We start from the raw sequence: 230,686 nt of genomic DNA, 5'->3' as shown, positions 1-230,686 counted from the left end.
CCTTAAACACTACAATGGCCGACACCGGGTATTTGCCCTGGAAGTTGGAGTTATCAAAACACTCGATATGACGTGGTAGCTGGTTCATGCGTAAATCCTTCATCATCTGCGCGAGCAGTCGCTCGGTACGTACTTCGGGGTTTAGCTTTTCATACTGGTCAATTTTTTCCTTTTTAAAGAATTGAACATTCTTTTGCGAAAGATCAAGCAGCTTACGTTTCTCGCCCAGTTTGGGCACCGTGAATTTGATATTGGGATGATCTTCAAGGTCGATATCAAAGGGGACGATGATTTCCTTACTATCGCTGTTATAACGGCTCCTGAACTCGGATATGGCCAGTGTAAGCAATTCTTCATCGCTTTCATCCAGGCGTTTTTTAAGCTCAATGGTTTGCGTTTGGATGATGGTGCCGTTCATCACCTTCAGGAAGTTTACAAAAGCAAGTTTCTCTTCTGAGGCAATACTAAATACTTCTACATCTGTAATAGATGAGTTAACAACGGTTGATTTGCTCTGGTAATTTTCGAGCAGCTCAAATTTGCGCTTAAGCCTGTGCGCCAGCTCAAAGTTCATTTCCATGGCGGCGGCTTCCATCTCGTTTTTTAAACGACGAAGTACTGCCCCGATCTTGCCGTTCAGGATATCCTTAATCTCTTCAATACTGTTATCGTAATCATTTTCCGACTGGAAATTCTGGCATGGGCCTTTGCAATTACCCAACTGGTATTCCAGGCAAACTTTAAACTTACCTTTGTCGATGTTTTCGCGGGTGAGCTGAAGGTTACAGGTACGCAAAGGGTAAGTTTCCCTTATGAGGTCTAAAATGTTGTGCATCATGCTTACTGAAGCATACGGGCCAAGATATTTAGAGCCATCCTTAATGATACGGCGTGTCCAGAAAATGCGCGGGTAATTCTCGTTTTTAATGATAATCCAGGGATAGGTTTTATCATCCTTAAGCAATACGTTATAACGCGGCTGATGCTTTTTGATCATGCTGTTTTCCAGCAACCAGGCATCAACCTCGGTATCAACAATGGTAAAAGTTATAGCACGAATCTTGGATACCAATACCCGCGTTTTGGCATTGATATGGATATCCTGGTTAAAGTACGACCCAACGCGATTGCGCAAGTCTTTAGCCTTGCCAATATATATCAGTTCCTGCTCACTATCCCAGTATTGATAAACCCCGGGTTTGTGAGGGATGTTTTTTAAAGCACTTTTATAATCAAATTTCTCGATCACTGAATTATTGGTTTTAATGAAAACGTCATTGCTAATCTAAAATATGTCATTGCGAGGAGGAACGACGAAGCAATCGCATGCTATACAGAGCGGCTATGCTTCTGTGCGATTGCCACGCTTCGCTCGCAATGACATATTTTAGATTAGCAATGACGTCTGGAGGTTATACTCCTGATCAAACAAAAATAATTAAAATCCTAATTTCTTATCTACGTCGGTAGTTCCCTGTTGCTGCTGGTTATAGGCTCCGCAATCCAGTATGATGCTTACGCCATTTGCAGGGGCGTCAAAGTCAACATTCTTTTTGATGCCTAAAGCTGCATTGGCGTATACTTTTTTCATGTACATGGCAAATATTGGCAGGGCGCTGTTTGCACCTTCACCAAGGCGTGTGCTTTGGAAAGCGATGTCGCGGTCTTCGCAGCCTGTCCATAAGCCGGTAACCAGTTGTGGGGTTATGCCAATGAACCAGCCATCCGAGTTATTTTGCGTTGTACCTGTTTTACCGCCGATAGGGTTACGTAAACCATATTTATAGCTTAACCTTGAACCTGTGCCATCTTCAATAACGCCCTTAAGCATATAGGTCATTACATAGGCCGTTTGCGGGTTCATGGCTTGTACAACGCGCGGAGTATGCGTATACAATACGTTGCCGTTTTTATCCTCAATACGTAAGATATAAGTAGGCTCTGTCCACAAGCCGTGATTTGCAAAGGCCGAATAAGCAGCGGTCATCTCAAAAACAGAGGCATCAAATGTACCCAGGCAGATTGATGGGTATGGTGGAACAGCACTGGTGATACCCATTTTCTTGATTAGCTCCACAACCGGTTCAGGTTTAACCTCTCCCATAACGTGTGCCGTAACCCAGTTTTGTGAATGTGCTAATGCCTGCCTTAAAGTAATGAAACCTTGCAGGGTTTCAGATGGCGACGAGCGCGGGCACCATGGTGCGCCATAACCACGAATGGTATCAGGCACGTTGTTGATTTTCATACAAGGTGAGTAGCCGTTATCAATGGCTACAGCATAAGTAAAGGGTTTGGCTGTTGAACCTACCTGACGTGTGCCGTTCTTTACCTGGTCGTACTTAAAGTGTTCAAAGTTAGTACCGCCCACCCATGCTTTAACGTAGCCGGTTGTTGGATCCATACTCATGAGCGCGTTACGCAAAAGCATTTTACAGTAAATGATAGAGTCGATAGGACGCATCATGGTATCTATATTGCCGTGCCAGGTAAACAGGTTAAGCATGGTTTTAGTCTGGAAGTTTTCCTGAATTTCTTCGTCAGATTTTTCCTGTTGTTTCAGCTGTTTATACCTGTCGGATTTTTGCATACCCTGATCAAGCAAAAACTTAAAGTTATGGATGCTTTTGTAGAGGTTACGACCGCGCCAGTGATCATTGAACTGGGCTTGCAGGTCTTTCATATAATCGCGCTGTGCTTCCTCAGCGTATTGCTGCATGGTGGCATCAATAGTGGTATATATTTTTAAGCCATCACGGTCAAGATCATAAGGGGTACCATCCGGGCGGTTAATATTTTGTTCTTTAAAGATCTTTTGAAGCTCTTTCTTCAATACAGAACGGAAATAAGGCGCAAGGCCGTCGAAGTGATTATTCTGGTGGAAATCAAGACCAAGAGGCTTGCGTTTAAATTCTTCGGCCTGACCTTCACTTAAAGCCTTTTGTTCAACCATACGGTTCAGTACAAGGTTACGTCTTTTAAGCGCGTTATCCGGGTGACGGATAGGCGAGTAAATACCTGGGCCGTTAACCATACCTATTAACAAGGCCGCCTGATCTGGAGTTAATTTATCAGGAGTAGTATTAAAATAAGTACGCGCGGCCGATTTGATGCCGTAGGTGTTATAAGCGCCAAAGTCAACCGTGTTGAGGTACATAGTCAGGATCTCTTCTTTGGTATAGTGTCGTTCCAGTTTAACAGCCGTAACCCATTCCTGTAATTTTTGAATGATACGTTTAAAAGGATTGGCAGATCGTTCAGAAAAAAGATTTAGTGCCAGCTGCTGAGTTATGGTACTGCCTCCTTGTTTTTGCCCGATGAGTAAATGCGCGAAAATGGTAAAGCTGCGCCCGAAGTCGATACCTGAGTGGTCATAAAAGCGCTTGTCTTCCGTAGCAACCAAAGCGTTAATTACGTTTGGCGATAGTTCGCGGTAGGTAACGTTTGAGCGGTTTTGAATATAGTAAGTGCCCAATACCTGCTTATCCGAAGATATGATCTCTGTGGCCTGGTTGCTTTTGGGGTTTTCCAAATCACGGAATGAGGGCAGCTGACCGAATACATCAAAAATGGTAAGCGTTATCATGATAACCACAAACATGAAAAGGGCTATCACGGTACGCCATATGTACCAGTTGTATCTTCTTATATCTGCGGGCTGAAGTTGATTTTTCGAGTTAAACCTTGTGTTATTGGTTCTCATTTTCTAATAAAATTTCTGGTAGTAGTCAAAATAACTATCCAATATACTTTGGGTTGCTAATTTATCCAGATTTTCTTTGGTAATGATAAAAAAGCTGTATTTATCCCTCGGAACCTTCATAATATCGGGTAGCAGGGGAACTATGGTGCGGGCGTAATCCTTAGCGTCATCAAGGGTATAAAAACGGCCAACGTATATCAGCTGGTTATTATCGCCAACACTTTTAACATGATGGATAACTTCGCTGCGAGTATAACGTGTACGATTAAATTGCCCTACACCAAAACGTGTTGAAGCCAGATTAGTTGTACCACTGGCAACATTTATCACAAAGTAGTAATTGGTGCTGTCGTGCTTGCTGAATATGTAGTTTACCGCAGGTGCCTTATTTATAGCGGCCACCGGCGTTGCTACTATTGAATCTTTTTGTTTTGGTGCAGGCTGCGCGACAATATCACGTGATGTATCCGGCATTTTATGCTGCGGCAACGGGATTTGAGCTAAAGCAAGTTGTTTGGGCTGTTGTGTTGTCGCCTGCTGAATTTGCGGAGCGGATGTTTTAGCCCCGGCTATCAGACGTGTATCACGCTCGGGCAGGCGCTCTTGCGGAGTCACATTTTGGGCCGATGGTGTATATGGCGGACGATACTCCGTTTGTTTTTGATATGCTACCGGTGGGGTAAAAGGAATTTCGTTAGGGTCGTCATTAAACAGCACGACAGGGCGCGCGGCAATTTCGGTTTTGTTAGAGTCAATGTAGGCCAGGTGTTGGTTAACCAGCGGAGCGATGAGTTTATCCTGCGGATATTTCGCGGCTATCAATTGCAGATCAGCCTGGAAAGGAGGCAATTTCTCCATGTGACCAGCAGCTAATGCTTTCAGGTAATAAAGCTGTGCGGCGTACCGGTTGTTGGGATATTTATTGAGCAGGTCATTGGCTTTCTCAATTACCTGTGTGTATTGCTTTTGCGAATACAGATCGTACACCTGGTTATAAAAGCCATTAAACTCGGCATCCACATCGGCCATTTTACGGGCATAATCCGGGTCAAGAATAACTTTGGCGAATACACTCTCAGGATACTCTTTTAATAGCCTGTTTTTATAGTCTGTTGATTTTGCAGCATCGATATCAGCATAAAGCCTGTAAAGGTTATAATAGATAGAAGGTTTGTCGCTGCTTTGCGGAAAACGGGCAAGCAATGTTTCATAAGTGGCAATGGCTTCCTTTTTATCTTCCAGTACATCGCGATAAAAATTGGCCATTTCAAAATAGGCATTATAGATCCTGAAATTGGACTGCTGAAGCAGGGCAGGAGTAAGCGGGAGGTTTTTAACCAGATCCTGCCGGTAGGTGCCTGCCGAAACATTATTGCTATTATAAGCTACACTGCCAACAGGAGCATCCGGGTCATTAACCTGCGAGCCGATGCCGGTATTGGCCGTTGGGATGCCTGTATTTGAACGCCTGCTGCGACGCCAGTTGTCTTCAAGTTTACGGTTACCCCATAAACGTTTAAAATCGTTATAGCCCTGGCTTACCGCGCCGTTGTTATAAAAGTAAAAGGTACTGCCGCTGGTTCTGTTGTTTTGGGCAGATGAATTGTTATTCCTGTCGAAGGAGTTTGACATCGCTCCGTTATTGGCGGCCCCGGCGTTGGCTTCGATAGCCGCCTGTTGTTGTTGGCGGGTTTTACGGGCCACCATTTCATCTATTTTGGCATCGCGCGCTTTCTCATCTAAAGAGGCAAGCATCTGCAGGGTATCCTCGCGCGATATGGTTTCGAGCAGTCGGGTAAGGATTTGCAGGTTATCGGCTTTTTTGCGGATAAGCTGGTACCCCGGATAATTTATCGACAGGTTGTTAAGGGTGCTATCATAATAAAGCCTGGCGTTTGCATAGTCGGCTTTGTTTTTAAAGTTGATGTCGGCAATGCGCAGGTAGGAGAGGCCTTTTTGATTTTGATTTTTGGTGCTTACCCGTACCGATTTTTTATAGCTTTTCAGGGCGTTGTCAATCTCGCCTGCTTTAAACTGCTGTTCGCCTATCTGGTAATAGATCTGATCGTAAAAATCAATGTTGTCGCTGTTTTTTAACAGGGCGCGAAGCAGATCGATTTTATTTACCTTAACGCCGTTTTGATTATCGCGGATCCGGATGCGGTTAAGATTGGCGTTAAAGGCCATTTCAAAACTGGCGTTGCTTTTTACAATCCGGGTGTAGCTTTCATATGCATCGGCCGGTTTTAGGTTAAGTTCTTGTAATTGCCCTAAAATAAAAGTCCAGCGAAGTTTAAGGTTAGAGATGTAACTATATTTTATAGCGAGTTTGGCCATCTCCTCAGCCTCGGCATAGTTTTGAGTGATGATATCATACTGTAGCTTGGTAGCATAAACATCGGCAGTAATGTTTTTCTTAGGGTTGATATCCTGCACCGCCGAATCAATCACCTGTTTGGCTAAAGGCAGCTGGTTGAGGTACATGAGCCCCCGGGCTTTCCATACCAGGGCTTCCTGTTTTAAGTTGGCTTGTTTACCAAACGAACGGGTTACATAATTAAAGTATTCAACAGCGTCAAAATAATTTGCCTCTAAATACCTTGCTTTGCCCAACACCAGATAGGCATCGCCCAGGTAATGGCTTTGTTCTTTAATGCTGATGATTTTGTTGGCTTTTACTATGGCATCCTCCAGATCTTTATCCGGGGTACCGGTTTGCGCCGTGGTATCGGGATATACATTCAGTATCTCGTTATAAGCATCAGTAAATGATGTAGCATAGGCCTCCTGCTTTAACCTTAAAATTTCATTGGCATTAAATAATATATTGTAATGAGCAGTAAGGTTTTGCATGGTGCGGTTAAAGCCGCTTTGTTTTTCAAGCGAGCAGCCTACCGCTACCAGTATTAGTGCAGACAGAAAAAAAATGCCGATGTTTGATTTATAGGATGATGGTAGTCGCCTCAATGCAATACGGTAATTTAAAAGCATTGCTAAAATACTAAAGATTATACAATAGGTTTAATAAATTTGCGCATGCCGAAAAATGAACAAAATAACGAGGATGAAGTTGGCAAGCCTTTAAACGCTTATGCTAAGTATAGCAGTATCGGTTTTCAGATGGTGGTTGTTATTGGCATTTTTACGTATGCCGGCTATAAAATTGATGAAGCCGGTAAACATGAAGTAAAATGGGCTACTGCCGCGCTTGCCCTTGTTGGTGTTTTTATCGCGTTATACATCGTTATCCGATCTGTTAAAAATTGAAACTGCGTACTGTTATTTTATCGTTCCTGTTGTTTGCTGTTGTTATAGCAACTCCTCCATTGCTGGTAAGCAAATCGGTACATGTTGCCTGGCTTGATCCTCACTTCTGGATCATATTTGGTTTTGTAACCGGGCTTACATTTATTACCATAATTTCGATACTGGTAGTAACTAAAATTAACAAAGAAATATACGCTCAAACCTTCCTTGCAGCTACCATGGTGAAGCTTTTGACCTGCCTGTTTTTTTGCCTGTTTTTTTTGGTTAAAATCAAAGTAAATGGGGTGATTTTTGTTGCCAATTTTTTTTACGTATATTTCTTTAACCTCGTCTTTGAAATATACGGCTTATTACGTACCTTGCGCAACCAAAAATTAAAGTAAAAATCTCTCTGCTAATGGATTTTAGCCCTGTTTTGAACTCAAAAAAAATCACCTTAGGTATCATTTTAAGCGTTTTTTCGCTGTTTGTAACGTTAAAAGCTAACGCTGTACAGGAAAAAAATGAGTCTTCAACAAGTGTTGAAAGTAAGGAAACCGAAAAGTTTGACCCTAATGAAGCCATCCTTGAACACATTGCCGATTCGCACTATTTTCATATAGGTGGCAAGGTTGCTATTGGTTTGCCGGTTATACTTTATACAGACGGCGGACTGGAAATATTTTCAGCCTCAGAATTTGAGCATGGTGAAAAAGCCCACCAGGGTAAATATCACAATTATGCTTTGGTTAAAGACAAAATTAAAGTTGTAGGCGCCGATGGTAAAACCATTGACGAAACAGCAAAGATTTTTGATTTGTCAATTACCCGCAACGTGTTTTCAATGTGGATGTCGGTAGTATTGCTGATCTTGATTTTTGTTAGCGTTGCCGGATCGTACAAAAAACGTGTAGGTAAAGCGCCAAAAGGTTTGCAGTCATTATTGGAGCCATTGATCCTGTTTATCCGCGATGAGGTTGCATTACCAAACATCGGTTACAAGTATGCTAAGTTTATGCCACTGCTGTTAACTATGTTTTTCTTTATACTGATCAATAACCTGATTGGTATGGTTCCGTTTTTCCCGGGAGGTTCAAACCTTACCGGTAACATCGCGGTAACTATGGTACTTGCGGTTATTACCCTTATTGTGGTTAACGTTAATGGCAACAAATACTACTGGAAGCACATTTTTGCTCCTGATGTTCCATTCTGGTTGTATCCTATCATGTGGATAGTTGAGCTTGCCGGTATCATTTCAAAGCCTTTCGCGTTAATGGTGCGTTTGTTTGCAAACATTATGGCAGGCCACGTTATCGTATTGGCATTAATCTCTTTGATTTTCATATTCCAGACACTTTGGGTATCTCCGGTATCAATAGCGTTCGCTTTGTTTATCGATGTGCTTGAATTGCTGGTAGCTTTCTTACAGGCTTTCATTTTTACAATGCTTACCGCTTTGTTTATTGGCAGCGCTGTTGAAGAGCATCATCATTAATAATTTGTAATTAATAATAACACTATATTCATTTAAATTTAAAAACAATGGTTGGAAGTATTGCTGCATTAGGTGCAGGTTTAGCAGTTATCGGTGCAGGTATTGGTATCGGTCAAATCGGTGGTAAAGCGATGGAAGGTATCTCTCGTCAGCCGGAAGCTGCTTCAAAAATTCAGACTGCCATGATCATCGCTGCGGCACTTGTTGAAGGTGTTGCTCTTTTCGGTGTGATCGTTGCACTTTTGGGTAACAAATAATTTTACCCTAAAAAAATAGAAACCGTGCTGTGTAACGGTTGGTTACACACCGGTTTTTATTTGAATGAATAATATTAATTAGAACTATAGTCACAACAATTATATAGAAGAATGGATTTAGTAATGCCTGATTGGGGTTTGGTTGTATGGACAACCGTAACCTTTTTATTCTTACTTATTTTATTGAGGGCATTTGCCTGGAAACCGATCATGGCCGCCATTGGTGAGCGTGAGCGTTCAATTGAAGATGCTTTATTAAAAGCAGAAGCTGCCAAAGAAGAAATGAGCCGTTTAACTAACGAAAACGAATCGTTAATTAAACAAGCGCGTGCTGAGCGTGATCTGATCCTGTCTGAAGCTCGTAAAGCTAAAGATCAAATAGTATCTGATGCTAAAGAACTTGCACACAAAGAAGGTGCGCGTATGATTGAGCTTGCCCGCGTTGAAATTAACAACCAAAAAGCTATCGCTTTGGCAGATGTTAAAAACCAGGTAGCTACATTATCTTTAGAGATTGCTGAAAAGATCCTTCGCAAACAATTTGAAGATCAGCAGCAGCAAAACGAATTGGTTAGCCAATTATTGAAAGAAGTGAAGTTATAAGATTTCGGATTTGGGATGTTGGATTTCGGATTTATTCCGGCATTCACTAACCAGTTAAAAACCGAAATTCAAAATAAAAATTCCGAAATCGAAAATTCGAAATCCGAAATTAGAAAGAAATGTCAGAAGTAACAGTAGCATCGAGATACGCCAAATCACTTATCGACCTTGCGCAGGAACAAAACATTGTTGATGCGATAAAGGCAGATATGGATCTTTTTTTACACACTTTAAAAGGAAGTTCTGAACTGGCCGCTGTTTTGGCTAACCCTATTATTTCACAGGCTAAGAAGATCAGTATTCTTGAAGCGGTGTTTGGTAATAAGGTAAACAAAGTGAGCATCATGTTCTTTAAGCTAATGGTAAACAAAGGCCGTGGCGGCGTTTTGTATTTTACTGCCCAGGAATATATCAACCTTTTCAACATCAAAAGGAATATTACCAAAGCTAAAGTTACATCAGCTACAACATTATCTGATGCCAATAAAAAGACATTGGTAGATGAATTACAAAAATCTATCGGTGGCACTGTAGTATTGGATACCAAAGTAGATCCTTCATTGATTGGTGGATTTGTGCTTAACGTAGGCGACAGGCAGGTTGATACCAGCATTGCTGCAAGCCTTAAGAAGATGAAAAAAGAATTTGCTGAAAAGGCATAATTAATTAAGTATTAAAAGTAAAACTCTAAATAAATTTTAAACAATGGTAGAGGTAAGACCAGACGAAGTATCAGCAATTTTGCGTCAGCAGTTGGCCGGCTTCAAGTCAGAATCTGAATTAGAAGAAGTGGGTACTGTACTCCAGGTGGGTGACGGTATCGCACGCGTTTATGGATTAACTAAAGTACAGTCGGGTGAGTTGGTTGAATTTGGCACAGGATTGCAAGGCATCGTACTTAACCTTGAAGAAGATAACGTGGGTGTGGTATTGTTAGGTAAATCTGATGATATCAAGGAAGGTGATACCGTTAAACGTACCAACAGGATTGCATCAATCAACGTAGGCGAAGGCATGCTTGGCCGTGTTGTTGATACCTTAGGTGCCCCTATTGATGGTAAAGGCCCAATCACCGGTCAAACTTACGAGATGCCACTTGAGCGTAAAGCACCAGGTGTAATCTACCGTCAGCCGGTAACCGAGCCATTACAAACCGGTATCAAAGCTATCGACGCTATGATCCCTATCGGCCGTGGCCAGCGTGAGTTGGTTATCGGTGACCGTCAAACAGGTAAAACTGCGGTTTGTATCGATACCATCATTAACCAAAAAGAATTTTACGATGCAGGTAAACCTGTAATCTGTATATATGTAGCTTGCGGACAAAAAGCATCAACTGTTGCTAACATCGTTCGTACGCTTGAAGAGAACGGCGCTATGCCTTACTCTATCGTAGTTGCCGCTAACGCTTCAGACTCTGCTACCATGCAGTTCTTTGCTCCGTTTGCAGGTGCGGCTATTGGCGAGTACTTCCGTGATACAGGCCGTCCGGCTTTGATCATCTATGATGACTTGTCAAAACAAGCTGTTGCTTACCGTGAGGTTTCATTGTTGTTACGTCGTCCACCGGGCCGTGAGGCTTACCCAGGTGACGTATTTTACCTGCACAGCCGTTTATTAGAGCGTGCCGCTAAAATAAACTCAAATGATTCTATCGCACAACAAATGAACGACCTTCCTGAGTCTATCAAAGGCATCGTTAAAGGTGGTGGTTCATTAACAGCGCTACCGATCATTGAAACACAAGCTGGTGACGTATCTGCATACATCCCAACCAACGTAATTTCAATTACCGATGGTCAGATCTTCCTTGAGTCGAACTTGTTCAACGCGGGTGTTCGTCCGGCTATCAACGTAGGTATCTCTGTATCACGTGTAGGTGGTAACGCGCAGATCAAATCAATGAAAAAAGTTGCCGGTACCTTGAAACTTGACCAGGCTCAGTTCCGTGAGCTTGAGGCTTTCTCAAAATTCGGTTCGGACCTTGACGCTTCAACCAAAAACGTGTTGGACAAAGGTATCCGTAACGTAGAGATCCTGAAACAAGGTCAATACTCTCCGGTAACTGTAGAAAAACAAGTTGCTATCATTTACCTGGGTACTAAAAACTTAATGCGTAACGTGCCTGTAAACAAGGTAAGGGAATTCGAAGCCGAATTTACTGATCAGTTAGAAGCCCGTCACCCGGAAGTTTTAGCTGCCCTTAAAGCAGGTAAATTTGATGACCAGCTTACCGGCGTACTGGAAACAGTAGCCAAAGAACTGTCAGCAAGGTATTAATTTTAGATATGAGATGTTAGATGTGAGATTTGAGACTTTTCTCTTTCCCACATCTGGCGTCATTATAAATTAGATAAACAGATTGAAGGTGCAGATATGAGCTTATCTCAAATCTCATATCTCAAATCTCACATCTCAATAAAGAATGGCTAATTTAAAAGAAGTAAGAAACAGGATCAAATCTGTATCATCAACCCAGCAGATCACCAAGGCTATGAAAATGGTTTCGGCTGCTAAGTTGAAACGTGCTACCAACGCTATTATTCAGCTGCGTCCTTACGCAAGTAAGTTGAAAGACCTGCTGGCTAACCTATCTGCAAGTTTGGAGGATAATACTTCTCCGTACCTCCAGGAGCGTGAACCAGTACGCGTATTGGTTGTTGTGGTGTCATCAAACCGCGGTTTGGCCGGTGCTTTCAATACTAACGTTATTAAAACTGCCAACAACCTTATAGCCGAGAAATATCCTAAACAGCTTGCTGCCGGTAATGTATCTATCGTTGCCATCGGTAAAAAAGCGCAGGAGTTTTATCAAAGGCGTAAGTACAACGTAATTGGTAACAACAATGACCTGTACTCGGATCTTAACTTCGAGAATGCTTCAAAAATTACCGAAGCTATCATGCAGGGCTTTGTTAACGGTGATTACGACCGTGTGGAATTAGTGTATAACCACTTCCGTAACGCGGCTGTACAATACCTGATCACAGAGCAGTTATTGCCGGTGCCAAAAGCCGAGAAGAAAGAGGAAGTAAAAGCAGCTAATGTTGATTACATCCTTGAGCCATCACAACAGGAAATTGTTGAGCAATTGATCCCTAAAAATATCAAGATCCAACTTTACCGTGCAGTATTGGATTCTAACGCATCTGAACACGGTGCACGTATGACAGCGATGGATAAAGCGACCGAAAATGCCGGTGAGCTTTTGAAATCATTAAAACTTTCATACAACCAGGCCCGTCAGGCAGCTATCACTACCGAGCTTACCGAGATCGTGAGTGGTGCGGCAGCCCTTTCAGGCGGCAACTAAGTTTAAAATACTTTTATATAGAAAAGGCTCTCCGAAAGGGGAGCCTTTTTTGTTTATTGGGAAATAAACGCTAAAGTTGTAATTGTAATACTTTATGAAGGAGTTAAACCTAAAGTCTGTTGTTTTATACTCAAGCATATGTGTTTATGTAGTTTCACTAACACAACACTGTTACTGTACAACAGATTCCTGCGGCGATTCGATAATGGCTTTGCTCATTGGGCCTTTAGGTCTGATTTTTGGAGGCGCAGGCTTTAGTTGGTTGGCAAACCCCTTTTTATTCAGTGCATGGTTTTCTTTTAAGAATAAGCCATTGCGAACAATTGTTGTCAGTTCGATATCGGTTGCTTTTATGCTTTCTTTCCTGGTTTTTAAACGCATAATTTCAGATGAAGCAGGCAATTACTCAGAAATTGTTAGTTATAGATTGGGGTATTGGTTATGGTTATTGAGCGGGATGATAATGCTGGTTGGTAGTATATTAGTATATGGTAGATCGAAGCCTGGCATTAACTGACAGCGGAACGCTAAACTTCGACCAGTGTACGTTCAGTTTCGATAAAAAAGATTATATCACCACAAGATCCGCCTCTGCATCAATCTCATTTTCAAGGGTTACCTTATCCCAGATATGTATTTTTACATGATAAGTTTCTCCGGCTATCATGGGGCGACCGATGGTGATATCCCCACGTAGCTCTGTGGCCCGCTCAGGTGGATAACCTGCCGTTCCTTCAAACAGATCGGCGGCGCTTAAAACTGCTGCCCCCTTTTTATCAGTAACTATCAACTGCATTCCTGGATAGGCTTTACCGTCTTTCAGACCATAATTTGCAACGCCAATCGCTACGATAGCTATTTTTGTGTTAAGGTGTACCTTATTGTCGTGCATGACATTGTTTGCCGGATCAACCAACAACACATTGCTTACGCCAAAGCCGTTATAGCTAAACTTTAACCCGGTATTAAAGTCTTTTTTTACTCCTTTGCTAAAGTTGCATGCCAACAATATTACGCAGCTTATTATTAATGTTACTGCTGTTTTTAGGTTTTTCATTTGATAAGGATAAGTGAAAGTCTCCTGATTGGAATATACAACACAAATAAACAAAAGGAGCTAATCAAAAAAACATGTTTATGTTGCAAATACTTTCGAATTTGTTGCATACTTCGATGCCCGAAAGCTGAAATGCGCTGTAACAATATACCAACGATTGAATCTCATTGTCAATTATAGACCGGAGCATTCTCAGATGATTAAGAAATATTCAGTTTTAATAGGAGTTGTCATTTCTTCAGTTTTAATGATCATAGCCATCTCGGTTTATCCAGGCGGGTCAATGTACAATGAGTACTCCGTCGGCTTCGACTGGAAACACAATTTCATCAGTAACCTGTTTGGAACAAGGGCGTTAAATGGCGCAGAAAATGCTTCGAGAATTTGGGCCTGTGCGGGGATGATTTTATTCCCTCTTAGCTACGCAATGTTTTTCATTAATATGGCCAAAAAGATACCCGACAGAAACTCAGCCTACATTATAAAATACGTCGGTATAGCGAATGTCCTGTTTACGTTTTTAACGGTAACGGCTTGGCACGATTTGATGTTAATTATATCTACCAGCTTATTTTGGACCTGCTTATTTATCATCACAGTTTTTATCCTCAAAACCAGGCTTCATCTGTTTAAAGTTTTGTGTTTGATTTGCCTTGCAATTTTTTATTACAGCGTTTACTTATGGGGCATAAGCGATTGGGATTTACTACCAATAACGCAAAAGATAAACTTTCTTACTTCGACGTTATTAATTTTAGGACTTGAGTATTTTACTAAAAAAGAAGATTTTGCTCATATTAAGTCAAGAGGGTATAAAGAGTTGGTGGGTAATAACAAATAATAAGTTACCTTATCTCAACCCCAGTTTTTTACCGTTTAAAGGAAAGCGAATCTCGAAATCTGCTTAATCTCAAAAATCCCGGTTCTGACAATAATCAGAGTCTTTGGGTTACCTCTTGCCGCTCTCCGGTATCAATGTATACCAAAGAAAATTAAACAGTTATGAAAACAAAGTTATTCCTGGCGTTGCTGGCGGGCGTGTTGCTGCTGGGCGCATGTGGGCGTAGTTCAAAGTACGAGCCCTTAAGAGAAGACAGAGCATCGGCGGCCGATACAGTGGCGGTTAGTGCAGACAGTACTAAGGTTGAAATAACGCCCACCAAACTTGTAAAAACAGCCGACATGCGATTTAAGGTGAAAAATGTTCAGCAAACTGGAGATGCTATAGCCGCGCTTACAGCCCGCGACGGTGGTATGGTGATGCACCATCAAATGCAGGCCGATGTGGAACGATCTGAAGATATCCGCGTGAGTAATGATTCGGTTAAACGTGTTTCGGCCCTCAGGACTAATGCCGACATGACGGTAAAAGTTCCTTCAGAAAAACTCGAAGGCTTCATGACCGAGGTTGCCCATATGGGGATGTATGTTACGCTCCGAAAAATGGATATTGAAGACCGCACGCTTGACTATCTGTCGGAAAAACTGAAATTAAAAAACCGTCAGGATTTGGTAGATCAGCAAAAGAAGGGTAAAGTAGTTATTAAAAACCCAGTGAACGTGATGCTGCTTAAAGACGACATGGTTGACCAGCAAATTGGCAATATGCGCACAGATGAAGCCGTAAAGTACAGCATTGTTACCCTTAGCTTTTACCAGAGCAATTTCATCAACCAGGAAATGATAGCTAATGACGATCCTTCTGCCTATCAGTTGCCTTTTGTTAACCGTCTGGCTATCGCATTAAATAATGGCTGGCAACTTTTTGTTGAACTGATCCTGGGGTTGGCCAACCTTTGGGTATTTATAACTTTAGGTATAGGTTTGTGGGCAATGTACCGCTATTATAAACGTAAACACCCCGCATGGTTCGCCAGCGGCATAAAATCATAAAAACTTTATAGCTTTTTCGGTAAACATTTCTATTTTTGCGCAAACATTAAAAATAGGTACCATGGAATCAATGGAAAATGCTAACGCAGAAGGACACTACAAATTATTAACTTTAGCTATTGTTATCGGTATAGTAGGCGTATTCCTGCGTTTTGCCGGCGATGCCAACACAGGCTTCATGTTTACATCTATTTCAAACATTATCCTGATCATCGGTATCCTGATTGCTTTGAAATGCGTTTTCTCAATCATGAAGTAAAATCCTGCAAAAGGAAATTATATAAAAAGCGCTTTCAATTTGAGGGCGCTTTTTTTTGCTTTTTATTTGGGGTGATAGCCTGCCTCGTTCAATATTTTTTGAGCATCCTTGTCCGCCATTAACTGGGGTAGGGTAACATCAGGATGCTTATCCATGTATTTCTTCACTATTTGCCATCCCGTCCAAACGGCCAGTTTAGGGGCCGATTCATTCTTTTCTCCGAAACCGGGGGTGAAAGGCGCTTCAGTAAGGTATTTCTGAATTTTCTGGTAATCGGTTTCGTACAACAGGTTTTCTTGTAAAAAGTATCCCCAGATCTTTCCTTCAAAATCCTGGCACCATTTCAGTTGTTCGGTACTATAACGGATTTTAGTGCTATCGGCTACGTCAGGCAATATTCTGTCCATAAAATACATGATCTTACCATTGTACACCATCTTATTAAGCAAGGCTTTGTCGTTGTCATCTTCCGGAAACATTTCTTCCCGTGCTATGCCTTCAACTACTCGTGGGGTAATATTATCAGGAGTAAACCATTTGGAAAGGTAATGCGGAAAAGCATTGGTGAGCGAGGGATAAAAGCGCGAATTCGCACCCAGGAAAAGATCTATCCCCACACCAAAATAACCGTCGCCAATGGTAGTTTGGGCCTGGAAGCCCGAAATGTATGCATATACCCTCGGCAGGCGTTTTTGCGGATAATAATATTTAATGTATTTAAAGGCTTCGGTAAGGCTGGCATTCTGCTGATCAATATTGGGGAAGGCTACGTCAGCGTCATGCTTCAGATCGTTATAGGGTTTGCCCGCGAATACCTGTTGCAGGGCTTTAAAATAGGCGGTATCCCTGGCACTGCCAACCTGTAAAATGCGTTCAATAAAATCGGGATAAAAGCTGCCGTACTGTTTTTGCAGATATGCGGCCTGCTGGACCATAGGTTTACTGCGCATGGCATCAAAATCATGGTCAAACCGTTCAATTTTAACATCAACATTGATATTGCTCAAGTCAACTTTTTTGTTGTGGCTACAGCCGCTTAATATCAGGCCGATGGAAAAAATTAAGTAAATTTGCTTTGCTATATACCGGGTAGGGTTCATCTTTATCCTTTAAGGCAAAAGTAATTTTATTTGCATAATGTTGCTACTATTGTTAAGTCAATAGTCGGTAGCCTTAAGTCGGGATTTTCGACTTTGAACTAAAGGCTCCTGACTCAGGATTAAACAAGACCTATCAATATAATTATATACTTATGAAAATCGCGTTAGCACAGCTCAACTATCACGTAGGTAATTTTGAATCGAACACCAATAAAATCATTGATCATATCATCAAGGCAAAAAATCATGGGGCCGATCTGGTTGTATTTGCCGAACTATGTGTTTGCGGCTACCCCTCGCGCGATTTTTTAGAGTTTGACGAGTTCATTGGCCTGTGCGATGATGCTGCTAAAAAGATTGCCGAAGTATGTATTGATATAGCCTGTATCGTTGGCCTGCCAACCCCTAACCATAAAACCGAAGGTAAAGACCTGAGCAATTCTGCTTATTTTATTGAGAATGGTAAGGTGAAAGCGGTGGTGAACAAAGCCCTGTTACCTAACTATGATGTGTTTGATGAATATCGCTATTTTGAGCCTTCAACCGAGTTTAGCTGCATTGAGTTTAAAGGAAAACGTATAGCACTTACTATTTGCGAAGATCTTTGGAATACTATCGAAAACCCGCTGTATGTTACCCGGCCGATGGATACACTTATTCATCAAGATCCGCATGTGATGATCAATATAGCGGCGTCGCCATTTGCTTATAACCATGATGAAGAACGTATTGAGATCTTGAGCGACAATGCCAGCCGCTACAAGCTGCCTTTGTTGTATGTTAACCATGTGGGAGCACAAACCGAACTGATATTTGACGGCGGCTCATTAGTGTTTGATAACACAGGCAAGCTGATTGACGAAATGCCTTATTTTGAGGAGAGCCTGGCTTACTATACACTTAACGAAGACAATACGCTGAGCTTTGATCATCCTACAACAATAAAGACTCAACGTCCCGGTGATATCGAACAGATTTACCAGGGGATAATTCTGGGCATCCGCGATTATTTTTATAAATCGGGATTTAAGCAGGCAATTTTAGGCTTATCAGGCGGTATAGATTCGGCTGTGGTTTGCGCCTTGGCTGCTGAGGCACTTGGCCCGCAAAATGTGATGGCTGTGTTGCTGCCTTCTCGTTTTTCAACAGACCATTCATTGAAAGACGCGCAGGATTTGGTAGACAACCTTGGTTGTAAGCACGAGATAGTTCCTATCAAAAGTATCACCGAAGCATTTGAAACAGCTTTGAACCCGCAATTTGATGGCTTGCCGTTTAATATTGCCGAAGAGAATATCCAATCGCGCAGCAGGGCCGTTTTGTTAATGGCGATGTGTAATAAGTTCGGTTACATTTTGCTGAATACCAGTAACAAGAGCGAGGCTGCTGTAGGCTATGGTACTTTGTATGGCGATATGTGCGGCGGTATTTCGGTTATTGGTGACGTGTACAAAACGCAAGTTTTTGAGCTTGCACGATACATTAATCGCGATAAAGAGATCATCCCGGTCAATTCTATCATTAAACCACCATCAGCAGAGTTAAGGCCCGACCAGAAGGATACCGATTCGCTGCCCGAGTATGACGTGCTTGATAAGATCCTGGCCGAGTATATCGAAAACCGTTGCTCATCGGCAGAGATCATCAGGATGGGTTATGACGAAGCCACTGTTAAACGCGTAATTAAGCTTACCAACTCGGCAGAGCATAAGCGCTACCAGACCCCGCCTATTTTGAGGGTGTCGCCAAAAGCGTTTGGCATGGGACGCAGGATGCCAATTGTAGGAAAATACCTGTCGTAACAACTAATTTTCACACTCGTTAACCATTAAGTATACGAATGTTGTAAAGCAGCGTTGGTTTTGTTTTAGTTGAGGCTGATTTTTCTTAAAATTGCCTATCTTTCAAACCAATGATTAAACTTTACACAATTATTTCGTTTTGCTTTCTGTTGTCATTTGCTGCAGCCGGCGTAATGGCGCAGCAACCTCTGATCAGTGAAAAAAACAGAGTTCAGCTGAATGATATTTCAAAGCAGGCGCTCACAGATTATCAGGTATCTTATAATAAGGCAGTATCATTAGCCGCAACACACGGCTGGACACTATCACGCCGTACCAAAAATGGTAACCTGCTTACGCTGCAGGGTGTTAACAAATTAGGATTTCCGATATACATCATAACACATAACAATACTACCGCGGCTGCTACTACGGGTACCAATACCTTACAACCAGGCGGTTCACTGGGTTTGAATTTATCCGGCTCGTCAGATTTTTTAAGCAATAAGCTGGCTATATGGGATGGCGGTGCAGTTTACAAAGCCCACCAGGAATTTGCAGGTAAAACTATCACTCTTAAAACTACTGCGTCTGTAAATGATCATTCATCGCACGTAGCGGGTACTATGATAGCCAAAGGAGTTTACGCGCCTGCCAAAGGGATGTCATTTGGTGCAACAACGTTGCTATCCTACGATTTTAATAACGACGAAGCTACCATGAGTGCCGCTGCCGCTAACCTGTTGTTATCAAATCACTCCTATGGAGTGGTGGCGGGCTGGGATTATAATGATTCGGCTGCGCGTTGGGAATGGAATGGTTTGCCCGGCGATACCGTAGATTATAACTTTGGTTTTTATGATGCTAAAACAGCCAACTGGGATAAGATAGCATATAACGCGCCATATTATCTTATAGTTGAATCGGCCGGTAATGAACGGTCAAGCAATGGCCCGGCTGTTGGTGAAACCTACTACGGCTATAAAAGCAAGACCGATCAAACCTTTGTAAGTAAAGGTGCACGGCCCGCAGGTATCAGCAATAACGACGGCTATGATATTATCAGTACCAGCGGTAATGCCAAAAACATACTTACCGTAGGGGCAGTTTACCCGCTTCCTTACGGACCTAAAGTAAGGGAGAATGTAGTGATTGCCCCCTTCAGCAGCTGGGGGCCGACTGATGACGGTCGCATTAAGCCCGATATTGTTGGTGATGGTGTTAATGTGCTTTCGGTTGGTGTTGATAACACTACATCATATCTTACACTGTCGGGTACTTCGATGGCCGCTCCTAATGTTACCGGCTCGCTTTATTTATTGCAGGAATATTATGCTAAGCAAAATGGTGGTGCGTTCATGCGGTCGGCCACATTGAAAGGCTTGGTTTGCCATACCGCTTTTGACGCCGGAAATGTAGGTCCTGATTATATTTACGGCTGGGGGTTATTGAATATGCCGGAAGCCGCGCAAGCAATAACCGATAACGGTGGCAAAAGTATTGTAAGTGAAAAAACATTAAGTCAGGGACAAACACAAACCTATAACGTAATAGCATCGGGCAGCCGACTGCTGGCTGCAACCATAGCATGGACAGACTTGCAAGGCACGGCCACTACGGAAGGGGTCATCAACAGCCGTACCCCTAAACTGGTAAATGATCTTGATATCAGGGTGAGTGATGGTACTACTACTTTTACTCCCTGGGTGCTTGATCCGGAGAAACCAGGTTTTGCCGCGACCCATGGCGACAATATTCGTGATAATATTGAACAGGTATATATCCCCAACTCGGTTCCCGGCAGGGCATATACAATAACAGTATCACATAAAGGCACTTTATCATCCGGATCACAAGCCTATTCACTCATTGTTACAGGAGTTGGCGGAACTGCGTATTGCGCTTCGGCCCCGCTTTCAAGTACCGATTCGAGGGTCGATAACTTTAAATTGGCCAATATTGATAATTCTCCTGCTGCAGGCTGCACAAGCTATTCGGATTATACCAGTCTTACCGCACAGTTGGAGCAGGCTAAAACATATCCCCTGAGTATTACGCTGGGTACTTGTGGTAATAATTTCAATAAAGCAGCCAAAGTATTTATCGACTGGAATGCCAACGGTGTTTTTGAAGATAACGAGCTGGTTGCTACAACCGGGGTCATTAATGGCACGGATACTTATAATACAAATATCACCGTGCCCGGCACGGTGGTTGCCGGGGCTTACAGCCTGATGCGCGTTGTACTTACCGAAACAGGTGACGCATCAACTATTAAAGCTTGCGGTACTTATGCCAAAGGCGAAACACAGGATTACAGGGTACAGTTTCTGCAAACCAGTATCGATGCGGGCGTTATCTCTATCGTAAGTCCGGGTAGTAGTGGTTCATGCTCGGCAAGCACGCCCGTTACCGTGCGAATTAAAAACTTTGGTAACGCGGCTATAAATAACATTCCGATTACGGTTACCATTACCGATGCCAATAACCTTACAACTGCTTATAACGAAACTTATAAAAGCTCGTTGCCTGCCTTAGCCGAAGACAACTTTACCTTTAGCCAGGAGTTTAACGCAGTTGCAGGCGCATCTTACACTATTACCGCCACCAGCAAACTTACCGGCGATCCCGTTAGCAGCAATAACTCGGTAACGGCCAATGTGGTAATTAATTCGCCGGCAACTATTGGCGATTTGAGCGCTTATTATTGTGCCACCACCAAACAATACGAGCTATTTGGTACCGGCGATGGCACCGTGTTGTGGTATCAGAATGCTAACGATGTTTTACCTATTGCCGCCGGGAGTGAAGCTTTAACCAGTCAGGCCCCGGTTAACAACACCTATTACGCAGGTATTAATGATTTTAGCGGAACTGTAGGCCCTGCCACTAAAGGCGCGTTTACAGCTGGTGGCTATAATCAGTTTACGCCTTATATTACTGTAAATACCAAGGTGCCGGTGCTCATTAAAAGCGCGCGTCTTTATATCGGCAATTCGGGTAAGATAACATTTAACGTAGCTAACGCTAACGGGCAGATTGTTTCTTCAACCTCTATCGATGCTGTTGCTACACGCACCACTCCGCTGGCCGGCGCACAACCCGATGATCCAAATGACCAGGGGCAGGTGTATGACCTTAACCTGTCGTTACCGGCTGCCGGTGACTACCAGATCTCGGTTGATTTTGCTGATCAGGCTACCATATACCGGAGTAATGGAGGGGTAACAGGTTATCCTTTCAAAATAGGCGATATATTTAGTATTAACGGCAACAGCGCTACAGCAACCAATGGCGATACCACGGCATATAAAGGCTACTACTATTATTTTTACGATATGAAGGTGCAAAGCCTCGGCTGCGCGTCTGCCGCACGTAAAGCGGTAACATTAAGTAAGCCTGTTATTACCCAGGCGAATAATACACTGACCTCGAATTTCAATGATGGTAACCAGTGGCTCTTGGATGGTAATGTAATAAGCGGGGCTACCGCTGTAACCTATAATCCTACACAAAGCGGAAAGTACCAGGTACAGGTTACCCTGGCCAATGGGTGTGTGGCACAATCTGACAATTATTTTTATGCGCGGGAAGGTGTTGCCGGGAATAAGAGCGAGATTGGATTAAGCGCGTTTCCGGTACCGGTAAGCACCAATTTAAATGTGGTGTTTTCGGCTAGGGAAGCTGCAACTATGAAACTATCACTTATTAATGCCGCAGGCGAAGCTGTTTATCAGAGTGCCCAGCAAAGTATTGATCAGGGGCCTTATAGCACCACCCTTAACGTGAGCAGGCAAACACCGGGAGTGTATGTGTTGAAGGTATTATTGGGGCAGAAGGTTTATTCACAAAAAGTTATCATCACCCGTTAAACAGGTGATGATAGCTTTCCATTAATTTTTAGAAGGTATATTTTACGCCCAGTCCGGGTGCAATGTCAAAGAAGGGGCCTCTCGCCAACTCCAGTCGTGGGTTAAGGTCAAGGCTGATAGCGATAGGGGCAGAGGGTAGTACATATTCTAAACCGATTACCGCATCGGCACCAATCAGGATGTGTTTGCCGTTATAGTATTCGTCATCGCCACCAAAGCGTTTGTAGTAACCGCTGCCTACAGAACCAAGGTGACCACCAAAGCCATAATAAAAGCTCAGTTTATCAACGTTAAAGGCTTGCTGGTTTAATTCATATAAACCGGTTAACACCGCGCCATGATCGCGGATACCTAAGATACCCTCAAGCGCTGTGCCTTTGTCCATAAAGTATTTAACGGATGGGCCAATCTCGTAGGCGCCAAACTTTAAACCTACTGCTGTTTTATAGTCCTGGGCTTGTGATTTTTTGCTGATAAGTAAAAGGGAAACGGAAAGAAATAAAAGGTACGTTAATTTTTTCATGCAGATGAATTTAATGATTGACAATATTGTAGCTGTAACAAAAAAGTGACCAGCTTGTTTAACTCAATTTGAGCTTTTATATTTTATGCAAATAAACGGCAGAATTGACTTTTTATGGTATTTGCCCGAAAAAAACATTCCTGTTTTGTTTGTATTGGATTGGTTTTCAGTGCGAAAGAATAGGGTTGGATTGTTAAATTAAGTGTCTGAATAATATAAATTAGTGAAAATTAAATTGTTGTAATGACTACAAACTTCTTCAAAGTAAATAATCCGAAATGCCGGTTCCTGTTTTTTGCCGTAATATTTTTCACCCTGGCTGGCTGTGCGCCGGGGCAACTGGGATTGAACAACAGCGGTCAATACCACAACGGGATGGTGGTTTGTGCCTATCCTGATGCCGCACAGGTTGGGCTGGATATATTGAAAAAAGGAGGTAACGCGGTTGACGCCGCTGTCGCGGTTCAATTTGCTTTAACCGTTACTTTACCCGAAGCCGGTAACATAGGCGGAGGTGGCTTCATGGTTTACCGTGCCGGTGATGGCAAAACAAATACACTTGATTTTAGGGAGAAGGGCCCTGTTGCCGCCAATGCTAACATGTACCTCGATTCGGCAGGCAACGTAATTCCTGATATGAGTCTGTATACACACAAAGCTTCTGGCGTGCCGGGATCTGTTGATGGCATGGTGGAAGCTCATCGTAAATATGGAAAACTGAAATGGGCCGACTTGGTGCAGCCCGCTATTAACCTTTCCCGTAATGGTTTTAAGATAACCAAACACCTGGCTAAGGACCTGAACAGTGCTGCCGATCAATTCAAAAAGTTAAATCCCGGTAAAAATTATTTGGTGAAGGATGGCGAATGGAAAGAAGGTGATTTACTGGTGCAGGAAGATCTTGCCAAAACATTTGAACAGATCCGCGATAAAGGTCGCGATGGGTTTTACGACGGCTCGGTTGCTGATTTATTAGTAGCCGAAATGAAACTGGGCAACGGGCTTATCACTAAGGCCGACCTTAAAAATTATCATTCCGTTTGGCGCGATGCCCTTGTTGGTAACTATAAGGAGTATAAGATCATCACCATGCCGCCGCCATCAAGCGGTGGGATTGCATTGCTACAACTATTGAAATCGGTTGAGCCTTATCCGCTTAAACAATGGGGATATAACCAGGATTCTACCATCAGGCTTATTGTAGAGGCCGAACGCCGGGTATATGCCGATAGATCTAAATATCTTGGCGACCCGGATTTTTATAAAGTGCCTGTTGATAGCCTGCTCAGGCCGGCTTACATTGCATCGCGGATGAAAACTTTTAGCTGGGATGCAGCCACGCCAAGCACCAGTATCCAGCCGGGTTCATTTGTTGGTTATGAAAGCGATCAAACTACCCATTATTCTATTGTTGACCAGGATGGTAACGCGGTATCTATCACCACTACTTTAAACGACACTTTTGGCTCAAGGATTTTTGTAAGCGGGGCGGGCTTTTTGCTTAACAACGAAATGGACGATTTCAGTTCAAAGCCGGGAGTGCCAAACATGTACGGACTTATCGGCGGCAAAGCAAACAGTATTCAGCCGGGTAAGCGGATGTTATCATCCATGACACCTACCATTGTTGAAAAAGATGGTAAATTGTTCATGGTGGTTGGCACCCCCGGAGGTTCAACCATTATTACCTCGGTTTTTCAAACCATACTCAACGTAATTGAATTTAACCAAAGCATGCAACAGGCGGTTGCTTCAAAGCGTTTCCACAGCCAATGGTTGCCCGATGAGGTAACTATTGAAAAAGATGGCGTTGACAGCGTTACCCTGAACAAACTGCAAAGTAAAGGATACAAAATAGTAAGCAGGCAATCCATCGGCAAGGTTGATGCCATCATCAAAACCAAATGGGGCTACTACGAAGGCGGTGCAGACCCGAGAGGGGATGATACAAAGATGGGTTGGTAACGATAGTTAGTTTAGTTGCTGGGGCGGCTTAGTTGCAGCAGCAGTGACAGTAGCAATAAATGTTTATAAAATCGATGCATGATTTACTAAAAGGTTGTGCGGGAACAACTAAATAACTGCCGCTGCTACTGCAACTGCCACTATCATAACCAGTCCAAACAGCCACTGTAACTAAATTTGCGTAATCAATATCCATTTCTTACGTTTGGTAGGCATGCATAATAATGTAAAACACCAGGAAACTATCGACTATTTTATAAAAATAGTGTGGCAAACCATGGCTAACCGGTATAACCAGTTGGTTACGGAGTTCGGCTTTACACAATCAATAGGTTACCTGCTCATTAACATCGACGAAAAAGAAGGCACTACCGTATCACAGGCAGCGGCCTTGCTGGGGCTTAAATCAACCAGCTTGTCGCGTATGCTTAGTCAGCTGGAAGTCACTGGTCTTATTTATCGCGAAAGTAACGAGGGGGATAAACGCTCAGTTAAAATTTACCTTACCCCATTAGGTAAGGAAAAACGGCACCAGGCCCGCGTAATAGTAAGGCAGTTTAATAACTACCTTGATGCCAACATCAGCGAAGCCGATAAACAGCACCTCATCGAAACCCTTAAAAAACTCAACAAGCTTACGGTTAATTATAAACCGTAAAATCAAACCCTCAAGACTTTATTAAAGCTACGTCAATTATAAGTGATAAAACCGGGATCATTGAAGGTGAGATGACATCTACTTCACGTCATTGCGAGGCACGAAGCAATCCCCGATAGGCAGATAACGGATTATTGTTGTAATAAATCGTATAGTTCGCGATTGCTTCGTGCCTCGCAATGACGGGAGTACAAAAGCTTAGCCGTATTGCATAAAACAAATGACCTTTCCAGCCATACACTTTTACTTCAAATCGAACGTTTTAGCTTCAAAATATCCGCTGTGGGATGTTATAAACGGTGCCTGCTTTTTATTAATTGTTAAAAAGTGTTAAGCTGCCGTTTTTCTATTTTAAAAGAATAAATTTGCCTTTTGAATTGATGAACAGGATTCTGTTAGTTTTACTGCTGTTAAGCACCATTATTTTCGGATGTGTTAAATCATCTGTTGACCCTGCTGTACAATACCGGGCACAAGCCGCTATTGATGATAAGATAATCAGCGATTATCTGGCTGCCAATAGTACGCTTAAAGCCAAACGGGTAGATACAACAGGTGTTTACTATATTGTGAATGACGGCGAAGGTGGAACCGGTAATGTTCTTTATACCAATTCGACACAGGTTACAGTTGGTTTTACCGGCAAGATCCTGACATCGGGTTTTGTGTTTGCGCAGACAGATCAGTTTCACCCCAGCTATGTACTGGGAGCTGTAATTAAAGGCTGGCAGTTAGGTATCCCGCAGATAAAACCGGGAGGAAAGGTGAGATTGCTGATCCCTTCACGTTATGCTTACGGGCCATATGCGCAGGATTCGATACATTTGCCGGCTAATTCGGTACTTGATTTTCAAATTCAGTTGTATGGCGTAACCAATTAATAAAGCCTGATAAAAAAGAATAATATAAGCCAGGAAAAGCAAAGCGCTTTTGGCGGTTAAAAAGACAAATTATAATAAATGAAACAAACAATTTTTACGCTCTTAGTACTTATCTCTATAGGCTTTATGTCGTGCCGGAAAGACAGGAACGACCCTGATATTAAACAATACGACGAATCTCAGATAAAAAATTACATAGCCGCAAACGGCATTACAAATATGCTTCGTGATACTACCGGTGGCGATACTTCCGGTATTTACTACAAAATAATATCTCAGGGCCGCGGTACCCCGATGGATTATTCAGATCAGATCTCTTTTGTATTTACGGTTCGCACGCTTGACGGAAAGTTTATATCTGTTGACTCTTTAAACCAGAACCACTATTATGGCTATTTAGGCCATATCAGTAGTTCTTTGCCTAAAGGCCTGCAAACGGCTATCCATAACCTGATAAAATATAAAGGAACATCGGCAAGGGTTATCATTCCATCGCATTTGGCTTATGGCGTTAATGGTTATGGAACCGGTAGTTCAAGCAACGCCAATACCCATATTGGCGGTAATCAGAGTTTGGATTACTATATCAATGTGGTTTCAAACCAGGAGCTTTATGATGATGCTATTATCACTAATTACATCAAATCCAAAGGGCTTACTGGTTTTGCCAAAACAGCAGATGGGGTGTATATAAAAGTGGCTACTCCAGGCACCGGTTCAGATCTGATCGATCTTGATTCATATATCACTTGTACCTATTCGGGTAAATACTTAAATGATACCGTATTTGACAGTACTACCAATCAAGGTGTTACTTCTAACTCTTTTACTGTTAGTGGTTTACGGGCCGGCGTAATAGAGGCGCTTACGGGACAAACCTCGGGAGCCGCCGTATCAATGATAATACCTTCAAGATTTGGTTATGGTACAACCGGCAGTAGTCCGACCATAGCTGCAAATGTTGTTCTCTATTTCGATTTCACCATATCTGCCGTTACTAATTGACAAAGTAATACTGAGCGGTAATAGTAAATAGTGAATGTAATAAGCCTCTGAAGATTGCCACTTTTTGTGGTAATCTTCAGAGGCTTATTAATTTAGGAAAGATTTCGAAATATTATTATCAGATTAAATCCTTGTATTGTAGGTTGCCTTTGTATTAATGCACTGTTAAGTAATTATTATTTTAAATAATATTGATTTTTTATAATTTAATATGTATTTTTGAAAAAAAAACATATTATGAAAAAATACCTATTACTATTATCATTTATCTTATTGGCTGGATTACCTACTTTATTACAGGCGCAGCAGGATGCGGTTATGCCTCCTATCAAACAATATTATAATGCAACAGCACATAAACATATTTATACAACTAATCCCAACGAGTTGGGGGCAGGTAAAGATGGTTATGTTTTTCAAAAAAATATAGGCAGGCTGAATTATCAATATAATCCTTCGTCTGGGGAAGTTATTTATAGATTTTTTAATTCTTCAAGTGGTGGGCATTATTTAACCACGCATGTCAATATTTTCCCCAAAGGCTATCATCTTGAAGGCCCGCAAGGTTGTTCAAAGATAATTCCGCTGCAAAATCCAACTGTGCCCATTTATGAATACTACAGTTCAGCTTATGACGATTTTTACTATTCGGATCAACAAGTTTCTCCTGGATCTGGTTACGTGTTAAATGGCGTAGCCTTTACTGCTTATACGTTGTAAAACTATTTACTTAGCCAGCGCTTTTTTAAACGCTGCTAAACACCGGTCGCGGGCTTTACTGTGATCAACAATGGGTTTTGGATATTTGCTGAAGTCGGCATATTCCGGAACCCATTTTTTTATGTATTTAAGTTCGGGGTCAAACTTTTTGGTTTGGGCTTCGGGGTTGAAGATCCTGAAGTACGGCGCGGCATCGGTGCCCGAACCCGCTGCCCATTGCCAGCCTCCGACATTGCTGGCCATTTCATAATCCAGTAGTTTGCGGGCAAAATAGCGTTCGCCCCAGCGCCAGTCAATCAGCAGGTCTTTACTTAAAAAACTGGCTACTATCATGCGTACCCGGTTATGCATAAAGCCTGTTGTATTTAGCTCGCGCATGCCCGCGTCAATGATCGGGAAACCGGTTTCACCTTTGCACCAGGCTTCAAACTGTTTTTCATCGTTTATCCAATGAATGCGGTCGTATTCCGGCCTGAAAGCATAGTCCATCGTATGCGGAAAATGATGGAGGATCATCATATAAAATTCGCGCCAGATGAGCTCATTGAGCCATGTTTTATCATGATAGCTATGAGCAGTACTTGCCAGTTCACGAATGCTTACCGTACCGAAACGCAAATGCATGCCAATATGCGAAGTGCCTTTAACGGCCGGGAAATCTCTTTGTTCTTTATAATCTTTAATAACACTTTCGTAGCCTTTATCCGGCAAAGGCATATCGCTTTTTTCAAAGCCCATCTCTTTTAATGTCGGTACAGATAGGGCCTTGGTTTGGTAGAGGTTTTTGAGATACTTTTTTGTAGGATAGGCCTTTAAATAAAATGGCTTTAACGCACTGTACCATTTACGCTGGTAGGGGGTATAAACCGTGTAAGGTTTGCCATCATCTTTTGTCACTTCATCCTTTTCAAAAATTACCTGGTCTTTATATGTTTTGAAAGGGATATCATGCTTGTTAAGTTTTGCGCGTACCTCGTCGTCACGTTTGGTGGCGTAGGGTTCGTAGTCATGATTAGTATAAACTTCGGCAATGTTATACATTTTGATCAGCTCATCCCAGGCATGAACGGCTTTATCATAAAGCACCAGTAAACTGCCGCCATGTTTGTGCAATTGGGCGCTTAAATCTTCAATGGTTTGATAAATGAACGTAACCCGGGCATCATCTTTATCTTCCAGTTGGTCAAGAATTTCTTTATCGAAAATAAAAACAGGCAATACCGGGTTGCCGCTTTTGAGGGCATGGTATAGCCCGGTATTATCATCAAGCCTTAAATCGCGGCGAAACCAGAAGAGGGTTACAGGTGTTTTATGATCCATAAATGTTAGTTAATGCCGCGTCCAGATCGGTATATTTAAATTTAAACCCGGCATCTTCAATTTTTTGTGCCGATACTTTGGTACTGCCCAATACAATGCTGCTCATTTCGCCCAATAAAAGCTTGAGCAAAAAGCCGGGTACATTGGGCGCCCATAATGGTTTGTGTAAATGTTTGGCAACGGCCTGGGTGAGTTGTTTATTGGTGACAGGGCTGGGCGCAACCATATTGTAAACGCCGCTGAGGTCTTTATTTTCTATGCCTAACAGGTACATATCCACAACGTCAAGCCAGTGGATCCAGGGTACCCATTGTTTACCGCTGCCAATGGGCGAACCAACAAACAATTTGATAGGTTTTGCAAGCGTTGGCAAGGCTCCTCCATTTTTATCCAATACCACCCCGGTACGGAATTTTACAGTGCGGATGCCAAGCTTTTCACTCTCGTTAACCGCGTCCTCCCATAACACACAACATTGAGATATAAAATCATGGGTAGGGGTGCTGGTTTCAAACATCAGCTCATCGCCCCGGTTGCTGTAATAACCAATACCCGATGCCGAAATTACTGATGTAACCTGGTGCTGCCTGCGCTTCATCAAATCGTAAACCAACTCAATAGACTTCACGCGACTATCAATCAGGTCTTTTTTGCGGGCCTCTGTCCACCTTTTCTCCGCAATGCCCGAACCTGCAAGGTGTACAATGGTATCAACGCCGTCAATACAACGCTCGTCGATAATACCTTTATTGATATCCCATACAAAGGTTTTTACCCGGGCGTCGTTACCTGCTTTGCGGCTTAAATGACTCACAGTGTAGCCTTTAGCCAATAAAGCCGTGGTGAGGTGCCTGCCCAATAATCCTGATCCGCCGGTTAGTAATATACTTCGTGTCATTTTACTTTGTATCATTTTTGCGTTGCAGTCATTTTGCTGCGCGGTCATTTTTGCGTTGCAGTCATTTTTGCTTCGCGTCATTAGGTCATTGAGTCATTTTACTACGTGTCATTGGGTACCTGCTTAGCAATGACCTAATGACGCGAAGCCAATGACCCAGTGACCGCGCAGCAAAATGACTCAATGACCTGCTGCTTCGTGGTAATTCACAATTTCCCTTGCCATGCCGTTAAATATAAACAGGTGGAAGGGCCACATGGCATACCAGTACAAACGGCCCCACAAGCCGCTGGGCCTAAAGGTAGCTACCTGGCTTAAACTTTGCTTGCCGTGGCGCTCAATTATTTTAAATTCCAGCCACGCTTCGCCTGGAAGTTTCATTTCGGCGTATAAAAGCAAACGTTTATTTTCACGATCGGCCAGTAAAACCCGCCAAAAATCAATAACATCGCCCGGGGCAATATTAACATTGCTGGTGCGCCCCCGGCGCGAGCCAACACCACCGAACATTTTATCCAAAAAACCACGAATATTCCAGATCCAGTCCCAGTAATACCAGCCGCGGTTACCACCTATCGAAAGCACGTTGGTGAATACCTCGTTAGCCGGGCGTTCAAAAGGCATTTTTACTTTGTATTCTTGCGTGCCGTTTTGCGGTACCTTGATCTGGTCCATAAAGCCGGGATTAAGGTAGCCCTGGTTAAAGGCATCCTTCCAGCTGGAGACAATGGAGTTTTGTTCTATCTTAACAAAAGCCAGTTCAAGGCATTCTTTATAGGTAAGACATTTACGCGGCACCACTTCATCAATACGATGATCGTGCATAACGGTTTCGTTCTTCATGCTATTCACCAGGCTTTGGGCCAGTGTAAAGCTTGTGGAAGTTACAAAGTACAGCCAGTATGATGATATTTTAGGCGAAAGGAATGGGATGGTGATAATATACCGTTTCAGTTTACGCACTTCGGCATAGGTAAGCATCATCTGCTTAAACGAAAGGATGTCTGGTCCGCCGATATCGAAAGTACGGTTGAACGATTTTTCGTTCAGCATTACACCTTCCAGGTAGCCCAGCACATCGCGGATCCCGATGGGCTGGCATTTGGTATTAACCCAGCGCGGAACAGTCATTACAGGCAGCTTCTCGGTAAGATCACGAATGATCTCGAAAGATGCGCTGCCCGAGCCTATAATGATGGCGGCCCGCAAAACGGTTAATGCCGCTTTGCCTTCTTTTAGCACATCCTCCACATGCCGTCTTGATTCCAAATGGCGTGAGAGGTTGGCATCATTAGTAATCCCGCTTAAAAATATGGTTTGTCTGCACCGGGTTTTATCAAGGGCTTGCACAAAGTTATGGGCCGATAGGGTTTCAAGTGCGGCAAAATCCTGCGTTTGCGCCATGGAATGTACCAGGTAGTAAGCAGCGTCAATATCTTCGGGAAAAGCTTCTATTTTCGAGTCCTTGAGCAGGTCGCCCGTTATGAGGGTAACCTGCTTGCTAAAATCACTGTGCTCATGAAAGCGGCGCTTATCACGCATCAGGCAAACCACATCATGCCCTTTCTCCAGCAAAACCGGGATAAGCCGTGTACCTATATAGCCGTTTGCACCAGCAAGCAAAACCTTCATGCTTAGTGAAACAACAAAAAAGGCAAGCGGTTTTACAATCCCAGTTTAAATCCGAGGCCGTAAAACCTGCGGTTGTCAGTAATTTCTGATTTTTTGTTTTGCCAGATGTTGCGGCCGTTGGCAAATACTTCAAAATTTTTGAACCTGTTGATTTGTAGTTTATAACCGAAGTAAACGTTTTGCAGGGAAAACGAATGATCACTCGGCCCCAATATAGGATCAATGCTGGAATACGGATTAGCAAAACCTCCCCCGCCCAACTGATATAAAACATCCATACCCGCAAAAACACGGTCGATATCAAGACGGTTAACCCAGCCTCCTGTCCACACCCGATCGCCCGTGGCAAGGTTTCCTGTAATAGTATTTGTGCGTTGTTTAATATTAGTGGCATTAAGCCCTGTTGTAAAGTGAGCATCCGTTTTATCAACAACACGGAAAGTTATGCCAATGCGGTTACGCGTATATTTTGAGTCAACGTATCCAATATAGCTTTGGCTTCCGTTAGCGCCATACGGCAGATAATAAAGTATAGGGATCTGAAGTCCTCCGCGTTCATAATTATAATTAACAGATAACAAAGCCGAAACACTAACGTCCGCTCCGGCTGTATAAACATTATAGGATTTTAACGGGTCGTAGGTAAAGTTAGGGTAGCCGCCTGAGTTTAATGAAATTTGTAATGGTCCGTCAAAGCTTAAGCCGGTAAGATGCTCAGCATCTGTTTGTAAAAGTATACTCTGTTTTGAGTAGGAGCCGTAAAGTTTTATACCAACAATATTGATCCCTGCCAGGGAAGAAACATTCACCGAAGCTGAAGCATAGGGAAAGATCCGTTTAAGCTCAGCATTGCTTGCTATAGCCAGGCTCTTTTTTGAATCCAATACCGTTACAAAACCACCCTGCAAATTGATGCTGTTTTTGAATGACACGCCTAACGATGGTGTTAGCAGATAGTCTTTGCGTTTGGCATATGTACGCTCGGTAGAAGTGGAAGGGAATGAAGGGGCGTTTCCGCTTGATGTTTCGTTGTTTGTGGCCTTGGCGGTAGAATCGCGTGTATAACGATAGCTAAAATCAATTGCCGGCTCAATGCTAAAATCACCTATGGTTTTCTGATAGCTTAAATTATCCCGAAGCAGCAATACGTTTCTGCGATGGAGGCTATAGGCATCGGTACTGCTATGCAGGTCGCTGCTATAATAGTTGTAGTTATAATCCTCGTTGTAATTATAATAACTGTATGAAGCCGATAAATTATTTTTAAGGCCTTTTGCCAATTGCGAATTTAACCTGATACCACCATTTAACAGGTTTTGTTTGGCATGGTAAGCCGTAATTGTTTGCGCCCGCGAAGCCGTGTTTGGGTCATTATAAATGTTGGAGTTATCATAGTCAAAGCGGGTAACCTGCGGTACGTAAGTTGCAGTTGCGCTAAGGCTGTTATTTGAACCAAGTTTAACGTCGGCGTATCCGTTAAATTTAAACCTGTTAAAGCCTAATGGTGTTTTGATAACAGCTTGCTGCGAAGTAGTTAAAGTAGGAAAAACATCCCTTAAATATGTGGCAGAAATACCTGTGCTGACAAGATCTGTGTTTTTATAACCGGATAAATAATACTGATGATAAACATTGGTAGGGCTGTTAATGTCTTTGACATTTGACATGTTCCGCACATTAATAAGATTGGTTTGCCCAGCCGCTTCGATACCCGATTTTCCGGGTTTGCTCCGTTTTGTTTTTATCAGTATCATTTGTTGTTGCGACGGAGCGCCGCTTGCCTGTGCAACTGCATTTTGAACCAGCGTTATCTCTTCAATATCATTAATATTATAAGCATTTACATCGTTGATGATATTGCCGTCAATTACATATATTACATAAGCGCTATTGGTGTAAGTGCCGTAAAACCACACATTAAGCGCGTCGCTTATGTTAGCGAAGGGTTGGCGTTGCAGGTCGGCCCCTTTAAGGGTAATACTTTGAGTAAACTTTTTATCAAGTTTTACCCTTCCCAAATCGTAATGCGAAGTATCCGTTTGTGAGTAAGCTTTTGAAAATGAAAGGCATATAGCCAGTGCAATAAGGCAGGTTAATCTTGAATACATGAAAAGGTTTAAAATAAATAAGGCTAAATATATATCATTTAGCCTTATCTGTTTTAATTTAACCTTAAATATTTACACTGTCAACCACTACAACTTTGCTGCACAGTGGCTTAGCATATTGTTCGGCAAATACAACGTGGGTAGGGTCAACCTGGTAAGCTTCCTGTGCTTCGGGGGTATCAAACAATATTAATAGCGATACATCATACGAACGGTCTATCACATCTCGGTTGGTATCAGCCGGTACACCGAAATGAATATCGCGAATATGAGGGATTGGGATGAGCAGGTTAAGCCCTTCAATCAGTTTATCTTTATCGGCTTTATTTTTAAGCCAGAAATGTACGTGATGTACAAAAGTGTTTTGGAGTATTGGCATGGGTATGTGTATTTAAAGTTGTTGTTAGTGCATACAGCCTACATAAACTCTTCCTTTGAAAACAAAGGCGGTTTTAAGCTTGTCAATAACTTGAAAAGCGCTGTCCGCACTGTTTTTGTTTTCATAAATTCCAGCCACCAAAGCAATGGTTTTTGGGCCGGTATTATATCGATAGGTATCGAGATATTCGAGGCTTAAAGTTTTGGATGGATATCTCCTGGGATAATATTCGCCCGCATAAATCTCATCTTCATCTTTATCGGATAATGCGATGAGGTCTTTAGCTTTGTTGTACCCGCGATCCATTGTATCGATAGGGATATTGGATGATTTGTTCAGCTCAAACATCTTATCGCGAAGCAAGTAATAGTTCAACCCCGTGTCAGCTACCACGATGTAATAATTCGCGTAGGCGTCGCGTTGCTCGTCTATATCAGCAGTATCGGCAGTTGTTGAAATTACCTTGTTAGATGCTTTATAAGATGCTGGCAGTACTTTAACTATTTTTGATTTTGATGTGTCCCGATTGGCTTTGGATGGCTTTGCTTTGCAGGCAGTCAGTAAACAAACTATCAAAAACAGAAAGGGGATTTTCATAAACGGTCACAGGTTATTCAAATATAGTTGAATTATTTAACCACTGTTTACTGCAAACTCAAAACTGCAAACTGAATTAATACTCCAGCACCACATGCGGTTTAAAGGTATCGGTTTTAACCTTTGCTTTTAATTCATGCAAAATATTATATAGCCCAAAATTGGTACGGTTTACATAAATAAAATGCTTAACACCGCGGGCCTGTTTAAATTCGGGCATTTTTGAAATGCGCTCGCCAAAGCCGTATAACTGATCAAAAAATGCTGTTTGACTGAAATCAAATGTATCAGTGATATACGGTAAAGCAAACAGGCTGATCATTTCCTTATACTGTGTATAGTAAAACTCGATCTGCGCTGTGGTATCATCCCTGTGAATCATATCCAACTGGCGGAATGCCTTAATGGTTTCTTCTTTATTGTCCAGTAAATTGGTTGACGTAAGTGAGAAGAAAGGATAATAAAAATCCTCAGGCATTTCCTTAATACAGCCAAAATCAATAACACCCAATTTTCCTTCAGGAGTGATCATGAAATTACCGGGATGTGGGTCGGCATGTACGGCACGGAGTTCATGCTGCTGGAAATTATAAAAATCCCACAAAGCCTGGCCTATCTGGTCGCGAAGTTCCTGCGATGGGTTGGTAGCCAAAAACTCTTTCAGGTGCTTCCCTTCCAGCCAGTCCATGGTGATAATACGTTTGCTGCTTAGCTCGGGATAATAATGGGGGAAAACAACATTATCAAGATTAGCGCAGGCCTTTGAAAACTCAATAGAACGACGAACTTCCAACTCGTAATCTGTTTCCTCAAGCAGACGTTCTTCAACCTCTTTCATGTATACATCCAGTTCCTTTTCGCTCATGCCCAGCATCCGGAAAGCAAATGGCTTAACCAGCTTAAGGTCTGATGAAATGGAATCGCCCACGCCAGGGTACTGAATCTTAACGGCCAGGTTTTTGCCATTCAGCTCGGCCTGGTGAACCTGGCCTATTGAGGCGGCGTTGGTTGAACGGATATTGAACTTATCAAAGATCTGATCGGGATTTTTACCAAAATATTTCCTAAACGTTTGTACAATAAGTGGCCCGGAAAGCGGTGGCGCGTTATATTGCGACTGGGTGAACTTATCAACATAAGCTTGCGGCAGCAGGTTTTTATCCATGCTGAGCATTTGCGCCACCTTAAGCGCGCTGCCTTTAAGCTCGCTTAGCGACTGGTATATATCGGCCGCGTTGTCTTCATTTAGCTCTGATTTATCCAGATCAGGATTGAATAGCTTTTTAGAGTAATGTTTAATATAATTACCGCCAATCTTGATACCTGTTTTTACAAATTTGGCCGACCGCTGTACTTTGGTAGTTGGTATACTATTTTGTTCGGGAGTGGCTCCCGGAGTTTCATCTGCCATAATCTTAAAATCCCATCTTATCCTTTATCCCGCCATTCTGTACCAAAAATTTGCCGTATTCAAAAAGGTTATCAATTGGTGAGCGCTGGAAAAGATCAAAAGTTACGTTAATGCCTTTTTCAATGGCTTCGTCGGTTTTTTCAAAACCGGCTGAGTTATCATTGATCCAGAAGTTGAGTATAAATACAAACTGTACCCAAAGGGCATCTTTGTATTTTTTTGAGAAGTATTTACGGTCGCTCAGTTCGGTGCTTTCAATACCTTCTTTCATGATCTCATCGGCAAAGCCTTCAAAAATATCTTTCAGCGGCGCAAATACTTTTGGCGTAGTAAAACCTTTGGGTTGTTTTTTAATGCTGTAAACCGCAAAGCTGCGGCTGCTTTTGATCAACTCAAAAAAGCCGTAAAAAAATGATAAGGCTTTTTCGCGTGATGTGTAACCTTCCCAAACCTCCTGCGCGCGTATCTCGGCCAGTGTTTTGTTGGCAAAGCCTGCCCAAATGCCCTGTTCTACAGCCTCGAAAGAGCCATAAAACTGGTAAAACTCGGCTTCGCTCATTTCATTTTGCTTCGCGAAAATATAAACCGATTTAGGCTGCTCGCCCTCGGTTAACACATAATCAATGTATGCGTTCTGGATGCTTTCGATAGTTGCCATGTTGAACCTCTCCTAAATCCTCTCCAAAGGAGAGGACTTGTTAATTTAATTGATAGTAAATTCTTATACTCCCTCTCCTTTAGAGAGGGCTGGGGTGTTTTTTTACAAAAACTGCTCTACCACTTGTTGTAGTTGCCTGGCTTGTACCACGCCGCTTTGGCGCCATTTGCTTTGCCCTTTCTGAAAGATCATGAGGGTAGGCACGCTTTGTATGCGGTATGCACTGGCTGCTGCTGGGTTTTTGTCGATATCTATTTTAATGATCTTTACCTTATCACCTAACGCGGTTTTTACATCGTGCAGTATAGGTGGCATCATTTTACAAGGCCCGCACCACTCAGCCGAAAAATCGACCAGTACCGGTGTTTCTGATGCTATTATTTCCTGGAAATTTGCCATAAGTTTTTTATTAGTCTATGGATCATAGTTCATAGATCATAGAACGGATCGCTTTATAGAGAACAGGTTATCAAATCGTTAACTTTCAAACCATGAACCATCATCTATGAACCATGAACTATTCAAATTTAACCAATAAGCCGCGTAAAAGTTTAGTGTTTTCATACCAAAGCATCGGCTATGAAGTATATTTACTTTATGCAAACAAAACTAAGCACATACCTATTTCTGCTGATGCTGTTACTGCCTTTTGCGGGCATGGCTCAGGATGTCGTGATACCACTTTGGCCAAACGGAGCGCCGGGTTTTGAAAACCGTCGCAACGAACCGGAGCAGGCTAAAGATTACTGGGTAAAAAACATCCACAATCCTTCGCTTACTGTTTTTTTACCACCTAAGGATAAAGCTAATGGATCTGCAGTAGTAGTATGCCCGGGTGGCGGTCACAGGTTATTAGTGTATACTGCCGAAGGTGTTGATCCGGCTAAATACCTCAATAGTTTAGGTATTACTGTTTTTGTGTTGAAATACCGTCTGGGCAGAGATACGCTATCGCCATACAAAATTGATGTACATGCCAAACAGGACGGCTACCGGGCTATGCGATTGGTACGCAGTAAAGCAGTAGAATATGGACTGGACACCAATCGCATTGGGATGATGGGTTTTTCGGCGGGTGGCGAAGTGGTTGATATGGTTGCTTATGGCGAAGGCAAAGGCGATCCGAAAGCTATAGACCCGATAGACAGATTAAATGCCCGTCCGTCGTTTTTGATCCAGATCTATCCGGGGCCGCTTTATATTCCTGATAAATTACCTTACGATGCGCCGTCCGCGTTTTTGTTAGCCGCCAATGATGATGTTTGCTGCTCGCCATCGGTAGTAAAATTATTGCAGCGTTATCGCGAAGCAAAAATACCTGTTGAAGTGCATATTTATACCCAGGGCGATCATGGCTTTAATATGGGGTACCGATCAAAACTAAAAAGCATCAGCACCTGGCCCCAGCGCATGGCCGACTGGCTAAGTGACAATAACTATTTGCACCCGGCAACACCAAAAAGAATGAAGCTTCACTAAACGAGATAAGCAAAAAAAGAGAGGCATATGCGTTTGGCTTAACCGCATAGCCATCTCTTTTAACAATAGCCCCTATTGTACCCCTACGTTCGGGACTAATGTATTTTGTAGCAGCTTTCGGTAAAAGCTGTGCGTTTTGATGCGGCGTAAACTACACGGTTGTGCAGTTGATAGCCACTTATAATGCTTTTCATCATTCGTTCCAGTACTACGCCTGTTTGGTTATCAATTACATATACACCATTGGTGTTACTATTGGTATAGCCACCTGTGATGGCGCTTTCAAATACAACTGTGGTTGTTTTATCGCTGATCTTATCTACCCAAAAGGTATTTTTAGTTTTTTGCCCGTTCATCATTGTTGAATCGGCCCAGGTATAGCCAGGTTTGAGGGATTGTGTTAGCACAAAATCGGCCAGGAGGCCAAGGGTTGCGCCCTTTGCAATTTGCTCCTGCTGCAGGCCGGTGAAGGCTGTCAGTGTATCATTAGTAAATTGAAGCGCAGGATCGGTGAAATCAGTTACAAGTCCGTTTTTATTGATGGTTACCGAGGCTACCTTACCTGCAATATTATTTAGCGCCTTTGCAATGGCCGAGCTGTCGTTAGCGGGCCAGTCTGAGCTGTACGCCAATTTTTTACCCATAGCGTCAATGGTATCGGCAATGTGTTTGGTAGTAACGGTCAGATTAAATCCCTGCCCGGTAGCATCAACAACATCATAAACTTTGGTTGTTGATGAGAAGCTATTGATGTTAAATTTTTGATCGCCACGCTGTAGTACTGTGTTTGAACTTAAAAAGGCGGTGCGCTGAAACTGATCGCCTTTTTTAAAGGTAAATGTGCGGTGAGCTGTTTGCGCTTTGCTTAAAGTAGATAGGCCTGTAAGCAAAAGGATCAGGATCACTTTAAGCTTTGGTATTTGAAGTTTCATGTTTTCAGGTTAAATAGAAATTCATTTTCTAATGCACGGCAGTTAAAATAACTGCCATGCAGTGATCCTAATTAATGTAAGGGTTTTAAACCCGGTATTGGCGGCACAGGCGGTATTGGTGGTACCGGCGGTATCGGTGGCACCGGTGGTATTGGCGGTACCGGCGGAATAGGCGGCACTGGTGGTATCGGTGGCACCGGCGGAATAGGCGGCACCGGTGGAATAGGTGGTACCGGCGGTATAGGTGGCACTGGTGGAATAGGCGGCACCGGTGTTATTGGCGGTACCGGCGGAATAGGTGGAACCGGAGGTATTGGCGGTACCGGGGGAATAGGAGGCACTGGCGGTATTGGTGGTACCGGGGGAATAGGAGGTACCGGTGGTATTGGAGGTGGTACGTTCCAGTCCGATTGATTGTTTCTGCCCTGTGCAGCCGCATTTTTAGTGCTTATTGCCAAAGTTGCGGACGCGACTAATGCTGCTATGATTATTTTTTTCATTGCTTAATATGTTTTTAATGAAGTAATTGATTTTTACTAAGTGTGGCCTATCGTCGGTTTAGGGAGAGTGGGTAGCCAATAGAAAATACCATATTGGCCCTGTCGTTGGTGTACCGGGTAAGGTTTGCAACACCTACCGCTAAACTTAAAGGTACAGGGAAAGGCCTGACTCCTGCTGAAATACCGAGGTTCATGCCCGTCCACTCGGCATTTACGTTTACATGCCGGATAAGCTCGTAGGAGAGGCTGCCAAATATAGCGGTGCCATGTTTTCCTTTGCCGGCTTCAATATCTTTGGGGCTCTTTTCATAAAACCTGCCGCTGCCAACTCCAATTGTATAAGTAAGCCTTGAACAGCCCGGTGTTAACGATGGCACAGTTTGTACCGCATGGCTCACCGCTAAGTAAAAAGTTGAGCCCGGTGCATCGGAGAATCTGTTATTTGCAAATATCTGTAATGCGCCGGCCGAAATGCTTGTTCCGGTAAATAATAGACGGCTCACAATGAAGTTTCCCGAAAAATCCCTGAACTTATGTACATCGGTCATGTTTAAGCTTGCAGCAAAGTTTATAGCCTTCGCCGGATTACCTATGCATGCCCCTACCGAAGTGATCAGATCGGCCTTGTTGTTCCTGTAAACTTCGGGATAAGTGGCGCCGACACCTCCGAATAAATAGGTGCCGTACCCTCCAAAGCCAGATGGGATCAGGATACCGCCCGGGGCGTCGCTTGGGTAAAGCTGAGTTTTTGTTTGAGATGCCTGCTGATTAAGTTGAGGCATAGGTGCCAGGAAGTCATCCATTTTTTGAGTGAGTTCCTTTTCAAACTGGCTTTGGCTATCGGCGTTTTGTGTACTTAAACAAAGTGTAGCTACAGCACAGCAAACAAATACCCATATATTGGTTTTAAAAATCATTTTAGTAAATAGGTTAGGTAAGGTGTCAATGGTTGTGGCAAACAGTGTAACGCTATCAGGTGATAAACTAATGTATGCATTTTAACTTCAAAAAAGCAACGGGTAATTCTTCGTTTTGCAGATAAATTAACCGGTTCTATAATCGGCATATAGTACCTGTATTACTAAAGTCAGGCGTACTACTATTTGCCGGGTTTAAATTTGGGATACATAATGGTGGCTTTCTCATTGTGGTTTTGGGTTGTTTTTATATCACAATTTTACGGAGCGGGGGCAGGGTGTACAATACCAAGTGGTTTGTATTTTGGGGAGCGATATTTTTTTTGAAAAAAGGCGGGTTACAATAAAAAGAAAACCCCTCTATGCGAAGCAGAAAGGGGTAAAAAGTTTGCTGAGTCGACCAGGTTTTCGCTCTTGATGCCAGACTATCTATTTTTTATCATCCAATATAATCCAACGGTTAACTGTATTGTTAAGGCCTTCAATACAGATCTTGTAAAATTTGGAAGGCATATTTTTAACATCAACCAGTGCATGCTCATTGGTAACAGGTACGGTAGCTAATAATTTGTATTCATCGGCTTGGCCTTCTTTATACACGTTGTCAGCAGCTACCCAGATCTTTACATTACCTTCTGAGTCAAGCGCTTTCCAGCTAATATCTAACGAACCTTGTACATAGTTAGCCATAGGTTCAGCAACAGATACCGCGCCGATAAGCGGGATGCCATCCATTTCGCGTTGCTGCGCTTCCGGTACTTTTACATTCAAAAAGCTGTTGATTGAAGGCGTGATATCCACAATACCCGGGGTATAGTATTTAGCATAGTTGTTTAGCGGGCGATAGCTGGTAACCATCCAGGTAGAGCGTTGGCGGGCGCTTTGACCGCCATGGTCCTTACCAGTAGCCTCGCTGCGGCCATGATCCGTTGTGATGAAGATCAGCCAATCCTCTTTAAAATGTTGTTTGCGATATTGTATGGCAGCCCAGATCTTGCCAACCTGCGCGTCCATTTTTTCAATGGCGTCATAATATTGCGGGCTGTCGCCGTATCTATGGCCCATATCGTCGGTATACTCCAAATATACCCATGAAAGGTCGGGAGCTTTGTCTTTAATACATTCCGCTGCAGATGATACTACCTGTTCATCAATGAGGTGCATATAATTCCCGGCCTTATCATGCGGAAATTTAACGGTATCAAGTTCATAACCGTCATAAGCATAATCCGGATGGATGTTTCCGGCTTCAGGTAATTTATCGCCTATAAGCTTGGTGCGGTTATCTGTCCAGCTGCTGAATATGGCTGTTTTTTTATTGGGATACGCGTTTTTAAACATCCTGAATACGTTCCAGTAGTTATAATTAGGCGCTTTGATGTCATTGCCCCAAACGTTGTGCTTGTTTACCCAGGTAGCAGTGAGTAAACTGTTATAGCCATTGGCCGATATGGTTGGTGTTTGCGAATAACCTCCTTTTTCGCCGCCAACATGAGCACGAAGATAGGTGCCCTGTTTAGCTATCAGTTTGAGGTTAGGCGTATTTAGCTTTTCAATTACATCGGCAGGGATGCCATCGGCAATAATAAAAACAGCCTTACGGGTTTGTGCAGCGGCATTGATCCCGGCTAATACCAGCAGCGCAAGGGCCGCGGTTTTAAGTAGATTTCGCATCAGTATAAATGAGTATTTTAAAGGACTAAACTACGGTGTTTTAACAAGCCCGGAAGTTAAAAAATTGTTATACTTTTTTATCCGCATTAATTTTAACTCCCTGTAGCGTAAGTAATTTGCTTTTCGTAATGTAATTATAAACCTATCAACTATGATGCGCAAACTAACCTTACTTAGCATTGGGATTTTGGCGATGGCCGCCTGTAAAAAAGGAGGTAATGGCCCAATTAATAACGGCCCGGGTAAAGACCTGGTGCTTTCGGCAATTGAGCAACAGCAAGTAGGCCCCGGCAATGCTTTTACCTTAAAACTGTTTAAAGCAGGTCTGGGAACTGTCTCCAATAGCCAAAATCTAATCCTCTCGCCATTGAGTGTAAGCTTTGCTGTTGGCATGACCAGTAATGGCGCCGCCGGGCAAACGCTTACCGATATTCGTAAAACAATGGATTTTGATGGTTTTACCGAGGATCAGGTGAATAGCTATCATCATAACCTGATTACCAATCTTCCTGATCTTGACCCAAATACAACACTTAAAATAGCCAATTCCATCTGGTACGCTAATAGTTTTACACCGCTGCCTGCATTCATAAAAACCAATACCGATTTTTATAATGCCGAGGTAAAAGCGCTTGATTTTAACGATAAAACAGGATCTGCGAATACTATTAATAGTTGGGTGAGCGGGCAAACCAATAACAAGATCACCAAGATCATAGATCAGATAAATGACGGGGCCAAAATGTTTCTTATTAATGCCATTTACTTTAAAAGTACCTGGAAAACCCGGTTTGATGCTGGCAAGACTTATAAAACAGCCTTTCATCTTGCCGATAACACTACGGTGCAAGCCAGTTTCATGACCAATAATGATGTCAACCTTAACGTAGCTTTTGATAGTGAAGCCACCGTGGTTGAGCTGCCATATAGCAACAGCAGGTACAGTATGGTAATGATCATGCCCGATGCCGATGTAAAAGCCTTTGCCCTCGGTCTCGATTCGGATAAGTGGAATACATTGATGGGGAAACTTACCGGCAGCAAATCAAATATCACCTTTCCTAAGTTTAAATTCAGCTACGGTGTCGATTTAAAAGCGATCTTAAAATCATTGGGAATGAGTATTGCTTTCAGCGATCAGGCTGATTTTAGCCGGATCAATTCAACCGGACTTACCATAACCGAAGTAAAGCATAAAGCCTATATTGATGTGAATGAGGATGGCACCGAAGCCGCAGCCGTAACGGAGGTTGGCATGGGGCTCACAGCGGCACCTACAAAAAATATCATTTTAGATAAGCCATTTATTTTCGCGATCAGGGAAATGAAAACTGGCTTGATATTATTTGCGGGCATTGTTAATGATCCAACAAAGGGCGAATAAGCGCTAATAAATACCAATAAGAACGGGCTGTTTGTTAAAGCAGCCCGTTCTTATTATTTTGCTTTTACTTTATTGCCTTTGGCATCATGTGTTAGCTCAACCATACCTAAGGCCTCCATCAGTGGAGGTACGTACATGGCAAAACGCCCCCGCAATCCTTTCTTTAAGCCATACCATCCGCCAACAGGATTATTTTCCGAGCGCCCCCAGGCCTCAACCGTTCCTTCCTTTGCCGGCTTTTGCTCGTCGGCGCTGCCAAGCTCCATCCAGTCCCCATGAGCGGTTAACATAGCATGCAAGTCGGCCAGGCAGCGGTAATCGTAATGGAGCACGGTTTTGCCAACGGTACAAACCAATATCGGTTTGTTATCTTTTGTATCCAGATGCATAGTATAATCTGATGTTAATGGCGGCGTTTTTAATGCCATCGGGTTTTCTTTTGTGCCGATATTGTTTTCCATCGCTAATTAAGATTTATAGAAAATTGGTAATGATCACCAGTAAGAATGATACTGCAAATTAAGGTTTTGAATGTTAATGAGAAGTCCCCGGATCAATACATTTCCACAAAAGCCTTCAGTGCTCTTGACTGCGGTACATTTTTACGGTAGATGAGCACCGTTGACATTGTACCCAGTTCTTTATTAAGCATGTGTGTTTTAAGCTTACGGCCCGAGTAATACTGCTCAATCAGCTCGGCAGGGAGAATGCTGATACCCAAACCGGCTTCTACAAAATTGATGATCCCTTCCAGCGAATTCAGTATGATGCTTTTATATTGGATGATGCCCTTGGCGTTAAGCCATGCTTCCAACCGGGCCCGAAATACACACCCCTGGTCAAATACGATGATCTTAAGCGGCTGTTTCGTGAGCAATTCCTTTAGCTCGGGGCCATGGGCCGGGGCAAGGATCACCAGTTGTTCTTCTTTAATGTGCAACTGCTCCAACTCGGGTGAATTGATAGGCGCCGATACAAAGGCCGCGTCCAGTTTATAGTTGATCACGTCATTGATGAGGTCGCTGCGCATTTGCGATTTAAACTCCAGGTCGACATCCGGGTAGGCTTCGGTAAAACGGGTAAGGATATCCGGAACTTTAAAAGCCATAGTAGTTTCAATACAGCCAATTTTAAGGTTGCCGCTCACCTGGCTGAATTTTTTGATATCCTTTTTAGCTTCCTGCATCAAATGGTCAATCTGTTTGCTGTATTGCATCAGGGTTTCGCCCGCGCTTGTCAGTGCTACCTTGCGTGATGTGCGGGTGAACAGATCTGCTCCAAATTCTTCTTCCAGGTTTTTTATACGTGCGGTAACATTCGATTGTACGGTAAACATGGCTTCGGCGGCTTTAGTAAAACTACCATTAGCGGCTACTGCTTCAAATATCCTCAGGTCATTAGTGTTCATAAATTACAATTTATGATTGTTAATATCGTTATTAATCGTTTTTAATAATCAAATATCGATATTAATTTTGAATCATCAAAACACAGCAAATGAAAATTAAAAATCTGATAATAACCGCTTTGGCTGCTACTACCTTTGTAGCGGGGGCTTATGCGCAATCAACAAAAAACTCAACTATAAAAACACAAACCATGGAAACCAATCAAATTCATTACCGCAACATCAAAGCTAATGGCTTAAATATTTTTTATCGCGAAGCAGGACCTAAAGATGCGCCAACTATTTTGTTATTGCATGGCTACCCAACATCGTCGCACATGTTCAGGAACCTGATCCCAACTTTAAGTACAAAATTCCATGTATTGGCTCCTGATCTGCCTGGTTTTGGGTTTTCTGACATGCCGGATCATACCCAGTTTAAATATACTTTTGATAACCTGGCGAATACCATGCAGGCATTTATTGACGAGCTTGGCCTGAAGCGTTTTGCCATTTACATATTTGATTACGGCGCTCCTATCGGTTTAAGACTGGCTTTGGCTAATCCGGAAAAAATAACAGGCATCATCTCTCAAAATGGTAATGCCTATGAAGAAGGCCTGAGCAGCGGCTGGAATCCTATCCAAAAATACTGGCAGGATCCAAGCCAGGAAAACAGAGATGCCTTAAGGGATTTCGTAAAAGAAAAAATGACCAGGTTTCAATATTTTGAAGGTGTATCCGATCCCTCATTAATTGCTCCTGAAAGTTATATCCTCGACCAGCAAACCCTCGACCGTCCCGGAAATGTGGAAATTCAGCTTGACCTGATGCTTGACTATCGTACCAACGTGGCTTTGTATCCTAAATTTCAGGCTTATTTCAGAGAGCACAAGCCAAAACTGTTAGCCGTTTGGGGGAATAAAGATCCGTTCTTTTTACCTACAGGCGCCGAAGGTTACAAAAGGGATAATCCCAACGCGACAGTTAAGTTTTATAACACCGGCCATTTTGCGTTAGAAACACATGCCAAAGAAATAGGACAGGATGTACTGGAGTTTTTAGGCGGATTGCCTAAGTAAGGGCAATAAGGTTTTAATGTATTAAATCAAAAGGAACATGTCTTTATCTTAAAGATATGTTCCTTTTTTGTTTTTATCGCATTTGTGTAAGCCTATCTATCTTACTTTGAATAATGGCGGTATCGGCAGGTGTTTTTATCAGCGTTAAGGCTTTTTCAAAGTTTGATTTTGCCTGTTCATAATCAATACCGGTGTACAGTTCGCCCAATAGTGTATAGTAAAATTGGTTACCGGTAAGTTGAAGCTTTTCGGCTTCAATAATAGCTTCCTCAGGGCTATTAGCTTTGGCAAGCGCGAAGGTGCGGTTAAGTGCAGCTACCGGTGAGTAAGCTATTTGCAGCAGGCGGTTATAAAGCTGCAATATGTTTTCCCATTTTTCTTTTGTATCTGTTTTTTGGGTGTGCCAATAAGCTATGCTGGCTTCAAGGTGATATTTTGATAGGCGGTTACCTGTAGTGGCCTGGTTTAAATACCAGGCGCCTTTGGCTACAAGATCCTGGTTCCAGAGGTTGGTGTCCTGATCGTCGTATAATATCAGTCCGCCGTTTTGGTCTGTACGTGCCTCAAACCGGGAAGCGTGAAAATACATGAGCGAAAGCAGGGCGTTAACCGGCGGTTTGTTGGTGCTTTCGTTTTCAATAAGCATATGACAAAGGCGCATAGCCTCAAAGCAGAGGTCTTTACGCAATACCTGGTTTTGACTTACCGAATAATAGCCCTCGCTGAACAACAGGTAAATGGTAGTTAATACATTTTCCAGGCGGTTATCCATCTCAGCCAAATTAGGCATTTCAATTTTTATGTTTTCGTTGCGGATTTTTTCCTTAGCCCTGAACAGGCGTTTATTAATGGTCTCTTTACTTGCCAGGAAAGCCTCGGCAACTTCATCAATCCCAAAACCGCAAAGGATCCGTAAAGAAAGCCCGATCTGGGCTTCGGGCTGTATAGCCGGGTGGCAGATGGCAAACATCATCTGTAGCTGGCTGTCGGTAATGTTTTTAGGGGATAGATCGATATCCTGTTCATAAGCATCATCGGTTTTTATTTCCGGAGATACCTTGCTTTCAAAAATGGTGTTACGCTGTAAATGGTTTTTTGCCTTGTTTTTAGCAACGTTATAAAGCCAGGCCGTTGGATTGGACGGAATACCCTTATAACTCCAGGCCTGCGCCGCGGTAAGGAAAGTATCGCTGGCTATATCCTCCGCGGTTTCCATCTGATCAAACCCAAAGCGGCGGCATAGCACCGATATTATTTTACTGTACTCTGTACGGAATAAATGTGGGATGAGTTCCTGGGTTTGCATGAGGAATAACCAAATATGTCATTGCGAGGAGGAACGACGTGGCAATCGCACGGAAGAATAGCCGCTCTGTATAGCATGCGATTGCTTCGTTCCTCGCAATGACATAAATTTATACTTTGAATTGTTTAATGCACACCGTCATTCTTTGCGATTTTTCGCACCTCAACGGTATTGCCGGGCCCTTGCAGTACCGGGCAGCCTTTAGCAAATTCAACAGCTTCTTCAACCGAATCGGCCTTTACAGTAATGAAGCCGCCTATGGTTTCTTTGATTTCACCGAATGGGCCGTTGGTAACCACGCCACCGTGCCCTACAATTTTAGCATCGGCAAAGGGCAGACCGGTGCCGCTAACAAACTTATTTTGAGCAGCAATGCCACCAATCCAGTCCATAGTTTGTTTCATCCAGATTTGGATCTGTTCGGGAGAAGCTACCTTGTTGCCATCTTCGTGCCTGAAAATTAAAACGAATTCGTCCATCTTTTTAGATTTTAAAGGTTAATTAAATATATGAATTACACCTCTATATCAAATGAGAATGGGGGAATAGGACAAGGGAGGGGAAATTATTTCGGAATTTGTCTGAACCGGAATTTTTAGAATTAATGAATTAGCAGAATGAAAAGATATGGAATTCTATAAATTCTTTAATTCGACGAATTCGGGGTCAGAACATTTAGCATTGTGGTAGCACTAGTGGGCATCTCACGGAAAACCGCACAACACTTGCACCATACGTTCAATGATGATCTCTATCAAATATCGAACGCAGACCAATCCTAATCACTAAATCAAGCCATCGCAAACTCCGGCTTTACTTCGCTCAGGTGTTTGTTGTACCAGTTGGTGCTGTTATATGGGGCGTTAATTTCGTAGATCTCTGGTTTTAGTTTCAGCAGGTTAATGATATCCTGGCATGAAAAACGATTACAAACCGGGTACAGTTCTTTGAACACGCGTTCAATAAAGTAAAAATCTTCCGGGTGATCAAGCGCAAAACGGTGCGACATGGAATAATCCAGGCCGGTTTCCCAGGTTACGTTACCTATATTGAAAATAAGCGGGTTTTCGTAGATGTATGGTGAGGTATGCTCCAGATCATACGGGCGACCGGCATTTTCCCAGGCTTGTTTCAAACAGGCCATGGTCATTACTTCTACGTCGTTACCATCGGGGTAGGTAGCGGGGTACAGATTGCTCACGTAGTCGAACTTTTGTCTGTTGCTGAAAAAGTGTTCCAGTACTTTATCAATGATCCGCGGATCAATCAGCGGGCAATCGGCAGGGATTTTTACAACTACGTCGGCATTGAAAAATTTAGCTGCCTGGTAATGCCTGTCCAACAAATTGCTCAGGCTACCACGGTAGCATGCAATGTTAAGGTTTTCGGCCTCCTGTGCAATAACATCATCTTCGCTACCCTCGGTGGTGGCAATAACAATACTGGCCTGATGCTGGATCATGCCAATGCGTTCCACCATACGTGCCAATAAACTTTTACCTGATATTGGCAGCATTACTTTGCCATATAAACGACTTGAAGCCATGCGGGCCGGCACAATAATCACTACGCGCTCATCCATCTTTTCCGGAAATTTGAGGTTTATCAAAAAAACATTAACAGGTTAAATGTATAACGGCAAGGTTTAAATATGGCGAAGTTTATATTATCAAATTGTTAACCTGATAGGTGGTCTGCAAAAAATAAAACCCGGCACCAGGGCCGGGTTTTACAACATAGGTAAAGGTTTATTTAATAGTAGAAAACGTTGGTTTGAATACCCGCACTTAATTTTTTATCATCAGTAGCTGAGGCTATGCCCTGCAACCAAATGGTATATACCGAACCGGCGCGTAAGGTAACATTAGTAAGGCTGGCTAATACCGTAGTAGTGCCTTTTTGACGAATGTTAAGGGTATAAGTATTACTGCCTTTAATGGTAACAAAGTTTGAAACTTGTTTGTAAGCTTTGTTAGTTGCCAGGACACTGTCTTTTGAAGTAACCAGGTCAACAGCGCCCGCATCGGCACTTAAGTTGGCCAGGCGGATACTTGCCATGCCAGCTGCCGGTTGAACGATGGAATCGGCAACAAAAATTACGTCGCGTTTGCCTGCAGTATTGGCCAGGTATACCGAGTAAAGTTTTTTGGCTGTCAGGTCGATGGTATCGGCCGCAACTTTTTGCTTAGTGCCCGAAACATAAAAGGTAGCTGTTCTTTTACCGGGATAAGCGTTAACGTAATCTATACCGTGACCGTACCGGATGGGGAAGTTATTGGCCCTGTTGGGTTCCAGGTAAAAATCAACCGGATCAGAATCTGGTGAGGCATTGATAACGGAAACGAGCGCCACTTCCGGCTGAACGTAATTGTTATGATCCTTTAAACACGAGCTGAGGGTTGCTGCCAGCAAACACACCATCCCGATAATGCCTGCCCGCCTTGTTAATTTTCGCTGAACTGTTTTCATAAACTAAAATATTGGTAGTAAACTGATATTTTAACTTTACGTAATCAGCAGGCATTATGCTACTTGGGTTCTTAAATTTTAACCCATAGGTGCTATTTAGCATAAATACGTTTGGTCCTGGGTTTTAGTATGTAAACTACAGCGCTTTCAATTGTAAAAAAATAGCGGATAACATTTATCCGCTATCATAATCATTAAATGAGAGGTTATACTACAGGAATGGTACCACCATCGATGGTAAATTCGCCCCCATTTAAATACGCTGCCCGGTCTGATACCAGGAAGGCAACCAATTCCGCAACTTCTTCAGGCTCTGCCGGGCGACCCATGGGAATGCCACCCAGAGAATCCATAATAGTTTTAAGTGCCGCTCCCTTGTCGCCACCGTTTTGTGAGGCAAGATTATCGATCATACCCTGCGCTCCGCCCGTGTTAATAAAACCTGGAGCTACCGAGTTAACGCGTACGCCTTTGGGGGCAAGTTCTTTGGAGATGCCTTTACTGTAATTGCTCAGTGCCGCTTTAGCTGCCGCGTAAGGCAGGGTAGCCTCATATAGTGGCATTTTGCGCTGGATGGATGAAATATGCAGTATCACACCATGTTTTTGATTGAGCATGGTTGGCAGTAACCCTCTGTCTAACCGAACAGCTGCCAATAAATTAGTTTGAAGTGCGGCCTCCCAATCTTCATCGCTGAGCACCATAACTCCTCCTGCGGGCGATTCGGAGCCGCCAAGGTTGTTGATCAGGATATCGATGCCGCCTAAACGTTTAAGGGTTTCGCTGATCATTTTATCAGTACCTGCTTTTGTGCTCAGATCGGCCTGGATAAAATGTTCCGGACTGATATCAGCAGGCTGAGTACGGGCGGTGGTTACAATGCTGGCTCCGCCTTTGAGCAGTCGGTCAAAAATAGCTTTGCCCGCACCTTTGGTCCCGGCGGTAACTAATATTTTTTTGCCTTTAAACTCAATTGGGTCGATATTGAAATTTGCTTTTGCAATCATTTTTTTGTCGATTTATGTTGATATGATAATGCAAAATTGATGAAGTATCAGGGGCGGGTCAAGTACGGAAAAATGATTCAATACGGATAAATTTATCCCTGTACTTACCGAAATTTGTAGTTTAAATAATACCGAAAGGGGGAATTGAAATGTACGAACGGAAATTACCTATACAGGAAGAATGCGGTCTTGATCTGATACGTGAAGTGGTGTTTGGCAAGTGGAAGATCCACCTGTTGTACTACATATCGCAAGGGATCAGCAGGCCCGGGCAACTACAAAAGAATATTCCCGAAGCCTCCCGCCGGGTTTTAAATATCCAGTTGAACCAATTGGAAGACGATGAGCTGGTAGCAAAAATGGTATACGATCAGCAACCACCCAAAGTGGAGTATTATTTAACAGACCTGGGCAAATCAATAATGCCCATCATAAATGAGCTTGGGCAATGGGGAGATGATAACAGCGAGCATCTGCGCCGGGTGATAAAAAAACGATTGGTATTGCCAGAAGCTTAAGAAATAAAAAGGCAGCTTAATAAACTTTCGACTGCCTTTTGTGGTGTGGCTATTACGTGGGGTATTAAGTATAGTTTCTATCTATAGGTTTTATTTATCTAATTGTTCATCAATCAGGTGCTGTAGTTGATTTTTAAATTTATCATCGAGTTTGATGTTTTCATCAACAGGCCGATGGAGCATGTTCCTGATCATGCGGTTAATCGCGGCGCTTTGTAACTGAAAAACCCTGCAAACGCGGCAGCCGGCCAGATGGATCTTTAATTCCAGTTTTTCGCGAAGTGTGATTTCTCCTATATCCTGCTTCTCAATCAAATAAGTAGCCTTTTTGCAGTTATAGGCTATTTTAGTTAATTCATCCATATCATTTTGTTTAAATCCAGTTTTTTTGAAGACACTCTCTAAGGCTTAGTTTGGCCCGGTGGATAATTACCCAAAAGTTTGAGGGGCTTATCCTTAGGTCGTTGCAAATGGTATCCGTTGGCTCATCGTCCAAGTGCTTCATAGTGAAAACCGAAAGCCATAACGAAGGCAGCTTTCTCAGGCACTTTTGCAGTATCAGTTCAAATTCTTTGCTTTCTAACTGATCTGTTTGTTCAATACCAAATTCTGCGGGCCTGTGATTGGGTTTCCAGTTATGCGCGTCCGGCTCAAAAAAATCGTCGGTTTCCTGTTCGGCAATTGTCGCTCCTGGTTCTTTAACAAAGGCCGACGCTTTTTTGCGGTAAACATCAATTATCTTGTTTTTTAAAATAGCCGTAAGCCAGGTGCGTTCGGTGCTTTTTCCCTCAAACTTTTGAAGCCGTTCAAGACCCGCCAAAAAGGTCTCCTGCACCAGATCACGCGCCTGCTCCTGGTCGTTAATGCGGGTTAGCGCGTATTTATAAAGATAATCGGCATGCCGGGTTACCCATAAGCGGGGAGCGGCGCTGTTATCAAGCCCGATATTTGTGCTGTTTTGGCTCTGCATAAATCAATGTGGTGGTAATGGTTTGCGTAAAAATGTGTCGCTTATACTATCGTTTGATGTTTTGATTTGCGCATCAGTCGGAGGAAAGGAAGAATCCTTACAAACTTTTTTATCTTTTTATTTAAGCAGGAAAAGCTGTCACTGGTGAACTATAGTAATTAAATGATAGAAATATTTTAGTTAACCTGTAAGGTTCTGCTCATATCTGCGACAAAAGGGGTATGAAAAAGATAAATCTGTTTATTATGCCATTGATGTTGTTTGCACTCAACGCATGCAGTCAAAGCGCGCCGCATACCGAAAATGTTGTTGATACTAAAACGTACCCGCTTGCTAAACCGGCCAGCTACTGGAAACAGGTATTAACGCCCGAGGCTTATGAGATATTGGTAAATAAGGGAACGGAACAGCCGTATCATAACCCTTATTGGAACAACCGTGAGAAAGGAATATACGTGAGCGCGGCCACCGGAAAACCGTTGTTCAGTTCGGACGCCAAATTTGAATCGGGCACAGGTTGGCCAAGTTTTTTTAAACCTCTCGATCCTAAAGCCATCAAAATTGTAAAAGATACATCATATGGGATAGTGCGTGAGGAGGTGGTTGAAGCCAGTACCGGTTTACACCTCGGCCATGTTTTTAATGATGGGCCCGCGCCTACAGGTAAACGCTATTGTATGGATTCATATGCGTTCAAGTTTGTTCCGGCTAAATAATTAAACTATTAAATTAAAAGATCATGTTGACAAAAAAGTTAAATATATGCCTGTTGGGCTTGCTGATATTATTTGGTTGCGCCAACGCCCAAACCAGTGAAAGTGGCTTTGCGAGCCTACCGGCCCCAAAAGCAGGTGAAAAGGTTGCCACTTTTGCAGGTGGCTGTTTCTGGAGCCTTTCGGAAGGTTTGTATGAGTTAAAGGGCGTTAACAGGGTGGTGGCAGGATACTCTGGCGGTACAACAAAAAATCCGACTTATGAAGATGTTTGTGGTAAAAATACCGGTCACGCGGAATCGGTACAGGTATACTACAATCCTTCCGAAATAAGTTATGCCGCTTTGGCCGAGGCATTTTTTTACGCCCATGACCCTACAACGGTAAACAGACAAGGCCCGGATGTAGGTGATGATTATCGCTCAGTAGCTTTTTACCGTACTCCCGAAGAAAAGAAAACACTGGAAAACGTAATAGCTAAAGTTAATGCCAGTCATCATTACAACAGCCCTATTGTAACCCAGGTTGTACCGTTTAAAGTATTATATCCTGCCGAAAATTACCATCAGGGGTATTACCGCTTGCATATGGATAATCCGTACATCACGCATGTATCTGTGCCAAAGGTGTTAAAACTGCGCAAGGCGATGAACAGCTTGTTGAAGCCGGAGTTTCAGCATAAGGATCAAATTTAAGTGTGATTGTCGTTGTATTTGGTTGGCCGGTTGTTCTTGTTGTTTATTTTGAGGCAGCCGGCACCAAATAACTAATTGATTGTTAAACAATACTGAACATCTGATTTATAATTCAGGTAAAAAATAAATTACATCACCTCAAAAAAACAAACATGGTAAAATTTGCATTGTTGGCCAGGCTTGAGGCCAAACCAGGTAAAGAACAGGAAGTAGCTGATTTTATAACAAGTGCCCTGCCACTTGCGCAGCAGGAAGCGGATACCGTAAGCTGGTATGCGTTGAAGATTGGCCCTTCAACCTTCGGTATTTTTGATACGTTTGAAACAGAAGCAGGTCGCGAAGCACATTTAGGTGGCGAAATTGCCAAAGCACTGATGGCAAAAGCACCTGAATTACTTGCCTCTGCACCTGTAATAGAAAAGGTTGATTTGCTGGCAGTAAAATAAAGTCATTCTTTGAATTTCAATACTACAGAATAAGAAGGGCTTAAATAAAAAAGGTTCGGTGATAGCCGAACCTTTTTTATTTAAAGTGTTGTATGTTTAGATTTTTCCAAATAGCTCGGCAAGCTTATTCTCCAGGTCCTCGCCACGCAGGTTTTTACCTATGATCTTTCCGTTAGGGTCTAACAGGAAATTTTGAGGGATACCGCGTACAGCATATAAATCTGCAGCTTTGCTGTCCCAGAATTTAAGGTCGGATACATGGTTCCAGGTCAGGCCATCTTTATGGATAGCCGCCAGCCATTTATCTTTCGCATTTGGCCTGTCTAACGATACACCAAGAATGGTGAAGTTTTTGGCTTTATATGCATTATAAGCTTTCACTACGTTAGGGTTTTCACGACGGCATGGACCGCACCATGAGGCCCAGAAATCTATCAGCACATATTTTCCACGGAATGATGACAGGCTAATCATTTTACCGGCGGTATCGGCTTCTGCAAATTCAGGAGCTGTGGCGCCTAATGCTACAGCTTTTAATTTAGGCAGGCGTTCTGCAAATTTCTTACCCGCTTCGGTTGCTTTAATAGCCGGGCTGAAGTTGTTAAATAATGGGGCAATATCAACGTAATCGGCACTGTATGCGTATGATTCAAGCGCGTTCAGGCTCACGTACGAGTCAGGGTTTTCCTGGATGAATTTTTTATTTACCAGGGCATCCTGATCATCTATCTTTTTTTCCTCGGCGTTTAATGCTGCCAGTTGGTCTGGTGTGGCGGTTTTACGTTTGGCAGAAAGTGCTTCATAAGCATCGTTAATTGGTTTTTCGGCCAGGTTATATTTTTCGTTATCGTTATTGGTTTTGGTGCCTTCTATTTTCGCTTCAGCAATTTTATCGGTTGCGGTTACGGTAATAGTGCCAGGCTCCAGGTAAAGGGAACGGTAATCTTCTGAGCTGTGGAGGCCGGTGCCTTTAGGGTTAAATAAAATATAACCGCTTACTGGTGTCGTGCCTGTTTTACCGGTAAATTTAAAGTTTCCACTATTCAATACTGTGGAGTCAACGATAGTTTTACCGTCTTTACGGTATTGCACATACACTTTTGCAGGTGCGTTATAATCGCCAATTTTACCTTGCACGGTATATTGGGCATCCTGAGCAAAAGCTAAAGCAGGGGCGCTTGCGATTGCCGTTAAAGCTATTTTTTTAATTGAGGTCAAGTTCATATCGCAATATAATAAAATTAGCCGGCTATTAAATAACCGGCTAACTCAATGGTGAATTTGACATAATAATGAATGAAGCTTTCTTGAAAGCTATAACATTCAGTTAATTATATTTTCCAAACAATTGCTCCAACTTGGCATCAAGGTCTTCGCCGCGCAGGTTTTTTGCAATGATCTTACCCTGTGGGTCTATCAGGTAGTTTTGCGGAATTGATGTAACCGAATACAGCGCGGCAGCCTGGTTATTCCAGAATTTCAGATCGGATAATTGCGTCCAATCCAATCCATCGCTTTTAATGGCTGCCAGCCATGCCGATTTGCCATCGGGCCTATCCAAAGAAACTCCTACTACTGTAAAGTTCTTGTTTTTGAACCTTGCGTAGTTACGTGCTACGTTAGGGTTTTCCTGGCGACAAGGGCCGCACCACGATGCCCAAAAATCAAGCAATACATACTTGCCTCTGAAAGATGATAATTTTACGGGGTTGCCGTTAACATCGTTCTGGATAAAATCCGGAGCTTCAGAACCAATGGCGGTTACTTTCAAAGCTTCCAGCTGCGCCTTCATCATTTTACCGGCTTCGGTGTCTCTAATGTTTTGAGATAATGAATTGTATAATGGCTCAACTTCGCTTACATCCGGGGCCGGGCCACTTACCGAAGTTAGGGCAAGCAGGCTTAAGTAACTATTAGGGTTGGCCGAAATAAAGCTTTTCAACGTTGTTTTTTGCTCTGTTTGTAATGCTTTATACCTCGCCTGCATAGCACTTCTGAAAGCTGCCGATTTCTGCTGCTCAGGGGTTGCGGCTTTAGCTTCGGCCATTAGTTTTTCGCCTTTTTGGTTGATGGCTTTTAACTGTGCCTGTAGTTTTACATTATCGATATTGAGTTGTGAGCCAGTGATTTGCGCTTTATCGATAGAATCTTTGCTGGCAATAGTGATCGTGCCTTTTTCCAGGAAAAAATCCAGATCATCGGCAGTTTTTGAAATAAGGCTGCCATTATCAGCATATTTATAATTAGCGTCGATGAATTTTTCGAGCGGTAAGCCTTTGTAGTTAACTGCTATGGTAGCGTTAACAGGGTTGATGATAGTACCGGTAAAAGAGAATGCACCGTTAACAACATTGGCTGAATCGGTAACATTGTTGGCACCCAACTGGTATGATAAATACACTTTAGCGGGAGTGCTTACGTTCCCTAATTTACCGTTAATAATAAAGGTGTCGTTAGTTTGCGCAAGTGCCGTTACCGGCAACATGGCAACTATGTAAAAAAATAATTTCTTCATCAGAATGTATAAAAACTCTACGCTGCTAACGTTTGAGCATGGTTAAAATTGTGAATATCAGTTTAATTTTTGATAGGTGCGCCACCAGAGATCGGGCAATTCGCCGGACGTAGCGGTTTTATAATCGGCGTAGCTACAGGGCACTAAATGAAAACGCTCATTAGGTGAGCCCGCCGAAGGGTAGGGGACCTGCATCCACCAACGGTCGGATTTTTTACTTTTTACAAATACCACTTCCTGATCTTCATGAGTTAAACTGGTTTTATAAATAAGGTATTGCGATTTAGGGTTAAGCGGAAAATCGCGTTTACGGTTATAAAAGCCATCAATAAAATACCAGATCATTTGGGCCAGTTGCCAGGCGGTTTGCCCGTTGCTATCATACGCCGGGTTAAACTCATAAAAACCTATCGAGGTAAGTTTATCATTAAAACCGGCGTAGCGGCAAAGCTGGCAAGCTTCTTCGCCATAAAAACCATTTGGTGTGGCATTGGCATTACCCATGGCATCGGCAGCCCGGATAGCGCCGATATCAAAGCTTACCATACTGGCATTGCGGATGGCAGGTTCTGTAACTGCAACATTACCACTCAGCTCGCCAAGGCGGTGTACATCAAAATAAAGCTTATCCATTACCCGCAGGCTATCCTGGCTTACAAAATAGGTTTGATAACCCAGGTTACTGAAATTGAACAGGTAATTAGGGTCATGCAGGAATATTTTGTTAAGATAGGAAGCAGAGGTCGTTTCGATGCTTTCGCCGTGATTATCTTCATCCAAATCAAAATGCGAATCGATCACTACCAGATCGACTTTTTGCTCAAGTTCCTCATAACCCAGATACTGAGCGTAGGTAATGTCCTGCCCGCCGCCTAAAATAACCGGGATAATATCTTTCTTGATCAGTTCAGCCACTACGGTTTTAACCGCGAAGTAGGTGTCCGTTACCTTTTCGCCGGCGCGGATATTACCCAGGTCGGCAATTTTTACCGAGTAGCCGCCCTCGTTTAACTGGTAAAGTTTTTCGCGGATATAATCGGGGCCAAGCGAGCAGCCGGGATTACCAACCGCGTTGCGATCATCCATAACACCGATGATCGCGATATCCGTTTTCTCTTCCAGATCGGGAAAATCGACAGAGTAATGCACAATTTTATCGCCAAGCTGGCTGGTATAATAACCCTTTTTAGGAGCTATCTTTTTAAGATCAATCGGCGTAAAAAAATCAGCTAATGACATAATTTTTAGATGTGCAAATTTTTAGATGTGCAGATTTCAGATGTGCAAATGTGATTATAAATGTGCGGATTTCAAATGTGCAGATGTGCAAATGATTTGCAGATATTTTAGATTACGTTTTAATGTCTTGTAAAGGAGTTCATATCGGAGATGTGCGCATCAAAAAATAATCTGCACATTTGCACATCTGAAATCTGCACATTTAAAGGAATGATCTTAATAACAGGCGCAACCGGTTTTCTTGGGGCCGAACTGGCAAAACTTTTGGTAATTACCACCGGCCAACGGATCCGCTGCACTAAAAGGGCAAGCTCAACTGTGCCCAAATTGCTGTTGCCTTACCAGGAAAACATTGATTGGGTTGACGCCGATATGATGGATATTTTTGCACTGGGCGAAGCGCTTGATGGCATTACGCAGGTTTATCATTGTGCCGCTTGGGTATCATTGAAACAGGCAGATAAAGAACCGATGATTAACACCAATGTTACCGGAACTGCCAACCTGGTTAACCTTTGCACTGAGCGTGGCATAAGGATGGTACACGTAAGTTCGGTAGCTGCCGTTGGCACCGCCAAACCCGGCGAACTGATCACCGAAAATCATCACCTGGAGCAATCAACAGAGAACGACGGTTATGCCATATCCAAATTGGAAAGCGAGATGGAAGTTTGGCGTGGTATTGCCGAAGGGTTGAACGCTGTTATTGTTAATCCATCTATTATTATAGGAGCAAGCGCCGGTACTCAGGGGAGTGGTGCATTATTCAATACTGTACGCAAAGGGCTAAAATTTTATACATCGGGCACTATAGGTTTTGTTGATGTTGAGGACGTTGCCAAAAGCATGGTTGGATTAATGAACAGCGACATCACGGCCGAACGCTATATCATCAGCGCCGAAAATCGTGATTATAAAGGGATGGTTACCGAGATAGCCAACGGCTTTGGTATCAAGCCGCCGGCTATATATGCAAAACCCTGGATGATGGAACTGGCCTGGCGCTTGGCGGCTGTTGGAGCTGCTTTAACAGATGGTGTTCCTGCTATAGATAAAACATCGGCCCAAACCGCTTCGCTAACCCGCGAGTTTGATAATTCAAAAATTAAGAAAGCCATAGGTTTTGAATTTAAACCCATCAGCAATACGGTTAAGGAAATTTGTGAGGCGTTAAAATAGTCTGTATTAACGGTTGACAGGAGGCACCTACGGAGCCTTCGGTTTGGATTTTTTTCTATAAACATGATACTCCTACGGAGTTTTGAGAAATAGTATTGACACTCCGTAGGAGTATCGTGTTTATAGCTTAGATTACAGAATCAAAGTCAGACTCCGTAGGTGTCTCCTGATATTAAAGCGATTTTTCCTATTTTAATAAAGAATAGCAGGATATCTAAATTTAAACTACAAACTCTCTATACTTCCTCAGCAAATTTTTTTGCACCTTTGCACGCAAGATGGAGCAGTACTTTATTATTGATTTCGACAGTACCTTTACACAGGTTGAGGCCCTTGACGAACTGGCCCGTATATCTCTCAAAAATCGCCCCGACCGCGAGGATATCTACAAACAGATTGAAGATTTAACCAATGCCTCGATGGAAGGTAAGTTATCCTTTACCGAAAGTTTAGAGCGCAGGGTGAAATTACTCAATGCCAATCGCGATCATTTAAAGCAGCTGATCAGCCACCTTAAAAAGAAGGTTTCTACTTCGTTTTCTCGTAATACCATCTTCTTTAAAAACCACCAGGACGAGGTTTTGATTGTATCCGGCGGGTTTAAAGAGTTTATTACCCCGGTAGTTACCGAGTATCATATTAAAAAAGAAAACATCTACGCCAACACGTTTGAGTTTGACGAAGAAGGTAATATCATAGGTTATGACCGTGAAAATCCGCTTTCGCAGGAAGGTGGTAAAGTAAAGCTGTTGAAAGAGCTGCAATTGCCCGGCGATATCTACGGCATTGGTGACGGTTATTCTGATTTCCAGTTAAAGGAATCAGGCATGATCAAAAAGTTCTTCGCCTTTACTGAAAATATCGAACGTAAATCAGTAGCCGAAAAAGCCGACCATGTTACTCCAAGCTTTGACGAATTCCTTTACCTTAATAAACTGCCACGTGCTATCTCGTACCCTAAAAACCGCATTAAATGTTTGGTTGTAGGTAATGTTGATGAAGATGCGTTGGATCAGCTTAAAAAAGAAGGTTACAACATGCGCCATCGCGAGAGCGTTGAAGAAAAATACTTAGAAGAAGCCGGTGTGTTATTTTGCGATGAAGAACATCAGCCAAGTGCCGGGCAGGTTCAAAATGCAGGTAGGTTAAAAGTAATCGGTGTGTTCGGTAAATGCAACCGTAAACTGGCCGATGCCGCTGCCGAAAGCGGGATTATCATATTTGACGATCCAAGGCATAACCCGCACAGTAACGATTTCCTTCCAAAAAGGGTAATGGCTTTCATGAACGAGGGTAAAACGCATACCAGCTGTAACTTCCCTGATCTGCAGCCACCGCGTGTTAATAATGCTCACCGTTTAATTCACATCCATAAAAACGTACCAGGTATCCTGGCCAAGATCAACGACGTTTTTGCCCGCCATAATATTAATATTGTGGGCGAATTTTTGGTTACTAACCCCCAGATAGGTTATGTAATTACCGACGTTAATACAGGCTATGATACCGAAGTGTTGAATGAGTTAAAAGCGATTGAACATACCATTAAGTTCAGGCTTTTATATTAATCTTTGGCTTCAATATAAGGTATAACCAGTACAGGTATCAATGATTTATTGATCACCTGTTCAGCAACGTTGCCTAAAAAGAATTTATCGATACCGGTACGGCGGTGCGTGCCTAAAACTATCAGATCAGCATTAAACTCCTGGCTGCATTCAATAATGCCTTCGGCTGTTGAGCCGTACTGGGTGAAGTGAGCTATTTCTAAACCTGTGCCCCACTCTTTTGATGCCTGGTTTAGCAACGCGGCGGATCGCTCGGTTTGTAATATTTCTAATTCTGTCCCCGGCAGGTTTAAGTTAGGATCAAAAGGCGTACCGAGCAGGCCATCCTGGGTGTCAACAGGCATCACAATGGGTTCAACTATATGTACCAGACCAACCTCGGCACCGTAGGTATGTGCTATGTCAAAACCGTAAGCAGCAGCATGACGTGAAAATTCGCTTTCATCAATGCCGATGAGTATCTTCCTGATCTTCATAATAATATTATAAGGTTTGTATCCATATAACAACCTAATACGGATATGTTTTAGCCGGATACTATTTTATTACCTTTGAAGCATGCATTTCTCACCCGAAATTGAAGACCGCTTAAACCGGTTGCAGGAAAAATATGAAGCCATGGGCCAGGATATGAATTCATATCTCGATGGTTTACTTTATGCCGATTTTTTAACCTACTGGGATTACATCCACCTGGATACCTTGCTTAGTTTACAAAACCCTAAAACCCCATTTCCCGACGAGGAAATTTTTATTATTTATCACCAGATCACGGAGCTGTATTTTAAACTTGCCCTGCATGAGTGCAGGCAAATAGCAGAAGCCAGCCCCCTGACAGCCGAGTTTTTTACAGCGCGGTTAAAAAGGATCAACCGGTATTTTGGTGCGTTAACCCATTCGTTTGAGATTATGGTTGATGGGATGGAGAAAGAACAGTTCCTGAAATTCAGGATGTCTTTACTGCCTGCAAGTGGTTTTCAGTCGGGCCAGTACCGCATGATTGAGATCTACGCGACCGATTTCATAAACCTGGTGGCAAAGGATAAACGCGAGGAGTTACAACACGCAACTATCGAAGAGCAATTTGAGTATCTGTACTGGAAATTTGGAGCTACCGAACTATCTACCGGAAAAAAGACATTGACACTTAAACAGTTCGAAAAAAAATATTCAAAAAGCTTTATTGAGTTGGGGAAAGCAGCTGCTTCGCATAACTTTAATACGCTGGCTAAACAGTTTGAAGCATCTTCAGAACTTACAACAGAGCTGCGCAACGAACTGCGCCAATTGGATATCAATGTCAATGTGAATTGGCCACTGTCACATTATAAGTCGGCGGTGCGCTACCTTAACCGCGAACCGGAAGATATTAAGGCAACCGGCGGCACCAACTGGCAAAAATACCTGCCTCCGCGTTTTCAAAAGCGGATCTTTTATCCCTGGGTGTGGAACGAAGAGGAAAAAGATAACTGGGGCAAAGCTTGGGTTGATGATGTGCTGAATGGTATTTAAGCTTTGCGATGATATTGTCAAAATGATATTTTTATGTGTGATAATCACCAATTACACGCTTAATTTTTTGGCATAGGCCATAAAAATGCCTAACTTGCCATTTTCTATAATTTATTAATTTATAATGCCATGACCGAGACATTGGACATCAAGATCAGCAGGACAACTGCTTCCCGTTTGCAGCAAACGGACTTCGACAACTTACCTTTTGGAAAAACTTTTTCTGACCACATGTTTGTGGCCGATTACGCGGACGGTGAATGGAAAAATCTCTCGGTCATTCCCTACGGCGAAATTGGTCTAAGCCCTGCAATTTCAGCACTTCACTACGGACAAGCGTTTTTTGAAGGCCTGAAAGCCTATAAACATGCCGATGGAAAAATTACTGTTTTCCGTCCGGATAAAAATGCTATCCGTTTTAACAAATCGGCCGAGCGCCTTTGTATGCCAACTTTGCCTGAGGAAATCTTTTTGCAAAGTATAGCTACCCTGGTTGACCTTGACCGCGACTGGGTACCTTCACAGCCAAACCATGCTTTATATATACGCCCGTTCATGTTCGCTACCGATCCGTATTTGGGTGTGACTCCATCTTCAACTTATAAATATATGGTATTGGTTGGCCCGGTTGGTCCGTACTTTTCAAAACCATTGCGTGTTAAAATCGAAACACACTATACCCGCGCTGCTGAAGGTGGTATGGGCTATGCTAAAGCTGCCGGTAACTACGGAAGCTCTATGCTGCCTGCCCGTAAAGCAACCGAAGAAGGTTTTGATCAATTGATCTGGACTGACGCTAAAGAGCACAAGTTTATTGAAGAAATGGGCGCGGCTAACGCTATGTTCCTGTTAGATGGTAAACTGATAACTGCCGAAGCTAAAGACACTATTTTGGATGGCGTAACCCGCGACACCGTTATTGCCTTAGCTAAAGAATGGGGTATCCCGGTTGAAGAACGCAAAATTTCTGTAGCTGAAATTGTTGAAGGTGCAAAAAATGGTAAGTTAACTGATGCCTTTGGCGCCGGTACCGCCGCTACCATTGCCCCTGTTGCCTCAATCAGCTACGAAGGTCAGGAATATTTCCTGAGCGATCCGAAAACCCGTGAGTTTTCGAATAAAGTATTTGATACGCTTGATGCTATTAAATATGGTACCGCTCCTGATACCCACGGTTGGAACTATTTGGTTAGTGAATAATTACAGCAAACATAAAACACAAAACGCCCCGGATTTTCCGGGGCGTTTTGTATTTATATACGATTTCAGGCTACAATTTCAGACTTACGAAGTTTTCGAAACTTCGTAAGTCTTTCGCCTAAAATCCTATCGAATTTCCTCCGTCAACCTGCAAAATAACTCCAGTCACATATTTGGCGCTATCGGTAGCTAAGTAATAAACAGCTTCGGCTACATCGGCTGGTTCGCCTAATTTGCCCATAGGAGTGCGGTTCATTACTTTTTGCATACGGGCGGGATCGTTATTTAACGCCTTGGCCGACATATCGGTAGCAATAAAACCCGGGGCAATACAATTAACCCGGATGCCTTGTGGTGAAAGCTCGGTAGCCATGGCCCGGGTCATCCCTTCAATAGCGGTTTTTGAAGCGCTGTAGGCGATAACATAGGGGATCCCATATTGCGCCGCCATCGAACTGATATTAATAATACTTCCACTTCCTGTTTTTAACATACTTTTTACTACTTCGCGGCTTATTGCAAACACCGATATGAGGTTGGTTTGGATCACTTTTGAAAATTCTTCATCTGTTACTTCGGCGAAAGCTTTTTTATGATTGATACCGGCATTGTTAACCAGGATGTCGGGTATGCCATATTCAGCTTCAATTTCGGCAACCAATTGCGGAATACCGGATGTATCACTCAAATCATATTGCCTGTAGTGACAGAGTTCGCCGAATTGTTTCACCGTCGAGGCCAGTTTTGCCTCATCCCGGCCGATAATTATAGTCTTGATGCCTTGTTCGGTAAATTTTTTGGTGGTAGCCAGCCCAAGGCCCGACGCGCCTCCTGTAACAATGGCAAGTTTTGTTTTTGAGTTCATGTTTTTTAATGATGTTTTCAGGGTCGATTCATTTATCCCTTCGGCTTCGATAAGCGTAAGCTTTAAGTTTATTAGGTGGCTAAATGTAGAAAATATTACTTATTAACCCGGTTGTAAATAATTGATTAATCAATGTTTTATAGCTTAATATTTATCAATGGTCGCCCGGAATAGTCAACGAATTATCACCCGGTAACTGTTGTTTATGTTGACAATGATTTTTATATTGCAATCGATTGCGGTCGAGATTGCTTTTTATAAACCAAACAAAGCAAAGTAGAATATTTTTCTGTTTTGCGCGTGTATTTCATCAGATTATAATGCGTTTGCTATAAATTATATTCATGCTTATAAAGTTGAATTAACAATGTCATGGGTAAATATTCATTAAAGTACTTGTGCGTGCTGATGTTGCTTTTGCTCAAAACGGGCAGCAGTGCTTTTGCTGATAATGGCTATAAACTATGGCTTGAATATAATAAGGTAGGTAACCCTCAACTGGCAGTAGCTTACAGGCAGCAATTGAGCTACGTGATCTTCCCCGCTGCATCTGACCGGCTGAAAGCGGCAAAATTTGAGCTTTTAACCGGACTGGATGAAATGTTGACATTGAAACCTGTCGATGCAAAAAGCATCACCAACGGGCAAACTATCATAATAGGTACACCACAATTATTAAAATCTTTTTCGATAGCCGTTCCGGATAGTATCGGCGGCGAAGGATATCTGATCAAAACAACACTTATCGGCCAAAAGAAATGTATCCTCATTGCTGCTAACTCAGATGTTGGGGTTATTTACGGCGTTTTCAACTTTTTGAAACTTATCCAGATAAATCAATCGATAAGCAAACTGAATATTTCAGACCATCCTCGTATGATGTACCGGGTATTGGATCATTGGGATAACCTGAACCGTACCGTAGAGCGGGGATACGCCGGTTCATCCATCTGGAACTGGCATAAATTACCTGGCGTAATTGATCAACGGTATATTGATTATGCACGAGCCAATGCTTCGGTAGGTATCAATGGTTCCGTAGTTAATAATGTAAATGCCGATGCGCTGATCCTTTCGCCTCAATATTTATTGAAGGTACAGGCGTTGGCCAATGTTTTCAGAACATATGGTATCAAAATCTACCTGTCGGTTAAATTCAGCAGCCCGGTTGAGTTGGGCGGCTTGAAAACTGCCGATCCGCTTGATCCCGCGGTAAAAAAATGGTGGGCAGATAAGGCTGATGAAATTTATAGTTATATCCCTGATTTTGGTGGCTTTTTGGTAAAAGCTAACTCCGAGGGCCAACCTGGTCCGCAAAGTTATGGACGTACCCATGCCGATGGCGCCAATATGCTGGCCGATGCGCTTGAGCCTCATCATGGCATAGTGATGTGGCGGGCTTTTGTCTATGACAATAAAGTTCCGGACGACCGCTTCAAGCAGGCCTATAATGAATTTAAACCACTGGATGGTAAGTTTAAGGATAACGTGATAGTGCAGGTTAAAAACGGGCCAATAGATTTTCAGCCGCGAGAACCTTTTCATCCTTTATTTGGTGCGATGCCTAATACCCCGCTCATGATGGAATTTCAGTTAACACAAGAATATCTCGGTTTTTCAACGCACCTGGTTTATGAGGCGCCGCTGTTTGCCGAATGCCTGCAATCAGACACTTATACGCATGGTAAAGGATCAACCGTTGCCCGGGTAATCAAAGGCGATTTCAACAAAAAACTAATCACCGGGATGGCAGGCGTGGCCAATATTGGCGCTGATTTAAACTGGTGCGGCCATCCGTTCGCGCAAGCTAACTGGTATGCCTTCGGTAGGACGGCCTGGAACTCGGATCAATCTCCGGCTGTAATTGCTGATGATTGGCTTCGGATGACTTTTACCGATGATGAAAACTTTGTATCACCGGTGAAAAAGTTCATGCTACAATCAAGGGAGAATACAGTGAATTACATGGCCCCGTTGGGTTTGCACCATATCATGGGCGTATCAACACATTATGGTCCCGGCCCTTGGGTTGATAATGCCGGTCGGCCGGATTGGAATGCGACCTATTATCACAAGGCTGATTCATCTGGGATAGGTTTTGACCGTACCGGTACGGGTAGCAATGCTTTAGCGCAATATGCCCCTGAAGTTAAAGCGCGTTGGGAAAGCCTGCAAACCTGTCCGGACGAATACCTGCTCTGGTTTCACCATTTAAGCTGGACCTACAAAATGTCTTCGGGCAGATCATTATGGGATGAGTTGGTTTACCACTATTATGCCGGAGCTGAATCCGTTAAACAAATGAGTCGCACATGGGAAAAAATGGAGGGTAAGATAGATGCTGAACGTTTTAGTGAAGTAAAACAACTGATGCAGGTGCAGCTGAACGAGGCAATAACCTGGCGCGATGCCTGTGTTTTATATTTTCAAACGTTTTCAAAAATGCCAATCGAGACAACATATCCAAAGTCGCAACACCCGCTTGACTATTACAGGAACATGAAATTTTACTATGTACCGGGTATCGGCGGCAATAATTATATGACCAATTAATCACCACTATAAACCAAACGTAAATGAGCAAGCAATTTACCATAGCCAGGTTAACTATTATGTGTTTAGCACCGTTCTGCATTTTGAACGCGTGTAATTCATCAACCAAAAAAACAGCTGATACAACCGACAGTACAAAAACGGATACCGCTAAAAAAGTAAAATATCTGTCGCAGCCGCTCATCAGTTCCATTTATACTGCCGACCCATCGGCGCATGTGTTTAACGGTAAAATTTATATCTATCCATCGCATGATATCAACGCAGGAATCCCCGAAAATGACAACGGCGATCATTTTGCCATGAAGGATTATCATATCCTGTCGATGGATAGTGTTGGTGGTAAGGTGACCGATAATGGTGTAGCACTTGATATCAAAGATATACCATGGGCAGGCCGGCAACTTTGGGCTCCCGATGCAGCTTATAAAAATGGCACCTATTACCTGTATTTTCCGGTGAAGGATAAAAAAGATGTGTTCCATATTGGTGTTGCAACTTCGGCCAGCCCGATTGGCCCGTTCAAGGCCGAACCTGAACCCATAGCCGGGAGCTACAGTATTGACCCGGCTGTGTTTACTGATACTGATGGCAAAACCTATATGTATTTCGGCGGTATCTGGGGCGGTCAGCTTCAACGTTGGATTAACGGAAAGTATGACGCCAACGGTTCAAAGACCGATTCAAAGCAGGAAGATGCCCCGGCTATAAGTTGCAAGGTGGCGCTGCTTAAACCTGATATGAAAACCTTTAACGGCACAGTAAAGGACGCTGTAATTTTAGATAGTCTTGGCAAACCACTGTTAACCAAAGACCATGACCGTCGTTTTTTTGAGGGCTCGTGGATGCATAAATATAATGGTAAGTACTATTTCACCTACTCAACAGGCGATACGCATTTGCTTTGCTACGCGATAGGCGATAGTCCGCTGGGGCCGTTTACATACAAGGGGGTATTCATGAAACCGGTACAGGGTTGGACAACTCATCATTCCATCGTTGAAATAAAAGACAAATGGTATATATTTTACCATGATACCCAGTTATCAGGCAAAACACATTTGCGCAATGTGAAGGTTACAGAGCTGCAGCATAATACCGATGGAAGCATTAAATTGATTGATCCTTTTTTGTAAGCTATAAGCGAGGATTAATATTAAAAGGCCCTCTTTTGTAGAGGGCCTTTTAATATTAATAAGATGAGGTCTATAAGTTCTGCTATCTCATTTAAGTTCTTTACCTAATTGATTTACCTGTTTTAGCCATTTTTCCCTTTGTTGATCGGTTGATTTTCTGATAAATCCAAAAGTGGAGAAGCGGATTGGATCGAACCCAACATAACCGAATACAATGTCTTTAAGGATCTGGTATTGTGATGCCCGGTAAATCAGGTAAAACCACCATTTGGGAGTATCCATGGTAACCATCAGCCGCATACTTTTTCCCTTCAGCAGTTTTTCAGGGAATATTTTGCCTGATTGGTGTTTAAAAGCAAAGCCCGGCAAAAACAACCTGTCTATAAAACCTTTGGTTATGGCAGGCATAAAACCCCACCAGTTTGGATAAACAAATACCACGTGATTTGCCCAGGTAAACATTTCTTGCGCGGCCAAAAGATCATCTTCCATATACTCGCCGGTTTTATAACCTTCGGCAAGGTTTACATCAAATTTTAACCTGGATATATAAAGTACCTTACAATTGGCGCCGGCACTTTCCGCCCCTCTTTGATAGGCATTGAGCAGCGCGTTACAAAATGAAGTTTCTGAAGGGTGCCCGAGGATGAGTAGTATATTCTTTTTCATTGCAGTATCTTGTTGATTGACAATGCAAATCTGCTAAGGAAATAGAAGGGCTACCTGACACATATGTGCCAAAAAACTATTGATGCGCTAATTTCTGGCGAATACGGGTAAGGGACTGTCGCTCGATGCCCAGATAACTGCAAAGATGAGATAAGGAGACGCGGTTAAATAAGCTTTTCTTGTTCCGGCTGAAATCAAGATAACGTTCTTCAGAAGTTTGGAAGATGAAACTCTCTATGCGGGCTTGTTGTCGTTTTAATACTTCTTCTGCAATTAAGCGGCCATAGCGCTCAAATTGGGGAGATTGCCGGTAGATCCATTGCAGATCGTCAAACGAAAGGCAAACAAAAGTGGCAGGTTCCAGGCACTGGATAGAGTACCGGCTGGGTTGCCGGACTATGAACGAATGATAATGTGTGGCATAGTCGGTTTCGGCATAAAAGCCAACTGTACGCTCGTTGCCCTCATCGTCAATATAAAAAGAACGGACTAAGCCGTTGGCGATAAATCCCAAAGCTTTTTGGATTTTCCCGGCTTCCAGGAAAAATTCTTTCTTTTTTAGCTCTTTAATGGTGAGTTTAGAAGCAAATAACGCAAGCTCATCATCAGTTAGCTCCGGGCAAATAGCCTTTACTGATTCCAGATATATGTTTACTGCTGCTACCATTATTGTTTATTTTTTTCATATCACCCACCAGTCATTTTAAAGATAGCAAAAGCTGATTGCTGATAAAAATAAACCTCATGTTTTGCACTTGCCCGTAGTTTGGCTTGTTCAGAAGGGTTTTTCTTTTAACAACATAAATAGGAATTGCTATGCATGCATAATAATTACTATCATTGCAAAAATTTTAACCGGCTCAACCTCATGCAAGTTTTACATAAACAATGGCTACAATTTTCGTGCTTCTTGCGTGGCGAGTATCTTGTTAATGCGGTTCGTTGCACAAGCGTGATAGTTGCCCCGGTAATTGTTTTTGCCAGTATTGGGCTACTTACAACCGGAATTTACATGGGCCTTGGCACGTTGCTGGTGTCGCTCACTGATTTGCCTGGTCCACGTATAAATAGATTGAGGTTTTTATTTCTGGGTAGCCTTACACTTGGATTCGTCGCCTTCATTACAGCCATTGCATTGCCTTCTCCCTGGTTGATTGCTTTATTGATGATCAGTTTTTGTTTTGGTTTTTCAATGCTGGCCGCCTATGGTGGTAACCTCAACGCAATTGGCTCACTGGCACTCATCATGATGGTTTTTACCATAGGACTTAGGCCGGCAGATGCTTTTTCATTTGCATGGCCAATTATATCCGGGGGCATTTGGTATACCGTATGCACAAGTGTCGATACATACTTTTTTCCTCACAGAAGCATAAACAACGCGCTAAGCGAATGTATGGTTGCGATGTCGCATTTTTTGAGAAAGAAAGCTGATTTTTACAATGGTGATATTCCATTAGCCGATGCCTATAAGGATATTATTCCCGGACATTTATCTCGAACATCTCCGGAATGAACCTCCGTCAAGCGGATTTGATCTGGATTTGCTTTACCGGTTTCAGGTGTTTAATCATGAGCTGTATGCTTCGATATCCTCATTGTTTCATTCGCAACTTGGCGGAGATCAATTTCAAAATAATCCGGATATCGTTAAATCGCTGGAATTTTCGTTGATCTATTTAAAGAGGGGATTGTCTGTAATTTCCGGAACTGTAGAAGTATCGGCCTTGTCTGACAAGGAACCGTATATGGATTCCTATAATTTCGATGATCATTTTGATGTGCCTAAGCAATTGGAAGTAATAACTATCCGGGCGCCTCAGGTTTATGATCAAACCAAAATAATGAATGCTTTCTGGATGGCAGGTGCATCGAAATAGTATACCGGATGGGGTATAGCTTAACTTTTTCTCCTTGAGGAATAGCGAGTTAAAGAAAGTGCAGGGCGAATACTCAGAAATAATTTGGAGGGGAGTAAAAAGTGACTACCTTTGCAGCCCGCAAACGAGGAAGCGGGGTTTGTTCTTTAAAGGTTGAAAGTGAATAAGGAAAGCGAAAAAAGATTAATAAAATCTTTTGTGAGACTGGAAAATAATTCACACCTTTGCAGCCCGCAAACGGGGAGAAGAGAGAGGTTGAGCGGGTCCAGAACAAAAAGAAAAAAAGTTTTGGAAAAGAGAAAAAGGTTGTTACCTTTGCAGCCCCAAGCGGGGAAGAAGTTTAAAAGCTTCTAAAAAGAAGAGGATGAGGGTTTTAGGCCTTTGGAATCAAAACGGAAAGAGAGCGATTCTCACCGGATAAACTGACAAATCAAAACGGTTAACACCGAAAGATTATATAGCTGAACTGAGATGGGGAGGCGAGCAAGTTCTTTTAAGAAATGGAAATCATGTAGCGTAACGGGAGACCGACGGAAGCTAAGGCAGAAGAAGGTTGAAGAGTTACAAAAAAAGCAAGCGAACTGTATAAAGATATAATAATACAGATTCTATTAATTAATAATAGGGTCAGTGAACAAACAAAACATTTTACAATGGAGAGTTTGATCCTGGCTCAGGATGAACGCTAGCGGCAGGCCTAATACATGCAAGTCGGACGGGATTTGGGAGCTTGCTCCCGATGAGAGTGGCGCACGGGTGCGTAACACGTATGTAACCTACCTTAGTCAGGGGATAGCCTCTCGAAAGAGAGATTAAGACCGCATAACATCATTGAATGGCATCGTTTGATGATCAAATATTTATAGGACTAAGATGGGCATGCGCAACATTAGCTAGTTGGTGTGGTAACGGCATACCAAGGCTACGATGTTTAGGGGATCTGAGAGGATGACCCCCACACTGGTACTGAGACACGGACCAGACTCCTACGGGAGGCAGCAGTAAGGAATATTGGTCAATGGACGGAAGTCTGAACCAGCCATGCCGCGTGCAGGAAGACGGCCCTATGGGTTGTAAACTGCTTTTGCAGGGGAATAAACCTCGGTACGTGTACCGAGTTGAATGTACCTTGAGAATAAGGATCGGCTAACTCCGTGCCAGCAGCCGCGGTAATACGGAGGATCCGAGCGTTATCCGGATTTATTGGGTTTAAAGGGTGCGTAGGCGGCCTGTTAAGTCAGGGGTGAAAGACGGTAGCTCAACTATCGCAGTGCCCTTGATACTGATGGGCTTGAATGTACTAGAAGTAGGCGGAATGTGACAAGTAGCGGTGAAATGCATAGATATGTCACAGAACACCAATTGCGAAGGCAGCTTACTATGGTATGATTGACGCTGAGGCACGAAAGCGTGGGGATCAAACAGGATTAGATACCCTGGTAGTCCACGCCCTAAACGATGAACACTCGATGTTGGCGATATACGGTCAGCGTCTAAGCGAAAGCGTTAAGTGTTCCACCTGGGGAGTACGCCCGCAAGGGTGAAACTCAAAGGAATTGACGGGGCCCGCACAAGCGGAGGAGCATGTGGTTTAATTCGATGATACGCGAGGAACCTTACCCGGGCTTGAAAGTTAGTGAATGTGACAGAGACGTCACAGTTCTTCGGAACACGAAACTAGGTGCTGCATGGCTGTCGTCAGCTCGTGCCGTGAGGTGTTGGGTTAAGTCCCGCAACGAGCGCAACCCCTATGTTTAGTTGCCAGCATTTAAGGTGGGGACTCTAAACAGACTGCCTATGCAAATAGAGAGGAAGGAGGGGACGACGTCAAGTCATCATGGCCCTTACGTCCGGGGCTACACACGTGCTACAATGGATGATACAGAGGGCAGCTACCTGGCAACAGGATGCCAATCTCACAAAGTCATTCACAGTTCGGATCGGGGTCTGCAACTCGACCCCGTGAAGTTGGATTCGCTAGTAATCGCGTATCAGCAATGACGCGGTGAATACGTTCCCGGGCCTTGTACACACCGCCCGTCAAGCCATGGAAGCTGGAAGTGCCTGAAGTGCGTAACCGCAAGGAGCGTCCTAGGGTAAAGTCGGTAACTGGGGCTAAGTCGTAACAAGGTAGCCGTACCGGAAGGTGTGGCTGGAATACCTCCTTTCTGGAGCAGATTTGCGAGCAGTGACTCAGGACTGTTACCTACATGATAATTTCTTAAAACACAAAAAAAGACAAAAGGAAACCCAGAAGATGAAGCCATCGATGTGGGCCGGCCGCTGAGGCCAGGACACGAGTGGCAGTAAGCAGTGGCAGCAGCAGTAGGTAGAAAGATCCTGCAAACTGCAACTGATAACTGCAACTAAAAAACACAGTCCTGTAGCTCAGCTTGGTTAGAGCACTACACTGATAATGTAGGGGTCAGCAGTTCAAATCTGCTCGGGACTACAAGGGTAAGCAGCAGTAAGAAGTAGCAGCAGCAGTAATAAGAGAAAAACTGCAACTGCAAACTACAAACTGCGGACTCATCTGAAAGGGGGATTAGCTCAGCTGGCTAGAGCACCTGCCTTGCACGCAGGGGGTCAACGGTTCGAATCCGTTATTCTCCACATTGAACCGGAAGTCATTAAATCATCAGGTCATTGAGTCATTGAAAAATGATTTAATGCTAGAATGAAAGAATGACGGAGGATCAAAACGTTCTTTGACATATTGGAAGAAGTAATTGAAAACAAGAGAAAACAACAGATAGAGACGTTGTTGAGTTCAAAAGCTTCAGGAGATCAAAACCGCAAGGTAATGAGCAAATGAAACAATGACTTAATGACCGATCTAAATAAAGACATACCTTGCGGCGCAAAAGGCGCAAGAGTAGAAGAAAGTAAGAAAGGGTACACGGGGGATGCCTTGGCTCTCAGAGGCGAAGAAGGACGTGATAAGCTGCGATAAGTACCGGGATTTGCAAATAAGATTTGATCCGGTAATTTCCGAATGGGGAAACCTAGTTATTTGAAGAATAACTGCAGAATGCGCTAACCTGCCGAACTGAAACATCTAAGTAAGCAGAGGAAGAGAAAACAAAAGTGATTTCCAGAGTAGTGGCGAGCGAAATGGAAGAAGCCCAAACCTATATTGTTACGGCAATATGGGGTTGTAGGACCACAACATGAATATTAAAGAGAACCGGAACGGGGTGGGAAACCCGGCCATAGAGCATGAGAGCTGCGTACGGGTAATTGATAATAGGATAGTGGTATCCTGAGTACCGCGAGGTCGGAGACGCCTTGTGGGAATTTGCCGGCACCATCCGGTAAGGCTAAATACTCCTGAGAGACCGATAGTGAACCAGTACCGTGAGGGAAAGGTGAAAAGAACCCCGAACAGGGGAGTGAAATAGAACCTGAAACCGTGTACTTACAAGCGGTCGGAGCCTGGTAACGGGTGACGGCGTGCCTTTTGCATAATGAGCCTACGAGTTACTCTTCCCTGGCAAGGTTAAGTGTTTAAGACACGGATCCGAAGCGAAAGCGAGTCTGAAAAGGGCGTATAGTCAGGGGAGGTAGACGCGAAACCTTGTGATCTACCCATGGGCAGGTTGAAGGTGCCGTAACAGGTACTGGAGGACCGAACCGATAAACGTTGAAAAGTTTCCGGATGACTTGTGGGTAGGGGTGAAAGGCTAATCAAACTGGGAAATAGCTCGTACTCCCCGAAATGTTTTTAGGAACAGCCTGGCGGTTGAGTTATAAAGAGGTAGAGCTACTAATTGGGTGCGGGGGAGTCAAATCCTACCAAATCCAGATAAACTCCGAATGCTTTATAATATACGCTGGAGTGAGGCTATGGGTGCTAAGGTCCATGGCCGAGAGGGAAAGAACCCAGACCATCAGCTAAGGTCCCTAAATTATTGCTAAGTTGAACTAACGAGGTCCGATTGCACAGACAGCTAGGATGTTGGCTTGGAAGCAGCCATTCATTTAAAGAGTGCGTAACAGCTCACTAGTCGAGCGATCGGGCATGGATAATAAACGGGCATCAAGCAGTATACCGAAGCTATGGATTCACAGTAATGTGACTGGTAGGGGAGCATTCTATTATCCGGCGAAGCAGGAAGGTAACTGACTGTGGAGGGAATAGAAAAGCAAATGTAGGCATAAGTAACGATAAGGCGGGAGAGAAACCCGCCCACCGAAAGACTAAGGTTTCCTGATCAACGCTAATCGGATCAGGGTTAGTCGGGGCCTAAGGTGAAGCCGACAGGCGTAGCCGATGGACAACTGGTTAATATTCCAGTACTTTTTAATACTGCGATGCGGTGACGGAGTAGTGACACTGACGCGAACTGACGGAATAGTTCGTTAAAGGCTGTAGGTATAGAGTTTGTAGTTAAGTACGCAAATTTTGCTGAAAGCTGATAGTACACCAAATCTTCGGACGAGGTGATAGTTCAGGTAATCAGACTTCCAAGAAAACCCGCTAAGCTTCAGGTATTAAAAACCCGTACCGTAAACCGACACAGGTAGTCGAGGAGAGAATCCTAAGGTGCTCGAGTGAATCATGGCTAAGGAACTCGGCAAAATGGCCCTGTAACTTCGGGAGAAGGGGCGCTGGCAGCAATGTCAGCCGCAGTGAAAAGGCCCAGGCGACTGTTTAACAAAAACACATGGCTATGCAAAATCGCAAGATGACGTATATGGCCTGACACCTGCCCGGTGCTGGAAGGTTAAGAGGGGATGTTAGTCGCAAGGCGAAGCATTGAATCGAAGCCCCAGTAAACGGCGGCCGTAACTATAACGGTCCTAAGGTAGCGAAATTCCTTGTCGGGTAAGTTCCGACCTGCACGAATGGTGTAACGATCTGGGCGCTGTCTCAGCCATGAGCTCGGTGAAATTGTGGTATCGGTGAAGACGCCGGTTACCCGCAACGGGACGGAAAGACCCCATGCACCTTCACTATAGCTTAACATTGATATCGGATACAGGATGTGTAGGATAGGTGGGAGACTGTGATCCAGCTTCGCTAGGAGTTGGTTAGTCAACGTTGAAATACCACCCTTTCTGTATTTGGTGTCTAACTCTACGATGTGGAGAACATTGTTTGGCGGGTAGTTTGACTGGGGTGGTCGCCTCCAAAAAGGTAACGGAGGCTTTCAAAGGTAAGCTCAGTACGCTTGGTAACCGTACGCGGAGTGCAATAGCATAAGCTTGCTTGACAGTGAGACAGACAAGTCGAGCTGGGTCGAAAGACGGATATAGTGATCCGGTGGTTCTGCATGGAAGGGCCATCGCTCAAAGGATAAAAGGTACGCTGGGGATAACAGGCTGATCTCCCCAAGAGCTCATATCGACGGGGAGGTTTGGCACCTCGATGTCGGCTCGTCACATCCTGGGGCTGGAGAAGGTCCCAAGGGTTGAGCTGTTCGCTCATTAAAGTGGCACGCGAGCTGGGTTCAGAACGTCGCGAGACAGTTCGGTCCCTATCTGTTGTGGGCGTAGGAAGTTTGAGTGGGGCTGACCTTAGTACGAGAGGACCGGGTTGGACTAACCTCTGGTGAATCTGTTATGCCGCCAGGTGTACTGCAGAGTAGCTACGTTGGGAATAGATAAGCGCTGAAAGCATCTAAGTGCGAAACTAGCCACAAGATGAGACTTCCATTGAGGGTCGTAGGAGACTACTACGTTGATAGGTTACAGGTATAAAGGTGGTGACATCATAGCCGAGTAATACTAATTGCCCGAAGCTTTCTTCGTGAAGAAACGTTCACTGGTTCATTTGTTCAGTAGTTCATTGGTAGTAATATTGATGATAAGCAGGATAGATGAGCCGGTGAGAAACACAAAAACAGATAATGAACAACAAGTGCTGTTGTTTTCTCTTAAATTCAATCACTTCTTTCAATAATATGTCATTTATAAAGGCTGAAAGGCCCAAGGATAAAGGCGAAAGGTAATAAACCTTTGAACTTTAACCTTTAAGTTTTCACCTTAATAAAAAGAAATTCAGGTGCCTATATCGGCGGTGTCTACCTCTTCCCATTCCGAACAGAGAAGTCAAGCCCGCCAGAGCCGATGGTACTGCGGTAAAACGTGGGAGAGTAGGTCGGTGCCACCCTTTATCACCTTTAATGGTGCAACATTGCAAAAGCCTTAGCTAACCGCTAAGGCTTTTTGCGTTGATAATACTTTCATATTCCTACTACTCCAACATCGATAACAACCATCCAAACTAATCAACTACTCATCACTCGCCCCACAGCGAAGAAGATCCTTCGTGCATTAGCATGACATAATTAAAAAACAGAGTCATGCTGAGCCTGTCGAAGCATAGTGTGGTGGGCCTCTGCGCGCGTCCTTCGACAGGCTGACGATGACAGGCCCTCCACACCTGATGTCATATCACCTTTAAAGATCCGGATTTTCCCAACTCATGATGGCAAGCGCCGAAAATCCGTAATCCAACCACTCACCGCTCTCCACTTACCCACTGGCAGCGTTAGGGATAGTAGCGGATACCGGGCAATGAGCTTAAGGCCTGCAGGCGTATGAGCGCATAGCCCGGCCGGAGGAAACGCCATGATTTTTATATAACCCAGATCTGCCGGCTCAATTGCCGCGCGTTGTATTTAATTGTTGAAGTTTTATTTGGGGTTATTGGTATCAGTTAAACTTAACATTAACGTCACCGCCCGAGGCTTCGGCAATAATGGATGTGCCACCGTTGTTTAATTTACCTTGTACTAATCCTTCCTGGCGTTTACCTTTAAACCCATTAAATGATGGTAACCCTATGTTTTCGCCCCGTAGACTGAGATCGTAGCCTTGTTTTTGCGGTAATTCGATATTAATGTTTCCGGCACTTGAGCCAAGCTTTACATATTTGCCAACTTGGGTTAGTTCTGCAAATAAACTGCCGCCGCTGGTTGCAGCATCTAAGTTGCCTGCAATGTGTTTAAGGGTTATGCCTCCGCCTGATGTGCTTGCTGTAAGCTCGCCATTAATGTTTATTCCATCTATACCGCCGCCACTGCTTTGCGCGTCAATACTTCCCTTTAGGTTTGTAAGCTGAAGGGAGCCTCCTGATGTATTGAGCTTTATTTTGCCACTGCAGTTTTTTGCTTCAATGCCGCCGCCACTGGTTTCAAGGTCGATGTTATTATTGGAGTTGGAGATGTATATACCGCCTCCGGATGTATTACCACGGATGTTGCCAGTTAGCCTATCCAGCTGTAACCCTCCACCGCTGGTTGTAAAGCGTTGATCGCCATTTAAGTTATCCAGGCCAATGCTTCCACCGCTGGTTTCGATATTGGTAGAGCATTGTTTGGGTACATAAATTCGTAAAGAAATATTAAGCCCTTTTTTCCAATCAAAATTGCCACCCTGACGCTTGGTTTTAGCGCTTACTTTAATATTATGACCAGTAACATCTATATCAAAAAAATAATCGTTATCGAGCCGTTTTTTTATATCAGATTTAGAGAGCGCCGCACCGTTAGTAGCTTTGATATAAACTTCAATTCGAGGCGCCTGTCCCGCACTGCCGGTAACAACAATGCTACCAGCTGATGTTTTGGCAGTTACATTACTAACGGCATTGCCAGACAGCGATTTTGTTAAGTACAATGATTTGTTATCCTGAGCAGCGGCTACAAAAGTTTGGCCGGCAAGTAAAAGGAACATGATGTAGTTTTTCATGATATTGCGTTTTAGTTATTTTACAGATGTGACAGTTGTTTTGACGTGCGGGTTGCAAGTTTTTTATTTTAGTTTAAAAAACTCCAGGTAGGTTGATTCTGTTGAGGCCCGCACGGTGATTTGTAGATCAGATAACAGGATCAATATGAAACATTGGGGGGCGAAGATGGAGTGGTATTAAACCCAATGGCGATGACCCCTGAGTTTTGTAAGAAGAGAAAATTTATGCCGTTTAACAACACGATCCTTGTTAAACGGCATACCAGGTTCTTATTTTGCCAGGTTTTTCTCCGGCACAGAAGGGTTAAATAGTTGCAGCCCGATAAATGTGGCCAGCCCCATTAATAGTAACCATTTGTACTTTAATATTACTGAGAGTGCCAGATTTCCGGCCTCTTTATTAACTATGGTAAGCATGAAATAACCGGTTACGGCTACAAATGCAAAAATAAGCAGTGCTGTAATATAAAACCTCGTATTGGTTTTTAACAAGGCCTGTAGTTCTACAGCGCGTCTTACTTTGCTTGCGAAGGCATATGGAAGTCCCTCGGCCGGTTCTGTTTTTAAGTGAGTAAACAGGGTTTGATAGGCAAAGAAGTCTTCCTCTTCGGGGGCCGAAAATGTTTCGAATGGCAATTCACGGCCTTCCTCAATTAATTGCTGAAGCCTTTTATCTTTATCTTCTTTCATTCTGCAAAAATTTAATGTCTTTTTTCATTTTATCCTTAAGTAACTGCCTCGCCCTAAATAGATAACTTTTTATCGACCCTTCAGGGATACCCGTAATTTCCTGTATTTCGGCACAGGAAAATTCGTTTAAGTGGTACAACGTTACCACTGTGCGATAGTTAACGGGCATCTGCATAATCAGATGATGTATATATTCACTTTCACTCTTTTTTTCCAGTTCATATTCAGGTGTTTCGGTAGTAAAGTGATAGTTATCCATATCTTCAGGATATGAGGACAGCACTTCCTTGTTATATTTTTTTAAATAGTTAATAGCAGTGTGATATGCGATTGTCGCGATCCAGGTAGATAATTTTGATTCAAACGCGAAACGGTGCAGGCTGTTGTAAACCTTTATAAATACTTCCTGGCAAATATCTTCGTTATCTTCCTTATTTTTTACCAGTCTAAAAACAACAAAGTACACCAGTTTTTGATATTGTTTTACCAACAATTCAAAAGCCTGATAATTGCCTTTTAGCACGTTTGCCACTATCTCCCTATCGTCAATCATATACATTAGTCATAAGTTACCACTAAACGGTTACAAAAAAATTAAAAAATCTAAGCAGCCTATAACATTTGTCAATCAGCTGAGATATTTTGGGCGATCTGAATAATCTCCCGGGTTAATTTATCATTCAAATCGATACCCTACAGTAATAAGGTGTCCTGCAGCTCCACTAAAAGATTTCTTTGAAAAACATCAACCCTTACCAAGATCAGGTTTCTTTTGCCTATGCTCACAACCTCGCAGCTCAGGCCCGAAAAAGCTCCTTCTTTAATATGGCAAATGTTGCCTGGCTTGAAAGTCCCGGACGATTGTTCTATTTTTTGATGCGTTACTGTAAGAATCTTAATATTTTCGATGGTTTTTTGCGGCACCTCTGCTATCTGTTTCCCTACTTTAACAAAGTTAACCACCGAGTATAAATCAAGCACATCATAAAAACTTTGAGGCTTTTTGGGATTAACAAAAATGTACGACGGAAAAAGAGGCTGCGTTACCTTTGTTTTCCGACCATTATAATTTTTTATAGTATTTTCCATCGGAAGCAGGAAATCTACACCCATATCTTCAAGGTACTTTGCAGTTATTCTTTCATGCTTAGGTTTTGTATAGGCCACATGCCATTTGGTTGAAATATTTGTCGCCATTTTTTACTCCGATCAGTTAAAAATCCGTTAGTTTTTTTTATAAATTTAAGGGCCAACCTGCCTGTTTAAAAGCTTCTAAAGATGCTATTATGTAAATAGCCATATAGCTATGTATAGGCAGGAAAATACTATGCGAACAGGACACAGTATTTGGCCGCCTAAACACCATTATGTAAACTTTAAGCCTTATTTTAACAATTTATGCCCTACGATTCTTCATTCATTGAACGATGCCCTGCGTTTTATAAAAAGCAATATAACCCCGAAGATTTACAACATTATCTAAACGATCAGCATTTTTTATACGCTTTAAATTTGGCGTCTGAAGCTTTATATAATGAAGTTGAAAAGAAGTTAGCGCAAAATTTGCCTTTAAACAGCAAGGAGATTATTAGCCTTAAGAAATATATAAACAGGATCCATTTCAGGGCAACGCCGTTTGGCTTATTTTCCGTAGTAGGAAGCGGGAGTTGGCAATATCAACCCAATGATAGTACGCCACCGGTCGATAGCCTGACTAAGCTAAGTGTGCAGGCTTTTGCGCCATTAAACAAGTTTGAAAATGCAAAGGATTTAATAGTTGTTGCTAATAGCTCTGGCTATCAAAAAAACAATGAAATAAGGTTTTTGGCCTTTTCTAAAAATAAGGAGGGCAAACTTAAGTGGGAAGTTAAAAGTGTTGAGGCTTCTGATGCTGTAAAGAAGATATGGAAGTTTTGTAGTAAGCCGCAAATTGTTGGGGATTTATTGAGTTTTATAACTGAGAAGTTTAATTTGAGTACCGATGATGCCCAGGATGCATTAAATATGCTAATCGAAAGCCAGGTACTTTATTATAAGGAAAACTCATCTCCCTTGAATTTTCAAAGCCAGGAGATCAATACTTTTGAAGGCGATTTAGGCGAAATTTTACCACAAATCAGACAAGCAAATGCCAACACACGCGTTAATTTTTTAGTAAATGCGTTTAATGGTGCAGAAAGCCAGCTAAATAGCCGATACTTAAAAAACATTGACAACGCGTTAGCTGCGCTTGGCTTTTTAGCATCAGACAGCCAGGTACCGCAGCCTTTAAATGACTTTATTTTAAGGTTTGAAAAGCAGTACGACAGGCGCCTGGTACCACTAATGGAGGCTCTTGATCCGGAAATGGGGATTGGATATGATGATAAAAGCTTGGGGAGTATTCAAATTAATGAGGTAGTACAACAAGTATCTTCAACCCCAAAACAAGCCGGTTTATCAAACTCATCGTGGACGGCAGTGCATAGCTTACTGTTAAAGAAGATGCAGGCAGGCGGAGATATTGAACTTTTTGATCATGAAATAAAAGTAGATGGAAAAGTTGTGGGTAGTGAACACACCATGCCGCCAGGCTTGTCGGTAGTGTTCAGGGTTGACAATAAACAACGGGTTGTTATTGAAAGTGCAGGCGGGGCGGCATGTGGCGCTCTTATAGGAAGGTTTACAAGTAACAATCAAATTGATAAAATTGCACGGCGGCTGGCTGGTCATGAGGTACAAAATAACCCCGGTGTGATATTTGCTGAAATTGATTGCCGCACCGACGAAAAATACAACAAGTTTAATTTCAGAAACAACACTTACCCTCATAGTATAGCTATAGGATTCAATGACGCCAATCAAATAGCGTTAAACGATCTGTATTTATGCTACAGCAATGGCGAATTGCAGCTTTACTCAAAGGAGTTGTCTGCAAGGGTAATGCCCCGGTTAACCAGTGCATATAATTACAAATTAAACGAATTGCCTGTTTATCGTTTTTTATGTGATATGCAGTTTTTAGGGGTAAAACACAATTTCATATTTAGTCTCAAAAAATATTTCCCCGGTCTTCCGTATTATCCTGCTGTTATTTACAAAAATACAGTTATAGAGCCTGCCTCGTGGGAGCTTGACCGCGAAACGATATCGAAATTTAAGGGCTGCTCATTTGAAAAGGCCCGGGCTATGCTTAATGAGCTGATAACCCGGTTTCGGATCCCCAATTACATCAGGATATTGGAAACTGATCAATACCTTGTTTTCGATCTGTCAAAAGAAAATGAAACGAAGTTTTTTATTGACTGCCTGCAGCAGGCCTCAGGTGCAGTTGTATTACAGGAGTTTAATTTTTTGAATACCAATGGTAACGAGGGGCTAAAGCAATTTATAGCCTTTAAATATGCTGATAAACCCAGCTATTCAAAATTCGATCTTCCCGGCATAAGGCCAAATAAACTACAACCTGCTCAGCAATTGAACGATTGGATGTATTTGAAAATCTATTGCCATCCAAACTCGGCCAACCAATTACTCCGTGAGCATTTGTTGCCGGTTGTGCGTAAGCTTGCAAAAAAAGGGGTTGAACGCTGGTTTTATATTAATTATTATGATCCCGATTATCATATACGTTTCAGGCTCAATCTCAGCAATAGTTATGTAAGTGCCGCTGTTCAAAAAGCCTTAGCTCCTATATACAAAATGGAGCATAAAGGAGTGGTGAAACGGATTGAAATTCAGTCATATATTCCCGAATATGAGCGGTATGGGGTAAGGGCTATAACTAAAGCAGAGGATGTTTTTCATACAGATAGCGAATATTGCATGTATTTATTATCTGATACTGATTTATTTAGCCCGGAATTTTTATATTTAACCATTTTAAGTGTTCATTTGGTATATGAACACTTAAAATGGAAAATAGGTGAAAGGAGCGATTTTTCGAAAAACTATGCTGTGATAAACTCTGATGATGCCAAAGAGGTAGCCAATTTTTTTCATCAATCAAACCAATTGTACCGTGAACATGAAAAAGCTCTTAGATTATATATTTTAAATAATTACGATAAGTTAAATGCCACTACCTACGCCCGAAATTATCATGAAAGCCTTTCGGACTATATTAAAGCATTACCGTTAAATAAGAAAACTAATATAATGGCCGATCTTTTTCATATGCACCTAAACCGGTTGTTCACATCATCTAATCGCCTGCACGAAGCTATGGTACACCACTGGTTATCTAAATTTTATAAAAGTGCAATATATATCAAGTAGCGGTGCTTATTACTTTTTAGCAAATACAGAGCTTTCCATGATAGTAGTTGTTGGAGGAATTGTTGTATCTGTATTACCGCCAAAATTGATTTTGCTGCTGAAAGATACTACTGTTTTAACGCGGATGTTGAGTTTTTTTGAAGTGATCATAGTAGGTTGATTTTTAGTTTTTTTGTGTTTGTATGTCACAATGTTATCACAAGTTTTTTATTAAAATAAACTTACTATGCTAACCCTTAACCCATTATGCATAGCACCAAAATCGCTATGTAAACACCATTCATGAGAAATAAATTATTGTTGCAGCATGTGCTGGCCTGGCTTATTTTTATATCCTACGAAGTGTTGGTTTCGATACTTTTAGGTGCAAAAAAAAACCTTTGGGGTTACCTGCCTTACTATATACTACATATAGCGTTGTTTTACACATTCGTTTATGTTTGCCGCTATTTTGTTGATCGGTTTAAACAATGGTGGCTGCTGCTGATACCTGCTACACTTGTTTTATTTGGTGTTTACCTCGGACTTATTATTTTTTCAAAGGCTTTTTTCGCCCGTACAGGACTTAGCGGAGAAGTGTTTGATTTGAACGCTATGTTAATCATTGGGTCGGTATGGCGTGGGGTGTATTTCATATTGCTGGGTAGTACTTATTGTTTGGTGGGATACCTTATTGAAAAAATAAAGGATATAAACCGGCTAAAAATCCAGCAGCTCGAAAGCGAAAGGGAACGCTATAAGCTCGATAACGCTTACTTGTTATCGCAAGTTAACCAGCACTTACTGTTTAATAGTTTAAACTTTGTTTATAACACCGTCAGAAAGGCTTCGCCGGATGCTGCCCAAAGCGTTATGATCCTTGCCAATATCATGAGGCACTCATTGGGAGGTACCGGGCAGGATGGCAAAATTGATATCATGGATGAAGTGGATCATATAAACCAGCTTATCGAGATATCAAAACTAAGGTTTAATAAGGGCATTTATATTGATTTTGAAACTGTCATACACCGCGACCTGCGTTTCCCGCCATTGATATTGGTGACATTTGTTGAAAATGTGCTTAAACACGGGGATCTTACTAACGCGTTACACCCGGCAACCATTTACCTTGAAATAACCGACGATAAGCTTTTATTTACCACTTGTAATTTGAAAAAAAATACCAGGCTTGAGTACTCTACAAAAATTGGTATTAATAATGCCGAATTGCGTTTGACATCAGCATTCGGAAAAGATAATTATTCACTGTCTTTAGACGACCATAACCATAACCAACTATATAACGTCAATTTATCAATCAACATATGAAACTTTCGTGCTTTATTTTAGATGACGAGGATCACGCTATAGAAGTATTAGCAGATTATATTGAGATGACCCCTGATCTGAAACTTATCGGCTCTGATAACAACCCCGTTCTTGCGCTCTCTAAAATTATGAAAGGCGAAGTAAAACCCGATTTGCTCTTTCTGGATATCGATATGCCTAATTTATCGGGGATCCAATTTGCGCAACTTGTAAAAGGTAAAACGGAAGTTGTTTTTTCAACAGCCTTTAAAGAGTATGCTTATCAGGCTTTCGATATTAATGCAATTGATTTTTTGCTGAAACCAATTACATATGATCGCTTTTTGCAGATGCTTGATAAAGTGTACGCAAAAAAGAGAACACAAACCGTAGGCGCCGAAAGCAATTTTATATTTCTGCAAATAGGTCCGTCAAAAAAAGTGATCAAAGTTAACTGCGATGAAATTATATATGTTGAAGGGCTAAGCAACTATGTCAGGATTACCATGATGTCGGGCAAGGTGCATACTATTTATACCAGCATGAAAACCTTGCTTGAGAAACTACCCTTTAACAGTTTTGTACAAACCCATAAATCCTATATCGTGAATTTGAAGTTTGTAGAAATAATAGGCAATAACGAGATCGTTATAAAAGGAGAGCATACACTGCCCATCGGCGAAAGCTATAAAAAGAACCTGCTCAGAACACTCTAAGAAATTCCCCCTTCTGTCACTTGCGTTACTGGACCGTATTATCAGTAACGCAAGCACATGCAACTTACCCAACCTTTGTACAGTGTTGACATAATGTCGCACACCCTGTTTGTCCCTTCATTACTCCCCGTCTTTATTGCTTTTAGCTAAGCAGCGCCATTTTTTTGATAAAAGCAAATGCCTTTTTGAATAGTGAAACCGGGGTTACGCATATAAATAAGACGCTTCGCATAATACAAAGTTTCCCCGCTTGTAATCACTGATTTCATGATGCACCTTTGAATTATCAAATCCTGCAAAAAAAATATTTAAGCATACAGGATTACAGTTAACAGTAGCGATAGCTATATCCCGGCTTCAGATTTCTTTAATTATATAGGGTGCCAATAAAACACTTTTGTACGCCCAAAAACAAAACCGGCCCAACATTTAAACAATCATCCGGAAAAGAACGACGTCCGGAAACAGGGCATCTAACCAATCAATATCTTTTAATTATACCGAATAACCCGGCCGCTGGCGGTCAAACTATCAGTTATGCAATATCAAAACCTTTGCGATCTTATCAGAAACAGGGCCAACACACACCATGTTGGTGTTACGTTTATTAACGGCATGCACCAGGAAAGCTTCCTTTCATATGCCGGTTTATACGAAGCATCATTAAACTGCCTGGGTGCATTACAGGCAGCGGGCCTTAAAAAAGGTGATGAGTTGGTATTCCAGGTTGATAATAACCAAAACTTCATTATAACATTTTGGGCTTGTATTTTAGGTGGCATTTTACCGGTTCCGCTTGCAACCGATAATGGTCATGATCACCGCATGAAAGTGTTCAGGATCTGGCCTGTATTAAACTCCCCATCGCTTTTGATATCAGCAACCGACGCCGATAAACTTCAGGCATTTGCGATAGCAAACGGCTTGGCCGATATTTATGAGCAAATGAGCAGCCGCCTCATATATCCTGATCGCTTGTCAGAAGCAGCACAAGCCGGTAAAATTGAGCAGGCCAATGAAAACGATATTGCATTTATACAGTTTTCATCGGGCTCAACAGGTACGCCAAAAGGAGTTGTATTAACACATCGCAATTTGCTTACTAATGTTGAGGCCATAAAAATAGCCTCGGGATATACCCCTGCCGATTCATTATTAAGCTGGATGCCCTTAACCCATGATATGGGGCTTATAGGTTTCCACATCAGCCCGGTATTTAGTGGCCTCAACCACTATATTATACCAACAAATGTTTTTATAAGAAGACCTGCCATATGGTTTGATGCTGCTACCCGCTACAAGGCTACGGTACTAAGTTCGCCAAACTTTGGGTATGAGTATCTTATGAAAAGCTTAAAACAGGAAACATATAACTGGGATTTAAGTAACATAAGGATCATCTATAACGGAGCCGAGCCAATTTCGGCGCGCATCTGCTCCGATTTTATCTCAACCTTTAAACAATATGGTCTACCCTTTAACAGCATATGTCCGGTTTATGGCTTAGCCGAGAATAGTTTGGCTGTATCAGTTTCAAAAATTGACGACGAAGTATTGTCTTTAAAACTTAGTCGCACACAATTAGGGGTAGGGGAACAGGTCAGTATAATATCGGTCGATAACGAAGGGGCCGTTTTTGTAAACCTCGGAAAGGTGGTTCCTTATTGTACCGTGCAAATAGCAGACGAAGCCGGCAATAACCTTCCGGCCGGAACCATAGGCTTTGTAATGATTAAAGGTGAATCTGTAACCAGCGGGTATTACAACAATAAAACCGCTACTGACAGTGCTATCAATAATAACGGTTGGCTTAATACCGGCGATATTGGGTTTATTAAAGATGACTGCGTTTACCTGACCGGTCGTAGCAAGGATATCCTTTTTTGCAACGGACAGAATTTTTATGCTCACGATATCGAAGCCTTGGCGCAGGACCTTGCAGGTATCGAACTGAATAAAATTGCCATTGGCGGTAGCTTTAACCCACAAACACAACGGGAGGAAATAATTGCTTTTGTTGTTTTTAAAGGAAAACCTGAAGTATTTGCCGATACCGTTAAAACTGTAAAAAGTTATGTGGCTAAAAAAACAGGGATAGATCTTACGCATGTACTTCCAGTAAAAAGCATTCCGCGTACTACCAGTGGTAAAATACAGCGGTATAAGTTAATGGAGCAATATCATCATGGTGATTTTAACGATGTGATACAGCAACTGGATGCCATTAATCATGAAGATAGTGTAAGCCAGACGCAATACATCAGCTCGCTTTCCGAAACCGAACAGCAAATTTTAGCTATTTGGCAACAAATTTTAAAAGGACGAATAGTTGATCCGGCTAATGACTTTTTTGAAAACGGAGGTAATTCATTAAAAGCCGTTGCCCTGCAATTACAGATACTTAAACAGTGGAATGCTGATATCGATGTGGCCTCGTTATATCAAAACTCAACACTTGCGGGTATAGCGCAGCTTATAGGTAACGGTGCGTATAAACAATATATCCCTTATCGCCAGATTTCTTTAGAGGTATCTGAAGCGGTATATCCTTTAAGTGCTTTTCAAAAGGGTATCTATTATCACTGGACAATTAATCCGCTTTCGGTTGCTTATAATGTGCCGGTAGCTTTGCTTGTTGATGGCAATGCCGATCCCCTGGTAATAAACAACGCGCTTAAAGCATTGGTTGGCAGGCATGCCGGTTTGCGAAGCCGGTTTGTACCGGGAGCAGAACCGGCATGTATTATCAAAGAAGATATTAATATAAATATTGCTGAGATTGATTTACAGGTTGCCGACTGGTTTGACCGTATAAAATCATATGTTAAGCCATTTAACCTGCATAATGATACCTTGTTCAGGTTTACGTTGCTTAAAATAAGTAAGGCCAGGCATATTCTTCTTTTAGATTTTCATCATATCGTAGCTGATGGTGTATCTGTTAACAACTTTGTTCAAGAACTGTTAACCCTGATTGATGGTGGCTCGCTTATCGCGGCAACGCAATACCGCGACTATATTGCATACGAAGCTGAGAGAAATAAAACTGTCCGCCCCAAAGCTGTTGATTACTGGGCGGAAAAAACGTCCGGTGATTGGCCGGTATTAAACCTCCCGGCTGATCATGCCCGTCCGCCACATTTTGACTATCGGGGCGAACGTTTGTTTTTTAAAATAGATGACCTTCAAAGGCGCCGGCTAACAATGCTGGCCAAACAGCAAAACTGTACACTGCATGTGCTGCTGTTTACACTATACAAAATACTGCTTTATAAATATACCGGCCAAAGCGATATCGTGATAGGCATACCGGTAGCTGTGCGTAATCATCCGGATTTTCTGGACGTATTTGGTATGATGGTTAATAATCTTGCTATCAGACAGCCTTTAAACAGTAATATATCGGTAATAGAGACCTTAAGAATCGAGGCTCACAATATGGCCCAGGCATTGGTACATAAAGAATTTGCATTTGATGAGCAGGTGAAATTAGCCGCCGCTACAAGGGATACCAGCCGTAACCAACTGTTTGATACCATGTTTGTTTTTCAAAATATGGTTGATGGTTTAATGAGCACGAAAAACTTATCTGTCACAAATTACGCTTTTGACCCGGGTATATCTAAGTACGATCTTTCGTTGGAGATTTTTGATGATGGCACTTTGCTCAAAGCGGGTTTTGAGTTTTGCGGCGCCCTTTTTAATCGTGATACCATAGGTCGTATGGCAAATCATTTCAATAATATCATTAACGAAGTGCTTGCGCATCCTGCTCAAACCGTAGGCAAACTTTCGATATTAGGTAATGATGAAATTACCAGGCTTGCACGTTATAATACTACGCAGGCGGTCTATCCTCATGGCAGCACTATTCAGCTATTATTTGAAGATCAGGTTTTTAAAACTCCAGATAGTGTCGCGCTTATTTTTAACGATGAGCAACTCTCTTATGCCGCCCTATACGCCAGGGTAAAAGTTTTGGCAATGGAACTTCAGGCGGCAGGACTTGCACCGGGGGCGGTTGCCGGTATATATTTAAGGCGGTCGCCGGATTTGGTGGTATCTATCTTGGCTGTATTGATAACTGGCGCCACCTATCTGCCCCTTGATACAGAGCTTCCGATAGGTCGTGTTGCTTTCATGTTAAAAGATAGTCGTTGCGGCTTGCTCATCAGCAATAAAGGATTATCCACTACCTTGTTGACTGAGAATAGTTTGGCCGGTTTTAATATTTTTTATGTAGATAGCGACCACAACACAAAATCAAAAATAGCGGCATATCCCGAATTGAATGATGCTGCTTACATTATTTACACTTCGGGTACCACGGGTAATCCCAAAGGTGTGGTAATTGAACAGCCCTCGCTTATAAATTATATTACATGGGCCGCTAAAGCCTATTTAAAACCCGGTCCAGAAGTTTTTGCCTTTTGCACCTCTGTATCTTTCGATTTAACTATTACCTCCATTTTTACGCCGTTGGTAACCGGCAATGCCATCATTATTTATGACGATGCTGTGCATGAAACAATTATTGAAACATTAATAAATGATAACAGGGCCACTATAGCCAAGCTTACCCCGTCACATTTAAGAATGCTCAGCAGCCTGTATTCAAAAGGCATGGCTATAAAGAGCAGTATTAAAACCTTTGTGGTTGGCGGCGAACAGCTGCCAGGAAGCTTATGCAGCGATATTTACGACCTGTTTGAACGTGATATTGATATTTACAACGAGTACGGGCCAACAGAAGCAACTGTTGGTTGTATGATACATCAATACAATCCGCAAGAAAAGTATGACGCGGTTCCAATAGGTGTGCCTGCCGCCAATGTAAGATTATACCTGCTTGATGATGACTTTATGCATGTGCCTGCAGGTGTACCAGGACAACTTTATATAGCCGGCGACTGTTTGGCTAAAGGATATTTATTTAATCAGGAAGCAACAGCTGCTAAGTTTGTTCCCGATCCATTTTTTGAGGGAGTTAAAATGTATCGATCAGGCGACCGCGGCCGGTTGCTTCCGGATGGAAAAATGGAATACCTTGGTCGGCTTGATAGCCAGGTAAAAATTAATGGATACCGGATCGAGCTTGCCGAAATTGAACAGGTATTGAAACAATATCCGGGTATTTCGGAAGCGATTGTTAACGTGGATAAAAATGCGTCGCACCCTTTAATATCAGCCTGGTATATCAGTAATACCGATATTGACAGTAATGAATTAACAGCTTTCCTTACTTCAAGGCTACCTTATTATATGCTGCCTGCATCTGTAACCCGCATTTATAATGTGCCTTTAACCTCAAACCATAAAATTGATTTCGCCGCGCTGGCTGTATTAAGTGCCCCGGCACCAACAACCGAAGTAATAACTCCTAAAGACGGAATTGAACTTAGTATCATAGACATCTGGAAAGAAGTTTTAAATCAAACTAATCTATCGACTGATGCCAACTTTTTTCAGATGGGCGGCGATTCGATAAAGGCGTTCCAGATTTCATCCCGCTTGCTCGATCTTCAGATAAATATAACTGCCCGTGATATCCTGATCTGTCAAACAATTGATCAGTTGATGATGCGTATAAAAACGGATAACCTGCAGGCTGGAAACCAACAGTTACCGCTTGCCGGTGACCTGGAATTACCTCCGGCCGCTTCCTGGTTTATGGCCCGTAATTTTAAATATCCCGGCCATTATAATCAAACCCTGTTGTTCAACTTGCACAGGCAGCCCGATGTAAGCTTATTTGAACAGGCGTTTGATCAGGTAGTTAAGAACCATGACGGTTTGCGGCTCAATTTCGATTTCGCAAAAAATAAATTGTTTTATAACCATGCTCATATTGAAAACAGATTTTCAATAGCTGTTATGGCTGGTAAACATTTGCAATCGCTGTCAGATGTATTGATGCATCTGGAACAGAACACCCAGAATGAGTTTTGTATCCAAACAGACCTGCTTTTGCGGGGCACCCTTTTTAACCTGGGCAATGGAACCAGTATATTGGCCGTAAGCGCTCACCACCTGGTAATTGATGGCGTGTCATGGCGCATTTTGCTCGAAGAACTTTACCGCAATTATACCGCTTTGGAGCAGGGGAGTACACCGGTAGTTCATTCAAAATCAGGTTCGTTGAATGATTGGCAAACAGCACGCAACAAGCGCAAAACAAGCGCGGCTTATAAAGCGGCCGTTGAAGGGTGGACTGATAATGACGATCAGCAGGTTTCGTTGCTGGTTGATATGCCGGTAAGAACCCAGATAAACCACGACACTTTTAAAATGAAGTGGGTTTTAAATACCATTGATATGGCTTACCTGCTTAAGGATGCCTCGACGAATTTTTCGTTTGATACCGGTTTGCTCCTGTTTGGCTCATTTTTGCAGATGATGCAGCAATGGACAGGCAATAACCATTTCTTTATCACTAATGAATATCACGGACGCGATTTTGATGGCTTCAATTTTTCAAAAACCATTGGATGGTTCACTGCCATTTACCCTTCATTGTGGAAATGGGAAGGTGATGACCTTGTTGAGAAATTGAATTATCTGAAAAAGCAAACCAGTATCAATTCATCAAAAGCTGTTGATTACAGTATTTGGCGGTATAACAATAAACCCGGGATACACGATGTTGAAACCGCCGAGCTTCAGTTTAACTTTTTAGGCGAATTTGGCGCCGAACTGAGTAACGATCTGTTTTCATACAGCAATAAATCGCCTTTGCTGCAATCACACCCGGATAATCCCATGACGGCTAAAATTGAAGCCAATACCATGGTGATTAATGAAAAGCTGCACGTTGAAATTATTGCCGACAGCAAAGTATATCTGCCCGCCACCGTATGTGAACTTATGGATATCTGGGCATCGGCATTGCAGCAAATGATTGCCGATTTGAAAAATAATAATCTCGACGCTAAGGGGCTCCAGCTTTCAAATGTAGGCCTTAGTCAAAGCGAAATAAACGACCTGTTTAACTAATTAACGGTACTCAACCGTTACACCAACCTTACTTTCTCCCCTCTTTGTTTAATACAATACTGATGAGCACTAAAATCGACAAAAGCAATGTTGCATCTGTTGTTGAACTAAATATGGTTCAACAGGGAATGTTATTTCAATTTTTAACAGATAATGATCCTTCTCTTTACAACGTTCAGATAGCGGTAGCCATTACCGGCTGTTTCGAACCTGTTGTACTTGAACAGGTGTTGCACAGGCTTCAAAGCAATCATGAGGTGCTGCGCTCTGTATTCAGGTGGGAAGAGGTTAGGAAGCCCATTCAGATAATATTACATAATACTGCTTTGCCCTACGCGTATCATGATTTTTCAACTCATGACAATGACGCCGAAGCAGCGCTTGATCAGTTTCTTGAACATGACCGCAGCCTGAAATTTGACCTGACCAATTTGCCCATTCGTTTCAGTTTAATTAAACAAAGTACCGACAAACATATCCTTGTTATTACCCACCATCATATTTTGTATGATGGCTGGAGCACCGGTATATTGTTGCAGGAAGTATTTGGCAACTATAAGCGCCTGAATGCCGGGGTGGCGTTATTACCTGTTCCTAATGTATCATATGCTAAGATTCAAAACGCGGTATTCTCCAAAAATGAGGAGGACTCCGCCTCGTACTGGAGCCAATATCTGCAGGATTACGAACCTAAGCCGCTTTTTCAGCCAGGGTTGAATAATGTATTAAATGGTGTTTCGGCGGCTACCAGGATTGTGCATAAGTTTAGCACAGAGCGGCTTAAAACCTTTGCAGTATCATGTGGTACCACACCTGCAACAATAATTTATGCCGCGTTTGGCTTTTTGCTTCGTAAATATTTAAATGCTAATGATGTTGTTGTTGGCACTGTGTTATCGCTGCGCGAAAGCGGTTTACAGGGTGTTGATACCATAATGGGTAATTTTATTAACACGTTGCCCTTGCGTTTAAATGAAAGCGGCAATGAGGGTATAGCCAATGTAATTGCAAAGCTCAACCTGTCGCTGCTTGAACGCAACAGGCATGCCCACACTTCGTATGCCGAAATCAAAGAGATAGCTAACCTTAACCCGGCCGAAAACTTGTTTGATGCCATTATCGTTATTGAGAACTACCCGCTTGATCTATCAGTTATAAATGGTAACACCGCGCCTTTGGTTACTCTGCATTCTGCAACAGAGCGCACCGAGTTTCCGCTGGTACTCAACGTATTTTTTAAGGAAGATATCGAGTTTGAGTTTGTTTTCAGTCCATCGCACATAACAGCATTTAACCCGCAGCTATTTGCCGGGCACTTAACCGAGGTTTTAAATTATATCATCGAGCATAAAAATGATGCGCTGGCATCGTTAAACATCCTTACCGTTAACGAGCAAAACGCTATACTTAAAGGCTTCAACCAAACATTAAAAGATTATCCAACCGATGATGTGATCACCGCTTTTCAAAAGCAGGTTGGTATCTGTCCGGATAAAACCGCTGTTACTTGCGGGAGTTTTAGGCTTACGTACAGGCAATTGGATGAACTTTCGGGCCGTATTGCGGGGTATTTGAAAAATGAACGAGGGGTTAATAAAGGCGATGTTGTAGGTGTTTTACTTGAACGTGAAGATTACCTGATCCCCGTTATATATGGCATCCTGAAGGCAGGAGCTGCCTATGTACCAATAGATCCCAGTTTTCCTGCAGATCGTATTAACTCCATTGTTCAGGATTCGGAGATGGTTGCCCTGGTTAGTCGGAGCAGGCATCTTAACAAACAAGTGGACAGCATCGAGAACATAATTGATCTGGATGTTGCCATTAACCTGATAAACGAACATGAGCCTGTATGTGTGCCCGTAAGTGGCGATGATCTGGTTTATGTGATTTATACATCGGGCTCAACAGGTCGGCCAAAAGGGGTAATGATCGAACATAAATCATTAATTGACCGCCTGTGGTGGATGCAGGAAAAATATCCCGCCGGTGCTGACGATGTATTCCTGCTGAAAACACCCATCGTATTTGATATTTCTGTTTGGGAAATATTTTGCTGGTCGATAGCGGGAGCCTCTTTAACGGTGCTGCCACATGGCGGCGAGAAAGATCCGGAGATAATCAAGGATACTATTAGTGCGGGCAATGTTACTATAGTTCATTTTGTGCCATCGTTGCTGGCGGTTTTTCTGGCCAGTTTACATACAGCAACCGACTTTTACGCACTCGAAAGTTTAAAAATTGTTTTTGCCTGTGGCGAAGCCCTGCAACCGGCACATGTAACGGCATTCAGGGAAACCCTAAATAGTAACGGCACCAGGCTTATTAATCTTTACGGTCCGGCCGAGGCTACGCTTGATGTGTCTGACTACGAATGTACTTTTGAGCCGTCTGAGGCTGCCATAGTGCCTATTGGCAAACCCCTGGCTAATGTTGAACTTTATATTTTAGATAACTGGGGGTATCCTGCCCCTGTGGGTGTGGTTGGCGAATTGCTTATTGGCGGCGTTGGGTTGGCTAAAGGTTATATCAACAATGAAAAGCTTACCAGCGAAAAGTTCATCGAAAAAAATAATATCATTTATGGCCGCATCTATAAAACCGGCGACCTCGCCCGCTGGATGCCTGACGGTAATATCGAATTTTTAGGCAGGGTTGATAACCAGGTAAAAATAAGGGGCCTCCGGATTGAACTGGGCGAGATTGAACACCAGGTATCGGCATTTGGAGCTATCAAAGAATGTGTGGTGTTAAGTCGCCAGCATCATGGTGATAATTACCTGGTTGCCTACTGTATAACGCATGAAACCGTAGCCCTTAGCGAATTGAAAGGATTTTTAAGCACCAAACTGCCTGCTTATATGATTCCGGCGCATTTTGTTTTTCTTGAACAGTTTCCATTGCTGATCAGCGGCAAATTAAACAGGAAGGCGCTTCCCGTACCAAATATTGATGATAACGATACGCTTGAAGCCGCTAATACTCCTGTTGAAGAAAAATTGGTTATTATCTGGGCTGGTATACTCAACATTAAGCCCGAAAATATCAGCGTTACACGTAGCTTTTTTGATATGGGCGGTCATTCGCTCAAAGCTATGTCAATGGTTAACGAAATCTACAGACAGTTAAATATCAGGATAACAATTAAAGAAGTTTTTGAATATGCCGATATCAGGGCACTGGCCTCTTTGTTAAACAAAAAAGAAACCGGTAACCGGTTTGTGACCTTAACGCCGGTTGCTCTACAAAGTCACTATCAACTTTCACCCGCGCAGGAAAGATTATATTTCTTATATGAGTTTGAGAAACAATCAACTGCGTATAATGGCTGTTTGATTACGGAAATTAATGGTGCAATTAATTTCGACCGACTTAACCAGGCCATTGCACAACTGGTAAAAAGGCACGAAGTTTTACGCACCGTTTTTGAATTGGTTGATGGCAAGCCGTTTCAAAAAATTATTGATGATTTCGAAGTCTCCATTGAATATATTGCTGCCGGTGAGGGCGAAACAGCAACTGTTGTTGATGCCTTTATCCGCCCTTTTAACCTGAATGAACAGCCTCCTTTCAGAATAGGTTTGGTACAGCTGGCACACGATAAGCATCTCTTATTATTCGATATTCATCATATCATAAGCGACGGTTTATCGCAGGAAATATTCATCCGCGATTTTAGCAATCTGTACAACGGTTTGCCGCTGCCTGCTTTGACTTTTCATTTTAAGGATTACGCCTGGCACCTGCAGCAGAATGAAAAAGAAAGGATCGAAACACAAAGATCCTACTGGTTAAAGGCCTTTGAACAACTACCCGAGGCAATCGAACTACCGACTGATTTTGAGAGGCCTTTATTTAATAATTTTAAGACAGGGAAGTATCGTTTTGAGTTAGATAAACATATCAAAAGTCAGCTGGAAAGATTTGCCGGGAAGCATAAGACAACGGTATATAATGTATTGCTGGCAACGTTTAATATCTTAATAGCAAAGCTAAGCGGGGCCGAAGACATTACAATAGGTACGCCTTTTACCGGGAGGGACTATCCGGGTATGGAAAATGTTGCGGGCATGTTTGTTAATACGCTGGCACTCCGTAATAAAATAAATGACAATGAGGGCTTTAGCGCGCTGCTTGCCGCTGTAAAAGATAACACTGCTGCAGCCTTCAGTAATCAGCTGTATCCGTATCACAATATGATCGAAGATCTGGGCCTGGTGAGGGACAATGGTCGCAATCCGCTTTTTAATATCTTGTTTTCTTACCAGGATTTTAAAATGGAGCAGGTTACTATGGATGGTTTACAGGTTAATTCATACAGTGCAGATAATCAATTTACACCCTTTGATCTTATACTTTCTGTAACAACAGGACAGGATGGTCTTGATTGCTTTTTTGAATTTGCTGCCGATCTGTTCAGGGCAGATACCGTTGCCCGGTTTGCAGGTTATTGGGTTAACATTCTGCAAACGGTATTGTTGCAACCCCAGTTAGCCATTGGTGTTATAGATTATATTCCTGCTGATGAAAAGCGGCAGATAATTGAGGTGTTTAATGTTACAGATGTTGTTTATCCGGATGAAACCATTGTTTCCTTATTTAAAAAGAATGTACAGGAGTGGCCGGATAATACTGCAATTATTCACGCTGGGCAGCAGCTTACATACAGGCAATTAGATCAAAAGGCAGCTGCGGCAGCTCATGTTCTGCAAACAAAATTAACAGGCGAAGGCCATCGTATAGGCCTGCTTTTTGAACCGGGTTTGGATGTGTCTGTCGCTATTTTAGGCGTGCTGTACGCCGGATTTACCTTCGTTCCGTTATCACCTCAAAATCCTATTGAACGCAATAGTTATATTTTAGAAGATAGCCAGGTTGCCATACTGCTTACATCAAATGAGCTGGCAGCTATGGCAAACGCTATTATCGAGCTTGTTGATAATGGCAGCGTTGTTTATATGGAAGATGTTACGACTAATAACGTATTAATCCGCCAACCAAACATCACGACCAATGACCTGGTATACATCATTTACACTTCCGGCACAACAGGGCAGCCAAAGGGTGTTGGTATCAGCCATAAAAATCTGGCTAACTATGTATTATGGAATAAAAATTACCATCAGCGTACGGCAACCGATCATACCCTTCAAATGGTACCGTATTATTTTGATGGTTTTGGCGCAAATTTTTATCCGGTTTTATTATCGGGAGCTGCGATGGTAACTGTGCCTCATGAAAACAGGTTAAATATAAAGTCGATATTAAATCTCATTACAAGTAACCGCATCACCAATTTTGCGGTGCTGCCCAGTTTTTACAACGAGATTTTAGATAGCATTGAACAATCGGGTACAAAGGTTCCGGATATGAGGTTTGTGGTGCTTGCCGGCGAAAGGGCAAATATGAAAATGCTTGCCAAAAGCGCATCGGTGTTGCCATGGGTTAACATTCAAAACGAATATGGGCCAACCGAGGCTACTATTGCGGCTACACACAGTAAAATATTAAAACCTGCAGAAAATGCCAACATTGGCCAGCCAATAGCCAATACCAGGGTTTGGGTGCTTGGGCCAAATCATGAAATGAAACCAATTGGTGTTTGGGGCGAAATATGTATATCAGGTAATGGTGTGGCTAACGGTTATATCAATAACTCTGCACTTACCGAGCAAAAATTTGCTTCTCATCCCTTTATACCGGACGTTAACATTTACAAAACAGGCGATGTTGGTCGCTGGTTATCTGACGGTAGCCTGGAACTACGAGGCCGTATTGACGATCAGGTAAAAATACGAGGACACCGCATTGAAACCAGTGAAATTGAAAAACAGTTATTAGCTATAAAGGGCGTTGAAGAGGCGGTGGTTGTACCTTTCACACATGTTGGACAGCAATGTTTGGTAGCTTATTATCGCGGTGTAAAAACCTTAGATGAGCAAGAGATCCGCGATGAGCTTTCCAGATGGTTGCCCGAATATATGCTGCCTGCAGCTTTTGTTTGCCTTGCAGCGTTTCCGTATACCAGTGTTGGTAAAATTGAGAAGAGGCGTTTACCTGATCCCGTGTTTGAAATTGCAGGAGAAACCACAACGCCCTGCAATGCCGAAGAAGAATTACTTGCTCAAACATGGAAAAAAATACTGGGTTTAAATGAGATCGGTACCAATACCAATTTCTTTTCTGTAGGTGGTGATTCTATTAAATCAATCCAGGTATGTTCGGCGCTTCACTCGGCCGGTTATGAGCTAAGCGTTAAAGATGTTTTTACTTCACCTACTATTAAAGAGCTTGCCAAAAAACTTACAATAACCTCAACAGTTTCAAGTCAGGATAATATTGCCGAAACAGCAGCTGTATCACCCATTCAGCAATGGTTCTTTGATAGCGGATTGCGCAATAAAAATCATTTTAACCAGGCGGTATGCATCAAGTTTAACGACCGTGTTACATCAGCTGAGGTTGCGCTGATCTTTAATAAACTATCAGATCATCATGATATACTCCGGGCCCGGTTTCTGGAGGATGACAATAAATACACTCAGGTAATCTCTTCTGAGTCGGTCTTATGCGATGTAGAAGAACACTGGCTAACCGGTCATGCCGATGCCGTGGGTGCAATGCAGCAATTGGGAAGCAAAGCCCAACATGACTTGAACATCCAACCCGGGAAAAATATGAAGCTGGTACTTTTCCAACTTGAAAATGAAAGCCGCCTGTTAATCATTATCCATCACCTTGTGATTGATGGGGTTTCATGGCGAATTTTGGTTGAGGATATCGATAACTTATTATTACAATATAAGGCCGGCACACCGCTGGCACTGCCTGCTAAAACTACCCCTTATACCACCTGGGCCGAAAAGCTGAAGGAGCATTATTCAGAAAAAGATGATGCCTTCTGGAATAAATTAAACAACTCGAATTTCAATGCGCCTGTGAAGGATAATCCTGGTGGAACTAACCGTATACAGGATGCCCGCACAATTAAATTCAGCTTAAATAAAGAGTTAACCAGGCAGCTAACAGAACAAACAGGTTTTGCTTATAACACCGGTATCAATGATATTTTAATGACCGCTCTGGCATTAGCATGCAGCCGGGAGTTTGATATAGATAGCCTTGTTGTTGATGTTGAAAGCCATGGAAGAGATTCTATTCGGGGCATAAATATTAGCCGTACCCTGGGTTGGTTCACCGCGTTTTATCCTATTCATTTAAATATAGGCAAAGGCACAATAGCCGATGCCGTGACAAACGTAAAAGACGCCTTAAGAAAGTCGCCTGAGTTTTTACATGGCTACTTGCTTAACCGCCAGGCTCAATCAAACGCAAGAGAGTTGTGCACAAATATTTGCTTTAACTATTTAGGCCAGTTTGATACAGATATTTCAGGCAGGAATTTTTCTATATTAAACAATAATGAGCCATACCAAACTATAGGGTTAACCGAAACCCGCTTTTATGAGTGGGAGTTTTTAGGTATGATCATGCACGAAGAGCTTGAAATGAGCTTCACTTTCAGTACCGCGCAATATGATGCAGAAAAGATGGAGCTATTTTTTAATAGCTATCAAAAGTACCTTGTCGATATTATTAATCATTGCAATGCTGTTACAAACCCGGTAATTACAGCTTCTGACTTTTCTTTTAAACAACTTTCGGCGGAGGAGTTAAAGCTGCTGCCCGCCCTGAACGATATAGAGGATGTTTATACACTTTCACCAATGCAGGAAGGCTTGTTATTTCACGCCCTGCTTGAGCCCGGTGAACAGTTTTATTTTGAACAGGCTGCTGTTTCCCTTTCCGGAAAGTTGAATAAAGCTTACCTGGATCAAACTTTTCAGCTTTTATGTTCACGGCACGCGGTTTTACGTACGGTTTTCAGGGTTCGGGATTTTAATCGTCCCGTTCAGGTAGTTTTTAAACAACGCCCGCTAAATGTGTTGTTCTCCGATGTCGATGAATTAGCATCAAACGATATAGCCGATATTTTAGCAGCAGACAGAGCGCAGGGCTTTGACCTTGAAAATGGCCCGCTTATTCGCATCCAGGTAATTAGCGCTGGTAGCGATGAGCATATACTGGTATTAAGTCATCATCATATTTTAATGGATGGCTGGTGCATGGGCATTATATTAAAAGAGTTTTTAGCCGTGTATGAAAGTTTGCTTAGCGGCCACACATTACAATTGCCACGGGCAAAACCCTATTCGGAGTATATAGCCTGGTATGAAAATCAAAACCGTAATCAGGCAATATCTTACTGGGCCAATTATTTAAAAGATTTGACATCGCCTACGGGGCTGCCCGATCTGTTTCAACTACCTGGAAATCGAAAAACAGATGCCTTGCACAAAGATCTGTTCCTGTCAGAAGATTTGACCCGTAAGCTACATAAAACGGCGAGCAGATATGGAGGCACGGTGAGCCATGTAATGCAACTGGCCTGGGCTATTTTGCTGTCGAAATATAATAACACTAACGATACTGTTTTTGGATTGGTAGTGTCAGGAAGGCCAACCGAAGTTGACGGCATCGATGAAATGATAGGTTTATTCATTAACACGCTGCCCGTACGGATAAAAACGGATAAAAACGCTACGATCAAAGCTATCCTCGAACAGATCAGGAATGATGCGAGTAATAGCGGGCCACACCATTATATCCCATTGCAGGATGTACAAACCCGGGCAGCAGGAAACAGGCAGCTTTTTAACCATATAATGGTTTTTGAGAACTACCCGGTTTCTGAACAGATTGAAAAAGCCCCGGCAAACGATGGGGTATTCAGGATCACAGGTTCGGAGTTTTTTGAGCAAACTCATTATGATCTTGCCCTCACTATTATCCCGGCAGCGCAAATGACGGTGAAGTTTAAGTATAAGCCAACTGCTATTCATCCTTATATTATAGAAAATGCCGCTGCGCATTTTACAAATGTGCTTGAGCAATTGTGCGCAAGCCATCCATCAGATATTTTATCTGGCATTAGCTTGCAAACAGCATCAGAGGCGATTACAGAGCAGGACAGGTTTAACGATGTCCCTGCGATGGATAGCGGAAACTCAACATTGATCAGCCATTTTGCAGGGGCGGCTTTAAAATATAGTGCGCATAGTGTACAGTTATTGAGCGGTAATGCGCTCAGTTACGCCGAACTCGACGCGGCATCCAACCGATTTGCAGCTTATCTTCGGGACAAAGAAGGTGTAAAAAACGGGGATGTTATCGGTGTACTATTAAACCGCGAAGAACGATTGCTCACTGTGCTTTTGGGTATCCTGAAAGCCGGTGCAGCATTTGTGCCCATGGAAGTACAATGGCCTGCCACGAGGGTCAATTCGGTGATAGCCGGTTCGGGCATGCAGTTGGTCATAAGCTCATCAGCCTACGCGGATAAGATAGCAGCAGGGAGTACCCTGCTACTGAACCTGGATATTAAATGGCATGAGGTTCAAAACAGTCCTGCCGATGCCATCAACGAAGCAAGAGCAGAAGGATTGGCCTACGTAATCTACACTTCAGGTTCAACCGGAACGCCTAAAGGGGTCATGATCAGCCATGCATCGTTGTATAATTATATAAGCTGGGCTGATAAAGAATATGTGCAGGGTAAACCGGCAGTATTCCCGCTGTATTCATCCATCGCGTTCGACCTGACGATCACCTCTATTTTTACACCGCTGTTATCAGGCAATACCGTTGTATTGTATGGTGGGGTAGAGAGCGGGCTGCAGATTGATAAGATTCTGAAAGATAACCTGTCGACGGTATTAAAGCTCACGCCTTCGCACCTGAAACTGATTAGGGACAACTATAGCAGGGAAGATTTAGCGGCAAGTAAATTGGAAACGCTGATCATAGGAGGAGAAGACCTGGAAAGCAATCTGGCGCAGGCCATAGATGAGCTGTTTGACGGCCGTGTAGCACAATATAATGAGTACGGCCCTACAGAAGCAACGGTAGGGTGCATGATCCACCGTTATAACAAAGCAGATCATTATGGTTCTGTACCTATCGGTATCCCGGGAGCGGGAGTAAGGATCTATGTACTGGATAAAGATAACCAACCGGTAGTAACCGGAGCGATTGGTGAATTGTATATAGCAGGCAAAGGTCTTGCAAAGGGCTACCTGAACAACGAAACGCTTACGGCAGATAAGTTTATAGCCGACCCGTTTAAACCGGGAGAGCTGATGTACAAAACGGGTGACCTTGCAGTATTCACTCCCGAAGGTACGCTATTATACAAAAGGCCGCAAAGACCTGCAGGTACAGTTGCGGGGTTTCAGGATCGAGCTGGAGGAAGTATCAGGAGCGATGGAGAAGCTGGGCGAAGTAAAGGAAGCGCATGTAAAGCTGTGGCATGATAAGGGCGAAGACTATTTGGTGGCGTACTACACAGGCGCAGCCGAAGCAGACACGATCAGGCGGGAGCTCAAGCAGATGCTACCGGAATACATGCAACCGTCCTACTATGTACAGCTGGAAAGTTTCCCGCTGACGCTGAACGGTAAACTGGCGGCAGATCAGCTACCTAAGCCGGAAGTAAAGGCCGAAGCCAACCAGTCGAAGCCGGAGGGTGCGCTGGAAGAACAGCTTGCGGGGATCTGGGCAGAAGTACTGCGGATAGATCAGGAACTGATCGGTGCTACACGGAGTTTCTTTGAACTGGGGGGCAATTCGCTGAAAGCTGTCAGCCTGGTAAACCAGGTACGGAAACAAACAGGAGCAGAGCTGGAGCTGAGAGAGATTTTTGGAGAACCGAGCGTGCGCGGGCAGGCATTGCTGCTTGCAGAGCGGGTACAAGGCAAAAAAGGCGACCAGATCCCACATGCAGGAACCCGGCCTTACTATAAGTTATCCTCGGCCCAGAAACGGATGTACCTGCTACAGGAATTCGATAAAGGCTCGGTGACCTACAATATGCCAAATGTATTCAGGATAAAAGGCAAGGCAGACCAGGCACGCTTGGAACAGGCATTCAAAGGCTTGCTGAACCGTCACGATATCCTGCGGACAAACTTTGAGCGTCTGGGCGAGCAGGTAGTACAAATCATCGGGAGCGAATACAAAGAATTCAGGATGGCGGCATACAGCTGCACGGCAGGAGAGCTGAACAACTGCATCAGCAGTCAGATCAGGCCATTTGACCTGGGCAGGGACAGGCTGTTGCGTGCCGGGCTGATCAGGGTAGATACCGGCGAAGAACTGCTGGTGCTGGATATGCACCATATCATTACCGACGGGATCTCGCAGGAGATCCTGATCCGGGATTTTATGGAGCTTTACGGCGGGAAAGAACTGGAAAAACCGGTACTGCAATATAAAGATTACGCGGAATGGCAGCAGCAGAGCAGCCATGGCGCAAAGGCAAAGGCATGGTGGTTAAAACAGTTTTCGGACGAAATCCCGGTGTTGCAATTACCGCAGGACTATGCCCGCCCGGTAGTAAAAGACCATCAGGGGAGCGCCGTTTCATTTATGCTGAACGCGGAAGAAACAAAACAAGTAGCATCACTGGCAGCAGCAACAGGAAGTACCGTATTCATGGTACTGCTGAGCTGCTGGAATATCCTGCTCAGCAGGCTGAGCGGCCAGGAAGATGTTGTGACCGGTACGCCAAGCGGGGGCCGGGAACATGCGGGACTGGAAGAGATGGCGGGCATGTTTGTCAATACACTGGCGTTAAGGAGCCAGGTAAAGGGCACCCAAAGCGTTCAGGCATACCTGGAAAGTACGAGGGAAAACACGCTTGAAGCGTTCAGTAACCAGGGGTACCAGTATGAAGAACTGGTAGACAGCCTGAAACTGGAACGGGATACGGGCCGTAACCCGCTGTTTGATGTGATGTTCGTGTTCCAGAACTATGCAAGCGGGACGCTGTCGGCAGCAGGGATAGAATTGAGCGGCTATGAACAGGCGCATACGATCTCGAAGTTCGACCTGCTGCTGAGCTGCCAGGAAAAAGACGGGATATTGGGCTTTGCACTGGAATATGCCAGCTCGCTGTTTAAAGCGGAAAGCATCAAACGCTATGCAGGCTATTTTACAAACATCATAGCCAGCGTGCTGAATGACCCGTCGCAGGAGATCGGGAACATCAAACTCTTATCATTAGCGGAAGAAAACACGATCAGGGAAACGTTTAATCAAACCACAAAAAACTATCCGGAAGAAGGAAATGTGATGGACCTGTTCAGGGAGCAGGCCAGGCAACAGCCGGAAGCCAGGGCAGTAAAATACGGGAACGAAATATTAAGTTACCGGGAACTGGATGAACTGTCGGACGCATACGCACGGTACCTGGCAGAAGAAAGAGGAGCGAAGCAGGGTGACCTGATCGGCCTGCTGCTGGAAAGGGAAGCGCAGCTGATCCCGGCGATATACGGGATCTTGAAGGCAGGCTGCGCGTATGTACCGATGGACCCGAACTACCCTGTAGACAGGATCGCCACGATACTGGAAGATTCAGGGATCAGGCAGGTGATCAGCCGGGGGAAATATATCCGGGCAGAGCTCAAAGACAAAGCAGATTATATCGACCTGGACAGCGAAGAGGAACTTATCCAAAGCAAGATCAGTCAAAATAATAATACCCGGCCAGGATCAAAGGGAGCGACCTGGCGTATGTGATCTATACTTCAGGCTCGACAGGGAAACCGAAAGGTGTCATGATCGAGCACCATTCGGTAGTGAACAGGCTGATGTGGATGCAGTCGGCATACCCGCTAACAGAAAAAGATGTGCTGTTGCAAAAAACACCGGTGGTGTTTGATGTATCGGTATGGGAACTGTTCTGGTGGGGGCTGACAGGCGCCTCGCTGGTGGTGCTGCAACCGGGAGAAGAGAAAGAAGCAACCGTGCTTCAGGAAGTGATTGGCAGGGAACAGGTAAGCACGATGCACTTCGTGCCATCGATGCTGAGCCACTTCCTGCAGGTACAGGCAGAAGAGGAAGAAAGCAAAAAAGAAGAACATAAACTCAGGAGCCTGAGACAGGTGTTCACGAGTGGTGAGGCGCTTCAATACGGCCATGCCGAGCAGTTCGGCAAACAGATCGGCAACCTTTACGGCACGAGGCTGATCAACCTTTACGGTCCGACAGAAGCCACGGTAGACGTATCATATTACGAATGCGACTACAGCAAAGGAGTGCCGCAGTCCATCCCTATCGGCAAACCGATAGACAATATCAGGCTGTATATCCTGGACCAATACGGGAATATCTGCCCTATAGGCGTAGCCGGAGAACTGTGCATAGCAGGAGTAGGTGTAGCGCGGGGTTATCTGAACAATGCGGAACTGACGGAGAAGAAATTCAGGCAGGAGGGAAACGTTGTCGGGGAAAGGCTGTACCATACGGGCGATCTGGCCCGCTGGCAGGATGATGGAAATATCGAATACCTGGGCAGGATAGACAGCCAGGTAAAGTTGCGCGGACTAAGGATAGAACTGGAAGAGATCCAGGTACATTTATCGAACCATGCAGGCGTAACAGACAGTGTGGTTATGGTAAAGGAACAATCGGGCGATCAGGTACTGGTGGCATATTATGTAGCGCCGGAAGAAATAGGAGCAGAAGAACTGCGGAAGCACCTGGGATCGAAAGTGCCGGAGTACATGGTACCGGGTTATTTTGTACAATTAACAGCCTGGCCTGTAACGATGAACGGGAAGCTGAACCGGAAAGCTTTGCCAGCACCGGAGATCAGCCGATCGGGGGATTATGCGGAAGCAGAAACAGAAACAGAGCAGATGCTGGTATCGTTATGGGGCGAAGTGCTGAAGCTTGATGCCGGGGTTATCGGTATCCATCAAAGCTTCTTCGAGCTTGGCGGAAACTCCCTCAGGGCTATGACAATGATCAGCAAAATAGTGAAACGTTTGCAGGTGAAATTATCATTACAGCAAGCCTTTATACATGATACCATACATACGCTGGCCAAGGTTATAGATAACACAGATAAAACCAGTTATGTTGCCATTGAGCGCGCGCCCGAAAAGCCTTATTATGCTACTACGCCGGTGCAAAAAAGCCTTTACTTTTTAAATGAGTACGATACCGAGTTTCTTGCATACAACATGCCAAGAGTTGTTAAAATGGAAGGTAGCCTGGATAAAGCCAAACTCATTAAGGTGATAGAAACCCTTATTGCAAGGCATGAGGTTTTCAGAACAGGGTTTGTTTTGATTGACAAGGAACCTGTGCAGATAGTTCATAAGGACATTAAGTTTGAAGTACAAATATTCAAGGCCAATAGCTACGAAGAAACCCAGCAGTTTCTTATAGGCATGATAAAACCATTTGACCTCACCAAACCACCATTGATCAGAGCCGGACTTGTTGAAGTTAATGAAAACGAACATTACCTGATGGTTGATATCCACCATATTGTATTTGATGGTATATCAAGTGGCATCATGATAAGGGATTTTGCAAACTTGTATAATGAAGAGGCATTGCCCGAACTCCGTTTGCAATATAAAGACTTTGCCGATTGGCAAAATAGCCTCGATCAGCAGTTAGTTAAAGAGAAACAACGCAACTTCTGGAAGAACGAGTTTAGCGGCGGTATACCGGTTTTAAATCTACCTACCGATTATAACCGCCCGCTGATCAGGAGCCATGAAGGCAAAACAGTTGACTTTAACCTGAGCCCTGATGAAACCAAAACGGTAAAAGCACTGGCCGAAAAGCAGGGGACAACCCTGTTCATGGTTTTACTGTCGGCATATTACATCCTTTTAAGTAAAATAACAGGGCAGGATGATATTGTAGTAGGAACAACAACCGGTGGCCGTAATCATGACGACCTGCAGCAGATGCTGGGGATGTTTTTATCCTCGCTACCGTTGCGTAACAAACCGCAGGCATCGCTTCAATACAATGAGTTTTTGAAAAAAGTAAAAAAGCAAACATTGGAGTGCTTTGAAAACCAGGGCTTTGATTTTAGCATGACACTTGATTTTGGCGATGTACAAAGAGATATGAGCCAAAACGCCTTGTTTAATGTGGTATTCATGCTGCATAATTTTGAACCTGCGCCTGTAAGCATCCCCGGTTTAAATTTTACAACCATAAACTGGGAAAACGTATCGTCGAAATTTGATCTTACACTTACCGCTAAAGAAATTGGCGACGTTATTACCTTAAACTTTGAATACTGTACCAAACTGTTTAAAGAAGACACTATTGACCGTTATGCTGCCTGGTACAAAAATATCATCACTCAAATCACAAGCAAGCATGATATCCGGATTGCCGGAATAACACTTGCCTCAGAGGCGGAAGAATTACAAATAGTTAACAACTTTAATACGCAACAACCATTAGTTAACGACTTTGATAATGTTGTTAACAGGTTTGACCTACAGGTTGAAAAAACGCCGGCTGCAATTGCATTACAGTTTGGTGTACAGTCGCTCACCTATAAGGTATTACAGGAACGGGCTAATAAATTGGCCAATTACCTGCTTGCCAATACATCTGCCTCAAAAAACAATATTGTGGCATTGTATCTGAATAGGTCGGCCGAAATGGTGATTGCTATGCTGGCAGTTTTAAAATCAGGTTCGGCGTTTGTTTGCATCGATCCTGAAAAGTGCCCTGCCGACAGATTAAGGTTTATATTGAAAGAGTGCGATGCAAAAACAATGATCATTAATTCGGCATTTGATGCAACAGCGCATGCCGGTGTAAACATCATTAACCTTGCTTCGGCAACCGAGTTTGAGCACATGTCTGTAGCTAATCCTGAAAAGAATATCAGTTTAGATGATCTTGCATACGTGATATTTACCTCCGGAAGTACCGGCGTGCCTAAAGGAGTTATGATTAGTCATAGTGCGCTCGCCGATTATACCGGCACCTTTAGCGAGTATTTTGAGGTTGGTCCTCATGACAGGGTTATCCAGATGTCGGCCTTTACTTTTGATACCTCCATTGAGGAGATTTTTCCGGCACTTACCAACGGCGCATGTGTAGTTATGCTGATTGAAAATAACTTCAGCATAGGTGACCTGGCCGAATTGATACGGGATGAGCAGGCCACAATACTAAGCACAACACCATTAATACTGAATGAGTTAAACCGCAAGGCGACTTATTTAAAAGGTCTGCGGGCCATCATTAGCGGCGGCGATGTACTTAAACCAGCATATATAAGTAATTTGATGGATGTTTGCCCGGTGTACAACACCTATGGCCCGTCTGAAACAACGGTTTGTGTTACTTATCATAAAATAAGTAACCCTGACGATGCCCAGGTTATTGGTAAACCTATCCGAAATAAACAGGTTTTAATTTTAGACGAGTATAACAACCTGGTGCCTGTAGGTTTACAGGGAGAGATTTGCGTATCCGGAGAAGGCCTGGCCATAGGTTACCTGCAAGACGAATTGTTAACAAATCAAAAGTTTGTGCAAAACCCTGTTACCGGCAATCGCATGTACAAAACCGGCGATGTTGGTAAGTGGAGAGAAGATGGCAGCATTGAGTTTTTAGGCCGAAAAGATAAGCAGATTAAGATAAGGGGTATTCGTATTGAACCGGGTGAGATAGAAACAAGCCTGGCTTTACATAAGGATATTACCGATGTTATAGTAACAGCCAAACAATACAAACAGGATAACTACCTGATTGCTTATTATGTTGCCGGTGCCGAAATACCTGCCGAAGATCTGAAAGCTCACCTTACTACGTCGCTGCCGGATTATATGATCCCGTCGTTCTTTATCCACCTGAACGCGGTACAGCGCAATGCCAGTGGTAAAATTGATACACATGCCCTGCCCGATCCGGAATTTGCAACGCTGCATGTTTACAAAGGGCCCGAAACTTTAACGGAGGCTGTACTTGTAAAAATCTGGGCCGGCCTGCTTGGTATCAACGAGGGTGAAATAGGGGTGGAAACAAGCTTTTTCCATATAGGCGGGCACTCGTTAAATGCCATGTCATTTGTAACCGAAGCATTTGAGGCGCTTGATGTTAAAGTTCCGCTGAAGGACTTTTTTATAAAGCCAACCATCAGGGCTACTGCTGCTTATATCGATATACAAAAAAGTTTCGTAAGCTCAGAGTATTTGTTAACTGCCGACCTGGCACCTATCGAAGCCACGCTTAACTAACCTAAGTCTGGCATAACTTATCAAGGATCAGCTAACCGGAATAAGCCTTTACTGTCCCGTATAGGGCCCGGTTTAGCGATCCTTACTTACAATTCTTCGGCTGCTGCTAAAGCGGCTTACCAATTCAATAACCATAAACACTAACCAGTATGATCATTTTTAAACTACCTAAAATTTCTGTTTGGGGATGTTTTGTTACATGCCTGATCTTATCCGGCCTGGCGGTAAACGCCCAGGTAAACAACAATTTTACCGTAAATAATAAAGTTATTAACCAGCAAAGCTTTGATACCGAAATAAACCGCATGATCAAAGAGGTTGGTATCCCTGCCGTGTCACTGGCAATTATTGATCGGGGAAAGATTGTTTACTTTAATACCTATGGAGTTAAATCGCTGGGCTCAAATACACCGGCTGGTAATAATTCGGTATTTGAAGCCTGTTCCTTGTCAAAAAGCTTCCTGGTTTATGCTGCCTATCAGTTGGTTGATCAGGGCAAACTTGATCTTGATAAGCCTATTTATCAATACCTGGAGCCGGGCCCTATGCTTGACCATGATGCCCGTTACAGGCTGATCACGCCGCGGATGATCTTAAGTCATAGTTCGGGCCTTGAAGACTGGCCAAATGAAAATAACTCGCATCAAATGGATATCATAAGCCAGCCGGGGGCAAAATTCAACTATTCCAGTCTTGGTTACAACTATCTTGCCGCCGCAATTGAAGCTATTGTAAAAGAGCCTTATGACACCTATATGCAGCGCATGGTTTTAACGCCGCTTAACCTTCAGAACACTTACGTTAAATTTAAAAATGACACGGTTGGCAAAACAGTAACAACCCTTCCCGCCGACTTTGTAACCGGTCATGATAATTTCGGGAAGGAGTTTGGCAAATGGAAAAACTACGAGTCGGTAGCTTCAAGTGGGGTTAGCACTACCGCTAAAGATTATGCTAATCTTATTTTGAATATTTTTTCTAACGGCAAGTTATCTGCTAACAGTGTCAACCAGATTTTGAAACCTGTTGTACATACAGGTAGTGCCAGCACACCGTATTATTATGGTACCGGTTTTGAAATTATACACACCGGTACAGACACTATTATTGGGCATGGGGGAAGTAACCCAGGCTTTAAAGCTCAGATATTTTATTCAACAACCCATAAACGCGGGCTTGTATTTTTAACTAACAGCGATTTGGGTAAAATAATAACCAGCCGCGTTAACGAAATGACTGCCGGTTTGGACATAACCGACTATTATCAGCAATTTTCTGTTGATCAGTATCCAAGCAAGGCCATAACGCTGTTGAATGTTTATAAATCAGCCGGTTCAAAACAGATGTTTGCAGAAGCTAACCGTTTGCATACTGCAGATAGCCTGGGGATCAATACACTTAACCAGCTCGGGAAACTATTTATAAACCAGGATACACTTATTGCAAAACAGCTGCTTGGTTCAAACATTGGCTTTTTCCCCCAATCGGCCTACGCACACTTACTTATGGGTGACCTGTACGATAAAAATGATAATTACACAGGTGCACTTGCTGAATATGAGCGGGCCAAACAATTGGATTTTAAATTATGGGATATCCAACCAGATATTGATGAGTACCGCAAAAAGGTAAACGAAGCCAAAGCGCACAGTAAAATAACTACCCACATCAACAAAAACCAGGTGCTGTATGCTACCAACTACTCGGCCATGAGAGGGATAGATGTTGATGATAGCAACAAAAAAGATCCGCTTCCAAATGTGAGCGGAGGCGCGGGCAGCTGGCTTGAATACAATATGGTGATCTCGAAGCCGGGTACTTACAAACTCCACCTTTATGTGGCTAACGATGATAACAATGGCACGTTTGAGTTGGTGATCAATAACACTAAGTTCACCCGTTTCAAATCGGCACTTAAACCATCAGGTGATTGGGTTTATAAAATAGTGGAGGTTAAGCTCAAGCCCGGTCGGCAAACGCTTCGTCTTAATTTTAACTCGGGCACAACCCGGATAAAATCTATCCGGTTTTCTTAACACCAGTCACAACAACCTCCACCGATTATTTACCAAACAAAAAATAAAAAACATGTCTGTTCAACAAATCACAGAATGCACTGCGCCAGTGCATATCAAATTAAATCAGCTTACTCCACAGGATTTTATTAGTTACTATAATACAAATAAAGCGGAGTTTGATCACAGCCTTCATACAACCGGGGCCATAAAGTTTCAGGGGGTTAGCATTAATGGCGCTGATGATTTCCAGCTCATAATTGATTCTATCTCCTCAAAATTTATGAACTATATTGATGGAAACTCACCGCGAATCAAACTATCGGGTAATGTTTATACTTCTACAGAGTATGATGCATCCCAAAAAATAACCATGCATAATGAGCTTTCCTATTCGGCAAAATGGCCGGGCAAGCTTTTTTTTAGCTGCATTACCCCATCTGAAACCGGTGGCGAAACGCTTTTAGCCCACAGTGGTGACATTTACAGGGCTATGCATCCTTCCATTATTGAAGAGATAGAAACACGTGGCATTTGCTACATCCGTAACCTGCATGCAGGGGAGGGGATGGGGCCAAGCTGGCAGGCCACATTTGAGACCGAAAGCAAAGCAGAAGTTGAAAAGCATTTGAACGCGTATAATGTCAAGTACGAATGGGGCTGGCTGAATAACCTGAAGTTAAAGCAGTTTAGCAAGGGCGTATTGGGTCATCAATATACGGGGCAAAAGGTATGGTTTAATCAAATTGACCAGTTTCACCCGCTGCACCTTGGTGCCGAGATGTTTGAGACATTGGAAATTATTTATGGAGAAACCAGCAGCTTTCCGATGTATGTATCATTTGCCGATGGTAAGGAGATCTCCAAAGATTTTGTTGAGGCCATATTAAAAACTATCGAAACGTGCACCATCGCGCCCGCCTGGAATACCAACGAGTTATTGATTGTTGATAATGAATTGATGAGCCATGGCCGCAATTCATTTACGGGTAGCCGCCGTGTGCTGGTGGCCATGTCTGCCTGATTTTCTATCACATTTTTCAAGTTTAATCACATGTTGTCATCTACAATAAAAAAAGCATTTGCGCTGGTTGGCCTTCTGTTACTGCTTTGCCAGGTTGGTTTTAGCCAAAAAAAGCCTGTGCAGGAAATTCTGAAGCAAGCAGATGAAGAAGTGGCTCGGGCTATGAAACGCGGTAACATTCCGGGTTTAAGCATGGCGCTCATCATTAACGGGCAGGAATTTATACGTAATTACGGCTATGCCAATGTACATGATAATGTTAAGGTAAGCAGTAATACTTTATTTGAAATAGGATCATGTTCAAAAGCCTTTACCGCCCTGGCTGCTGCCGAACTGATAAGCGAGGGCCGCATAAATCCCAATGCACCGGTAACTGATTATTTACCATGGTTTACTGTGCAGTATAAAAGTAAACCCGCAAGGTTGCTGGTAAGTAATCTTATACATCATACAAGCGGTATCCCCTGGAGCTCGATAAGTGCTATACAACCGTTGAATGGCGCGGATGCTCTTTATAAAACTGTTTGTGCCATTAACCATCAAAAGCTTGACCGTTTGCCCGGTAAAAAGTTTGAATATGCAACCATAAACTATGATATACTGGCCTTAATTGTGCAAACTGTTAGCGGGCAGCCTTTTGAAACCTATGTGCAAAAAAATGTAATAGATAAGCTTGAGTTAAGGCATACACAAATAGGTTATCCGGTATATAGTAAATTGTTGGCTACGGGTTACAAATCGGGTTTTTTAACGGCATGGCCTTTCCAGCCGCCCGTATTTAAGGGCAACAATGCCGCAGGTTATGTTATTTCTGATATCCTGGACATGAGCAGGTGGTTGAAGCTGCAGATGGGTTTACAACCAACAAGTCTGTACCCCAGTATGTTGCTTACCCATCAGCGCGACGAAACCGTTGGCCTGCATGATATGGGCTCATACGCCATGGGCTGGGATGTATTGCTGGATGGCAGCTCAGAAATTAATCACGATGGTTTTAATCCCAGCTTTACCGCTTATATGGCTTTTCGCAAACCGGCAAAAACAGGTGTTGTAATCCTTGCCAATGCATCGTCTAATTTCACTGCTTATTTAGGCAACAAGGTCATTAAACTGGCGGCAGGGGATGATCCGGCAAAAGATTATGATCCTGGTGATGGCGGCGATAGCGGTTATGCAATAGTATCATTAGCATTGGTGCTTTATATCTGTGCTAATTTTATTTACCTGGGTTATCTGCTTATAGATATCAGGAAGAGGAACCGCATTTATGAGGGTTTTAAACGGTCTGTACCGGTTTCGCTTTTAAAATTTCTATTGATTTTAATACCCTTTGCTTATGCCATCTATTTACTGCCAACTGCATCAGCGGGCTTTACCTGGAGTGCTATCTTTGTATGGAGCCCCTATAGTTTGCCTGTTTGTTTGATTGGTTTGGCGGCTGCTGTTACAATTAGTTTCGTTTCGTACGCGTTAAGCCTTTTATATCCGAGCGTAAATAAATTTAAGGGTAAAGCGCCAATGCTGGTTTTACTGGGGATTATGGCCGGTTTTGCCAATATGATTGTAGTGGTACTGATCACTTCCTCACTTAACAGCACAGTGCATTTGCGCTACCTGTTGTTTTACTATGTTTTGGTATCATTACTCTATTTAACCGGGCGCCGTTATGTTCAAATTCAGCTTATTAAGTTTTCACGCGGTTTAACTTATGATCTTAAATCACAGATCATTGATAAAATCCTGAACACATCTTACCAAAAATTTGAGAAGATAAGAAAGGGGAATATATATACCGCCCTTAATGATGATGTTAGCGTCATCGGCGAGTCGACGAATGTGTTTATTGTTTTGATCACCAATTTAATAACCGCTATAGGAGCCTTTGTTTACCTGGCAAGTATAGCTTTTTGGGCAACCCTGCTTACGGTGGGCTTAATTGTTGCCATTCTGATAATATATTACTTTGCAGGCGCCAGTAACAACGTGTTTTTTGAACAAGCCCGCGATAGCCAGAACAAGTTTATGTCGCTGGCAAGCGATATGATAGAAGGCTTCAAGGAGTTAAGCCTGAAACGTGGCAAGAAAACAGACTATGGTAAAGACCTGCAACAATCGGCCGGATTTTATAAAGAAAAAATAACGAAGGCAAGCGTACGCTTTGTAAATGTGTTTTTAATTGGTGAAACATTGCTCATAGTAATTTTGGGTGTAGTAGCTTTTGGTTTCCCTAAGTTTTTCCCATCGATACAGGTTTATACCATAAGCAGTTTTGTTGTAATATTATTGTATCTGATAGGGCCAATCAACTCCATACTTAACTCGGTACCTGTTATTTTGCAGGTTAGGGTGGCATGGAACAGGATAAAAGACTTTATCGATCAGATCCCGTCAGCTACTGTTGGCAAACAAACCGAATTGCCTTCAAAATCAACAATTGATACCATGGAGATCCGTGACCTTTGCTTTCAATATCAGAATGACGCGGGTATGTTTAGCGTAGGTCCGGTGAACCTCGAAATTTATAAAGGTCAGATCATATTTATTATTGGTGGTAACGGTAGTGGCAAAACAACCCTCGCCAAGTTAATAACCGGTCTTTACCAGGCCGATAGTGGCAACATACTGATTGATGGTGAAGAAGCATCAAATACGCCGTTGGGCGAATATTACTCGGCAATTTTTAGCCCGGCATTTTTATTTGAAAAAATGTATGACATAAACTTTGAGGGTAAGACTGAAAAAATTGCCGAATATCTTGAACTATTGGGTTTAACGGATAAGGTGAGTATCTCGAATGGCCGGTTTAGTACGCTTAACTTGTCGGGGGGGCAAAAAAAGCGGTTGGCGCTGCTGCAATGTTTCCTGGAAGATTCGCCAGTATACCTTTTTGACGAATGGGCTGCCGATCAGGATCCCGGTTATCGTAAATTCTTTTATCATACCCTGTTGCCTCAAATGCGCGCTTCCGGCAAAATTGTTATTGCCATTACGCACGATGACCAGTATTTTGATGTTGCCGACTGTGTGTACAAAATGAACCAGGGGCAAATGGAAGTTTACGAGAAGGAAAGAATTCCTGTTATCTAAACACCCGCTTAATCTAAGCCTGTTTCTGAAGGGCTTTTATTCTCTTAAATCTAAACTTTCAAAGTCATGCTATCAAATCAGCTCCCAACTATCGGTATTGTAGGTGGCATGGGGCCACGGGCCGGAAATGCACTGTTTGAGCGGGTTATATGTAACACCCGCGCCAGTACAGATCAGCAGCACCTTCCGGTTGTGGTAATGTCATTCCCATCAGAAATTACAGACCGGACAGCTTTTCTTAAAGGTATCACCGCAGAAAATCCGGCTTATGCCATTGTTAAAATAATTCAGAAACTGGCAATCACAGGTGCCGGTGTTGTAGGCATAGCCTGCAATACATCTCATTCGGCCTTAATATATGATATTATTGAAGAGGAGCTTTTTAAAAGAAAAGTTGATGTAAAACTGCTTCATATGCCCAACGAAACCTGCCTTTTTATAAAATCAAATTATCCGGAGGTAAAGCGTGTTGGGCTAATGGCTACCAACGGTACCTATGAAACCGGCTTATACCAGCAAATTTTAAAAGGTATGGGTTATGACGTAGTGCTGCCCGATCTTCGTTTTCAAAATAATGTCATCCACCGTATGATTTATCACGAAACATGGGGGCTTAAGGCCAGTCATTCAGTAGTTACTGATCAGGTTTATAAGTTGTTTGATGAAGCGCTGTCCTTTTTCAAAGCACGCGATACCGATGCCATCATTTTAGGCTGTACAGAACTTTCATTGCTGGTAAAAGATAACACAATGAGGGGTATGCAGCTCATCGACTCAACCGATTGCCTTGCCCGGGCCTTAGTTAATGCTGTAACAACCAACACGGTTACGATAAATGCCGCAGGCCTGGCTTCAGAAATTTTTTAGGTTCTACCTAACCTCTTAAAAAATAATAAATACATCATGAACTCAAATTCAAAACCGGTACTTTTTATGATTCCTTTTGCCGGTGGCAGTGCATATAATTTGCAGGGACTGGCAGCACTCGTTAAAAATGCCGACACGGTAATACTGGAATGTCCGGGGCGGGGTAACCGGTTTCCGGAGCCTTTGCTTGATGATATCAATGCTATTGTAAATGATTTGTTAGTGCAGGTTTTGGCTGTTGTAAGGCAGGGCAGGCAATTCGCCATTTATGGTCACAGTATGGGAACACTTATTGGGTACATGCTTAGCCGCAGAATATATACTTACGCAAAGGTGTACCCCATGCACCTGTTTGTTTCGGGATCCGGAGCGCCGGGTCTGGCAGGCAAACGTGGCTGGCATTTGCTGCCTGAAGATGAGTTTTGGAAAGTGCTTAGTGAATTGGGGGGCTGCCAGCCGGAGATTTTAGAAAACACGGAACTCAAAACACTTTTTGGCCCCATAGTGCGGGCCGATCTGGCTGCCATAGACAGCTATACTTATGTTGAGGAACCCGCAATGGATGTTGAAGTTACCGTGCTGAAAGGGGTTGACGATGAGGCCGAGCTGATAAAATTTCAGCATTGGCAACGTGTAACAACCCACCCTGTTGATTTGCTGGAATTTGAGGGCGATCACTTCTTTATTTACAGGCACCTGGATGCCATTGCTGAAATTATTGATAATAAACTTCAAACTGTTGATTATGCTGGGAACATTAAAAGTTTTTTGTTTTGACCTGGACAAGCTTACGGCAGGCAGCGAGCAGCATTTATTTGATCTTTTAACCTACAGGGAAAAAGAAAGGATAATTAAATATGTAAACCCGCTGGATAGGTTGCAGCGAGCCTGTGGTCGCGTCATATTAAAACGCATGCTTATTGAGGAGGGGTATGCGGAAAATGTATTGCAGTATATCCGGCTTGATCAGTATTTCAGGCCATATATCGACCATCTTATCGATTTCAATATATCACATGCCGATAAGCAGGTAGTGGTAGCTATGTCAATGAATACCCGCCTGGGTGTGGATGTGGAAAAGGTGCAGGAAATTGATATTTCTAATTTCGACCGGGTGTTTGTTGATGATGAGGCCGATAAGATAAAGTTGAGCAATGATCCTATCAGGTACTTTTATGAATTATGGACAAAAAAGGAAGCCGTATTAAAGGCTAATGGTAAAGGTTTTCATTTGCCGCTATCAGCCATTTCCATAGGCAGCGATTCGGCCAGCTGTGAAGCTGAGTATTGGAAGCTTCAAAAAATGCAGGTACATCCCGATTATTGCTGCCACCTTGCCTTTAGCGGCAACCAGGTAATTGAACAGGTAACTTTAGAACCTTCGTTTCTGTTTTAAATTATGATGGGTAGCTGCTTCGGTTATTGCCGCTGCTGCCCGTATTATGGATTTGCCGGCGAAAGAAAGCCATTATGCGCAGTCCATTTATAAACCATCCTTATAGTCCGCCACTATCTATCTTCCTGCTACTCTGCCATTATAAATCATCCTAAACATTTATCTGTTATGTTATTACAGTTAGTTATACTGATGCTGATCTTGAAAATAACCTTTTGGCTTATTTTAAATGTCTTAAAATATTTTTCCGGAAAAAGCCAGCCTGTACAGGCTATCGCTACCAATTTTTCTGTAGATATCATTGTGCCTATGTACAATGAGCAAAAAGTGATAGTTAATACTATCGCGAACCTCCTGAAAGTTGATTACGACAGTTTTAATATCATCGTTGTTGATGATGGATCTACAGATAATGGACTAAACACAGTTAAAGGTGTATACCAACACAATCCCCGTGTTTTGATCATATCACAGCAAAATAGTGGCAAGGCCCATGCGCTTAACAGGGCTATTAGGCATTCAACAAGCGATATTATTATTTGTATAGATGCCGATACCATGGTTAGGCCGGATATCATCAAACAAATGCTGCCTCATTTTGCCGATAGCCAGGTTGCTGCTGTTTCGGGCTATGTTAATGTGGGAAACAGGAGCAATATTATTACGGCTACGCAATATGTAGAATACATCACCAGGCAGAATTACGAGCGCATAATGTTTGAAGCTGTAAACGGTATATGGGTAATTCCGGGTGCTATTGGGGCTTTCCGCCGATCGGTGGTTAACGAGGTTGGTGGGTACTGTACAGGTTTACTTACCGAGGATAATGATATTACCATGAAAATATTATGTCATGATTATCTGATAAAAAATGCCCGGGGGGCGGTAGCCTATACAGAAGCACCGGCCGACGTGAATATGTTTTTTAAACAGCGCTCAAGATGGAATATGGGGTTGGCCCAAATCCTGGTTTTATACAGTAAAAGAATGTTTCAGCATCCTAACAAGGCTTTGTTTTTTTTGATGCTGCCTTACGTGTGGTTGTACAGTCTTATTTTGCCACTACTGCTGCCGCTTCTTGATTACTTTATGGTTTTTTTATACGTCAGGCAGCCGGTTGCTTTTATGAATTGGTTTCCCTTGTACCTGGGTTACGTTGCAATTGATACTATAAGCTGTGTGTGGATATTGATCAGGTCAAAAGAAAGACCGTGGCTAATGTTTTTTACTGTTTTTCAGCGCTTCTTTCTGCGTCATCTATCGCTGTTTGTTTATTTAAATATGCTTTTAAGGTTCTTTAAAGGTAACCTCACCAACTGGGACAAAATTGTAAGGTACGGCAGCGTTAAAGTTGAGTAAGCTGCTACAATACAGATCTGCTCATTGTTTTTAAACCGGATTTTATGCAAAATAATTTTACTGAATTAATGGAAAGTATTATTGCCATCGCTCCTGAGGAGTTGGAAACCTTAACGGAGTACCCCGCTACCGAACGCCAAAGTGTTGAATGGACGGCTTTTGCCTCTACAACCAATCGTTCAAATAATTTATCGGTAACCGGGCTTATGGAGCAGGTTAATGTATTGGCATTTGAAAGGGCTTTTCAAGCACTGGTGCACCGGCATGAAAGTTTGCGAACTACTTATAAATTCAAAGACCGCAATGTTATTCAGGTTGTACATGCTGCGGCCGATAGTAAGCTTGCTCTGGATTATACTGATTTGTCGCAGGTGCCAGACGCCGAACGTAAACTCGGGCAGCTTAAAGAAAATGTACTTAATACTTCGTTTGATCTTATTAGCGGCCCGGTATACCAGGTTTGTCTGGTGAAAATGGCAGACCAGAAATACGTTTATGGTTTTGTTGTAGATCATATCGCTGCGGATTCGCTGTCGATAGAAATATTGAAAAGAGAATTCCAAAACCTGTACATCGCTTATGCATCCGGAAATAAAACGCCTGCTTTGGACCCGCTGATATTTCAGATGAAAGATTACGCCTTGTGGGAGCAGGATATTAACAACAGCCTTATCGGGCAAAATAACCTGGCTTACTGGCTTGAGCAGTTAAAGGCACCACTGCCGGTTTTTGATGTAAGGGTGCCCGTTAATGGTGATAGTCTTCCTGCGTTTTTTAAAGCCGGTAAATGCACGGTTTTTATTAGTAATGATATCATGGAAGCAAACCGGGAGCAGTTTGCAAACCCTTCTGTATTTATAACAGCTGTTTTAAACCTATGGTTTTCGTGGCTTACGCAAAATAATTCGGTTATTGTTGGTATGCCTGTGTCTACCCGCGAATCGGACAAGCTGAATAAAGTGGTGGGCTACCTCATAGCTGCATTGTACCTGAAAATAGATGGTTCGGATGAAGGATCTTTCTCTGATCTGCACCAACTTATTGTTGAGAAATATAGCGAAGCCCTGGCGCATCGTCATTATCCGCGCAAAGGTTTACCCGCCAATATTGATAATTATTGTACGGCAATGCTTAAAGTAAACCTCGATATGTTTAAGCACTCTACATATACCGGTAAATTGTTCACGCACGAATACCTGTCAAATATTCCCTTCTACCCGGTTGATTGCGAGATAGCCGCTTTTAAAAACGGCTTCACGGTGTCGTTACATTATAATACTTCCCGGTTTTTAAATAGGGAGGTTATTGACGTTTTTAAAAGGCTACCGCTGCTGTTCAAGGCTGTTCTGGAGCATCCCGGGCAAGCACTCCTTTGGTTTAAACGCGAATTGAGCAATGCTTTGGCATAATTAATTGGTATTAATTAGGATTTCATTGCCTGTAAATTACCCCTCTATAAAAAAATAAAAATAATTGCAACCCGTGGCTTACTTGAATTGACTACTGTGTATAAAACAAATTAATTAACGAGCAGGCAAAAAGGAAAAAGTTCAAAAAAATAAAAATAATTGCAACCGAACTCCTTTTCTTATTGACTACTCTATCAAACAACTAAAAACAACAGAGTCATGAAACAGTTAATGCCATTCATAATCATCATAGTATTCTTCATACTGATTGCCATTTTCATCCTTGCGCTAAACAACTATCGGCTTAAAAAAAGAATTATTGATGCCGGGAAACTGGATGAAGTGAGCCTCAAATTTTTAGCCCAACTTTCGGGGTTTGGAAATGAAGCACTTAAATGGGGAATTATTTTATTAACAGCGGGTATTGGGTTTATAGTACTTGAGTTTATCCCCTACAGCGCCGAAGATTCTCCGTTACCATATGGTGTTGAAACAGTTTTCATAGCCGCCGGCTTCCTGATCTACTACCTTCTGATCAAAAATAAAAACAAGCTCCCCCAATAATTCCGGAGCAGTTTAATCCTCCCTTTTTTTCCTGTAACCTATTAAAAAAATAAGGACGGCGATCCTTACGGGGATTGCCATGCCTTAACTAAACATAACTACTTAATGCTACTTCGTATGAAACCTAAGCAAATTTTTTTACCACTGTTGATCTCATTGACAGTGATGTTAACACAACTAAACACAACCTACGCGCAATCGGCTGATGGCAGCTTCCAGATAAAAGGGCAGATTGCCGATTCGATAGACCATAAGCCACTATCACTTACAACCGTGAGGATAAAAAGCATGAACGACGAACTGATTAATGTTGCTGTAACTAAGGATGACGGTAGCTTCAGTTTTTCAGGTTTGCCATCTGCGTCTTACAAGATTAGCATAGCCGCAATAGGTTATGGCTCGAAATTGAGAATAGTTGATCTGACCAGGTCATCATCTAAAGTTATGGAGCTTGGCAAAATCAACCTGGGTTATCAAACCACCATGTTAACCGAGGTGTCGATAAAAGCCGATAAGCCGATAGTTCGCCGTAAGGCCGACCGTATCACCTATGATTTAAAGGCCGATCCGGAAAGTAAAGGCAACAACGTATTAACCATGATGCGTAAAGTACCTTACCTGTCATTAGATGGCGACGACAACCTGTTGTTGAAAGGTAATTCGAGCTTTAAAGTGATGATCAACGGCAAGCCATCAGGCAGCCTCGAAAACAATCTTAAGGCGGTGCTGAAAAGTATTCCAGCTTCCACCATCGAACGCATAGAGGTTATTACCAACCCGCCTTCAAAATACGATGCCGAAGGTTTGGCAGGTATCATTAACATTATTACAAGTAAACGTGTGAGCGACGGTTATAACGGAACAGTAAACGTGAGTGAAAGCGGGCCAACCGGTGGTCCGGGAGTTGGCGCTTCTTTTACCGCCAAAGCAGGCAAGTTTGGTATATCGGCTAATGGAGGGGGCAGTATTAATGATTACCCTACTACTTATAATTCAAGTAACAGGCAAACCACTGGTGCAACACCTACCACACTTGCGCAACAAGGCAATCAAAAATCCAATAACAAAACAGCCTATTTTGGCACAGAATTAAGCTACCAGATTGATACGCTGAACTTACTTACCGCCCAGTTTAACTACAATGGCAGCCGGGTTAAAGATCACTCAGGCCAAATATCTACATTAAACGGTACAACAGGTCTTTTGGAACAATACAGCTTTCTGAATGACGGAAAAGCCACCGGTTACGGTATAGATGCCGGTATTAACTATGAAATGGCCTTTAAAGCAAAAAAGAATGAATTGCTGACTTTTTCGTACCTGTTCAGCACCAATTTGAACGACAGAAAAGGTAATGTTGACTTTAACGATCAGGTTAATTTTGATACGCCCGATTTTCAACAAAACGATCATCAAAAATTTAAAGAACATACCTTCCAGGTTGATTTCAATACACCTGTAAAAAGAGTAAACATTGAAGCGGGTTTAAAAGCCATATTGCGTAACAACAGCAGCGATTTTGAATACAAATCTTTTAACGCAACTGATAACCAGTTTGAACTTGATCCGCAACTTTCAAATGAATATACCAATACGCAAAACGTTTTCAGCGCATATAATTCTTACCAGATCAATTTAAACAGCTGGAATGTGAATGCCGGTGTAAGGGTTGAAGAAACAGTTATCCGTGCAAACTTTTTAAGTACCTCCACCACTGCCGACCAGAACTATTTTAACGTAGTGCCTTCAGTTTCTATAAGCAAGCAGTTTAAAAATGAAAGCAGCATGAACCTTGGTTTTTCACAAAGGATCAGGAGGCCGGGGATTAACAGGCTTAACCCCTACGTTGATCGTTCAAACCCTAACTATGAAGTAACCGGTAACCCATACTTACGACCAGTGGTACTAAATGACATCCAGCTTGGTTACGGAATTAATAAAAAAGTATCTGTTAACCTTGGGCTTGATTACTCGTTCATGAATAACCTGGATTTGCAAGTAGTTAATTTTAATCCCAACACACAAATTACCCAGATTACCTATGCTAACACCGGTAAATCAAGCAGCTTTGGTTTAAACTTTAACCTGGGCTACTCGGTAGGTGTTTATAATGTAAGCCTGAACGGCAATGCCATGTACCTATGGTTAGCAGGTGATGTAAGCGGAAACAAGGTGGAAAATAATCTTTTAATGTATTCATCAACACTGTCAAACGTGGTGAGGCTTAAACATGGTTGGGCGTTAAATGCCGACTTTAGTGTAAACAGCCATAGTCCTACAGGTTTACAGGGCCGCACCAATGGTTTCTTTTACACCGCTTTTAATTTTAACAAAGAGATCATTAAAAATAAATTCGGAATATCCGGAGGTGTTAAAAACCCTTTCACCAAATACCGTAATGTGGTTAATAAAACATTCGGTCCGGATTTTAACCAGGTTTATCAAACCAACAACTATTTCAGGTCATTCAGCGTAAGCCTAAACTATAATTTTGGTGGTCTGCGTGACCGTATCAATAAAAACAGGGTTGGTATTGAAAACAACGACGTAGCTAATTAAAAGACATCTTTATTGTTTTTTGCCAGGCTTGGCGATTGGTGTTAAACAGGTTGGTAATCAATGTAAAAAACAGAAAAACCGGACACGAAAGTTCGGTTTTTTTTATAGAGAGCGGTGAGCTCTGATGTAATGCGATGCGATAGATATTTTAATAACTGACGAATATCAAGACAATAAAGAAACACTTTTATGTTACATCAACGCAAGAAGCCACTGACAAAGATAAAACTCAGGTCGGAGAAGTAATTTCCATTTAGTGCAGCGCTTATTTATTGGTAATATTTTCAATAATTACAAGCTTTATAGTTGTGGTTAAAAAGGAGGAATTAAAAAGAGTATACGTTTTACCCGGATGGTGGCCCTGAAAATATTATATTTGTTGTCGCTTATATTCATTCCAAGACTACTTAATGACGAGCCAAAAACATTATCAGAAAATAGATTTTCTACGGGGCATTGCGATAATTTATGTTATTATTTATCATTATTAACTGGTTCTGTTTCCTGACTATCCAATAACAAAGTATGATCAAAATGGAATTATAGATATTCCAAATATTAAATTACTGATACTTAATTTTTCACCATCCGCATTTGGATTTACCGGTGTTACTTTATTTTTAATAATCAGTGGGTTTCTGATCCATTTAGGATATTTAAAGAATAAGGAAATCTTTAATGCTTCAACTTTTTTTAGCAAGCGATTTTGGCGAATATTTCCACCGTATTGGTTTGCATTATTAACTTTTACCATCATATTGAATCGTCATGATTTTTCTAATATTAACTTTAGAGATTTAATTTTTCATTTTTTCACGATCCATAACCTCTTTGATTCTACATTTTTTTCAATAAATGCCTCTTTCTGGAGTTTAGCACTCGAAGTACAACTTTACTTGCTTTATCCCTTCTTCTTATTTTTAAGGAATAAAATAGGAATAAAAACAACATTTAAATTGATTTTGGCTTTGTCGATTGCTGTTTTAGTCTTGGGTATATTCTTCAATGATTTAATCAATAAAGTATCTTACATTAATTCAGTTTTTGAATTATGGTTCATCTGGGCTGCAGGAGCATATTTTGCGGAGGCTTTTTTTAATAAAAAGCGAGTGTTCAAAAAGGGCGCGCTTATTATTTCTTTAATTTCATTTCTGATATTATTTGCCGCCAAAAGTTTTTTGTATGCAAACTATCTGTTACAATATATAGCTACATTTTCATGGATCGCTTTTATTGATTGGATATTGCACAATGAAAAGGTTGATTTAAAAGGAGTTCTATCAAGATGGATTGTTAAAATCGGTATATGCAGTTACAGCATATATTTATTTCATCAGCCCTTATTGTATCTGATTTTCAATTTCTACGACAAGCATTTTAGGGCTCATTTCAATCATCCAATCCTAATTCTTATCCCTGCTTTTGTGGGAATATTTGCGATGTGCTATTTTCTTTATCTAACCATTGAGCGTACGGCTATTTCAATTGGTGCAAATTTGAGGGAAAAGAAATCCAATAAAATCCAACAATTGCTTTAAAAATAAGAAGGTCACCAGGGCAAAGCGATTTATTTTAGTGCCGGATAAAGACAACAAAGAAGCGCTGTAAATAAATCATTTACAGCGCTTCTTTGTTGAATAATGACAAGCGGAGAGGGAGGGTTCAGAACCTGTCTCTGTATTCTTTTGATCTTCAGTCGATTGTATGATTTTCAAAAATCGACTCACCGCGTGACTCACCAGTTTTTTCTTGCCTGAAAATGGAGACGCAAATCTTAACGCAAAGATAGTAAATACATTACTTATTGAATGCATAAACAAATTGAAATCAAGCTTATTAACGGTGCTTAATTTGATTCAGGTTAGCGAAAGCGATATTAGAGAATAAGGATACATTGACCACGCTATACCCCGCTTATTTAAAGGTTCGTCATTATTCCGGTGCAATTTCTGCTGCTATTTTTTTAAGGTCTTCCTTGTTAATAATGCTCTTCTTTTCGTATTGCTCCAAATGAAAGTTTTCCAGTTTTTGTAAAAGATATTGCAACGTGAATTTTTCAGCAATCGTCAGTCTTCCGGTGATGATCGTACCCACATAGCTGGTATGTTCGAATACCTGAAATAGTAATATTTTTCCCTTATCAGTAATGGCAATATGTTTACTTCTTTTATCCTTTTCGTCGTCCCATTGCCTTACCAAACCGTGGGCGATCAGACGTCTGAGCACCTCCGTACCCGATGTTTTTTCCTGTAGATTATAGCTGATCAGTTCACTTTTTGACAAATGGCTATGTGTTAAAAGGATCGCCAAAGCGGTAAAATCTTCGGCGGTTTGCAAGGGTGTGCCTTCCAGCGCCTTTTTTATATAAGATTTCGCATAGCGGCTCATAAAAACAAACAAGCGACCAATATTATTATCCAGCTGATAGGCAATATCCAAAGCGGCGCTGTCATTAGCGCCGAACCTAACTTCACTACTCTGTGTATTACCGGCAGGGTCACCAACTTTATTCAGCAAAAAACCTGCAAAATCCTGCAAAGACGCTTGCCGTCCCTGGTTTTCTTTTTCCAGTTCGGCTACAAGATCGATCAGTTGGTGAATAAGTTGGTATGATTTCATGTTTTTATAAAATTAAGCATACAGACAATTTTCAAATTTAGTTTCTTTTGGCGAGTTCCGGGTTTTGAGTTTTGAATGCAGCGTAAGCCGCCCGGTAATTTTGCTTAGCGTCTCCCTGCGGCTTAAAGCTTCTCAACAGGTTCAGCGTTTTGATCAGCGTCAATTTATAAGCGGGCAGTTCAGGAGCATTGATCGCCAGCATATCCGCCATTTCTTTTCCAAGCAGGTAACGCATTAAGCCAAGGATATCGTTAGCCGTCGCCTTACTTTTATTCACCGACAGGATATGAGCGGTCAACGATCCGGTTAATTCCTGCCCATGCGCAGAAACAGTGAATTGCCTTCGTTTGATAGTGTTATCAAGTTGCTGCGCCATTTTAGAATTTTCGGGGATCAGATCTGCATCTAAGCCCGATAAGTAACCTACTACCGCCCAGATATGCATAAACGCTGCCTGATCTTCCTCGCTAACGCTGTAACCGAGCATTCGTAACCCGCGAATTACGATCAGCGAAAATGACAGGTTTGTCCCGGCCATGTCTTCCTGGTTTATGGGTAATCCCCAGCTATCGTTCCATTTGCCGCTATGAAGCGTGTAGTAACGAACGGCCGCATGCATGATCCTCACTTTTAAAATTTCTTCAAAAGCGCTTCCGTTTTTACTGAAAGCATCCGGCCCCATTACTTCCCAAACAAAAACAGCGGTATCAAAAAGCCTTTTGGTGGTTTGCTTGCGGATCAGCTCGGACAAGTATAGCACCATTGCACCATTGGCTGCATTATAACAATAGGGTAATGATAACAACCCAAGTAAACTCATAATGATCTCAGAGTGCCGGGCAAAGAAAACAGCGCCGGTTTTCATTAGCCGTGGCTGTGCCCACGTGGGCAGTTCTGTAGCGTTATCAATAAAGGCAAAACCCGGAAAGGCATCTTGTAATAAATTCAAATGTAAAGTACCAGAAGCGCCACCCATCCAGTCCTGTAATTGCTTTTTCTTTGCCGGATCGCTAAAAACATAACGTATAAACTCATCTGCCTGCGCGTCGCACAATAGCCGTTTACGGTCTAAAAGTTCATTGCTATATAAATTATGATTGATCATTAAAACATGGTATTTATCATGGCCTCTGCAGCCTGCCTGCCACTTTTCATCGCTGCATTAATCGAGCCATTCATCAAATAATCACCACAGGTGAAGCATTGGGCATTCACCAACATAGTTGTATAATCAGGTTCATTGGTTACGTGGTCGTCATTGGGCAGCGCATAATCAATATGGTAGGTTTTTAAATGCTTCCAGCTGACGGCTTCGGGATACCAGAGTTTCAATTCATTAACCACATTTTCCTGGAGTTCGTTTTGGTTGGCTTTAGAATGATCCCCGATAAGCGACAGTGAAATTAAAGTATCACCGTTTTTAGAGTACCCGGTAGAAATACGATCCATTACCGCTATGTTATTTACAATTTTTCCCGGTAACGTATTTAAAGCTATAAGAGGCTTTTCGAACGGTCTTTTTTTAGCGGTGAAATACATATTGCTCACAGAATGATGTTCAATTTTCGAATTTCTGTTACGTATGGGGGAACTTAAAGGATCGGTAGCGATCAAAACATAGTTAGCCTGATAGACAACCCCATCTGTTGTTGTTACCGAGCCGCCATTAACTGCTGATACATTTTGATGAAACAGCAGTTCCTGGGAAGAAAGGCATTCAGCAAGTTGTTTAGGTATCATGCCCATTCCTTTGGCAGGGATCGCAGCATTACCTTCGCTAAACATTTTAAAAACAAACTCAAACATTCTGCTGGAAGTACTTAGCCGGCCTTCGAGAAAGATCCCTGTCATAAAAGGGCGGAAAAACTGGTTCATGATCGTTCCGCTAAAACCTTCTTTTTTCAGGTATTCTGTAGTGGTGATCTCCGGCTCTGAAAATATCTCATCTATACTTTTACCAGCCAATTTTAGCTTTAAGCGGAGCATGCGTAGTTTATCAGCAAATGTAGCGGCTGAAGACAGCAAAGTGCTCACTATCGAACCTGGCTGCCTGGCCGGATCACCTAAAGTAGTGATACCATCCCTATTCAAAATAATTGCGCCGGGATTAAATTTGCATAATTCCAGCGTCTTGTAATCTAATAGTTTTTTGGCTTCGGGATAAGCTGTCAGAAAAACCTGGAAACCCCGGTCGAGCAGGTAGCCATCTACCTCATCTGTTCGCACTCTGCCACCCACTCCATCGGAGGCCTCCAAAACCAAAACCGATTTTCCGGCAGCTTTTAATATTTTGGCAGCTGTTAAACCGGCTATTCCCGCACCTATAATAATCACTTCCGCGTCTTTTTTCATCGCTTATGTATTGAAGTTGACATGTGTATTTAATAGATGAGGTTCAACATCGGGCTTGGCATAGGCGAGTTGCCCAACGGGTTGCGGAAGATAATAAGTGTCCAAACCGGCCACGGTCATGGTTCTTGCTTTACCGTGATCAGCTGTTCCATCTTGACCGATCAATCCATCTTCTGTTAGGATATGAACTATTTCACCAATTACAATGGTTGTTCCGTTAACTTCCATATCAATCATCTCACGCAGTTCCAGCCCTATGCGTATGTTGGATGCTGTAACAAAAGGCGCTTTAAAGCCATTCACATAATGCTTTTTGAAATGGCAGGTATCAAATTCAGAAACGCCCGAAGGATAACTTGCGCTGGTTTGGTGTGCCTGCATGTACCATTCGGGCAGCACGTTATTGAGGGTGTATTGTCCTGTTGATCTGATATTACGCAACGTATCATTGTGCTCACGTTCAGGCCGGATCACCATTCCGATAAGCGGCGGGTTGGCACCCAAATGGAAAACAGAACTGATGATACACAAGTTGGTGATACCGTCATTGCCGGTTGTGCCCAAAAGATTCAAAGCCCGGTAGCCTATCAAACTATTGATCAGGCTTGTTCGGTATTGCTTTTCCATCCGATAGATCTGTTCGCTCTTTATATTCTGCATCTTAACTTGTTTTTAATTTACCTAAGCCACCATCCATGCCGATAACCTGCCCGGTCATCCAGCTGGTCTCATCCGATAATAAAAATGCGATCAGCCGGCTGATATCTTCGGATTGCCCTATCTTTCCTAAAGGATGGCGTTTAGCAGAGGCTTCCCGTTTTTCAGCTGTGCTCAACAAGGTTTGAGCGAGTGGTGTATCTGTTAACGACGGTGCAACCACGTTAACCCGGACATGCTGAATAGCAAGCTCTGCTGCTAAAGAAAGGGCCATACCTTCAACCGCACCTTTTGCCGCTGCGATACTGGCATGGTATGGCATGCCTGTTTTGGCAGCGACAGAACTGATCAACACGATAGATGAACCGGCGGCATTTTTTATAGGTTTAATAGCTTGCCGGATAATACGTGCTGCACCTAAAACATTCAGCTGGAAATCCTTCAAAAAGTCTTCATCGGTTAACCTGCTGAATGGTTTCAGCGTAATGCTGCCAACCGAGTAAACCAGGCCGTGCAATTGATCAGGAAGGAACATTTCCACGGCATCCAAATTTTCTAAAACGTCGGCTTTTAAAAAATGTACATCTTCCGGCCACTCGGCTGATGCCGATCTTGATATCGTATAAATATTGGCTTGCTGCTGATGAAGCAATTTAATCAGCGACAGGCCGATGCCGGAACTGCCACCGACTACCAGGATATTTTTTCCGTTGAAATTCATGATCCGATATACTTTAAAAATTCATTCTTAGTTTCCATATTTAAAAACTGTCCGCTATATTCAGCGGTAAGCGTGGTGCTGCCGGCGTCTCTTATACCACGACTGGATACGCAATGGTGGTGCGCATCTATGATAACCGCTACATTTTCGGAGTCCAATGCTTCTTTGAGCATATTGGCTATTTGCATGGTGAGCCTTTCCTGCACTTGCGGCCTTTGCGAACAATACTGAACAATCCTGTTCAGCTTTGATAAACCTATCACCTGCCCGTTACTGATATAGGCAACGTGGGCTTTACCCACAATAGGTACAAAGTGGTGCTCACAGTTACTAAATACAGCAATATTCCGTTCCACCAACATCTGGTTATAGTTGAATGGATTTTTGAATAAAGTGGGTTTGGGTTTATTAGCAGGGTTCAAGCCGCTGAAGATCTCCTTCACGTACATTTTAGCCACCCGCTTAGGCGTATCTTTCAAACTGTCATCTTCCATATCCATTCCCAAAGTTTCCATGATCGCTGTAAAATGTTTGGCGATAAGTTCCATTTTGGTATCGTCGTCCAGTTCAAAAGCGTCGGGACGGAGTGGCGTGTCAAAGGCAGCATTATAATGATCCTGCTCCAGATCAGTTACCACCCGCGCTAAAGTTAAGTCATTCAATATTTCGTTTTTTATCATGAAATTGTTTTAACATAAGGTAAAGAGCTTTTGCTATTTATCGTCTTTCTCTGATTTTTAAACCAAGGGTAAAACCTCGCGCTTAAACCTGTATAGATCATTACATTTAGTAAGATCAAATCCATGCCATAAAAGATATCCTCAACGGGAATGGTCAAAATACGTAAGCCTATAATATGTGCCGGGTTGTACCAAACTACCGGGTTTTCCAGGCCGGTGCCAGTTAGCAAACCATTCACGATCAGGAAGGGAAGCAATAACAGCAGATAAGTGATATAGAATTTTGAAAGCCAGCTTACTTTTATAATAAACTGCGCGGTAAAAAGTAAGATAGTTAAAGCAGCGAAAGTATAACACGTATAATCCTGTTTACGAAAACAGATTGCCATAAATAAAGAAAAGGTTATCAGTAATGAGCTAATGATAATCGGATAACGGGCAGATATCTTTTTTTTGATCGTTACATTTAAACAGGCATAAGTGAACACACATGAGTAAGGGATACAAAAAAAGAACAAGACTTCTTCAACAGGCAAGTTACCGATGTAGAGGCCTGTGAGGTAAACAGGATTAAAGCCCCATATTTTTAAGTGGGTGAAATACATATCCCAGGCAATAAATACTATCCCTGTCAGGAGCATTGCCGGGAAAAGTGAATGCCAGTTTTTGTAAAACTTCAGGCTGGAGTGAAATGAAAAAAGAAAGGGCACTAGCACCGAAAAAAGATCGATCAGCAGATAGGTAAATCTCATGCCGGGTTGTTTTTTGAAGTGTTACGGAAATATTTCCAGGATACCCATAACATACCAAAGCTTTCGCCGTCATATTTACCCGTATGCTTATGGTGCATTTTATGCGCCCGGCGGATGGCTTTCAGGTAACGGTTCTCTGAATTACGCAGCACTTTTATGCGCTGATGGATAAACAGGTCGTGTACAAAAAAGTAACAAGCGCCATAAAGCGTGATGCCTATGCCGATACAAGTGCATACCGGCAAACGATATAGTGTTCCTGCCGCAAGACAGGCAATGCCTGGAAGCGCGAAGATCAGGAAGAACAAGTCATTACGTTCCAGAAAGCCGTAATGTTCTTTCAGGTGGTGATCACGGTGCAGCGGCCAGAAAATACCATGCATCACATATTTGTGGGTTAACCAAGCCACACCTTCCATTCCTGAAAATGAAGCTAATATAATCGCAATGTTAATGAGCAATTTCATTTTAAATAATTTGACGATAGATTTCCAATACTTTTTCCAGGCATATTTTAAACCAGGCTGTATATTGCTCGGGCTGTTCCAATAATTCAAAAATCAACAGATCGGTATCTATATACCTGAACCCGGCCACTTCTGCAGGATTGGGTAACGGGAACTCATCACTGATGCCCATAAAAACATGGTCGTATTCATTTTCGATTAACCCGTTCGCAAATTCATGACGATAGCTGAACTGAAATAACTCGGTCAGTTCACAATCCATTCCCATTTCTTCCCGCAAACGTCTATGAGCGGCATCCGGCGTAAATTCATCTGCACGCGGATGACTGCAGCACGTGTTAGTCCAAAGTCCGCCGGAATGGTATTTATTCAACGCTCTTTGCTGAAGCAGCAACTGGCCTTTGCTGTTGAATACAAAAACGGAGAAGGCGCGGTGCAGCGTTCCCGATATGTGAGCCTCCATCTTATCTATTTCACCAATAGCGTTACCGGCTGTATCAACTATAATTATGTTATCTTCCAATTGTTATTTATTTAGGTTACTAGATCTTTCATCATGGATTAAAGCACATTCAACTTGTACCTTACCAGTGAATCAAACATTAAATAAAACTTGTGCCCGTTTGATACCCGTATCCTTTCCGACATTACTTTTTCGGCCGGTACTTTCGCTATTTTCCCGAATAGTTTCTTATAATAAACGTAAGCCAGGTAAACACCCTTGCGGCAGGAACGTGGCAACTCCCTGATCCCTTCCAGGGCTTCGTTAAGTTCTGAAAGAATATCCTGTTCTATAGCACGCTTGTTCTCGTCTGAAAATGCAGACAGGTCAACATCCGGAAAGTAGGTGCGATTCAGTTGCTCATAGTCAGCGTTTACATCCCTGAGAAAATTGACTTTTTGAAAAGCCGATCCCAATTTCATCGCAGGGATTCTCAAGCGCTCAAATTCGGCCTGATTGCCATTGGTGAATACGTGCAGGCACATCAGTCCGACTACCTGGGCAGAACCCATTATATATTGCTGGTATTTTTCTGCATTATAAGATTGTTCACCAAGGTCCATCTCCATGCTGTTCAAAAACTGTATGATCAGGTTGTGATTGATTTTGAATTGGTTGACAACCTGTTGAAATGAATTAATTACCGGGTTAATACTGATGCCACGCTCGATAGCGGTAAAGGTGTCAGCCTTTAACTCTGCCAGCATAAGTGATTTTGGATAATTATGGAAACTGTCCACGATTTCGTCGGCTAATCTTACAAAGCCGTAAATCGCGTGTATGGGATGACGTACCTCCTTGTTAAGAAATAATATCCCCAGGGAGAAGCTGGTACTGTAAAGCCGGGTTGTTTCCCTGCTGCACGTAGCAGATAAGATATCAAATCGTTCTTTCATTTATGGTTAAGATATTGTATTAGCAATTGAGCGGAAACCTTACCCGAAATAATTGAAGGTGGTACTCCCGGCCCTGGAACGGTAAGTTGCCCGGCATAAAAAAGGTTCTTTACCTTTTTATTTTTGATGGAAGGTTTAAGGTGCGCGGTTTGCATTAATGTGTTGGCCAGGCCGTAAGCATTCCCTTTAAAGGAATTGTAATCTGTCTTGAAATCTTTTACACAGTAGCTTTTCTTATAGTCAAGTGCGGTTCTGATCGATACACCAGTATAATCTTCCAAACGTTCCATAATTAACCCGAAATATTCCGTTCTTAACGCCTCGGTATCTTGTATATCCGGTGCCAGCGGCATCAGGATAAATAGATTTTCATATCCATCAGGGGCTACGCTATCATCTGATTTTGAAGGGCAGCAAACATAAAAAAGCGGCCTTGTAGGCCATTTTGGATCTTTGTAAATTTCTGTCGCATGGAGCTTTAAATCCGCATCAAAAAATAAAGTATGATGTTCCAGTTTTTCTAATTTTAGTTTTACACCCAAATAAAAGATCAGGCTCGAAGGAGCCATTACCCTTTTTTCCCAGTAGTCGGCACTATAGTTCCTGTTGGCTTCATCAAGTAATTGTTGCTCCACATGATGATAGTCCGCCGATGCAATAACGCCTTGAAATTCATCCTCGCCATATTTAGTACCTACCTTTTCGATATGTCCATTCGCAACCCGTAAATGGCTTACCGGTGAGTTGGTATGAAAAACAACTCCCTGGGCTTCGCATACTTTTTGCATGGCTTCGATGACTTTGCCAAAACCGCCTTTAGGATACCATGTACCGAGCTTTAATCCGGCATAATTCATTAAGCTGTATAAAGCAGGCGTATCTTGTGGCATCGCGCCCAGGAAAAGCACCGGAAATTCCATTAATGTAATTAAACGAGAATCTTTAAAAAATCGCCGGACATGCTTACTTAAAGAAGTAAAAACCTGTAGTCTGAAAGCGCCTTTGATCAGATCCCAATCGGCAAACTCTGATAAAGAAAGGCCTGGTTTATAAACCAATTTATTCATCCCCGTGCGATATTTATAGGCGGCTTCTTCTAAGAAAAGCTTAAGCTGTATAGCACTTCCAGGCTCTATCGATTCAAATAGCGATTCTAAAGCAGCATAGTCCGCAGGCACGTTTAAGACATCGCTTTTTCCGAAGACAATAGTGAACCCGGGATCGAGTTGTTTCAATTCATAAAAATCGGACGCTCTATAACCGAAATCATTGAAAAAGTTCTCAAATACTTCAGGCATCCAGTACCAGCTCGGCCCCATATCAAAAGTGTAACCTTCCTCAACCATTTGACGGGAGCGGCCTCCTATGCCAATATTTTTTTCATAAACAATGACACGGTGTCCTGCCTTGGCTAAATAGGCGGCTGCACTCAGGCCGGCAAATCCGGAACCTATCACAGCGACAGAAGGCTTTTTACCGGTGATAATGTGATCAATATGATTTGGCTTTAACATTTGGCAGTTAAGGAAACAGGTTATTTTGAATTGCTGGATCAAATATAATTCAATAATATACTATATTTTAAATAATGGTATGTTTTTGTATTAATTAAGAAAGGTTTTAAATTGCATTTTCCACAAACATTATTTGCCGTTGATCTTATTGTTATCTGATAGTTTTAGTAACACTGAGAGCTTGGAGGTACGAGCTGTGGAAGCGTTTGCTTGGTGTTGACCAAGAATATAAAGCTAGTTAAGAAAGCTTTTAGGAACGAGTATAGTTGCCGAAGAGGTTATAGGCTTTGCAAACTATAACACGGAGTTTTCCATAAAGAACATATGTTAGGATACATAAACCATTTACAACCTATCTGATTAAAAAATCCATTTAATAAAACAGCGTGTATCGAATGTGGAACACTTTGCTAACTTACTACAGGTAAAAACAATTATATTTTCCTTAAATCGGCTTTGTAAATCATTTTAGTTTTTTTCTGAGCCTTTGGATACGGTTTTGATATACATTTCCGAAGAAGCGCAACATATGTCTAAAAGAATACTGGTAATTGACGACAACGAGGATATCCTTGAAATATTGAACATCGTGTTCCAGGAATCCGGATACGACGTTATCTTGTCCAATACAGGCGAGGCAGCCGACAATATCGCGGTGATTCGCCCGGACCTTATTATGCTGGATGTGAATATTGTTGGATCCGAGAAAACGGGGCCGGAAATTTGCCGTGAGATCAAGTCTAATTACCTAACCGCTGATCTCCCTGTGATGCTGGTTTCAGCCGAAACCGATCTTGACCTGATAGCAGTTGGCTGTGGCGCTAATTCATTTGTAAGAAAGCCATTTGACATCTACGAATTATTGATGCATGTTAAACAATACCTATCTTAGCAGAAAGATTAAACAGCTATGATGGAAAAACAACCCGGCGGATCTTTACAAAAAATTAGTCTGCCAAAACAGGAACTGAAGTCGTTTTTTATAAGTCACCTCAATAAAATTTACGCTGCCAAAGCGCATTTGGTTTCAAACCTTCCGCAAATTGCCAATGAAGCGCATTTTAGGGATCTTCGACATGCCATAATAGAAACAATTGAAGATGTGGAAAAACAAATGGCTTGGATGGAAATGATATTCGCTTTACTGGACAGCAATATCAATCCCGGAAATTTCGGTGGATTGGCCGGCCTCGTAGATGACGCTTTTAAGGATATTAAACTTCACGAAAAGAAACATGAGCTTCGGGACATGTCCATACTGTTTTATCTGCACAATATTGAAAGCATGGAAATGGCATCATTTCAGATCCTCCAGATAGCGGCGGTTAAATTAAAGAACAACCAAATTAAACAGCTTATCCGGGAAAATTATGATGAGGCAAAGGCAGACAGGACATTAATGCTGCTGATTGCGGCTAAATACATTACTTCGGTTTAGCAATACTCCTTAACCATAGGATATGCGTAGCTAGGTCATTTCTGACACAAGGTAAGAGTTAGCCATCTCAAAATTTTCTCCCAATTATAATCTTTAATATTTCCAATTATAGAGTTCTACAAAAAAAGGTCCCAAAGAAGCCGTGTTTTATTTCACGTCACGTTTGCCCGAGCGTGCGTTTACCGGGCAAGTAGATTTGGAACCCAAATGACAGCCCCAGGCTGCTTTGATAGCCAGCGTTGCCAAAGCCCCCAACACCCTTGTACTTGACCATTGTCTCCAATTCAATATTGGGCGTAACAAAATAGACAACGCCCGGCCCGAAACTAAATAACAATCCATTGCTGTGGCTCCCGCCATCGCTGACATTAATCCCGCCAAGACCGACTGTTGCTTCTCCAAAAAAACGCCCGTGTTTAACTACTTCAATGTCGGCGCCCAGATATTAACGTCCAAGTCCGCCGATTCCATAGTTTACCGTAGTGGCCGAAGCTTTTGCAGTTTGTATCCCAAGGTTAACACACCCGCCAAGGGCGACATTATCTTTTACAAACCAGGCGGCCTTTGGCGTGAGGTCAAGACTGAATACCTTCGAGTCATCCAGTCCAAGAATGATATTGGACAAACTGCCTCCCACCATCACATTTCCTTACTGTACTTGGGCGCTAACGATTTTTACTTGCGCAACCGCAGCAAGTAACATCAATAAGAATATTTTTTCATTTTGCTTGTTTTTTTTAAAAATAAAGTGAGTCCAATCCTCCGGTTTTGCTGACGGCCGGTAGCCGTTTTATTACTCGCTAAGGGCTGTGTTTGGCCATAACTCGTTGCTTCAATCCATTAAGCATAAGCACCTTGCACAACCAGGTAGGCTTCAACAGCTTTCGCGCGGTTTTTTGAAAGATGTATATTCAAATCAGCGGATCCAGTGTTGTCTGCGTGGCCAGCAATTTTCAACCACTTTGCCGTCTTCTTCTGTAACAATTATTTTTTTTTGCTGGATTAGTGGCACAACCCATTTAATAGGGCAACCTGCGCCATCAGCCTTCGTGCTGGCGTTCAGCACGGTGCCGGTGCCTTTATCAAATTTATTAGCAACAAGTTCACGGTTCTCAGCGGCCATGTCCATAGTATATTGCTGCTGGCCGCCTGTCGTTTTGCATCTGCTACTGCAAGACGGTTAAAATACTGTTGCCGTTGCTACAAATGTTTTTAAAAAGCAATAGGATTCAGAGCTAAAAAGTACTTTATTAGCCGGAAAATAGATCTTTTGATTAACGCCTAAATATAAAAGCCCTTTCTTCTGATTTAAAAAAAATTTATCTTCTCAAGTAGCCGGCGCGCGACTCGAACCGTAAATTGGATTGTTGGAAAACTACAAAGTCAGGAGGGTGTTAAAAGTTTTCTGTTCCCGATAAACGCATATTTTGTCAATTCATGGTTCGAATTCCGCACAATAAGGGGTAAACCCAATAAAAGCCTTATAGAATAGTTCATCGGGTTTTAGGTTTTACCGGGACCTTAAACCAGAAAGTCGAACCCTGGTCGTTGTTGTCCTTTACACCAATACTGCCATCATGGCGACGGACAATTTCTGCAGAAATATAAAGACCGAGGCCAAGACCTGAAAAATGGGACGATGATTCCTGGACACGGTAAAAGCGGTCAAAAAGGAATTCCCTTTTATTGGGGGGAATGCCAATGCCGTAGTCTTTAACTTCCGCTACGAATTGTTCTTTTTCAACTCGGCAGTTGATCAGTACCTCTTTTGCTTCAGGGGAATATTTTATGGCATTTGTCAAAAAGTTATTGACCACCTGCTCCAAACGCGTACGATCAGCTGTTATCTCTAGCACACATTCGTCTTCAAAAATCAAACGGTGTGAATTATTCTGCAAGCCAACTTCATCTACACTTTCCTTCACCATCTGACAAGCATCAAAAGTGCTATAATTCAACTGTAATTTACCTTCCTGGATTTTGGTAACATCAAGTAGGTCATTGAGTAAAGCGGTCATTTTTTGAGTTTGCCTTTCTGCTTTATTGATGAATGAAACCATTTGATCTTTTGGGTCCAGTCTCCTGGCTATGCGTTGCAGGATCTGCAGAGAACCTTTCAAACTGGTTACCGGGGTTTTCAGTTCATGGCTGGCTATGCTCATAAACTCATCCTTTTTACGCATGAGTTCCTCTGTCGCGGACTGTGCCTTAATGAGTTCGATCTCAATTGCTTTTTGGCTTGTAATATCAATGATCGATCCCACCAGGCGGTAAGGCGTCCTGAATTCATCTTCCAGGATACTGCCCCGGTCGAGGATATAAGCATAATTACCATCTGATTTCAAAAAACGGTACTCAGCAGACCAGTTTTTAGCATGGTCATTTATTGCGTCGTAAACACTATCCTGAACGCGGTCGCGATCTTCCGGATGAACTTTGTCAAACCAAAAGCTGATCTTGTTAGTTTCATCATTACGGGTATAACCGAACATGGTCGTAAAATTTTCGCTTCGCCAAATCGTGTTGCTAACCAGGTCCCAGTCCCATATGGTGTCATTGGTAGCTTTTGCCACCAGATTAAAACGTTCCTCACTTTCCGAGAGTTTCTGCGTGCGTTCCGTTACCCGGTCTTCTAATTCCAGGTTAAGCGTCTTGAGCCCTTCGCGGGCGGTGATCAATTCCTGGTAGTTTTTACGGAGCTTTTGTTCGGCAATTTTCCGGTCGGTGACGTCATTCAGGCTCACAACAAAACCATCGTTCATCTTGGCAGTTACCACCTGGTACCACTTATCGTTATGGGCCTTCAATTCAGATTGCAGTGCTTTCCCTGTTTCGATCACTTTTGCTAATTGCTCGAAACTAATGGACTCCAAATCCTGAAAAGAATGTAATGAGGGCTTTGTTGAAAGGTCAGCGACAGTTTTTCCAACCAATGCCAAAGCCGTATTGTTATAAGCAATACATTGGTAATCGGTTACTTTGTGGTGGTTGCGCACTTCTTTGAAAGCCAGGATTGCTGCCGAGCTGGCGTTGAAAACACCTGAAATGATATTATTCAACTCCGTGATGACAGAGATATCTATAAAAGAAATGACTACACCGTCCCGCTGTTTATCCTTACGGACATATGGCATAATACGCATCAGGTTAGTCGTTCCGTTCTTAAGCTGCACTTCTTTTTCAACGACCTGTGCGTCAGATAAGACCGTGTGAATATCATTCACCAGATTATCGTATTGAATATTGCTCGAAATATGATTGATCGGACGGCCTATGTCTGCCTCGATCAGGTTCACCAATTTAACGGCAGCCGGGTTGAATTTCCGGATATGCAGGTTACTGTCAATAAAGATCTGGCCGATATCCGTGCTTTTAAAATAATTATCAAGATCATCGTTCAATTCGATAAGCTCCCGGATCTTGGCCTGATGCTCCGTATTCAACGTATGAAGTTCTTCGTTCAAAGACTGGAGTTCCTCATTGCCCGATTGTAGTTCCTCATTGGCAGATAATAGTTCTTCGTTACTTGACTGTAACTCTTCATTGGTAGTCTCCATTTCCTCTACCGCCATTTGCAGGTTGGCGCGGGTTTCATTCAGTTCGGCCTCCACTTCAAGCAAGTGCTCCTGATGCTGTTCAGTCCCGGCAGAACTCAGATCGATCCCGTCTTTATCAATAAACTCCCCTTTGATCTCGGTAAACATGATCAGGGTTAATCCTCGTTGTGATGATGCGCCGGGCGGTTTGATCACGATCTGAAGGAATGCTTCTTCTTCTTTGCGCTTCAATCGAACCCTGTTGAGATATGTTTTTTTATGTTCCTTCCAGGCCCTGCGGATTGCTGTATTCAGTACGATGGCTATTTCTTTACTAACCAGGTTCAGGATGTTAAGGTCAATCTTTTTCTCAGGCAGATGCAGATAGCGGCGATAATTACCGACTGTTTCTTTGACTGTAAAATGTTTGTCAATGAATACAGCTACAGGTCCCGATTCTTCCGCTATTAACTCAATAAATTCCTGTTCCGGTGATTTTTCCGGCTCGGGTACAGTGTCTTTCTCTTTTGCTTTGAGCTTAAGAGACGGGCTGACGGAAGTGTAAGTATGGTGCAGACCATAATTAATAGTACCGGTCTTTTGATAGATCTTCCAGCGGCCGGATATTTCAGTGATCCCTTCTTTTATCCCAGCGGCATTTTCACTGGAACCTAAAAATAAAAAGCCGTCTTTGATCAGCGAATAATGAAAAGTTGCAATTACCTTCTGCTGCAACAAAGTGTTCATGTAGATCAGCATGTTCCGGCAGGTTACCAGGTCGTTTTTGATGAATGGCGGCGACTTGATGACATTATGCCTGGCGAATACGATCTGTTTACGGATAGACGGAATTACAGAATAAGCTTCGCGGTCTTTAACAAAATATTTTTTCAGCAGTTCGGCGGGAATCTCTTTAGCTACGCTCAAGGGGTAACTGTTTTTTCCAGCGATCTCAATACTGGTTTCGTCCACATCGGTGGCAAATATTTTAATATCCAGTTGCTTGCCGGATTTTTTGACACAATCATTGATTAGTACTGCAATGGAATAGGCCTCTTCTCCGGTACTGCAAGCACAAACCCACACCTTCAGCAATTCACCATCCTGTTTATGAGCAATAATCTCCGGGATTATATCTTTAGCCAACACTTCGAAGGCCGCCTTGTCCCGGAAGAACTTCGTGACCCCGATCAAAAAATCCTTGGCCAGCAGTTTGACCTCTTGTTCGTGATTATGCAGGTAGGCTACGTAATCTTTTACGTTAGCAATATCGACGGCCAGCATACGACGGGCGATCCGGCGCAGGATTGTGGGCGTTTTATAAAGATTAAAATCCTGACCACTGCTAGTGCTGACCAGCTGGAACAGCTCGTCGAGCAGCTTATCATCGATATGTTTGCCAGGCAGGTCAGGACTGATCTGCTGGCTGATAAAATTGCGCAGTTCCTCGTTCATCTTTGCAGGCGGCAGGATAAAATCAGCATTGCCTGACGTGATAGCACTGTTGGGCATGCCGTCGAATTTCGCGGTAGCAGGTTCCTGGACGATGACCATGCCGCCTGCATCTTTGATCGCCTCGATACCTTTAGTGCCGTCCGTTCCGGTTCCGGATAAGATGACTGCTATGGCCTTGTCTTTTTTATCGCTCGCCAGGCTGAAGAAAAAGGTGTCGATCGCGGTATTGGGCGATTTATCTTTGACCTTATCCGCCAGCTTCAGCTTATGGCCTTTAATAGTCATCAGCTTTTTATTGGGAATGATATAAACGCAGTTACGCTGCAAGGTCATATCATTGGCTGCTTCGGCTACCTTCATCCGGGTATGTTTGGCAACCAGTTCAACCAACAGGCTTTTATAGTCCGGCGATAAATGCTGTATTACGATAAAGGTTAGTCCGGAATCTTCGGGCATATGGTCGAAAAATTCATGGATAGCTTCCAGCCCACCGGCCGATGCGCCAATAGCTACGATATATCGGTCCAGCGAAGTTGCTTCCGGAAAAGTGATATGTTTTGGAGCAGCCACGTTTATAGTCTTGATTTTTTAGTATTGAATTCGAAAATAAAGGCCCGTAGGTTTTCGGCAGCAGCGATTTCCTGTGGTGTCCACGCGGACGCGGTATTGCGCACAGTTTCCTGCCATAACCTGAACGAGGCCCGCGGGTGGTATTTCTTGCCGTCAGGATCGAAATTGATCGTTTTTGAGGGATCTCCGCCCCAGTTAATGGTACGTACCACTTCAGGGCGGAAAACTACAATGAACTCGCCGCGTTCCGGGTTGACAGGAATCGAAAGTATGCCGCTCGCAATTTTAGCATACGGTATGGCTTCATCGAAACTTCGGGCAGACTATCGGTGCTGAAAACCTTGCCATCCTGTTTATTTTGCAGCCACAGGAACAAATTTTCCAGTGTGTCCTGGTCAGGAACATCACCTTGTATGCGCATAGCTTGGCCTATTTGGGCGGCTGCCCCGCTGCTTTTCAACAGGTCTGTTAACCGAACGTCTCCGGCATCAAAAAGCCCATCCCAGAGGTCATCCTTAGCATAAGTTTGCGCGATCAGCTCTGTTTGGAGTTGTTGCAGCTGGCTGTCGGCATCATATTGCGCTTTATGAGTAATACTGGAAATACGGTTTGAAATGACCGAAGAAAGCATTTCACAGACAGCGCCTGTTTCGAAGCTCAGGTAATGCGGGCGGACATGGTGGCACGCGATCAAGCCCCAGAGTTTTCCATTATCGATCACACGAATAGACATTGATGCTTGTACATTCATGTTTTTAAGGTACTCCAGATGTACCGCTGCTACGCCACGAAGGTTACAATCAGACAGATCGATGAAAGTGTTGGTCACCGGGTTCATCACCGGATAAAGCCTCACCGGAGTAAAATCACGATCAGGGATTAGACGGTAAGGGTTTTTTAAATAAAGGTCACGCGCTTGCCTGGGGACATCGGAGCCTGGGAAAGTATGCCCGAGGTAATGTTCAAGTTCCGGCGCATCTTTCTCTTCTGCGATAACGGTGCCGTTCCAATCTTCGTCAAAACGGTACATCATAATGCCGTCAAACCCGGTAATTCGGCGCAGTTCATGTATAGCCGCCTGACTTGCGTATTCAATGGTTTCCGCGGCCTCAATAGCGGCCATCGCGTATTTAACTTCCTCGTAAACACTCGTAAAAGAGCGTTCAATTGGAAGGTCAGCTTTTTCGATCTCCAAAATGATATACTCCGGCTTAAAATGTGCCAGCGCCATCATTTTTCGCGACCCGAGTGTAATGGTAAGCGGGAATTTCTCTTTTGAATTTTGATCAAAACGCTCGCTGAGTGACTTAATACCGCTGATATCGGTATATTCTGAAAATAGTGTACCAGGAATCGACTTCAGGGGTCTATTAAAAAGTTGGGCGGCATTTTCGCTAAGTTGCAGAATACTACACTGATCTTTGCTCAGTACAAGCAAATAACCATAGTCCTGGACAACATTGATATGGTTGAGCGGCAGGCTGCCACAAAATTCGGAATCATAATTTTTTTTCTTAGCCATCAGCCAAATTCAAATTAAATAGGTAGTAAATGATATAGCTAAGAAGTATATCGACAAAAAAGTATCGGCAAACTGATTTCAGGGAATAGCAGATTAAGTGCGAAAATATCTATTTTCCTTTGAGGAAACAATCTCACGCTCACACCAGATAGGAGTATCAGGAAGCCCGGCGGAGGATCAGATCAACGGTGGTTTCCTGCGTTCGTTCCAATTTTTCCGATTGAATAAGAGCGACATAGCTTTCGGCAGTGGATTTGATCTTTCCGTTTACATTGCTCAAGCCTGTCTTAAACAAAAAAAGGGAACGTTGCAGTTCTTTGAAATTTCTGCATACCGTCTGCGATTTTCCGCGATTTCGGACAACAACCTTTGTATATGTGCCATATCCATTTATTCCTGCTTCAAAATTTACCATATTGTAAACCTGCTCCAATAAAAAAAGTTTTCAAATATTAAATTTCGGGAAAAATGTATGTCTCGCTATTCAAGAATTACAGGCATAGTTGTAGGAACGCGGAAGCTAATCGCAGCGGCTTGCGGCAGTTGATTAAAGTACAAACTTTCCGTATTACTTCATTAAATATTTGAGTAGTCTCAACTTAGTCAGGCCGTAGGGCGTTTTGATGTGGTGATAGCCAAGACTGGACTTTATCCATAAAGAAGTCGAGATCGAACGGTTTAGGGATATAATCATCTGCATGGCTTTTTTCAGCAATGCATTCGATGTCATTTTTTGCAGAAATCAGTACCACCGGGATTGTTTTAGTCTGACGGTTCTGCTTTAATGCCCTGCAAAGCAGGTGCCCATATCCATCGCTAAGCCAGTCGTCAAGCAGGATCAAGTCAGGCTTGACGTTGCCTAATTTATTAAATGAAAGTATATCGGTGACTGCATCAACCAAGTAGCCTTTTTCTTCCAGTATATAGCGTATTATTTGAAGGATATCGTCATCGTCGTCGACTACAACAATTCTCTTTTTCATGTGCTTTCAAATTAGGTTGTCCATTCGCTTTAGATTCAAAGACTGATTACAACTATAGAAGCGAAGTTAATAATTGTTTCTTTAAAATCAAACATATAAATTAAAATTCAATTTTAATTTGGGATTATTTTCGATATTATTCAAAAAGTAAATATTCATATTCCATTTTAAATGAATCTGTTGTCTATTTAAAACTTTGTAAAAATCTTTCTCATTTTAATTTTCAAAAACTTTCCGTCCGAATTTTTATTAATTAAAAGTAAAAAGAAGTATTCAACTGATTATTTAATTCAAAACTATGAAATCAAAAGTCAATACGGAAACAAGCAAAGGCCGTTTAGCTGGTGAACAAAAAAAGCCGGAAGCACCAAGAGTCTCAACGGTAACACCTGACAACGAAAACGGAGAGCCTGGACCTCCTGTAAAACGAGAAACAAAAACTACCACTCAGAAATAATTAATTAAGATCGAATATGAGAAAGAACATTTTTACCGGCTTATTCGTGCTTTCAGTAAGCCTCATCATGGCTTGCAATGGTGATCATTCTGCCAGATCAGGGGAAGACACCGCACAAGCCAAACACGATGCGCCGTCAAATTTAGATACTTCAAAAACGACCAGCGTTACCGGCGATGCATCGACAATCGATAACAGTCCTTCCGGTGGTACTAAAACAAAAAAAGCGGATACCTCTAAAATGGATAGCGTCAAGAGGTAATGTTTGCGAATAATAGTGTACGGCAAATGTCTCATGTCGGCAAACGCGGTGAGTTTTCTTTTTCTTGTAATAGGCACGCCGTTTCCTTTGGGAGGTAAATTTTCAATTTATAGGTAGCGGAATTGTAAGAAGTTTAACTGAATAATTAATTTATCAAATCTATGAAAGCTTTAAAATTGATTGCATTTTTTGCAATGAGTGCTTTTGCTTTGACAGCCTGTAATCCGAATGATCGTAACAAAAAACTGAACGGTTCTACAGACACTACTGCAACTTTCAAAGCAGGGAGCGGGGTACAGCCTGATACCAATACGATCAATGATCAGCGAAAGGCTGCCAGGAAAGATACGTTGAAAGGCGATACTAATGGTAACGGTAATGCAGATCCAAGCGGCAGCTCTTCCAAAAGCAATCATTAATAATCTTTAAAAAGGACCTTAAGGGAAGGATAGTCGAAAACTAAATTCACTAAATGATTATGAAAAAGCTAATTATTATATTATTAGCATCTGCAAATATTGTGATTAGCGGATGCAATTCGAACAAAGACAGTAAAGAAAAAGCTGATAGTACAAATACTCATCAAGACTCGATCCATAACAAACAAACAGGCACGGGCGACTGGGCGATAAGTGCTCCCGACGCCAAATTTGCGGTAGAAGCGGCAAACGGAGGGATGGCCGAAGTTGAATTGGGCAAACTTGCGCAGGAAAAAGGCACTTCTAAAGCAGTAAAGGATTTTGGAAAGATGATGATCGATGATCATTCAAAGGCCAATTTGGAATTAAAAGAACTGGCTAAAAGCAAACGTATCGTCTTACAGGACTCCGTTGGCAAAGAAGAAGCCGAACTAAAATCTAAGCTTGCCTCGATACCCGCTAATGAATTTGACAAAGCCTATATTAATGCAATGGTGGATGATCATAGAAAGGATATCGCTACCTTTGAAAACGCACGTCATAAGGTAAAATATCCGGAAATGAAGGTGCTTATAGATAAGGCCTTACCAATGCTGAAGATGCACCTGGCTACTATCGAGAAAATAAAAATGCAAACCCCCGACTAATATTATCGGTTCACAGTTGCAGAATTAGCCTGCAATCATGCAGGCTATAACAATTATTGTCGTAGGTTATAAATATATTTCGTTTTTGGTTTCAAAGTTTCATTACATTGGTCTTTTCAAGATGCCTGTTGCTCTAAATTTACTATGGTGAACAAGTTTGAACCAATCAACAAATCGTTTGTTTTCTCTGAACGTACGAGGACAGCTGATAAATGGTTTGAGCGATCTCTCAACTGTTTAGCAGGGCTGTTTTCTTATAATTGTTATACCTTCATAAGGTAAATAAGCTGTTGTCTTTACCCTGGCAAACGGTTATTACGGTAAATCCATGCTCAAGAGGAAAGCTTAAATGAAACATTCAGCCGATCCAGCTCTGACTTCCTGCCCAGACTTATCTGCCATGCCGCTAAATAATCTTATAGCGTAGGAAGTGCCGGTTCCAAAGCCCGAAAGGTGGCGGGTATGGTTGGAGTCCATCCGGTATTAATGTCAAATGTGCACTCAAGGTCATCTGACTTAAGACCCATGAACTGGTCTTTTATACGCACTGTTATCTTTTGCGGCGCTGCATAGTTTGCATTCCTATAAAAATTCACTTAAAAAATCGGGCCATAAAAAAGGGATACCTTCCGGCATCCCCTTGTTAATCACAATTTTGCGGATGATTATTCTACTTCTGCGGCGGCGGCTTGGTTCACGTAATTTTCGGCTACTTGGGTCAACAGGGAATCGGCATTTTTTTCTTCGGCTAAGGTCTCATCCAGCAGGCTTTGTGCTTCGCTAAAACCCAAAGTTCCGGCCAGCGTACGCAGTGTGCCGTAAGAGGCGATCTCATAATGTTCCACTTTTTGCGCGGCAGAAATAATAGCTACGTCACGTACTTCGGTACCTTTGTCGGTATCTTCCAGTAACTCAGTCGCTTCCTTTAGCAAGCCTTCCATCGCCAGGCATTTCTTTGCAGCGGCTTTTTCACCGATTGATTCAAATACGCTTTCTAAGCGGGTGATCTGACCTTTGGTTTCCTCCAGGTGCGTGCTGATGGTGTTTTTAAGGTCTTCTGAAGTGGCGCCCTTAATCATTTTCGGTAAGGCAGTCGCCAGGTGTTTTTCCGCCCAATAGATGTCCTTTAATTCGTCAACGAATAATTCTTTTAACGCACTCTCTGCTTCAGGGGTGCGGCTCACATTTTTGCTTGCTTTTGTTTTCATGGTATTCAGAATTTAATCTATCTATACAATTAATATTCCAAAAAGCATTATTTTCGGATTACGCTGATCTCCCCGTTGCGTTCCATGTAGACTTTCTTTATTTTTTCCATATCCTCGGTCAAAGCTGATTTCCGTACTCCTTGCATGAGGTCTTCTTGACAGACGAGGGCCCTTTTCATGTGTTCTTTTAAGAACACACCGTCTTCAAAAAGCAAAATCTTATCGCCTTCCACCACACGGCTGAATTTCTTACTTGCAGCGATCAGCCGGCCTACTGCACGGTGCAGTAGTACGATCACCAGGCAACACACGACGACCGGGAAAAGAGGAGAGGCCCCTACAACGGCCCGGCTCATTATGGCGCCTAAAGAAACGGCAATTATGTTATCCAGTGCCGTCCGCACCCCGAATGACCGGCGGCCCGAGATGCGAATCAGCACCAGCATGATCAGAAACATCAGGGCGCCTCGGCTGCTCATTTGCAGCACGCTCAACATTTCACCCTCTCCAAAAAGTTTAACTAATATTTCCATTCGCAATAAGTTTTGGGCCTGCTTGGCGCTCAGCCGGGCGGTCACCCGGATAAGCTTGCCGGCCTGTTGATCATAATTTTAAAGATGTATTCCGGCTGATTTAAATGGCCTTTGGCTTTCCCTGTCTGCAGCACTTTAAAATCTGGAAACAATTGCAAAGTATCCGTGACACCGACCATGCTTTCATCGCGCATCGTCCTACCGTCCCGCCCAGCCTGCTCGCAATGTATACCGTCGGTAATCCCGAAATCCGCCAGTTAGATCAGGAATGATCCGTATTATCCACAAATGACATCCAGCGGATCGCTTTACCCGTGTGAGCCCGCCGGATAATCTATTGAGGCGGAAGCGTTTCTTTTTTTATCTAAATCGATATTTCACCGAAGGCCGTCGGGCTTTCGTTCATGACTATAAGAAATTTATTCTTCATATTTTTCGGTTTTATAATCTTTTACAAACTCGTTGTAGTATTGTTTTGTTCTGCAGCATAGCGTTGTGCGTAGGCGATCACTGCTTCCTGCCATCCGAGGTCCAGCCCAAATGCTATCAGTTCGTCCAAAGTTCCTGAACCCTGCCTCCCGCCGCTGCGCAATTGCGCCGAAGCGGTCAGTGCCGCCATATCGTCTATAACCCGATACATATCGCGGTAATCTTTTAATAACCTGAACTTGATGCTATCCTTGACCGGCTGCAGTTCCTGGATAATAAAAGCATCGTTTTGAAAGACAGTCGTGCTAAGCAACGCTGCCGGTACATTTTGCATCCGTTGCTGCACGCCGATCACCCTCGCCGCTTCTGTATCCCAGGCGAGTTGCTGTACCGGTACAAAAGGTATTGCCGAAGAAGCCCGCGCCTGCTTCATATGCAATAGTAAATATTGATTTTTGGCATTGGTGCTTTTCAGTAAGAACAAATACCGCTTGACTCCAATGCTGCCCGTACCTGCCAGACGAAAAACAACGCTTTGTACTTCATAATTATAGGGGCCGTCACTACTGGTTTCAATCCATTCCTGGATATGAGCTTTCAAAGCTTTTCGAAGCGGTCGATCCAGCTTAAAATGCCGTTCATCTTCCAGCGAGAGCATAATGCTTTTCTTTTTACTGACCGTGCGTTTTTTGAGCAGGTCATGATAGGTGCTTTTGGTGGCTCTGGTCAGAAAATCATGAACAATGCCTTTGGCGGTCCGCGGTTCTATGCTGATCGCCCTGCCCTTCGCCAGGGTGGCCGAATAGGTCTTTAAGAATAATCGCGCCATCTTCAGCGCCTTTTTCTCTTCAAAACCAAGGTTATCAAAAGCGATAAAAATGCTGGTGACCATACGCACGGTTTCATAACTGGCCGGCGCCAGCAGCGCCTCGTCAAAATCATTCAGGTCAAAGTACACCAGCTTGTTATCACCTCTATAGCTCCCGAAATTCTCGACATGCAGGTCGCCGCAGATCCAGGCTAGCGGCGATAGTGGCAAGGGTTCGGCAGCTGCCAGGTCTTCGTAAAACAAGTGGCAGGTTCCCCGGAAAAAACGAAACGCATTTTCTGCCATCGCCTCGTATTTTAATTTAACTTTATCCGGCAACAAACCCTGATTAAAAGATTTCAGACGTTCTTTCAGTTTCATTTGGTTTTCAATTGGCGGCTACCGGATTTACGATAGTGGTTTTCTTCTTCTGCCATCGCCTCGTATTTTAATTTAATTTTATCCGGCAACAAACCCTGATTAAAAGATTTCAGACGTTCTTTCAGTTTCATTTGGTTTTCAATTGGCGGCTACCGGATTTACGATAGTGGTTTTCTTCCGCGGCATCGATCGAATGCGTCCGGGTCAGGTCATTATCTTCTTCGGCCAGGGTGGATAGCTGTGCATAAAAATGATGTAGGCGGTCCAGTTCCTTCTCGGTGAGGTTCTCACTATCCACGAGGCGGTTGCTGCTACCCTCGTGCGAGGCCAGTAACTCGTTCAACTTTAGGTGAATGGCTTTTGAATCTTTGTTCTGGGATTTCTGAATTAGGAATACCATCAGAAAGGTCACAATGGTCGTCCCTGTGTTGATGACCAGTTGCCAGGTTTCCGAATAGTGGAACAGTGGTCCGGTCACTGCCCAGACCACAACGATCGCAACGGCTATGATAAACGCTGCCGAACTTCCGGCTGCCGCAGTAGCCCAATTGGAAAAAGCCTCAAAAAAGCCTTCTTTCTTTTTCATGACCAATGCATATGAATTGTGCTGTTGCCGGGTACCGTAAATTCCTGATGACCGTTTTTTACTTTTTTGCCGCTGAGTACATTCGTCTTTGTTTTTACAGTAAACGTTGGCAGCACTTTTTTACCTGTCTTTAGGATCTGCATGCGGCAGTGAAAGCGCTCATCTCCTTTAACGCTGAAGCTGAGCTGGCCGGAGCTGTGGCGGAAATGCGCGGTTGGATAATCCAGAAAGATCCAGAAATCCTCACCCGGTACCCGGTAAAAATGCCGGGGGATGATCCCGAAAGCCACGCCCGCCCCGTAAACTTCCTGCCCCACTGTGCCCGACTGTTCCCAGCCGTCGTGGATATCCTCGATCGCGATCCATAATTTATGATCGACCTGCCCGGTCTTTACCTTTTCGGACAACATTTCCTTTGGCAGGTTCGGCGGATAATAATACGGCGCCCGGTTTACCACGTAGCGCAGGAATTCCGGCACCAGGATATTTACCGCAGGCAGGATAGCTTGGTTTTCTGCATAAAGCAAGAAATTATGAAGCGCTGCAAATACTTCCTGCTCTTCGTAAGCCGCCGTATAAGGGGCGTCGTTCAAAGGAAATACTGCAAAAAAGGTAGGATAGTTTCTGGCGTAGCCGTAATCGCAATCCCATAACTGCATATTCTTCACCAGGTTAGCCAGGCATAGATAGGCGAGGTCCAGATACAACTGCTCTTTGGTTTCCTGGTAGAGCCACAACATCGCATTGGCGCCAAACGCCGTATTATTAGCCTGGTAAAACAGGTCGAACCCTTTGCCCTGCAGGGTTTTAGCGGCCCGTTTGGCCTCCAGCAGGTACTTGTTCAGTTTAGTGAGCTGCCACGCATGCAGCATCACCAGCGCGTAAAGCCCGGCGACATCCTTTTCACCGCATTTCCCGGGCTGGGTCTCCGCTTTGACAGCTTCCAGCGTTTCCATGTGATACAACACAGGCCACTCATAATTAAAATGCCGGGCTACCCGTATGGTATAATCCAGGGAATCTAAAAAAAGTTTTTTCGCTTGTTGATCCCCGCGAATAGCCAGCCGCCCTAAATTAAGTAAAGGATGATGCAGGTACCAAGAATCCATCACGTTGGGTTGTAACTGTTCCTCTTCACCGCTCAACTGACCGGCTAAAGCGGGCAGAAAGCGGACAACTGTTTTCAGTTTTTTGTTATAAAAAGCGTCCAGCCCGTTCCGGATCTTTTGGATCGCTGGCAAATCCGTCTTGCACCAGTCGTAATAATCTGTTAGCGGCATCAATACCGCAAGCTGTACCATCAATTCCGGCGGCGTCTGGTAATCGGCCACATAGGCGTTCAGGTAGTCCTGTCCCGCGCCATGCGACCAGCAGCCATGACTGAATTCCAGGTCGTGCAGTCCTTTGCCGACCATCTCCGGCCAGGGATAATATCGGGTTTCCGGTTTCGGCAGTACTAAATAAACATCTGCCAGCAGCTCCAAAAATTGTCTGGCCTGGGCTAGTTCATCTTTAGGGTAGTCCGGATCAAAAGCGATGAAGGCATCAGATAGCATCACTTCCCGATGCGCAGGGATTGGTTTATTCTTCAAGGTCGGCGGCAAAGCAAAGCCCAATTCCGCCCAGCTGCCGCCTACCGTATTGCCTAAAGAGGTTTCTGTTAGCCGGGCATAATCATTCAACGCGGTCAAGTTCTGGAAATACAGCAAGGCTCCGCTTTGGGGCCGGTCCAGCGTAACATACTGCAAGCCGGAACGCGTGCCCACCTGACTGACCAAAATGGTTCCCGACATTTCCTGGCTGCCGCCGTCAGGCCCGGTGATAACCATATCGCGCGGCCAAAAAGGGATCAGTAAGGGCTTGTGGGGTTTTATTTGCGTCTGGTAGTGGATGATCGGTTTATCCCGTGCCGGAAAGTTCACCAGCACCTTGTAATCGCCGATCGAACCTTTCAGATGAATCGAAAGACCAAGTTCATGCTTGCTTACGCGGGTAATTTCCAGGTGGTCGTTAGGTGCGTAAGCCGGCCGCAGGACAATCTGTACGCCTTTGGGACAGGTCACGCTTATCCATAATGAATTATTGAGATGATGGATGTTGACCGCATACCCGGCAAGATCAAATCTAAACATGGCCGGAAGATCCTGCCCATGAAATAAATTTTGTACTGCTATAGCCCAGGGTGAAAGTCCTTCCATAATAAGCATAAGGTTGCAAAGTGTGTTATATAACTAAAGGAGTAAATTTTTTGTTTTAAAATTTACTGTTAATTAAATCTTTTAATTAAAAAACATATCTCAGCGCTTTTGGTTGTAAAAATAGCGCGATCCTTTCCACCGAGCCGATTCTCTATCAAGTCACCATTAAATTTTAAAAATATGTTTCACCACGTTAAAGAATTACAATTCAATGCGCGGGTTTCCAAACCCGACCCCCGCTTCGCTAACTTATTACTGGAACAGTTCGGCGGGGAGAACGGCGAACTAGCTGCGGCCATGCAGTATTTCACACAGGCTTTTGGTGCCAAAGTCCCGCATCCTGACAAATACGATATGCTGATGGATATTGCCACCGAAGAGTTCAGCCATCTCGAGATCGTCGGGGCGACCATTCAGATGCTGCTCAAAGGCGTCAATGGCGAGCTGAAAAATGCAGCTGATAGTTCGGAGATCATGCAGGTAATGAACGGCAAAGCCGCCAAGGAGGACATTATCCATCAGGCGGTCTTCGCGAACCCGCAATTTGGGATCATCACCGGCGGCGGAGTTACGCCCCGCAATAGTCAGGGCATTCCCTGGTGCGCTTCTTATATTAATTCTAATGGCGACCTAACGGTTGACCTGCGCAGCAATCTGGCTTCGGAATCCAGGGCGAAACTGGTGTACGAGCACCTGATGAAATTTACGGATGACCCGTACATCCATGAAACGCTGTCCTTCCTGATGACCCGCGAGGTGACCCATTATAAAATGTTCGAAGCGGCGCTGGAAAGCATTCAGCCTAATTTCCCGCCGGCAGTTTTGGCCGCAGATCCGCGATACCTGCAAAATGCCTATAATATGTCTGAAGGAACCATACGCGGTCCCTGGAACGAAGGTGAGATCAAAGGCATGGGCAAGGATTTTGTATATGTAGAAGATCCAATCGCGCAGGCGAAGGAAACCGAGGGGCAGACCAAGCTCGCGGAGGACTTCACGAAGGAGATGAAGACCAAAGACAAAACGGATAAGCAAATGAGTGCGGAAAAAAGAGCGGAGGTAAGAAACGCGGAACCCGATGGCGTGGCGCAGTGGAGCACTTATTAACGAAAAAGGAAGTAATCCCCGGCGAGAGGACGGCCGCAAGGCCGTTTTCTAAAAACTATTAATACAAACCGAAGCCAGCGTCAATATAGGCGCTGATATTAAGGGATTCGCTGCCAAGACCGCGCCGGTGCAGCATCATTTGAACGAGATCACAAAGATCGAGACCAACTTTAAATACCCTTTCAAAGTATATATTTTTGATCGCCGCCTCCGTGCAGCGCGATTTTCCTTTTACGTTTTATTTTATCATGGAACAAAAGATCGCAGAGTGCGCCCAACTGCTGGCGGAACAGAAATTGCGAATTGCTTTCGTGGAGAGCGCCACGGCCGGCTGGCTCTGCTCGGAATTTGCTTTGACAGAACAATCGGGGCAGGTACTGGAGGGTGGCATCACCTGTTAAAATGCAGATCTGAAACAAAGCCTGCTGGGCGTACCCCACGAACTGATCGAAAAATATACGCCAGAATCTCAGGAAGTGACCGACGAGTTGGCGCGGCGGTTAGGGAAACTCATGCCGGCTGACATTTTTGTAGCCGTGACCGGCCTGACAACGCCCGGGGGCAGCGAGACTGCTGAAAAGCCTGTGGGTACGATGTTCGTGTCGGTTCTCGTCAAAGATCACCTTTTTTCGGAACGCTATGAATTCAAAGGCAGCTGCGAAGAGGTCATCAAGCAAACGATCATTGCGGCGGCGGCCCTGGTGATTAGTCACGTTTGAACGTCCAGCGTTTTTCGGTCACCTCCGCTTCCAGGAATGCCGACCGGAACTCGGCGCTATTTTTAAAAGCTAATTGCGGGATCAGCCGCGTTTCAAAACTAAGCTCAAAACCGGGATTTACAAACGGCCAGGGCCTCACCGTCAGCGTTTGATCAGCCGATTGGACGAGCTGGTAATCCCTCTTATCCGGCCCCTGGCTGATCTCAACCACGCGCGCCTCGGGCTGGTTCCCATGCTGGCAAAGCAGCAGGGACAAAGCATCACACCATTCCAATAAGCGATAATCCCTTTGCGCTTCAGCCAGACTCATACCCAGCTCCTTCTGCCAGCGTTTCTGCAGCTTTTTTTGTTCCTGCAGGAATGCACGGCCTTGCGCATGATGCATGCACTCCGCGCCGTAAACGAAATCCAGATGAATGGAACAAAGCAAAGCAATATAACGGCTTTTAGATAATGCGAAATCCATCGTTTGGGTGCAGTGCCGCTGTTCAAAGACTTTCATTTTAAAGTCCACCGGGCCGCCCTGCGGGGTCAGCAGGTTATTGCGTTCCAGCTCTATTTGCGCATCGTCATGTTCAGCGATCGCCATGAGCAGTTCCATCCAGCGTTTGGTCCTGGCGCTCTGTTTCCATTGCTGCGCGATCTGCGCGGCCAGCAGGCCGTGCGCCCGCTGCGTAACTATTTCCCAGCCCGCTTCGGTATAATTGACTATCATTTCTTTTTACTCATCAGATATAAACCTAATGCCATGCCAGCAACCAAAACGCCCGCCATATATTTCCGGTGCGCTTTGGGTTCACCCGGCAAACCGAAACCGCCGTGGGTACTCAGGCCGTAATCTACGGTCGTAAACACATTGCCGTCGGTGAGTGCGATCGGATCAGCCGACCTTAGGTATCTGCGCATGACCAATCCTGTTATTTGGGTCATCAATTCCGGTAAGACGGCATGGCCTATTTTCAGTAACATTGAAACGCTGCCGACATAGGTATTTGCGCTCGGGGCAACAGCTACTTTTACCATGGCCCTGGCCAGCCGGAACGGGTCATAAACAGGGGGAGCCGGCTTTAAAACTTTAGCGGTATAATTGCCGGCATGCTGAATGCCGGGGGTATCTAAAAATGCGGGAAACAGGTCGCACACATAAATATCCGGCCATTCCGATAATTCGCCCTTCAAGGCTTCCGACCAGCCGCGTAAGCCGAATTTGGCAGCGGTATATCCTGCGCCGTAAGGCACCGGCAGAAAGCCGCCGATGGAGATGTTATTGATGATCGTGCCATAACCCTGTGCTTTAAATATCGGCAGCACGGCGTGCGCCCCGTTCATATAACCCAGCAGGTTCGTTTGAATAACCTGCTCGTGTACTGCCATCGGCGTTTTATCGAAATCGCCCGCGGCAAGGACCCCGGCATTATTTAGCCAGACATCGATTTTTCCCTGCCAGTCGTTCGCGGCGTTAGCTAAGGCGATCATCGCTTTGCTGTCGCTGGTATCCGTAGGCACGATAAGGGCCTGTGCGCCAAATGCCTCGCATTCGGTCTTTACCTCCTCAAGAGCTTCTTCGTTACGGGAAGCCAGTACCAAATTAGTTTTGTATTTCGCGAATTCGAGGGCGGCAGCCCGTCCTGCACCGCTGGAGGCCCCTGTGATAAGGATGGTTTTTCCCTGTAATTTTTCTAGCTTCCTCATTAATCGCAACTTAGTTTAGACAAAATTTCCTGAATTGAAAAATGCGCGCCGCAGACGAATTCATCCGCCGCGCCATAATAAATGGTGAGCAGATCACCGTCCACGATATGTCCGTTAGTGAAAACGACATTCCCAAAAAAGCCGCTGAGTTCATAGCCCTTGGTCGGTACCATGATCGGATCTTTGGTACGACCGATCACTTTTGATGGATCGTTCAGATCCAGCAGGAAGGCACCCAGACAATATTGATGCTCGGCATTAGCCCCGTGATAGATCTCGAGCCAGCCCCCTTTAGTACGGACAGGTGCCGCGCCGGCACCCACACGGGCGCTATCCCACATTCCGGGGCGTGTTTTTATAAGGCATTGATGGTTGCCCCACTGGCGGGTATCAGAAGATTCGGCCAGCCAAATATAATTGCCGCCAATTTCCTTGCTGCTTGGGCGGTGGAGACAATAATATTTGCCATTTACCTTCTCCTCGAAAATCGCGCAGTCCTTATTATGCGGCGGCAGGATCATTCCGCCGGACTCAAAATGCTGCCAATCCTTGGTGGTCTTCAGGCCAACGCCGACCCCATTGTCGGACACCGCAGTATAGGTCAGGTAGTAGGTATCATCGATCTGGCTAACCCGGCAATCTTCAATGCCGAAGCGTTCCAGGCAGCCTTTGCCAAATAATGACGCATTCAATGGCGGTTCCAGGAAATGGATGCCATCGTCGCTGCTTAATATACGTAAATGTGATACGGTGGTCAGGTAATCCAGTCCTTTATAGCTGATCACACGTGCGTCCGTAGCGATCAGGTCCGGGTCGTTCAGCGGCACTTCGATGATCTCTGTGTTGCCGGTGGCGTTGAGCGCAGGAAAATAGATCACGCCTTCTTTTTGCGTTACACCTTCGGCTACGCGCACCAGCATCCAGGTCTTACCATTAAAGCGGAAAACCCCCGGGTTGAGCAGGCTGATGATCTGCAGACCTGCTACGCTTGGTGTCAGGTCTTTGGGCATCAGTAGTGGGTTTTCGGGAAAGCGGTCTGCTAAATCTGTCATATCCCTATTTTTCAGCTTTCCCGAAAAGTTTACGCAGCTTGTTCTTGGCTTTTTCCAGTGGCGCTTTCTGACGTTTGCTCAGGTTGCGCCCGGCGCGGTTCTCATAAAAATTGAGCATAGACATCGCGCTTTGAAAAGGTGAAGCTTTCCTTCGTTTGCTTTCTTCGGCTGAATGCTTGAGTGAGCCCGCGATCTTATCAGGGTCTTTGGATTTGAAAATATCTTTTTCCAGGTCGAGTGCATCACTCTGCTGAGTGACTTTGCCTGACCATTTTTTAACATGCTTATTTGTTTTCATTGATATTGAGCGTAAGAAGATCTTTTGTTGCAGGCCCTGTTAATACTTTTCCGCGAATGTCATAGCGCGCACCGTGACAAGGGCAGTCCCAGCTTTTCTCCTCGCCGTTCCAGCTGACGATACAGCCTGCATGAGTGCAGACCGGGTTTAGGGCATGAATGTTTCCTGCTTCGTCGCGGTAGGCGGCGACCTTTTGTCCATCTACTTCCACCACCTTGCCGGTGCCAGGCTGTAATCTTTTCAACGAATCGGTTTCGTGAACTTTTACCCGGTCGGCAACGAAGTGATACGCCACGTCAGCATTCTCTTTGACAAATTCGCTGAAGCTGTCCAGTGGCTTGATTCGCGCGGGGCTGAACAGTTTTTCGTATTTATTCGGTTGGTTGCGGACCATATCGCTGAGGATTTTACCGGCGACGCTACCTAACATCATTCCGTTGCCGTTATAGCCGGTCGCGCAGTAAATACCTTCAGCCGCCATCGGCATTTGTCCGATATATGGCAAGCCATCAACGGGTACATAATATTGTGATGACCAGCGATATTTAACAGAGGAAACGCTATAATAATTGCGGACGTATTGATCGAGATTGGCGAAAGCCTTGTCCGGGGCTTCGTGGCCGGTCTTGTGATCCAAACCACCTACCAATAGCAGTTCTTCGCCGTTAATAACATGGCTGCGCACGTAATGATACGGCTCCTGCGAATCGTAGATCAGTGCTTCGGGATATTTGCCGCTTTTGAGTTTTACCGCCATCACGTAACTGCGGTAAGGCGCGCATTCAAAATTGAACAAATTAATGTTAGGCGGCATGTGCGTGGCGTAGACAACGGCTTTGGCCTGTATGTCGCCTGAAACGTGGATTCCGTCTTTCGTCTCAACGCCGGTGATCAGGGTATTAATTTTGACCCTTCCACCTGCAGCCAGGAACGCTGTTTGCAAATCCTGCAAGTATTTGAGCGGGTGAAACTGCGCCTGTCTATCCCAAACCAGGGCTTTTTTGAACGGTACAGGTGTCGGAACCTGATCGGTATACGCAACGGGTACACCGACCTTAACAGCCCCCCGGTAGATCACATCCAGTTGTTTCACTTCATTGTCGGTCTCTGCATAGAGGTAGCCGGGTTTGCTTTCAAAATCGCAGTCCTTTTGCCGGCTGCTGATCAGCGCAAAACCTTCTGCGATGGCTTCAGCAAATAATTTAGCGCCGTCTTCGCCAAAGGCACTTTCTGCTTCGCGATAAGTTGTATCGGCAAAGGTGTTGATGTGAGCGCTGGTGCCGCCGGTGGTGCCAAAGCCCGGTGAGTGTGCCTCGGCTAAAATGACCTGCTTGCCCGCTTCCTGCAATAAAAGGGCCGTGGTCAAACCTGTGATCCCGCCGCCGACCACCAAAGCATCATAAACAAGATCGTTTTTCGTAGCCGGAAAGGCTTTTAACACAGGTTCCTGCCAGGGGCTTTGTGACGCGCCGTCACGTGTAGTTATGAGTTGAGTTTCTGTTGCCATACAATTACTACAAAAGGTGGAGGGACAGTGTTTTAAGTTATTTCATTTATTATTAAACAAAAAAATTTACTTCAGGTTAATTAAACACATCAGAACTTAATCGATCTACTTATGAAAGCAGCAGTATTTCACAAACCCGGCGACATCCGCTATGACACGGTCGAAGACCCGCGTCTGCTGGAGGATTCAGACGTTATTTTAAAGGTCACCTCGACCGCGATCTGCGGTTCCGATCTGCATATTTTAAGCGGCGGCGTTCCGCAACCCGAACCCATGGTGATGGGCCATGAGTTTATGGGTATCGTGGAAGAAGTAGGTAAGGGGGTGAAGAATTTGAAGAAGGGCGACCGAGTGGTCGTTCCTTTTCCGATCTCCTGCGGGCATTGTTTCTTTTGCCAGCATGATGCATCGCCGGCCTGCGAGAATTCCAACTACAAACATTACGGCCCTAACGGCGACATAGCCGGTCAAAAAGGCGCAGCCTTATTTGGTTACACCGATCTGTATGGCGGTTATTCCGGTGGACAAGCGGAGTATGTACGTGTACCTTATGCGGACATCAGCCCAAGAGTGGTGCCGGAAAACATGAGCGATGAACAAGTATTGTTCCTGACCGATATTTTCCCTACTGGCTGGTCGGCCATCGACTGGGCGCAGTTAAAGGGCGGCGAAGTGGTAGCCATATTCGGCTCTGGCCCGGTAGGTTTGATGGCGCAAAAGGCGGCCTGGATCAACGGTGCCAGCCGGGTGATCGCGATCGATCCGCTGAACTATCGCCTGGAAAAAGCTAAAGCAGTTAATAAAGTCGAAACCCTGAACCCGCATGAAGTGGACGTAGTAGAAGCCATTCGCGCCATGACCGGCGGCCGGGGCGCGGACGTATGCGTGGATGCGGTGGGTTTTGAACCGGAGCGAGATATCCTGGACAAAGCCAAAGCGCTGTTCAATTTTGAAGTAGGCAGCATGAAAGTGCTGGATACGGCTTTTAAAGCGGTACGGCGCATGGGTACTGTTTCGATCGTAGGCGTATACGGTTCCACTTATGATAACTTCCCGTTGCACCGTGTTTTTGATAAAGGCATTACGCTGAAAATGGGCCAGGCACCGGTTTTGAATTATATCGATCACCTGATCGAACTCGTGAAAACCGAAAAAGTGGTACTGGACGATATCATCACTCATACGCTGCCGTTGAGCGAAGTAACCCACGGTTACGAGATTTTTAATAAGAAAGAGGAAGACTGCGTGAAGGTGGTACTTAAACCCTGGGAGCAGCGCAAAGAAACTGAAAACAAGGAACCTGTAAAGATCGAGAACTAATGGAAAATCAACGAAAAACCGCTTTGATCACCGGCGGAACGAGCGGGATCGGCAAAGAGCTGGCGAAACTTTTCGCTAAAGACAACTATAATTTGATCATCGTGGCGCGGGACCAGGCCGAACTGGACAGCACCAAAAATGAATTGCAAAGTTTTGGTATTACGGTCAAAACGATTGCGAAAGACTTGTCCGACATGGAACAGGCCAAGGTGCTTTGCAGTGAAGTGACCGAACAGGTAGATGTGCTTGTGAATGATGCGGGCCAGGGTGTCTATGGTTTATTTAAGGACAATGAGCTGGAAAAAGAGCTGGGCATTATTCACCTGAATATCTGCGCCACAGTAATCCTGACCAAACATTTCGTAAGACAGATGGCCGGGCGAGGCGAAGGTAAGATCCTGAACCTCGGTTCGGTAGCCGGCAAACTGCCGGGTCCCTGGCAGGCAGTTTACCACGCAACTAAAGCCTTTGTACTTTCCTTTAATACCGCTATCCGCGAGGAACTCAAAGACTCCGGTATTACTTTCACCGCACTGATGCCGGGCGCGACCGATACGGATTTCTTTAACAAAGCAGGAATGTTGGACAGCAAGATCGTGCAGGATAAAGAAGGTTTAGCCGATGCTGCCGAAGTGGCCAAAGAGGGCTACGAAGCCCTAATGGCAGGCAAAGACCGGGTGATCGCTGGCTGGAAGAACAGTTTAGAGGTTCACGCCGCTAATCTGATGCCGGACAGCGCGGTCGCACACACGATGTATGAACAGCAAAAACCAGTAAACCAACAATAACAATCATGGCCAAGACACCTGCAAAACAAAACCGGCAGCCGGGCATCGAAGCGAAGATGGACCCGGCGCCGGAATATATCAAAAGCAGCTATGCCGGTTCGGGCAAGCTGCAGGATAAGGTTGCCCTGATCACGGGCGGTGATTCGGGGATAGGCCGCGCGGTCAGCGTGCATTTCGCCCGCGAGGGTGCGGATATAGCTATCGTATATTTAGATGAAGATATTGACGCGGAAGAAACCAAAAGATTGATCGAAGCGGAGGGCCGTAAATGCCTGCTTATCAAAGGCGATGTAAAAAAGGCCGCCTTTTGCAAAAAAGCGGTGGCACAGACGGTCAGTAAACTAGGGAAACTGAATATCCTGATCAACAATGCCGGCATGCAGTTCCCGCAAAAAGACCCCAGGAAGATCGATGAAAAGCAACTGGAGGATACTTTCCGTACCAACATCTTCGCTTATTTCCACTTTGCCAACGAGGCACTGGAGCACCTGGGGGAAGGCGATTGCATCATCAATACGACCTCGGTTACGGCCTACCGTTCCTCACCCAACCTGATCGATTATTCCTCGACCAAGGGCGCGATCACGAGCTTTACCCGTTCTCTGGCTACCAATTTGACCGACAAAAAGATCAGGGTAAACGCAGTCGCGCCGGGTCCGGTCTGGACGCCACTCATCGTGGCGACGTTTGATGAGGAAAAGATCAAATCGTTTGGCAGCGAGACGGCCATGAAACGTGCCGGTCAACCTTCGGAACTGGGTCCGGCTTACGTATTCCTGGCGTCGGATGACGCTTCCTTTATTACGGGGCAAGTGATCCATGTCAACGGCGGGGAGGTCGTCAACGGTTAATTCAATTCAAACAATAACTAATAGCAATCATATTATGGCTAAGTACTCAGAAAAAGCACAGGACAAGGTCCACAAGGCTTTACACGAAGAAAAAGAAGGCACGCTGGAAAGCGGCCGCAGCGGTAAAAAAGTAACCAGTAAAAAACAGGCGATCGCCATCGGGTTATCCGAAGCCCGGAAGGAAGGCGCCAAAGTCCCTAAAAAGAAAGATTAACATGAATGAAGAAAATAAAGTGACCCGGCGCCAGGTGGTGGCCGGGTTAGGTACCGCGCTGGCGGCGGCGGCGGTATCACCCGCCTTTGCCGCTAACGGCTTGCATTTGAAAAATGCGGATGGCCCCGTGAAGATCAGCGATCCGACTACGCTTCACCCTAAACCGCCATTTAAGAGCCAGCCGCAGCCCTGGCCGGGTTTGCAGAGCAAAATGGACCCGATACCCGATTGCGGGGAAACCAGCTATAAGGGCTCCGGCCGTTTGATGGGACGCAAGGCTTTGATCACCGGTGGTGATTCGGGTATGGGGCGTGCGGCGGCTATCGCCTATGCCCGCGAGGGCGCAGACGTGGCAATCAACTATTACCCGACCGAAGAACCCGATGCGCAGGAAGTCATCGCCCTGATCAAAAAGGAAGGACGCAAAGCGATCGCCATTCCCGGCGATCTGCGCAGCGAGGAATTTTGTAAGTCTTTGGTGCAAAAAGCAATTGCGGGTTTGGGCGGTTTGGACATTATTGTCAATAATGCCGGAAGGCAGCAGTCGATCAATTCCATTGTGGATGTAACCACGGAGGAATTTGATTCGACGATGAAGACCAATATCTATGCGCCCTTCTGGATCATTCGCGAAGCGCTGCCGCATTTGCCGCCGGGATCAGCGATCATTGGTACGACCTCGGAACAGGCTTATGACCCTTCACCGGATCTTTATGCTTATGCGCAGACCAAAGCGGCAACGATGAACTACGTCAAATCATTAGCTAAACAATTAGGTCCGAAAGGCATCCGGGTGAACGGCGTGGCACCGGGGCCGGTCTGGACCGCTTTACAGATCAGCGGCGGCGCCCAGCCGGAAAAGCAGCAGATGTTCGGTAGCTGGACAATGCTGGGCAGACCGGGGCAGCCTGCTGAGCTGGCGTCTATCTATGTTCAATTGGCAGCCGCCGATGCCAGCTTTGCCAGCGGCCAGGTCTATGGGGCCTCGGGAGGGGTCGGTCAGCCATGAGAAAGTTATGTTTATTCGCTCTGCTGGGCCTTGGCGCAATGGCTAAGGCCCAGATCCCGCAGCCGGACCCGGATACCACGGCCAAACATTTTCTGATCGTGGCCAGTATCAAGAATTTGCAGGAAGTCAGTTCAGGTCAGTTGGCTGGGCAGAAAGCTATGAATCCTGAGGTCAAAATGTTCGGCCAGATGATGGTCAAGGATCATGGGGACACAGAACAAAAGTTATTGACTTTGGCTAAAAGCCGCGGAATCGCCTTGCCGGCAGTCGCGACCAGCGGCATCAAGCCCGACCTGATGCTGGAACACGCCGGTGCAAAATTTGATCAGCTCTATGTGCATGGTATGGTCAGTGGTCATCGGAACACGGTGGATGTTTTCGAGAATTATGCGACCACGGGCAAGGATCCGGCAGTCAAAGCATTTGCACAGCAGATGCTGCCGGTGCTGAAGCATCACCTTATGGAGATCGAGGCTATCGATCAAAAGCTGAAATAATAAAAAGAGGCGGGGGCTGCTCCGCCTCTTGGTCTATCCACCTTACATTTGTCCCGCCCAATCATCGCCGCTGTCCCCCCGGAGCAGGATGATAGCGAACCAAATGATGAAACTGATACCCAGCAGTTCTTTCACCCCGGCGGGCAGCTGCCCTCGGTGTAGCCATTTCGTTCCAGTCCACAGCGCCAGTAGCAGCATGCCAAACACTCCAGCCAATGACGCCGGAAGATTTTTTTGCTTCATAGCATTTCCTCCAGGTTTTTTAGCCGAAAGATCTCCCTGGCGATCAGCTTGCAATTGTGGCCAAGCTCGTCCAGCGTGCAGCAGATCGTCTTGATCTTTACCGGCAACTCATTTACCGTTTCCATTAAGTCGATATGCAGCGGGCAGCCGTCCCTGAGCTGCTCGGACCCTTTCAGCTGACCGAACAATCCATAGGCCGCCTCCCGGTCATTGCCGAAAAAGTACTGCCCGTAATCTGTGAATCCCTGCAGTGTCTTTACGCTCATCAGGATATAAAATTGTGTTTTCATGGTCGTGTTAAACACTAAGAGCCCCTTGCGCAGGAGCTCTTGTATTAAAAACTAATTATACTTATTTGATCTCGATCTGGCGGCGCACCGCTTTGGCCTCGTCGCGTTTGGCAATATCAATGCGGAGGATACCGTCGGTATAGGAAGCATCGATCTGACTGTGATCTGCGCTGTCCGGCAGCGTGAATGAACGCACAAATGAACTGTAACTGTACTCGCGCTTGTTATAGCTCTTTTGGCTGTCATTTTGTTCCGACTGCTGTTCAACCGAAATGGTGAGCTGGTTGCGTTCCAGATTCAACTTGAAGTCGTCTTTTTTCAATCCCGGTGCAGCCAGTTCAACTTGGTAGCTATTCTCGCTTTCGCTGATATTAACAGCCGGCACTCGGGTGATCATGCGGTCGCTGAAAAATGTGTCGTTAAAGATTGATTCGAAAACATCATTAACTCCTGGTAATAATGTGTTGTTGCGTTTGTTGTTGTTGAATTTAACTAAGGTCATGGCCTTTTCTCCTTTAAATGTTACTCTAAAAAATTAATGTCAATTGTTAATTAAACTATACGCATATGGTCAAGCAGCGTGCCAACAGTCTGACAATGAAAATTTTTCAGTTTCCGGCTGCAATTTTTTCAGCTGCAAGGTCAATATTTCAGTAGCAACGCGCCTAACCCGCCATTCGCTGCAGGGTGCGGCGGTTCATGATTTTTCGTCGCCAGCGTCATGGGCTGGAAATTGTAATCTCCCTGCAGCCAGTCAGTGAAGTTTTGGTCTCCTTTCCCAAGCACCTTACATATTGTTGATACGCCAGGCGATTTCTTTTTCCAGAAGCTCGCTCAGCGCCAGTGCACCGGATATAAGATTTTTCTCAATTTTACGCAGTTTTAGTTCCTTCAGATGTCAGCGTCATTTTATAAGCTATAGTTGCAGCCACAGCAAAAACAATGTGTGCCGGGATCCGTTGCAGATAGTAGTGGCTGTAGTTTATCCAGGGCGGCAAAGGATGCGCTTTAAAAGTGGCTTTCCAGATCAGGTAACCCAGGAATCCGCTGAGCGTACCGAGTATCAACCCGTTTTTTATGCTGTGTTTGATCTTACGATGTTCCCATAACTCCACATAGATAGCTGCAAAAACGAGCCCCATCGCATAATGGGCGCCCCACCCGGCAATTGTTTTCGCGTTACGCGATAACTGAGGTACCAGGCGGCTGATCAAGGTTTCCAGATGCTTAGGTTCTCTGAAATTCTCCTGAAATAAAACGGACATGAGCTCGCTGCCGGCTGTCATGACCGTAGTTCCGGCGATACCGGTTAGTGCCGTTTTTGAAAATTGATCCATAATCCGAACAAGACAATATCCGTGCCGCGTGGGTCCGGGTTAAAACCCGGCTTCGACATCGGGTTCAGTGTTGTTAAATTCGAACTAAAAAGGGTTCGCTGTGTGCTTATGACTACAGATGTTTTTAACTGCGGGCTAATTGCTACAGATGGTTTTCGGTTATCTCGTGAAACAATATTTTTACTCGCGCGCATAGTCTTAACATTCCTGGATCATCTCTTTAATCCTCCGAACACCTCTGTGAGTGTCGATATCCATGCCATCAGGTGCGGTGCATCTGTGTTGACTTGTGCCAGTTAATGAGAGAAAGCTTTAGGGCCGCGCATCAGCTTTACATAGCCTCCAACCGTATCAACGGCTGCGGTGAAACGGGTTTTAATAGAGGCCGTCCACTTTTCCTGGCTATGCGTTGCGGGATCTGCAGAGAACCTTTCAAACTGGTTACCGGGGTTTTCAGTTCATGGCTGGCTATGCTCATAAACTCATCCTTTTTACGCATGAGTTCCTCAGTCGCGGAGTGTGCCTTAATCAGTTCGTTCTCAATAGCCTTTTGGCTGATAATATCGATAATCGACCAACAAGACGGTAAGGTGTCCTGAATTCATCTTCCAGGATAATGCCCCGGTCGAGATATAGGCATAATTACCATCTGACTTCAAAAAACGGTATTCAGGAGACCAGTTATTTGCATGGTCATTTATTGCGTCGTAAACACTATCGTGTACGCGGTCGCGATCTTCCGGATAAACTTTGTCAAACCAGAAGCTGATCTAGTTAGTTTCATCATTACGGGCATAAGGGGCATTTGTCAAAAATCATGTTGCCTTTTATTATTCATCCTATCGTGCAAATGCGTCAAACTCCCCATCCTGTTTTTTCAATGAGCGGGTATAATTTCGGGGAGAAATTTAAAAAAAAATGGGCATGTTATACTCGCTTTCCAACAATTTGGAGGTTTTTTAGTTATAAGGGGAAACATTTAAAAGCCCCCAAATAACCGTGGACGAGGAATATGCTTTTTTAGCCGGGAGCGGCGAACATCATGAATTGATTAAACAAACCGACTGGTCAGCGACCAGTTTGGGCGAGCCAAATTTATGGCCGGACAGCTTAAGGTCAGCGATCAGCATTGTACTCAACTCCGGCTTTCCGATCGCAATATATTGGGGTACGGATTTCAGTCTGATTTACAATGAACCCTGGAGCTCGATCCCCGGACAAAAACATCCCTGGGCATTGGGTAAACCAGGTGCGCAAGTCTGGACAGAAATATGGGGGGGCCTAAAAGAGGAATTTGACTCGGTTTTATACCAAGGGGCATCTTACCGTCGCCCTGACGCTCCACTTTATATGCATCGGTTTGGTTACACGGAAGAATGTTATTTTGATTACACGCTTTCTCCCATCAAAGCAATAGATGGTAGTATTGGCGGTGTCTTTAATGCCGTGATAGAAACCAGCTTCCGAGTAATCAATGATCGCCGCAATCAGCTACTTGTCGCACTGATGAATAGGAAAAACGAGGCACACCGATTGACCGAAGCGGTGCAGATCATCAAAGAGGTTTTGCAAACGGCCCAGGCAGATCTCCCGTGCTTCGCAATTTATGGCATTCGAAAGAACGATCACGCAGCAATCCTGGCCTCCGCTGGCTGGGATGTCGATCGCTTAGAACCTGTTTCCGACGGTCACGTTCACGATATTCATTTGATATATCCCGATGACATCAATCATTTCTGGCCTGAACCCCTGGTAGAAGCTTATGCCGCACCAATTGCCCACGGGGATGCCGAAATGCAGGGGCAGTTCGTGTGCGGGATTTCTGCGCGCAAACGACTTGATAAGGATTATTCTTTTTTCATCGAAAGCGCAGCCTTGCACATCGGAACGATCCTGAATAACTCGCTGGCTTACGAACTTAGTAAGGAATTTCAAAATCAGCAAACGCTGAACCAAGAACTGGCTGCGGCAAATGAGGAACTCACCGCCACCAATGAAGAATTAAATTCCACTCAGGAAAATCTTTACCAGCTAAATGCTGAGCTGGAGGAACGTGTTAATAAGCGCACCTCAGAACTGCGTTTGGAGCGCGACAAATTACGACGCTTTTTTATGAATGCGCCCGCCGGTATTTGTATTTTGTCCGGCCCGCAACTCATTTTCGAACTGGTCAATGGCCCATACCAGGAATTTTTGCCGGAAAGGGAATTACTCGGGCGTCCAATATTTGAGGCCTTGCCGGAAATTGAATATCAGCCAATCGGTGACATCATCCGTAATGTTTATAACAGTGGAGAAACCTATCAGGGAAATGAACTTTTAGTACCGCTGACCAATCCTTCCGGCGATCTGGTAGACAGGTTTTTTAATTTTACCTATCAACCCCGTACTGACCCATCAGGCGCGACGGATGGTATTATGGTGTTCGTTTACGACGTTACTGAACTCGTTCGCGCACGCAAGCATTCTGAGAAGGTTGAATCCGATCTCCGGGACTTGGTGATGAATTCCCACTATCCGCTAATGATACTGCGCGGCCCCGAATATATAGTGGAGATCGCCAATCGCCCTTTGGCAGATTTCTGGTATAAAGAGCTCGAAGAAATTACCGGACAAAAACTCATGGATATTTTACCGGAATTGATCGACCAGCCTTTTCCTGCCCTACTGGCGGATGTTTATAAAACCGGAGAACCTTACGGGCAGGAAGAGGAAATATTTTATGTGGAAAGTGAAACAGGACGACTGACAAAATATATCAGTTTTTATTATGACCCGATCAAAAGCCCTGACGGGCATGTAAATGGTATCATCGTTACGGCTTCCGACATTACCGAAATGGTGAAATCGCGTCATTTGCTTCAGGAGAGCTACAGTGAACAACAATCCCTGACCGAAGAGGTGGCGGCCACTAACGAGGAACTGGTAACGACCAATGAGGAACTCAGCGAAACACAGCGTTTGTTAGAGCAGACGATTACCGGATTAAAGCAAAGCGAGGAAAGGTTTCGGTTTTTGCTGAATGCTATACCTCAGCAGGTTTGGACTGCCCAACCGGATGGGACGCTCAATTATGTTAATGATGTTGTTCGTGATGATTTTGGTGATGATTCCAATGAAACCATTGTGGGTAACGGTTGGCGGAATTACGTTCATCCGGATGATCTGCAAGGAGCCCTGGAAAAATGGGCCCGCTCGCTTCATAATGGCCGTGAATACCTGACCGAATTCCGTTTGCTTTTCGCTGACGGGAATTACTACTGGCATTTGTCACGTGCGCTGCCCCTGATCGAAGAAGACCGGATCGTATTGTGGGTGGGTACCAATACCAATATTCACCAGCAAAAGACCAACGAGTTCAAGAAGGATGAGTTTATCAGTATTGCCAGTCATGAGTTGAAAACGCCCTTGACTACCATCAAGGCATTTTTTCAATTGACGCAGCGGGAGATCAATCAGCAACCGCGCATCCAGCCGCTGATCGGCAAAGCGCAACGGCAACTGGACCGGCTTGGCCGACTTATCGATGACCTGCTTGATGTATCCCGCATCAATGCCGGGAAAATGATCTATCATAAGGAAGAATTTAACTTTAAGCTCATGTTGCGCGAGGTTGTTGAAAGTATGCAGCATACGACTAATACCCATCAGATTATGCTGGCCACGGATTGTCAGGTTACATACAACGGCGATCAGCACCGCATTGAGCAGGTGATGGTCAACCTGATCGGTAATGCGCTCAAATATTCGCCGGACGCAGATCAGGTTATCGTACGTTGCGCGCAGGAAAACCAAAACCTCATCGTTTCTGTAGAGGATTTCGGGATAGGTATCCCTGAAGAACACCTCAAAGGCCTGTTTGACCGGTTCTACCGTGTCGATAATTCATCCGCAAGATATCAAGGCCTTGGCCTGGGTTTATTCATCGCGGCGGAGATCGTGAAGCGCCATGGCGGCAGTTTTTGGATCGAAAGCATCCCTGATAAGGGTTCAACTTTTTTCTTTTTACTGCCGTTAAGCGGGCAGCAACAGTTTTCAGACCTCTCGACAGATCAGCAAAGCTACTATGAAGGTAGTTTTATCTCCATCCGCTACCAGCCCGACGGCCACTTTATGGATGTGGACTGGAAAGGCTACCAGAACTATGACTCCGTGGTAAAAGGCTGCGAGACCATGCTCGATCTGATGAAAAAAAATCACTGCTCGCTGGTATTAAATAATAACAGTTCTGTCAAAGGTAACTGGTCTGAAGCGTCGGACTGGGGTGCAGAAGTTTGGTTCCCGGCGATGGCAAAAGCCGGCCTGAAGAAATTCGCCTGGATTTATTCACCCAGTACTTTTAGTCGGATTGCGGCAGGAAAGAGCCTGCCTTCCGAATATGACACCGTAAAAGTCGCTTTTTTTGATGATAAGGAAACGGCTGTGCAATGGCTGTTAACCCGATAGGCATTCTTTGAAAAAGTGTATCAAAAAAAGGATGTTTTAAAGCCATGTGTATATTTCATTGGCTGGTATGGACAGCCTTTTACCTGGAAGGTGTTTTGGAATAATTATTGCCTCCAGCATGCAGGAAAATAAAGAATTACAAGTAAAACTACATAGCTTATTTATACATTGGACAGTTTACATAATGGGGAATTCAGTTTTTCAAACAACACCTCAAAACAAGATTTTGAATTATTGACAAAGGCGCTGGATGCTTCCCTGTCCGGCATCATAATCACCGATAACAGGCAGCCCGACAATCCTATAATCTATTGCAATAAGGCCTTCGAAGATATCTCCGGTTACCAGCGTTCTGAGATCATCGGCCATAATTGCCGTTTTCTGCAAAAGGACGACCGTAATCAAACAGCCCGGCATATTTTGCGTGACGCTATTGATAACGGTACCAATGCCGTAGTAGACATCCGAAATTATAAAAAGGACGGGGCGCTTTTTTGGAATGAGTTAAATATGTCACCAATCAAAGACGCGGACGATCGGGTTACTTACTTCATCGGCGTTCAGAATGACGTCACGCGCCGCAAAAAAGCCGAAGATGAGGTTAAGTTTAACCAGGCGAAAATGGAACAGCGAATCCGGGAACGCACCAGAGACCTCCGCGAAAATGAAGAATACCTGGCAAGTATTGTGCAGACCGTTCGTGAAAGCCTGATCGTGCTTTCGCCAGATCTGAAAGTTTTGAGCGTCAACGATCATTTCATTAATACATTTAAAGTCACCCGTGAGGAAACAGAAGGCAAAAAGCTTTACGACCTGGGTAACGGGCAATGGAATATACCAGAGCTGCGAAAGTTGTTAGAGCAGATCCTGCCCACCAATAACCCGGTAACGGATTTTGAGGTCGCGCATGACTTTCCACATATTGGCAAAAAGCTCATGCTGCTTAATGCGCACCGCATCGAACTGGAAGGTCAGTTCAAGGACCGTATTTTGATCGCCATTGAAGACATTACCGACCGGCGCGCCATCGAGCAACGCAAAGATGATTTCCTGTCCATTGCCAGCCATGAGCTTAAAACCCCGTTGACAACCATTAAGGGCTATGTGCAAATCATTAACCGCCTCATTAAAAACTATGATGATGAAAAACTTCGGGAATCGGTGGGTAAAACCAGTTTATATGTGGATCGCCTTAACAATCTGATCGGGGAACTGCTGGATGTTTCGCGCATCCAGTCCGGCATGATCGAGTTGCATAAAGCGCCGTTTGATTTTGACCATATGATTCAAGAAACCGTGGGAAGCATCCAACAGGGCAGCCGGAATCATGAGATCGTATTAACCGGTCAGACAGGTGTCCAGTTTAACGGTGATGAATCTCATATCACCCAGGTGGTCACTAACCTGCTGAGCAATGCCATCAAGTATTCGCCGGATCATAAAGAAATTGGGGTACATCTCTCCGTGCTCAGCGGCTTTATCAAAGTTGCGGTGACCGACCATGGCGTTGGCATTGCCAAGGATGAACAGGCTAAAGTATTTGACCGCTTTTATCGCGTGAGAGACGTGCAGCAAAAATTTCCAGGGATGGGTATCGGGCTATATATCTGTGCTTCGATTGTCAACAACCACAATGGTACGCTATGGGTAGAAAGTGAGCCTGGCAAAGGATCGACTTTTAGCTTTACTTTACCGCTGACTTCCAATCATACTAATAAAAATGGAGGTGATGATGCCCGCTAAGATATTGATTTGTGATGACGATGAGGGGATATTGGACCTTGTTGAATTAGTGTTAAAAGAAGAAGGTTATGAAGTGATTCCTGAGATCAACAGTCTCAACGTCGCCAACCTGGTCGGCAGCGAGCATCCTGACCTGGTGGTACTCGACTTATGGATGCCGGTTTTGTCCGGTGACCAGGTCCTGAGGAATCTAAGAAACGATCCTACTACAAAAAATCTACCGGTTGTGGTTATCTCTGCCAGCGGGGATGGCAAGACAATCGCTATGAATGCAGGGGCTAATGATTTTATACCTAAGCCATTTGATCTCGATCAGTTACTTGGACGGGTGAAAGCGTTACTGGAAGCGGCTTGACGAGGTCTGCCAACGATGTATTGCAACAGGTTAGCTCGAAATGCGCAACATTCATAAAAGCATCTTGTTGAGCGGCCCAACAACAATTAACGCTTAGGGTAAAGCAGTCAGCGGTTAAATTTGGGGCGGGTATCACTACTCCTATATTTTGAAAGGCGCGGGAAAATTTTTCATCCATTTTTTGAAAAGCTGTTTTGCACGGTCATGAATAGACCGGATATTATTTAACAATACTTGCGTAGTGGGACCATTGGCATTGTTCTCAGGCTAATACAGATTTCGCGGCAATGTTATGATTACGTGTTATTTCGGTACTGATGAAGTGCATATCAAATTCTATTTTCAGAAAAACTGACATTTTCAGACTGTAAATTTTTCATAAAACTGAATTTTTTTCAGTAAAAAGTCTCGTCAGACTTCATGGCACAGCGCTTGATTATTTCGAAGTAGTTTAATTAACATTATAAGTTTCAAATCATTAATTTACTAAGGAGGAAAGACCTATGACTTTGGTTAAATTTAATCCTGCAAAAAAAAATGGTTCATTAATGCCAGGCTTTAATGACGTATTCGATTCCATTTTCAACGACACGTTCTTTAATGACCGACTGACCAGCCGCGTACCTGCAGCTAACATTAGTGAAACTGAAGACCACTATCATGTAGAGCTTGCTGCGCCCGGTCTGAAGAAGGAAGAGTTCAAATTGAACCTTGACCGTAATGTACTAAACGTTGCTGTGGAACAAGGAAACGAAAACAATGACGGCGCGAAGAATTATAGCAAGCGTGAATACAGCTACAATTCCTGGGTTCGCTCGTTTACCCTGCCCGAAAGTGCAAATGCGGAAAGCATCGAAGCGACCTATACTGACGGCGTGCTGAAGATCGATATCGCCAAGCGCGAGGAAGCAAAAATCGTTCGTCGCCAGATCGAGATCAAATAACCAGTATACGGATACTAATAATACGGCCCCTGTTTGGGGCCTTACTTATTGGCCATGGAACCACCATTTTATTTATAATTATATTGTTCCGAAAAAATGACGATGATCTGGCCTGGTAGCTGGGAATGGTTGCCTATATCATAACACCACCCAGCATATGTTTTGGGTGCTCAGCTTATTGTCAGAATTGCTTAGTTATTGATAAAATGTTAATTAATTTTGTATAGTTATACTAAACCGATGTAATTATGGAAAAACTAGTAATATTCAGAATGTTCTTATGTTTTCCTCTCGCAGGCGTATTGGTACCTGACGCCATGGTTGTATTATCAGGAACTTCCCATAATATCCCGACTGTCCACCTGGCTGTCGAATTGGCACTGATCATATTGATATCGCTTTGCAGTGCCGTGATATACTATAAAAAAAGAAATCGGAATTCACCTGGAAATGAAACCTCATTTTCCTGAAAAAGCCCACAAAGATAGTGGGAGCAAATATGGTAACTTGTGTAACGCGCATGTACCTGTAATTTGAAAGGCGGCACAGGATGTGCCCCTCATTTCAAATTTACAACCTTCGTTGTTGTAACGCAAAAATATAATTGTATTCGTGTGGATGCGTTCAGAAAAGGCCCTAAAAATCAGCTTTACAATATTCATTATTTAAATGCTCATGAAAAAGGAGGCATTTTGGTTACTTTGAAAACACTAAAGCCGTTATTCATGATATAAGGGTTACTTTTCATTTTTTTAATTACAGAATTAATAACATTCGGTTCAAGCCACACATGGATGTGCATCGCTTTATCAAGTTTTGCTTGATAGGCAGTTCCATATCAAACGTCCACCCTTATAAATAAGACATTTAACATGAAGTATGGCCAATATCAAACTCAATTGATCTATTTAATCTCCAGTTTAAATATGCCTTCCGTATCAATTTACAGCGGTTATCAGCGAAATCGGGCTTTTCGAAAGCTCCTGAGTTTTTAGCATCCTCACTTCTTCGAACAGGTTGATGACCTTTTTCTGCAGATTGACGACCTCAATTTCCCGCGATTTCAACTTTTTGTTAAGCGCTTCCAGTGTGGAACTATGGAAACCGTAAGCCGGATCATCATACGCCAGCAATTGAATGACCGAAAGATCGAAGACCGCAGCGATTGTCTTCAGTCTGGACAAATTGATATCTGTGACGCCCGTTTCAATTTTTGAAAATGCAGCTATTGAGATGTTCAGACGGTTCGCCACATCTTCCTGACTCCAGTTGCGTTGTCGTCTCAGTTTACGAATGTTTTCTCCAAGTGTTCTCAAGTGTGATTATAAAATTGCTGGACACTAATTTAATCCAAATTATTTTAATTGCCTTATAATAATTTTAACCAATAAGTTACAGCCCGGTTGATGCGCTGTTTACGTTACCTGCTAAAGATCAGGTTCACGATAAAAGCCGAGCAGATCAGGCCAACGAAATATTGCACGAGCAATATCAACACAAACCTTTTTCCGAAATTCAAAGCCTTGAACTCAAAACTAATTTTAAAGAACAAGAAGCTGGTATAGGTTAAACAATACCAGTAGGTCAAAGCCTTCCGCTTGTTGCGGGATGTATTTTCAGGAATGTTGGAGGGGTTTAGATTTTCAATATTGAGTACGCTGAGCAATTGTCCATAATGGTAGAAGTTATAGATGCTGAAACCGAAGATGATCAATAATGACCAATAAAGTACTTTGGTTTTTTCATATCCGTACCCCCACCAGGTTCGTTGAATGGTATCCCAAAGATGAGCGGGCCTCATTTTTTCTGCGATTACCCATGCGTTAAATGCAAATGTTTTCGAGATATGTTTTCGAATGAAAGTGAACGCAGCGCTGTTCGAGTCCAGTGGATGGCGTGTTGCGTTCACATGCCGGTATTCCATGTCCAGTTCCTCATAACTGGAATTGTAGCCATTGTCCTTAACCGATTTCAGGAGTGACTGGTAGGTTCTGCTAACCTGGTCATCGGTTGTGCCGGGAGGAAAATAAAGCCGGTAATTATGATACTCCACGTTCAGGTTTGCAATCCGGTTATCCAAAAGGTTAAGGTAGCAGATTCTCGCAGCGCCCGTATCGGCACGAAAGCCCCGCAGGTCAAGCGAAGCGGCCCTAAATTTGGAAAGATCGAGCGTATCCGGTAAAATGTTATTCTCAAATTCCAGTTTGCCGTCGGCCATTATCTCGCACGCTGAAAAGTCTAGTTTCCCATGAAATTCACAATCCTTGATCGTGACAGTACTCCCTATCTGCTGGAAACCGATGGTCTTATTTCTTTGAAGTCTTTCCTGTGCTACACGCTTCAGGTTGGCGAATTTATCCAGGTTGTTGAAATGAAGACCTGCGCCAAAAAAATTACCTTCGAAGGATACTTTAGTGCTTAATGTATCCCTTGTCAGAAAGTTTACGGGTTTTCTGAAGGTGCAATAAAGCAATTCGAAGGGACTTTTAAAGTTGTTGTTCAGAAAGTCACAACGTCCGTTAAAGATGGATTGGTATAATAATATGGAATTGTAGGATTTCATAGTCATGCTTTCCGCCTGGCGGGCTGTCAAGCCTTTATCAAACCTGGAATACAGAAATCCTGCGTCAGAACGGAAGTAAAGACCGGACATTGTCGTTCGGAATGTATCCGATGAAAAAGAAACCGGGCGGTTGAAAACAAACAGGGTAGCCTGCCTGATATCACCCTCTCCCCGATTTTTCATTGTCGGGGTAACCGACGTATCCCTGAATTTTGAAATTTCACCGACCACCTTCCCCCAAATTTCCGCAGCGCTGTCCCGAACGGGAATATTACGGAGCGCTGTACGAATGGCCGAGTCATCGACAGAACCTGGAACTGAAATGCCCGTAGTTTTATTCCGCCAGTCGACGAACAGCAGGCTGATCATGACGGCCGAAACACATAAGACCAAAGTCCAGTTTTTGAAAGATTTATTGGCGGGCATTTATAAAAGGTAAAGGTGACGATTGGCAGTCTGTTATTTTGCCTGGCACTGCTTGTTATAATTTTGACATTAACCGCGGACCTGGCTTCCCTGGCAGAAAGATCGGCATTCGTATTGAATTTGGCAAACCGTACCACGGAAGAAAACTATCTTATACAAAGTTTCCTGCAATTTCGGTTAAGGAGACGTTGCTATTGACAATGCTAATTCTTAAATTGAACAGGTCACCAGGGAAAGCCTGTTCAATTTGCAAAAAAGCCACGCTTACCTAAAAGCATGGCCAAGTGAATTGTTATTTAATACCCCTATTAAAATAACAATATAAATACGTTGAAAGCAATCATAAGGTTTTAATTTTTTTATAAAAAAAAAGCCCGGCTGAGCGGGCTTCGATAGATATAGGGCCGTATGAGGGGTATTAAAGCGCTGCAAATTTTCCGATATAAAGTTAGTTTATTAAGTTTGTATTATTTATAAGATCGTGATGAAATTTTCATTATTTATCGCCATAAAATTAGCAAAATGGAAATTCTATTCCATTATTGGCTAGTGACGTGAAAATCACTCGTAATAGCTTCGGAGGCCCGAAACAGCAAATCAAGTACTATGGAGCGCGCCGTATTTTAGCTGCCCGGTTTTCCTGTTCAAAATACGGCGCGTTTCCCTGGGGCGGGCAGAGCCCGCCCACCGGGAAATTTAAGAACATTTGCGTTAACGTCGTGCGGGTTGATACACCCATATATCGGTGGCCACGCCGGATAGATGCTGTTCGATCATGACTTTGACCTTCAGCCAGTCCAGCCCGCCGTTCCCGCATCCCAAGGCAGGCATGGCCAGGCTTTTCACCTTATTTTCCTTGAGGTAAGCTACAAGCGTATGCAATCCGCTTTCGATATACTCATACCTGGAGGGAAATTTCCAATGCTGTTTGGTCGGGAAATTGATAATCAGCCGTTCGCCGAGGATCAGTTCGCTATCCCTGACTGCCAGTATCTGCCCTGTGCGGAAACTCCCGTTCAGGCAGGCAACATTATAAACCTCAAAATTATGTGGAAAGGCCCGTTTGAATTGCAGTGCGATACCCTTGCCCATCACGCCAGCTGTATTGACGGTATTGACCAGTGCTTCCGCACTTGAATCTAACAAATTTCCGGTGGTGTAGCGCAGCATAGGCAAATGATGATGATTGATTATTGCTCGTATTTTGAGTCGTAAATATAGGGTATGCGCACTAATCTGCTGTCGTTGGCAGGTCATTCCATGCTTTTAACTGCTATACCTGTCTTCCCCATAATTTGAAAATAAAACGGTGTTTCGACGGGTTGTCCATCCGGTAACGCCGGGAATAGTTTGCCTGCATGATGGCCGGTTTAAGACCGGTTACGATGATCTTATTAACTGCGGGATCGGTTATTCCCATGTTGTTCAATCTTTAATGGTTGTGAAATAAAGTCTTTCAGGTTCAGGAAGCAGCCCCGGTTAAACAGGATGCCCTCCCGGAAAAGCTGCCACAACAGCGATGCGCCGTAATTGGCCAGTGTGGAGTTGATGAACAAATCCTGTTTGGTCAGCGCCTCGGCAAGGGAACAGCTTGGCGTTTCGTCGGCTTCTTCCGAGAACAGCAATAAGTCCCTGTACTCTTCGGTTACGAGGGGGAGGCTATCGACGGTTTCGTATTGTTTGGACGCGGGCTGCGTGATCTTGTCCAATGTGGACAGGATAACCTGTCCGCTTGTCCGGCTGTTCCCGAAATCCATCCAGTATTTCGGGCGGTTCCGCCCGTGATAATTGTGTACAGTTTCCGTTAAAATTTTTGCAATGATGAATCTTGCTTCCACCTTGTCCACGCAGCTGATGGTAAGGGTGGCGGATGCCGCAGTGTTCCGGTCAGGCATGTTGTGGTCGTACCGCATCGTTTCTGCTTTCCAGTTCGACCCAAAAAAGCGGTTGATGCGATTGATGAGGGCTACCGCTTTGAACTGTCCGAGTTCTGCGGTCGTGAACAACTGCCTTCCGAGGTTGGCAGTTTCCACTTTGTCGTCATCGAACAGCCTGACCATTAAGCCCGGATGCCCTAAATTGATCAATGACAGGTTCATCCTTGCGAGGGCGGTCAGCACCTGTCCTCCCGTACCGCCTGCGCCGATCAGGTTGACCGTGATGGGGTTGTACGGCCGTAATATTTCGTTTCCCACGATATGTACGGGTGGTTTTTTGAGTTTGGTCGTTTTCATCAGAGCAGGGATTTAAGGGCGTATGGTGTTTTGAGCAGTTCCTGCTGCGGGAAATCTTTTCCGGCGCCGGACAGTTTGCGCCACAGGTCGGTCGTATTGGATTTGGTGCTGTTGTTACCGCTGATGGAATGGCTGAAATAACTGTTGAAAAAGTAACTTTCCCAAGCATCCATAAAATCTTCCAAGGATGTTGTTTGGTTAATATGGATGCTGACCGTACCCATACAAACCGCCCCGTTATGATAAATATTGAGATAAGGGGCATGGTAAAGGAGGGTGTCCAAATTGGGTTTGGTCTTTCCCCTGACGGCAAAAACTGAAAGCTTTTCGGCATTGGCTTTCCATACCATGCCGGGGATTCCGCATTTTCCTGACCGGATATCGAGGCTCTCAACAAAATACAGATCAACATGCGTGGGGGGCGTGTACCAAATGGCGTTTCCATTGGTTTGCTGATTGACGTACAAAAGATTAGCGGGTAAAAGTCCTTTACTTTTGAGGTAGCCATCCTTCAAATCCTGCGAGGTCTTTAAAATTTCAGATAAGCCTGTCATTTCTTTGATCGTCAGCGGATGGGCGTTAACGGGCTGCCCATTCCTGCCGATGTCGTAGCTTTCGACATAAATCTGCGTTTCTCTCGGCGTGTTCCCGAACTGGCTGATATTCGCTTCCCGGTCGTGCCTGTACAACAGCAGGACTTTAAAGGGTTGGAAGCTGGTATTAAATTGTTCCGTTATATTCTTCATGATCGTAGTCGTCTAAAAGGTTTCGCAGGCGCTCCATTAAAGGGAAAAACCTGTTCTCAAAATCAAAGTCGTTGTTTTCTTTTGGTGGCATCCGGTCAAAGAATTTCACTAAAACGGGTTCATCCATGACGGGCATTTCCTGAAAAGTGCAGTTGATGAGTTCATCCAGTTCATCGGCAAAGCAATCTGTCCCGCTCCAATAAAAGCCTGTATATTCAGTTGGCTTGATGCGCTCGTCCTCATAGGGGTAAAGCAGGTCGGGGTGTATACTTTCTGCCAGTGAACGACCGGGGTAATCCCGGTGTAACTTCAGGAAATCCAAGCCGATTAATTCCCATTCCAGTTCGTGCTGATCCCGGTGACGGTAGGCGGTCACGACTTTTTCCATCTGTACCAATTGCTGCGGATTTTGAATAAGGCGCAGGATATGGATACCCGCCTGCCTTAACTCGTACATGGTATTTTCCCGGTGTTCGCGCCAGGCTCTATCTTCTTCGTCGTCCAAACCCTCGTCCTCTGCTTCGTTCAGCCAGTTTTCGAGGCAGTCATACTGGCTGTCCATGAATGTACCATGCTCCGCATAAAATGGAAGCCCAACAATCTGGTACAGGTAGGCGAAAATGACGGTGAGCAATCCGGCTATCCGCTCGTGCTGCGCAGATTGCGACCACCGCCAAAAGGGGCGAACCGGGAGATAGAAAAAACAGCCTTTCAGATCGAACGTACTGACTACCGCTAAAACGGCCTGCCTGCTCTCATCCGCCATGATCATACAATGGTCATTTGGGTTGGCATTATTGATCTGTCCTGCGATTTCTTTCCATGAACCATAAATATTCTGCGGAAAGGGCAGGGCGGACATATCCGGTATGTGGAGGCCATAATAAGCGGAAAGGTTAAGGAGGGAGTTATTAAACTCCCGCTCCATGACTTCCCTGTTACCGTTGAACGCCCAAAAAGGCTGGAAAACGTGGTTTAAAAAACCATTTCCGCTACACTCAAAGGGGCGCTTCTTGGCGGGTTTCGCCTGATCTCGTCGGCATCGGGCAGGCGGTCTAAGTTGCCTGCCCATGTGCCGAACAGTTGCTGTATTTTCCATTGGGGGCTGTCGGGTTTAATTTGTATAATCCTGTTCTTTCGCTGTGTTCTCATCTTTATCCTTTTGTTCCCATAGTCGTTTCGAAGCGGTACTGCGCTTCGCCGTTGACGATCTCCGGGCCTGTGATCTTAGCATTCGTTAATATCGGATATGTCCCGCCGTAAAAATGCTGTACATCGCTAATGGTGAAATTCTCGTTCGGGTCCGTCAGGCGGATATCCTGTCCGTTGACTTTATGCAGGAATACCCGCTGTAATTTGTTTACTTTCATGGCAATTGCTGTTAATCGTTGAACTGTTGTGTTAGCTTGTCATAGGTTTCCTTACTGGTTTGTATTTCCCTGCGTTTTTTATTCAGGACTTCGGCCTGTTCGGGATATTCGGCAGGGTCGGGCAGCTGCGCCAACGCTTCGGTATATTTCATCTGTTTGGCCAGTTCTTTCGCCTTTTCCATTGCTTCGTCATAGAGGCGTTTCTTTTCTGCTTTCGCCTGTTTGTCGTCCGCCTGCCGGGCAAACAGGTCGTCCGGTTCGTCGCTGTCGTTATCTTCGTCAATCTCTATGGCTGCCTTTGCCTTTTTGATGTTTTGCGGATTCTTGTTTTTCGCCTTGTCCAGTTCCTTTTGGTAAGTTTCCAGATTATGGATCAGTCCGATGGTCTGCTTGACCGGGGTGGTCAGTTCCGTAAAAAATGCTTCGTCCAGTTCGGTAGCTGTTCCGCCGATGGTCATCGGCGGGAGGGTATTCCCTGCGGTCGCCGAAATTTCGCCATTCCGCAATACGACCGAAACGGTCAGCTGCCCCTTGTTGTCGTTGTGGATATTCAACAGCATATTGCCCTCAAAGGCGAATGTGCTGATCTGTTCAAAAAAGTTCGTTTTCATATGGATTAAGATTTAAAGAGGTGGTTCAATACTGCGAGGGCAAGCCAAAGCATACCCGCCCACAGGGATAAATTGGCGATCATCGAAAACAGGGTTTCCAATATCGTCGTACAGATTGCACGACGATAGTAGGGGAATTGCTGTAGTCCTGCCACGTTTCGCCGGTAAAACCTGCGCCTGCCGATCAGGCAGCGGATAAGCAGGCTGATTGCGATCAGTAATAAAGCATAGGGATTGTGATAGTTTCCTCCGGTGTTCATGGTCATTGAAATAAAAGTTCTACTGCGGGTTTGAATTTCGGGTCGCCGTGTTTGGCCTGTGCCACATACTGCATTAAGGCATGGGCGCAGAATATGGCCGTATAGCCGTCGAATAACTGGTCGGCGAACACGTTCGGGCTTTTATACAAGTCACGGGTATATTTGGCCATGATGCGCTGTACGTCTTCGGCCAGTCCGAACCAAAACTCCACGCCGAAGAACTGGTCTTTCCAGTCCGCAGCGATCTGCTCCCGGTTGTTCAATACCGTTTCGGTCAGTTCATTCAGGTAGGCAAGGAATGCGGGGATTTCCTCGTTCAACAGGTTGTGCAATAGCCTCGCTTTTTGCACGTTGTTCAATATTCTCAAAGGCTGCATCTGTTCTGATTTTAAAAAATAAATTAAAAGCAGGGGGATTGCTCCCCCTGCCGGGTTAAGAAAGTTTGAGGGCATCGACACCACGGCGGGCGAAATCCCCGCAAAGATTGAATGCGACCTGCGCCCGTTGTTTGGCTGTCCCCTCGATGATCGACTTGAATTTGGCATCGCCGTCCCTGAAATTGCGGACGTTCTGATAATAGCCGGTGATGGCGTTGTAAGCGCCGAACAATGTCCCGGCAGTGGTTTCCATCTGCTGCGTTTCGTTCCCCATCGCATAGGCGAAAGCATTATCGACGATATTGGTATAGGTGCTTGACAGCTTGTCAAGCAGGCCCAGTTCCAAATTGCTGATGACCTCCTTGTTCGGGGCCATGGCCAACTGAATCAATTTTTTTACCTGCTTGTCGGTAATGCGCACCTTAGTCCAGTGATTGAACAATTCCTCCAGTTCGGTGGCCATCGTATTGGAAATTCCCATGAGTGTATGCGCCTGTTTCAGGCGGTCATTGGCCGAAGCGGTGTGCCTGATCTTGATAGCCCCGGTCTGATTGCGGAGCGCAGCATTCAGCGTATTGTTACAAACGATACGGATGGGCGTAAATGCTGCGGAGATACTACCAAAACCATCATGCGAGGTAGTCAGGAATAAGTATTGTTCGATGAGATCCGCCCTGCCCACCTTGATGTAGTCCGGCAGTTTGGCGGTAATGAACACCCGTTCACCCTTGCCCAAAGCGCCTGCGGTTTCGTATTGTATACCGCTGCCACCGCCGACGATGGCATCAAAGAACTGAAAGGCATCCGCATTTTGCACCACTTCGTAATCCTTGCCGACCACACCCAGCACGCTGTTGTTATCGTTGCGTACCGTAGCATAAAAATTAGGAACTGCAATTTTGCCCAAATCCTCGCCGTTGGTCAGGTCGTTTTCTAACACATTGGTGAACAAAGGGCGCTTTTCAACGGTATAGTCCAATCCTGCAAAACGAATCGCCTCGGCGCTTGTCGGGTAATCTGCGACGATCTGCCCGAGGCCATGCCATGCTTTTTGTTTCACGCTAAAGAAACTTGTTTTTCCGGTCTGCTCGTTATAAAAAAGGTTGTGTGCCATGATCTTAAATTTTAAGGCTTAAAAAACGGATGGATTAGCGTTGTCTTTGCAAAGTGCTCTGGGTGTCGCTGTGCTGTGATGCGCCTAAAAGGGTGATCTCGTTCGTGTGAAAGTTGAGGCTCGCCATTGGTTCTCCGTCCCTGCTTACCCACGGTCTTGCACTCATGTGGCCGTACAGCTGTACCAATAAACCTTTGGTCAGGTATGGCGCTAATTTGTCGGTTCGCCAGAATGAGCAATCCACGTAGGTAGTTTCCTCCTTTTGTTCCCCGTTTGAAGTGTACCTGCGGTTGATCGCCAACCTGAACCCGGTCACTTTTTTGTCGGTGTTTGTCTTTCTTACGGTAGCATCCGCTACCAATCTTCCTGTGATCTCCATGATGTTCAATTTTTAAATTTTACCAATTCGTTAATTTGCTTTTCCCTTTAGCCGCCTGCCCCTGAATGCTGTTTTCAAAAGAAAAAACGGAAAAAAAGAAAGCCCGGAAAGGTGCCCGCGCGGGGCAAAAGGAAACGGAATAATTGGAGGGGACCCTTTGGGGAGGCGGCCGTTTATGCCGTAGTCTTTTGCGGATGATGACCAGGTCTTATTGCCGCGGGCAAAACCTTCGCTGGCCTTTTTATCCGTTTCTGGCGAAAACAGCGGGTAGGTCCTATAATTTTCCAAACCTTCGGATACAAATGCAGGAATGCTATGATGCGTTTGCCGAAATTCAGCCTGCAGGACTGCTGGCGATTGTTGTATACGTACAATAGAAACAGGGGAGTCGCGTCCCCTCAGGAAGATGATGTTGCCGCAGGGCTGGCCTGTTTTACCAGTTGATCCTCTTCGATCAGCGGGGACGGGCAGATCATAGACGAAACCTTCGGACAGCAACACTATCAATGTCGACATAGCCGTCGAAGATTTGCAAATCCTGAGGAAGCAGCTACCAATCAATAAAATGTCGCTGTAAGACAATTTTGGGGGAAACATTCCGGTTGCCGCTTTCATTGGCCGTTAACCGAGGTACGTCAATCTTTATATTTACGCTTGTCGGCGGGAGGTCAACGGCAACCAGAGCAACCTGATCTGTGAAAATGTCGCGCTCAAGAAGAACCAGGCAAAAACGAACTACTGGTGGGCAACTGTGTTAGCCGGGCGCGACCCTTTTAGAGTCCCGGCAGAACATTTAATGGCTATGTTCAGGGCCAATGGCTAAATATGATGGTTTCATCACAATATAATGGTACCTGTAAAATGGAAATTTTCTGCAAGCCCGGTTTGCTCCTGCTATGGCGCGCCGGTAAATCGTGTTATAGGAGCGTTTTTTTACTTTTTCTCAAAGTTGCACCTTTACTGAACTATGAACTATATTTTATGATCCCGGTTATTTTTAAATCGTAATACTTCGGCTACTTAGGAGAATCTTTTTAACAGCTTTACATTTTCTCTCGATATTCGGGCGATAAAGGTATCGCTTACTGTTATTTTAAGGTTTGGGGAATCGTCGCTATTTATTTCCATATGATCAGGTTTATCTAATCCGTTTTTCTCGCAGATTTCCACTATCGCGTCATCGAACGCTGCAATTTTTGATATGTTTACTTTGAAAATCATAAATTGGAAAAATTTGTTAAATATATTGACTTTCAGCAGGGAACAACCTTTTAAAAAAATGTTTATAGCGTTGGCCACTGTGGCAACAATTATGATAGTTGTAATCATCGTAATGGCAATATATCTTTCTCCGTTGCCACCTCAAATAATTTCCCCGCCGTCAGAACCAATGCCGTTCATTGACCCGACACACTGAGAGAAACATGTTGATCGCCGCGCGGAGTTCCGGGAAGCGGGGTCTATCCGGGCAGTTTTCCATGTGCATCAGCGCCCTGGCGGAATGCCACCTGTAGAAAATGCCGAAGGTCCGGCCAAATTCAAGGACCGGGAAAAGCGATGCTCAAAGCCAAATTTTGAAGTCAGAAAGAAGATTGCTTTACCGACAGCTAAGAATATTGCGGATCCTTGTCTCGGTCGTATTTTTTCCATGGCCGTTTCCCGCCACTCCTGACCAACCAGCTGGGCTGTAGTCGTCGCGGACGGAGTTTGCGCACAGGCCTTTCAGGCGATAATAAATTTTTGCAGTACAATTACAAAGGTTAAAAAAGCCTGCATGAACATTTTTGGCAGACATAGGGCACTGAAATGGTATTTTTCAAACATTTTAAGAATATAATCCTTTATGATAAAATCTTTGTTATGACTAAAAAGAAAAACCTATTTGAACGTTTTGCAAATTGGGCAACCAATGCGACTGGCAGTTCAACTGCTTTTATTGTTGCCGCTTTAACGATTGTCATTTGGGCGGCGACCGGCCCTTTAGCCCACTACTCAGAAACCTGGCAGCTGATCATCAATACCGGGACGACAATCATTACTTTCCTGATGGTTTTTCTGATTCAGAAATCGCAAAATAAAGACTCCAAGGCAATACACTTAAAGCTGAATGAGCTGATCGCTTCGCATGAAGGCAGTAGCAACAGGATGGTCAACTTGGAAGATTTGAGTGAAGAGGAATTAGATCAGTTACGCAAGTTTTATATGAAACTTTCCCGGCTGGCTTTTGATGAAGATGATATCACCTGCACGCACTCTATCGATGCGGCGGAGGAGAATCACCAGATTAAAATGGGGCATTATCAAAGCCGCAAAAGTTATGTTACGGGCAGCTCGGGGAAACCGAATAAGAAGGATGTGTTAATCAAACCAGCTGCAAAAAAATCCTCGGCAAAATCGGTAAGTAAAACAAAATAATGGAAATTTTACGATCTTATGGAGCACGCCTTTGATGATAAAATGATGAAATGCAGCATGGCATATCAGTAAGACCCCAGGCAAAACCCAGTGGAAGAAAGGTAATTTTTTGCGCTACGCCGTTCGTTTCGTCGATCTTAAATTCCAGCCAGGCCTTACCGGGCAATTTTATTTTGGCATACAACGGAACGTTTCTATATTTGCTTAAAGCCATAAATTCATTGCCTCTTTCGGCCACGATAGGCCTCGGCATAAAAGGGACATAAATCGGTCATCAGTGGCTGATTTTATCCACAATCAGACAGCTGTTTGCAGCGGAAAAATTACAATAAAGCAAAGGCTATTATTAATCACCAAACTCACCTATTACCAATTCCTTACTTCAGCTGTTTCGTTTCTCAGCGATGGCAGCCAACATTGTTTTGAAAGGCTGGTTGAACTTTTCAATGGCCTCCTGTTCCAAATGAGCAGTGATTTGCTGTAGGTCGATGCCCGCATGATGTAGCTGAATCAGCGTATTGTCTGCCGAATGGAGTCCCGATTCCAGGGTATCAGTCACTACTCCATGATCGCGGAAGGCGTCAATAGTTTCCAGTGGTGCGGTATTGACTGTATCGGGCCCGATAAGTGCTTCAACATACTTGGTGTCCCGGGCAGAAGGGTCTTTGCTGCTGGTGCTGGCCCACAGCAAACGTTGCGGTTTAGCACCTTTATCGGCCAGTTTCTGCCAGCGCTCTGAATGAAAAACCCTTTGATAGATAGCATAAGCTTTTTTAGCCGAAGCGATTGCGACCTCGCCCTTCAGGTCCTTCAACCCTCTATCTACCAGTATGGGATCGACGAGCACATCAATGCGGCTGAGGAAAAAACTGGCGACCGAGGCGATCTGGCTAAGGGGCTCTCCCTTGGCGAGCCGGTCTTCCAAACCGGAAAGATAAGCCTCGACCACGGCTTCATAACGCTCCAGGCCGAAGATCAGCGTAACATTGACGTTTATTCCGGCAGCGATCGCCGCTTTGATAGCGGGCAGGCCGGGCAGGGTGCCGGGGATCTTGATCATGACATTTTTTCGGTCGACCCGTTGCCACAAGTTCTTGGCCTGGCGGATAGTTCCTTCGGTATCTAAGGCCAGCGCTGGCGAGACTTCCAAGCTGACATAGCCATCAGCGCCCACCACATCGTCATTATAAACGGGATCAAAAAGGTCAGCCGCCTGCTGAATATCGGCGATAGCCAGTTCGAAAAACAATTCTTCGTCGCTTAGCGAACTATCGGCTTTCGCCTTGATGTCGGCGTTATAGTCCGAACTCGAGGATATGGCCTTTTCAAAAATTGCCGGGTTAGAGGTTACGCCACGCAGGCCATCCTCATCGATCATTTGTTTGAGCTTACCGGTATTCATGATTTTCCGATCGATAAAATCGAGCCATATGCTTTGCTTGTGTTGGTGGATCTGTTTAACTTTATTGTCTGCCATAAGAGCTGTAGCAAATGGGAAATAGTTCTCCGCCAAGCAGGAAAAATCAAATGCTATTTAAATAACCCGGCTTTACAACTTATGTTTGTGAAGATGTCAGATAATAAATACTTTGACTGAGTCGCGTTCGTAACGTTATCTTTCCCAGAAAATCGTCTAATTTTTGACGAGAGAGCAGTTTGGGTATCTATACTTGCCGTTAATTACACGATACAGCAGCTGGGTAGACTGAAATGAAATGTCGAACCTTTATGCTCTTCACTTTCTACCCAAATCTTACCGCCATGGTCGGTCACAATTTTCGAAGTTATATAAAGCCCCATACCCAATCCGGCGTGCGTTTTGCTTACGTCTTCAGCGCGGTAAAATTTATCAAAAATGGATGTCATGGTATCTGCCGACATACCTATACCCTGATCTTTAATTGATATAGTAATATACCCCTCACTATCAAGAACTGAACCAACTTCTATGTCTGTATTAATGTTTGAATATTTGGCCGCATTGCCCAAAAGATTCGAAAATACCTGCTCCATCCGTAGGGTATCGATCATTACATCAGCATCATCCCCCAGAGTGCTGTTAATGGTATGATTAGGCATAATACTTTGCATCACTGCTAACTGCTCAATGATAAAACTATTAAGCTTCACTTGCTTTAAATTGTATTGCAAGTTGCCATTTTCAGCCCGCGAAATATCAAGCAGTTGCTGCACAAGCGAGTTAAGCTTGGTAGACTGCAAGTCTATTTTATTTAATATTCCCTTCAATCGATCGGAAACCGGTTCTTTAGTGGTTTTTGCCATCTGAGTGAAGGCTTTTAAAACAGTCAGTGGTGTTTTAAGCTCATGGCTGGCAATGGAGATAAATTCAGTTTTCTTTTCGTCTATCAGTTTTGTCCGTCTTAATTCCTCTTCCTGCTCCGCGGTTAGTTTGTGCAAGTGCGAGTTTCGTCGTTTTATTTCTTCGTAAGGATTAAGGGGCTGTTCCTCCTGAAAGAATTTTTTAAGTATGCTGATCTTAACCGCGTCGAGCTTTAATGACCGTGGCAGCCCCAGCTTCATATCTATAATATAAGCACCATTCTGGCCGGTTAATTCAAACTCAGGCACCAGCTTTTGGGCATAGTAAAAACCTTCATCGCCAGAGGTTAGTTTGATTTCGCTATTGAAGGTTACGTTGGCCTTTAACACATACCGTGTTTTATTTTGTTCAATCCCAATAGCGAGCGTGCCGTTATCGGTGTATTCAATAACGGCCCGGGCCACTTCAGATACAGCAGTGGCAAATGTGGTTTGTGTCGCCACGGTTAATCCAAGCTTTTCGGCAACCTTCATCGACCGCTTGTGAGCAAGCACCAGGTCCATTTCATTCTCTAGCGAGATGCTTACTATTTCTGTCATTTATTTAACTTTTGCAATGATCACTGACATATCGTCATTTTTACGTGCATGGTCTTTATATATGGCGGCGGCTAAAATGGAAAGATCGTATTTATACATTAACGGGTATTTTGCCATATCGATCCGGGTTTTAATCCCGTCAGAACAAAGCATCAACTGGTTGAATTCATCAGCGGGGTACTGCTGGTCGTTCATGGTATTGGGTATGTTATGGCCCACGATGCCGTTGTACGACATATGGTTTTTGAAGTTTATAGGTCCAAACATGCGCGCTGCAATATTACCTACGCCTGCAGATGACCACTTTTTTTCGCCGTAATGATAGCCGACTACATTTATTACCGCTCCACGGGTTTTTTTTATATTCGCATGAATAAATCGCAATGTTTCCGTAGGACTGTAATCAGGAAATACTTTGAATGCGGCGGCGGCCTCGTTAATAGCCTTGTTAGCCTCGGGGCCGTGCCCTAAGCCATCTGCCAGCATCATCTTTAAATATTTATCTGTTTTTTTATACACAAAGCCATCGCCGCTTGTTTTTTCGCCCGGCTTGGATACCACTATCGGCCGCATGATTACGTTGTCGTCCGCTTTCGACTTTTCGGGGTCGCTGTAAACACGGCTAAGTACTATGGTCCCCCAGCCTGGTTGCGAATAAAGCTCAAAAGTATCCGAAAGGCGTTTCATGCTACCTAAACCATGGCCTAAAGTATTTGTTGTTGAAACCCCGTCAACCATCATCCGGGCCGGGTTAACCATTCCGGGCCCATTATCAATGCTGATCAGTTCAATGTAAGGCGAGCCTGCGTTGGCAAAAGTACCCATCAATATTTCGCCATCGTCACTGTACTTATACAGGTTAGATGTCATTTCGGCTACAATGAGGTCAAGCTCATTGATGCGGCCCGCATTCATCCCGGCCTCAGTTGCCAGCCGGTGGATTTCTTTTTTGATCAGCGAGAAATAACTGCGGTCGTCCGCTGCAAAACTGATATGCGTAGCGTCAACCATTGGCCCATTTTATGATGGTAACAGTCGTGCCTTCGCCAACTTTACTCTTGATTTCAAACTCGTTCACCAGTCGTTTTGTGCCGGGTAATCCCAGCCCAAGGCTTTTACCTGTAGAAAATCCATCGCGCATGGCGGCTTCAATATCAGGGATTCCCGGTCCTTTATCAGAAAATACCAGCCTGACACCATTATTACGGCCGCTAGAAACAACCTCGATCTGGCAGACGCCGCCATTGGCATAGCGCATCATATTGCGTACCAGTTCGCTGGCTGCTGTAAGCAGACGGGTCTGATTAACCAAGCCCATTTTAATTCTTACGGCGACTTCTTTCACCCGGTTTTTTAAAAAAACAACATCCTGCTCTTTTAGTACCTGCACGGTGTCTTTACTGAGTGATAATATCATCGTCGGTCGATTCCTGATCTATGTCTTCTTCATCTATATCAATCATCGATTTTAGCAAGCTCATGCCACGCTCCATGTCCAAAGCAGTATGCACACCTTTTAATGGTAGGCCCAGTTCTATCAACGTAATGGCAACCGCGGGCTGCATGCCTACAACTACCGTTTCTGCATCCAGTATTTTCGACATGCTGGCGATATTGCCAATAATACGTCCCATAAATGAATCAACAATCGTTACTGCCGATATATCTATCAAAACTCCCCTGGCATTCGTCTTATTTACCATCTGGACAAGGTCGGCCTCCAGGTTAAGTGCAAGGCGGTCATAAAGATCAACCTGGATCGTAACCAGTAAAAAATTGCCCAGCCGCAGAATAGGAATTTTATCCATTATAAAGCGATATTAAGATTTAGCGATAATGTTTGATTTTCTCACTTCCAGTTTCATCAGCTTAAAAGAATGTGATAAAGCGCTTGCTAAAGTTGCCTTGGTAATGATATTGGAAAGATCGATACCGAGATGCACGACGGTCTGGGCAATCTCGGGGCGGATACCGCTGATAATACATTCAGCTCCCATCAGCCGGGTGGCGCTAACCGTTTTAATCAAATGCTGGGCAACAAGAGAATCTACTGCGGGCACGCCTGAAATATCTAATATGGCTATGCTTGATCCGGTCTCCACTATTTCCTGTAGCAGGTTTTCCATTACTATTTGTGTGCGCGCGCTATCCAGGGTACCTATGATAGGCAGGGCAAGGATACCATCCCATACACGGATCACCGGTGTCGATATCTCGGCTATCTCGTCAGTTTGCCTTAAGATCACCTCCTCGCGGCCTTTTATAAAGGTCTCGAAAGTAACAACGCTGAGGTTATCCATCAGGCGGTTTATTTTGAGGCTTTCAGTAAACAATTGCTGCGGATCGTTGCCTATTTCTTCCTTGAGTACTTCGAGTAAGGCCTCCTTCAGTGAAAATACGAAGTTGCCCGTTTCGCGGGGGCTGAATCCCTGGCGCGCACGCGTTATGGCAATGCCACCTAAAATTTCAATGACCGGGCTCCATTCGTCAGAATTAAGGTTGGTAAAATTCTCGCTTGATAAATTGCTCACCAAGGCTTGAACTAACTCTTCAGACTGGCTTCTCAGTTCATCGTTACTGATCAGATCTTCCCGCAGACCTTCATCGGCCAGTTGGTTCTTCATCCAGAGTTCAAGGATGTTTTTTTTCTTTTTTTGTAGCAATTGATGTGTTTTAAGTGACATGGATGAAGAATAGGGTAAATGATTAGTTGACCTTACAACCCAAACTTGGCAAAGTTGAATTAATGCGGAAAGTTAGATAACCCTTTTCAAATTAAGAAATTTATGTAAAAGAATCGATATGTTTTGTTCAGATAACTTGCGCATAATATTTGAGGACCTTCTGTAAGTAAACCAGAACAAGAAAAGTGACAAATGTCAGGTGAACGCGCAATAAATGGACTTGTTTGTGAATGGCCCAGCGTGTTTATGCCGCGAAAGTTACTTTACTGGTTTCAATTCTATGGTTAACTTTCCTGTGACAGATAACCGAAAAAATTCATAGGCAGATTGATTGTCTCCACAAGGTCTTTTGCGGACGATGACCGGCTTTTTTCGCCGCGCGTCAGCCCTTCGCTGGCCTTTTTATCCGCATCTCGCGAAACAGCAGATCAATCCCCGACAGCCATTCTCCACTCAATAAGATACAAATGCAGCAGTAACATGATGCCTTTGCCCCTGATTCGCCTGCAGGACATTGCTGACGCCACGGCCCTATATTCTCCACATTTGGAAATGCGTATACTCCATCCCTGCAACGATGTTCCCAGCAAATGACAAGGTATAGCAGGTATGAAAAATAGGTATTGATTGTCAATGCGACATTTAATATTTTATGATTGATTTAGCTATTACTTATGAAATATCGTTTTGCCAGTGCTTTGCTGCTGCGGATGCCCAGGAGGAGCGAGGCCGATTATACTACGGATCTGGCGGTAATCCTTGCAGACCCTCTTTTTCGAACTGCTGTGTTGCTGGCCTCGCCGGTTTTCTATAGCCGGATTCAGCAATCCCGTTTTCGTCCGGATCTCTTGTCGGATAAACAGCAGTTAACTTTGCTGAAATATTACAACCGCTTTTGTTTCCGGCCGACACCATTTGGCCTTTTTTCTTCTGTTACGCTTGCGCGATGGGATGATCAGCCTGTTTCCGGGGATACCGTGATCAGGTATCATCCCGTTATCCGTGCTGACCAGCACTATCAGGCAGCGCTTGTAGGGGCAGGGATAAAGGAACAAAGAGCTGCGGTGGGTACTCTCGATCCGAATCCCAGCATCTACAGGGTTCTGCATGAATTCCGGTTCCTGAGGAGTAGTCTTAATGAAAATTTCAGCATCCGCAATTACAGTCTGCAAGCTATCGCCTTTTCAAAGCTGCTCAGCGACCTCTTAACTTTCTGCCAGGGCGGTAAAAGCGGGAACGAACTCGTCACCTATATCGGTACGGAAGCCGGATGCCCGCCTGATGAAGCTGATGCTTATCTGGAGTTTCTCATCGACGCCCAGTTCTTGCTGGACAGGAACCGCAGCAATATCACGGGTACTGATTTTCTCGATCGGCAACCCAATGAACGGATTCAGGCTGCTTCCCGAAAACTTTTGCGTGCGCACGTTATTGAAGAACAATACTTCAGTTCGTTGAAAGCAGCGTTAAGGGCCGATCTTCCGCAGGGCTCCCGGGAGCATGTGAAGGACGAATTGAGCGTCATTCTTCACCGTTTTTCAACCGGGGAAGTCCTGAACAGTTCGATTCAATTCCAACTTGCGTCCGCTATCGATGCGCTTACCGTTCTTGTGCCGGATGTAAAAAACACCGCGATGCAGGCATTCGCCAGGCGATTCAACAACGATTTTGAAGGGCAATGTATTCCGTTGCTTGCCGCGCTTGATCCGGAAGCCGGTATTGGCTATCATGTGCCTGAATCCGACCCGCATCTCCCTTTACTGGAAAATTTACACCTTCCGCTCAATATCCCTGTTGAAGATTCGATGGTTTGGACGGCCGCACAAAGCCTGCTGCTGGAGCACTGGCATGGCGAGCGTTACCGGCAAACCGGTGTCATTCACCTGGAAGCGGATGACCTGGCAGGGTTGCAAAGCGGGCAAAAGCCATCTGCGGCGCTCGGGATGTCGGTACTTTTCAGGCTGGCGGGTGAACAGGTTGTGATCGAAAGTGCGGGCGGAAATAACGCACCTGCGCTTTTGGGCCGTTTTACGATCGGCGCTCCGGAAATCGCGAGCGCGGCAAAGGCGATGGCAAAGGAGCAGGAAGCACAGAACCCCGGAGTGATCTTTGCCGAGATTCTCCATCTTTCCGACCCACATACGGATAACATCAACAGGCGGGAGCAGATCTGGCAGTTTGAACTACCGGTAACCGCGGTTTCGCTGCTGCCGTTAGAGCGGCAATTGGAATTATCCGACCTGTACGTGGCAGTTTATGCCCAGCAAGTTTTTCTATACTCCAAAAAGCATCAAAAGGTGGTGGTGCCGCGGCTGACCTCCGCCTATAATCATAGCTTTAACAAGTTACCCTTATTTCGTTTTTTGGCTGATATTCCTTATCAATACGGAAAAAGTAGTTTACTGCTCGATCTGCGCCAGCTTTTCCCCGGACTCGGATTTTACCCGAGGGTCGAGTTCGGCGGAACGATCCTTTTTTCAGCGACCTGGGTCATCAGGGAAGCGCAGCTACATAAGCTGGGTACAAATTCTATGGAGAAAAACCTGCAACAGCTGCACATTTTGCGGGAGGAACTGCGCATACCCGATGTCATTGCAATTGCAGAAGGAGATCAGCACCTGCATTTCGATTTGGGTAACCAGCCGGAAGCAATTTTTTTTCTCCATTGCAGCCAAAATAAAAGTGAGGTCGTTTTAAAGGAGGTTATTGGTGACGAGCCGGCCCGGCAATATAATGCGTACCTGCTGCCCGATGATGGTTTCAAACTTCCGCCATCAGCAATCTTTAAGGACCATCCAGGAGAACGGCGAGGAACCCGCCGTAAATATATCCCGGGTTCCGAATGGCTTTATCTTAAGATATATGCCCCTAAAATCAGCGCTTCACGGCTTTTGTTGAAATTGCGGCCGATCCTCCGAAAAAAGTTCAGCCATGGAAGGATCCGGCGATGGTTTTTTGTTCGGTATGAAGACCATGCACCGCATATCCGGGTACGCATGCTGGTCGATCAAATGGATATCAACGAAATTTTAGGCGCATTTAAAGTTAAACTGGAAGACCGCGTCAGGCAGCATGTGGTCCGGGAATACCAGGTCGATGTTTACAGCAGGGAGCTGGAACGCTATCATTATGCAGGTATCGAGAAAACGGAGATATTTTTCTGGGCAAGCAGCGAACTGGTGCTGCAGGCGATCGATTCGATTACTGAACCAAGTGCTCTGTTTCTGTTTGCACTAAGATCTACCTTCGAAATACTGCTTAATTTCATTCGCGAGGAGGAAGACCTGCTGGTTTTTTGTTATCAAAGCTATACGCTCTTTTTAACCGAGTTTAAGGTGACGAAGCTCCATGTGGAACTGGACCGGAAATACCGTAAACTTCAACAAGCAATCGAAGCGGCACTTGACGAAAGCAATGTAAAGTACCTGAGCGCACAATGGAAATCGACCAGGTATTTTCTCCGCACCGTCCGCGACCTCGCACAAAACCCTGCCGGCGACGCAACGGAAAGAAATCAATTTCTGAGCAGTATCGTGCATATGCATGTCAACCGGATATTTACGGATGAGCCAAGGAAGCAGGAAATGATCACCTACTACCTCCTTTATAAATTTCTGCTGGCTAAGAAAGGAAAGGCAAAGCATACCGGCGAAAGACCCGCTTCTTAGCTGTTAGGAGGACCTGTTCACCGCATCGCCCCGCAGCAAAAGCTGAGGCGCAGCAAAGGTCAGGATGCCCGGCCGGTCTTGATCAGTCTGGCATCCATCATTTCCAGGAAAGATTCCTTGTAATTATTCCCCATGACCAATACCCGGCCATTTTCCAGTCTGACCCGCGCTCTTTCCGTTATTCTGATGTAATTGATATTAACGATAAATGAGCGGTGTATCCTGGCGAAATATGACGGCAGATGAGGTATGATCTCTTTAATCGTGAGGTAGGTCATATGTTTGGTATCACGGGTATGGATCGTAATATAATTCCCGGCCCCTTCGATGTAGACTACCTCATCCATTTGAATTCTCACCATCCTGCCCTTGATCTCACTTTTGATATTAAAGAAATCCTGAATTCCTGCAGGGTAAACTTTAGAACGCCTGGCTATCTTGCGTTTGGCGCGATGAACACAGTCCGCGAAACGGTCGTAACTTATCGGTTTAAGTATGTAATCAAACGCTTCTTTCGAAAATGCCTGCAAGGCATACTGGGGAAACGCGGTGGTGAAAACGACCATAGTGTAGAGATTGACCATACCTGCCAGTTCAAGCCCCGAAAGCAATCTCATGTCGATGTCGATAAACGTGATGTCAGGCGCATGTTCCCCGGTGAGCTGGTCCAACGCGGTCATGGGATCCTGGGTAGCCCCGGTCAGTTCCAATCCGGGCATGCGCGCAATATATTCTGTCAGCAGATCAATGGCTCCGGATTCGTCGTCTACGATGTAGCATGTCAGGTTCATAAGCTAATAGTTAAGGTTATCGTAAAATGTTCATTCTCGTCCCTGATCAGCATCGAATAGCGGTCCTGATAATGATTCTGCAGCCGTTTTTCAATGTTTTTCAACCCTAGCCCGCCGCTGGGATAAAGGCTTACCTGCCGCTTTTTATTGGATGCTTCAAAAATAAGGCGATTTTCTGCCAACTCAAGGCTGATACGGGCGGGATGTTTCTTGTCCCCTAAGTCGCCGTGTTTCAGCATATTTTCTACCAGTGTGATCAGCGCGAGCGGAATGATCTCCCTGCCTTTCAGGCGGCCTTTCTTATGGACCCGGACGAAGAATTCTCCGGGGGAACCTCATCGCACAAAGGGCGATCAGGTTTTCCATCTGTTCGATTTCCCTGGGCAGCGGTATTGTTCCGGTACCGTTGGCGCTGACCAGTGAATACCGCATGAGCTCGGCCAGGCGCATGATGCCTTTGCCGGCCGCGTCAGAAAGTTTGTATACGGCACTATGAATAAAGCTCAGGGAATTGAACAGCAGGTGAGGACTGATCTGATTCTGGAGGTAGGCGTTTTCGACGGAAAAAATCTGATTTTCCAATTCCAGGTTCCGCGTAATCGCCCTGAGCCTCCCGGTTTCTTCCTGGTAGGCTTTTTCGCGGAACCGGGCCAAGTAACGGGTCGAGAAGTAAGCGATGCTCAGACCTGTAAAACTTGCGCCACGATACAGATTTTCATAAATATAGAGATGTGATACAGGCAGGTGTCCCGACCTTAAAGTAAAGTAGCCCGTCAGCAGGTTATCCAGTACATATTTGATGGCCAGGTATACCGCCAGTTCCAATATGATCAGGCAGGCTGAATTTAAATATCGTCTCCGTGTCTTTAAAAACGCAAAGCTGAGCAGTACGTGCGCATTGAAATAAAACAGGGATATGTTAAGGCCATAGTAGATCAGCAGCGGTGCGGGGGTGATATGGATACGACTCGTTATCGCCACAAAGCCCAGTTCGTAGCTGATGTAAATCAGCCAGATAAATACATGAACCATTAATTTCTTTTTTAACGTCATTGTTTCACGATGCTTGATTGAATAGTTTGAAAGCAAAGCTTTTTCTGCATGGCGCAAATGCCTCGTTGCGTAATAAAGTTAACCACGGACATCCGCTCGGATAGCTTTGCCTGAAAACTGAAACCGATGAAAACGCAAAGAACAAAAAGACTGATCAAAAGGGTCAGTACGGTATGCGATTACCAGGCACCTTTCCCCAAAAATCATTTTGGCGAGACTGATCCGCCCACGGGGACGGATCCTACTAATACAACAGTTACCAGTATAACTACGATTAGTAGCCATATTGTTTTGAAAGTGTGAATAATTATAAATAATTCAATAATAAGCGATTTTCTGCTTGTTTTTTGATTTTTTATCAACGCATATATGATTATGCGGCTTAAAGTATTTTATGTTACTGAAGTCTGAATTATTAGATATCGAGAATTTAATACTTTTAGCCCTGCAGGATGCCGCCGGGATCGCAGGGCCAACGCTGCCTCCTGATCTTTTCCGTTTAAGGAATTTATGTGAAAAGGCCATGAACAACTGGACGACCAGGATTTTCAGTGCGGCCAAAGACCACGTGATCAGCCGGTACGTTCTGTTTCACCAGGCCGGTATTACGCAGCTTTCCGACCGGGTTGACCGGGCAAACCCTGCACTGCCGGCAGCCGGCAAATCTTTGTTCATCCAGGAGATCCTTGCGGAACTGGAGCAGCTACTCCAGTTCCTGCGGCAGCGTTGTTATCGTTTTTTTGACCTCGATTATCACGTTTCCGCCTATACGGTGAGGCAGGAAAAGCTGGTTATCGCGGCATACCTTGATCAAATAGCCGCTTCGGCCACGCGGGGTGCTGCCCCTGAACTTTTAAGTTTGCTGTGCGCGGATGTGGAGGACTACCTGGCAGACGGACAGGTCTCCGGTCTGAGTTACCGGAGGTTGGCGAAGATCGACGGTCTGCTTACGCTGGTCCTTGATGAACTAAACCGTGGTGATGCAGCTACGACGGAGCGACTCGTCCGTATCTTATTCAAGCGAAACCTGAATTCTCACCGGTTCGCCAACTGGCTCAGGCGCCACTACCAAAACCGGGCCGGCGAACCGGAAAACTGGATTGCGCGGGAAGCCGACGCGTTATTCGATATCCATGTGAACCCCGACGACCGTTTCATCAGGGAGCTTCCGTCGATCGACGAGCAGATCCTGCCCTGGTTGCGGCTGCAGGTAACGGATGCCGCAACCGATCCTCTGGCGGCATACCCCGGAACAGATGAGCAAATGCGGCTGGTGCTGTCCGTACCGCAGTTCGCCATGTTTGTCCGTGTCTTTCACAAGAACGGGTGCTTCCCGGAGCAAAACGCGGCAGCGATCATGCGTTTTTTCATCCGGCACTTTACTTCAAAAAAGCAAGGGCGGATTTCGATCAAAAGTTTCAACCATGCCTTTTACAGCAAGGATCAGCTTACTGCGGCTGTCGTGCTGGACTACCTTCAGCGAATGGTCGCCTATGTCCATAAAGTTTATTTTCCTAAATAAGATGCCTATGAAAAACTGATACCCGCAGGAATTGCTAGGTTCACCTGTTTCGGTTGACGGGTGGCAAACCTGTTCATTTTAGCATTGTGAATTATGATTTTAAAATTTAGTGAACGGTTATATGCAGATCTGAATAAAGACCTGAACACCTTACTGCTGGAAGAAGACCATTTGGTCAAAAGGCTTGAACAATCAGTCCATCTATGTCTGCGGAGCCTCCGAAAGCTGAAGGATTTTTGCAAACAGCATGAACCCGGCTCAGCCGAGGAGGAGATCCAGTTTTTTAAAAAGATCAAACCCAAGTTCAAATGCCAGCTGATCTTTCACCAGTCGCTTTTGAACATCGAACTTCGTAAACCAATCGGGGACAGCAAAGTGATCAGTGATTATTACAGCCAGGAGATTAATATCCTCAATCATTTTTTCGAGAGCAACCGGTCGTTTTTTCAATATGTCCGCACCCAGGCTACGTACCTCGACCAGCATTATTTTATGCGGGGCCAGTATGATGTTCAACTCGATCCGGACCTGTGTGTCATTGACTTTGATCCGGCGTTCAGTACCAGTCATGACAATAAGCTGGCCCAGGTGCTGGCGAGCGCACTCCTGCAGGAACATCTGGAACAGGCCATTTGCAAGCTGAGCCGGAAAGAGGCCATTTCGGGTACAGACCAGGAATTGACGGATTTCGACTGGAAGCAAACCAAGGTCGCGCTGATCGAACTGGTCTATAGCTGGCATGCGACCGAGGCGTTTGGCAAGAAGAACCTGAAAAGTATAGTGAAATTCATTGAACGTGCCTTTAATATTTCCCTGGGTAATTTCTATGATACCTATGACTGGCTATGCGGCAGGCCCAGCCCGACGCTCTACATCGACGAAATGAAGGAAGCCTTTATGACCAGGCTACAGAAGAAACTCAAATACTGAATACTAAAGCGGCATTAGCCGCTTTTTTTTGCAAAAAAAATGAAAAAAGTCATACTCCGAGTCGGATGACCTCGGAGCAATCCGTGGAGCAGGCTGGCCAATTTTGTACCGTACCCGGCGGCAATGGAGCCCCGGAAAATCTACCCCGATATGCTCAATCAAATCTCCTGGCCAGCATTCATCTCCGGTATGGCGATCCTGCTCAGCCTTTACTACGCTTATGTGGCGGCTTTCTTTTACAAAAAGGAAATCCTTGCATTCCTGTACCGGCTTTCCGGTCGCCAGGCAGTGACCGATCCGGCTAAAACCGGGTTTGTCCCCGAGCCGGCTTATACGGTGATGGGATCTGCCCGAAACCTCCGGGAAGCAGCGGAAGAAGAAGAACTTCAGTTCGGACCGTCTGATAATCCGGACGAAGATGGGGGTGACAACACCTTAACTGCCGCTAGGGCAGGGGCCAGCGCAGAAGTGGCCGCATCGTTCTCCGGGATGATGTCCGAGTGCAGAACGCTGATCCGGGTGATCAACGAATCCGGAGAAAGCAAAGAAAATTTCGAAATGCTGTTCAGGATCCTGGTGAAAAAATACCCGGAACTCGGCGAATCCCCTTATCGTCAGCAGGTGACCAAAACGCTGCTGGAAGAAAGTGAAGGCCAATTCCCCTTCGAGCTCAGCGCCGGGGAACTGGAAAGTTACTGGACGAATCATTAACCCTTAAACATATCCATATGAAAATCTCAGTTTTAAAACATGCGAAAGGCAGGATCACTGCCATTGTTAAGATCGCGTTCCTGGTGATTTCCGTTATCGCCCTTTCCATACAGGACCTGTGGGCGGCGGATGGTAACGCGGGTATTTCCGAAGCGACCAACCAGGTTAAAGGCTATTTCGATACGGGCACCAACCTGATGTATGCGATCGGGGCGGTTAGCGGACTGGTGGGTGCGATCAAGGTCTATAAAAAATGGAACGACGGCGAACATGATACCGGCAAGATGGCTTCCGCCTGGTTTGGCAGCTGTATTTTCCTGGTGGTCGTAGCCACTGTGCTCAAATCATTTTTTGGGATTTAAACAGGAAAGGAGAGCAGCAACATGGCGATCTATCAAATCAATAAAGGCATTAACAGGTCCATTGAATTTAAAGGGCTCAAGGCCCAGTATATCGGCTACCTCGGAGGCGGACTGGTGACCCTGCTGGTCCTGTTCGCGATCCTTTACATTACGGGCGTTCCGGTCTATCTCTGCATCCTGGTACTTGCCGCCGCCGGCGGAGGGTTGTTTTACCAGGTTTTCCAGCTCAGTAACCGGTACGGAGAGCATGGCCTGATGAAAAAGACGGCGAAACGCTATATTCCCGGCTACCTGAAGTTCAGTTCCCGCAAATTATTCCTTCACTTAAAACGATAAGCCATGGCGACATTTCAACATGCAGCGCGCATATTCCCGGTTTATAAAGTGGAACATGACTGCCTTGTTTCCGCGCAGGGCGACATCACCATAGCCTATCAACTGATGCTGCCCGAAATATTTACGTTAGCGGATAACGAGTACGAAGCCTATCACCAGGCCTGGATACGTGCCGTTAAGGTATTACCGAAGCAAAGTATCATTCACAAACAGGACCGGTTCATCAGGCAACAGTATCAGGGTAACGGCCTGGCGGAAAGCAGCTTTCTGAACCGGGCCGCTGACAGGCACTTCCGGGGCCGGCCCTATCTCGACCATGACTGTTACCTGATGCTGACCAAAAAAGCCGGTGACCGAAAGCAGGCCAGCAGCGCATTTTCCGGATTGTTCCGGAAGCACCTTGTTCCGCGCCAGGTTACCGACGACAGGGAATTACTGGAGTTCGAGGAGAAAGCCGGGCAGTTTGCGCGGATCCTCAGCGATTGCGGTTTATTATCGCTTCGCCGGATCCAAGATGATGAACTGGCCGGTACGATGGAACAGGCCGGATTGCTGGAACAATATTGCTTTTTGCTGGACGGCGGGGAACGGCCCGTGCTGAAGGATGTACACCTGAATGACGGCATCCGGATCGGAGATGATCATGTGCGTATCTATACGCTGGGGGATGCTGAAGATATGCCCTCCATGTGCGGCAGCAGGATCACTTATGAAAAGTACAGCACCGACCAGACGAAGTTCCCGGTAGGGTTTGCCAGCCAGCTTAACCTTCTGCTCGACTGCAACCATATCTACAACCAGTTCCTCTTCATCGAGGATACGCCCAAAGTGCTCAAGCAATTGGAGGCGAAGAAGCTGCGGCTGCAGTCGTTGTCCGCCTACAGCCGGGAAAACACGATCAGCATGGATGCGACCAATGATTTCCTTAATGAGGCGATCAGCCAGCAAAGACTGCCGGTCAAAGCACATTTCAATGTCATGGTCTGGAGCGACCAGCCGGAGCAACTGCAGGAGATCAAGAATCAGGTAGGCTCCGCTATGGCGCAACTCGGAGCGAGCGCCAAACTGGAATCGGACGGCGCAGCGCAGATCTGGTGGGCCGGTATCCCGGGTAACGCGGCGGACTTTCCGCTGAATGATACCTTCGATACTTTTCTGGAACAGGGTACCTGCTTCCTGAACCTGGAAAGCAATTACCGGAGTGATCCGCCATCCCAGGGGATCCGGTTCTGTGACCGCCTGTCCGGCAGACCGGTGTACATCGATCTGTTCGATGCGCCGAGAAAGAAAGGTATTACTTCGAACATGGGCATGCTGGTTTGCGGCACATCAGGCGGCGGAAAGAGCATGACGGTCAACCATATCCTGCGAACGTTGTATGACCAGGGCGCGCATTGCGTAACGGTCGATATCGGGGGCAGTTACAAGGGCCTTTGTGAACTGGTCGGCGGTTATTATTTCACCTATGAAGAAGCAAACCCTATCCGGTTCAACCCCTTCTATATCCCTGAAGGACAAACGCTGGACACGGAGAAAAAGGAAAGCCTGAAGGCCTTGCTGGTGACTTTATGGAAACAGGAGAACGAAAGTTTTATCCGGAGCGAATATGTAGCCCTATCCAATGCTTTACAGGGTTATTATGATCATCTAAAAAAACACCGCGATATATTTCCATCTTTCAATACTTTCTATGATTATCTGTATGGAACCTATGCCAAGGTATTGAAAGCTCATAAAGTCAAAGACAAAGATTTCGACCTGGACAGCTTTCTTTACGTACTTCAACCATTTTACGCCGGCGGGGAATTCGATTACCTGCTGAATGCGACCGATAACATCGATCTGTTGGAGCAGCGATTCGTGGTTATCGAGCTGGATAATATCAAGGACCACCCGATCCTGTTCCCCGTGGTGACACTGATCATCATGGAGATGTTCATTTCGAAAATGCGGAAACTGAAAGGCATCCGTAAGGTGCTGACGATCGACGAGGCCTGGAAGGCTATCGCCAATTCAGGGATGGCCGGTTTCATCCAATACGCTTTCAAGACTATCCGGAAGTTCAACGGCGTTCCGAATGTGGTCACCCAGGAATTGGACGACCTGATCAGTTCACCCATCGTGAAGGATGCGATCATCAACAATGCAGCGATCAAGATCCTGATGGATATGCGCAGCTACCTGAACAAGTTCGATAAACTGCAGGCTACTTTGGGGATGTCGGATAAGGGGAAAGCGCAGGTCTTATCAGTCAGCAAGGAAAACCGGGACATTTATATCGACCTCGGCGGCCGGGTGATGAAAGTGGTCAAAAACGAACTCTGTTCCGAGGAATATTTCGCTTACACTACAGAAGGTACCGAACGGGTGAAGATCCAGGAACTGGCTTCGCTCCATGGCGGTATGGAGCAGGGAATCACCGCAATGGTTAAAGAACAAAAACAAAATCATTCTCAGTAATCGCAAGTCTTATGAAATCATTTAAAATCAATTTATTCGTGCTTTTCTGTGGTCTGATGATTTTTGCGACCTGCAAAAGCAATAAAGAACAAAACCTCTCCGGCGTTTATGTAAATGATGGTAGAAGCGAGTTTAGCGTTGCCTCAGATACACTTATCATATCCGAGTTGAATTCTGAAAGTATGACATTTCTGATTGAGAGACATACCGGATTCAACTCAATCAAAAATGGCAGAATGTTGCCTCGGCAATATGAGCAAAGTAAATGGGTTGGCAATTGGGATGCGAATCATCAGGTCCTGACAGAGGGCCAATACGGCAGGCAAATCAGGATTTCACCCGATCATCAAGGCATCCTGTTAAGAACTACGCCATATCAAAAAGTAAAAAACTGATATCCTATTCAAACGATAGTACTGCCCGGAAATCCCGGGAGAAGGGAGGATTATGAAAATTTTTAAGGTTACACTACCGATCAGTCTTGCTTTTGTGCTGGTATCGGTATCTGCGGAAAATGCCAGGGCACAGTTCGTCATTACAGACGTCATCAAAGCTGCAGCTACGAAAGTAATTAAAGCGATCGATCTCAAAGTTCAGCGCATGCAAAACCAAACGATCTGGCTGCAAAATGCGCAGAAGGTTCTGGAGAACCAGCTTTCCAAACTCAGGCTCGACGAAATTACCAGATGGACCGATCAACAGCGGCAGCTTTACAGCAACTATTATGATGAGCTGTGGCGGATCAAATCTGTGATCACTTATTATCAGCGGATCAAGGATATGACCGCAAAGCAACTGGCGATGGTCAGGGAGTACCGGCAAGCCTGGGCGGTGGTCAACCGGGATGGCCGGTTCAGCCCGGCAGAATTAAGCTATATGGAAGAGGTGTATGCCGGGATGCTGGATGCCAGTCTCAGGAACCTGGATCAGATCATGATGGTCATTAACGGGTTTAAGACCCAAATGACCGATGAGCAGCGTCTCGTACTCATCAATAAAGCGGGTGACCGGCTCGATGAAAACTATGATGACCTGCATCGCTTCAACGAACAGAATATATTACTCAGCCAGCAGCGGGGCAAGGAAACAGGTGAAATAAAAACTATCAAAAAACTTTATGAAATTCCGCAATAACGACAACACCAGCAAAAGCAGTACACCTGTTTTTAAGCTGTTTTTCTACATTTTTTGGATCCTGATCGTTTCAGCCAAGGGCTCAAACGTCCATGCACAAACTTTCGCGGAATGGTTCCGGCAGAACAGTACGCAAAAGAAATACCTGCTTCAGCAGATTGCCGCTCTCCAATTATTGGGCGGCTATGTCAGGGATGGCTACAGGATCGCAGGCAAAGGGCTCGGTTCCATTTCCGGTTATCTCAGTTCGGAATATACCCTTCACAACGGATTCTATTCCAGGCTCGAAACGGCTGATCCTTCGATCAGAGAAAGCCCGGAGATTACCGAGATTCTGAACTGGCGGAGCGAAATACTCAAGGCATTGGGACCGGGTGATGCCTACACCGTATTGATGCCTCAGGAGCAGCAATACGTAGCAAGAGTAGGGGATGCCGTCCAAATGGACTGCGATTCACAAATCGCTCACCTTGAGCAGGTCATCACGGATGGTCAGCTGAAAATGAATGATTCCGAGCGGCTGCGGCTGATCGGTCAGATCCATGGAGCGATGCAGGACAACTATCGCTTTGTCCTGACTTTCCTGAACAGTGTTAGAATACTGGTCATTCAGCGGCAACAGGAAAAGAACGCTATTCAAACGAGCAACGCTTTATACTTCAAGCATTAACCATTTCCTTATGAAGCATCTTTTGAAATACATTTTACCCCTGGTTTTACTGTTGTTTTCCTTCATCTCTCCAGAGAAGGCATCGGCTCAAAGCCAGGAACTCCAGCAATTAATCCTGGATGTGGAGAAACTAACTCAGTTCAAGAATATCCTTAACGATATGAAGACCGGCTACCAGATTTATAATAAAGGTTACGGCCTAGTCTCGAACTTATCCAAAGGTAATTTTAACCTGCACGATCTCTACCTGGGAAGCTTGATGGCCATCAACCCTTCCATCAGGAACTACGGGCGTGTAGCGGAGGTCATCAGTATGCAGGTTAGTTTAGTAAGCGAATATAAGTCTGCGATCTCCGGATTCCGGAGGCGGGGCGTTTTCAGCGCGGCTGAGCTTTCTTATATGGAAAATGTGTATTCCAAACTTCTCGCCGAAAGTTTGGATGACCTGACGGAACTTACTCATTTGATTACCGCAAATGAACTTCGGATGTCAGACGCCGAGCGCATCGAAGGCATTGACCGGCTTTATGCGACAGGATCGGATAAGCTACAGTTCCTTAGGTCTTTTAATCGGCAGGGAGCGCTGCTCGCTATCCAGCGCGCCAAAGATCTGGCGGACAGCCGGACAATGAAACAGGTATTTACCATTAAAAATTGATCATGATGAGAAACAAATTATTATTCGCCGGAATCGTCGCCGGGGCCATGATGCTATTGCCATTCAATTCCCGCGCCGCAGGCATCGCTGATGATATACACGGATTACAGGCAACCCTCGACAGCGTTTATAATGATATGCTGCCATTATGCGGCGAACTCATCGGTGTGGGTCGCGCTATTGCGGGTTTTGGTGCATTACTTTATATCAGCTACCGGGTGTGGCGTCAGATCGCCAATGCCGAGCCTATCGATTTTTATCCCCTGATGCGTCCCTTTGCCTTAGGTATCGCATTGATAATTTTTCCGGGCGTGATCGCTGTGATCAATGGCGTCATGCAACCGACCGTCATCGCTACTTCAGGGATGGTACAGAATTCGGATGCCGCCATTGAAAAACTGTTGCAGGCCAAAGAGGCGGCAGTAAAGCAGACGGAAACCTGGCAAATGTATGTCGGGGAAAGTGGAGAGGGGGACCGTGCAACCTGGTATAAATACACGCATCACGATGACCCAACAGGTGCAAATGAAGGTGTCATTGATGGGATAGGCAATGATGTAAAATTCGCCATGGCCAAAGCATCTTATAATTTCAGAAATACGGTAAAGCAATGGATGTCAGAAGTTTTACAGGTGCTTTATGAAGCCGCTGCACTTTGTATCAATACCATCAGGACCTTTTACCTGATCGTGCTTGCCATTCTCGGGCCAATTGTTTTTGGTTTAGCGGTATTTGACGGATTTCAGCATACGCTGTCTGTCTGGTTAGCCAAGTACATCAATGTATTCCTATGGCTGCCGGTGGCCAACATCTTCGGGGCCATCATCGGCAAGGTCCAGGAGAACATGCTCAAGTTGGATATTTCCCAGGTGGAAAATACCGGTGATACTTTCTTCAGTTCCACCGATACTGCCTACCTGATCTTCCTGATCATTGGCATCCTCGGTTATTTCACCGTGCCCGGCATTGCAGGATATATCGTGAATGCGGGTGGCGGCAACGGTTTATTACAAAAAGTAAATACGCTGATCAGCCAGTCTTCCCGTACGATTACGCAGGCAGGTACGGCCGGAGGGCAGCGGGCCTTAAACGGTGCGTTTAATCTCGCTTCAGCACCCGGTGATCTTGCAGCGGGATACCGTTCCGGCGGTAGGGAAAACCAGGTCGATAATTACCAGGCCGGGCGCTTATCCGGTGATAAAGATAATAAAGTCTCTTAACCAAAAACGACTGCCATGTTTACACATCTGAAAAATATCGACACCGCCTTTAAGCATATCAAAGTTTTCAGCATCGTGCTGATCGGCGCAAATATTTTCATTACCTGTTTTGTCTGCTATATCAATAGTAAAACGGTTGCCAGGGCACAACAAACCGTTCATATCCTTTACAACGGGAAAGTGCTGGAGGCGCTCGCGTCCGACCGGAAGAGCAATCTGCCGGTAGAGCTGCGAGACCATATTAAGACTTTTCACGAGGATTTTTTCAATCTTAGCCCTGATGACCAGGCCATACAGGCCAATATCTCTAAAGCGCTTTACCTGGCCGACGAATCTGCCAAACACCAGTACGATAACCTCAAGGAGTCCGGATATTTCAATAACCTGATCTCCGCGAACATCTCGCAGCGGATCAAGGTAGACAGTACGAGTTTGGAGGGTAACCAATTTCCATATTCCTTCACCTGTTACGCGACCGAAAAGCTTATCCGGGCGAGCAGCACAGTAACCCGGAAGCTGGTGACCCGTGGAGAGGTCCGGGATATGCAGCAACAGACCGATAATAATCCACATGGATTCCTGATCCAGCACTGGCAGGTATTGACGAATCGCGACACAACGATTAAACATTAATCCTATGAACCTATTCAGCAGACAACCGAAAACTATTGACGCGGCAAATGATCCGTTGGCGATCAGGATCGCCGGTAAGGTCATCCGGTGGCAGGATCATGTCAGCATGCGCATGAATAAGATGGTCGGTAATTATTCCCTTCGCCGGCAAGCGGGGATACTGGCCGCGATCATTGCGGTATTTGCGGGGGCGATGGTAGCCAGTTTGATCCTGCAGCGCGGGAAGTCGGCGCCGATTACCAGCGGAAGCTACGTTTCCCGGCATATCGGCGAAGCGTCAAATGGCCAGCCGCCCGGGGAGGATACCGTATTAAAAACAGATTCATTAACCCATCGAAAATAGATCTTATGAAAAAGCAACAACAGAAGGCTGCGAAGCCGCAGCATAGCAATGAATTTTTAAAGAAAAGACGATTCCTTATGGTATTACCCTTGCTGGTACTCCCATTTACCACTATGGCATTCTGGGCACTTGGCGGGGGGAAATCTGCAAAATCGTCTTTTCCCGTGGCAGAGCAGAAAGGGATCGATATGGCTTTACCTTCAGCGCAGTTTAAAGAAGATAAAGCCAAAGATAAAATGGGGATTTACCAGTCCTCGAACAACGATTCCGCTCATGCTACAGATGGCATCAGCCAAAGTTTTGTTGAACGCATGGGTTTTGGAAGCAGGAATAGTGTTGTACCCAAGGAAGAGCAGGCAGCTAATACCCTCAAGCCTTTTACTGCCGACCAACAATCCGCAAAAATTGAGGCGCGGCTTTCACAACTTAACCGTCAGCTCCATCAGCCACAGCCTGCGGTAACAGCACCTTCCTATAGCCCTGAACATTCGGAAGCTGTAAAAAATGTAGAGCAGATCCAAAAGATGGTTAACAGTATGCATGCCGATAATAGCCCGGACCCGGAGATCCAGCAATTAAGCAAGCTGATGGAGCAATTGCAAACATTACAGAATTCGCAACGCCCCGAAAATTCACCAGGCAAATCCAATCCGCCGAAGACGGATTCTGCAGCGCAGCCTTTTCGCGCTGTTCCCGCAGTTATTGACGGAAAACAAAAAGTAGCGGACGGCGGCGTCGTGAAACTGAAGCTGACCGATACATTGACGGTTAAGAACCAGGTATTGCCGAAAGGGCAGGAATTGTTTGGCATGTGCCAGGTAACCAACCAACGGCTGCTATTGACAATCAGAAATATCAGGCTGGATAAGCAGATATTGCCGGTAAACCTGACTGTTTTCAGTCTGGACGGGATGCCGGGTATTCCTGCCCCTGAAGCGGAAATATCGGGGGCCGCTATTTCCGCCGGCGATAACGCGATCCAAAGTATGCAGTTTCTATCCGTTGACCAGAGTATCGGCGCGCAGGCGGCCGCGGGCGGCGTGAACGCGGCTAAAAGCATTTTCAGCAAAAAGGCCAGGAAAATCAAGGTCAGGCTTGGTGATGCCTATCCAGTCCTGCTTAAAATCAATCCCTAAGCCCAATGAAAGTAATGACCAACCGGGTACTCCTGGCTTTCAGCGACTTGGAAGATCGAAAGAAAGTCATGGATCCCCTGCTCAGAACAGGTATAGCTGACCAGTCCGGTATCAGCAGGCTTCAATACAACCACCTGAGGGAGGCCCGGCACCGGCTTATCCAAACGGCGAGACCCGATGAACAGCCTTTTATGCTATTGCTCAATAACCAGATCAAGAAACTTGAGCGTCAAATATTCCCTAATCCAGTGGTCAGGGTTTTTCACCGGCTGAAAGACCGTTATATCGACCGGCCCGCTTTCCTCGCGCAACAACGGATACAACGGGAAAATAATATGACCACTCTGAAGACCATGTTGAGGAATTCAGGTCTTGGTTCTATAGCCGGCAGATTGGAAGATCATCTGGACCAGGATCAGCGCCAGGTTAAGCTTGCTGTCGATTCCCAACTTGAACGGGATAAGAAACTTGGTTTGAACCTGCATTTTGAAAAAGATGCCTATGGTAATTTCCAGCTGAACCGGGTCGACGGAAAATTACTTCGCGGCGATCATGGAGTCAGTTCGCACTCCTTTATGACAGCCGAGTGGCCGGATCTTAAAGTCGATCAGGTCAGAGGGCTTTTAGAGGGACGTGCCCTTAAACAAAATTACCCTGATTTTGAAGGGCGGGAACAGCAACGCTGGGTGCAACTCGGATCAGAAGGTATCCGGGAATACCATCCGGATTATGCTTTTGACATCGGAAAAGTGTTAAGCGATCTCCCCGCTATATCTGGTAACAAGACGGAGTTTGCCCGGCTGCTCGAGAATGGTCAGCAGGTAGAAACTCAATGGAAACAGCACGGGCAATCACATGAGGTTTTCCTGCAGGCTGACCCTGCAACCAAAAAGATCCTGCTTTTCGATGCCGATTACCGGCCTTTCAACCCCCCTCAACCTGAGCAGAAGAAGGAAAAGGCGGATAATAGCATTAAAGCGGAACCTGAATTACAAAACTTAACGAAAGGAGTGAAAAATGGATCGCGCCACAAACTTATTTGAATTGAAGAACCAACTGGCTGATCTCGGCTTTGTTTCGCCGAAACTGGTTGACCGGCTGCGGGAGAGTGTCCTGAGCAACAATGTCCAGTTTCAAATCCAGCACCGCGAGGTTTCTGAACGGGTGGCGTTTGATTTCTTTTTCGATCTCTACCGCCCCGTGCGGGAGGGGCCAGTTGTATTGCACAGTTACGATGCTTTTTTATATCAGCAGGGAACGATGAATCAAAGTTCACGCGGATTCAGCGCGGACGTCCATAAGGACGTTGCCGCGAAGGTGCTGGCTAAAGAACTGGTCCTAAAACAGCCGGACGAGCCGACAGTGCCGTGGATCATGAACAGAGCAGAAGCGAGTACTTACCTGACTGCCGATAACCCGAAACAAATCGATTATTTCCAACAATTAAATCATAGTCCAATGAATCAGAACGTAGAATTTTTGAAGAACAGTCTGCTGAACCTTGGGTTTGGCGAGAAGCTGAACGGTGAAATGGAAAAGCAGATCAAAGCGAAAACGCCTGAATTTAACCTGACCACGCAACAGGAATATAACCAGCGTAAAGTCGACTATACGCTTCATTTTAAGGCCGGGAATAATCAGGATATGTATTTCCTGAATAAATTCGACGCCTCTGTAAAACAAGGCAATGAAAACACCACGCAAAGTTTTTATATCAACAAAGGTAACGGCGTTACGGCGAAGGAAGCGTTTAACCTTATGGACCGGTCGGATGGCTTGGACGGCAGGGCGGTATTCAAGCAGCTGTTCAATAAAGATCAGGAGAAATATCATGCCTGGGTGAAGCTGGATTGGAAGGACCTGACCGATGGCGGGAATGCCCGTTTAAAGCAGCACAGCTTTGACGTCGAAAAATTCCTTGACGGCAAGGGAATCAAGGAAATGAATGATCCCAAATCAAGGGAAGACCTGCTTCGTTCGCTAAAGAAAGGCAACAAACAGCAGATTACGGTCGAAAAGGACGGCAATGAGCAGAAGTATTTTATCGCTGCCAACCCGCAATATAAAACTGTCAACGTCTTTGACCATCAAATGAAAAAGATGAAAAGGGAAGAATTGTTCCCACCTGCCCAGAAACAGGAAACAAGTCAAAAACAAACCAGATCAGAAAAGCAGGGTGATTCTTCAAAAGCGCAGGAGCCTGAGAAAAAGCAGTCCCGTAAAAGCAGTGTAAAAGTTTGATCGTCGTCACAGCAAATCACGATTGTTCTCAAACCAGTAGTAAATCCATATTAATCATCATCTTTGGCTTTAATGAGCTCTCCTAAGCTCATTGTGATAAGGTTTAGGAAAAAGTCCCGGCGGCGAGCGCTTTGGGGCTTTTATTTTTGGCGGCGATTGAGCAGAACTTTCAACATATCAATTAAAACTGCCGGAAATCTTTATTTTTGAACATGATCGTCGAGGAACTCATTTATTTTGAAAAGCAACAGCTGAAGCCTGCTAATCCTTTGGATGTGCAGGTATCCAAGATTCAGGCTTTTTTTTCCGGCTTTCCTCCTGTAAGTCTTGAAAAACTAAAATTTTTTGTGGTCTTACTCAAAGAACGTCAGGCTGAAGAACAACGCTATCAGGGATTTAGTCTCTACAAACTTATTTCGGTTTTTCTCGTGGTTAGTGCAATTATCTCGGCTTTAGCGTTCAGGGGGGGATCGCCCTTCCAGGAAATCAGGATGGGACTTCTGATGGGATCAATGATACTGGCTGTTTTATGGATATTCCTGCTGATGCAACTTATCCACTCAAAAAAAAATTTAAAATATCAGCTTCTTATTCGTGTATTGGAATCTTATATTGAGAAAATCTCAATGGGCTAACCCGGTTTTGCATGATACTAATTCTAGCGACTTTAAAATTATTTTGTCATAAATTTTTAAGGTATTCAGTAATAATAAATATCCTGCATCTGATCAAAAATTCCGGCTAACCTGAAACCGGAACGCTTTAATACTTTTGCAGCCGGAATATTACGCCGGTTGACAACGGCTGCCAGTTCTCGGATCCCTTTACCTTCCAAATGTTTGACTACTTTCGGCAGTAATCCCGTCATTAATGCTTTGCCCCGGACGTGTCCTTTCAAATAAAATTCGATAAAAAATGGATAGTGTGCCAGCTGGTAATGCTCTTTAGCCACTACCGGCGGTATAAGGTCCAGAACACCTAATAATGCACCGTTCGACTTTGAGCGGATCAAATGGACCTGGTTGCGGCCGGAATAGAAATTTAATATAGCGGTACTCAGCCAGATCCTGGCCTCATGCAATGATGTGAGTTTTTTGTCGGGTAGGTATTGTAACGTATGCTCATCGGATAATAACTGATAGATTTCCGAGGCCAGTCTTTCATGTTGCAGGACATCATTTGCGGCTAAAGGTTCGATACAATAGGCATCGTTTTCGATAACGGTCATATCCGGAAACGTAGGGCGATGTTTTTAGCGACTGCACTAACCAGGTCGGCCGTAATACCTTGCATTGGTTTTTCCGCCACCCAAAACTTGCCTTCTTTAATGATCGTCAACGGCTGGCCGTCCAGCAGCAGATCGATGATCTGTGTTTCACGCGTAATTGCTTCTTTGTTCAAGATCCTGAAACTATAATCTTGATTCTCAAAATTTATCCTTAGTAATTGTCCCATACCCAGCGGCTGAAATTAATTTATTTTTTCTTTTCGGTCAAATTAAGCGATCATGCCGGCCATCCAGCAGAGTATAAGTGCATCGCATAAACAATATGTCCGTTATGCTCCTTTTAGGACTCTTTTTAATGCAGAGATGCCGGCGATCGGACAATTTATTTAGCGTATGATAATGCTTTTTTGAAAGGACTCAATACCTTTGATTATGCACTTTGGTAGAAACGAAATAGACATAACAAATTTTGATCATCACTTGCCGGCGGACAGCGTGAGAACTTTACGGGTTTTCGAAAACGCGGAACCTGTGGGTGATTTTGAAGCCTTTGTGGGCGCGCCAAAGTGGGGTTATAAGAATTGGATCGGCAGCTTATATCCCAAAGGAACCAAAGACGCAGACTTTTTAAGGAATTATGCCAGGTATTTTAATACGGTAGAGCTTGGGGCTACATTTTATCAGCCACAACCCCGGGAACGGATCGCCGCCTGGAAAGAAATGGTTCAGGACATACCTGACTTTAAATTCTGCCCCAAGTTCCCGCAGAGTATTACGCATATCCGCAGGTTTCGTAATGTAGAGGAACAAACCAACGAATTTTACACTAATATCTCCGTTTTCGGAAAACATCTCGGACCTTTGTTTCTTCAACTGGCGGATAACTTCTCACCCAAGAGCTTTCCCGAATTGAGGTCCTATTTATCATCTTTACCTTCAGATGCGCCTTTGTATATCGAAGTAAGGAATAAAAGCTGGTTTGCAGCGGAAGAACACCGGAATAGTTTGTTTAACTTGCTCAGTGATCTAAATATCGGTGCGGTCGTCTCGGACACGGCCGGAAGGCGGGATTGCCTACACATGGAACTGACGGTCCCACATGCTTTTATACGATTCGTTAATTGCGGGGACGAGCGAACAGATTTACTCAGGTTAGATGAGTGGGTCAAACGGCTTAAAGCGTGGAAGCAAACCGGCCTCAGGTCCCTTTACTTTTTCATCCACGCCGGCGACGCGCCTTCATTGTCATTGTATGATTATTTCATTGATAGCCTGAACCGGGAACTCAGCTTAAAAATCCAGATTCCCGGTCAGTCGCTTAAATAATTTATGATGGAAGATCAAGATCCTACTTTTAGTTTTGAACTGGATTACGCAGGAGAAAAAGTCAGGTGCCGGGTGAACATGCAGGCGCAATCCTGCGAGATATTGTTCGACGGGCGCTTTATCGCGACTATAGCCCTTACGGGTGATGCGACCTGGATACAGGAATCGGGCGTCATACTGCCGGATTCGATCATTGAAGAAATTGGCCTTCGGGTCGAAAGTGAATACCTTTAAGCTTAAATCAACCATGCCAGAAATTCCTGATCTCAACATATTCCGTGACAACCTTGCTAAAAAGCTTGCCGGCAGAACTTTGTCAGCCATCCATATTCCCATAACCCGTCAACTCAAAGTTCCGGAAATCGTCATACAGGAATCCCTGGAGGGGCATGCTTTAACCGATATCAGGAGAACAGGCAAAGAATTACATTTTATATTTCAAAACGGCCATGTATTAAGTGTGCACCTGATGTTGCACGGTACCATGTACTGGTATGAAGGTGAAAATACAAACCGGTTTACGATCGCGGAATTATTATTTGAAGACCAAACCGGTCTTGCGATCACGGATTGGCAGAAAGCGGTAATCCTGACCCTCGATCCCAAGCCGGCTGTCGTCCCCGATGCCATGCAGCTACCGGACGGATATCTGCGATCGGCATTGCCGAAGTTATCGAAATCCATTAAAACTGTGTTGACCGAGGGCAAAACTGTGCAGGGCATAGGAAACGCCTATGTGGATGAGATCCTTTATGCCGCCAAAATATCACCTTTTTCCAAAGCCAATAAAATCCCTGAAACAAATATTGAGATTTTAACGGCAGCGATTAAATCGGTATTGACCGATGCTGAAAATCATATCCGTCACAACTTTCCGGATACGATCACCGAAAAGGAACGTGATTTCTTGCAGGTACACCGCCCGAAACAAAGCTTAACACTCAGCGGCGAACCTATTCTTAAGGCTGAAGTGGATAAACGCAAGACGTATTATACAGAAAGCCAGCATTTATTTGAGTAAATTTGTTAGGCCCGCGGGATCTTACCGTTTAAGGATAATAATTCCCATTTGCCATTATGCCTGAGAACGCTTTTACATGAGCATCTCTTTATGATCGGTTGGCTCACTTGCTTCCAGGCATGCGGGTAACGGTTGGGCCGGACCCTGAAGATGCCGATGGTCAGCAAAGAAATATCCAAATACATGTTAGCGGCCTCATTGCAGGATTGCAAGTGCTTTACTTATTTGAGATCATTGATATTGCTACGAGGTTAAATGGCCCAAGAGTGGCACAATTCGGACAGCGCATGAAAGCGCTCAAGGCATCCAAAGGCTTTCTTATCCACAACCAGAATCCCAATAAGGACGTTTATAAATTCAGCCGCAGAAATGGTGTCGAACTTGTTTATCAGGATGGAATCTTGTCCGGAGATTTTCTGATCGAGCCGGAAGTTCCAGTCAAATTTTTCAATCCGACGCTAAGTGCAGTGCAGCGGAAGTGAATCAAACTGTATTTTATAACAATGCCATGTGCTTGAACCCTCCTCCGTGCCTGGAACAGGTACCTGAAGATTTCGGAATAGTTTCTTCGGATGGGGGGCAAACACAAATCAAACTGGGCGATTACATTGCCGGGCAATACCTGCAGAAACGGCCCAACCTGCTTGGTTATGAAAAATTGAAATTACAGGATGAAAGAGTGTTTACCCGCTGGAATAACAGCTGGTTGCTGACGGAGTTCACCGTCACATTCAAATGGAACAAACCGGCATGTCTCGTTTACATGAAATCAGCCGAGCTTCTGGCTTTTCAATCTCAATGGGAAGGTAAAAAGATCACATCGGAATTTAGAGTCCGGAATTTGAGTTTGCCGGAACAAGAACGCTGGATAATCATCGGTAATCCATATGATATGCCTGTTCATTGTCATCTGCTTTACGAAAAACCGATGAAGCTCCCTGAAGAAGACATGGAAGCCTGGATCCCCCGGCATATCGTATATAAAGGGGATTGATCATTGATCTGGCAAATCTTCCGGCACTTCTTCCGGATGATTTTTAAAATATTTCCGTGCCTGTTTCAGACCTGTAGCAATTGCTTCACCTTCATCGTTGGTTGTTTTCAAAACCTCATTGGCGATCTCCGTTGCTTTATCGCGCAGATAACCGGGCTGGTTCTTGTAGGATGGCGGATAGTCGCCGTTGTACCATGGCATAGGCGTCGAAATAAAATTAAACTTCTGTTCTGTTCAGCAATGAACCCGGTTTTTCCGGGCTGATCTCCGGCTGCGGCGCCGGATGTTGCGGCAATTCAACCGGCTCCTTGTCCGGCGCTTCCGTTGGTATGCCGGGGCTTGCGGGGTCACTGGGTTGTTGTATTTCCGGCGAAGCGGGCCGAACCGGCGCTTCCTGCGGCTCATTCGGCATGGTCTCGTGTTGCTTACCCATAATAAATCAGTTTATTTGAAATATCTACCCAATTATTGTTCCAATCTGACATCCCGCTCAGAAAAAAATACAGGACGAACAAGGCTGGGTTTTATTTCTTACTAATTAATTTAATTTCTTATAAATGGCACGGTATTGGCAATAGGTTTAGCCTATCAAAAGAAAAACACTATGAGCACGACAACAGCAGCAACAGGCGTTATCAACGACCTGATCGAAATTAACAATGACCGCGTAGCGGGTTTTGAAAAAGCCATTGCGGATATCAAAGATGAAAATATTGACCTCAAAGAACTGTTCCAGGGTTATGCTGCACAGAGCCGTAAAAACAGCCAGGAACTGGCGGCGCTGGTAGGTAACGTTGATGAGGTGGAAACAGGTAACAGCGTAAGTGGTACTTTACACCGGGCCTGGATAGACGTTAAGTCCCTGTTTGGCGGCAGCGACCGTGCCAGTATCCTTTCAGAAGCAGAAAGGGGCGAAGATGCCATCAAAAAAGCATATCAGGATGCATTGAACAGTGAAGATCTTCCGGTCAATGGACGTGAAACGGTAAGCAGCCAGGCACAGGAGATCAATGCCGCGCACGACCAGATCAAAGCTTTGCGGGATGCCGCTAAAATTTAATTTCCATGTAGTTTTTTTGAAAGCTGCCTTGAGGGGCAGCTTTTTTATTGCCCATGCTCTACGAAAACAATATAGCCCAATTGTTGACCATTCATGAAATCTATCAGGAAGCCGACTTCCTTGATTACGCAAGGGGCAGGGAGATCCTGGCCAAATATCCCGACGCTAAACTGATCGAGATAAGAACTCACAACGAGATACCCGAGCTGATCGGGTTTGCCGGTCAAGTCGAATACTGGCTGCAAATCCAGGGTCTCTGAAAATAGTGTAGCTTTTGGTGATCACGGTATGGCCATTCAAATGTACCAGGGTATCCGGAAGGACCATTACTTTACAGTTGGGATGTAATGTCAGGAACAAAGGGGCCACAACAGCAAATTATAAGATCCGTGTACCGAATACTTTGTCAATAGCGCTGCTCAATTGATATTTTATACAACCTGTGAGAGTTTTTGGAACAGCCTTTGCATGATGAGGTCATCATTTACCTAAAGAAAATAAAATGAGATCACTTTTGTACATCGTAGCAGTTATCCTCGTTATAGGATGGGCTATCGGAACATTCGCTTACGCAGCCGGCGGGCTGATCCATGTATTATTGGTTATTGCAATTATTTCGTTGATTCTCGGTTTCCTCAGGAGGGATACCACTGTAGTCTGATTTATCAATCTTACAGATAACCCGGTGAGCAGCCGGGTTATTGGTTTATCTATTCTTTATGGCTAATTATCCTATCAGCATTGCTTTAGATAAGAAAGTACATCATTTTGAAGTGGGTGAATACCCGCATCATGATGAAAACCGCTGCCGTTACCGCGTTTATGAGGACGGGAAACTGGTTGCCAGCTTTGAACCGGACGCTCAGAATTATCTTTATGTATGCCAAAATACCGCTGGACTGGAGGAGGAATTGCTTCATTTGCTGGCTGATCAGATCGAAGCGAAACTACAGCACCCCGGCAATAAGCACCTGGATTTAAAAGACCGAGAACAATGAGATCAATCTGGACAGGATCAATCGGCTTCGGCCTGGTGAGCATACCCATCAAACTCTTTTCGGCCGTACAGGAAACGAGGCTGGATCTGGATATGTTGGACAGCCGTGATCACGCGAACATCAAGTTCATGCGTGTCAATGAACACACAAAAAAAGAAGTACCTTACGACAAGATCGTAAAAGGATATAAATACAACGATGACTACGTTATCATCGAAGACGCGGACTTTGAGGCGGCTTCGCCGGAAAAGAGCAAAGTGATCGAAATCGAAAACTTTGTAGACCTGGATTCGGTGAACCCGATGTACTATGAAAGCTCCTATTATACACAGCCGGCAACAAAGAAGAATAAAGCCTACGCACTATTGCTGGAGGCATTAAAAAAATCGGGTAAAGCAGGCCTCGCCCGTTTCGTGTTGCGTAGTACGGAGAGCCTTTGCATTGTACATCCTGTTGAACAAAATATCGTAATTACCCGTATCCGGTTTGCCCAGCAGATCCGTGATCAAAAAGAATTATCACTGGATGAAGATATCACGGTAAGCAAAAAGGAGCTGGACATGGGTTTGGCGTTGATCAACCAATATGCGGAGCCACTCGATCTTTCCAAATATAAAGACCAGTATCATGATGAGCTGATGAAGATCATTGAGGCAAAGGCGAAGGGTAAACGACCTACGATCAAGAAATTAAAACCCAAACCGTCGAAGAGCAATGATCTTTATGATCAGCTCCTGAACAGCTTACAGTCAAAAAAAGGCGCATAAATTTAAGTATGCTATTTAGGTTGCAGCGGCATTGATATGGCTCATAATTTCTGACAGCAGAAACGGGTCATCAATGCTACCACCCGTCACCTTCCAATGCCCATCAGTCCTTTCAACCTTTGCGACGACCTGTTCATTGATGAAGATAATGAAATGTCCTTTCATTTCCTGGATACGGATGGTGTCTGCCTGGAGGTCTTCGCCATAAATGAATGCCATGGCTTTCGCTGAGTTAGGTTCCTCGTGCAGAATAGCGGCTATGGCGGCTTCCTCCTCTATATGCTCGTCCGTCAATACCTTAAGTGCTGTAACCAATTGCCAGATTTCGTTCGTAGTCAGTTTGTTCCCGTGGTATTTCCAACCCGGTAGCCTGTCTCCATGAAGCCGCAGTTCCCCCAAAAAGAAGTCGTTATTAATTTCAGGCGAATCGATATATTGCAAATATCGGTCCCGGTTACTTTGTTCTGCCGATCCGTTGTCACCTGCTCTCGGAAAGCCTTCATAAACTCTTAAGACATCGGTAGCGACAAAGGCATGCGCTTCTTCCTCATAGACGGGGATTAAATCGAGAATCTCGAGACCGCCGTTTTCACGTACAACTGCGACTGATACCGGGTTATTCAGGATTGCCATAGCGTATAGATTAGTTTTGCCGAAGCTTAGCCTCCATGCTCAATGTGGTATGCGGAACTGCCATCAGCCGCTCTTTTTGGATGAGTTTACCGGTGACGCGGCAAATCCCGTAAGTTTTGTTACCAATCCGCTGCAACGCAGCTTCCAGGTCAACGATGAATTTCTTCTGACGCGCTGCCATTTGGTGAACGGTTTCTTTCTCCAATGTCGCAGCGCCATCTTCCAGTGTGGAGTAAACACCGCCGGTGTCGTCCGTGCCGTTGGGATTACCTCCCCGCAACGAACCCATCAAAACATCCAGTTCCTCTTTAGCGGCAGCGATTTTTTGCTGGATCAGTCGTTTAAATTCTTCCAGTTCCTGGTCAGAATAGCGGGTTTTATTAAAAGTATTAATCGTTAGTTTTTCCATGACCCAATTAACGCATATCTGGCAGGGTTGTTTAAAAATATGCGGACTTTATTCAATTCCACGATTAGATCCCATTGCTGACCGTCGATCAATCCAGCACAATCTGCCATTGCTGATCATTATTTAACATATAGCCCAGCTCATCTCATGAACTTCTTTCCGATACTTATCGCTATAGCGCTTACGCAGTTCCCGAACCGGTGCGCCGCTTTCTCTTTTCAGGAAAAACAATAAGGATGCCATGTTTGGAGCCACATCTTTTAACTGATCGCTTTCACCTTCTTTGACAAATGCCCTGCTCATACATCCTTTGATTGGTAAACAATAAAGCCCCGCAATGCAGGGCTCATCGTTTAAATAAATGCTGAACTATACTTTCTTTTCAATATTCCTGCGCTGATTGCCGACTTCCTTTTTTGCATCCTTCACGGCTTGCTTACTGGTACCCTCTTTATGCGCCTCATATTTGATCTCGTGTGGCTGATCCGAAACCGAATTCCTTTCCACTTTACTTCCTCTTGTGCTCATAATTCAATGATATGTTTTCAATTAGTAACAAAATTCGTGATACAAGGTTTTAATGGTTTTAAAAACAGGGATACCATTTGTTTTGTTGTTTTATTGATGCAACAACCCAGCTACCTGAATTTTGACCCGGATCATTACGCCTGGAAACCGGATACTGATTACCGGGAACGACCGGAACTTTATCGTGTGGGCAAAGGGGAACAGGGCGTGCTGATCTGCGAACCTTACAAAAGCGAGATCGGGCAATATTGGCGTTTTAAAACAAAAGCGATCGCCGGGGAAAGCAGTGAACGGATATTCAATTTGTTTACTGAATATCTAGCCGCCGGTGATTTTGTTGGTGCAGATATGGCGCGTAAATATTTGCAGATGGGTTACACGCGTGCCCGTCGTTACGCGAATTATAAGGGCGGCAAAAAATACGATGGGCACCAGGACTACGTCTTGCTGGAGCGCGGTAGCGGTGATCCCGAAAAATCGGAGGCGGCCAAAGTATTTTATGCCAGATGGAAAGCGGCGGAGAAGAATGAACTTTACGCCGCCATGAAAAAAGATTGGAAGCATGCGAGGGGTTAAAAAGGAAAACATACCGCAAAAGCTATGCGTTACATGCGGCAAACCGTTTCATTGGCGGAAAAAATGGGAAAAAGTTTGGGAGGAAGTTAAATACTGTTCGGAAAAATGCAAACGGAGCAAAATCCGCTGATATTGACCCTTAGGCTGGATGATAGCAGCCAGGCATACTTTGATGAACTGCGGGAGAGGTATTTTCCCCCGGATCGTAATTTTCTGAAAGCCCATTTGACTTTATTCCACAAATTGCCGGATCAACCGGACACCCTGGAATATTTCAATAATTTGAAATATGGTACCTTTGAAATGAAGGTTATCGGTTTGCGGCATTTTGGCGCAGGAGTGGCCTATCAGATTGAATCGCCGGAATTGCAGCAGCTAAGAAAGGAAGCGGGCCTTTATTTCTGGCCTGTATTAAGTCCACAGGACCGTCAAGCGTTCAAACCGCACATTACGATACAAAATAAAGTGACACCGGAGGCATCCAAAGCTTTATTAAGGGAATCGAGTGCGCATTTTAAACCGTTCAACGTTAATGGTATCGGGCTTGATTTATGGGAATACCTGGGCGGTCCATGGCGGCACAATTTTAGTTATGATTTTATAAAATGAATAATGAGCTGGACCTGCCCGAAATGTGACCGTGAACTGCCCTGGAAAGATTACCGCCATTATTGTGCGCGGGTAAGCCTGGATACTTTATTTGAAGGCCGTTCGCCTGAACTGGTGCTGGCCTTTGACAAGATCCTGGCCGAGGTTTCGGATTGGGACAAGGTATTGGTCGGTGTGACGCCAAACTGTATCGTTTTTACGCGGCGTGTCGGTTTCCTTATCATCCGTCCGATGAAAAAATGGCTGGACCTTAAGTTTTATTCTGCTGCGCCACATCCGGAAAAGCCTGTTATCAAGAGCGTAGCAGCAGGAAAAAAGTTCGAGAACCACATCCGCCTGGATTCATTGGATGATATCCGGCCCGCCTTGTTCGTGTATATCCGGGAATCATATGAACTGGTGCGGAATTAGCATTAGCTCTTTAAACACAAAATCACCTGATGAGCCTTTTACAGGCTTAACCCTGAATTTGCTAAAATAAACATACTCCCTTCAAACCTATTCTTCCTGGATACTTTTCAATAATTCATCCATTTCACGCTGACAGCCGGTGATTATGCCGGCAACATCTTCCTGCTCGTTTACGTCGAGTAAGTCACCGTCATAAATCCAGTTATCATTATCATCGAACAGCAATCTACCCAGTTTCAACTCCGGTATGGGTTCATAAAGCCAGTAACTTCCCATGGTATCCGGTACAAGCTGGATCCATCGCCCCGAACCCGTTTTAACAGTTACTGCCTTATCGTTGAATAACTTATTTCTCATGTAAAACAAAAGTGAATAAAAAAATGTAAAAAAGAATAATGAAATGCTAAAAATATTAGCATAGTTTTGTAGTCCCCAAATTGAAATGTTATGGCAGGCGAGAAACAGGCAATCATCGACAAGCTCAGGCAGGATATCCTGACCTGGGAGGGCTTTAAGCCCGCAGCTCCGGGAGCATTCAATTCATTTGGCTTGGGTCCGCTTGAGGCCGCATTTCCCAATCGGGTTTTTCCGACCGGGGCCATTCACGAATTCATTAGCCAGCGTCCCGTGGAAACGGCTGCTTGCGGCGGCATGATCGCCGGTATTCTTCGGGTATTGCTTGAAAAGGGCGGTATCTGTGTTTGGGTCAGCTATACGAGAAGGATCTATCCGCCGGCGTTGAAGCGATTTGGCATAACGCCCGACCGGGTGATCTTTGTCGACGTGTCACTACAGAAAGATGTGCTTTGGGTAACGGAAGAGGCATTGAAATGCGAAGGGGTGGCGGCCGTGGTCTGCGAAACGCATAACCTTAGTTTTATGGAATCCAGGCGTTTGCAACTGGCTGTCGAACAAAGTCAGGTTACCGGTTTTATCCTGAGAAAGGACGTCAAAAAAGAGAATACAACGGCCTGTACCGCGCGCTGGTATGTCCGGCCGGTCCGCAGCCAGCTCCGTCCCGGTATGCCCGGTGTTGGTATGCCCCGCTGGCAGGTTCAACTGAGCAAAATTAAGAACGGCAATCCGGGCACCTGGACACTGGAATGGTACCAGGAACAGTTCAGGGTTGTTACCCCTTACACCGCACCTGAAAAATTCCACCAGTATGCCTAAGCGTTTTTTATCCCTTTGGTTCCGTTATCTGCTGACCGACTGGAAGACGATTCGGCAGCCTGATCTGAAGGGCAAAGCTTTTGTTTTTGCTGAGCCTGATCATAGCCGGCTTTTGGTGACAGCGGCAACCGCCGTTGCCCAGCAGTTCGGGATCGAAGAGGGGATGACCGTTGCCGATGCCAAGGTGATCAGCCCTGACCTTGTCGTCTTTGACGGAAAAAAAGGCAGGGCGGTGAAACTGCTAACCGGGCTGGCTGAATGGTGTTTGCGGTATACCCCGCTGATTGCGCTGGATCCGCCCGACGGACTGCTGCTGGATGTAACCGGTTGCACGCATCTGAAGGGAGGGGAGCGCGAATTTCTGAAAGACATGATCGGCCGCTTAAAGGAGATCGGTTATGATGTCCGGCCCGGGCTCGCCGATACTATCGGCAGTGCCTGGGGTGTTGCCCGATGTGCAAAAAACGGCCTGATCGTTCCGGTTGGCGGTCATCGAAATGCATTAATGCCTTTGCCGCCCTCCGCACTCCGGCTTCCTACAGATCTCCTGATCAAGCTCCGGAACTTAGGGCTCTATACGATCAGCGGTTTTGTCCATATGCCGCAGGCGGTCCTGCGCAGACGATTTCAAAAAGAACTGGTGCTGCGCCTTTTGCAGGCTTTGGGCCAGGAGGAGGAATTCCTGATTCCGCTAAAAGAACCGGTGCCGTACAGCGAACGCCTGGAATGCCTCGAACCCATCACTACACGTGAAGCCATCGGAATCGCGGTCAGCAACTTACTGGAGCGTTTATGTAAGCGGCTTTACGCGGAGGGCAGGGGCCTCCGCCAATCTGAACTGATCTGGTTCCGTATCGATGGAAAGAAAGGGCAGATCGCTATCGGCACCAGCCACGCCAGTAACCGTACGGAACACCTGTTCAAACTTTTTTCGTTGCAGTTCGATCAGATCGAACCGGGGCTGGGAATCGAGCTTTTCGTCATGGAAGCATCCCAAACGGAGGCGGCGAGCGATAAGCAGGGGGGGCTTTGGGCCGGGAAGCCGGGTCCGGACAGCGAGGAGATCGCTGAACTGGTGGACCGGATCGTTGGGCGCATAGGTAGTCAGGGCGTTCGCCGTTACCTTCCCTCGGAACATTACTGGCCCGAGCGTGCCGCTGCTCCCGGAGATCAACGAAAAGATGACCTGGCAGGTGCATGGTGGTCTGACCGGCCAAGGCCTATCCAGTTACTTGATCAGCCTGAGCTGATTCAAGCCATGGCCCTGACGCCGGATTATCCGCCCAAAATGTTCAATTATAAAGGTGAACGTCATGTCATTGTCGCTGCTGACGGCCCGGAACGTATCGAACGGGAATGGTGGCTGGAGCCCGGCGAACACCGGGATTATTATATCGTGGAAGATGAAGAGGGTGGGCGTTACTGGCTGTTCCGTTCCGGACATTATGATTCCGGCCAATCGCAATTGTGGTACCTCCATGGATTTTTCGCATGAGCTACGTTGAATTACAGGTAACCAGCAATTTCAGCTTCCGGCGTGGGGGGAGCCACCCGGAAGAACTTGTCGACCAGGCGGCTGATCTGGGTTATGATGCGATTGGCATCACCGACCGCAATACTTTCGCGGGATTGGTCCGGGCTTATGTAGTTGCCAGGGACAGGAATATCCGCTTGATACCGGGAGTCCGTCTTGACCTGGTTGACGGTCCTTCGCTTTTAGCTTACCCGAAAGACAAAGTAGCCTACGCCCGTTTATCAGCCCTGCTTACTAAGGGTAACCTGCGGGCGGAAAAGGAAAAGTGCTATCTCTATAAAAAAGATGTGTATGAACATAGTGAGGGCAGCATTTTTATCATTATTCCCCCGGGGAAACTGACGAATGACTTTGAATTTGAGCTGGTATTTAAAACTCATGTACAGGAATACTGGTCCAATTTGCAGGAGCTGTTTGTGGCGGCTACCCGCTCTTACCTCGGGGACGATATGAAAAGACTGTTCCTGCTGTCGGAGCTGAATGTGCCCCTGGTCGCCACCAATGATGTTCATTATCATGCACCTGAGCGGCGGGAACTTCAGGATGTGCTCACCTGCGTTCGTGAAAAATGCACGATTTTCAATGCCGGTTACAAACTGCACCAAAACGCGGAGCGGTTTCTAAAGCCGGCAACAGAGATCGGCCGGCTCTTCAATCAATACCCGGAAGCTGTCGCCAATGCGCGAATGATTGCCGATGCCTGTCGTTTCGATCTGAAAACCTTAAAATACCAGTACCCGCATGAACTGACCACCGATGGCCGTACGCCCCAACAGCAGCTGGAATGGCTGACCTGGAAGGGGGCGGAAGAGATATACCCGGAGGGCATACCAAAAAAAGTTAAAGCATCGCTCATCGATGAACTGAATATCATTCAAGAAACGGATACGGCCAATTATTTCCTGACGGTGGAAGATTATGTCCGATGGGCGAGAAACAGGCGCATCCTGTGCCAGGGCAGGGGATCGGCAGCCAACTCAGCGGTATGCTTCGTACTGGGCATCACCTCGGTAGCACCGGATAAGTTCAACCTGCTGTTTGCCAGATTCCTTTCGAAGGAGCGGAATGAACCGCCTGACATCGATGTGGATTTTGAGCATGAACGCCGGGAAGAAGTGATCCAATATGTTTTCGAGCGCTTCGGCCGTGACCGTGCCGCCATTTTACCCACCGTGACGATGCTGCACTTTAAAGGCGCGATAAGGGATGTAGGCCGGGCGATGGGACTTTCGGTGGACGTTGTCGGCAAGCTCTCCGAAGCTTTTGGCGACTTTTCGGAAGAAGATATGAATACCGGCCAGTTGCGGTCCTTTGGCCTGAACGCCAAAGAACCGCTGTTGCTCAAAGTGATGCAGCTGACTTCCCAGATGATCGGATTCCCCCGCCAGTTGGGACAGCACACCGGCGGTTTTGTAATTACGGACGGTAAGCTGAGCGACCTTTGTCCGATCTTTCATGCCCGCATGGAAAACCGTACCAATATCGAATGGAATAAGGATGATATCGATGCATTGGGTTTTATGAAGGTGGATATCCTGGCTTTGGGCATGCTAACCTGTATCCGTAAGGCCTTCGACCTCGTTGAAAAGCACTATGGCAAACAGCTTACCCTGGCTAATATCCCCCAGGATGACCCCGCTGTTTACGAGATGATCACTGAAGCTGATACGCTCGGTGTTTTTCAGATCGAAAGCCGGGCACAAATGTCCATGCTGCCGCGGATGAAACCCAACTGTTTTTATGACCTCGTCATCGAAGTTGCCATAGTCAGGCCCGGTCCGATCCAGGGCGATATGGTGCACCCGTATATCCGGAGACGAAACGGGGAGGAGGCGGTAGATTACCCGTCCGATGAGATCCGGTCAATCCTGGAGCGTACCCTGGGTGTCCCGCTCTTCCAGGAACAGGCGATGGAACTGGCCATCGTCGCAGCGGGCTTTACGCCGGGTGAGGCTGACCTGCTCAGACGGAGCATGGCGACCTTTAAATTCAACGGGTTGGTCACCAAATTTGAGCACAAGCTGATTAATGGCATGACCTCCCGCGGCTACAGTAAGGACTTTGCGCAACGGATCTTTAAGCAACTGGAAGGGTTCGGCAGCTACGGTTTTCCGGAAAGCCATGCGGCCAGCTTCGCGCTACTGGTCTACGTCTCCTGCTGGCTGAAGCATTATTATCCAGACGTTTTCGCGGCAGCGCTGCTGAACAGCCAACCGATGGGATTTTATCAGCCTGCTCAAATTGTACGGAACGCACAGGAACATGAGGTGAGGATCCTGGAGATCGACGTCAACTATTCCGAATGGAACAATTTACTGGAAGGAAAGCATGGCAGATACTGTCAATTGCGATTGGGTTTCCGGCAGATCAAAGGCATCCGCGAGGAGGAAATGGAAAAACTGGTCAGGGGAAGAGTTAAACATTATACAGAAGTTCACCAGCTTTGTGACGCGGGCGTCAGCGTCGCTACCATGGAGAAATTGGCCAACGCGGATGCATTCCGGTCCATGGGGCTTGACCGCAGGCAGGCACTGTGGCAGGTCTCGGCTTTGCATGACCGTCCGGTTGCGCTGTATGAAGGACAGCCTTCGGAAAGTAATTATGAACCGCAGGTGGACCTTCCCCTGCTGCGTCAATCGGAGCATGTCGTACAGGATTATGCCACAACCGGTTTATCGGTTAAGGGCCATCCTATTAGCTTCGTACGGGATAAACTGGAGCTATTACATATTATCACTGCCAGCCAGGCCAATAAAACAGAAAACAAAAAATTGATTAAAACTGCCGGCCTAATCCTGATCCGCCAGCGGCCCGGTACCGCCAAAGGTGTTTGTTTTATCACGCTGGAAGACGAAACCGGTACCACCAACCTGGTTGTCTTCCCAAAACTCTTTGATAAATACCGCAAAGAGATCCTTCATGCCCGGCTCCTGATGGTCGAAGGGGTTGTTGAACGCACCGAAGTAACGCACATCATCGTCAGGCGCGTTTTCGATATTACCAAATTGTTAGGGGACCTGACCGCAATCAGAAACGAAAAACAACCGGTATTGACCTTATCAAGGGCCGATGAAAAAGCAAGCCCTTTTATTCCAATGGAAAAGCCACTAAAAACACAGCAACCAGAAGAGCATTTTCATAAAGGGCGAAATTTTAAATAATTCCATGCCGATCTGTAAAGCGATTAATATGTGAGTATATGACATCCACAATAAATTCCTTTTTCAAACCTGCTTCGTCTGAATATCGAAATCAATTCAAACCTAATTAAATACGAATTCCTATTTAGTTATGGATTTGCCGGAATTCTATGGGCGTGAGATCAGTTTTGGCTTTGAAAAGTTTGCTAAAGGATTGGGAATGTTCGAACCCTAGTTGATAAGCGATCTCCGAAACCGAAAAATCAGTTTTCGATAACTTTTCTTTCGCTTTTTCTATCACCTTATCATGAATGAATTGCTGGGTGCTTTGACCGGTCAGGGTTTTGAGTAAGGTGCTTAAATAGTTCGCGGAAATATTAAGTTCGTCCGCTACCTGCGTGACTGTCGGCATTCCAAGATCGATAAGCGAGTCCGCTGCAAAATAATTTTTCAACCATGTTTCCAGCTTATCAAGAATCTGATGATTTGTGATTTTTCGCGTCAGGAACTGCCTGTTGTAAAAACGATCCGCGTGGATCAGCAGGTTTTCCAGTTGGTTTATGATCAGTGACTGACTGAAACGGTCCATGTTCGACCGGTATTCGGACTCAATCTTGTGAAAGATCCCGGCAATTGCCGTTTCTTCCTTTTCCGAGAGAAATAACGCTTCGTTCACCTTGTACTGAAAAAACTCGTAATTTTTGATCTGTGCCGCCAGAGAGGTGTTCCAAAGGAAATCCGGGTGCAGCAACAGAAGCCAACCTGTCTGGTTGACCCGAACATCCGGTTTGATCTCGACCCGGAGCAATTGCTGCGGCGAAAAGAATGACAGCACGCCGGAATTGAAATCATAAATCTGCTGTCCATAATTAAATTTGGCCTGTACATTTCGCTTCAAGGCGATCATATAGAAATCCTGCAGCCATTTCAGGTCGGCTACATCGTCCGGGTATTTAACTTTACTGTAATCGATGACGCTGACCAGCGGATGCTCCGGTCCGGGCAAACCGTAATAGTCGTGCAGGTCTGACAGCGTACGGAAGCGAAATGTATCGGGCATTTTTAAAATTAATTATTTTCTTTATAAAATACCATGCCGCCATGATACAAAACCCCGCCACTAAATTCGCCGTCGGCGTCAAATCCAGTGTCGTCTTTGTATGCGATGTGGTTCCCGGTTACCCGGTAAGCACTTCGGCGATTACCACGAGCTTCGTCATAACGGCCCTCATGTAATAACTCCTGGCGCACATGACCATCTTTTGTCACCCACATGCCCAGGTATTCTCCGGTTTCTTCAATAGTTTTCGTCATTATTCGATAATCGCTGTTGATTCTGTAAGCTCCAAATTATCGGCCAGGGCCTGTTCAATGATGGCGATCTTGTCCTTTACCAGTACAGCAGTATCGATACCCATAAAAAAATGCACCGGTGGCCTGGACTGATTGCTTAGTTCAATGAGCGCTTTTGCGGCTTTTTTTGGATCGTTAGGCTGACGGCCGCTGATCACGTTCAGGTGCTGCGCTTCAATCTCACGGGCATTAGCATAGGCGTCAATTACATGAGCAGGCAACATGACGGAGTCTTTTTCAAGGAAACTGGTGCGGAAATATCCCGGGTAAACCAGGGTTGTGTGGACGCCGAAAGGTTCCATTTCTACTGCCAGCGCCTCTGTATAACCGGCCATAGCAAATTTGGTAGAACAATAGATACCGAAGGCGGCGTAATTCCCAACATAACCTCCGATTGATGCAATGTTAAAAATATGTCCTGAGCGCTGCTCCCGCAAGTAAGGAGCTGCATGACGGACCACATGCAGCGGGCCGAAAACATTGACATCGTAGTTCCTTTGCACCTCTTCTGCCGTCAACTCTTCGATGGCGCCGATCTGGCTGAACCCGGCGTTATTTACGATGACATCGATACGGCCGAATTTGTCAACCACTTGTTCGATCGCGCGCTTTACATCATTATTGTCGGTTATATCCATGTTGAGCGGCAGGAAATCATCCCGTTCTCCGATCAGGTCGATAAGCGCCTGCTTTGTTCTGGAGGTAGCAGCTACCTGATAGCCTTCCGCCAATAATTGCTGAACAAGGTCCGCGCCTAACCCTTTGGAGGCCCCGGTCACGAACCATACTTTTTCTGTTTGTTTTGTTTCATTTGTCATCGCGTAATATTTAATGACACAAAGGTCTGCTGTTGTGTATGAGGCCTTGTGACCAATTCTTGGAAAATTGTAGTCATATCTCAGGTTATTATTTGCCTGAATATGAATTCAGGTCTCTATTACATTGAAAAGACGGTCGCTGTTTTTGGAAACTCTTCAACTACATGAACTTTTTTCCGGAAAAGGCTGGCGACCTTTGTGGTATGGAAGAGATCAAATTTCCCGTGATTGAAGCAGGTCAAGGACCTGTGGTGATGCTGAACCTGATCAGGTTCAAAGACAAAAAAGTTTATTTCGACGAATATATACCTGCATTCGGGCAGGTGGTCAAACAATTGGGTATCGAGGGCGTAAATGTCAAGTTTGTTGGCGAGGTTGCGGCAAACATTATTGCTGGTGAGAACGAACAATGGGATGAGGTCGTTCTGGTAGAATACCCCAGCGCTGAAGCGTTCATGACCATTGCGAATAGCGAGGTCTATCAAATGACCGCCAACCCGCTGCGCATCGCCGGTACAGCAGAGCTGAAACTGATCATGACAAGGCAAATTGCGTTTTAAAAGTTAACTTGCACCATGTCTGAACTGATCCTGCGTAACTTCGCTTTGCATGTAATGCTTGATTCGGAAGAACAGGAGCAAATACTTGCTTTGTTACAACGAAAAGATGTTGCCCGGCGAACCCTGTTGGTTCGGCCGGGGCAAACTGAAAGGCACATTTATTTTGTTGATCGGGGCTGTCTGCGTATGTACCACACCGATGAGGACGGGCAGGAGCATAACCTCTGCTTTTATCCGGAAAACTGGTGGGCCTGCGATAACGTAAGCTTCTTTAAGGCAAAGCCCGCGACGCATACCATACAGGCGCTGGAGGATTCAGCGCTCTGTTATTTTACTTTACCGGATCTGGAGGAACTTTTCGTCCGTGTTCCGAAACTAGAGCGTTTTTTCCGTATCCTGATCCAGAATGGATTTGATATGTACCAGCGC

The 230,686-nt window shown here is 44.5% G+C and carries 218 protein-coding genes, 2 tRNA genes, 3 rRNA genes and 2 pseudogenes (2 of these 225 only partly in view); 113 read left to right on the top strand and 112 right to left on the bottom strand.

From position 1 onward, the window contains the following. From uvrC to DEO27_RS22040, 3 genes are all read right to left on the bottom strand, one after another. Nucleotides 1-1,246, bottom strand: partial view of an excinuclease ABC subunit UvrC gene (gene uvrC, locus DEO27_RS22050; protein WP_112569037.1) — the 5' portion only. Its footprint begins 581 nt before the window's first position; 1,246 of the gene's 1,827 nt are visible here — the first part of the coding sequence; it begins with the start codon at nt 1,244-1,246; its stop codon lies off the left edge, out of view. A gap of 192 nt (nt 1,247-1,438) precedes the next feature. After that, entirely contained in the window at nt 1,439-3,703 is a 2,265-nt protein-coding gene (locus tag DEO27_RS22045) for a transglycosylase domain-containing protein (RefSeq protein WP_112568672.1), read from the bottom strand. Nucleotides 3,704-3,706: 3 nt separating this feature from the next. Then, the gene (locus tag DEO27_RS22040; RefSeq protein WP_112568670.1) at nt 3,707-6,694 is read right to left on the bottom strand and encodes a tetratricopeptide repeat protein; all 2,988 of its coding nucleotides are present in this window, start codon (nt 6,692-6,694) and stop codon (nt 3,707-3,709) included. Nucleotides 6,695-6,739: 45 nt separating this feature from the next. Between DEO27_RS22040 and DEO27_RS22035 the strand changes: the two genes are divergently transcribed. The 8 genes from DEO27_RS22035 to atpG all read left to right on the top strand — a co-directional run bounded on the left by DEO27_RS22035 (nt 6,740) and on the right by atpG (nt 12,620). Continuing rightward, nucleotides 6,740-6,970 (top strand): AtpZ/AtpI family protein, encoded by a 231-nt coding sequence (locus tag DEO27_RS22035; protein WP_112568668.1) that lies wholly within the window; start codon nt 6,740-6,742, stop codon nt 6,968-6,970. Next, nucleotides 6,967-7,353 carry a hypothetical protein gene (locus tag DEO27_RS22030; protein ID WP_112568666.1) on the top strand — a complete coding sequence of 129 codons (387 nt, stop codon included), beginning with the start codon at nt 6,967-6,969 and terminating at the stop codon, nt 7,351-7,353. Before DEO27_RS22035 ends, DEO27_RS22030 begins: the two co-directional genes overlap by 4 nt. 14 nt (nt 7,354-7,367) lie before the next feature. Next, entirely contained in the window at nt 7,368-8,447 is a 1,080-nt protein-coding gene (atpB, locus tag DEO27_RS22025) for a F0F1 ATP synthase subunit A (protein ID WP_112568664.1), read from the top strand. Between the two features lie 47 nt (nt 8,448-8,494). Then, nucleotides 8,495-8,704 (top strand): ATP synthase F0 subunit C, encoded by a 210-nt coding sequence (gene atpE / locus DEO27_RS22020; protein ID WP_110585792.1) that lies wholly within the window; start codon nt 8,495-8,497, stop codon nt 8,702-8,704. A 111-nt stretch (nt 8,705-8,815) separates the two neighbouring features. Beyond that, nucleotides 8,816-9,307, top strand: a complete 492-nt coding sequence (gene atpF / locus DEO27_RS22015; protein WP_112568662.1) for a F0F1 ATP synthase subunit B — start codon at nt 8,816-8,818, stop codon at nt 9,305-9,307. Nucleotides 9,308-9,426: 119 nt separating this feature from the next. After that, a complete protein-coding gene (atpH, locus tag DEO27_RS22010) occupies nt 9,427-9,969 on the top strand; it encodes an ATP synthase F1 subunit delta (protein ID WP_112568660.1) in 543 nt (180 codons plus the stop codon). 43 nt (nt 9,970-10,012) lie between these two features. Next, on the top strand, nt 10,013-11,587 hold the full coding sequence (atpA, locus tag DEO27_RS22005) for a F0F1 ATP synthase subunit alpha (RefSeq protein WP_112568658.1): 1,575 nt from the start codon (nt 10,013-10,015) through the stop codon (nt 11,585-11,587). Between the two features lie 145 nt (nt 11,588-11,732). Further along, nucleotides 11,733-12,620, top strand: a complete 888-nt coding sequence (gene atpG / locus DEO27_RS22000; protein ID WP_090530320.1) for an ATP synthase F1 subunit gamma — start codon at nt 11,733-11,735, stop codon at nt 12,618-12,620. Between the two features lie 171 nt (nt 12,621-12,791). Here atpG and DEO27_RS21995 read toward each other — a convergent pair whose 3' ends face one another. Together DEO27_RS21995 and DEO27_RS21990 are read right to left on the bottom strand one after the other, a co-directional pair. Beyond that, complete coding sequence (locus DEO27_RS21995; protein WP_112568656.1) at nt 12,792-13,001, bottom strand: hypothetical protein; 210 nt, start codon at nt 12,999-13,001, stop codon at nt 12,792-12,794. 187 nt (nt 13,002-13,188) lie between these two features. Further along, on the bottom strand, nt 13,189-13,677 hold the full coding sequence (locus DEO27_RS21990; protein ID WP_112568654.1) for a hypothetical protein: 489 nt from the start codon (nt 13,675-13,677) through the stop codon (nt 13,189-13,191). A 196-nt stretch (nt 13,678-13,873) separates the two neighbouring features. Here DEO27_RS21990 and DEO27_RS21985 point away from each other — a divergent pair, with 196 nt between their 5' ends. The 3 genes from DEO27_RS21985 (at nt 13,874) to DEO27_RS21975 (ending at nt 15,829) form a co-directional block, all read left to right on the top strand. Continuing rightward, nucleotides 13,874-14,518, top strand: a complete 645-nt coding sequence (locus DEO27_RS21985) for a hypothetical protein (RefSeq protein WP_223818020.1) — start codon at nt 13,874-13,876, stop codon at nt 14,516-14,518. A 161-nt stretch (nt 14,519-14,679) separates the two neighbouring features. Beyond that, nucleotides 14,680-15,570: a DUF4349 domain-containing protein gene (locus tag DEO27_RS21980; protein WP_112568652.1), complete on the top strand. Its 891-nt coding sequence runs from the start codon at nt 14,680-14,682 to the stop codon at nt 15,568-15,570. Between the two features lie 61 nt (nt 15,571-15,631). Then, nucleotides 15,632-15,829: a hypothetical protein gene (locus tag DEO27_RS21975; RefSeq protein WP_112568650.1), complete on the top strand. Its 198-nt coding sequence runs from the start codon at nt 15,632-15,634 to the stop codon at nt 15,827-15,829. Nucleotides 15,830-15,891: 62 nt separating this feature from the next. Here the strand turns inward: DEO27_RS21975 and gldB are convergent, their stop codons facing one another. Beyond that, nucleotides 15,892-16,929 (bottom strand): gliding motility lipoprotein GldB, encoded by a 1,038-nt coding sequence (gene gldB, locus DEO27_RS21970; protein WP_112568648.1) that lies wholly within the window; start codon nt 16,927-16,929, stop codon nt 15,892-15,894. 152 nt (nt 16,930-17,081) lie between these two features. Here gldB and DEO27_RS21965 point away from each other — a divergent pair, with 152 nt between their 5' ends. Together DEO27_RS21965 and DEO27_RS21960 are read left to right on the top strand one after the other, a co-directional pair. Continuing rightward, nucleotides 17,082-18,731, top strand: a complete 1,650-nt coding sequence (locus tag DEO27_RS21965; RefSeq protein ID WP_112568646.1) for an NAD+ synthase — start codon at nt 17,082-17,084, stop codon at nt 18,729-18,731. 110 nt (nt 18,732-18,841) lie between these two features. After that, nucleotides 18,842-22,582, top strand: a complete 3,741-nt coding sequence (locus tag DEO27_RS21960; protein ID WP_112568644.1) for a S8 family serine peptidase — start codon at nt 18,842-18,844, stop codon at nt 22,580-22,582. 28 nt (nt 22,583-22,610) lie between these two features. Here DEO27_RS21960 and DEO27_RS21955 read toward each other — a convergent pair whose 3' ends face one another. Beyond that, the gene (locus DEO27_RS21955; protein ID WP_112568642.1) at nt 22,611-23,105 is read right to left on the bottom strand and encodes a hypothetical protein; all 495 of its coding nucleotides are present in this window, start codon (nt 23,103-23,105) and stop codon (nt 22,611-22,613) included. A 243-nt stretch (nt 23,106-23,348) separates the two neighbouring features. Between DEO27_RS21955 and ggt the strand changes: the two genes are divergently transcribed. The 5 genes from ggt to DEO27_RS21930 all read left to right on the top strand — a co-directional run bounded on the left by ggt (nt 23,349) and on the right by DEO27_RS21930 (nt 28,334). Beyond that, a complete protein-coding gene (gene ggt, locus DEO27_RS21950; protein WP_112568640.1) occupies nt 23,349-25,070 on the top strand; it encodes a gamma-glutamyltransferase in 1,722 nt (573 codons plus the stop codon). Nucleotides 25,071-25,284: 214 nt separating this feature from the next. Next, complete coding sequence (locus DEO27_RS21945) at nt 25,285-25,728, top strand: MarR family winged helix-turn-helix transcriptional regulator (RefSeq protein ID WP_112568638.1); 444 nt, start codon at nt 25,285-25,287, stop codon at nt 25,726-25,728. A 380-nt stretch (nt 25,729-26,108) separates the two neighbouring features. Further along, nucleotides 26,109-26,609, top strand: a complete 501-nt coding sequence (locus tag DEO27_RS21940; RefSeq protein ID WP_146749982.1) for an FKBP-type peptidyl-prolyl cis-trans isomerase — start codon at nt 26,109-26,111, stop codon at nt 26,607-26,609. 78 nt (nt 26,610-26,687) lie between these two features. Next, the gene (locus tag DEO27_RS21935; RefSeq protein ID WP_112568634.1) at nt 26,688-27,614 is read left to right on the top strand and encodes an FKBP-type peptidyl-prolyl cis-trans isomerase; all 927 of its coding nucleotides are present in this window, start codon (nt 26,688-26,690) and stop codon (nt 27,612-27,614) included. 237 nt (nt 27,615-27,851) lie between these two features. Then, nucleotides 27,852-28,334 (top strand): hypothetical protein, encoded by a 483-nt coding sequence (locus DEO27_RS21930; protein ID WP_112568632.1) that lies wholly within the window; start codon nt 27,852-27,854, stop codon nt 28,332-28,334. A 6-nt stretch (nt 28,335-28,340) separates the two neighbouring features. On the opposite strand, the gene DEO27_RS21925 is transcribed toward DEO27_RS21930, so the two are convergent. From DEO27_RS21925 to trxA, 9 genes are all read right to left on the bottom strand, one after another. After that, nucleotides 28,341-29,654, bottom strand: coding sequence for a cryptochrome/photolyase family protein (locus tag DEO27_RS21925; protein WP_112568630.1), 1,314 nt, complete (start codon nt 29,652-29,654; stop codon nt 28,341-28,343). After that, nucleotides 29,644-30,552 (bottom strand): TIGR01777 family oxidoreductase, encoded by a 909-nt coding sequence (locus DEO27_RS21920; protein ID WP_112569033.1) that lies wholly within the window; start codon nt 30,550-30,552, stop codon nt 29,644-29,646. The genes DEO27_RS21925 and DEO27_RS21920 overlap by 11 nt, the downstream gene beginning before the upstream one ends. A 180-nt stretch (nt 30,553-30,732) precedes the next feature. Then, a complete protein-coding gene (locus DEO27_RS21915; protein WP_112568628.1) occupies nt 30,733-32,184 on the bottom strand; it encodes an SDR family oxidoreductase in 1,452 nt (483 codons plus the stop codon). A 32-nt stretch (nt 32,185-32,216) separates the two neighbouring features. Beyond that, on the bottom strand, nt 32,217-34,292 hold the full coding sequence (locus DEO27_RS21910) for a hypothetical protein (RefSeq protein ID WP_112568626.1): 2,076 nt from the start codon (nt 34,290-34,292) through the stop codon (nt 32,217-32,219). Between the two features lie 64 nt (nt 34,293-34,356). Next, on the bottom strand, nt 34,357-34,671 hold the full coding sequence (locus DEO27_RS21905) for a Dabb family protein (RefSeq protein WP_112568624.1): 315 nt from the start codon (nt 34,669-34,671) through the stop codon (nt 34,357-34,359). Nucleotides 34,672-34,695: 24 nt separating this feature from the next. After that, entirely contained in the window at nt 34,696-35,268 is a 573-nt protein-coding gene (locus DEO27_RS21900; protein ID WP_112568623.1) for a hypothetical protein, read from the bottom strand. Between the two features lie 76 nt (nt 35,269-35,344). Beyond that, nucleotides 35,345-36,679 carry an ABC1 kinase family protein gene (locus tag DEO27_RS21895; protein WP_112568621.1) on the bottom strand — a complete coding sequence of 445 codons (1,335 nt, stop codon included), beginning with the start codon at nt 36,677-36,679 and terminating at the stop codon, nt 35,345-35,347. Nucleotides 36,680-36,683: 4 nt separating this feature from the next. Beyond that, a complete protein-coding gene (locus DEO27_RS21890) occupies nt 36,684-37,337 on the bottom strand; it encodes a TetR family transcriptional regulator C-terminal domain-containing protein (protein WP_112568619.1) in 654 nt (217 codons plus the stop codon). A gap of 102 nt (nt 37,338-37,439) precedes the next feature. Then, nucleotides 37,440-37,736 carry a thioredoxin gene (gene trxA / locus DEO27_RS21885; protein ID WP_090530271.1) on the bottom strand — a complete coding sequence of 99 codons (297 nt, stop codon included), beginning with the start codon at nt 37,734-37,736 and terminating at the stop codon, nt 37,440-37,442. A 180-nt stretch (nt 37,737-37,916) separates the two neighbouring features. On the opposite strand from trxA, the gene DEO27_RS21880 reads away from it, so the two are divergent. Beyond that, entirely contained in the window at nt 37,917-38,816 is a 900-nt protein-coding gene (locus DEO27_RS21880; RefSeq protein ID WP_223818019.1) for an alpha/beta hydrolase, read from the top strand. A 95-nt stretch (nt 38,817-38,911) separates the two neighbouring features. On the opposite strand, the gene DEO27_RS21875 is transcribed toward DEO27_RS21880, so the two are convergent. The 4 genes from DEO27_RS21875 to DEO27_RS21860 form a co-directional block, all read right to left on the bottom strand. Then, nucleotides 38,912-39,748, bottom strand: a complete 837-nt coding sequence (locus tag DEO27_RS21875; protein WP_112568615.1) for a DUF6263 family protein — start codon at nt 39,746-39,748, stop codon at nt 38,912-38,914. Between the two features lie 71 nt (nt 39,749-39,819). Beyond that, nucleotides 39,820-40,248, bottom strand: a complete 429-nt coding sequence (locus DEO27_RS31585) for a hypothetical protein (protein ID WP_162997082.1) — start codon at nt 40,246-40,248, stop codon at nt 39,820-39,822. A gap of 47 nt (nt 40,249-40,295) precedes the next feature. After that, nucleotides 40,296-41,165, bottom strand: a complete 870-nt coding sequence (locus DEO27_RS21865; RefSeq protein ID WP_112568613.1) for a hypothetical protein — start codon at nt 41,163-41,165, stop codon at nt 40,296-40,298. Nucleotides 41,166-41,594: 429 nt separating this feature from the next. Further along, entirely contained in the window at nt 41,595-42,839 is a 1,245-nt protein-coding gene (locus DEO27_RS21860) for an alkaline phosphatase family protein (RefSeq protein ID WP_112568611.1), read from the bottom strand. Nucleotides 42,840-42,990: 151 nt separating this feature from the next. On the opposite strand from DEO27_RS21860, the gene DEO27_RS21855 reads away from it, so the two are divergent. After that, the gene (locus tag DEO27_RS21855) at nt 42,991-44,223 is read left to right on the top strand and encodes a serpin family protein (RefSeq protein WP_112568608.1); all 1,233 of its coding nucleotides are present in this window, start codon (nt 42,991-42,993) and stop codon (nt 44,221-44,223) included. Nucleotides 44,224-44,276: 53 nt separating this feature from the next. Here the strand turns inward: DEO27_RS21855 and DEO27_RS21850 are convergent, their stop codons facing one another. After that, nucleotides 44,277-44,684 carry a DUF6855 family protein gene (locus DEO27_RS21850; RefSeq protein WP_112568606.1) on the bottom strand — a complete coding sequence of 136 codons (408 nt, stop codon included), beginning with the start codon at nt 44,682-44,684 and terminating at the stop codon, nt 44,277-44,279. Between the two features lie 92 nt (nt 44,685-44,776). Further along, the gene (locus tag DEO27_RS21845; RefSeq protein ID WP_112568604.1) at nt 44,777-45,631 is read right to left on the bottom strand and encodes a LysR family transcriptional regulator; all 855 of its coding nucleotides are present in this window, start codon (nt 45,629-45,631) and stop codon (nt 44,777-44,779) included. An 89-nt stretch (nt 45,632-45,720) separates the two neighbouring features. Here DEO27_RS21845 and DEO27_RS21840 point away from each other — a divergent pair, with 89 nt between their 5' ends. After that, on the top strand, nt 45,721-46,692 hold the full coding sequence (locus DEO27_RS21840; RefSeq protein ID WP_112568602.1) for an alpha/beta fold hydrolase: 972 nt from the start codon (nt 45,721-45,723) through the stop codon (nt 46,690-46,692). Nucleotides 46,693-46,765: 73 nt separating this feature from the next. On the opposite strand, the gene DEO27_RS21835 is transcribed toward DEO27_RS21840, so the two are convergent. The 5 genes from DEO27_RS21835 to DEO27_RS21815 all read right to left on the bottom strand — a co-directional run bounded on the left by DEO27_RS21835 (nt 46,766) and on the right by DEO27_RS21815 (nt 51,474). Beyond that, on the bottom strand, nt 46,766-47,998 hold the full coding sequence (locus tag DEO27_RS21835) for an RNA polymerase sigma factor (protein WP_112568600.1): 1,233 nt from the start codon (nt 47,996-47,998) through the stop codon (nt 46,766-46,768). 125 nt (nt 47,999-48,123) lie between these two features. Continuing rightward, nucleotides 48,124-48,477, bottom strand: a complete 354-nt coding sequence (locus DEO27_RS21830) for a YciI family protein (protein ID WP_112568598.1) — start codon at nt 48,475-48,477, stop codon at nt 48,124-48,126. Between the two features lie 311 nt (nt 48,478-48,788). Beyond that, nucleotides 48,789-49,607 carry a cytidylyltransferase domain-containing protein gene (locus DEO27_RS21825; RefSeq protein ID WP_223818018.1) on the bottom strand — a complete coding sequence of 273 codons (819 nt, stop codon included), beginning with the start codon at nt 49,605-49,607 and terminating at the stop codon, nt 48,789-48,791. A gap of 143 nt (nt 49,608-49,750) precedes the next feature. Beyond that, entirely contained in the window at nt 49,751-50,467 is a 717-nt protein-coding gene (locus tag DEO27_RS21820) for a DUF4397 domain-containing protein (protein ID WP_112568594.1), read from the bottom strand. A gap of 206 nt (nt 50,468-50,673) precedes the next feature. Next, nucleotides 50,674-51,474, bottom strand: coding sequence for an SDR family oxidoreductase (locus tag DEO27_RS21815; protein WP_112568592.1), 801 nt, complete (start codon nt 51,472-51,474; stop codon nt 50,674-50,676). A gap of 149 nt (nt 51,475-51,623) precedes the next feature. On the opposite strand from DEO27_RS21815, the gene DEO27_RS21810 reads away from it, so the two are divergent. Further along, nucleotides 51,624-51,992: a winged helix-turn-helix transcriptional regulator gene (locus DEO27_RS21810; RefSeq protein ID WP_112568590.1), complete on the top strand. Its 369-nt coding sequence runs from the start codon at nt 51,624-51,626 to the stop codon at nt 51,990-51,992. A 90-nt stretch (nt 51,993-52,082) separates the two neighbouring features. Here the strand turns inward: DEO27_RS21810 and DEO27_RS21805 are convergent, their stop codons facing one another. Next, nucleotides 52,083-52,355, bottom strand: a complete 273-nt coding sequence (locus DEO27_RS21805; protein WP_112568588.1) for a hypothetical protein — start codon at nt 52,353-52,355, stop codon at nt 52,083-52,085. A 10-nt stretch (nt 52,356-52,365) separates the two neighbouring features. Further along, nucleotides 52,366-52,962, bottom strand: coding sequence for a sigma-70 family RNA polymerase sigma factor (locus DEO27_RS21800; RefSeq protein ID WP_112568586.1), 597 nt, complete (start codon nt 52,960-52,962; stop codon nt 52,366-52,368). Between the two features lie 221 nt (nt 52,963-53,183). On the opposite strand from DEO27_RS21800, the gene msrB reads away from it, so the two are divergent. The 3 genes from msrB to DEO27_RS21785 all read left to right on the top strand — a co-directional run bounded on the left by msrB (nt 53,184) and on the right by DEO27_RS21785 (nt 54,816). Continuing rightward, nucleotides 53,184-53,678, top strand: a complete 495-nt coding sequence (gene msrB, locus DEO27_RS21795; RefSeq protein WP_112568584.1) for a peptide-methionine (R)-S-oxide reductase MsrB — start codon at nt 53,184-53,186, stop codon at nt 53,676-53,678. A 23-nt stretch (nt 53,679-53,701) separates the two neighbouring features. Continuing rightward, nucleotides 53,702-54,370 carry a peptide-methionine (S)-S-oxide reductase MsrA gene (gene msrA / locus DEO27_RS21790; protein WP_112568582.1) on the top strand — a complete coding sequence of 223 codons (669 nt, stop codon included), beginning with the start codon at nt 53,702-53,704 and terminating at the stop codon, nt 54,368-54,370. 152 nt (nt 54,371-54,522) lie between these two features. Continuing rightward, complete coding sequence (locus tag DEO27_RS21785; RefSeq protein ID WP_112568580.1) at nt 54,523-54,816, top strand: putative quinol monooxygenase; 294 nt, start codon at nt 54,523-54,525, stop codon at nt 54,814-54,816. Between the two features lie 96 nt (nt 54,817-54,912). Here the strand turns inward: DEO27_RS21785 and DEO27_RS21780 are convergent, their stop codons facing one another. The 3 genes from DEO27_RS21780 to DEO27_RS21770 form a co-directional block, all read right to left on the bottom strand. Continuing rightward, nucleotides 54,913-56,040 (bottom strand): TlpA disulfide reductase family protein, encoded by a 1,128-nt coding sequence (locus DEO27_RS21780; RefSeq protein WP_112568578.1) that lies wholly within the window; start codon nt 56,038-56,040, stop codon nt 54,913-54,915. A gap of 103 nt (nt 56,041-56,143) precedes the next feature. Next, the gene (locus tag DEO27_RS21775; RefSeq protein ID WP_112568576.1) at nt 56,144-57,331 is read right to left on the bottom strand and encodes a TlpA disulfide reductase family protein; all 1,188 of its coding nucleotides are present in this window, start codon (nt 57,329-57,331) and stop codon (nt 56,144-56,146) included. A gap of 57 nt (nt 57,332-57,388) precedes the next feature. After that, entirely contained in the window at nt 57,389-58,570 is a 1,182-nt protein-coding gene (locus DEO27_RS21770; RefSeq protein WP_112568574.1) for a formimidoylglutamase, read from the bottom strand. A gap of 210 nt (nt 58,571-58,780) precedes the next feature. Between DEO27_RS21770 and DEO27_RS21765 the strand changes: the two genes are divergently transcribed. Then, nucleotides 58,781-59,749, top strand: a complete 969-nt coding sequence (locus DEO27_RS21765; protein WP_112568572.1) for an NAD-dependent epimerase/dehydratase family protein — start codon at nt 58,781-58,783, stop codon at nt 59,747-59,749. A gap of 278 nt (nt 59,750-60,027) precedes the next feature. Next, on the top strand, nt 60,028-61,317 hold the full coding sequence (locus tag DEO27_RS21760; protein WP_112568570.1) for an HAD-IB family phosphatase: 1,290 nt from the start codon (nt 60,028-60,030) through the stop codon (nt 61,315-61,317). On the opposite strand, the gene DEO27_RS21755 is transcribed toward DEO27_RS21760, so the two are convergent. Further along, nucleotides 61,314-61,793, bottom strand: coding sequence for a universal stress protein (locus tag DEO27_RS21755; protein ID WP_112568568.1), 480 nt, complete (start codon nt 61,791-61,793; stop codon nt 61,314-61,316). The two genes, DEO27_RS21760 and DEO27_RS21755, sit on opposite strands and share 4 nt — an antisense overlap. An 82-nt stretch (nt 61,794-61,875) precedes the next feature. On the opposite strand from DEO27_RS21755, the gene DEO27_RS21750 reads away from it, so the two are divergent. Together DEO27_RS21750 and DEO27_RS21745 are read left to right on the top strand one after the other, a co-directional pair. Further along, a complete protein-coding gene (locus tag DEO27_RS21750; protein ID WP_112568566.1) occupies nt 61,876-62,829 on the top strand; it encodes a tryptophan 2,3-dioxygenase family protein in 954 nt (317 codons plus the stop codon). A 129-nt stretch (nt 62,830-62,958) separates the two neighbouring features. Then, complete coding sequence (locus tag DEO27_RS21745) at nt 62,959-64,029, top strand: branched-chain amino acid aminotransferase (RefSeq protein WP_112568564.1); 1,071 nt, start codon at nt 62,959-62,961, stop codon at nt 64,027-64,029. Nucleotides 64,030-64,147: 118 nt separating this feature from the next. Here the strand turns inward: DEO27_RS21745 and DEO27_RS21740 are convergent, their stop codons facing one another. Next, a complete protein-coding gene (locus DEO27_RS21740; protein WP_112568562.1) occupies nt 64,148-64,894 on the bottom strand; it encodes an SDR family NAD(P)-dependent oxidoreductase in 747 nt (248 codons plus the stop codon). A gap of 372 nt (nt 64,895-65,266) precedes the next feature. On the opposite strand from DEO27_RS21740, the gene DEO27_RS21735 reads away from it, so the two are divergent. Then, a complete protein-coding gene (locus tag DEO27_RS21735) occupies nt 65,267-67,447 on the top strand; it encodes an alpha-glucuronidase family glycosyl hydrolase (protein ID WP_112568560.1) in 2,181 nt (726 codons plus the stop codon). A 23-nt stretch (nt 67,448-67,470) separates the two neighbouring features. Then, the gene (locus DEO27_RS21730; protein ID WP_223818016.1) at nt 67,471-68,583 is read left to right on the top strand and encodes a glycoside hydrolase family 43 protein; all 1,113 of its coding nucleotides are present in this window, start codon (nt 67,471-67,473) and stop codon (nt 68,581-68,583) included. An 87-nt stretch (nt 68,584-68,670) separates the two neighbouring features. Here the strand turns inward: DEO27_RS21730 and DEO27_RS21725 are convergent, their stop codons facing one another. After that, the gene (locus DEO27_RS21725) at nt 68,671-69,252 is read right to left on the bottom strand and encodes an NAD(P)H-dependent oxidoreductase (RefSeq protein WP_112568558.1); all 582 of its coding nucleotides are present in this window, start codon (nt 69,250-69,252) and stop codon (nt 68,671-68,673) included. A gap of 76 nt (nt 69,253-69,328) precedes the next feature. Then, on the bottom strand, nt 69,329-69,919 hold the full coding sequence (locus DEO27_RS21720) for a Crp/Fnr family transcriptional regulator (protein ID WP_112568556.1): 591 nt from the start codon (nt 69,917-69,919) through the stop codon (nt 69,329-69,331). A gap of 201 nt (nt 69,920-70,120) precedes the next feature. Between DEO27_RS21720 and DEO27_RS21715 the strand changes: the two genes are divergently transcribed. The 7 genes from DEO27_RS21715 (at nt 70,121) to rrf (ending at nt 77,247) form a co-directional block, all read left to right on the top strand. Next, nucleotides 70,121-70,768, top strand: coding sequence for an FUSC family membrane protein (locus tag DEO27_RS21715; RefSeq protein WP_190295186.1), 648 nt, complete (start codon nt 70,121-70,123; stop codon nt 70,766-70,768). Beyond that, a complete protein-coding gene (locus tag DEO27_RS21710; protein ID WP_146749981.1) occupies nt 70,716-71,132 on the top strand; it encodes a hypothetical protein in 417 nt (138 codons plus the stop codon). The genes DEO27_RS21715 and DEO27_RS21710 overlap by 53 nt, the downstream gene beginning before the upstream one ends. 650 nt (nt 71,133-71,782) lie before the next feature. Continuing rightward, nucleotides 71,783-73,300 (top strand): 16S ribosomal RNA (locus DEO27_RS21705). Nucleotides 73,301-73,509: 209 nt separating this feature from the next. Next, a tRNA-Ile gene (locus tag DEO27_RS21700) sits at nt 73,510-73,584 on the top strand. Nucleotides 73,585-73,671: 87 nt separating this feature from the next. Continuing rightward, a tRNA-Ala gene (locus DEO27_RS21695) sits at nt 73,672-73,745 on the top strand. Nucleotides 73,746-74,010: 265 nt separating this feature from the next. Continuing rightward, nucleotides 74,011-76,886, top strand: a 23S ribosomal RNA gene (locus DEO27_RS21690). A gap of 249 nt (nt 76,887-77,135) precedes the next feature. Next, a 5S ribosomal RNA gene (gene rrf / locus DEO27_RS21685) occupies nt 77,136-77,247 on the top strand. Together the 16S, 23S and 5S rRNA genes with 2 tRNA genes alongside form the textbook arrangement of a ribosomal RNA operon. Before the next feature lie 545 nt (nt 77,248-77,792). Here rrf and DEO27_RS21680 read toward each other — a convergent pair. The 4 genes from DEO27_RS21680 to DEO27_RS21665 form a co-directional block, all read right to left on the bottom strand. After that, nucleotides 77,793-78,830 carry a DUF4097 family beta strand repeat-containing protein gene (locus DEO27_RS21680; protein ID WP_112575862.1) on the bottom strand — a complete coding sequence of 346 codons (1,038 nt, stop codon included), beginning with the start codon at nt 78,828-78,830 and terminating at the stop codon, nt 77,793-77,795. A gap of 270 nt (nt 78,831-79,100) precedes the next feature. Then, on the bottom strand, nt 79,101-79,520 hold the full coding sequence (locus DEO27_RS21675) for a hypothetical protein (protein ID WP_112575863.1): 420 nt from the start codon (nt 79,518-79,520) through the stop codon (nt 79,101-79,103). After that, nucleotides 79,507-80,073, bottom strand: coding sequence for an RNA polymerase sigma factor (locus DEO27_RS21670; protein WP_112575870.1), 567 nt, complete (start codon nt 80,071-80,073; stop codon nt 79,507-79,509). The genes DEO27_RS21675 and DEO27_RS21670 overlap by 14 nt, the downstream gene beginning before the upstream one ends. 140 nt (nt 80,074-80,213) lie before the next feature. Beyond that, nucleotides 80,214-80,717 (bottom strand): transcription termination/antitermination protein NusG, encoded by a 504-nt coding sequence (locus tag DEO27_RS21665; protein ID WP_112575864.1) that lies wholly within the window; start codon nt 80,715-80,717, stop codon nt 80,214-80,216. 201 nt (nt 80,718-80,918) lie between these two features. Between DEO27_RS21665 and DEO27_RS21660 the strand changes: the two genes are divergently transcribed. Further along, entirely contained in the window at nt 80,919-83,777 is a 2,859-nt protein-coding gene (locus DEO27_RS21660) for a lantibiotic dehydratase (RefSeq protein WP_112575865.1), read from the top strand. A gap of 9 nt (nt 83,778-83,786) precedes the next feature. On the opposite strand, the gene DEO27_RS31580 is transcribed toward DEO27_RS21660, so the two are convergent. Further along, nucleotides 83,787-83,927, bottom strand: coding sequence for a hypothetical protein (locus tag DEO27_RS31580; RefSeq protein WP_190295184.1), 141 nt, complete (start codon nt 83,925-83,927; stop codon nt 83,787-83,789). A gap of 132 nt (nt 83,928-84,059) precedes the next feature. On the opposite strand from DEO27_RS31580, the gene DEO27_RS21655 reads away from it, so the two are divergent. The 17 genes from DEO27_RS21655 (at nt 84,060) to DEO27_RS21575 (ending at nt 125,726) form a co-directional block, all read left to right on the top strand. Continuing rightward, entirely contained in the window at nt 84,060-85,088 is a 1,029-nt protein-coding gene (locus DEO27_RS21655) for a sensor histidine kinase (protein WP_112575867.1), read from the top strand. Continuing rightward, entirely contained in the window at nt 85,085-85,783 is a 699-nt protein-coding gene (locus DEO27_RS21650) for a LytR/AlgR family response regulator transcription factor (protein WP_112575868.1), read from the top strand. Before DEO27_RS21655 ends, DEO27_RS21650 begins: the two co-directional genes overlap by 4 nt. A gap of 537 nt (nt 85,784-86,320) precedes the next feature. After that, nucleotides 86,321-92,776, top strand: a complete 6,456-nt coding sequence (locus DEO27_RS21645) for a non-ribosomal peptide synthetase (protein ID WP_112575869.1) — start codon at nt 86,321-86,323, stop codon at nt 92,774-92,776. Nucleotides 92,777-92,838: 62 nt separating this feature from the next. Then, a complete protein-coding gene (locus DEO27_RS31795) occupies nt 92,839-103,149 on the top strand; it encodes a non-ribosomal peptide synthetase (RefSeq protein WP_149301883.1) in 10,311 nt (3,436 codons plus the stop codon). Further along, nucleotides 103,100-105,415 carry a condensation domain-containing protein gene (locus DEO27_RS31900; protein ID WP_317132988.1) on the top strand — a complete coding sequence of 772 codons (2,316 nt, stop codon included), beginning with the start codon at nt 103,100-103,102 and terminating at the stop codon, nt 105,413-105,415. Before DEO27_RS31795 ends, DEO27_RS31900 begins: the two co-directional genes overlap by 50 nt. Further along, nucleotides 105,412-109,908, top strand: coding sequence for a non-ribosomal peptide synthetase (locus DEO27_RS21630; RefSeq protein WP_190295183.1), 4,497 nt, complete (start codon nt 105,412-105,414; stop codon nt 109,906-109,908). The genes DEO27_RS31900 and DEO27_RS21630 overlap by 4 nt, the downstream gene beginning before the upstream one ends. Before the next feature lie 149 nt (nt 109,909-110,057). Continuing rightward, entirely contained in the window at nt 110,058-111,944 is a 1,887-nt protein-coding gene (locus DEO27_RS21625; protein ID WP_112575264.1) for a serine hydrolase, read from the top strand. Between the two features lie 52 nt (nt 111,945-111,996). Next, nucleotides 111,997-112,947 (top strand): TauD/TfdA family dioxygenase, encoded by a 951-nt coding sequence (locus DEO27_RS21620; RefSeq protein ID WP_112575266.1) that lies wholly within the window; start codon nt 111,997-111,999, stop codon nt 112,945-112,947. A gap of 30 nt (nt 112,948-112,977) precedes the next feature. Then, nucleotides 112,978-116,034 (top strand): cyclic peptide export ABC transporter, encoded by a 3,057-nt coding sequence (locus DEO27_RS21615; RefSeq protein WP_112575268.1) that lies wholly within the window; start codon nt 112,978-112,980, stop codon nt 116,032-116,034. Between the two features lie 66 nt (nt 116,035-116,100). After that, entirely contained in the window at nt 116,101-116,901 is an 801-nt protein-coding gene (locus tag DEO27_RS21610; protein WP_112575270.1) for an aspartate/glutamate racemase family protein, read from the top strand. A 36-nt stretch (nt 116,902-116,937) separates the two neighbouring features. After that, entirely contained in the window at nt 116,938-117,678 is a 741-nt protein-coding gene (locus DEO27_RS21605; protein ID WP_112575272.1) for a thioesterase II family protein, read from the top strand. After that, a complete protein-coding gene (locus DEO27_RS21600; RefSeq protein WP_190295182.1) occupies nt 117,647-118,297 on the top strand; it encodes a 4'-phosphopantetheinyl transferase family protein in 651 nt (216 codons plus the stop codon). Before DEO27_RS21605 ends, DEO27_RS21600 begins: the two co-directional genes overlap by 32 nt. Before the next feature lie 168 nt (nt 118,298-118,465). Next, on the top strand, nt 118,466-119,656 hold the full coding sequence (locus tag DEO27_RS21595) for a glycosyltransferase family 2 protein (protein ID WP_112575276.1): 1,191 nt from the start codon (nt 118,466-118,468) through the stop codon (nt 119,654-119,656). Between the two features lie 44 nt (nt 119,657-119,700). Then, complete coding sequence (locus DEO27_RS21590) at nt 119,701-121,065, top strand: condensation domain-containing protein (RefSeq protein WP_112575279.1); 1,365 nt, start codon at nt 119,701-119,703, stop codon at nt 121,063-121,065. A gap of 219 nt (nt 121,066-121,284) precedes the next feature. Next, nucleotides 121,285-121,629, top strand: coding sequence for a hypothetical protein (locus DEO27_RS21585; RefSeq protein WP_112575281.1), 345 nt, complete (start codon nt 121,285-121,287; stop codon nt 121,627-121,629). Nucleotides 121,630-121,746: 117 nt separating this feature from the next. Then, nucleotides 121,747-124,188, top strand: coding sequence for an outer membrane beta-barrel family protein (locus DEO27_RS21580; protein WP_190295180.1), 2,442 nt, complete (start codon nt 121,747-121,749; stop codon nt 124,186-124,188). 491 nt (nt 124,189-124,679) lie between these two features. Further along, entirely contained in the window at nt 124,680-125,726 is a 1,047-nt protein-coding gene (locus DEO27_RS21575) for an acyltransferase family protein (RefSeq protein ID WP_112575283.1), read from the top strand. Between the two features lie 394 nt (nt 125,727-126,120). Here the strand turns inward: DEO27_RS21575 and DEO27_RS21570 are convergent, their stop codons facing one another. The 11 genes from DEO27_RS21570 to DEO27_RS21520 are packed head-to-tail and all read right to left on the bottom strand — an operon-like array spanning nt 126,121 to nt 135,348. Next, entirely contained in the window at nt 126,121-126,807 is a 687-nt protein-coding gene (locus DEO27_RS21570) for a MarR family winged helix-turn-helix transcriptional regulator (protein ID WP_112575285.1), read from the bottom strand. Between the two features lie 37 nt (nt 126,808-126,844). After that, nucleotides 126,845-127,912: an oxygenase MpaB family protein gene (locus DEO27_RS21565; protein ID WP_112575286.1), complete on the bottom strand. Its 1,068-nt coding sequence runs from the start codon at nt 127,910-127,912 to the stop codon at nt 126,845-126,847. Then, nucleotides 127,912-129,159 (bottom strand): NAD(P)/FAD-dependent oxidoreductase, encoded by a 1,248-nt coding sequence (locus tag DEO27_RS21560; protein ID WP_112575288.1) that lies wholly within the window; start codon nt 129,157-129,159, stop codon nt 127,912-127,914. Before DEO27_RS21560 ends, DEO27_RS21565 begins: the two co-directional genes overlap by 1 nt. A 3-nt stretch (nt 129,160-129,162) precedes the next feature. Beyond that, a complete protein-coding gene (locus DEO27_RS21555; RefSeq protein ID WP_112575290.1) occupies nt 129,163-129,819 on the bottom strand; it encodes a flavin reductase family protein in 657 nt (218 codons plus the stop codon). Nucleotide 129,820: 1 nt separating this feature from the next. After that, entirely contained in the window at nt 129,821-130,537 is a 717-nt protein-coding gene (locus tag DEO27_RS21550; protein ID WP_112575292.1) for an SDR family NAD(P)-dependent oxidoreductase, read from the bottom strand. Further along, complete coding sequence (gene folE / locus DEO27_RS21545; protein WP_112575294.1) at nt 130,534-131,217, bottom strand: GTP cyclohydrolase I FolE; 684 nt, start codon at nt 131,215-131,217, stop codon at nt 130,534-130,536. Before folE ends, DEO27_RS21550 begins: the two co-directional genes overlap by 4 nt. Continuing rightward, nucleotides 131,214-131,969, bottom strand: coding sequence for a lycopene cyclase domain-containing protein (locus tag DEO27_RS21540; RefSeq protein WP_112575296.1), 756 nt, complete (start codon nt 131,967-131,969; stop codon nt 131,214-131,216). Before DEO27_RS21540 ends, folE begins: the two co-directional genes overlap by 4 nt. After that, nucleotides 131,966-132,436 carry a sterol desaturase family protein gene (locus DEO27_RS21535; RefSeq protein ID WP_112575298.1) on the bottom strand — a complete coding sequence of 157 codons (471 nt, stop codon included), beginning with the start codon at nt 132,434-132,436 and terminating at the stop codon, nt 131,966-131,968. Before DEO27_RS21535 ends, DEO27_RS21540 begins: the two co-directional genes overlap by 4 nt. Nucleotide 132,437: 1 nt before the next feature. Further along, nucleotides 132,438-132,959 carry an isopentenyl-diphosphate Delta-isomerase gene (idi, locus tag DEO27_RS21530; RefSeq protein WP_112575301.1) on the bottom strand — a complete coding sequence of 174 codons (522 nt, stop codon included), beginning with the start codon at nt 132,957-132,959 and terminating at the stop codon, nt 132,438-132,440. Nucleotides 132,960-132,997: 38 nt separating this feature from the next. Next, nucleotides 132,998-133,834: a phytoene/squalene synthase family protein gene (locus tag DEO27_RS21525; protein ID WP_091221228.1), complete on the bottom strand. Its 837-nt coding sequence runs from the start codon at nt 133,832-133,834 to the stop codon at nt 132,998-133,000. After that, on the bottom strand, nt 133,831-135,348 hold the full coding sequence (locus tag DEO27_RS21520; RefSeq protein ID WP_112575303.1) for a phytoene desaturase family protein: 1,518 nt from the start codon (nt 135,346-135,348) through the stop codon (nt 133,831-133,833). The genes DEO27_RS21525 and DEO27_RS21520 overlap by 4 nt, the downstream gene beginning before the upstream one ends. Before the next feature lie 529 nt (nt 135,349-135,877). On the opposite strand from DEO27_RS21520, the gene DEO27_RS21515 reads away from it, so the two are divergent. Together DEO27_RS21515 and DEO27_RS21510 are read left to right on the top strand one after the other, a co-directional pair. Next, nucleotides 135,878-136,240 carry a PleD family two-component system response regulator gene (locus tag DEO27_RS21515; RefSeq protein WP_112575305.1) on the top strand — a complete coding sequence of 121 codons (363 nt, stop codon included), beginning with the start codon at nt 135,878-135,880 and terminating at the stop codon, nt 136,238-136,240. Between the two features lie 18 nt (nt 136,241-136,258). Further along, nucleotides 136,259-136,786 (top strand): DUF892 family protein, encoded by a 528-nt coding sequence (locus tag DEO27_RS21510; protein ID WP_112575307.1) that lies wholly within the window; start codon nt 136,259-136,261, stop codon nt 136,784-136,786. 445 nt (nt 136,787-137,231) lie between these two features. Here the strand turns inward: DEO27_RS21510 and DEO27_RS31785 are convergent, their stop codons facing one another. The 6 genes and pseudogenes from DEO27_RS31785 to DEO27_RS21485 all read right to left on the bottom strand — a co-directional run bounded on the left by DEO27_RS31785 (nt 137,232) and on the right by DEO27_RS21485 (nt 144,852). Next, on the bottom strand, nt 137,232-137,426 hold the full coding sequence (locus tag DEO27_RS31785) for a hypothetical protein (RefSeq protein WP_223818015.1): 195 nt from the start codon (nt 137,424-137,426) through the stop codon (nt 137,232-137,234). Nucleotides 137,427-137,626: 200 nt separating this feature from the next. Beyond that, nucleotides 137,627-137,701, bottom strand: a complete 75-nt coding sequence (locus DEO27_RS32040) for a hypothetical protein (RefSeq protein ID WP_394332330.1) — start codon at nt 137,699-137,701, stop codon at nt 137,627-137,629. Between the two features lies 1 nt (nt 137,702). Further along, entirely contained in the window at nt 137,703-137,915 is a 213-nt protein-coding gene (locus tag DEO27_RS31775) for a hypothetical protein (protein ID WP_223818271.1), read from the bottom strand. A 364-nt stretch (nt 137,916-138,279) separates the two neighbouring features. Further along, nucleotides 138,280-142,347: a chemotaxis protein CheB gene (locus DEO27_RS21495; protein WP_223818013.1), complete on the bottom strand. Its 4,068-nt coding sequence runs from the start codon at nt 142,345-142,347 to the stop codon at nt 138,280-138,282. Between the two features lie 2 nt (nt 142,348-142,349). Beyond that, nucleotides 142,350-143,869 (bottom strand): annotated as a pseudogene (locus DEO27_RS21490) (GAF domain-containing protein). Between the two features lie 599 nt (nt 143,870-144,468). Then, complete coding sequence (locus DEO27_RS21485) at nt 144,469-144,852, bottom strand: PleD family two-component system response regulator (protein ID WP_091221208.1); 384 nt, start codon at nt 144,850-144,852, stop codon at nt 144,469-144,471. A gap of 298 nt (nt 144,853-145,150) precedes the next feature. Here DEO27_RS21485 and DEO27_RS31550 point away from each other — a divergent pair, with 298 nt between their 5' ends. From DEO27_RS31550 to DEO27_RS21470, 4 genes are all read left to right on the top strand, one after another. Next, nucleotides 145,151-145,309: a hypothetical protein gene (locus DEO27_RS31550; protein WP_167668165.1), complete on the top strand. Its 159-nt coding sequence runs from the start codon at nt 145,151-145,153 to the stop codon at nt 145,307-145,309. Between the two features lie 16 nt (nt 145,310-145,325). Continuing rightward, complete coding sequence (locus DEO27_RS21480; RefSeq protein WP_091221203.1) at nt 145,326-145,571, top strand: hypothetical protein; 246 nt, start codon at nt 145,326-145,328, stop codon at nt 145,569-145,571. Nucleotides 145,572-145,732: 161 nt separating this feature from the next. After that, nucleotides 145,733-145,990: a hypothetical protein gene (locus tag DEO27_RS21475; protein ID WP_091221198.1), complete on the top strand. Its 258-nt coding sequence runs from the start codon at nt 145,733-145,735 to the stop codon at nt 145,988-145,990. 59 nt (nt 145,991-146,049) lie between these two features. Then, nucleotides 146,050-146,637 (top strand): DUF4142 domain-containing protein, encoded by a 588-nt coding sequence (locus DEO27_RS21470; protein ID WP_167668164.1) that lies wholly within the window; start codon nt 146,050-146,052, stop codon nt 146,635-146,637. Nucleotides 146,638-147,302: 665 nt separating this feature from the next. Here DEO27_RS21470 and DEO27_RS21465 read toward each other — a convergent pair. The 6 genes from DEO27_RS21465 to DEO27_RS21445 form a co-directional block, all read right to left on the bottom strand. Further along, entirely contained in the window at nt 147,303-147,845 is a 543-nt protein-coding gene (locus tag DEO27_RS21465) for a ferritin-like domain-containing protein (RefSeq protein ID WP_091221186.1), read from the bottom strand. 47 nt (nt 147,846-147,892) lie between these two features. Continuing rightward, nucleotides 147,893-148,378 (bottom strand): DUF421 domain-containing protein, encoded by a 486-nt coding sequence (locus DEO27_RS21460; RefSeq protein WP_112575309.1) that lies wholly within the window; start codon nt 148,376-148,378, stop codon nt 147,893-147,895. A gap of 451 nt (nt 148,379-148,829) precedes the next feature. Beyond that, a complete protein-coding gene (locus DEO27_RS21455) occupies nt 148,830-149,996 on the bottom strand; it encodes a DUF2252 domain-containing protein (RefSeq protein WP_112575311.1) in 1,167 nt (388 codons plus the stop codon). Next, entirely contained in the window at nt 149,993-150,127 is a 135-nt protein-coding gene (locus tag DEO27_RS31895; RefSeq protein WP_262714151.1) for a hypothetical protein, read from the bottom strand. Before DEO27_RS31895 ends, DEO27_RS21455 begins: the two co-directional genes overlap by 4 nt. Then, nucleotides 150,124-150,582, bottom strand: a complete 459-nt coding sequence (locus DEO27_RS21450; RefSeq protein WP_091221172.1) for a low affinity iron permease family protein — start codon at nt 150,580-150,582, stop codon at nt 150,124-150,126. The genes DEO27_RS31895 and DEO27_RS21450 overlap by 4 nt, the downstream gene beginning before the upstream one ends. Further along, complete coding sequence (locus DEO27_RS21445) at nt 150,579-152,780, bottom strand: hypothetical protein (protein ID WP_146750129.1); 2,202 nt, start codon at nt 152,778-152,780, stop codon at nt 150,579-150,581. Before DEO27_RS21445 ends, DEO27_RS21450 begins: the two co-directional genes overlap by 4 nt. Nucleotides 152,781-152,960: 180 nt before the next feature. On the opposite strand from DEO27_RS21445, the gene DEO27_RS21440 reads away from it, so the two are divergent. After that, complete coding sequence (locus DEO27_RS21440; RefSeq protein ID WP_091221166.1) at nt 152,961-153,887, top strand: manganese catalase family protein; 927 nt, start codon at nt 152,961-152,963, stop codon at nt 153,885-153,887. Between the two features lie 248 nt (nt 153,888-154,135). Further along, nucleotides 154,136-154,606: pseudogene (locus DEO27_RS21435) on the top strand (CinA family protein). Here the strand turns inward: DEO27_RS21435 and DEO27_RS21430 are convergent. The 5 genes from DEO27_RS21430 to DEO27_RS21410 are packed head-to-tail and all read right to left on the bottom strand — an operon-like array spanning nt 154,593 to nt 159,155. Then, entirely contained in the window at nt 154,593-155,321 is a 729-nt protein-coding gene (locus DEO27_RS21430) for a DUF3891 family protein (protein ID WP_112575315.1), read from the bottom strand. The pseudogene DEO27_RS21435 and the gene DEO27_RS21430 overlap by 14 nt on opposite strands. Next, the gene (locus DEO27_RS21425; protein WP_112575317.1) at nt 155,318-156,298 is read right to left on the bottom strand and encodes an SDR family oxidoreductase; all 981 of its coding nucleotides are present in this window, start codon (nt 156,296-156,298) and stop codon (nt 155,318-155,320) included. Before DEO27_RS21425 ends, DEO27_RS21430 begins: the two co-directional genes overlap by 4 nt. Then, the gene (locus tag DEO27_RS21420) at nt 156,298-157,350 is read right to left on the bottom strand and encodes a glycoside hydrolase family 130 protein (protein WP_112575319.1); all 1,053 of its coding nucleotides are present in this window, start codon (nt 157,348-157,350) and stop codon (nt 156,298-156,300) included. Before DEO27_RS21420 ends, DEO27_RS21425 begins: the two co-directional genes overlap by 1 nt. A 4-nt stretch (nt 157,351-157,354) precedes the next feature. After that, complete coding sequence (locus DEO27_RS21415; RefSeq protein WP_091221153.1) at nt 157,355-157,648, bottom strand: DUF3175 domain-containing protein; 294 nt, start codon at nt 157,646-157,648, stop codon at nt 157,355-157,357. After that, nucleotides 157,635-159,155, bottom strand: coding sequence for an FAD-dependent oxidoreductase (locus tag DEO27_RS21410; RefSeq protein ID WP_112575321.1), 1,521 nt, complete (start codon nt 159,153-159,155; stop codon nt 157,635-157,637). The genes DEO27_RS21415 and DEO27_RS21410 overlap by 14 nt, the downstream gene beginning before the upstream one ends. 111 nt (nt 159,156-159,266) lie before the next feature. Here DEO27_RS21410 and DEO27_RS21405 point away from each other — a divergent pair, with 111 nt between their 5' ends. The 6 genes from DEO27_RS21405 to DEO27_RS21380 are packed head-to-tail and all read left to right on the top strand — an operon-like array spanning nt 159,267 to nt 163,834. Then, entirely contained in the window at nt 159,267-160,475 is a 1,209-nt protein-coding gene (locus DEO27_RS21405) for a zinc-dependent alcohol dehydrogenase (RefSeq protein WP_112575323.1), read from the top strand. Then, nucleotides 160,475-161,263: an SDR family NAD(P)-dependent oxidoreductase gene (locus DEO27_RS21400; RefSeq protein WP_112575325.1), complete on the top strand. Its 789-nt coding sequence runs from the start codon at nt 160,475-160,477 to the stop codon at nt 161,261-161,263. Before DEO27_RS21405 ends, DEO27_RS21400 begins: the two co-directional genes overlap by 1 nt. 5 nt (nt 161,264-161,268) lie before the next feature. Continuing rightward, nucleotides 161,269-162,114 (top strand): SDR family oxidoreductase, encoded by an 846-nt coding sequence (locus DEO27_RS21395; protein WP_112575328.1) that lies wholly within the window; start codon nt 161,269-161,271, stop codon nt 162,112-162,114. A gap of 34 nt (nt 162,115-162,148) precedes the next feature. After that, on the top strand, nt 162,149-162,328 hold the full coding sequence (locus tag DEO27_RS21390) for a DUF6496 domain-containing protein (protein ID WP_091221134.1): 180 nt from the start codon (nt 162,149-162,151) through the stop codon (nt 162,326-162,328). Nucleotide 162,329: 1 nt separating this feature from the next. Beyond that, a complete protein-coding gene (locus DEO27_RS21385) occupies nt 162,330-163,337 on the top strand; it encodes an SDR family oxidoreductase (RefSeq protein ID WP_112575330.1) in 1,008 nt (335 codons plus the stop codon). Further along, the gene (locus DEO27_RS21380) at nt 163,334-163,834 is read left to right on the top strand and encodes a DUF4142 domain-containing protein (RefSeq protein WP_112575332.1); all 501 of its coding nucleotides are present in this window, start codon (nt 163,334-163,336) and stop codon (nt 163,832-163,834) included. Before DEO27_RS21385 ends, DEO27_RS21380 begins: the two co-directional genes overlap by 4 nt. Before the next feature lie 42 nt (nt 163,835-163,876). On the opposite strand, the gene DEO27_RS21375 is transcribed toward DEO27_RS21380, so the two are convergent. From DEO27_RS21375 to DEO27_RS32035, 6 genes are all read right to left on the bottom strand, one after another. After that, nucleotides 163,877-164,077: a hypothetical protein gene (locus DEO27_RS21375; protein WP_112575334.1), complete on the bottom strand. Its 201-nt coding sequence runs from the start codon at nt 164,075-164,077 to the stop codon at nt 163,877-163,879. Further along, the gene (locus DEO27_RS21370; protein ID WP_112575337.1) at nt 164,074-164,367 is read right to left on the bottom strand and encodes a hypothetical protein; all 294 of its coding nucleotides are present in this window, start codon (nt 164,365-164,367) and stop codon (nt 164,074-164,076) included. Before DEO27_RS21370 ends, DEO27_RS21375 begins: the two co-directional genes overlap by 4 nt. Nucleotides 164,368-164,428: 61 nt before the next feature. Continuing rightward, nucleotides 164,429-164,869: an Hsp20/alpha crystallin family protein gene (locus DEO27_RS21365; RefSeq protein WP_091221118.1), complete on the bottom strand. Its 441-nt coding sequence runs from the start codon at nt 164,867-164,869 to the stop codon at nt 164,429-164,431. Between the two features lie 370 nt (nt 164,870-165,239). Then, nucleotides 165,240-165,704 carry a hypothetical protein gene (locus tag DEO27_RS21360; protein ID WP_112575339.1) on the bottom strand — a complete coding sequence of 155 codons (465 nt, stop codon included), beginning with the start codon at nt 165,702-165,704 and terminating at the stop codon, nt 165,240-165,242. A gap of 331 nt (nt 165,705-166,035) precedes the next feature. After that, nucleotides 166,036-166,203, bottom strand: a complete 168-nt coding sequence (locus DEO27_RS31545) for a histidine kinase dimerization/phospho-acceptor domain-containing protein (protein WP_190295178.1) — start codon at nt 166,201-166,203, stop codon at nt 166,036-166,038. 40 nt (nt 166,204-166,243) lie between these two features. Further along, nucleotides 166,244-166,474: a PAS domain-containing protein gene (locus DEO27_RS32035; RefSeq protein WP_112575341.1), complete on the bottom strand. Its 231-nt coding sequence runs from the start codon at nt 166,472-166,474 to the stop codon at nt 166,244-166,246. Nucleotides 166,475-166,703: 229 nt separating this feature from the next. Here DEO27_RS32035 and DEO27_RS21350 point away from each other — a divergent pair, with 229 nt between their 5' ends. From DEO27_RS21350 to DEO27_RS21335, 4 genes are all read left to right on the top strand, one after another. Further along, nucleotides 166,704-170,150, top strand: a complete 3,447-nt coding sequence (locus tag DEO27_RS21350) for a PAS domain-containing protein (protein WP_112575345.1) — start codon at nt 166,704-166,706, stop codon at nt 170,148-170,150. A gap of 168 nt (nt 170,151-170,318) precedes the next feature. Beyond that, complete coding sequence (locus DEO27_RS21345) at nt 170,319-171,893, top strand: PAS domain-containing protein (protein ID WP_112575347.1); 1,575 nt, start codon at nt 170,319-170,321, stop codon at nt 171,891-171,893. Next, on the top strand, nt 171,880-172,248 hold the full coding sequence (locus tag DEO27_RS21340) for a response regulator transcription factor (RefSeq protein ID WP_223818012.1): 369 nt from the start codon (nt 171,880-171,882) through the stop codon (nt 172,246-172,248). The genes DEO27_RS21345 and DEO27_RS21340 overlap by 14 nt, the downstream gene beginning before the upstream one ends. Before the next feature lie 503 nt (nt 172,249-172,751). Continuing rightward, nucleotides 172,752-173,192, top strand: coding sequence for an Hsp20/alpha crystallin family protein (locus DEO27_RS21335; RefSeq protein ID WP_091221099.1), 441 nt, complete (start codon nt 172,752-172,754; stop codon nt 173,190-173,192). Between the two features lie 938 nt (nt 173,193-174,130). Here DEO27_RS21335 and DEO27_RS21330 read toward each other — a convergent pair. From DEO27_RS21330 to DEO27_RS21270, 15 genes are all read right to left on the bottom strand, one after another. Further along, nucleotides 174,131-174,508, bottom strand: a complete 378-nt coding sequence (locus DEO27_RS21330) for a helix-turn-helix domain-containing protein (protein ID WP_112575349.1) — start codon at nt 174,506-174,508, stop codon at nt 174,131-174,133. Nucleotides 174,509-174,612: 104 nt separating this feature from the next. After that, nucleotides 174,613-176,181 (bottom strand): hypothetical protein, encoded by a 1,569-nt coding sequence (locus tag DEO27_RS21325; protein ID WP_112575350.1) that lies wholly within the window; start codon nt 176,179-176,181, stop codon nt 174,613-174,615. Between the two features lie 711 nt (nt 176,182-176,892). Beyond that, nucleotides 176,893-177,351, bottom strand: a complete 459-nt coding sequence (locus DEO27_RS21320) for a macro domain-containing protein (protein ID WP_190295176.1) — start codon at nt 177,349-177,351, stop codon at nt 176,893-176,895. Between the two features lie 103 nt (nt 177,352-177,454). Continuing rightward, nucleotides 177,455-177,601: a hypothetical protein gene (locus DEO27_RS31540; RefSeq protein ID WP_190295174.1), complete on the bottom strand. Its 147-nt coding sequence runs from the start codon at nt 177,599-177,601 to the stop codon at nt 177,455-177,457. Beyond that, a complete protein-coding gene (locus DEO27_RS21315; protein WP_112575351.1) occupies nt 177,576-178,415 on the bottom strand; it encodes a PRTRC system ThiF family protein in 840 nt (279 codons plus the stop codon). The genes DEO27_RS31540 and DEO27_RS21315 overlap by 26 nt, the downstream gene beginning before the upstream one ends. Continuing rightward, complete coding sequence (locus DEO27_RS21310; protein ID WP_112575352.1) at nt 178,415-179,161, bottom strand: PRTRC system protein B; 747 nt, start codon at nt 179,159-179,161, stop codon at nt 178,415-178,417. Before DEO27_RS21310 ends, DEO27_RS21315 begins: the two co-directional genes overlap by 1 nt. Then, complete coding sequence (locus tag DEO27_RS21305; protein WP_112575353.1) at nt 179,136-180,089, bottom strand: hypothetical protein; 954 nt, start codon at nt 180,087-180,089, stop codon at nt 179,136-179,138. Before DEO27_RS21305 ends, DEO27_RS21310 begins: the two co-directional genes overlap by 26 nt. Nucleotides 180,090-180,136: 47 nt before the next feature. Beyond that, complete coding sequence (locus DEO27_RS31535; RefSeq protein ID WP_190295172.1) at nt 180,137-180,313, bottom strand: hypothetical protein; 177 nt, start codon at nt 180,311-180,313, stop codon at nt 180,137-180,139. A 2-nt stretch (nt 180,314-180,315) separates the two neighbouring features. Beyond that, a complete protein-coding gene (locus DEO27_RS21300; RefSeq protein WP_112575354.1) occupies nt 180,316-180,531 on the bottom strand; it encodes a PRTRC system protein C in 216 nt (71 codons plus the stop codon). Nucleotides 180,532-180,542: 11 nt separating this feature from the next. Next, nucleotides 180,543-181,142 carry a PRTRC system protein E gene (locus DEO27_RS21295; protein WP_112575355.1) on the bottom strand — a complete coding sequence of 200 codons (600 nt, stop codon included), beginning with the start codon at nt 181,140-181,142 and terminating at the stop codon, nt 180,543-180,545. Between the two features lie 5 nt (nt 181,143-181,147). After that, nucleotides 181,148-181,402 (bottom strand): hypothetical protein, encoded by a 255-nt coding sequence (locus DEO27_RS21290; RefSeq protein ID WP_146750130.1) that lies wholly within the window; start codon nt 181,400-181,402, stop codon nt 181,148-181,150. Nucleotides 181,403-181,404: 2 nt separating this feature from the next. Next, nucleotides 181,405-181,779, bottom strand: a complete 375-nt coding sequence (locus DEO27_RS21285; RefSeq protein ID WP_146750131.1) for a hypothetical protein — start codon at nt 181,777-181,779, stop codon at nt 181,405-181,407. Between the two features lie 55 nt (nt 181,780-181,834). Then, nucleotides 181,835-182,893: a DUF932 domain-containing protein gene (locus tag DEO27_RS21280; RefSeq protein ID WP_112575358.1), complete on the bottom strand. Its 1,059-nt coding sequence runs from the start codon at nt 182,891-182,893 to the stop codon at nt 181,835-181,837. 34 nt (nt 182,894-182,927) lie between these two features. Then, a complete protein-coding gene (locus tag DEO27_RS21275) occupies nt 182,928-183,272 on the bottom strand; it encodes a single-stranded DNA-binding protein (RefSeq protein ID WP_112575359.1) in 345 nt (114 codons plus the stop codon). A gap of 30 nt (nt 183,273-183,302) precedes the next feature. Continuing rightward, nucleotides 183,303-183,887, bottom strand: a complete 585-nt coding sequence (locus DEO27_RS21270) for a hypothetical protein (RefSeq protein WP_146750132.1) — start codon at nt 183,885-183,887, stop codon at nt 183,303-183,305. 1,245 nt (nt 183,888-185,132) lie between these two features. Here DEO27_RS21270 and DEO27_RS21265 point away from each other — a divergent pair. After that, nucleotides 185,133-185,687, top strand: coding sequence for a low affinity iron permease family protein (locus DEO27_RS21265; RefSeq protein WP_112575424.1), 555 nt, complete (start codon nt 185,133-185,135; stop codon nt 185,685-185,687). Nucleotides 185,688-185,703: 16 nt separating this feature from the next. On the opposite strand, the gene DEO27_RS21260 is transcribed toward DEO27_RS21265, so the two are convergent. The 7 genes from DEO27_RS21260 to DEO27_RS21230 all read right to left on the bottom strand — a co-directional run bounded on the left by DEO27_RS21260 (nt 185,704) and on the right by DEO27_RS21230 (nt 191,251). Next, nucleotides 185,704-185,940: a hypothetical protein gene (locus DEO27_RS21260; protein ID WP_112575363.1), complete on the bottom strand. Its 237-nt coding sequence runs from the start codon at nt 185,938-185,940 to the stop codon at nt 185,704-185,706. A gap of 129 nt (nt 185,941-186,069) precedes the next feature. Then, a complete protein-coding gene (tal, locus tag DEO27_RS21255) occupies nt 186,070-187,164 on the bottom strand; it encodes a transaldolase (protein ID WP_112575364.1) in 1,095 nt (364 codons plus the stop codon). Between the two features lie 203 nt (nt 187,165-187,367). Further along, the gene (locus tag DEO27_RS21250; RefSeq protein ID WP_112575365.1) at nt 187,368-188,567 is read right to left on the bottom strand and encodes a sensor histidine kinase; all 1,200 of its coding nucleotides are present in this window, start codon (nt 188,565-188,567) and stop codon (nt 187,368-187,370) included. Beyond that, a complete protein-coding gene (locus tag DEO27_RS21245) occupies nt 188,568-189,578 on the bottom strand; it encodes an ATP-binding protein (protein WP_112575366.1) in 1,011 nt (336 codons plus the stop codon). Next, nucleotides 189,571-189,984 (bottom strand): anti-sigma regulatory factor, encoded by a 414-nt coding sequence (locus tag DEO27_RS21240; RefSeq protein WP_091221043.1) that lies wholly within the window; start codon nt 189,982-189,984, stop codon nt 189,571-189,573. Before DEO27_RS21240 ends, DEO27_RS21245 begins: the two co-directional genes overlap by 8 nt. Further along, entirely contained in the window at nt 189,965-190,375 is a 411-nt protein-coding gene (locus tag DEO27_RS21235) for an STAS domain-containing protein (protein WP_091221041.1), read from the bottom strand. Before DEO27_RS21235 ends, DEO27_RS21240 begins: the two co-directional genes overlap by 20 nt. Before the next feature lie 12 nt (nt 190,376-190,387). After that, entirely contained in the window at nt 190,388-191,251 is an 864-nt protein-coding gene (locus tag DEO27_RS21230) for an STAS domain-containing protein (protein WP_112575367.1), read from the bottom strand. 674 nt (nt 191,252-191,925) lie between these two features. On the opposite strand from DEO27_RS21230, the gene DEO27_RS21225 reads away from it, so the two are divergent. Beyond that, entirely contained in the window at nt 191,926-194,919 is a 2,994-nt protein-coding gene (locus DEO27_RS21225; protein WP_112575368.1) for a lantibiotic dehydratase, read from the top strand. Nucleotides 194,920-194,978: 59 nt separating this feature from the next. Here the strand turns inward: DEO27_RS21225 and DEO27_RS21220 are convergent, their stop codons facing one another. The 3 genes from DEO27_RS21220 to DEO27_RS21210 all read right to left on the bottom strand — a co-directional run bounded on the left by DEO27_RS21220 (nt 194,979) and on the right by DEO27_RS21210 (nt 196,742). Further along, a complete protein-coding gene (locus tag DEO27_RS21220; protein ID WP_112575369.1) occupies nt 194,979-195,710 on the bottom strand; it encodes a LytR/AlgR family response regulator transcription factor in 732 nt (243 codons plus the stop codon). Continuing rightward, nucleotides 195,707-195,949: a hypothetical protein gene (locus DEO27_RS21215; protein WP_112575370.1), complete on the bottom strand. Its 243-nt coding sequence runs from the start codon at nt 195,947-195,949 to the stop codon at nt 195,707-195,709. Before DEO27_RS21215 ends, DEO27_RS21220 begins: the two co-directional genes overlap by 4 nt. Before the next feature lie 61 nt (nt 195,950-196,010). Continuing rightward, nucleotides 196,011-196,742, bottom strand: a complete 732-nt coding sequence (locus tag DEO27_RS21210; RefSeq protein WP_190295171.1) for a histidine kinase — start codon at nt 196,740-196,742, stop codon at nt 196,011-196,013. Between the two features lie 147 nt (nt 196,743-196,889). Between DEO27_RS21210 and DEO27_RS31530 the strand changes: the two genes are divergently transcribed. The 18 genes from DEO27_RS31530 (at nt 196,890) to DEO27_RS21125 (ending at nt 211,754) form a co-directional block, all read left to right on the top strand. Next, complete coding sequence (locus DEO27_RS31530; protein ID WP_190295169.1) at nt 196,890-197,066, top strand: hypothetical protein; 177 nt, start codon at nt 196,890-196,892, stop codon at nt 197,064-197,066. 91 nt (nt 197,067-197,157) lie between these two features. Next, nucleotides 197,158-198,285 (top strand): hypothetical protein, encoded by a 1,128-nt coding sequence (locus DEO27_RS21205; RefSeq protein WP_146750133.1) that lies wholly within the window; start codon nt 197,158-197,160, stop codon nt 198,283-198,285. Between the two features lie 93 nt (nt 198,286-198,378). Then, entirely contained in the window at nt 198,379-199,215 is an 837-nt protein-coding gene (locus DEO27_RS21200) for an RteC domain-containing protein (protein WP_112575374.1), read from the top strand. A gap of 150 nt (nt 199,216-199,365) precedes the next feature. Beyond that, entirely contained in the window at nt 199,366-199,926 is a 561-nt protein-coding gene (locus DEO27_RS21195; protein ID WP_146750134.1) for a hypothetical protein, read from the top strand. Between the two features lie 17 nt (nt 199,927-199,943). Then, on the top strand, nt 199,944-200,288 hold the full coding sequence (locus tag DEO27_RS21190; protein ID WP_112575376.1) for a DUF4134 domain-containing protein: 345 nt from the start codon (nt 199,944-199,946) through the stop codon (nt 200,286-200,288). 21 nt (nt 200,289-200,309) lie between these two features. Further along, nucleotides 200,310-200,624, top strand: coding sequence for a DUF4133 domain-containing protein (locus DEO27_RS21185; RefSeq protein ID WP_112575377.1), 315 nt, complete (start codon nt 200,310-200,312; stop codon nt 200,622-200,624). Between the two features lie 3 nt (nt 200,625-200,627). Further along, nucleotides 200,628-203,084, top strand: coding sequence for a TraG family conjugative transposon ATPase (locus DEO27_RS21180; protein WP_112575378.1), 2,457 nt, complete (start codon nt 200,628-200,630; stop codon nt 203,082-203,084). Between the two features lie 11 nt (nt 203,085-203,095). After that, complete coding sequence (locus DEO27_RS21175; protein WP_146750135.1) at nt 203,096-203,479, top strand: hypothetical protein; 384 nt, start codon at nt 203,096-203,098, stop codon at nt 203,477-203,479. A gap of 52 nt (nt 203,480-203,531) precedes the next feature. After that, the gene (locus DEO27_RS21170; RefSeq protein ID WP_112575380.1) at nt 203,532-204,218 is read left to right on the top strand and encodes a conjugal transfer protein TraI; all 687 of its coding nucleotides are present in this window, start codon (nt 203,532-203,534) and stop codon (nt 204,216-204,218) included. Next, nucleotides 204,202-204,888, top strand: a complete 687-nt coding sequence (locus tag DEO27_RS21165) for a hypothetical protein (protein ID WP_112575381.1) — start codon at nt 204,202-204,204, stop codon at nt 204,886-204,888. The genes DEO27_RS21170 and DEO27_RS21165 overlap by 17 nt, the downstream gene beginning before the upstream one ends. Before the next feature lie 10 nt (nt 204,889-204,898). Then, nucleotides 204,899-205,546, top strand: coding sequence for a TerB family tellurite resistance protein (locus DEO27_RS21160; RefSeq protein WP_112575382.1), 648 nt, complete (start codon nt 204,899-204,901; stop codon nt 205,544-205,546). Between the two features lie 5 nt (nt 205,547-205,551). Then, nucleotides 205,552-206,766, top strand: a complete 1,215-nt coding sequence (traJ, locus tag DEO27_RS21155; RefSeq protein ID WP_112575425.1) for a conjugative transposon protein TraJ — start codon at nt 205,552-205,554, stop codon at nt 206,764-206,766. Nucleotides 206,767-206,781: 15 nt separating this feature from the next. Next, on the top strand, nt 206,782-207,399 hold the full coding sequence (gene traK / locus DEO27_RS21150) for a conjugative transposon protein TraK (protein WP_112575383.1): 618 nt from the start codon (nt 206,782-206,784) through the stop codon (nt 207,397-207,399). A gap of 4 nt (nt 207,400-207,403) precedes the next feature. Continuing rightward, nucleotides 207,404-207,742, top strand: coding sequence for a hypothetical protein (locus tag DEO27_RS21145; protein WP_112575384.1), 339 nt, complete (start codon nt 207,404-207,406; stop codon nt 207,740-207,742). 5 nt (nt 207,743-207,747) lie between these two features. Further along, complete coding sequence (gene traM / locus DEO27_RS21140) at nt 207,748-208,878, top strand: conjugative transposon protein TraM (protein ID WP_112575385.1); 1,131 nt, start codon at nt 207,748-207,750, stop codon at nt 208,876-208,878. Between the two features lie 68 nt (nt 208,879-208,946). Beyond that, complete coding sequence (locus DEO27_RS21135) at nt 208,947-209,921, top strand: hypothetical protein (RefSeq protein WP_146750136.1); 975 nt, start codon at nt 208,947-208,949, stop codon at nt 209,919-209,921. Further along, complete coding sequence (locus DEO27_RS21130; RefSeq protein ID WP_112575387.1) at nt 209,896-211,119, top strand: hypothetical protein; 1,224 nt, start codon at nt 209,896-209,898, stop codon at nt 211,117-211,119. Before DEO27_RS21135 ends, DEO27_RS21130 begins: the two co-directional genes overlap by 26 nt. Nucleotides 211,120-211,331: 212 nt before the next feature. After that, a complete protein-coding gene (locus tag DEO27_RS21125) occupies nt 211,332-211,754 on the top strand; it encodes a hypothetical protein (protein WP_112575388.1) in 423 nt (140 codons plus the stop codon). Nucleotides 211,755-211,819: 65 nt separating this feature from the next. On the opposite strand, the gene DEO27_RS21120 is transcribed toward DEO27_RS21125, so the two are convergent. Together DEO27_RS21120 and DEO27_RS31525 are read right to left on the bottom strand one after the other, a co-directional pair. Beyond that, a complete protein-coding gene (locus DEO27_RS21120; protein WP_112575389.1) occupies nt 211,820-212,347 on the bottom strand; it encodes a GNAT family N-acetyltransferase in 528 nt (175 codons plus the stop codon). After that, a complete protein-coding gene (locus tag DEO27_RS31525) occupies nt 212,344-212,520 on the bottom strand; it encodes a hypothetical protein (protein ID WP_190295168.1) in 177 nt (58 codons plus the stop codon). The genes DEO27_RS21120 and DEO27_RS31525 overlap by 4 nt, the downstream gene beginning before the upstream one ends. A 259-nt stretch (nt 212,521-212,779) precedes the next feature. Here DEO27_RS31525 and DEO27_RS21115 point away from each other — a divergent pair, with 259 nt between their 5' ends. From DEO27_RS21115 to DEO27_RS21100, 5 genes are all read left to right on the top strand, one after another. Further along, nucleotides 212,780-213,673, top strand: coding sequence for a DUF72 domain-containing protein (locus DEO27_RS21115; RefSeq protein WP_112575391.1), 894 nt, complete (start codon nt 212,780-212,782; stop codon nt 213,671-213,673). A gap of 3 nt (nt 213,674-213,676) precedes the next feature. Beyond that, a complete protein-coding gene (locus DEO27_RS31520; RefSeq protein ID WP_190295166.1) occupies nt 213,677-213,907 on the top strand; it encodes a hypothetical protein in 231 nt (76 codons plus the stop codon). 13 nt (nt 213,908-213,920) lie between these two features. Beyond that, a complete protein-coding gene (locus DEO27_RS21110; protein ID WP_190295164.1) occupies nt 213,921-214,694 on the top strand; it encodes a DNA-formamidopyrimidine glycosylase family protein in 774 nt (257 codons plus the stop codon). A gap of 98 nt (nt 214,695-214,792) precedes the next feature. Further along, complete coding sequence (locus tag DEO27_RS21105) at nt 214,793-215,176, top strand: hypothetical protein (RefSeq protein WP_146750137.1); 384 nt, start codon at nt 214,793-214,795, stop codon at nt 215,174-215,176. Beyond that, nucleotides 215,173-215,688 carry a hypothetical protein gene (locus tag DEO27_RS21100; RefSeq protein ID WP_146750138.1) on the top strand — a complete coding sequence of 172 codons (516 nt, stop codon included), beginning with the start codon at nt 215,173-215,175 and terminating at the stop codon, nt 215,686-215,688. Before DEO27_RS21105 ends, DEO27_RS21100 begins: the two co-directional genes overlap by 4 nt. On the opposite strand, the gene DEO27_RS21095 is transcribed toward DEO27_RS21100, so the two are convergent. Beyond that, a complete protein-coding gene (locus DEO27_RS21095; RefSeq protein WP_112575395.1) occupies nt 215,689-215,889 on the bottom strand; it encodes a hypothetical protein in 201 nt (66 codons plus the stop codon). 16 nt (nt 215,890-215,905) lie between these two features. Next, a complete protein-coding gene (locus DEO27_RS21090) occupies nt 215,906-216,121 on the bottom strand; it encodes a hypothetical protein (RefSeq protein WP_112575396.1) in 216 nt (71 codons plus the stop codon). Between the two features lie 171 nt (nt 216,122-216,292). Between DEO27_RS21090 and DEO27_RS21085 the strand changes: the two genes are divergently transcribed. The 5 genes from DEO27_RS21085 to DEO27_RS21065 all read left to right on the top strand — a co-directional run bounded on the left by DEO27_RS21085 (nt 216,293) and on the right by DEO27_RS21065 (nt 218,513). Then, the gene (locus DEO27_RS21085; protein ID WP_112575397.1) at nt 216,293-216,748 is read left to right on the top strand and encodes a ferritin-like domain-containing protein; all 456 of its coding nucleotides are present in this window, start codon (nt 216,293-216,295) and stop codon (nt 216,746-216,748) included. A gap of 53 nt (nt 216,749-216,801) precedes the next feature. Further along, the gene (locus DEO27_RS21080) at nt 216,802-217,008 is read left to right on the top strand and encodes a hypothetical protein (protein WP_112575398.1); all 207 of its coding nucleotides are present in this window, start codon (nt 216,802-216,804) and stop codon (nt 217,006-217,008) included. Nucleotides 217,009-217,250: 242 nt separating this feature from the next. Continuing rightward, nucleotides 217,251-217,409, top strand: coding sequence for a lmo0937 family membrane protein (locus tag DEO27_RS21075; RefSeq protein ID WP_112575399.1), 159 nt, complete (start codon nt 217,251-217,253; stop codon nt 217,407-217,409). Nucleotides 217,410-217,467: 58 nt separating this feature from the next. Continuing rightward, the gene (locus DEO27_RS21070; RefSeq protein ID WP_112575400.1) at nt 217,468-217,746 is read left to right on the top strand and encodes a hypothetical protein; all 279 of its coding nucleotides are present in this window, start codon (nt 217,468-217,470) and stop codon (nt 217,744-217,746) included. After that, a complete protein-coding gene (locus tag DEO27_RS21065; protein WP_112575401.1) occupies nt 217,743-218,513 on the top strand; it encodes a Ku protein in 771 nt (256 codons plus the stop codon). The genes DEO27_RS21070 and DEO27_RS21065 overlap by 4 nt, the downstream gene beginning before the upstream one ends. Nucleotides 218,514-218,528: 15 nt before the next feature. On the opposite strand, the gene DEO27_RS21060 is transcribed toward DEO27_RS21065, so the two are convergent. The 4 genes from DEO27_RS21060 to DEO27_RS21045 all read right to left on the bottom strand — a co-directional run bounded on the left by DEO27_RS21060 (nt 218,529) and on the right by DEO27_RS21045 (nt 220,083). Further along, nucleotides 218,529-219,146, bottom strand: coding sequence for a hypothetical protein (locus tag DEO27_RS21060; protein ID WP_112575402.1), 618 nt, complete (start codon nt 219,144-219,146; stop codon nt 218,529-218,531). Nucleotides 219,147-219,156: 10 nt separating this feature from the next. Then, nucleotides 219,157-219,555, bottom strand: coding sequence for a TraR/DksA family transcriptional regulator (locus DEO27_RS21055; protein WP_112575403.1), 399 nt, complete (start codon nt 219,553-219,555; stop codon nt 219,157-219,159). Nucleotides 219,556-219,678: 123 nt separating this feature from the next. Continuing rightward, nucleotides 219,679-219,858, bottom strand: a complete 180-nt coding sequence (locus DEO27_RS21050; protein WP_112575404.1) for a hypothetical protein — start codon at nt 219,856-219,858, stop codon at nt 219,679-219,681. Between the two features lie 66 nt (nt 219,859-219,924). After that, nucleotides 219,925-220,083: a DUF3606 domain-containing protein gene (locus DEO27_RS21045; RefSeq protein ID WP_112575405.1), complete on the bottom strand. Its 159-nt coding sequence runs from the start codon at nt 220,081-220,083 to the stop codon at nt 219,925-219,927. Between the two features lie 36 nt (nt 220,084-220,119). Between DEO27_RS21045 and DEO27_RS21040 the strand changes: the two genes are divergently transcribed. From DEO27_RS21040 to DEO27_RS21025, 4 genes are read left to right on the top strand one after another with little or no spacing between them, the layout of a single operon-like run. Further along, entirely contained in the window at nt 220,120-220,659 is a 540-nt protein-coding gene (locus DEO27_RS21040; RefSeq protein WP_223818011.1) for a DUF4385 domain-containing protein, read from the top strand. Further along, nucleotides 220,646-220,789 (top strand): DUF2256 domain-containing protein, encoded by a 144-nt coding sequence (locus DEO27_RS32030; RefSeq protein ID WP_112575406.1) that lies wholly within the window; start codon nt 220,646-220,648, stop codon nt 220,787-220,789. Before DEO27_RS21040 ends, DEO27_RS32030 begins: the two co-directional genes overlap by 14 nt. Further along, the gene (locus DEO27_RS21030) at nt 220,765-221,268 is read left to right on the top strand and encodes a 2'-5' RNA ligase family protein (protein WP_112575407.1); all 504 of its coding nucleotides are present in this window, start codon (nt 220,765-220,767) and stop codon (nt 221,266-221,268) included. Before DEO27_RS32030 ends, DEO27_RS21030 begins: the two co-directional genes overlap by 25 nt. A 3-nt stretch (nt 221,269-221,271) precedes the next feature. Continuing rightward, nucleotides 221,272-221,679, top strand: a complete 408-nt coding sequence (locus DEO27_RS21025; RefSeq protein WP_112575408.1) for a DUF5655 domain-containing protein — start codon at nt 221,272-221,274, stop codon at nt 221,677-221,679. Between the two features lie 87 nt (nt 221,680-221,766). Here DEO27_RS21025 and DEO27_RS21020 read toward each other — a convergent pair whose 3' ends face one another. Continuing rightward, a complete protein-coding gene (locus DEO27_RS21020; protein WP_112575409.1) occupies nt 221,767-222,036 on the bottom strand; it encodes a hypothetical protein in 270 nt (89 codons plus the stop codon). A 90-nt stretch (nt 222,037-222,126) separates the two neighbouring features. Here DEO27_RS21020 and DEO27_RS21015 point away from each other — a divergent pair, with 90 nt between their 5' ends. Genes DEO27_RS21015 through DEO27_RS21005 form a run of 3 tightly spaced genes read left to right on the top strand, consistent with a single transcriptional unit; the run spans nt 222,127 to nt 227,547 of the window. Then, nucleotides 222,127-222,852 (top strand): ImuA family protein, encoded by a 726-nt coding sequence (locus DEO27_RS21015; protein ID WP_112575410.1) that lies wholly within the window; start codon nt 222,127-222,129, stop codon nt 222,850-222,852. Continuing rightward, a complete protein-coding gene (locus tag DEO27_RS21010; RefSeq protein ID WP_112575411.1) occupies nt 222,845-224,347 on the top strand; it encodes a Y-family DNA polymerase in 1,503 nt (500 codons plus the stop codon). The genes DEO27_RS21015 and DEO27_RS21010 overlap by 8 nt, the downstream gene beginning before the upstream one ends. Continuing rightward, nucleotides 224,344-227,547 carry an error-prone DNA polymerase gene (locus DEO27_RS21005; protein WP_112575412.1) on the top strand — a complete coding sequence of 1,068 codons (3,204 nt, stop codon included), beginning with the start codon at nt 224,344-224,346 and terminating at the stop codon, nt 227,545-227,547. Before DEO27_RS21010 ends, DEO27_RS21005 begins: the two co-directional genes overlap by 4 nt. A 124-nt stretch (nt 227,548-227,671) precedes the next feature. Here DEO27_RS21005 and DEO27_RS21000 read toward each other — a convergent pair whose 3' ends face one another. The 3 genes from DEO27_RS21000 to DEO27_RS20990 are packed head-to-tail and all read right to left on the bottom strand — an operon-like array spanning nt 227,672 to nt 229,697. Continuing rightward, on the bottom strand, nt 227,672-228,586 hold the full coding sequence (locus tag DEO27_RS21000) for a helix-turn-helix domain-containing protein (protein WP_112575413.1): 915 nt from the start codon (nt 228,584-228,586) through the stop codon (nt 227,672-227,674). A gap of 8 nt (nt 228,587-228,594) precedes the next feature. Beyond that, entirely contained in the window at nt 228,595-228,840 is a 246-nt protein-coding gene (locus DEO27_RS20995; protein ID WP_112575414.1) for an Atu4866 domain-containing protein, read from the bottom strand. Next, nucleotides 228,840-229,697: an SDR family oxidoreductase gene (locus tag DEO27_RS20990; protein ID WP_112575415.1), complete on the bottom strand. Its 858-nt coding sequence runs from the start codon at nt 229,695-229,697 to the stop codon at nt 228,840-228,842. The genes DEO27_RS20995 and DEO27_RS20990 overlap by 1 nt, the downstream gene beginning before the upstream one ends. 164 nt (nt 229,698-229,861) lie before the next feature. On the opposite strand from DEO27_RS20990, the gene DEO27_RS20985 reads away from it, so the two are divergent. Together DEO27_RS20985 and DEO27_RS20980 are read left to right on the top strand one after the other, a co-directional pair. Further along, nucleotides 229,862-230,257, top strand: a complete 396-nt coding sequence (locus tag DEO27_RS20985; RefSeq protein WP_112575416.1) for a DUF1330 domain-containing protein — start codon at nt 229,862-229,864, stop codon at nt 230,255-230,257. Nucleotides 230,258-230,272: 15 nt separating this feature from the next. Continuing rightward, nucleotides 230,273-230,686: the 5' portion of a Crp/Fnr family transcriptional regulator gene (locus tag DEO27_RS20980; RefSeq protein WP_112575417.1), read on the top strand. The gene runs 162 nt beyond the window's last position; 414 of the gene's 576 nt are visible here — the first part of the coding sequence; it begins with the start codon at nt 230,273-230,275; the stop codon falls past the right edge of the window.

This window comes from Mucilaginibacter rubeus (assembly GCF_003286415.2).
GTDB lineage: Bacteria > Bacteroidota > Bacteroidia > Sphingobacteriales > Sphingobacteriaceae > Mucilaginibacter > Mucilaginibacter rubeus_A.
Note: the sequence above shows the minus strand (reverse complement) of the source record. Positions and strands in the feature narration are given on the sequence as shown.

Coding starts and splice junctions, on each gene's coding strand:
- DEO27_RS22045 (WP_112568672.1), bottom strand. CDS start 3,703: ATGAGAACCAATAACACAAGGTTTAACTCGAAAAATCAACTTCAGCCC.
- DEO27_RS22040 (WP_112568670.1), bottom strand. CDS start 6,694: ATGCTTTTAAATTACCGTATTGCATTGAGGCGACTACCATCATCCTAT.
- DEO27_RS22035 (WP_112568668.1), top strand. CDS start 6,740: ATGCCGAAAAATGAACAAAATAACGAGGATGAAGTTGGCAAGCCTTTA.
- atpB (WP_112568664.1), top strand. CDS start 7,368: ATGGATTTTAGCCCTGTTTTGAACTCAAAAAAAATCACCTTAGGTATC.
- atpE (WP_110585792.1), top strand. CDS start 8,495: ATGGTTGGAAGTATTGCTGCATTAGGTGCAGGTTTAGCAGTTATCGGT.
- atpF (WP_112568662.1), top strand. CDS start 8,816: ATGGATTTAGTAATGCCTGATTGGGGTTTGGTTGTATGGACAACCGTA.
- atpH (WP_112568660.1), top strand. CDS start 9,427: ATGTCAGAAGTAACAGTAGCATCGAGATACGCCAAATCACTTATCGAC.
- atpA (WP_112568658.1), top strand. CDS start 10,013: ATGGTAGAGGTAAGACCAGACGAAGTATCAGCAATTTTGCGTCAGCAG.
- atpG (WP_090530320.1), top strand. CDS start 11,733: ATGGCTAATTTAAAAGAAGTAAGAAACAGGATCAAATCTGTATCATCA.
- DEO27_RS21995 (WP_112568656.1), bottom strand. CDS start 13,001: ATGCGTTTAAAAACCAGGAAAGAAAGCATAAAAGCAACCGATATCGAA.
- DEO27_RS21990 (WP_112568654.1), bottom strand. CDS start 13,677: ATGAAAAACCTAAAAACAGCAGTAACATTAATAATAAGCTGCGTAATA.
- DEO27_RS21985 (WP_223818020.1), top strand. CDS start 13,874: ATGATTAAGAAATATTCAGTTTTAATAGGAGTTGTCATTTCTTCAGTT.
- DEO27_RS21980 (WP_112568652.1), top strand. CDS start 14,680: ATGAAAACAAAGTTATTCCTGGCGTTGCTGGCGGGCGTGTTGCTGCTG.
- DEO27_RS21975 (WP_112568650.1), top strand. CDS start 15,632: ATGGAATCAATGGAAAATGCTAACGCAGAAGGACACTACAAATTATTA.
- gldB (WP_112568648.1), bottom strand. CDS start 16,929: ATGAACCCTACCCGGTATATAGCAAAGCAAATTTACTTAATTTTTTCC.
- DEO27_RS21965 (WP_112568646.1), top strand. CDS start 17,082: ATGAAAATCGCGTTAGCACAGCTCAACTATCACGTAGGTAATTTTGAA.
- DEO27_RS21960 (WP_112568644.1), top strand. CDS start 18,842: ATGATTAAACTTTACACAATTATTTCGTTTTGCTTTCTGTTGTCATTT.
- DEO27_RS21955 (WP_112568642.1), bottom strand. CDS start 23,105: ATGAAAAAATTAACGTACCTTTTATTTCTTTCCGTTTCCCTTTTACTT.
- ggt (WP_112568640.1), top strand. CDS start 23,349: ATGACTACAAACTTCTTCAAAGTAAATAATCCGAAATGCCGGTTCCTG.
- DEO27_RS21945 (WP_112568638.1), top strand. CDS start 25,285: ATGCATAATAATGTAAAACACCAGGAAACTATCGACTATTTTATAAAA.
- DEO27_RS21940 (WP_146749982.1), top strand. CDS start 26,109: ATGAACAGGATTCTGTTAGTTTTACTGCTGTTAAGCACCATTATTTTC.
- DEO27_RS21935 (WP_112568634.1), top strand. CDS start 26,688: ATGAAACAAACAATTTTTACGCTCTTAGTACTTATCTCTATAGGCTTT.
- DEO27_RS21930 (WP_112568632.1), top strand. CDS start 27,852: ATGAAAAAATACCTATTACTATTATCATTTATCTTATTGGCTGGATTA.
- DEO27_RS21925 (WP_112568630.1), bottom strand. CDS start 29,654: ATGGATCATAAAACACCTGTAACCCTCTTCTGGTTTCGCCGCGATTTA.
- DEO27_RS21920 (WP_112569033.1), bottom strand. CDS start 30,552: ATGACACGAAGTATATTACTAACCGGCGGATCAGGATTATTGGGCAGG.
- DEO27_RS21915 (WP_112568628.1), bottom strand. CDS start 32,184: ATGAAGGTTTTGCTTGCTGGTGCAAACGGCTATATAGGTACACGGCTT.
- DEO27_RS21910 (WP_112568626.1), bottom strand. CDS start 34,292: ATGTATTCAAGATTAACCTGCCTTATTGCACTGGCTATATGCCTTTCA.
- DEO27_RS21905 (WP_112568624.1), bottom strand. CDS start 34,671: ATGCCAATACTCCAAAACACTTTTGTACATCACGTACATTTCTGGCTT.
- DEO27_RS21900 (WP_112568623.1), bottom strand. CDS start 35,268: ATGAAAATCCCCTTTCTGTTTTTGATAGTTTGTTTACTGACTGCCTGC.
- DEO27_RS21895 (WP_112568621.1), bottom strand. CDS start 36,679: ATGGCAGATGAAACTCCGGGAGCCACTCCCGAACAAAATAGTATACCA.
- DEO27_RS21890 (WP_112568619.1), bottom strand. CDS start 37,337: ATGGCAACTATCGAAAGCATCCAGAACGCATACATTGATTATGTGTTA.
- trxA (WP_090530271.1), bottom strand. CDS start 37,736: ATGGCAAATTTCCAGGAAATAATAGCATCAGAAACACCGGTACTGGTC.
- DEO27_RS21880 (WP_223818019.1), top strand. CDS start 37,917: ATGAAGTATATTTACTTTATGCAAACAAAACTAAGCACATACCTATTT.
- DEO27_RS21875 (WP_112568615.1), bottom strand. CDS start 39,748: ATGAAACTTCAAATACCAAAGCTTAAAGTGATCCTGATCCTTTTGCTT.
- DEO27_RS31585 (WP_162997082.1), bottom strand. CDS start 40,248: ATGAAAAAAATAATCATAGCAGCATTAGTCGCGTCCGCAACTTTGGCA.
- DEO27_RS21865 (WP_112568613.1), bottom strand. CDS start 41,165: ATGATTTTTAAAACCAATATATGGGTATTTGTTTGCTGTGCTGTAGCT.
- DEO27_RS21860 (WP_112568611.1), bottom strand. CDS start 42,839: ATGCGAAATCTACTTAAAACCGCGGCCCTTGCGCTGCTGGTATTAGCC.
- DEO27_RS21855 (WP_112568608.1), top strand. CDS start 42,991: ATGATGCGCAAACTAACCTTACTTAGCATTGGGATTTTGGCGATGGCC.
- DEO27_RS21850 (WP_112568606.1), bottom strand. CDS start 44,684: ATGGAAAACAATATCGGCACAAAAGAAAACCCGATGGCATTAAAAACG.
- DEO27_RS21845 (WP_112568604.1), bottom strand. CDS start 45,631: ATGAACACTAATGACCTGAGGATATTTGAAGCAGTAGCCGCTAATGGT.
- DEO27_RS21840 (WP_112568602.1), top strand. CDS start 45,721: ATGAAAATTAAAAATCTGATAATAACCGCTTTGGCTGCTACTACCTTT.
- DEO27_RS21835 (WP_112568600.1), bottom strand. CDS start 47,998: ATGCAAACCCAGGAACTCATCCCACATTTATTCCGTACAGAGTACAGT.
- DEO27_RS21830 (WP_112568598.1), bottom strand. CDS start 48,477: ATGGACGAATTCGTTTTAATTTTCAGGCACGAAGATGGCAACAAGGTA.
- DEO27_RS21820 (WP_112568594.1), bottom strand. CDS start 50,467: ATGAAAACAGTTCAGCGAAAATTAACAAGGCGGGCAGGCATTATCGGG.
- DEO27_RS21815 (WP_112568592.1), bottom strand. CDS start 51,474: ATGATTGCAAAAGCAAATTTCAATATCGACCCAATTGAGTTTAAAGGC.
- DEO27_RS21810 (WP_112568590.1), top strand. CDS start 51,624: ATGTACGAACGGAAATTACCTATACAGGAAGAATGCGGTCTTGATCTG.
- DEO27_RS21805 (WP_112568588.1), bottom strand. CDS start 52,355: ATGGATGAATTAACTAAAATAGCCTATAACTGCAAAAAGGCTACTTAT.
- DEO27_RS21800 (WP_112568586.1), bottom strand. CDS start 52,962: ATGCAGAGCCAAAACAGCACAAATATCGGGCTTGATAACAGCGCCGCT.
- msrB (WP_112568584.1), top strand. CDS start 53,184: ATGAAAAAGATAAATCTGTTTATTATGCCATTGATGTTGTTTGCACTC.
- msrA (WP_112568582.1), top strand. CDS start 53,702: ATGTTGACAAAAAAGTTAAATATATGCCTGTTGGGCTTGCTGATATTA.
- DEO27_RS21785 (WP_112568580.1), top strand. CDS start 54,523: ATGGTAAAATTTGCATTGTTGGCCAGGCTTGAGGCCAAACCAGGTAAA.
- DEO27_RS21780 (WP_112568578.1), bottom strand. CDS start 56,040: ATGAACTTGACCTCAATTAAAAAAATAGCTTTAACGGCAATCGCAAGC.
- DEO27_RS21775 (WP_112568576.1), bottom strand. CDS start 57,331: ATGAAGAAATTATTTTTTTACATAGTTGCCATGTTGCCGGTAACGGCA.
- DEO27_RS21770 (WP_112568574.1), bottom strand. CDS start 58,570: ATGTCATTAGCTGATTTTTTTACGCCGATTGATCTTAAAAAGATAGCT.
- DEO27_RS21765 (WP_112568572.1), top strand. CDS start 58,781: ATGATCTTAATAACAGGCGCAACCGGTTTTCTTGGGGCCGAACTGGCA.
- DEO27_RS21760 (WP_112568570.1), top strand. CDS start 60,028: ATGGAGCAGTACTTTATTATTGATTTCGACAGTACCTTTACACAGGTT.
- DEO27_RS21755 (WP_112568568.1), bottom strand. CDS start 61,793: ATGAAGATCAGGAAGATACTCATCGGCATTGATGAAAGCGAATTTTCA.
- DEO27_RS21750 (WP_112568566.1), top strand. CDS start 61,876: ATGCATTTCTCACCCGAAATTGAAGACCGCTTAAACCGGTTGCAGGAA.
- DEO27_RS21745 (WP_112568564.1), top strand. CDS start 62,959: ATGACCGAGACATTGGACATCAAGATCAGCAGGACAACTGCTTCCCGT.
- DEO27_RS21740 (WP_112568562.1), bottom strand. CDS start 64,894: ATGAACTCAAAAACAAAACTTGCCATTGTTACAGGAGGCGCGTCGGGC.
- DEO27_RS21735 (WP_112568560.1), top strand. CDS start 65,267: ATGGGTAAATATTCATTAAAGTACTTGTGCGTGCTGATGTTGCTTTTG.
- DEO27_RS21730 (WP_223818016.1), top strand. CDS start 67,471: ATGAGCAAGCAATTTACCATAGCCAGGTTAACTATTATGTGTTTAGCA.
- DEO27_RS21725 (WP_112568558.1), bottom strand. CDS start 69,252: ATGAAAAAGAATATACTACTCATCCTCGGGCACCCTTCAGAAACTTCA.
- DEO27_RS21720 (WP_112568556.1), bottom strand. CDS start 69,919: ATGGTAGCAGCAGTAAACATATATCTGGAATCAGTAAAGGCTATTTGC.
- DEO27_RS21715 (WP_190295186.1), top strand. CDS start 70,121: ATGCAAGTTTTACATAAACAATGGCTACAATTTTCGTGCTTCTTGCGT.
- DEO27_RS21710 (WP_146749981.1), top strand. CDS start 70,716: ATGCCTATAAGGATATTATTCCCGGACATTTATCTCGAACATCTCCGG.
- DEO27_RS21680 (WP_112575862.1), bottom strand. CDS start 78,830: ATGAAAAACTACATCATGTTCCTTTTACTTGCCGGCCAAACTTTTGTA.
- DEO27_RS21675 (WP_112575863.1), bottom strand. CDS start 79,520: ATGAAAGAAGATAAAGATAAAAGGCTTCAGCAATTAATTGAGGAAGGC.
- DEO27_RS21670 (WP_112575870.1), bottom strand. CDS start 80,073: ATGATTGACGATAGGGAGATAGTGGCAAACGTGCTAAAAGGCAATTAT.
- DEO27_RS21665 (WP_112575864.1), bottom strand. CDS start 80,717: ATGGCGACAAATATTTCAACCAAATGGCATGTGGCCTATACAAAACCT.
- DEO27_RS21660 (WP_112575865.1), top strand. CDS start 80,919: ATGCCCTACGATTCTTCATTCATTGAACGATGCCCTGCGTTTTATAAA.
- DEO27_RS31580 (WP_190295184.1), bottom strand. CDS start 83,927: ATGATCACTTCAAAAAAACTCAACATCCGCGTTAAAACAGTAGTATCT.
- DEO27_RS21655 (WP_112575867.1), top strand. CDS start 84,060: ATGAGAAATAAATTATTGTTGCAGCATGTGCTGGCCTGGCTTATTTTT.
- DEO27_RS21650 (WP_112575868.1), top strand. CDS start 85,085: ATGAAACTTTCGTGCTTTATTTTAGATGACGAGGATCACGCTATAGAA.
- DEO27_RS21645 (WP_112575869.1), top strand. CDS start 86,321: ATGCAATATCAAAACCTTTGCGATCTTATCAGAAACAGGGCCAACACA.
- DEO27_RS31795 (WP_149301883.1), top strand. CDS start 92,839: ATGAGCACTAAAATCGACAAAAGCAATGTTGCATCTGTTGTTGAACTA.
- DEO27_RS31900 (WP_317132988.1), top strand. CDS start 103,100: ATGGAGAAGCTGGGCGAAGTAAAGGAAGCGCATGTAAAGCTGTGGCAT.
- DEO27_RS21625 (WP_112575264.1), top strand. CDS start 110,058: ATGATCATTTTTAAACTACCTAAAATTTCTGTTTGGGGATGTTTTGTT.
- DEO27_RS21620 (WP_112575266.1), top strand. CDS start 111,997: ATGTCTGTTCAACAAATCACAGAATGCACTGCGCCAGTGCATATCAAA.
- DEO27_RS21615 (WP_112575268.1), top strand. CDS start 112,978: ATGTTGTCATCTACAATAAAAAAAGCATTTGCGCTGGTTGGCCTTCTG.
- DEO27_RS21610 (WP_112575270.1), top strand. CDS start 116,101: ATGCTATCAAATCAGCTCCCAACTATCGGTATTGTAGGTGGCATGGGG.
- DEO27_RS21605 (WP_112575272.1), top strand. CDS start 116,938: ATGAACTCAAATTCAAAACCGGTACTTTTTATGATTCCTTTTGCCGGT.
- DEO27_RS21600 (WP_190295182.1), top strand. CDS start 117,647: ATGCTGGGAACATTAAAAGTTTTTTGTTTTGACCTGGACAAGCTTACG.
- DEO27_RS21595 (WP_112575276.1), top strand. CDS start 118,466: ATGTTATTACAGTTAGTTATACTGATGCTGATCTTGAAAATAACCTTT.
- DEO27_RS21590 (WP_112575279.1), top strand. CDS start 119,701: ATGCAAAATAATTTTACTGAATTAATGGAAAGTATTATTGCCATCGCT.
- DEO27_RS21585 (WP_112575281.1), top strand. CDS start 121,285: ATGAAACAGTTAATGCCATTCATAATCATCATAGTATTCTTCATACTG.
- DEO27_RS21580 (WP_190295180.1), top strand. CDS start 121,747: ATGAAACCTAAGCAAATTTTTTTACCACTGTTGATCTCATTGACAGTG.
- DEO27_RS21570 (WP_112575285.1), bottom strand. CDS start 126,807: ATGAAATCATACCAACTTATTCACCAACTGATCGATCTTGTAGCCGAA.
- DEO27_RS21565 (WP_112575286.1), bottom strand. CDS start 127,912: ATGATCAATCATAATTTATATAGCAATGAACTTTTAGACCGTAAACGG.
- DEO27_RS21560 (WP_112575288.1), bottom strand. CDS start 129,159: ATGAAAAAAGACGCGGAAGTGATTATTATAGGTGCGGGAATAGCCGGT.
- DEO27_RS21555 (WP_112575290.1), bottom strand. CDS start 129,819: ATGCAGAATATAAAGAGCGAACAGATCTATCGGATGGAAAAGCAATAC.
- DEO27_RS21550 (WP_112575292.1), bottom strand. CDS start 130,537: ATGAATTTCAACGGAAAAAATATCCTGGTAGTCGGTGGCAGTTCCGGC.
- folE (WP_112575294.1), bottom strand. CDS start 131,217: ATGATAAAAAACGAAATATTGAATGACTTAACTTTAGCGCGGGTGGTA.
- DEO27_RS21540 (WP_112575296.1), bottom strand. CDS start 131,969: ATGAGATTTACCTATCTGCTGATCGATCTTTTTTCGGTGCTAGTGCCC.
- DEO27_RS21535 (WP_112575298.1), bottom strand. CDS start 132,436: ATGAAATTGCTCATTAACATTGCGATTATATTAGCTTCATTTTCAGGA.
- DEO27_RS21525 (WP_091221228.1), bottom strand. CDS start 133,834: ATGAAAGAACGATTTGATATCTTATCTGCTACGTGCAGCAGGGAAACA.
- DEO27_RS21520 (WP_112575303.1), bottom strand. CDS start 135,348: ATGTTAAAGCCAAATCATATTGATCACATTATCACCGGTAAAAAGCCT.
- DEO27_RS21515 (WP_112575305.1), top strand. CDS start 135,878: ATGTCTAAAAGAATACTGGTAATTGACGACAACGAGGATATCCTTGAA.
- DEO27_RS21510 (WP_112575307.1), top strand. CDS start 136,259: ATGATGGAAAAACAACCCGGCGGATCTTTACAAAAAATTAGTCTGCCA.
- DEO27_RS31785 (WP_223818015.1), bottom strand. CDS start 137,426: ATGGTGGGAGGCAGTTTGTCCAATATCATTCTTGGACTGGATGACTCG.
- DEO27_RS31775 (WP_223818271.1), bottom strand. CDS start 137,915: ATGGACATGGCCGCTGAGAACCGTGAACTTGTTGCTAATAAATTTGAT.
- DEO27_RS21485 (WP_091221208.1), bottom strand. CDS start 144,852: ATGAAAAAGAGAATTGTTGTAGTCGACGACGATGACGATATCCTTCAA.
- DEO27_RS31550 (WP_167668165.1), top strand. CDS start 145,151: ATGAAATCAAAAGTCAATACGGAAACAAGCAAAGGCCGTTTAGCTGGT.
- DEO27_RS21480 (WP_091221203.1), top strand. CDS start 145,326: ATGAGAAAGAACATTTTTACCGGCTTATTCGTGCTTTCAGTAAGCCTC.
- DEO27_RS21475 (WP_091221198.1), top strand. CDS start 145,733: ATGAAAGCTTTAAAATTGATTGCATTTTTTGCAATGAGTGCTTTTGCT.
- DEO27_RS21470 (WP_167668164.1), top strand. CDS start 146,050: ATGAAAAAGCTAATTATTATATTATTAGCATCTGCAAATATTGTGATT.
- DEO27_RS21465 (WP_091221186.1), bottom strand. CDS start 147,845: ATGAAAACAAAAGCAAGCAAAAATGTGAGCCGCACCCCTGAAGCAGAG.
- DEO27_RS21460 (WP_112575309.1), bottom strand. CDS start 148,378: ATGGAAATATTAGTTAAACTTTTTGGAGAGGGTGAAATGTTGAGCGTG.
- DEO27_RS21455 (WP_112575311.1), bottom strand. CDS start 149,996: ATGAAACTGAAAGAACGTCTGAAATCTTTTAATCAGGGTTTGTTGCCG.
- DEO27_RS31895 (WP_262714151.1), bottom strand. CDS start 150,127: ATGAAACTGAAAGAACGTCTGAAATCTTTTAATCAGGGTTTGTTGCCG.
- DEO27_RS21450 (WP_091221172.1), bottom strand. CDS start 150,582: ATGAAAAAGAAAGAAGGCTTTTTTGAGGCTTTTTCCAATTGGGCTACT.
- DEO27_RS21445 (WP_146750129.1), bottom strand. CDS start 152,780: ATGGAAGGACTTTCACCCTGGGCTATAGCAGTACAAAATTTATTTCAT.
- DEO27_RS21440 (WP_091221166.1), top strand. CDS start 152,961: ATGTTTCACCACGTTAAAGAATTACAATTCAATGCGCGGGTTTCCAAA.
- DEO27_RS21430 (WP_112575315.1), bottom strand. CDS start 155,321: ATGATAGTCAATTATACCGAAGCGGGCTGGGAAATAGTTACGCAGCGG.
- DEO27_RS21425 (WP_112575317.1), bottom strand. CDS start 156,298: ATGAGGAAGCTAGAAAAATTACAGGGAAAAACCATCCTTATCACAGGG.
- DEO27_RS21420 (WP_112575319.1), bottom strand. CDS start 157,350: ATGACAGATTTAGCAGACCGCTTTCCCGAAAACCCACTACTGATGCCC.
- DEO27_RS21415 (WP_091221153.1), bottom strand. CDS start 157,648: ATGAAAACAAATAAGCATGTTAAAAAATGGTCAGGCAAAGTCACTCAG.
- DEO27_RS21410 (WP_112575321.1), bottom strand. CDS start 159,155: ATGGCAACAGAAACTCAACTCATAACTACACGTGACGGCGCGTCACAA.
- DEO27_RS21405 (WP_112575323.1), top strand. CDS start 159,267: ATGAAAGCAGCAGTATTTCACAAACCCGGCGACATCCGCTATGACACG.
- DEO27_RS21400 (WP_112575325.1), top strand. CDS start 160,475: ATGGAAAATCAACGAAAAACCGCTTTGATCACCGGCGGAACGAGCGGG.
- DEO27_RS21395 (WP_112575328.1), top strand. CDS start 161,269: ATGGCCAAGACACCTGCAAAACAAAACCGGCAGCCGGGCATCGAAGCG.
- DEO27_RS21390 (WP_091221134.1), top strand. CDS start 162,149: ATGGCTAAGTACTCAGAAAAAGCACAGGACAAGGTCCACAAGGCTTTA.
- DEO27_RS21385 (WP_112575330.1), top strand. CDS start 162,330: ATGAATGAAGAAAATAAAGTGACCCGGCGCCAGGTGGTGGCCGGGTTA.
- DEO27_RS21380 (WP_112575332.1), top strand. CDS start 163,334: ATGAGAAAGTTATGTTTATTCGCTCTGCTGGGCCTTGGCGCAATGGCT.
- DEO27_RS21375 (WP_112575334.1), bottom strand. CDS start 164,077: ATGAAGCAAAAAAATCTTCCGGCGTCATTGGCTGGAGTGTTTGGCATG.
- DEO27_RS21370 (WP_112575337.1), bottom strand. CDS start 164,367: ATGAAAACACAATTTTATATCCTGATGAGCGTAAAGACACTGCAGGGA.
- DEO27_RS21365 (WP_091221118.1), bottom strand. CDS start 164,869: ATGACCTTAGTTAAATTCAACAACAACAAACGCAACAACACATTATTA.
- DEO27_RS21360 (WP_112575339.1), bottom strand. CDS start 165,704: ATGGATCAATTTTCAAAAACGGCACTAACCGGTATCGCCGGAACTACG.
- DEO27_RS31545 (WP_190295178.1), bottom strand. CDS start 166,203: ATGCGTAAAAAGGATGAGTTTATGAGCATAGCCAGCCATGAACTGAAA.
- DEO27_RS21340 (WP_223818012.1), top strand. CDS start 171,880: ATGATGCCCGCTAAGATATTGATTTGTGATGACGATGAGGGGATATTG.
- DEO27_RS21335 (WP_091221099.1), top strand. CDS start 172,752: ATGACTTTGGTTAAATTTAATCCTGCAAAAAAAAATGGTTCATTAATG.
- DEO27_RS21325 (WP_112575350.1), bottom strand. CDS start 176,181: ATGCCCGCCAATAAATCTTTCAAAAACTGGACTTTGGTCTTATGTGTT.
- DEO27_RS21320 (WP_190295176.1), bottom strand. CDS start 177,351: ATGCTGCGCTACACCACCGGAAATTTGTTAGATTCAAGTGCGGAAGCA.
- DEO27_RS31540 (WP_190295174.1), bottom strand. CDS start 177,601: ATGGGAATAACCGATCCCGCAGTTAATAAGATCATCGTAACCGGTCTT.
- DEO27_RS21315 (WP_112575351.1), bottom strand. CDS start 178,415: ATGAAAACGACCAAACTCAAAAAACCACCCGTACATATCGTGGGAAAC.
- DEO27_RS21310 (WP_112575352.1), bottom strand. CDS start 179,161: ATGAAGAATATAACGGAACAATTTAATACCAGCTTCCAACCCTTTAAA.
- DEO27_RS21305 (WP_112575353.1), bottom strand. CDS start 180,089: ATGGAGCGGGAGTTTAATAACTCCCTCCTTAACCTTTCCGCTTATTAT.
- DEO27_RS31535 (WP_190295172.1), bottom strand. CDS start 180,313: ATGAGAACACAGCGAAAGAACAGGATTATACAAATTAAACCCGACAGC.
- DEO27_RS21300 (WP_112575354.1), bottom strand. CDS start 180,531: ATGAAAGTAAACAAATTACAGCGGGTATTCCTGCATAAAGTCAACGGA.
- DEO27_RS21295 (WP_112575355.1), bottom strand. CDS start 181,142: ATGAAAACGAACTTTTTTGAACAGATCAGCACATTCGCCTTTGAGGGC.
- DEO27_RS21290 (WP_146750130.1), bottom strand. CDS start 181,402: ATGAACACCGGAGGAAACTATCACAATCCCTATGCTTTATTACTGATC.
- DEO27_RS21285 (WP_146750131.1), bottom strand. CDS start 181,779: ATGCAGCCTTTGAGAATATTGAACAACGTGCAAAAAGCGAGGCTATTG.
- DEO27_RS21280 (WP_112575358.1), bottom strand. CDS start 182,893: ATGGCACACAACCTTTTTTATAACGAGCAGACCGGAAAAACAAGTTTC.
- DEO27_RS21275 (WP_112575359.1), bottom strand. CDS start 183,272: ATGGAGATCACAGGAAGATTGGTAGCGGATGCTACCGTAAGAAAGACA.
- DEO27_RS21270 (WP_146750132.1), bottom strand. CDS start 183,887: ATGAAAGCGGCAACCGGAATGTTTCCCCCAAAATTGTCTTACAGCGAC.
- DEO27_RS21265 (WP_112575424.1), top strand. CDS start 185,133: ATGACTAAAAAGAAAAACCTATTTGAACGTTTTGCAAATTGGGCAACC.
- DEO27_RS21260 (WP_112575363.1), bottom strand. CDS start 185,940: ATGCCGAGGCCTATCGTGGCCGAAAGAGGCAATGAATTTATGGCTTTA.
- tal (WP_112575364.1), bottom strand. CDS start 187,164: ATGGCAGACAATAAAGTTAAACAGATCCACCAACACAAGCAAAGCATA.
- DEO27_RS21250 (WP_112575365.1), bottom strand. CDS start 188,567: ATGACAGAAATAGTAAGCATCTCGCTAGAGAATGAAATGGACCTGGTG.
- DEO27_RS21245 (WP_112575366.1), bottom strand. CDS start 189,578: ATGGTTGACGCTACGCATATCAGTTTTGCAGCGGACGACCGCAGTTAT.
- DEO27_RS21240 (WP_091221043.1), bottom strand. CDS start 189,984: ATGATATTATCACTCAGTAAAGACACCGTGCAGGTACTAAAAGAGCAG.
- DEO27_RS21235 (WP_091221041.1), bottom strand. CDS start 190,375: ATGGATAAAATTCCTATTCTGCGGCTGGGCAATTTTTTACTGGTTACG.
- DEO27_RS21230 (WP_112575367.1), bottom strand. CDS start 191,251: ATGTCACTTAAAACACATCAATTGCTACAAAAAAAGAAAAAAAACATC.
- DEO27_RS21225 (WP_112575368.1), top strand. CDS start 191,926: ATGAAATATCGTTTTGCCAGTGCTTTGCTGCTGCGGATGCCCAGGAGG.
- DEO27_RS21220 (WP_112575369.1), bottom strand. CDS start 195,710: ATGAACCTGACATGCTACATCGTAGACGACGAATCCGGAGCCATTGAT.
- DEO27_RS21215 (WP_112575370.1), bottom strand. CDS start 195,949: ATGCTGAAACACGGCGACTTAGGGGACAAGAAACATCCCGCCCGTATC.
- DEO27_RS21210 (WP_190295171.1), bottom strand. CDS start 196,742: ATGGTTCATGTATTTATCTGGCTGATTTACATCAGCTACGAACTGGGC.
- DEO27_RS31530 (WP_190295169.1), top strand. CDS start 196,890: ATGAAAACGCAAAGAACAAAAAGACTGATCAAAAGGGTCAGTACGGTA.
- DEO27_RS21205 (WP_146750133.1), top strand. CDS start 197,158: ATGTTACTGAAGTCTGAATTATTAGATATCGAGAATTTAATACTTTTA.
- DEO27_RS21200 (WP_112575374.1), top strand. CDS start 198,379: ATGATTTTAAAATTTAGTGAACGGTTATATGCAGATCTGAATAAAGAC.
- DEO27_RS21195 (WP_146750134.1), top strand. CDS start 199,366: ATGCTCAATCAAATCTCCTGGCCAGCATTCATCTCCGGTATGGCGATC.
- DEO27_RS21190 (WP_112575376.1), top strand. CDS start 199,944: ATGAAAATCTCAGTTTTAAAACATGCGAAAGGCAGGATCACTGCCATT.
- DEO27_RS21185 (WP_112575377.1), top strand. CDS start 200,310: ATGGCGATCTATCAAATCAATAAAGGCATTAACAGGTCCATTGAATTT.
- DEO27_RS21180 (WP_112575378.1), top strand. CDS start 200,628: ATGGCGACATTTCAACATGCAGCGCGCATATTCCCGGTTTATAAAGTG.
- DEO27_RS21175 (WP_146750135.1), top strand. CDS start 203,096: ATGAAATCATTTAAAATCAATTTATTCGTGCTTTTCTGTGGTCTGATG.
- DEO27_RS21170 (WP_112575380.1), top strand. CDS start 203,532: ATGAAAATTTTTAAGGTTACACTACCGATCAGTCTTGCTTTTGTGCTG.
- DEO27_RS21165 (WP_112575381.1), top strand. CDS start 204,202: ATGAAATTCCGCAATAACGACAACACCAGCAAAAGCAGTACACCTGTT.
- DEO27_RS21160 (WP_112575382.1), top strand. CDS start 204,899: ATGAAGCATCTTTTGAAATACATTTTACCCCTGGTTTTACTGTTGTTT.
- traJ (WP_112575425.1), top strand. CDS start 205,552: ATGAGAAACAAATTATTATTCGCCGGAATCGTCGCCGGGGCCATGATG.
- traK (WP_112575383.1), top strand. CDS start 206,782: ATGTTTACACATCTGAAAAATATCGACACCGCCTTTAAGCATATCAAA.
- DEO27_RS21145 (WP_112575384.1), top strand. CDS start 207,404: ATGAACCTATTCAGCAGACAACCGAAAACTATTGACGCGGCAAATGAT.
- traM (WP_112575385.1), top strand. CDS start 207,748: ATGAAAAAGCAACAACAGAAGGCTGCGAAGCCGCAGCATAGCAATGAA.
- DEO27_RS21135 (WP_146750136.1), top strand. CDS start 208,947: ATGGATCCCCTGCTCAGAACAGGTATAGCTGACCAGTCCGGTATCAGC.
- DEO27_RS21130 (WP_112575387.1), top strand. CDS start 209,896: ATGGATCGCGCCACAAACTTATTTGAATTGAAGAACCAACTGGCTGAT.
- DEO27_RS21125 (WP_112575388.1), top strand. CDS start 211,332: ATGATCGTCGAGGAACTCATTTATTTTGAAAAGCAACAGCTGAAGCCT.
- DEO27_RS21120 (WP_112575389.1), bottom strand. CDS start 212,347: ATGACCGTTATCGAAAACGATGCCTATTGTATCGAACCTTTAGCCGCA.
- DEO27_RS21115 (WP_112575391.1), top strand. CDS start 212,780: ATGCACTTTGGTAGAAACGAAATAGACATAACAAATTTTGATCATCAC.
- DEO27_RS31520 (WP_190295166.1), top strand. CDS start 213,677: ATGATGGAAGATCAAGATCCTACTTTTAGTTTTGAACTGGATTACGCA.
- DEO27_RS21110 (WP_190295164.1), top strand. CDS start 213,921: ATGCCAGAAATTCCTGATCTCAACATATTCCGTGACAACCTTGCTAAA.
- DEO27_RS21095 (WP_112575395.1), bottom strand. CDS start 215,889: ATGCCATGGTACAACGGCGACTATCCGCCATCCTACAAGAACCAGCCC.
- DEO27_RS21090 (WP_112575396.1), bottom strand. CDS start 216,121: ATGGGTAAGCAACACGAGACCATGCCGAATGAGCCGCAGGAAGCGCCG.
- DEO27_RS21085 (WP_112575397.1), top strand. CDS start 216,293: ATGAGCACGACAACAGCAGCAACAGGCGTTATCAACGACCTGATCGAA.
- DEO27_RS21080 (WP_112575398.1), top strand. CDS start 216,802: ATGCTCTACGAAAACAATATAGCCCAATTGTTGACCATTCATGAAATC.
- DEO27_RS21075 (WP_112575399.1), top strand. CDS start 217,251: ATGAGATCACTTTTGTACATCGTAGCAGTTATCCTCGTTATAGGATGG.
- DEO27_RS21070 (WP_112575400.1), top strand. CDS start 217,468: ATGGCTAATTATCCTATCAGCATTGCTTTAGATAAGAAAGTACATCAT.
- DEO27_RS21065 (WP_112575401.1), top strand. CDS start 217,743: ATGAGATCAATCTGGACAGGATCAATCGGCTTCGGCCTGGTGAGCATA.
- DEO27_RS21060 (WP_112575402.1), bottom strand. CDS start 219,146: ATGGCAATCCTGAATAACCCGGTATCAGTCGCAGTTGTACGTGAAAAC.
- DEO27_RS21055 (WP_112575403.1), bottom strand. CDS start 219,555: ATGGAAAAACTAACGATTAATACTTTTAATAAAACCCGCTATTCTGAC.
- DEO27_RS21050 (WP_112575404.1), bottom strand. CDS start 219,858: ATGAGCAGGGCATTTGTCAAAGAAGGTGAAAGCGATCAGTTAAAAGAT.
- DEO27_RS21045 (WP_112575405.1), bottom strand. CDS start 220,083: ATGAGCACAAGAGGAAGTAAAGTGGAAAGGAATTCGGTTTCGGATCAG.
- DEO27_RS32030 (WP_112575406.1), top strand. CDS start 220,646: ATGCGAGGGGTTAAAAAGGAAAACATACCGCAAAAGCTATGCGTTACA.
- DEO27_RS21030 (WP_112575407.1), top strand. CDS start 220,765: ATGCAAACGGAGCAAAATCCGCTGATATTGACCCTTAGGCTGGATGAT.
- DEO27_RS21025 (WP_112575408.1), top strand. CDS start 221,272: ATGAGCTGGACCTGCCCGAAATGTGACCGTGAACTGCCCTGGAAAGAT.
- DEO27_RS21020 (WP_112575409.1), bottom strand. CDS start 222,036: ATGAGAAATAAGTTATTCAACGATAAGGCAGTAACTGTTAAAACGGGT.
- DEO27_RS21015 (WP_112575410.1), top strand. CDS start 222,127: ATGGCAGGCGAGAAACAGGCAATCATCGACAAGCTCAGGCAGGATATC.
- DEO27_RS21010 (WP_112575411.1), top strand. CDS start 222,845: ATGCCTAAGCGTTTTTTATCCCTTTGGTTCCGTTATCTGCTGACCGAC.
- DEO27_RS21005 (WP_112575412.1), top strand. CDS start 224,344: ATGAGCTACGTTGAATTACAGGTAACCAGCAATTTCAGCTTCCGGCGT.
- DEO27_RS21000 (WP_112575413.1), bottom strand. CDS start 228,586: ATGCCCGATACATTTCGCTTCCGTACGCTGTCAGACCTGCACGACTAT.
- DEO27_RS20995 (WP_112575414.1), bottom strand. CDS start 228,840: ATGACGAAAACTATTGAAGAAACCGGAGAATACCTGGGCATGTGGGTG.
- DEO27_RS20990 (WP_112575415.1), bottom strand. CDS start 229,697: ATGACAAATGAAACAAAACAAACAGAAAAAGTATGGTTCGTGACCGGG.
- DEO27_RS20985 (WP_112575416.1), top strand. CDS start 229,862: ATGAACTTTTTTCCGGAAAAGGCTGGCGACCTTTGTGGTATGGAAGAG.